The organism is Maritimibacter fusiformis (genome assembly GCF_008086115.1).
GTDB classification, from domain to species: Bacteria; Pseudomonadota; Alphaproteobacteria; order Rhodobacterales; family Rhodobacteraceae; genus Muriiphilus; species Muriiphilus fusiformis.
The window spans coordinates 112704-336868 of record NZ_VSIY01000015.1 but is presented as its reverse complement, the minus strand read 5'-3'; the positions used below and the strand labels follow the sequence as shown (position 1 = coordinate 336868).

The 224165-nt window shown below is 65.1% G+C and carries 218 protein-coding genes, 4 tRNA genes, 2 pseudogenes and 1 riboswitch (2 of these 225 cut by a window edge); of the genes and pseudogenes, 114 read left to right on the top strand and 110 right to left on the bottom strand.

Going from position 1 to position 224165, the window contains the following annotated elements; all coding sequences use genetic code 11:
• Both FVF75_RS16375 and FVF75_RS16370 read right to left on the bottom strand, forming a co-directional pair.
• Positions 1–797, bottom strand: partial view of a 3-deoxy-D-manno-octulosonic acid transferase gene (locus FVF75_RS16375; protein WP_187393102.1) — the 5' portion only. The gene continues 499 nt to the left of window position 1, outside the view; only the first 797 of its 1296 coding nucleotides appear in the window; the start codon lies at positions 795–797; its stop codon lies beyond the left edge, outside the window.
• A 13-nt stretch (positions 798–810) separates the two neighbouring features.
• On the bottom strand, positions 811–1053 hold the full coding sequence (locus FVF75_RS16370; RefSeq protein ID WP_148379858.1) for a DUF4170 domain-containing protein: 243 nt from the start codon (positions 1051–1053) through the stop codon (positions 811–813).
• A gap of 272 nt (positions 1054–1325) precedes the next feature.
• Here FVF75_RS16370 and FVF75_RS16365 point away from each other — a divergent pair, with 272 nt between their 5' ends.
• A complete protein-coding gene (locus FVF75_RS16365) occupies positions 1326–2210 on the top strand; it encodes a methylenetetrahydrofolate reductase (RefSeq protein ID WP_148379857.1) in 885 nt (294 codons plus the stop codon).
• A 67-nt stretch (positions 2211–2277) separates the two neighbouring features.
• On the opposite strand, the gene FVF75_RS16360 is transcribed toward FVF75_RS16365, so the two are convergent.
• Positions 2278–2364, bottom strand: a tRNA-Leu gene (locus tag FVF75_RS16360).
• 141 nt (positions 2365–2505) lie between these two features.
• On the opposite strand from FVF75_RS16360, the gene FVF75_RS16355 reads away from it, so the two are divergent.
• The gene (locus FVF75_RS16355) at positions 2506–3486 is read left to right on the top strand and encodes a complex I NDUFA9 subunit family protein (RefSeq protein ID WP_148379856.1); all 981 of its coding nucleotides are present in this window, start codon (positions 2506–2508) and stop codon (positions 3484–3486) included.
• Here FVF75_RS16355 and FVF75_RS16350 read toward each other — a convergent pair.
• Positions 3483–4286, bottom strand: coding sequence for an undecaprenyl-diphosphate phosphatase (locus tag FVF75_RS16350; protein ID WP_148379855.1), 804 nt, complete (start codon positions 4284–4286; stop codon positions 3483–3485). The two genes, FVF75_RS16355 and FVF75_RS16350, sit on opposite strands and share 4 nt — an antisense overlap.
• Positions 4287–4499: 213 nt before the next feature.
• Here FVF75_RS16350 and FVF75_RS16345 point away from each other — a divergent pair, with 213 nt between their 5' ends.
• The 3 genes from FVF75_RS16345 (at position 4500) to gltB (ending at position 11296) form a co-directional block, all read left to right on the top strand.
• On the top strand, positions 4500–5936 hold the full coding sequence (locus FVF75_RS16345; RefSeq protein WP_148379854.1) for an NAD(P)-dependent oxidoreductase: 1437 nt from the start codon (positions 4500–4502) through the stop codon (positions 5934–5936).
• A gap of 82 nt (positions 5937–6018) precedes the next feature.
• Positions 6019–6768, top strand: a complete 750-nt coding sequence (locus FVF75_RS16340) for a hypothetical protein (RefSeq protein WP_148379853.1) — start codon at positions 6019–6021, stop codon at positions 6766–6768.
• A complete protein-coding gene (gene gltB / locus FVF75_RS16335) occupies positions 6755–11296 on the top strand; it encodes a glutamate synthase large subunit (protein ID WP_148379852.1) in 4542 nt (1513 codons plus the stop codon). The genes FVF75_RS16340 and gltB overlap by 14 nt, the downstream gene beginning before the upstream one ends.
• Positions 11297–11349: 53 nt before the next feature.
• Here gltB and FVF75_RS16330 read toward each other — a convergent pair whose 3' ends face one another.
• Positions 11350–11856: a hydrolase gene (locus FVF75_RS16330; RefSeq protein ID WP_148379851.1), complete on the bottom strand. Its 507-nt coding sequence runs from the start codon at positions 11854–11856 to the stop codon at positions 11350–11352.
• 98 nt (positions 11857–11954) lie between these two features.
• Here FVF75_RS16330 and mtgA point away from each other — a divergent pair, with 98 nt between their 5' ends.
• The 3 genes from mtgA to queG all read left to right on the top strand — a co-directional run bounded on the left by mtgA (position 11955) and on the right by queG (position 14498).
• Positions 11955–12686, top strand: coding sequence for a monofunctional biosynthetic peptidoglycan transglycosylase (gene mtgA / locus FVF75_RS16325; protein ID WP_148379850.1), 732 nt, complete (start codon positions 11955–11957; stop codon positions 12684–12686).
• A gap of 109 nt (positions 12687–12795) precedes the next feature.
• Positions 12796–13461: an FtsZ-binding protein FzlA gene (fzlA, locus tag FVF75_RS16320; protein WP_148379849.1), complete on the top strand. Its 666-nt coding sequence runs from the start codon at positions 12796–12798 to the stop codon at positions 13459–13461.
• Positions 13458–14498, top strand: a complete 1041-nt coding sequence (gene queG / locus FVF75_RS16315) for a tRNA epoxyqueuosine(34) reductase QueG (RefSeq protein ID WP_246138116.1) — start codon at positions 13458–13460, stop codon at positions 14496–14498. Before fzlA ends, queG begins: the two co-directional genes overlap by 4 nt.
• Here the strand turns inward: queG and FVF75_RS16310 are convergent.
• On the bottom strand, positions 14495–14887 hold the full coding sequence (locus FVF75_RS16310) for a hypothetical protein (RefSeq protein WP_148379848.1): 393 nt from the start codon (positions 14885–14887) through the stop codon (positions 14495–14497). The two genes, queG and FVF75_RS16310, sit on opposite strands and share 4 nt — an antisense overlap.
• Before the next feature lie 99 nt (positions 14888–14986).
• Positions 14987–15856, bottom strand: a complete 870-nt coding sequence (locus tag FVF75_RS16305) for a branched-chain amino acid aminotransferase (RefSeq protein WP_148379847.1) — start codon at positions 15854–15856, stop codon at positions 14987–14989.
• 176 nt (positions 15857–16032) lie between these two features.
• On the opposite strand from FVF75_RS16305, the gene FVF75_RS16300 reads away from it, so the two are divergent.
• From FVF75_RS16300 to FVF75_RS16270, 7 genes are all read left to right on the top strand, one after another.
• Complete coding sequence (locus tag FVF75_RS16300) at positions 16033–16536, top strand: MarR family winged helix-turn-helix transcriptional regulator (protein WP_148379846.1); 504 nt, start codon at positions 16033–16035, stop codon at positions 16534–16536.
• Positions 16536–17183: a winged helix-turn-helix domain-containing protein gene (locus tag FVF75_RS16295; protein WP_148379845.1), complete on the top strand. Its 648-nt coding sequence runs from the start codon at positions 16536–16538 to the stop codon at positions 17181–17183. Before FVF75_RS16300 ends, FVF75_RS16295 begins: the two co-directional genes overlap by 1 nt.
• Before the next feature lie 84 nt (positions 17184–17267).
• Positions 17268–18203 (top strand): histone deacetylase family protein, encoded by a 936-nt coding sequence (locus FVF75_RS16290; RefSeq protein ID WP_148379844.1) that lies wholly within the window; start codon positions 17268–17270, stop codon positions 18201–18203.
• Positions 18200–18442: an exodeoxyribonuclease VII small subunit gene (locus FVF75_RS16285; RefSeq protein WP_148379843.1), complete on the top strand. Its 243-nt coding sequence runs from the start codon at positions 18200–18202 to the stop codon at positions 18440–18442. The genes FVF75_RS16290 and FVF75_RS16285 overlap by 4 nt, the downstream gene beginning before the upstream one ends.
• Positions 18442–19302 carry a polyprenyl synthetase family protein gene (locus FVF75_RS16280; RefSeq protein ID WP_148379842.1) on the top strand — a complete coding sequence of 287 codons (861 nt, stop codon included), beginning with the start codon at positions 18442–18444 and terminating at the stop codon, positions 19300–19302. The genes FVF75_RS16285 and FVF75_RS16280 overlap by 1 nt, the downstream gene beginning before the upstream one ends.
• An 18-nt stretch (positions 19303–19320) precedes the next feature.
• Complete coding sequence (gene dxs, locus FVF75_RS16275; protein WP_148379841.1) at positions 19321–21261, top strand: 1-deoxy-D-xylulose-5-phosphate synthase; 1941 nt, start codon at positions 19321–19323, stop codon at positions 21259–21261.
• Between the two features lie 120 nt (positions 21262–21381).
• On the top strand, positions 21382–21573 hold the full coding sequence (locus FVF75_RS16270; RefSeq protein WP_148379840.1) for a hypothetical protein: 192 nt from the start codon (positions 21382–21384) through the stop codon (positions 21571–21573).
• A gap of 43 nt (positions 21574–21616) precedes the next feature.
• Here the strand turns inward: FVF75_RS16270 and FVF75_RS16265 are convergent, their stop codons facing one another.
• Positions 21617–22483: an SDR family oxidoreductase gene (locus FVF75_RS16265; RefSeq protein WP_148379839.1), complete on the bottom strand. Its 867-nt coding sequence runs from the start codon at positions 22481–22483 to the stop codon at positions 21617–21619.
• Between the two features lie 38 nt (positions 22484–22521).
• A pseudogene (locus FVF75_RS16260) lies at positions 22522–22764 on the bottom strand (hypothetical protein); the annotation flags it as partial.
• 407 nt (positions 22765–23171) lie between these two features.
• Here FVF75_RS16260 and ade point away from each other — a divergent pair.
• From ade to FVF75_RS16230, 6 genes are all read left to right on the top strand, one after another.
• Positions 23172–24977 carry an adenine deaminase gene (gene ade, locus FVF75_RS16255; RefSeq protein WP_148379838.1) on the top strand — a complete coding sequence of 602 codons (1806 nt, stop codon included), beginning with the start codon at positions 23172–23174 and terminating at the stop codon, positions 24975–24977.
• On the top strand, positions 24977–26464 hold the full coding sequence (locus FVF75_RS16250) for an AMP nucleosidase (RefSeq protein ID WP_148379837.1): 1488 nt from the start codon (positions 24977–24979) through the stop codon (positions 26462–26464). The genes ade and FVF75_RS16250 overlap by 1 nt, the downstream gene beginning before the upstream one ends.
• Positions 26465–26608: 144 nt before the next feature.
• A complete protein-coding gene (locus FVF75_RS16245) occupies positions 26609–26896 on the top strand; it encodes an HU family DNA-binding protein (protein WP_148379836.1) in 288 nt (95 codons plus the stop codon).
• Between the two features lie 81 nt (positions 26897–26977).
• Complete coding sequence (locus FVF75_RS16240; RefSeq protein ID WP_148379835.1) at positions 26978–27859, top strand: DMT family transporter; 882 nt, start codon at positions 26978–26980, stop codon at positions 27857–27859.
• 80 nt (positions 27860–27939) lie between these two features.
• Positions 27940–28635, top strand: coding sequence for a cytochrome c biogenesis CcdA family protein (locus FVF75_RS16235; RefSeq protein ID WP_148379834.1), 696 nt, complete (start codon positions 27940–27942; stop codon positions 28633–28635).
• 13 nt (positions 28636–28648) lie between these two features.
• A complete protein-coding gene (locus FVF75_RS16230; RefSeq protein WP_148379833.1) occupies positions 28649–29062 on the top strand; it encodes a thioredoxin family protein in 414 nt (137 codons plus the stop codon).
• Positions 29063–29066: 4 nt separating this feature from the next.
• On the opposite strand, the gene aroC is transcribed toward FVF75_RS16230, so the two are convergent.
• On the bottom strand, positions 29067–30167 hold the full coding sequence (aroC, locus tag FVF75_RS16225; RefSeq protein ID WP_148379832.1) for a chorismate synthase: 1101 nt from the start codon (positions 30165–30167) through the stop codon (positions 29067–29069).
• A 69-nt stretch (positions 30168–30236) separates the two neighbouring features.
• Positions 30237–30337: riboswitch (TPP riboswitch) on the top strand.
• Between the two features lie 32 nt (positions 30338–30369).
• On the opposite strand from aroC, the gene thiB reads away from it, so the two are divergent.
• The 3 genes from thiB to FVF75_RS16210 are packed head-to-tail and all read left to right on the top strand — an operon-like array spanning position 30370 to position 33576.
• Entirely contained in the window at positions 30370–31359 is a 990-nt protein-coding gene (gene thiB, locus FVF75_RS16220) for a thiamine ABC transporter substrate binding subunit (RefSeq protein WP_148379831.1), read from the top strand.
• Positions 31335–32897 (top strand): ABC transporter permease family protein, encoded by a 1563-nt coding sequence (locus FVF75_RS16215; protein WP_148379830.1) that lies wholly within the window; start codon positions 31335–31337, stop codon positions 32895–32897. Before thiB ends, FVF75_RS16215 begins: the two co-directional genes overlap by 25 nt.
• Positions 32884–33576 (top strand): thiamine ABC transporter ATP-binding protein, encoded by a 693-nt coding sequence (locus tag FVF75_RS16210; RefSeq protein ID WP_148379829.1) that lies wholly within the window; start codon positions 32884–32886, stop codon positions 33574–33576. The genes FVF75_RS16215 and FVF75_RS16210 overlap by 14 nt, the downstream gene beginning before the upstream one ends.
• On the opposite strand, the gene FVF75_RS16205 is transcribed toward FVF75_RS16210, so the two are convergent.
• The 8 genes from FVF75_RS16205 to dapF form a co-directional block, all read right to left on the bottom strand.
• Positions 33573–34013 carry a GFA family protein gene (locus FVF75_RS16205; RefSeq protein ID WP_148379828.1) on the bottom strand — a complete coding sequence of 147 codons (441 nt, stop codon included), beginning with the start codon at positions 34011–34013 and terminating at the stop codon, positions 33573–33575. The two genes, FVF75_RS16210 and FVF75_RS16205, sit on opposite strands and share 4 nt — an antisense overlap.
• 102 nt (positions 34014–34115) lie before the next feature.
• Positions 34116–34922 carry a cytochrome c1 gene (locus tag FVF75_RS16200; RefSeq protein ID WP_148379827.1) on the bottom strand — a complete coding sequence of 269 codons (807 nt, stop codon included), beginning with the start codon at positions 34920–34922 and terminating at the stop codon, positions 34116–34118.
• Between the two features lie 19 nt (positions 34923–34941).
• A complete protein-coding gene (gene petB / locus FVF75_RS16195; protein ID WP_148379826.1) occupies positions 34942–36267 on the bottom strand; it encodes a cytochrome b in 1326 nt (441 codons plus the stop codon).
• Positions 36268–36278: 11 nt separating this feature from the next.
• On the bottom strand, positions 36279–36842 hold the full coding sequence (gene petA, locus FVF75_RS16190; protein ID WP_148379825.1) for a ubiquinol-cytochrome c reductase iron-sulfur subunit: 564 nt from the start codon (positions 36840–36842) through the stop codon (positions 36279–36281).
• A gap of 234 nt (positions 36843–37076) precedes the next feature.
• Positions 37077–37679 carry a glutathione S-transferase gene (locus FVF75_RS16185; RefSeq protein ID WP_148379977.1) on the bottom strand — a complete coding sequence of 201 codons (603 nt, stop codon included), beginning with the start codon at positions 37677–37679 and terminating at the stop codon, positions 37077–37079.
• A gap of 4 nt (positions 37680–37683) precedes the next feature.
• Positions 37684–37962: a hypothetical protein gene (locus FVF75_RS16180; protein ID WP_148379824.1), complete on the bottom strand. Its 279-nt coding sequence runs from the start codon at positions 37960–37962 to the stop codon at positions 37684–37686.
• 93 nt (positions 37963–38055) lie between these two features.
• Positions 38056–39303, bottom strand: a complete 1248-nt coding sequence (mtaB, locus tag FVF75_RS16175; RefSeq protein ID WP_148379823.1) for a tRNA (N(6)-L-threonylcarbamoyladenosine(37)-C(2))-methylthiotransferase MtaB — start codon at positions 39301–39303, stop codon at positions 38056–38058.
• Complete coding sequence (gene dapF / locus FVF75_RS16170; RefSeq protein ID WP_148379822.1) at positions 39303–40136, bottom strand: diaminopimelate epimerase; 834 nt, start codon at positions 40134–40136, stop codon at positions 39303–39305. Before dapF ends, mtaB begins: the two co-directional genes overlap by 1 nt.
• A gap of 95 nt (positions 40137–40231) precedes the next feature.
• Between dapF and FVF75_RS16165 the strand changes: the two genes are divergently transcribed.
• The 7 genes from FVF75_RS16165 to FVF75_RS16135 all read left to right on the top strand — a co-directional run bounded on the left by FVF75_RS16165 (position 40232) and on the right by FVF75_RS16135 (position 51616).
• Positions 40232–40307: transfer RNA gene (locus FVF75_RS16165), tRNA-Lys, on the top strand.
• A gap of 227 nt (positions 40308–40534) precedes the next feature.
• Entirely contained in the window at positions 40535–42937 is a 2403-nt protein-coding gene (locus FVF75_RS16160) for a glycogen/starch/alpha-glucan phosphorylase (RefSeq protein ID WP_246138115.1), read from the top strand.
• Positions 42938–42951: 14 nt separating this feature from the next.
• Complete coding sequence (glgB, locus tag FVF75_RS16155; protein WP_148379821.1) at positions 42952–45156, top strand: 1,4-alpha-glucan branching protein GlgB; 2205 nt, start codon at positions 42952–42954, stop codon at positions 45154–45156.
• A 13-nt stretch (positions 45157–45169) separates the two neighbouring features.
• Complete coding sequence (gene glgC, locus FVF75_RS16150; protein ID WP_148379820.1) at positions 45170–46444, top strand: glucose-1-phosphate adenylyltransferase; 1275 nt, start codon at positions 45170–45172, stop codon at positions 46442–46444.
• A 2-nt stretch (positions 46445–46446) separates the two neighbouring features.
• Entirely contained in the window at positions 46447–47877 is a 1431-nt protein-coding gene (gene glgA, locus FVF75_RS16145) for a glycogen synthase GlgA (protein WP_148379819.1), read from the top strand.
• 29 nt (positions 47878–47906) lie between these two features.
• Positions 47907–49988 (top strand): glycogen debranching protein GlgX, encoded by a 2082-nt coding sequence (glgX, locus tag FVF75_RS16140; protein WP_148379975.1) that lies wholly within the window; start codon positions 47907–47909, stop codon positions 49986–49988.
• Positions 49985–51616, top strand: coding sequence for an alpha-D-glucose phosphate-specific phosphoglucomutase (locus FVF75_RS16135; RefSeq protein WP_148379818.1), 1632 nt, complete (start codon positions 49985–49987; stop codon positions 51614–51616). The genes glgX and FVF75_RS16135 overlap by 4 nt, the downstream gene beginning before the upstream one ends.
• Before the next feature lie 2 nt (positions 51617–51618).
• On the opposite strand, the gene FVF75_RS16130 is transcribed toward FVF75_RS16135, so the two are convergent.
• Positions 51619–52443: an ABC transporter permease gene (locus tag FVF75_RS16130; RefSeq protein ID WP_246138114.1), complete on the bottom strand. Its 825-nt coding sequence runs from the start codon at positions 52441–52443 to the stop codon at positions 51619–51621.
• A 62-nt stretch (positions 52444–52505) separates the two neighbouring features.
• Here FVF75_RS16130 and FVF75_RS16125 point away from each other — a divergent pair, with 62 nt between their 5' ends.
• From FVF75_RS16125 to FVF75_RS16115, 3 genes are all read left to right on the top strand, one after another.
• A complete protein-coding gene (locus FVF75_RS16125) occupies positions 52506–53777 on the top strand; it encodes a KpsE/RkpR family capsule polysaccharide export protein (RefSeq protein WP_148379817.1) in 1272 nt (423 codons plus the stop codon).
• A gap of 3 nt (positions 53778–53780) precedes the next feature.
• The gene (locus FVF75_RS16120) at positions 53781–54437 is read left to right on the top strand and encodes an ABC transporter ATP-binding protein (protein WP_148379816.1); all 657 of its coding nucleotides are present in this window, start codon (positions 53781–53783) and stop codon (positions 54435–54437) included.
• 142 nt (positions 54438–54579) lie between these two features.
• Entirely contained in the window at positions 54580–57366 is a 2787-nt protein-coding gene (locus tag FVF75_RS16115) for a calcium-binding protein (RefSeq protein ID WP_148379815.1), read from the top strand.
• 23 nt (positions 57367–57389) lie between these two features.
• Here the strand turns inward: FVF75_RS16115 and FVF75_RS16110 are convergent.
• From FVF75_RS16110 to FVF75_RS16095, 4 genes are all read right to left on the bottom strand, one after another.
• Positions 57390–57465 (bottom strand) — tRNA-Thr (locus FVF75_RS16110).
• Positions 57466–57515: 50 nt separating this feature from the next.
• Positions 57516–59039 (bottom strand): heme biosynthesis protein HemY, encoded by a 1524-nt coding sequence (locus tag FVF75_RS16105; RefSeq protein WP_148379814.1) that lies wholly within the window; start codon positions 59037–59039, stop codon positions 57516–57518.
• Positions 59040–59049: 10 nt separating this feature from the next.
• On the bottom strand, positions 59050–60243 hold the full coding sequence (locus FVF75_RS16100) for a COG4223 family protein (RefSeq protein WP_148379813.1): 1194 nt from the start codon (positions 60241–60243) through the stop codon (positions 59050–59052).
• Positions 60244–60311: 68 nt separating this feature from the next.
• Positions 60312–60992 (bottom strand): uroporphyrinogen-III synthase, encoded by a 681-nt coding sequence (locus tag FVF75_RS16095; RefSeq protein ID WP_148379812.1) that lies wholly within the window; start codon positions 60990–60992, stop codon positions 60312–60314.
• A gap of 71 nt (positions 60993–61063) precedes the next feature.
• Here FVF75_RS16095 and tsaD point away from each other — a divergent pair, with 71 nt between their 5' ends.
• The 5 genes from tsaD to FVF75_RS16070 are packed head-to-tail and all read left to right on the top strand — an operon-like array spanning position 61064 to position 64250.
• Complete coding sequence (gene tsaD / locus FVF75_RS16090) at positions 61064–62161, top strand: tRNA (adenosine(37)-N6)-threonylcarbamoyltransferase complex transferase subunit TsaD (RefSeq protein WP_148379811.1); 1098 nt, start codon at positions 61064–61066, stop codon at positions 62159–62161.
• Positions 62158–63108 (top strand): NAD(P)H-dependent glycerol-3-phosphate dehydrogenase, encoded by a 951-nt coding sequence (locus FVF75_RS16085; protein WP_148379810.1) that lies wholly within the window; start codon positions 62158–62160, stop codon positions 63106–63108. Before tsaD ends, FVF75_RS16085 begins: the two co-directional genes overlap by 4 nt.
• Positions 63109–63111: 3 nt before the next feature.
• Positions 63112–63381, top strand: a complete 270-nt coding sequence (locus tag FVF75_RS16080; RefSeq protein WP_148379809.1) for a YciI family protein — start codon at positions 63112–63114, stop codon at positions 63379–63381.
• Positions 63381–63800, top strand: coding sequence for an EVE domain-containing protein (locus FVF75_RS16075; protein ID WP_148379808.1), 420 nt, complete (start codon positions 63381–63383; stop codon positions 63798–63800). The genes FVF75_RS16080 and FVF75_RS16075 overlap by 1 nt, the downstream gene beginning before the upstream one ends.
• Positions 63801–63857: 57 nt before the next feature.
• Positions 63858–64250: a DUF1761 domain-containing protein gene (locus FVF75_RS16070; RefSeq protein WP_148379807.1), complete on the top strand. Its 393-nt coding sequence runs from the start codon at positions 63858–63860 to the stop codon at positions 64248–64250.
• A gap of 242 nt (positions 64251–64492) precedes the next feature.
• Here FVF75_RS16070 and FVF75_RS16065 read toward each other — a convergent pair whose 3' ends face one another.
• Positions 64493–64834, bottom strand: a complete 342-nt coding sequence (locus FVF75_RS16065; RefSeq protein WP_148379806.1) for a DUF2853 family protein — start codon at positions 64832–64834, stop codon at positions 64493–64495.
• Between the two features lie 215 nt (positions 64835–65049).
• Here FVF75_RS16065 and trpB point away from each other — a divergent pair, with 215 nt between their 5' ends.
• A complete protein-coding gene (trpB, locus tag FVF75_RS16060; protein ID WP_148379805.1) occupies positions 65050–66255 on the top strand; it encodes a tryptophan synthase subunit beta in 1206 nt (401 codons plus the stop codon).
• Between the two features lie 59 nt (positions 66256–66314).
• Here the strand turns inward: trpB and FVF75_RS16055 are convergent, their stop codons facing one another.
• Positions 66315–66884, bottom strand: coding sequence for a hypothetical protein (locus FVF75_RS16055; protein ID WP_148379804.1), 570 nt, complete (start codon positions 66882–66884; stop codon positions 66315–66317).
• Positions 66885–67040: 156 nt separating this feature from the next.
• A complete protein-coding gene (ahcY, locus tag FVF75_RS16050) occupies positions 67041–68441 on the bottom strand; it encodes an adenosylhomocysteinase (protein ID WP_148379803.1) in 1401 nt (466 codons plus the stop codon).
• Positions 68442–68607: 166 nt separating this feature from the next.
• Here ahcY and FVF75_RS16045 point away from each other — a divergent pair, with 166 nt between their 5' ends.
• Both FVF75_RS16045 and FVF75_RS16040 read left to right on the top strand, forming a co-directional pair.
• Positions 68608–69276 carry an FAD-binding oxidoreductase gene (locus tag FVF75_RS16045; RefSeq protein ID WP_148379802.1) on the top strand — a complete coding sequence of 223 codons (669 nt, stop codon included), beginning with the start codon at positions 68608–68610 and terminating at the stop codon, positions 69274–69276.
• Between the two features lie 73 nt (positions 69277–69349).
• Positions 69350–69949 (top strand): HD domain-containing protein, encoded by a 600-nt coding sequence (locus FVF75_RS16040; RefSeq protein ID WP_148379801.1) that lies wholly within the window; start codon positions 69350–69352, stop codon positions 69947–69949.
• Positions 69950–69965: 16 nt separating this feature from the next.
• Here FVF75_RS16040 and FVF75_RS16035 read toward each other — a convergent pair whose 3' ends face one another.
• The 3 genes from FVF75_RS16035 to FVF75_RS16025 form a co-directional block, all read right to left on the bottom strand.
• Positions 69966–70265, bottom strand: a complete 300-nt coding sequence (locus FVF75_RS16035) for a hypothetical protein (protein WP_187393099.1) — start codon at positions 70263–70265, stop codon at positions 69966–69968.
• Between the two features lie 46 nt (positions 70266–70311).
• The gene (locus FVF75_RS16030; protein ID WP_148379799.1) at positions 70312–70866 is read right to left on the bottom strand and encodes an ActR/PrrA/RegA family redox response regulator transcription factor; all 555 of its coding nucleotides are present in this window, start codon (positions 70864–70866) and stop codon (positions 70312–70314) included.
• Between the two features lie 81 nt (positions 70867–70947).
• On the bottom strand, positions 70948–71571 hold the full coding sequence (locus tag FVF75_RS16025; RefSeq protein ID WP_148379798.1) for an SCO family protein: 624 nt from the start codon (positions 71569–71571) through the stop codon (positions 70948–70950).
• A 100-nt stretch (positions 71572–71671) separates the two neighbouring features.
• Here FVF75_RS16025 and regB point away from each other — a divergent pair, with 100 nt between their 5' ends.
• From regB to trxA, 6 genes are all read left to right on the top strand, one after another.
• On the top strand, positions 71672–73069 hold the full coding sequence (regB, locus tag FVF75_RS16020; protein ID WP_148379797.1) for a sensor histidine kinase RegB: 1398 nt from the start codon (positions 71672–71674) through the stop codon (positions 73067–73069).
• A 78-nt stretch (positions 73070–73147) separates the two neighbouring features.
• The gene (locus FVF75_RS16015; protein WP_148379796.1) at positions 73148–74737 is read left to right on the top strand and encodes a PAS-domain containing protein; all 1590 of its coding nucleotides are present in this window, start codon (positions 73148–73150) and stop codon (positions 74735–74737) included.
• A gap of 40 nt (positions 74738–74777) precedes the next feature.
• Entirely contained in the window at positions 74778–75281 is a 504-nt protein-coding gene (gene tsaE, locus FVF75_RS16010; RefSeq protein WP_148379795.1) for a tRNA (adenosine(37)-N6)-threonylcarbamoyltransferase complex ATPase subunit type 1 TsaE, read from the top strand.
• Between the two features lie 14 nt (positions 75282–75295).
• Complete coding sequence (locus tag FVF75_RS16005) at positions 75296–78232, top strand: PD-(D/E)XK nuclease family protein (protein ID WP_148379794.1); 2937 nt, start codon at positions 75296–75298, stop codon at positions 78230–78232.
• The gene (gene addA / locus FVF75_RS16000; RefSeq protein WP_148379793.1) at positions 78232–81609 is read left to right on the top strand and encodes a double-strand break repair helicase AddA; all 3378 of its coding nucleotides are present in this window, start codon (positions 78232–78234) and stop codon (positions 81607–81609) included. The genes FVF75_RS16005 and addA overlap by 1 nt, the downstream gene beginning before the upstream one ends.
• Positions 81610–81644: 35 nt before the next feature.
• Positions 81645–81965 carry a thioredoxin gene (gene trxA, locus FVF75_RS15995; protein WP_148379792.1) on the top strand — a complete coding sequence of 107 codons (321 nt, stop codon included), beginning with the start codon at positions 81645–81647 and terminating at the stop codon, positions 81963–81965.
• A gap of 155 nt (positions 81966–82120) precedes the next feature.
• Here trxA and FVF75_RS15990 read toward each other — a convergent pair whose 3' ends face one another.
• Entirely contained in the window at positions 82121–82309 is a 189-nt protein-coding gene (locus FVF75_RS15990; protein WP_148379791.1) for a hypothetical protein, read from the bottom strand.
• A gap of 124 nt (positions 82310–82433) precedes the next feature.
• The gene (locus tag FVF75_RS15985; RefSeq protein WP_148379790.1) at positions 82434–83030 is read right to left on the bottom strand and encodes a L,D-transpeptidase; all 597 of its coding nucleotides are present in this window, start codon (positions 83028–83030) and stop codon (positions 82434–82436) included.
• Between the two features lie 172 nt (positions 83031–83202).
• Between FVF75_RS15985 and dalA the strand changes: the two genes are divergently transcribed.
• On the top strand, positions 83203–83715 hold the full coding sequence (gene dalA, locus FVF75_RS15980) for a divisome-associated lipoprotein DalA (protein WP_148379789.1): 513 nt from the start codon (positions 83203–83205) through the stop codon (positions 83713–83715).
• 6 nt (positions 83716–83721) lie between these two features.
• Here dalA and FVF75_RS15975 read toward each other — a convergent pair whose 3' ends face one another.
• The 5 genes from FVF75_RS15975 to FVF75_RS15955 form a co-directional block, all read right to left on the bottom strand.
• Positions 83722–84933: a class I SAM-dependent RNA methyltransferase gene (locus tag FVF75_RS15975; RefSeq protein WP_148379788.1), complete on the bottom strand. Its 1212-nt coding sequence runs from the start codon at positions 84931–84933 to the stop codon at positions 83722–83724.
• The gene (locus FVF75_RS15970; protein WP_148379973.1) at positions 84933–86033 is read right to left on the bottom strand and encodes a CCA tRNA nucleotidyltransferase; all 1101 of its coding nucleotides are present in this window, start codon (positions 86031–86033) and stop codon (positions 84933–84935) included. Before FVF75_RS15970 ends, FVF75_RS15975 begins: the two co-directional genes overlap by 1 nt.
• A 56-nt stretch (positions 86034–86089) precedes the next feature.
• Positions 86090–86689, bottom strand: coding sequence for a CoA pyrophosphatase (locus FVF75_RS15965; RefSeq protein WP_148379787.1), 600 nt, complete (start codon positions 86687–86689; stop codon positions 86090–86092).
• On the bottom strand, positions 86673–87662 hold the full coding sequence (hslO, locus tag FVF75_RS15960; RefSeq protein WP_148379786.1) for an Hsp33 family molecular chaperone HslO: 990 nt from the start codon (positions 87660–87662) through the stop codon (positions 86673–86675). Before hslO ends, FVF75_RS15965 begins: the two co-directional genes overlap by 17 nt.
• 94 nt (positions 87663–87756) lie before the next feature.
• The gene (locus FVF75_RS15955) at positions 87757–89025 is read right to left on the bottom strand and encodes a PP2C family protein-serine/threonine phosphatase (protein WP_246138113.1); all 1269 of its coding nucleotides are present in this window, start codon (positions 89023–89025) and stop codon (positions 87757–87759) included.
• A gap of 151 nt (positions 89026–89176) precedes the next feature.
• Here FVF75_RS15955 and FVF75_RS15950 point away from each other — a divergent pair, with 151 nt between their 5' ends.
• On the top strand, positions 89177–89494 hold the full coding sequence (locus FVF75_RS15950) for an Hpt domain-containing protein (RefSeq protein ID WP_148379785.1): 318 nt from the start codon (positions 89177–89179) through the stop codon (positions 89492–89494).
• Here the strand turns inward: FVF75_RS15950 and ilvA are convergent.
• Positions 89484–90731 carry a threonine ammonia-lyase IlvA gene (gene ilvA, locus FVF75_RS15945; RefSeq protein WP_148379784.1) on the bottom strand — a complete coding sequence of 416 codons (1248 nt, stop codon included), beginning with the start codon at positions 90729–90731 and terminating at the stop codon, positions 89484–89486. The two genes, FVF75_RS15950 and ilvA, sit on opposite strands and share 11 nt — an antisense overlap.
• A 127-nt stretch (positions 90732–90858) precedes the next feature.
• On the opposite strand from ilvA, the gene FVF75_RS15940 reads away from it, so the two are divergent.
• Positions 90859–92082 carry an argininosuccinate synthase gene (locus tag FVF75_RS15940; protein WP_148379783.1) on the top strand — a complete coding sequence of 408 codons (1224 nt, stop codon included), beginning with the start codon at positions 90859–90861 and terminating at the stop codon, positions 92080–92082.
• 7 nt (positions 92083–92089) lie between these two features.
• Here FVF75_RS15940 and FVF75_RS15935 read toward each other — a convergent pair whose 3' ends face one another.
• A complete protein-coding gene (locus tag FVF75_RS15935) occupies positions 92090–92971 on the bottom strand; it encodes a ribokinase (protein ID WP_148379782.1) in 882 nt (293 codons plus the stop codon).
• The gene (locus tag FVF75_RS15930; RefSeq protein ID WP_148379781.1) at positions 92971–95226 is read right to left on the bottom strand and encodes an NADP-dependent malic enzyme; all 2256 of its coding nucleotides are present in this window, start codon (positions 95224–95226) and stop codon (positions 92971–92973) included. Before FVF75_RS15930 ends, FVF75_RS15935 begins: the two co-directional genes overlap by 1 nt.
• A 143-nt stretch (positions 95227–95369) precedes the next feature.
• Between FVF75_RS15930 and galE the strand changes: the two genes are divergently transcribed.
• Both galE and mutS read left to right on the top strand, forming a co-directional pair.
• Positions 95370–96380 carry a UDP-glucose 4-epimerase GalE gene (galE, locus tag FVF75_RS15925; protein ID WP_148379780.1) on the top strand — a complete coding sequence of 337 codons (1011 nt, stop codon included), beginning with the start codon at positions 95370–95372 and terminating at the stop codon, positions 96378–96380.
• 91 nt (positions 96381–96471) lie between these two features.
• Positions 96472–99096 carry a DNA mismatch repair protein MutS gene (gene mutS / locus FVF75_RS15920; protein ID WP_148379971.1) on the top strand — a complete coding sequence of 875 codons (2625 nt, stop codon included), beginning with the start codon at positions 96472–96474 and terminating at the stop codon, positions 99094–99096.
• Here mutS and FVF75_RS15915 read toward each other — a convergent pair.
• Both FVF75_RS15915 and hrcA read right to left on the bottom strand, forming a co-directional pair.
• A complete protein-coding gene (locus FVF75_RS15915) occupies positions 99083–99673 on the bottom strand; it encodes a nucleotide exchange factor GrpE (RefSeq protein WP_148379779.1) in 591 nt (196 codons plus the stop codon). The two genes, mutS and FVF75_RS15915, sit on opposite strands and share 14 nt — an antisense overlap.
• A gap of 11 nt (positions 99674–99684) precedes the next feature.
• The gene (gene hrcA / locus FVF75_RS15910) at positions 99685–100749 is read right to left on the bottom strand and encodes a heat-inducible transcriptional repressor HrcA (RefSeq protein ID WP_148379778.1); all 1065 of its coding nucleotides are present in this window, start codon (positions 100747–100749) and stop codon (positions 99685–99687) included.
• A gap of 84 nt (positions 100750–100833) precedes the next feature.
• On the opposite strand from hrcA, the gene rph reads away from it, so the two are divergent.
• Genes rph through hemW form a run of 3 tightly spaced genes read left to right on the top strand, consistent with a single transcriptional unit; the run spans position 100834 to position 103311 of the window.
• The gene (rph, locus tag FVF75_RS15905; protein WP_148379777.1) at positions 100834–101547 is read left to right on the top strand and encodes a ribonuclease PH; all 714 of its coding nucleotides are present in this window, start codon (positions 100834–100836) and stop codon (positions 101545–101547) included.
• Positions 101544–102155, top strand: a complete 612-nt coding sequence (gene rdgB / locus FVF75_RS15900; protein WP_148379776.1) for an RdgB/HAM1 family non-canonical purine NTP pyrophosphatase — start codon at positions 101544–101546, stop codon at positions 102153–102155. Before rph ends, rdgB begins: the two co-directional genes overlap by 4 nt.
• Entirely contained in the window at positions 102148–103311 is a 1164-nt protein-coding gene (gene hemW / locus FVF75_RS15895) for a radical SAM family heme chaperone HemW (protein ID WP_148379775.1), read from the top strand. The genes rdgB and hemW overlap by 8 nt, the downstream gene beginning before the upstream one ends.
• Here hemW and FVF75_RS15890 read toward each other — a convergent pair.
• From FVF75_RS15890 to rho, 6 genes are read right to left on the bottom strand one after another with little or no spacing between them, the layout of a single operon-like run.
• The gene (locus FVF75_RS15890) at positions 103308–104204 is read right to left on the bottom strand and encodes a ParB/RepB/Spo0J family partition protein (protein WP_148379774.1); all 897 of its coding nucleotides are present in this window, start codon (positions 104202–104204) and stop codon (positions 103308–103310) included. The genes hemW and FVF75_RS15890 overlap by 4 nt on opposite strands.
• Before the next feature lie 9 nt (positions 104205–104213).
• Positions 104214–105011, bottom strand: a complete 798-nt coding sequence (locus tag FVF75_RS15885; RefSeq protein WP_148379773.1) for a ParA family protein — start codon at positions 105009–105011, stop codon at positions 104214–104216.
• Positions 105004–105627, bottom strand: coding sequence for a 16S rRNA (guanine(527)-N(7))-methyltransferase RsmG (gene rsmG, locus FVF75_RS15880; RefSeq protein WP_148379772.1), 624 nt, complete (start codon positions 105625–105627; stop codon positions 105004–105006). The genes FVF75_RS15885 and rsmG overlap by 8 nt, the downstream gene beginning before the upstream one ends.
• Entirely contained in the window at positions 105624–107492 is a 1869-nt protein-coding gene (mnmG, locus tag FVF75_RS15875; protein ID WP_148379771.1) for a tRNA uridine-5-carboxymethylaminomethyl(34) synthesis enzyme MnmG, read from the bottom strand. The genes rsmG and mnmG overlap by 4 nt, the downstream gene beginning before the upstream one ends.
• A 23-nt stretch (positions 107493–107515) precedes the next feature.
• A complete protein-coding gene (mnmE, locus tag FVF75_RS15870; RefSeq protein ID WP_148379770.1) occupies positions 107516–108796 on the bottom strand; it encodes a tRNA uridine-5-carboxymethylaminomethyl(34) synthesis GTPase MnmE in 1281 nt (426 codons plus the stop codon).
• Positions 108797–108820: 24 nt separating this feature from the next.
• Entirely contained in the window at positions 108821–110089 is a 1269-nt protein-coding gene (gene rho, locus FVF75_RS15865) for a transcription termination factor Rho (RefSeq protein WP_148379769.1), read from the bottom strand.
• A 535-nt stretch (positions 110090–110624) separates the two neighbouring features.
• Between rho and FVF75_RS15860 the strand changes: the two genes are divergently transcribed.
• Genes FVF75_RS15860 through dnaQ form a run of 4 tightly spaced genes read left to right on the top strand, consistent with a single transcriptional unit; the run spans position 110625 to position 113398 of the window.
• Positions 110625–111224 (top strand): Maf family protein, encoded by a 600-nt coding sequence (locus FVF75_RS15860; RefSeq protein ID WP_148379768.1) that lies wholly within the window; start codon positions 110625–110627, stop codon positions 111222–111224.
• The gene (locus tag FVF75_RS15855) at positions 111221–112066 is read left to right on the top strand and encodes a shikimate dehydrogenase (RefSeq protein WP_148379767.1); all 846 of its coding nucleotides are present in this window, start codon (positions 111221–111223) and stop codon (positions 112064–112066) included. Before FVF75_RS15860 ends, FVF75_RS15855 begins: the two co-directional genes overlap by 4 nt.
• The gene (gene coaE / locus FVF75_RS15850; protein WP_148379766.1) at positions 112063–112665 is read left to right on the top strand and encodes a dephospho-CoA kinase; all 603 of its coding nucleotides are present in this window, start codon (positions 112063–112065) and stop codon (positions 112663–112665) included. Before FVF75_RS15855 ends, coaE begins: the two co-directional genes overlap by 4 nt.
• Complete coding sequence (dnaQ, locus tag FVF75_RS15845; protein ID WP_148379765.1) at positions 112658–113398, top strand: DNA polymerase III subunit epsilon; 741 nt, start codon at positions 112658–112660, stop codon at positions 113396–113398. Before coaE ends, dnaQ begins: the two co-directional genes overlap by 8 nt.
• Positions 113399–113404: 6 nt before the next feature.
• Here dnaQ and secB read toward each other — a convergent pair whose 3' ends face one another.
• Together secB and FVF75_RS15835 are read right to left on the bottom strand one after the other, a co-directional pair.
• Positions 113405–113911: a protein-export chaperone SecB gene (secB, locus tag FVF75_RS15840; protein ID WP_148379764.1), complete on the bottom strand. Its 507-nt coding sequence runs from the start codon at positions 113909–113911 to the stop codon at positions 113405–113407.
• A gap of 70 nt (positions 113912–113981) precedes the next feature.
• Positions 113982–114476, bottom strand: a complete 495-nt coding sequence (locus tag FVF75_RS15835; RefSeq protein WP_148379763.1) for an FxsA family protein — start codon at positions 114474–114476, stop codon at positions 113982–113984.
• A 106-nt stretch (positions 114477–114582) separates the two neighbouring features.
• On the opposite strand from FVF75_RS15835, the gene FVF75_RS15830 reads away from it, so the two are divergent.
• From FVF75_RS15830 to FVF75_RS15820, 3 genes are read left to right on the top strand one after another with little or no spacing between them, the layout of a single operon-like run.
• Positions 114583–115245, top strand: coding sequence for a Tim44/TimA family putative adaptor protein (locus tag FVF75_RS15830; RefSeq protein ID WP_148379762.1), 663 nt, complete (start codon positions 114583–114585; stop codon positions 115243–115245).
• Between the two features lie 3 nt (positions 115246–115248).
• Positions 115249–116289: a murein transglycosylase A gene (gene mltA / locus FVF75_RS15825; RefSeq protein ID WP_148379761.1), complete on the top strand. Its 1041-nt coding sequence runs from the start codon at positions 115249–115251 to the stop codon at positions 116287–116289.
• A 3-nt stretch (positions 116290–116292) separates the two neighbouring features.
• Positions 116293–116883, top strand: coding sequence for a Smr/MutS family protein (locus FVF75_RS15820; RefSeq protein ID WP_148379760.1), 591 nt, complete (start codon positions 116293–116295; stop codon positions 116881–116883).
• On the opposite strand, the gene FVF75_RS15815 is transcribed toward FVF75_RS15820, so the two are convergent.
• From FVF75_RS15815 to hslV, 3 genes are all read right to left on the bottom strand, one after another.
• Entirely contained in the window at positions 116862–117977 is a 1116-nt protein-coding gene (locus tag FVF75_RS15815; protein WP_148379759.1) for an alpha/beta hydrolase, read from the bottom strand. The genes FVF75_RS15820 and FVF75_RS15815 overlap by 22 nt on opposite strands.
• A gap of 99 nt (positions 117978–118076) precedes the next feature.
• Positions 118077–119384: an ATP-dependent protease ATPase subunit HslU gene (hslU, locus tag FVF75_RS15810; protein WP_148379758.1), complete on the bottom strand. Its 1308-nt coding sequence runs from the start codon at positions 119382–119384 to the stop codon at positions 118077–118079.
• Positions 119381–119938 carry an ATP-dependent protease subunit HslV gene (gene hslV, locus FVF75_RS15805; protein WP_148379757.1) on the bottom strand — a complete coding sequence of 186 codons (558 nt, stop codon included), beginning with the start codon at positions 119936–119938 and terminating at the stop codon, positions 119381–119383. Before hslV ends, hslU begins: the two co-directional genes overlap by 4 nt.
• Positions 119939–120034: 96 nt before the next feature.
• Here hslV and FVF75_RS15800 point away from each other — a divergent pair, with 96 nt between their 5' ends.
• Positions 120035–120952, top strand: a complete 918-nt coding sequence (locus tag FVF75_RS15800) for a hypothetical protein (protein ID WP_148379756.1) — start codon at positions 120035–120037, stop codon at positions 120950–120952.
• A 9-nt stretch (positions 120953–120961) separates the two neighbouring features.
• Here the strand turns inward: FVF75_RS15800 and hemH are convergent, their stop codons facing one another.
• Positions 120962–122002: a ferrochelatase gene (gene hemH, locus FVF75_RS15795; RefSeq protein WP_148379755.1), complete on the bottom strand. Its 1041-nt coding sequence runs from the start codon at positions 122000–122002 to the stop codon at positions 120962–120964.
• A gap of 55 nt (positions 122003–122057) precedes the next feature.
• Complete coding sequence (locus FVF75_RS15790) at positions 122058–122861, bottom strand: methyltransferase domain-containing protein (RefSeq protein ID WP_148379754.1); 804 nt, start codon at positions 122859–122861, stop codon at positions 122058–122060.
• Between the two features lie 29 nt (positions 122862–122890).
• On the opposite strand from FVF75_RS15790, the gene FVF75_RS15785 reads away from it, so the two are divergent.
• From FVF75_RS15785 to FVF75_RS15770, 4 genes are read left to right on the top strand one after another with little or no spacing between them, the layout of a single operon-like run.
• Positions 122891–123607 (top strand): ComF family protein, encoded by a 717-nt coding sequence (locus FVF75_RS15785; protein WP_148379753.1) that lies wholly within the window; start codon positions 122891–122893, stop codon positions 123605–123607.
• A gap of 44 nt (positions 123608–123651) precedes the next feature.
• Positions 123652–123906, top strand: coding sequence for a glutaredoxin 3 (gene grxC / locus FVF75_RS15780; protein ID WP_148379752.1), 255 nt, complete (start codon positions 123652–123654; stop codon positions 123904–123906).
• Complete coding sequence (locus FVF75_RS15775; protein WP_148379751.1) at positions 123907–124725, top strand: carbon-nitrogen hydrolase family protein; 819 nt, start codon at positions 123907–123909, stop codon at positions 124723–124725.
• Positions 124725–125171, top strand: coding sequence for a MarR family winged helix-turn-helix transcriptional regulator (locus tag FVF75_RS15770; protein ID WP_148379750.1), 447 nt, complete (start codon positions 124725–124727; stop codon positions 125169–125171). Before FVF75_RS15775 ends, FVF75_RS15770 begins: the two co-directional genes overlap by 1 nt.
• On the opposite strand, the gene ubiG is transcribed toward FVF75_RS15770, so the two are convergent.
• Positions 125168–125914 carry a bifunctional 2-polyprenyl-6-hydroxyphenol methylase/3-demethylubiquinol 3-O-methyltransferase UbiG gene (ubiG, locus tag FVF75_RS15765; RefSeq protein ID WP_148379970.1) on the bottom strand — a complete coding sequence of 249 codons (747 nt, stop codon included), beginning with the start codon at positions 125912–125914 and terminating at the stop codon, positions 125168–125170. The genes FVF75_RS15770 and ubiG overlap by 4 nt on opposite strands.
• Positions 125915–125966: 52 nt before the next feature.
• Between ubiG and pip the strand changes: the two genes are divergently transcribed.
• The 6 genes from pip (at position 125967) to infB (ending at position 133071) form a co-directional block, all read left to right on the top strand.
• The gene (pip, locus tag FVF75_RS15760) at positions 125967–126956 is read left to right on the top strand and encodes a prolyl aminopeptidase (RefSeq protein ID WP_148379748.1); all 990 of its coding nucleotides are present in this window, start codon (positions 125967–125969) and stop codon (positions 126954–126956) included.
• Between the two features lie 26 nt (positions 126957–126982).
• Positions 126983–127567 (top strand): class I SAM-dependent methyltransferase, encoded by a 585-nt coding sequence (locus FVF75_RS15755; RefSeq protein WP_148379745.1) that lies wholly within the window; start codon positions 126983–126985, stop codon positions 127565–127567.
• Positions 127568–127704: 137 nt separating this feature from the next.
• Complete coding sequence (gene rimP, locus FVF75_RS15750) at positions 127705–128292, top strand: ribosome maturation factor RimP (RefSeq protein WP_148379742.1); 588 nt, start codon at positions 127705–127707, stop codon at positions 128290–128292.
• Between the two features lies 1 nt (position 128293).
• The gene (nusA, locus tag FVF75_RS15745; protein ID WP_148379740.1) at positions 128294–129919 is read left to right on the top strand and encodes a transcription termination factor NusA; all 1626 of its coding nucleotides are present in this window, start codon (positions 128294–128296) and stop codon (positions 129917–129919) included.
• Positions 129920–129941: 22 nt separating this feature from the next.
• Positions 129942–130586: an RNA-binding protein gene (locus tag FVF75_RS15740; protein WP_148379738.1), complete on the top strand. Its 645-nt coding sequence runs from the start codon at positions 129942–129944 to the stop codon at positions 130584–130586.
• Positions 130573–133071, top strand: coding sequence for a translation initiation factor IF-2 (infB, locus tag FVF75_RS15735; protein WP_148379735.1), 2499 nt, complete (start codon positions 130573–130575; stop codon positions 133069–133071). The genes FVF75_RS15740 and infB overlap by 14 nt, the downstream gene beginning before the upstream one ends.
• A 74-nt stretch (positions 133072–133145) precedes the next feature.
• Here infB and FVF75_RS17620 read toward each other — a convergent pair whose 3' ends face one another.
• The 4 genes from FVF75_RS17620 to FVF75_RS15720 all read right to left on the bottom strand — a co-directional run bounded on the left by FVF75_RS17620 (position 133146) and on the right by FVF75_RS15720 (position 135967).
• Positions 133146–133286, bottom strand: a complete 141-nt coding sequence (locus FVF75_RS17620; protein ID WP_166128882.1) for a hypothetical protein — start codon at positions 133284–133286, stop codon at positions 133146–133148.
• Between the two features lie 78 nt (positions 133287–133364).
• Positions 133365–133763, bottom strand: a complete 399-nt coding sequence (locus tag FVF75_RS15730; protein ID WP_148379733.1) for a (deoxy)nucleoside triphosphate pyrophosphohydrolase — start codon at positions 133761–133763, stop codon at positions 133365–133367.
• Positions 133760–135061, bottom strand: a complete 1302-nt coding sequence (gene argJ, locus FVF75_RS15725; protein ID WP_148379731.1) for a bifunctional glutamate N-acetyltransferase/amino-acid acetyltransferase ArgJ — start codon at positions 135059–135061, stop codon at positions 133760–133762. The genes FVF75_RS15730 and argJ overlap by 4 nt, the downstream gene beginning before the upstream one ends.
• 21 nt (positions 135062–135082) lie before the next feature.
• Positions 135083–135967: a peptidylprolyl isomerase gene (locus FVF75_RS15720; protein ID WP_148379730.1), complete on the bottom strand. Its 885-nt coding sequence runs from the start codon at positions 135965–135967 to the stop codon at positions 135083–135085.
• A 194-nt stretch (positions 135968–136161) separates the two neighbouring features.
• Between FVF75_RS15720 and secA the strand changes: the two genes are divergently transcribed.
• The 3 genes from secA (at position 136162) to FVF75_RS15705 (ending at position 141869) form a co-directional block, all read left to right on the top strand.
• On the top strand, positions 136162–138873 hold the full coding sequence (secA, locus tag FVF75_RS15715) for a preprotein translocase subunit SecA (RefSeq protein WP_148379728.1): 2712 nt from the start codon (positions 136162–136164) through the stop codon (positions 138871–138873).
• A 193-nt stretch (positions 138874–139066) separates the two neighbouring features.
• Positions 139067–140293 carry a hypothetical protein gene (locus FVF75_RS15710; RefSeq protein ID WP_148379727.1) on the top strand — a complete coding sequence of 409 codons (1227 nt, stop codon included), beginning with the start codon at positions 139067–139069 and terminating at the stop codon, positions 140291–140293.
• A gap of 22 nt (positions 140294–140315) precedes the next feature.
• Positions 140316–141869: a phosphate ABC transporter substrate-binding/OmpA family protein gene (locus FVF75_RS15705; RefSeq protein WP_148379725.1), complete on the top strand. Its 1554-nt coding sequence runs from the start codon at positions 140316–140318 to the stop codon at positions 141867–141869.
• Positions 141870–141891: 22 nt separating this feature from the next.
• On the opposite strand, the gene radC is transcribed toward FVF75_RS15705, so the two are convergent.
• The 3 genes from radC to dnaK form a co-directional block, all read right to left on the bottom strand.
• The gene (radC, locus tag FVF75_RS15700) at positions 141892–142656 is read right to left on the bottom strand and encodes a RadC family protein (RefSeq protein ID WP_148379723.1); all 765 of its coding nucleotides are present in this window, start codon (positions 142654–142656) and stop codon (positions 141892–141894) included.
• A 60-nt stretch (positions 142657–142716) separates the two neighbouring features.
• Complete coding sequence (dnaJ, locus tag FVF75_RS15695) at positions 142717–143862, bottom strand: molecular chaperone DnaJ (RefSeq protein WP_148379721.1); 1146 nt, start codon at positions 143860–143862, stop codon at positions 142717–142719.
• An 80-nt stretch (positions 143863–143942) separates the two neighbouring features.
• On the bottom strand, positions 143943–145856 hold the full coding sequence (gene dnaK, locus FVF75_RS15690; RefSeq protein WP_148379719.1) for a molecular chaperone DnaK: 1914 nt from the start codon (positions 145854–145856) through the stop codon (positions 143943–143945).
• 192 nt (positions 145857–146048) lie between these two features.
• Here dnaK and FVF75_RS15685 point away from each other — a divergent pair, with 192 nt between their 5' ends.
• Positions 146049–146675, top strand: coding sequence for an alpha-ketoglutarate-dependent dioxygenase AlkB family protein (locus FVF75_RS15685; protein ID WP_148379717.1), 627 nt, complete (start codon positions 146049–146051; stop codon positions 146673–146675).
• Here FVF75_RS15685 and FVF75_RS15680 read toward each other — a convergent pair.
• A complete protein-coding gene (locus FVF75_RS15680; protein WP_148379715.1) occupies positions 146672–147277 on the bottom strand; it encodes a COG3650 family protein in 606 nt (201 codons plus the stop codon). The two genes, FVF75_RS15685 and FVF75_RS15680, sit on opposite strands and share 4 nt — an antisense overlap.
• Positions 147274–148094 (bottom strand): annotated as a pseudogene (locus FVF75_RS15675) (ABC transporter permease). Before FVF75_RS15675 ends, FVF75_RS15680 begins: the two are co-directional and overlap by 4 nt.
• Before the next feature lie 127 nt (positions 148095–148221).
• On the opposite strand from FVF75_RS15675, the gene cysQ reads away from it, so the two are divergent.
• The 7 genes from cysQ (at position 148222) to FVF75_RS15640 (ending at position 156733) form a co-directional block, all read left to right on the top strand.
• Entirely contained in the window at positions 148222–149019 is a 798-nt protein-coding gene (gene cysQ, locus FVF75_RS15670) for a 3'(2'),5'-bisphosphate nucleotidase CysQ (protein WP_148379713.1), read from the top strand.
• A 43-nt stretch (positions 149020–149062) separates the two neighbouring features.
• Positions 149063–150307 (top strand): glycosyltransferase family 2 protein, encoded by a 1245-nt coding sequence (locus tag FVF75_RS15665; RefSeq protein WP_148379711.1) that lies wholly within the window; start codon positions 149063–149065, stop codon positions 150305–150307.
• 83 nt (positions 150308–150390) lie between these two features.
• Positions 150391–151284, top strand: a complete 894-nt coding sequence (gene galU, locus FVF75_RS15660) for a UTP--glucose-1-phosphate uridylyltransferase GalU (RefSeq protein WP_148379709.1) — start codon at positions 150391–150393, stop codon at positions 151282–151284.
• A 10-nt stretch (positions 151285–151294) separates the two neighbouring features.
• On the top strand, positions 151295–152545 hold the full coding sequence (locus tag FVF75_RS15655; RefSeq protein ID WP_148379707.1) for a glycosyltransferase family 4 protein: 1251 nt from the start codon (positions 151295–151297) through the stop codon (positions 152543–152545).
• Positions 152546–152584: 39 nt separating this feature from the next.
• Complete coding sequence (locus tag FVF75_RS15650; RefSeq protein WP_148379705.1) at positions 152585–153595, top strand: glycosyltransferase family 2 protein; 1011 nt, start codon at positions 152585–152587, stop codon at positions 153593–153595.
• The gene (locus FVF75_RS15645) at positions 153592–155289 is read left to right on the top strand and encodes a DUF5927 domain-containing protein (protein ID WP_148379703.1); all 1698 of its coding nucleotides are present in this window, start codon (positions 153592–153594) and stop codon (positions 155287–155289) included. Before FVF75_RS15650 ends, FVF75_RS15645 begins: the two co-directional genes overlap by 4 nt.
• 10 nt (positions 155290–155299) lie before the next feature.
• A complete protein-coding gene (locus tag FVF75_RS15640; RefSeq protein ID WP_148379701.1) occupies positions 155300–156733 on the top strand; it encodes a sulfotransferase family 2 domain-containing protein in 1434 nt (477 codons plus the stop codon).
• A gap of 5 nt (positions 156734–156738) precedes the next feature.
• On the opposite strand, the gene FVF75_RS15635 is transcribed toward FVF75_RS15640, so the two are convergent.
• The 3 genes from FVF75_RS15635 to FVF75_RS15625 all read right to left on the bottom strand — a co-directional run bounded on the left by FVF75_RS15635 (position 156739) and on the right by FVF75_RS15625 (position 158669).
• Positions 156739–157203: a PTS sugar transporter subunit IIA gene (locus FVF75_RS15635; RefSeq protein ID WP_148379699.1), complete on the bottom strand. Its 465-nt coding sequence runs from the start codon at positions 157201–157203 to the stop codon at positions 156739–156741.
• A 43-nt stretch (positions 157204–157246) separates the two neighbouring features.
• Entirely contained in the window at positions 157247–157822 is a 576-nt protein-coding gene (gene hpf, locus FVF75_RS15630) for a ribosome hibernation-promoting factor, HPF/YfiA family (protein WP_148379697.1), read from the bottom strand.
• Between the two features lie 235 nt (positions 157823–158057).
• Entirely contained in the window at positions 158058–158669 is a 612-nt protein-coding gene (locus FVF75_RS15625; RefSeq protein WP_148379695.1) for a ribonuclease D, read from the bottom strand.
• Between the two features lie 159 nt (positions 158670–158828).
• On the opposite strand from FVF75_RS15625, the gene FVF75_RS15620 reads away from it, so the two are divergent.
• On the top strand, positions 158829–159920 hold the full coding sequence (locus FVF75_RS15620) for a YeeE/YedE family protein (RefSeq protein WP_187393098.1): 1092 nt from the start codon (positions 158829–158831) through the stop codon (positions 159918–159920).
• A gap of 17 nt (positions 159921–159937) precedes the next feature.
• On the opposite strand, the gene FVF75_RS15615 is transcribed toward FVF75_RS15620, so the two are convergent.
• From FVF75_RS15615 to FVF75_RS15595, 5 genes are all read right to left on the bottom strand, one after another.
• Positions 159938–161062, bottom strand: a complete 1125-nt coding sequence (locus FVF75_RS15615; protein WP_148379690.1) for an Mrp/NBP35 family ATP-binding protein — start codon at positions 161060–161062, stop codon at positions 159938–159940.
• A 30-nt stretch (positions 161063–161092) separates the two neighbouring features.
• Entirely contained in the window at positions 161093–161968 is an 876-nt protein-coding gene (locus FVF75_RS15610) for a dimethyl sulfoxide reductase anchor subunit family protein (RefSeq protein WP_148379688.1), read from the bottom strand.
• Positions 161968–162738: a 4Fe-4S dicluster domain-containing protein gene (locus FVF75_RS15605; RefSeq protein ID WP_148379686.1), complete on the bottom strand. Its 771-nt coding sequence runs from the start codon at positions 162736–162738 to the stop codon at positions 161968–161970. The genes FVF75_RS15610 and FVF75_RS15605 overlap by 1 nt, the downstream gene beginning before the upstream one ends.
• Entirely contained in the window at positions 162738–165563 is a 2826-nt protein-coding gene (locus tag FVF75_RS15600) for a molybdopterin oxidoreductase family protein (protein ID WP_425463237.1), read from the bottom strand. Before FVF75_RS15600 ends, FVF75_RS15605 begins: the two co-directional genes overlap by 1 nt.
• Positions 165564–165646: 83 nt before the next feature.
• Positions 165647–165973 (bottom strand): ArsR/SmtB family transcription factor, encoded by a 327-nt coding sequence (locus FVF75_RS15595; RefSeq protein ID WP_148379682.1) that lies wholly within the window; start codon positions 165971–165973, stop codon positions 165647–165649.
• Between the two features lie 127 nt (positions 165974–166100).
• On the opposite strand from FVF75_RS15595, the gene dsrE2 reads away from it, so the two are divergent.
• A complete protein-coding gene (gene dsrE2, locus FVF75_RS15590; protein ID WP_246138112.1) occupies positions 166101–166598 on the top strand; it encodes a sulfur carrier protein DsrE2 in 498 nt (165 codons plus the stop codon).
• A 33-nt stretch (positions 166599–166631) separates the two neighbouring features.
• Positions 166632–166856, top strand: a complete 225-nt coding sequence (locus tag FVF75_RS15585; protein ID WP_148379679.1) for a sulfurtransferase TusA family protein — start codon at positions 166632–166634, stop codon at positions 166854–166856.
• A 51-nt stretch (positions 166857–166907) separates the two neighbouring features.
• Here FVF75_RS15585 and FVF75_RS15580 read toward each other — a convergent pair whose 3' ends face one another.
• From FVF75_RS15580 to dsrA, 14 genes are all read right to left on the bottom strand, one after another.
• On the bottom strand, positions 166908–168281 hold the full coding sequence (locus tag FVF75_RS15580) for a cobyrinic acid a,c-diamide synthase CobB (RefSeq protein ID WP_148379677.1): 1374 nt from the start codon (positions 168279–168281) through the stop codon (positions 166908–166910).
• Entirely contained in the window at positions 168278–169309 is a 1032-nt protein-coding gene (locus FVF75_RS15575) for a glycosyl transferase family protein (RefSeq protein ID WP_148379675.1), read from the bottom strand. Before FVF75_RS15575 ends, FVF75_RS15580 begins: the two co-directional genes overlap by 4 nt.
• Before the next feature lie 17 nt (positions 169310–169326).
• Positions 169327–170526 (bottom strand): NrfD/PsrC family molybdoenzyme membrane anchor subunit, encoded by a 1200-nt coding sequence (gene nrfD / locus FVF75_RS15570; protein WP_148379673.1) that lies wholly within the window; start codon positions 170524–170526, stop codon positions 169327–169329.
• A gap of 12 nt (positions 170527–170538) precedes the next feature.
• Complete coding sequence (dsrO, locus tag FVF75_RS15565; RefSeq protein WP_148379670.1) at positions 170539–171291, bottom strand: sulfate reduction electron transfer complex DsrMKJOP subunit DsrO; 753 nt, start codon at positions 171289–171291, stop codon at positions 170539–170541.
• Positions 171288–171728 carry a hypothetical protein gene (locus FVF75_RS15560; protein WP_148379668.1) on the bottom strand — a complete coding sequence of 147 codons (441 nt, stop codon included), beginning with the start codon at positions 171726–171728 and terminating at the stop codon, positions 171288–171290. The genes dsrO and FVF75_RS15560 overlap by 4 nt, the downstream gene beginning before the upstream one ends.
• A 2-nt stretch (positions 171729–171730) precedes the next feature.
• Entirely contained in the window at positions 171731–173680 is a 1950-nt protein-coding gene (locus FVF75_RS15555) for an NAD(P)-binding protein (protein ID WP_148379666.1), read from the bottom strand.
• A gap of 3 nt (positions 173681–173683) precedes the next feature.
• A complete protein-coding gene (dsrK, locus tag FVF75_RS15550) occupies positions 173684–175219 on the bottom strand; it encodes a sulfate reduction electron transfer complex DsrMKJOP subunit DsrK (protein WP_148379664.1) in 1536 nt (511 codons plus the stop codon).
• A gap of 3 nt (positions 175220–175222) precedes the next feature.
• The gene (locus FVF75_RS15545; protein WP_222861237.1) at positions 175223–175945 is read right to left on the bottom strand and encodes a respiratory nitrate reductase subunit gamma; all 723 of its coding nucleotides are present in this window, start codon (positions 175943–175945) and stop codon (positions 175223–175225) included.
• A gap of 103 nt (positions 175946–176048) precedes the next feature.
• A complete protein-coding gene (locus FVF75_RS15540; RefSeq protein ID WP_148379662.1) occupies positions 176049–176381 on the bottom strand; it encodes a TusE/DsrC/DsvC family sulfur relay protein in 333 nt (110 codons plus the stop codon).
• A 30-nt stretch (positions 176382–176411) separates the two neighbouring features.
• On the bottom strand, positions 176412–176720 hold the full coding sequence (gene tusB / locus FVF75_RS15535; protein ID WP_148379660.1) for a sulfurtransferase complex subunit TusB: 309 nt from the start codon (positions 176718–176720) through the stop codon (positions 176412–176414).
• 12 nt (positions 176721–176732) lie between these two features.
• Positions 176733–177140 (bottom strand): sulfurtransferase complex subunit TusC, encoded by a 408-nt coding sequence (tusC, locus tag FVF75_RS15530; protein WP_148379658.1) that lies wholly within the window; start codon positions 177138–177140, stop codon positions 176733–176735.
• A gap of 9 nt (positions 177141–177149) precedes the next feature.
• Positions 177150–177542 carry a sulfurtransferase complex subunit TusD gene (gene tusD, locus FVF75_RS15525; protein WP_148379656.1) on the bottom strand — a complete coding sequence of 131 codons (393 nt, stop codon included), beginning with the start codon at positions 177540–177542 and terminating at the stop codon, positions 177150–177152.
• A gap of 12 nt (positions 177543–177554) precedes the next feature.
• Positions 177555–178637 (bottom strand): dissimilatory-type sulfite reductase subunit beta, encoded by a 1083-nt coding sequence (gene dsrB / locus FVF75_RS15520; protein ID WP_148379654.1) that lies wholly within the window; start codon positions 178635–178637, stop codon positions 177555–177557.
• A gap of 67 nt (positions 178638–178704) precedes the next feature.
• Positions 178705–179982: a dissimilatory-type sulfite reductase subunit alpha gene (gene dsrA, locus FVF75_RS15515; protein ID WP_148379651.1), complete on the bottom strand. Its 1278-nt coding sequence runs from the start codon at positions 179980–179982 to the stop codon at positions 178705–178707.
• Positions 179983–180264: 282 nt separating this feature from the next.
• Between dsrA and FVF75_RS15510 the strand changes: the two genes are divergently transcribed.
• The 4 genes from FVF75_RS15510 to cysG are packed head-to-tail and all read left to right on the top strand — an operon-like array spanning position 180265 to position 182968.
• The gene (locus tag FVF75_RS15510) at positions 180265–181128 is read left to right on the top strand and encodes a TauD/TfdA family dioxygenase (RefSeq protein ID WP_187393097.1); all 864 of its coding nucleotides are present in this window, start codon (positions 180265–180267) and stop codon (positions 181126–181128) included.
• A 1-nt stretch (position 181129) separates the two neighbouring features.
• On the top strand, positions 181130–181336 hold the full coding sequence (locus tag FVF75_RS15505) for a sulfur relay protein DsrC (protein WP_148379647.1): 207 nt from the start codon (positions 181130–181132) through the stop codon (positions 181334–181336).
• Positions 181329–181535 carry a DUF6967 family protein gene (locus tag FVF75_RS15500; RefSeq protein ID WP_148379644.1) on the top strand — a complete coding sequence of 69 codons (207 nt, stop codon included), beginning with the start codon at positions 181329–181331 and terminating at the stop codon, positions 181533–181535. Before FVF75_RS15505 ends, FVF75_RS15500 begins: the two co-directional genes overlap by 8 nt.
• Positions 181535–182968, top strand: coding sequence for a siroheme synthase CysG (cysG, locus tag FVF75_RS15495; protein WP_148379642.1), 1434 nt, complete (start codon positions 181535–181537; stop codon positions 182966–182968). Before FVF75_RS15500 ends, cysG begins: the two co-directional genes overlap by 1 nt.
• Positions 182969–182986: 18 nt before the next feature.
• Here cysG and FVF75_RS15490 read toward each other — a convergent pair whose 3' ends face one another.
• From FVF75_RS15490 to FVF75_RS15480, 3 genes are read right to left on the bottom strand one after another with little or no spacing between them, the layout of a single operon-like run.
• Positions 182987–184192 carry an NAD(P)/FAD-dependent oxidoreductase gene (locus FVF75_RS15490; protein WP_148379640.1) on the bottom strand — a complete coding sequence of 402 codons (1206 nt, stop codon included), beginning with the start codon at positions 184190–184192 and terminating at the stop codon, positions 182987–182989.
• Positions 184193–184233: 41 nt separating this feature from the next.
• Positions 184234–184875 (bottom strand): ChrR family anti-sigma-E factor, encoded by a 642-nt coding sequence (locus FVF75_RS15485; RefSeq protein WP_148379638.1) that lies wholly within the window; start codon positions 184873–184875, stop codon positions 184234–184236.
• Complete coding sequence (locus tag FVF75_RS15480; RefSeq protein ID WP_148379967.1) at positions 184872–185534, bottom strand: sigma-70 family RNA polymerase sigma factor; 663 nt, start codon at positions 185532–185534, stop codon at positions 184872–184874. Before FVF75_RS15480 ends, FVF75_RS15485 begins: the two co-directional genes overlap by 4 nt.
• A 101-nt stretch (positions 185535–185635) precedes the next feature.
• On the opposite strand from FVF75_RS15480, the gene FVF75_RS15475 reads away from it, so the two are divergent.
• Genes FVF75_RS15475 through FVF75_RS15460 form a run of 4 tightly spaced genes read left to right on the top strand, consistent with a single transcriptional unit; the run spans position 185636 to position 189558 of the window.
• Positions 185636–186928: an NAD(P)/FAD-dependent oxidoreductase gene (locus FVF75_RS15475; protein ID WP_148379635.1), complete on the top strand. Its 1293-nt coding sequence runs from the start codon at positions 185636–185638 to the stop codon at positions 186926–186928.
• Complete coding sequence (locus tag FVF75_RS15470; protein WP_148379633.1) at positions 186925–187680, top strand: DUF1365 domain-containing protein; 756 nt, start codon at positions 186925–186927, stop codon at positions 187678–187680. Before FVF75_RS15475 ends, FVF75_RS15470 begins: the two co-directional genes overlap by 4 nt.
• Positions 187680–188840 carry an SAM-dependent methyltransferase gene (locus tag FVF75_RS15465; protein ID WP_148379631.1) on the top strand — a complete coding sequence of 387 codons (1161 nt, stop codon included), beginning with the start codon at positions 187680–187682 and terminating at the stop codon, positions 188838–188840. The genes FVF75_RS15470 and FVF75_RS15465 overlap by 1 nt, the downstream gene beginning before the upstream one ends.
• On the top strand, positions 188833–189558 hold the full coding sequence (locus FVF75_RS15460) for an SDR family NAD(P)-dependent oxidoreductase (protein ID WP_148379628.1): 726 nt from the start codon (positions 188833–188835) through the stop codon (positions 189556–189558). Before FVF75_RS15465 ends, FVF75_RS15460 begins: the two co-directional genes overlap by 8 nt.
• Here FVF75_RS15460 and aroE read toward each other — a convergent pair.
• From aroE to FVF75_RS15425, 7 genes are all read right to left on the bottom strand, one after another.
• A complete protein-coding gene (aroE, locus tag FVF75_RS15455; protein WP_148379626.1) occupies positions 189555–190373 on the bottom strand; it encodes a shikimate dehydrogenase in 819 nt (272 codons plus the stop codon). The genes FVF75_RS15460 and aroE overlap by 4 nt on opposite strands.
• Complete coding sequence (aroQ, locus tag FVF75_RS15450) at positions 190370–190807, bottom strand: type II 3-dehydroquinate dehydratase (protein WP_148379623.1); 438 nt, start codon at positions 190805–190807, stop codon at positions 190370–190372. The genes aroE and aroQ overlap by 4 nt, the downstream gene beginning before the upstream one ends.
• A 69-nt stretch (positions 190808–190876) precedes the next feature.
• Positions 190877–191854 carry a DUF2793 domain-containing protein gene (locus FVF75_RS15445; protein ID WP_148379619.1) on the bottom strand — a complete coding sequence of 326 codons (978 nt, stop codon included), beginning with the start codon at positions 191852–191854 and terminating at the stop codon, positions 190877–190879.
• A 139-nt stretch (positions 191855–191993) separates the two neighbouring features.
• Positions 191994–192070 (bottom strand) — tRNA-Pro (locus FVF75_RS15440).
• A gap of 45 nt (positions 192071–192115) precedes the next feature.
• Positions 192116–193063, bottom strand: a complete 948-nt coding sequence (locus FVF75_RS15435; RefSeq protein ID WP_148379618.1) for a DMT family transporter — start codon at positions 193061–193063, stop codon at positions 192116–192118.
• Positions 193064–193176: 113 nt separating this feature from the next.
• A complete protein-coding gene (gene leuB / locus FVF75_RS15430; protein ID WP_148379615.1) occupies positions 193177–194283 on the bottom strand; it encodes a 3-isopropylmalate dehydrogenase in 1107 nt (368 codons plus the stop codon).
• Positions 194284–194340: 57 nt separating this feature from the next.
• Positions 194341–195225 carry a LysR family transcriptional regulator gene (locus tag FVF75_RS15425; RefSeq protein ID WP_148379613.1) on the bottom strand — a complete coding sequence of 295 codons (885 nt, stop codon included), beginning with the start codon at positions 195223–195225 and terminating at the stop codon, positions 194341–194343.
• 85 nt (positions 195226–195310) lie between these two features.
• Between FVF75_RS15425 and FVF75_RS15420 the strand changes: the two genes are divergently transcribed.
• The gene (locus tag FVF75_RS15420; RefSeq protein WP_148379611.1) at positions 195311–196192 is read left to right on the top strand and encodes a Rossmann-fold NAD(P)-binding domain-containing protein; all 882 of its coding nucleotides are present in this window, start codon (positions 195311–195313) and stop codon (positions 196190–196192) included.
• On the opposite strand, the gene FVF75_RS15415 is transcribed toward FVF75_RS15420, so the two are convergent.
• The 4 genes from FVF75_RS15415 to leuC all read right to left on the bottom strand — a co-directional run bounded on the left by FVF75_RS15415 (position 196189) and on the right by leuC (position 200378).
• Complete coding sequence (locus tag FVF75_RS15415) at positions 196189–197262, bottom strand: endonuclease/exonuclease/phosphatase family protein (RefSeq protein WP_246138110.1); 1074 nt, start codon at positions 197260–197262, stop codon at positions 196189–196191. The genes FVF75_RS15420 and FVF75_RS15415 overlap by 4 nt on opposite strands.
• A complete protein-coding gene (locus FVF75_RS15410; protein WP_246138109.1) occupies positions 197262–198095 on the bottom strand; it encodes a hypothetical protein in 834 nt (277 codons plus the stop codon). Before FVF75_RS15410 ends, FVF75_RS15415 begins: the two co-directional genes overlap by 1 nt.
• Before the next feature lie 274 nt (positions 198096–198369).
• A complete protein-coding gene (gene leuD / locus FVF75_RS15405; protein WP_148379607.1) occupies positions 198370–198975 on the bottom strand; it encodes a 3-isopropylmalate dehydratase small subunit in 606 nt (201 codons plus the stop codon).
• Positions 198975–200378 carry a 3-isopropylmalate dehydratase large subunit gene (gene leuC / locus FVF75_RS15400; protein ID WP_148379605.1) on the bottom strand — a complete coding sequence of 468 codons (1404 nt, stop codon included), beginning with the start codon at positions 200376–200378 and terminating at the stop codon, positions 198975–198977. Before leuC ends, leuD begins: the two co-directional genes overlap by 1 nt.
• A gap of 236 nt (positions 200379–200614) precedes the next feature.
• Here leuC and FVF75_RS15390 point away from each other — a divergent pair, with 236 nt between their 5' ends.
• From FVF75_RS15390 to rlmH, 3 genes are all read left to right on the top strand, one after another.
• Positions 200615–201985, top strand: a complete 1371-nt coding sequence (locus tag FVF75_RS15390; RefSeq protein ID WP_148379603.1) for a mechanosensitive ion channel family protein — start codon at positions 200615–200617, stop codon at positions 201983–201985.
• Between the two features lie 118 nt (positions 201986–202103).
• The gene (gene rsfS / locus FVF75_RS15385; protein WP_148379601.1) at positions 202104–202544 is read left to right on the top strand and encodes a ribosome silencing factor; all 441 of its coding nucleotides are present in this window, start codon (positions 202104–202106) and stop codon (positions 202542–202544) included.
• Positions 202544–203014, top strand: coding sequence for a 23S rRNA (pseudouridine(1915)-N(3))-methyltransferase RlmH (gene rlmH, locus FVF75_RS15380; protein ID WP_148379965.1), 471 nt, complete (start codon positions 202544–202546; stop codon positions 203012–203014). Before rsfS ends, rlmH begins: the two co-directional genes overlap by 1 nt.
• A gap of 97 nt (positions 203015–203111) precedes the next feature.
• Here rlmH and FVF75_RS15375 read toward each other — a convergent pair whose 3' ends face one another.
• Entirely contained in the window at positions 203112–204110 is a 999-nt protein-coding gene (locus FVF75_RS15375) for an asparaginase (RefSeq protein ID WP_148379599.1), read from the bottom strand.
• A 178-nt stretch (positions 204111–204288) separates the two neighbouring features.
• On the opposite strand from FVF75_RS15375, the gene FVF75_RS15370 reads away from it, so the two are divergent.
• The 6 genes from FVF75_RS15370 (at position 204289) to FVF75_RS15345 (ending at position 208295) form a co-directional block, all read left to right on the top strand.
• The gene (locus FVF75_RS15370) at positions 204289–204816 is read left to right on the top strand and encodes an invasion associated locus B family protein (protein WP_148379597.1); all 528 of its coding nucleotides are present in this window, start codon (positions 204289–204291) and stop codon (positions 204814–204816) included.
• A 105-nt stretch (positions 204817–204921) separates the two neighbouring features.
• Entirely contained in the window at positions 204922–206118 is a 1197-nt protein-coding gene (gene rlmN, locus FVF75_RS15365; protein WP_148379595.1) for a dual-specificity RNA methyltransferase RlmN, read from the top strand.
• A 101-nt stretch (positions 206119–206219) separates the two neighbouring features.
• Positions 206220–206669, top strand: coding sequence for a hypothetical protein (locus FVF75_RS15360; RefSeq protein ID WP_148379593.1), 450 nt, complete (start codon positions 206220–206222; stop codon positions 206667–206669).
• Positions 206670–206801: 132 nt separating this feature from the next.
• Positions 206802–207005, top strand: coding sequence for a hypothetical protein (locus tag FVF75_RS15355; protein ID WP_148379591.1), 204 nt, complete (start codon positions 206802–206804; stop codon positions 207003–207005).
• Between the two features lie 152 nt (positions 207006–207157).
• Positions 207158–207817 carry a class I SAM-dependent methyltransferase gene (locus FVF75_RS15350; RefSeq protein WP_148379589.1) on the top strand — a complete coding sequence of 220 codons (660 nt, stop codon included), beginning with the start codon at positions 207158–207160 and terminating at the stop codon, positions 207815–207817.
• 34 nt (positions 207818–207851) lie between these two features.
• Positions 207852–208295 carry a ribbon-helix-helix protein, CopG family gene (locus tag FVF75_RS15345; protein ID WP_148379587.1) on the top strand — a complete coding sequence of 148 codons (444 nt, stop codon included), beginning with the start codon at positions 207852–207854 and terminating at the stop codon, positions 208293–208295.
• A gap of 9 nt (positions 208296–208304) precedes the next feature.
• Here FVF75_RS15345 and FVF75_RS15340 read toward each other — a convergent pair whose 3' ends face one another.
• Positions 208305–209153 (bottom strand): LOG family protein, encoded by an 849-nt coding sequence (locus FVF75_RS15340; RefSeq protein ID WP_148379585.1) that lies wholly within the window; start codon positions 209151–209153, stop codon positions 208305–208307.
• Positions 209154–209244: 91 nt separating this feature from the next.
• Here FVF75_RS15340 and dapD point away from each other — a divergent pair, with 91 nt between their 5' ends.
• From dapD to FVF75_RS15315, 5 genes are read left to right on the top strand one after another with little or no spacing between them, the layout of a single operon-like run.
• The gene (gene dapD / locus FVF75_RS15335; RefSeq protein WP_148379583.1) at positions 209245–210072 is read left to right on the top strand and encodes a 2,3,4,5-tetrahydropyridine-2,6-dicarboxylate N-succinyltransferase; all 828 of its coding nucleotides are present in this window, start codon (positions 209245–209247) and stop codon (positions 210070–210072) included.
• Entirely contained in the window at positions 210065–210400 is a 336-nt protein-coding gene (locus FVF75_RS15330) for a hypothetical protein (RefSeq protein ID WP_148379581.1), read from the top strand. Before dapD ends, FVF75_RS15330 begins: the two co-directional genes overlap by 8 nt.
• Positions 210397–211392 (top strand): TIGR00341 family protein, encoded by a 996-nt coding sequence (locus tag FVF75_RS15325; protein WP_148379579.1) that lies wholly within the window; start codon positions 210397–210399, stop codon positions 211390–211392. Before FVF75_RS15330 ends, FVF75_RS15325 begins: the two co-directional genes overlap by 4 nt.
• Positions 211393–211397: 5 nt before the next feature.
• Complete coding sequence (locus tag FVF75_RS15320) at positions 211398–212033, top strand: HAD hydrolase-like protein (RefSeq protein WP_148379964.1); 636 nt, start codon at positions 211398–211400, stop codon at positions 212031–212033.
• Positions 212034–212042: 9 nt separating this feature from the next.
• Positions 212043–212693: an NnrU family protein gene (locus tag FVF75_RS15315; protein ID WP_148379577.1), complete on the top strand. Its 651-nt coding sequence runs from the start codon at positions 212043–212045 to the stop codon at positions 212691–212693.
• A gap of 6 nt (positions 212694–212699) precedes the next feature.
• On the opposite strand, the gene FVF75_RS15310 is transcribed toward FVF75_RS15315, so the two are convergent.
• The 4 genes from FVF75_RS15310 to FVF75_RS15295 all read right to left on the bottom strand — a co-directional run bounded on the left by FVF75_RS15310 (position 212700) and on the right by FVF75_RS15295 (position 217170).
• Positions 212700–213290: a hypothetical protein gene (locus FVF75_RS15310; RefSeq protein ID WP_148379575.1), complete on the bottom strand. Its 591-nt coding sequence runs from the start codon at positions 213288–213290 to the stop codon at positions 212700–212702.
• A 60-nt stretch (positions 213291–213350) separates the two neighbouring features.
• Positions 213351–214424, bottom strand: a complete 1074-nt coding sequence (locus tag FVF75_RS15305) for a transporter substrate-binding domain-containing protein (protein WP_148379573.1) — start codon at positions 214422–214424, stop codon at positions 213351–213353.
• A 65-nt stretch (positions 214425–214489) separates the two neighbouring features.
• Complete coding sequence (locus FVF75_RS15300) at positions 214490–215590, bottom strand: Hint domain-containing protein (RefSeq protein ID WP_148379571.1); 1101 nt, start codon at positions 215588–215590, stop codon at positions 214490–214492.
• Positions 215587–217170: a Hint domain-containing protein gene (locus tag FVF75_RS15295; RefSeq protein WP_148379569.1), complete on the bottom strand. Its 1584-nt coding sequence runs from the start codon at positions 217168–217170 to the stop codon at positions 215587–215589. The genes FVF75_RS15300 and FVF75_RS15295 overlap by 4 nt, the downstream gene beginning before the upstream one ends.
• 286 nt (positions 217171–217456) lie before the next feature.
• Between FVF75_RS15295 and dapE the strand changes: the two genes are divergently transcribed.
• The 3 genes from dapE to wrbA all read left to right on the top strand — a co-directional run bounded on the left by dapE (position 217457) and on the right by wrbA (position 220586).
• Positions 217457–218602 (top strand): succinyl-diaminopimelate desuccinylase, encoded by a 1146-nt coding sequence (gene dapE / locus FVF75_RS15290; protein WP_148379567.1) that lies wholly within the window; start codon positions 217457–217459, stop codon positions 218600–218602.
• Positions 218603–218740: 138 nt separating this feature from the next.
• Entirely contained in the window at positions 218741–219835 is a 1095-nt protein-coding gene (locus FVF75_RS15285; RefSeq protein ID WP_148379565.1) for a TRAP transporter substrate-binding protein, read from the top strand.
• 157 nt (positions 219836–219992) lie between these two features.
• A complete protein-coding gene (gene wrbA / locus FVF75_RS15280; RefSeq protein ID WP_148379563.1) occupies positions 219993–220586 on the top strand; it encodes an NAD(P)H:quinone oxidoreductase in 594 nt (197 codons plus the stop codon).
• Positions 220587–220623: 37 nt separating this feature from the next.
• Here the strand turns inward: wrbA and FVF75_RS15275 are convergent, their stop codons facing one another.
• The 4 genes from FVF75_RS15275 to FVF75_RS15260 form a co-directional block, all read right to left on the bottom strand.
• On the bottom strand, positions 220624–222015 hold the full coding sequence (locus FVF75_RS15275; protein ID WP_148379561.1) for a TRAP transporter large permease: 1392 nt from the start codon (positions 222013–222015) through the stop codon (positions 220624–220626).
• Positions 222015–222590 carry a TRAP transporter small permease subunit gene (locus tag FVF75_RS15270; RefSeq protein WP_148379559.1) on the bottom strand — a complete coding sequence of 192 codons (576 nt, stop codon included), beginning with the start codon at positions 222588–222590 and terminating at the stop codon, positions 222015–222017. Before FVF75_RS15270 ends, FVF75_RS15275 begins: the two co-directional genes overlap by 1 nt.
• A 154-nt stretch (positions 222591–222744) precedes the next feature.
• Entirely contained in the window at positions 222745–223833 is a 1089-nt protein-coding gene (gene dctP / locus FVF75_RS15265; RefSeq protein ID WP_148379557.1) for a TRAP transporter substrate-binding protein DctP, read from the bottom strand.
• Between the two features lie 19 nt (positions 223834–223852).
• Positions 223853–224165: the 3' end of a TRAP transporter large permease gene (locus tag FVF75_RS15260; RefSeq protein ID WP_187393095.1), read on the bottom strand. The gene runs 1010 nt beyond the window's last position; only the last 313 of its 1323 coding nucleotides appear in the window; the start codon falls outside the window, past its right edge; its stop codon occupies positions 223853–223855.

Genomic DNA, 224165 nt, shown 5'->3' with positions numbered 1-224165 from the left:
CGGTGCGAGCGGCGCATCGCCAACCGGTGCGCTTCGACGACCATCGCGATCTCGTCCCGCGTTGCGCCAGCGGCCAGCCACACAGGGCGCGCGGCCAGGATCTCGGCCAGCCCGTCACGTTCGGCCTGGCTGCACGGCAGCGGTGCGCCGCCTTCCTGCAAAAACCCCGTGGCCTCGATCCGGTCGGCAGGCACGCCCAGCGCGCGCAATCCATCGACGGCGCGCGAGTCGCCCGCCAGCACATGCTGAAAGTTCTTCAGAAGCGAGCGGCGCAATCCCGGCAGCCAGCGCCACCCGGGCCGTTCCGGCACCCGCGCGTTGATCAGGAACATCGGAATGCCGGCGCGTCCGGTGGCCTCGATCAGCACCGGGTCCAGCCGGTTGTCGCCCCAGATGCACAGATCCGGCCGCCAATGCGCCAGGAACTCCGCCGCCCCCGGCCCTTCGGGATACGGCGCATATTGCTGGATCACGTCCGATGGCAGGCGCACGGCCAGCAGTTCATCCGGGCCATGACGCGCCGTGGTGATCAGGATCGCGACATCGTCACGCGCCTCGCGAAGCCGGTCGATCAGGTCGGGCAGGCCCAGCGCTTCGGCCTCGCTGCCGACATGCATCCAGATCAGGATGCCCTCGGGACGATTCAGGGTGCTCATGCCCATGCGCTCGGTGCCACGGTCCGGGTCTTCTGTCCCGGCCGCGATGCCCCGGTTCAAACGCCGTTCCGCCCGGACCTTGCCGTTCACCTTGCGCGAGGCAAGAAACAGGGCGAGCGCGAATCCGGATCGCCGGGCCATGATGATTGCCGGCTCAGCCCAGCTCTTCGGTCGGCGAGGTTTCGGCTTCCTCGTCGCGAAGGCGATGCAGATGGGCGATGAAATACCGCATATGGGCGTTGTCGACGGTGCGCTGCGCTTCGGACTTCCACGCATCATAGGCGCTCTGGTAGTCGGGATAGATCCCGACCATGTGAATGTCGTCGACGTTCTTGAAAACCGACCCGGTCGGATCGACCAATTCGCCTCCGAACACCAGATGCAGCCGTTGAACCATCCTCGCCTCCGCGTTTGTCCATGCGCGGCGACCCTAGTGGAGTTGCTGCAGGGGGAAAAGCCCCGACGGAATCGCCCGATGAGCCGGGGCGACCGCTGGGCAGACTGTCCGATCCTCCGGGGCAAATGCGGTGAAATCGCGCCGGACGCGGCAATTGGCGGAAACAGGCGGCGAAGTGACGGTAATGGTGGCCGTGGCGGCAGGCGGAGCCGCTAAAGCGAAACGAGGAAATCCCGCGCCGAGACTGCGCGCATTGATTCGAGGATGAGGCGATGGCCGTGGTAAACCTGCTGGACCGTTCCGACCCGGACCCGCTCAAGAGCTTTCTCGACGGCGCCTCAATCGAGGTGATGCCGCGCACGGCGGCGAAGATAGAGGACTTCAAACCACTCCTGCCCGCCGGCACCCGCATCTATATCGCCCATATCGAGGGCACCCCGATCGACGAGATGATCGCGACCGCACGGCGGCTGTCGGCGGACGGGTTCGCCGTGATGCCGCACCTGCCGGCGCGGATCATCCGCGATGCTGCCGAGCTGGACCGCTGGATCGGCCGCTATGCCGACGAGGCAGGCGTGACCCAGGCGCTGGTTCTGGCCGGCGGCGTGGCAAGGCCGGTGGGCGCCTTCACCGACTCGATGCAACTGCTCGAAACCGGGCTGTTTCAGAAACACGGCTACACCCGGCTGCATGTCGCGGGCCACCCGGAAGGCAACCGCGACATCGACCCGGACGGCTCCACCGCCAATGTCGACGCCGCACTTCTGCGCAAGCAACGCTTTGCCGAGGAAACCGGCCTCGACATGGCCGTTGCCACCCAGTTCGCCTTCGACGCAACCCCGGTCATCGCCTGGGCCGAGCGGCTGGCGGCGATGGGCGTCACCCTGCCGATCCATGTCGGCGTGGCCGGCCCGGCCAAATTGCAAACGCTGATCAAATTCGCGATCGCCTGCGGCGTCGGCCCGTCGCTTGGCGTGCTTCAGAAACGCACCAAGGATCTGACCAGGCTCCTGAAACCGTTCGAACCGACCGAGGTCTTGACCGCCCTGGCCCTCCACAAGTCCGAACACCCCGACAGCCTGATCGCCGGCGCCCATGTCTTCCCGCTCGGCGGAATCGGCGCCAGCACCGATTGGCTGGCCGCGCAGGCAGACTGAACGGACCGCTTCGCAAGCCGAAAACGGTGGCCTTGGGGCCGTTGTCTTGACTGACATTCTCGGGAAATGGTGCCCAGGAGAGGACTCGAACCTCCACGACCTTTCGATCACTGGTACCTGAAACCAGCGCGTCTACCAATTCCGCCACCTGGGCAGGTGTCGTGAGGCCGCGATGTAATGGGGGGCGCGGGCCGTGTCAACGGGGATTCGGACACAAAAGGCGTGACGGTTTGCGCCCTTGTCCTGACAGGGGCGCGGGGCTATTCAGGGGCGCGATGAAGGCAAGGAGTTGGGCATGTCGAAACTGGTGACGATCTATGGCGGATCGGGTTTTGTCGGGCGCTATATCGCGCGGCGCATGGCCAAGGCGGGCTGGCGGGTCCGCGTCGCCGTTCGGCGCCCGAACGAGGCACTGTTCGTCAAGACCTACGGCGTGGTTGGCCAGCTTGATCCGGTGCTCTGCAACATCCGTGACGATGCCTCGGTCGCGCTGGCGATGCAGGGGGCGGATGCGGTGGTGAACTGCGTCGGCACCTTCGACAAGGGTGGCAAGAACAACTTCGGCGCGGTTCAGCACGAGGGCGCCGAGCGGGTGGCGCGGCTGGCCGCGGCAGAGGGCATCTCGCGTCTTGTCCATATCTCGGCGATCGGCGCCGACAAGGACTCCGACAGCCTCTATGCCCGGTCCAAGGCGCTGGGCGAAGAGGCGATCCTTAAGCATTTCCCGAATGCGGTGATCCTGCGCCCCTCGGTGATCTTCGGGTCGGAGGATGCATTCTTCAACCGCTTCGCCGCAATGACGCGGTTCGGCCCGATCCTGCCGGTTGTGGGGGCGTCGACCAAGTTTCAGCCGGTGTTTGTCGACGACGTGGCCGCAGCAGCCGAATTGGGCGTGACCGGACAGGCCGCGCCGGGCATCTATGAGCTTGGCGGGCCGGAGGTCGCGACCTTCCGCGAACTCATGCACAAGATGCTCGACGTGATCGAACGGCGCCGCGCGGTGGTCAACCTGCCGTTCTGGCTGGCGCGATTCTTCGCCTTCTGGTTCGACCTGTGGCAATCCATGTCCGGCGGTTTGATCAGGGCACCCCTGACCCGCGACCAGGTGCGCAATCTTGCCCATGACAACGTGGTGACCGAGGACGCCAGGGGTTTTGCCGACCTCGGGATCGACCCGGTGGCGGTCGAGGCGGTGCTGCCCGACTATCTCTGGCCGTTCCGTCCCTCGGGTCAGTATGCCGCGATCAAGGCCTCGGCGCGCAATCTGCGGGCCTAGGTGTAGGCGATCACCAGCAGGACCACGCCCAGGATCACGCGGTAGATCACGTAGGGCGTGAAGCTGACCGATTTCAGCAACCGCATCATCAGGCTGAGCGCGACCAGCGCCGACAGGAACGCGAAACCGGCGGCGATGGCGCCGTCGCGGGCCGCCCCTATGTCAGCGGTGGCCACGACCTCGGCCCCCAGGAACACGCCCGATGCCAGGATTGTCGGGATCGACATCAGCATCGCAAGCCGGGCCCCGTCCTCGCGCGTATAGCCCAGCGCCCGCGCCCCCGAAATGGTGGCGCCTGACCGCGACACGCCGGGAATCAGCGCAATCGCCTGCCACAATCCCATGACGATGGCATCGCGCAGCGACCACTCCGGCGCCGTCTTTTCGGTCGCCCCCTCCTGGTCGGTCCAATAAAGCACCAGCCCGAAGATCAGCATCGTCCAGCCGATCACCGCGGTCGAACGCATCGCCTCGTCATAACCCGTGAGCTTGAGGATCAGCCCCGCGACCACGACCGGGACGGTCGCGACGGCCAAAAGGAAGGCAAGCCGCGATCCGGGCGTGTCGATCCGCCCGGTCAAAAGCCGCGGCACACCGGCCAGCGCCTCGGCAACGTCGCGCCAGAAATAGAGGATCACCGCGCCCAAGGTTCCGACATGCACCGCCACGTCGATCACCTGGCCCTGGTCGGCAAGCCCGGTGAGTTGAGGCAACAGAATCAGGTGCCCGGACGACGACACCGGCAGAAACTCGGTCAGGCCCTGGATGACCGCAACGATGAACAGATGCCAAAGGGACATGGGCGGCGCGCTCCGCTGGAGAAGTTGCGCAAAGCTAACCTGCGGGAAATGAATGGAAAGCGGTAATTTAAGGCAGCATTACTGCCATATTTCCATTAAAATGTGAGTCCCGTCCGCAAAAACCCGCAAGAAACTTTTGCAATGGGTCAGTGTTTGTGACTATTAATTTCCAGAAACCCTGCTAAACAAAGCGCCGGATTGACGGAGGACTCCATGGCCAGGCAGCCGATGCTGAAATTCGTGAACATCGGGCGCGACATGCCCGAGAAGCGCGACGCGAATGTTCGCAACCATGATTTCCATGAGATCTACGCGGAATACGCCGAGGCGAAAGCCGCCGAGCAGGCCAGCCGGTGCAGCCAATGCGGCGTGCCCTACTGCCAGACCCATTGCCCGCTGCACAACAACATCCCCGACTGGCTGCGCATGACCGCGATGGGCCGGTTGAAAGAGGCCTATGAACTCAGCCAGGCCACCAACACCTTCCCCGAGATCTGCGGTCGCATCTGCCCGCAGGACCGACTGTGCGAAGGCAATTGCGTGATCGAAACGGCGGGGCATGGCACCGTGACCATCGGCGCGGTCGAGAAATACATCACCGACACGGCCTGGGAAAACGGCTGGGTCGAAGAGATCGTGCCGATGGCCGCCCGGGGCGAAAGCGTCGGCATCATCGGCGCCGGGCCGGGCGGGCTGGCGGCCGCCGACGTGCTGCGGCGCGCGGGCGTGCAGGTGACGGTCTATGACCGCCATGACCGGGCCGGCGGGCTGATGACCTACGGCATCCCCAGCTTCAAGCTGGAAAAGGACGTGGTGATGCGCCGGGTGGCCCAGTTGGAACGCGCCGGGGTCGAGTTCGTGCTGAATTGCAACGTCGGCGTCGATCTGAGCTTTCAGGCCATTCGCGGACAACATGATGCGGTCTTGCTGGCCACAGGGGTCTACAAGTCGCGTGAGCTGACCGGGCCGGGCGCGGGGGCAAAGGGCATCGTGCGCGCGCTCGACTACCTGACCGCGTCGAACCGGATCGGCTTTGGCGACGAGGTCGAGGCGTTCGAGAACGGCACCCTGAACGCAGCGGGCAAGCGGGTGGTTGTGATCGGCGGCGGCGACACCGCGATGGACTGCGTGCGCACCGCGATCCGGCAGGGCGCGACCAGCGTGAAGTGCCTGTATCGCCGCGACCGGGCGAACATGCCCGGCTCGCAGCGCGAAGTTGCCAATGCCGAGGAAGAGGGCGTGGAATTCGTCTGGTTGGCCGCACCCAAGGGGTTCGGTGGCGATCCGGTCTCGGGTGTCATGGTGCAGAAAATGCGGCTGGGCGCGCCCGACGTGACCGGGCGGCAAAGCCCCGAACCGATCGACGGCGCGGACTATGTCGAACCGGCCGACCTTGTGATCAAGGCACTGGGTTTCGAGCCGGAGGATCTGCCGACGCTGTGGGAAGAAGAGGCGCTTCCAGTGACCCGTTGGGGCACCATCAAGGCCGATTTCCAGACCGGCGCGACCGAGTTGCCGGATGTCTTCGCGGTTGGCGACATCGTGCGCGGCGCAAGCCTTGTCGTCTGGGCGATCAAGGACGGTCGCGAGGCGGCCGCGGCGATCCTTGCCGGCTTTGACGCGCAGGCGTCGCAGGTTGCGGCCCAGTGAGCGTCGCGATGAGGAGCCACGCCGACGCAGCCCGCTTTATGACTGCATGCCTGACCCATATGACCGAAGGGAGCACGGCACGATGAACACGCGCCTGACCGCGATCACCGCCCTTTTGGCCACCCTGGCCACCACCCTGCCCGCCGAGGCCGCCGGGTTCACGCCGCCCAAGGGCTGCGAAACCTTCCTCACGGTTCAGTCGCGCGAATGCTCGGTCTCGCTGCTCTGGCGCTGCGACGGCGGCGACGATGGGCCGATCTGGGAGGCGAATTTCTCGGAAGGCGGCCTGCAATCGGTGGTCAGCTATGCCGCCAATTACCAATGGCTCGACGCGGTCTACATGTGGGACAGTTCGCGCGAGGAATTGGTGCCGCCCGCGACCGACCCCATCGACCTCGACACCCTGATCGGCACCGGCATCGACACCTACGATTTCATCATGCGCCGTTCCGAACCCCAAGGCACGCGCGACGTGCGCATGGTCGGGGCCGACCAGTTGACCGGCAGATCGGTCACCATCGACGGCTACGACCTCGAGGCCGTGGCGACCGAGCTTCAGATCCTGACCGAGGATGGCCGCGTCGAATACCAGAGCCGGGGCATCCAGTACCTTTCACACGACCTGCGGCTGTTCTTTCTTGGCCGAGAAACCGTGACCGGCACCGATGGCGTGGCGGCGGAGTATGACGGCACCCCGGTCGATATCATTCGGCCCGGCGAGCCGGGTTTTGGCACCACCGTGCCGCTTTATGACTGCAACCCACAGGATGCGGGGTTCATCCCCACCGCGCCGATGCTGCGGCAAGAGGAGACGAGCGATGACCGGATTTGACGACACCTGGCAGGCCGAGGAAACCGCCCGCCGCGCCTGGCTGGCCGAAAATGGCATGTATCGGGACGAATTCGAACATGCCTCCTGCGGGGTCGGGCTGGTGGTGTCGATCGATGGCACACCGTCGCGCAAGGTGGTGGAGAACGGCATCGACGCGCTCAAGGCGGTCTGGCACCGGGGCGCGGTGGATGCAGATGGCAAGACCGGCGATGGCGCCGGTATCCACGTGCAGATCCCCGTCCCCTTCTTTCACGACCAGATCCGCCGCACCGGACACGAGCCGCGCGAAGACCAGATGATCGCGGTCGGCCAGGTGTTCCTGCCACGCACCGATTTCGGCGCACAGGAAACCTGCCGCACGATCATCGAGACCGAAGTGCTGCGGATGGGCTATAATATCTATGGCTGGCGGCACGTGCCGGTGGATATTTCCTGCCTCGGCGACAAGGCCAACGCCACCCGTCCCGAGATCGAACAGATCCTGATTTCGAACGCCAAGGGCGTGGACGAAGAACGCTTCGAGCGCGAGCTTTACGTGATCCGCCGCCGGATCGAAAAGGCCGCCTTCGCCGCCGGGGTGCGCGAGCTTTACCTTGCCTCGCTGTCGTGCCGGTCGATCATCTACAAGGGCATGATGCTGGCCGAACAGGTCGCGGATTTCTATCCCGACCTCAAGGATGAGCGATTTGAAAGCGCCTTTGCGATCTATCACCAGCGTTATTCCACCAACACCTTTCCGCAGTGGTGGCTGGCCCAGCCGTTTCGGATGCTGGCCCACAACGGCGAGATCAACACGCTCAAGGGCAACCTCAACTGGCTGAAATCGCACGAGATTCGCATGGCCAGCGCCACCTTTGGCGACCTGGCCGAGGACATCAAGCCAATCGTGCCGAAAGGGTCTTCGGATTCGGCGGCGCTGGACGCGGTGTTCGAGGTGCTGGTGCGCGCCGGGCGGTCCGCGCCGATGGCGAAGGTTCTGATGGTGCCCGAAGCCTGGTCGAAGCAGGCGCTCGAACTGCCGCAGGCCTGGATCGACATGTACAACTACGCCAACGCGACGATGGAGCCGTGGGACGGCCCCGCCGCGCTGGCGATGACCGATGGCCGCTGGGTCTGCGCGGGGCTTGACCGCAACGGGTTGCGCCCGATGCGCTATGTCGTCACCGGCGACGGCATGGTGATCGCGGGCTCCGAGGCCGGGATGGTCCCGACCGACGAGGCGGGCGTGTTGGAAAAGGGCGCGCTCGGCCCCGGGCAACTTCTGGCCGTCGACATGCAGGACGGGCTGTTGTTCCACGACACCGAGATCAAGGACAAGCTGTCGGCCAGCCAGCCGTTCGGCGAATGGGTCGGGCGGATCAGCGACATCGAGGAAGACCTGGCGAAGGTCGAGGAAAAGCCGTTGTTCTCGGGCGACGACCTGCGCCGGCGTCAGATCGCGGCCGGCTTCACGCTCGAGGATCTCGAGCAGGTGCTCGCCCCGATGGCCGAGGACGGCAAGGAAGCCATCGGCTCGATGGGCGACGATACCCCCAGCGCGGTGCTCTCAACCCGCTACCGGCCGCTCAGCCATTTCTTCCGGCAGAACTTCAGCCAGGTGACGAATCCGCCGATCGACAGCCTGCGCGAATACCGGGTGATGAGCCTCAAGACCCGGTTCGGCAACCTCAAGAACGTGCTCGACGATGCCGGCAGCCAGTCCGATATCCTGGTGCTGGACAGCCCCTTCGTCGGCAACGCCCAGTTCGACGAGCTGACCCGGCATTTCAACGCGGCGATGGCGGAAATCGACTGCACCTTCCCGGTTGGCGACGATCCGCACGCGCTGGCCGATGCGCTGGCCCGGATCCGGGCGGACGCCGAGGAAGCGGTGCGCTCGGGCGCCGGTCACATCGTTCTGAGCGACATGAAACAGGGGCCCGACCGGGTGCCGATGCCGATGATCCTGGCCACCAGTGCTGTGCATTCCTGGCTGACCCGCAAGGGGCTGCGCACCTTCACCTCGCTCAACGTGCGCTCCGCCGAATGCCTTGATCCGCATTACTTCGCGGTCTTGATCGCCAGCGGCGCCACGGTGGTCAACGCCTATCTCGCCGAGGACAGCCTGGCCGACCGGATCGAACGCGGGTTGCTGGACATGACCCTGACCGAGGCGACGCGCAACTACCGCGAGGCGGTCGATCAGGGCCTGCTCAAGATCATGTCCAAGATGGGCATCTCGGTAATCTCGTCCTATCGCGGCGGGCTGAATTTCGAGGCCGTGGGCCTTAGCCGTTCGATGGTGAACGAGTATTTTCCCGGCATGATCAGCCGCATCTCCGGCATCGGGATCGGCGGCATCCAGCGGAAACTGGAGGAAATCCACACCGCCGGCTGGCGTCATCCGGGCACCAGCATCCTGCCCATCGGCGGCTTCTTCAAGGCGCGCACGGGCGGCGAAACCCATGCCTGGCAGGCCACCAACATGCACCTGCTGCAATCGGCCTGCGACCGCGCCTCCTATGAATTGTGGAAGCAGTATTCGGCCAAGATGCGGGCCAACCCGCCGATTCACCTGCGCGACATGCTCGACATCAAGCCTCTGGGCGCACCGGTGCCGATCGAAGAGGTGGAAAGCATCACGGCGATTCGCAAACGGTTCGTGACACCCGGCATGTCCCTGGGCGCGCTAAGCCCCGAGGCGCACATGACGCTGAACATCGCGATGAACCGGATCGGCGCCAAGTCGGATTCCGGCGAGGGCGGCGAAGACCCGGCGCATTTCCTGCCGATGCCCAATGGTGACAACCCCTCGGCCAAGATCAAGCAGGTCGCGTCCGGCCGGTTCGGGGTGACGGCGGAATACCTCAACCAGTGCGAAGAGCTTGAAATCAAGGTGGCCCAGGGGGCCAAGCCCGGCGAGGGCGGGCAGCTTCCGGGGATGAAGGTCACCGACCTGATCGCGCGGCTGCGTCATTCGACCAAGGGGGTGACGCTGATCTCGCCGCCGCCGCACCACGACATTTATTCGATCGAAGACCTCGCGCAACTGATCTACGACCTCAAGCAGATCAACCCGCGCGCCAAGGTGACGGTCAAGCTGGTCGCCTCGTCGGGCGTCGGGACCATCGCGGCGGGCGTGGCCAAGGCCAAGGCCGACGTGATCCTGATCTCCGGCCACAACGGCGGCACCGGCGCCAGCCCCGCGACCTCGATCAAGTTCGCGGGGCTGCCGTGGGAAATGGGCCTGACCGAGGCGCACCAGGTGCTCAGCATGAACCACCTGCGCGACCGGGTGACGCTGCGCACCGATGGCGGTCTGCGCACCGGGCGCGACATCGTCATGGCCGCGATGATGGGGGCCGAGGAATACGGCATCGGCACCGCCGCGCTGATCGCGATGGGCTGCATCATGGTGCGTCAGTGCCAGTCCAACACCTGCCCGGTGGGCGTCTGCACCCAGGACGAAGACCTGCGCGCCAAGTTTACCGGCTCGGCCGACAAGGTGGTCAACCTGATCACCTTCTATGCCACCGAAGTGCGCGAGATTCTCGCCTCGATCGGCGCGCGCTCGCTGGACGAGGTGATCGGGCGGGCCGACCTGCTCAGCCAGGTCAGCCGCGGCTCGCCGCATCTCGACGATCTCGACCTCAACCCGCTGCTGGTCACGGTCGATGGCGCCGACAGGGTGGTCTACGACCGCGACCGCCCGCGCAACGAGGTGCTGGACACGCTCGACTCCGAGATCGTCAAGGACGCCGCGCGCTTTCTGAATGACGGCGAAAAGATGCAGCTTCAATATGCCGTGCGCAACACCGACCGCACCATCGGCACACGCATCTCGAGCCATATCGTGCGCAACTTCGGCATGCGCAACAGCCTGCAACCCGACCATCTGACGGTGAAGCTGACCGGCTCCGCCGGGCAGTCGCTGGGGGCTTTCGCAGCGCCGGGGCTGAAGCTCGAAGTGTCGGGCGACGCCAACGACTATGTCGGCAAGGGCCTGTCGGGCGGCACCATCGTGGTGCGCCCGCCGATGGCCAGCCCGCTGGTGGCCAGCGAAAACACCATCATCGGCAACACCGTCCTATACGGCGCGACCGACGGGCACCTGTTCGCCGCGGGCCGCGCCGGCGAACGGTTCGCGGTGCGAAACTCGGGCGCGAAGGTGGTGATCGAAGGCTGCGGTTCGAACGGCTGCGAATACATGACCGGCGGCGTGGCGGTGATCCTCGGCTCGGTCGGTCCGAACTTCGGCGCGGGCATGACCGGCGGCATGGCCTACATCCACGACCCCGACCGCGTTGCCGGCGACTACCTGAACCCCGAAACGCTGGTGACGGTGCCAGTGACCATGGAGCATTGGGAAACCGAACTGCGCGATCTGATCCTGCGTCATGCCGACGAGACCGGCAGCGTCAAGGCGCACCAGATCCTTCAGGACTGGGACACAGAACGCGCCAATTTCCTGCAGATCTGCCCAAAGGAGATGCTGCCGCACCTGCCCGTGCCCTTGAGCGCGCAAGACAGCGCCATTCCCGCGCAGTAAGCGGGCGGTGTTCGCGAACCACGGGGCGCCGGCAATGGCGCCCCGTTTGCGTGTCAGACCTGGGCAAACCCAACGACGTAGTTGTGTCCGTAGTGCTTGGAGCATTTCGGGCACAGGGTGTAGAAAAAGAACACGTCGCCATCCGGATTGCCGCGTTCGGCGGCGATATCCTTCATTTCGTCGTGCCAGGCCCCGGCTTCGGAAAACGGCGCGTCGAACACCTTGGTCACGAAATCCCCGCTGAGCCGGACCATTTCTTCGTCCGCAACGTCACGCGTCGCGGCGAAGTAGTGTTCCGATGTCCAGGGCCCCAGGTCTTTCGACAGGACCAGGAAATCCTCCGGATCGAAGGCATCCGCATCCTTCAGGTGGTCCTGGACGCGCTGGAACACCCGCGCCATGTCAATCGGCATGTGAAACACCGCATGGGTGCGCGCGCGCACGAAAAGCCTGTCCTCGAAATGCAGGTCAAGCCCATCCCACGCGCGCGGGTCGATCAGTGCGCAACACCCGGTCTCCGATGCCCCGGTGTCGTAGGTCGGCAGGTTGTCATAGGGCATGTCATCCTCCTCTGGTGAATGAATCATAACGTCCCGGCCGGCGTTCCGCCTTGATCTGGGTCTTGACCGACCAATTCGAGCCGTGGTCTGAACCTGCCATGGCAAAGAAACCGAAGCGGAAAAAAAGCGCGACACGAAGACTGGTCGCCACGTCGCTGCGCCTGACCTGGCGCTGGCTGCGGCGGCTGCTGCTGGCCTTTGCCGCCGTGGTTTTCGCGCTTGTCGTGCTGTTTGCCTTCGTGAACCCGCCGACCACGCTCTACATGGCGTCGGAAAAGGCGCGGCTCGACGGGCTGAAACACGACTGGACCGATCTCGACGCGATTGCGCCGGTGATGGCGCGGTCGGTCGTGGCGGCGGAGGACGCGAATTTCTGCACCCATTGGGGCTTTGACATGACCGCGATCCGGCAGGTGATCGAATCCGGCGAAAGCCGGGGCGCCTCGACCCTGACGCAACAAGTGGTCAAGAATGTTTACCTCTGGCCGGCGCGAAGCTGGGCGCGCAAGGCGCTGGAGGCGCTGATCACGCCGGTGGTCGAACTGGTCTGGAGCAAGCGCCGGATCGTCGAGGTCTATCTGAACGTGGCCGAGTTCGACGAGGGCGTGTTCGGGGTCAGTGCCGCGGCGCAACACTATTTCGGCATCCCGCCGGACCGGCTGTCGGCGGATCAGGCGGCGCGGCTGGCTGCGGTTCTGCCCGACCCCAAGGGCCGCTCGGCATCCCGCCCCTCGCAATTCGTGCAGGGCCGCGCGGCGGCAATCCGCGACGGCGCCGCGACCATCCTGCTCGACGGTCGCGCGGCCTGTTTTTCGCAACCGGCCCCCTGAGTCGGGGTGGCCGAAACCCGCCCCGCGCCACCGACACGAAGTCACGAGGATTGAACCGCGCCGGGTTTCGCGCCATTACGGGCCGGAACCCCACCAGCAGTGATGTGCCATGAACCGCCTGTTTCATTTCCAGCTTTCCCCCTTCTGCCGCAAGGTCCGGCTGTCGTTGGCCGAAAAGAAGATCGAGGTCGAACTGGTCGAAGAACGCTATTGGGAAAAGGGCGCCGAGTTTCTGCGCCGCAACCCGGCGGGCAAGGTGCCGATCCTGCGCTATGGCACCAAGACCCTGACCGAAAGCGCGGCGATCTGCGAATATATCGAGGAACGCCATCCCGAGCCGCCGCTGATGCCCCGCGACGCCGACGGGCGGTATGAAGTTCGTCGGCTGGTCGGCTGGTTCGACGACAAGTTCCATCGCGAGGTGACGGCCAATCTGCTTTACGAACGGGTGAACAAGAAGCTGTCCGGTCAGGGCTATCCCGACAGCACCAACGTCAAGGCGGGCGCCAAGGCCATCAAGTATCACCTCGACTACATGGGGTGGCTTCTGGACAAGCGGCGCTGGCTGGCGGGGGACAACATGACGCTGGCCGACTTCGCCGCCGCCGCGCATCTGTCGGCGCTCGACTACGTGTCGGACGTGGATTGGGACCGGAACGCCAATGTTCGCGAGTGGTATTCCAAGATCAAGTCGCGGCCCTCGTTCCGCTCGATCCTGGCCGACCACGTGCCGGGCTTCCCGCCGCCGCCGCATTACGCGGACCTCGATTTTTGACGCATGAGCTGAAACAGGCGCTGATCGACCAGGCCCTTGCGGAAGGCTTCGCCAAGGTCGGCATCACCCGGCCCGATGCGGTGCCCGAGATCGCCGGGCGGCTTGACGACTTCGTGCGCGCCGGGCGGCACGGGCAGATGGGCTGGATGGCCGAGCGCATGCACTGGCGCGGCAATCCGGCGGCGCTTTGGCCCGAGGCGCGCTCGGTCATCATGCTGGCCGAACCCTATACGCCCGAGCACGATCCGCGCGATGTGCCGGCGCGGCGCGACCGTGGCGCGATCAGTGTCTATGCGCAGAACCGCGACTACCACGACATCGTCAAGAATCGGCTCAAGCGGGTCGGGCGCTGGCTGATCGAGGCGGCCGGGCCGGAGACTGAAATCAAGGTTTTCGTCGACACCGCGCCGGTCATGGAAAAACCGCTGGCGGCGGCCGCCGGGCTGGGCTGGCAGGGCAAGCACACCAACCTGTTGTCGCGCGACCTGGGCAACTGGTTTTTCCTGGGCGCGATCTTCACGACGCTCGATCTGCCCGAGGACGCGCCGGGGCGCGAGAATTGCGGCAGTTGCACCGCCTGCCTAGATGCCTGCCCGACGGATGCCTTTCCGGCGCCGTTCCAGCTCGACGCGCGGCGCTGCATTTCCTACCTGACCATCGAGCATCACGGCCCGGTGGACGAAGACCTGCGCCCGTTTCTGGGCAACCACATCTATGGCTGCGACGATTGCCTGGCCGCCTGTCCGTGGAACAAATACGCGGTCGCGGCGCACGAGGCACGGTATCACGCGCGCGACGATCTGACCGCGCCCCGGCTGGCAGAGCTTGCCGCGCTGGACGACACGGCGTTTCGGGCGATGTTCTCAGGCTCGCCGGTCAAGCGGGTCGGGCGCGACAGGTTTCTGCGCAACGTCTGCTATGCCATCGGCAATTCCGGCGATCCGTCCCTGATCCCGGCGCTTCGCCCGCTGCTGACCGATCCCGACCCGACACTGGCCGAGGCCGCGTCCTGGGCGCTGGCGCGGCTCTCACCCTAGCCACCCGGCGGCACGCGCATCCGGTAGGCTTCCACTGCCGCGCCGATCCCTTCGGCGGCGCGCGTGGCCGGATAGGGACCGACCACCGATGTGCCGATGACGTAGCTGACCACCGGCGGCCCGGTTCCGGGCAGGAATTTCACCTCGAGATCGACGCCCTTGGCCCCGAAAGCATTGGTCAGCGCACGCGCCAAGGCAGCCTGCCTGTCGCCGGACAGGTCGGCCCCGGTCACGCGCGCCACGACGCCGGTCCCGTCGCCATAACCGCCGGTATAGGCACGCAGCGCCTCGCGCGTCAGGCCAAGGGGGCGCAGGTTCGGGTTCTTGGTGACATGAAACCACGACAGCGCCACCGCGCTGGGCAGGATCGCCAAGGCGATGATCGCCATGAGATAAATGTTATTGCGCTGTGCCGGCATGTCTGCCCCCGGAAAACCTTTCCGGGGACATTATCCGACCGACCCTGCCAAAGCGTTAAGCCTGCGCCCTCAGGCGCGCACCAGCGCCTCGTAGGCCTCGGAAATCTCGCGTGTCAGCGTCCCGACCTTGAAGTGATAGTCGCCGATCTGCCCGACCGGCGTGACCTCGGCGGCGGTGCCGGTGAGCCAGCACTGTTCGAACCCCTCCATCTCTTCGGGCATGATGTGACGTTCGTGCACGGTGACGCCGCGATCCTTGAGCATCCCGATCACCGTCTGGCGGGTCAGCCCGTTGAGGATCGCGTCGGGGATCGGCGTATGCACTTCGCCATCCTTCACGAAGAAGATGTTGGCCCCGGTCGCCTCGGCGACATAGCCGCGATAATCCATGAACAGTGCATCCGAGCAGCCCTTGGCCTCGGCGGCGTGCTTGGACATGGTGCAGATCATGTAAAGGCCGGCGGCCTTGGCGGCGGTGGGAATGGTCTCGGGGCTGGGGCGTTTCCATTTCGAGATGTCGAGCTTGGCGCCCTGGAACTTGGCGTCGCCGTAGTAGTTGCCCCATTCCCAGGCCGCCACCGCCAGCCTGACCGGGTTGCGCGACGACGACACGCCCATGTCGTCGCCCGCGCCCCGAAAGGCCACGGCCCGCACATAGGCATCGGTGAATCCGTTGGCCGCGAGCACCTCGTATTTCGCGGCCTCGATCTGATCGACTCTCCACGGGATCGGCATGTCGATCAGCTCGCCCGAGCGCAGCAGGCGGGCGCTGTGTTCACGCGACTTGAAGATCTTGCCGCCGTAGCACCGCTCGCCCTCGAACACCGACGACGCATAATGCAGCCCGTGCGTCAGGACATGCACCTTGGCGTCGCGCCAGTCGACCATCTGCCCGTCAACCCAGATCTTGCCGTCACGATCATCGTATGCTCCAGCCATCTTCACACCTCCTGGCCACGCGTTCTTTGCGAAAGTTGCGCAAAAAGGTCCGCTTCGGGCGTAATCTTGCGAAAAATTCGCAGATCGCTAACAGTTGAGTCTTGGAAAGTCAACAAGGCTGACATAAAATTCAGGCTATCGCGCAGCCAGAAACGAATGACCGGAGGACCGGCCGAATGAACGAACGACGCGGGCCGGGCGGGCAGCCCCTGCTGTTTCTGACCGACGAGCAACTCAGGCGCGGAATCGAGGCGATGTTCTTCGCCTATCGCGGCTTCACCGCCGATCCGGATCGCATCCTGCAGAAACACGGCTATGGCCGGGCGCATCACCGGGCGCTGCATTTCATCCGTCGCAGCCCCGATACCACGGTCAACAACCTGCTTTCCATTCTCGGCGTGACCAAGCAATCGCTGAACCGGGTGCTGCGCACGCTCATCGAGGATGGGCTGGTCGAGGCCAAGGTGGGCACACGCGACAAACGCGAACGCAACCTGGCGCTGACCGACAAGGGGGTCGAACTGGAACGCGAACTGGCCGATGTGCAGCGCGAGCGGATGCGCCTGGCCTATCGCGACGCCGGCCCGGACGCGGTGCAGGGGTTTCGCACCGTGCTCGAAGCGATGATGGACCCGGACATGCGGCGCCACTTCAACCGCCTGATGGGGCCGGAGGAATGATGCCCGACACCCCGGCCCACCTGCTGCTGGTCGAACGCGATGAACGGCTGCGCAAACTGTTGCGCGCGTTTCTCAGGCAACAGGGGTTCCTGGTGTCGGTGGCGCGCGACGCGGAGCATGCCAAGCGGCTGCTGGCCGGGCTCGAGTTCGACCTGATCGTGCTCGACATCGGGCTGGGCGGTGCGCACGACCTGGATGTATCGGGCGGGGCGCCGGTGCTGGCGCTGTTGGGGCGCGACGATCCCGAAGGCGACGGGCTGCGCAAGCCGTTCGAACCGGCGGCGCTGCGCGCACGGATCGACACGATTCTCGACCGCCGGCCACCGCCCGCGGAACCCGCCCCCAAGAGCGTATCCATGGGCGAAATGCGGTTCGACGTGGACCGCGGCACCTTGATGCGGGGCGACGAGCCGGTGCGGCTGACCGCGACCGAGGTGCACCTGATGCGCATCCTTGCCAACCGCGCGGGCGAGCCGGTCGGGCGTGGTGAACTGGTGGCGCAACTGGGGCGCACCGGGCTGGCCACCAAGGCGCGCGCCGTCGACGTGCAGATCACCCGTCTTCGGCGCAAGCTTGAGCGTGACCCGAAGTCGCCGCGTCACCTGCAAACCGTGCGCGGCGCGGGCTACATGCTGGTCGGCGACTGAGCGCGACAGCCTGTCGCCGGGATTTGGCGTGCGCACAGATAAACCGCCCTTGGCATTGCCGCCCCGACAGGACACATTCGCGCCATGACAACAGCGCTCTTCACCCACCCCGACTGCCTCGACCACATCAACCCTCCCGGCCACCCGGAGCAGGTGGCCCGACTGAAAGCCATCGACGCCGCACTGGCCGCGCCGGGCTTTGCCACGCTCGACCGGCGCGAGGCACCGCTGGGCGACGAGGCCGATATCCGTCGCGCCCATCCCAAGGTGCATCTCGACCGCATCCGCGCCAGCGCGCCGGCCGAGGGTCTGACCCAGATCGACCCGGACACCTCGATGTCGCCCGGCTCGCTCACCGCCGCCTATCGCGCGGTGGGTGGTGCGGTCGCGGCGGTGGATGCGGTGCTGACGGGCGAGGCCGGCAATGCCTTCGTTGCCTGCCGCCCGCCTGGGCATCATGCGGAACGTGCCCGCCCGATGGGGTTCTGTCTGTTCTCCAATGCCGCCATCGCGGCGCTGCATGCGCTGGACGTTCAGGGGCTTGACCGGGTGGCGGTGCTGGATTTCGACGTGCATCACGGCAACGGCACCCAGGACGTGCTGTGGAACGAAAGCCGGGCGCGCTTTGCCTCGTCGCACCAGATGCCGCTTTATCCCGGCACCGGCGGCGCGCATGAGAAGGGCGCCTATGAGCAGATCCTGAACGTGCCGCTGTCCGAAGGGTCGGGCGGCGAGCGGATGCGGGCCGAGTGGGAGGGCAGCATCCTGCCCTGGATCTCGGAATTCCGGCCGGAGTTGATCGTGGTCTCGGCGGGGTTCGACGCCCATGCCCGCGACCCACTGGCCGGGCTGCACTGGCAGACCGAGGATTTCGGCTGGCTGACGCACCGGATCTGCGATCTGGCGGATGACGTCTGCGACGGGCGGGTGGTCTCGACGCTCGAGGGCGGATATGATCTGGAAGCCTTGGCCGAGAGCGTGGCCCTGCACGTTGAAATCCTGATGGAGCGCGGAAAATGACCGACAAGCCGGTGGACGAGATGAGCTTCGAGGAAGCGATGGCGGAACTGGAAGCGGTGGTCGGCCAGCTTGAACGTGGCGACGTGGCGCTGGAGGCGTCGATCGAGCTTTACGAGCGCGGCGCCAAGCTCAAGGCACGCTGCGAGGTCAAGCTCAAGGAAGCCGAGGAGAAGGTCGCCGCGATCACCCTCGACCAGGACGGCAACCCCACCGGCACCACCCCTGTCGAAGGGTTGTGATGTTCCGCTCGCGGCTGGCCGAAACCCGCGAGGTCGCGCAAGCCTGCCTGGGCACCGCCCTGCCCGCGTCCGGCCCGATGGCCGCACCGATGCGCCACGCGGTTGCCGGGGGCAAGGGGATGCGGGCGTTCCTGGTGCTGGAAGGCGCACGGATGCTGGGTATCGACGCCGACAGCGCGCAGTTTCCGGCAGCGGCGGTCGAGGCGATCCACGCCTATTCGCTGGTGCATGACGATCTGCCCTGCATGGATGACGACGATCTGCGCCGGGGCCAGCCGACCGTTCACCGCAAGTGGGACGAGGCCACCGCCGTTCTGGCCGGTGACGCGCTGCAAGCCTTGGCGTTCGAGCTTCTGGGCCGCGACGAGGTGGGCACAGCCGAGGTGCGGATCGAACTGTCGCGCAGCCTGGCCCATGCCGCCGGGGCCGAGGGCATGGTGCTGGGCCAAGCACTCGATATCGCCGCCGAGACCGCCGAGACACCGCTGACGCTCGACCAGATCATCGCACTTCAGGCGGGCAAGACCGGGGCGCTGATCCGCTGGTCGGCGATGGCCGGGGCGGTGATGGCGGGGGTGTCGACCGATCCGCTTCGCCGCTATGGCGCGGCGGTGGGGCTGGCGTTCCAGATTGCCGACGACGTGCTCGATGTCGAGGGTGACCCCGACCGCGTCGGCAAGGCCACCGGAAAGGATGCGGACAAGCACAAGGCGACCTTCGTGTCGCTGCTGGGTCTCGACGCCGCCAAGACGCGGGCGCAGGAGTTGGTGGACGCCGCCTGCGAGGCGCTTGCGCCCTACGGAAATGAGGCGCAAACCTTGCGGGAGGCCGCGCGTTTCGTTATCTCGCGGGACTCGTAGGCCCCTCGTGAGGTTCTGATGCCAGACCGCCCCGAAACCCCTCTGCTCGACCGCATCCAGTCGCCCGCCGACATGAAGGCGCTGTCGCTGCGCGAATTGCGGCAACTGGCCGATGAAGTCCGGGCCGAGACCATCAGCGCCGTCAGCGAAACCGGCGGACACCTGGGCGCGGGGCTGGGGGTGGTCGAACTGACCGTGGCGCTGCACGCGGTGTTCGACACGCCGCGCGACAAGCTGATCTGGGACGTGGGCCACCAGGCCTATCCGCACAAGATCCTGACCGGGCGGCGCGACCGTATCCGCACGCTGCGGCAGAAGAACGGGCTGTCGGGTTTCACCAAGCGCGCGGAAAGCCCCTATGACCCGTTCGGTGCGGCGCATAGCTCGACCTCGATCTCGGCGGCGCTGGGCTTTGCCTGCGCCCGCGATCTGGGTGGCGCGCCCGAGCACGGCATCGGCGACACCGTCGCGGTGATCGGCGACGGCTCGATGAGCGCGGGCATGGCATTCGAGGCGATGAACAACGCCGGCCACCTGAAAAAGCGCATGTTCGTCATCCTGAACGACAACGAGATGTCCATCGCGCCGCCGGTCGGCGCGCTGTCGAACTACCTGACGCGGCTCTATGAGACCGAACCGTTCCAGGAATTGAAGGCCGCCGCCAAGGGCGCGGTCAGCCTGTTGCCGCCGCCGTTCCAGGAAGGCGCGCGCCGGGCCAAGGAAGTGCTGAAGTCGATGACCGTCGGCGGCACCCTGTTCGAGGAACTGGGCTTTTCCTATATCGGCCCGCTCGATGGCCACGACATTGATCAGTTGATGGGCGTGCTCGGCACCGTCCACGAACGCGCCACCGGGCCGGTCCTGATCCATGTCATCACCAAGAAGGGCAAGGGCTACCCCCATGCCGAAAGAGCCAACGACCGGGGCCATGCCACCGCGAAATTCGACGTGGTCACCGGCAAGCAGCAAAAGGCCAAGCCGAACGCGCCGTCCTATACCTCGGTGTTCGGCAAGACCCTGACCCAGCTTGCCGAAAAGGACAGCCGCATCTGCGCCGTCACCGCCGCGATGCCGGACGGGACCGGGGTGAACTACCTCGCCGACCGCTTTCCGTCGCGCGTCTTCGACGTGGGCATCGCCGAGCAGCACGGCGTGACCTTCTCGGCGGCGCTGGCGGCGGGCGGGATGCGGCCGTTCTGCGCGATCTATTCGACGTTCCTGCAACGCGGCTATGACCAGGTGGTGCATGACGTGGCGATCCAGCGTCTGCCGGTCAGGTTCATGATCGACCGCGCCGGGCTGGTCGGGGCCGATGGCGCAACCCATGCCGGCAGTTTCGACCTGGCCTATCTCGGCAACCTGCCGGGCTTCACCATCATGGCCCCGGCGGATGAGGCCGAGCTTGTGCACATGGTCGCCACCGCCGCCGCGATTGACGATGGCCCCTCCGCCGTGCGCTACCCGCGCGGCGAGGGCGTCGGCACCGAAATGCCGGAGGCGCCGCAGGTTCTGGAGATCGGCAAGGGCCGGATCATGCAACAGGGCAGCCGCATCGCGCTTCTGAGCCTGGGGACACGGCTGTCCGAGACCATGCTGGCCGCCGAACGGCTGGCGGGGCGGGGCATCACGCCGACCGTGGCCGACGCACGCTTTGCCAAGCCGCTGGACGAGGCGTTGATCCTGTCACTCGCCGCCGATCACGAGGCGCTGATCACCATCGAAGAGGGCGCCATCGGCGGCTTCGGTAGTCATGTCGCGCAATTTCTGGCCGAACATGGCGCGTTCGATGCCGGGCTACGCTTCCGCTCGATGGTTCTGCCGGACACGTTCATCGACCACGCCAGCCCCAAAGACATGTATGCAACCGCCGGGCTGAATGCCGAACAGATCGAGGCCAAGGCACTGTCCGCGCTTGGAATCGCCGACCTCGGAGCCAAACGGGCGACGGATCGCGCATGATTGCACCCGATATGCAACACCGCCGGAATATTGTCCGCCAAAGCCTTGGAACGGGTGGACTTCGCCCGGATGCAACCACAAGTTAGTCGGGTCCAATTTCCAAGACCTGGGGTAAGTGAAATGAAAAAGTTCGTACTTGGCGCCGCCTTTGCACTGGTCGCTGGTGCAGCCGTTGCCGGAACCGTCGCTCCACCGATCATGGAGCCGGCCATCGTGATCGAACAGGCCTCCGGTTCGTCGATGAACCAGCACCTGTTGCCGCCGATCCTGTTCGTTCTGGCCGTCGCGACCAGCATCATCTTCTTGCCGTAAGCGACGCCGGACAGACCTGCTGAATGGGGCGCCTTCGGGCGCCCTATTCTTCTTCCGCCTCCAGCGCCAGCAGCGCGGCAAGCCCGTCGCGATAGGTCGGATACTTCAGTTCGACACCCAGATCGGTCTTGATCCGGTCATTTCGCACCCGCTTGGACTCGGCATAGAAGCTGCGCGCCATTGGTGTCATCTCGGCGCTGGCGAAGTCTTCCTCGGGCGGCGGCGCAACACCCAGAAGCTCGGCGGCATGCGCCAGAACATCTTCGGGGGGTGCCGCGAGGTCGTCGCAGACGTTGTAGACCGCCCCGGGGTTCGGCCTGCGGATCGACGCGGCAAGCACCCCGGCGATGTCCTCGACATGGATGCGCGAAAACACCTGCCCCGGCTTGACGATCCGCCGCGCGGTGCCGCGCCGGACCTTGGCGAACGGTCCCCGCCCCGGCCCGTATATCCCCGCCAGGCGAAAGACATGCAGCGGCAGTCCGGCCTCGTCCGCCAGCGCCTGCCATTGCCCCTCGGCCCTGACCCTCTGACGCCCGCGCCGCGTTGACGGGGTCAGCGGCGTGGTCTCGTCGACCCAACCGCCCTGGTGGTCACCATAAACGCCGGTGGTCGAGAGGTAGCCGACCCAGTCGAACCGCTCAGCCGCGATCTCGTCGCGCAGGGCCGCCAGAACCGGATCGCCATCATCGTCCGGCGCCGCCGACAACAGCAGATGCGTGGCCTCGGCCAGATGGGGCGCCATGTCGCTGCCGGGCCAAATCACCGGCTCGATCCCCTCGGCGGCCAGCGCGGCGGCCTTGTCGGGGCTGCGGGTGGTCCCGATGACGCGCCAGCCCTCGGCGATCAGGGTCTTGGCCAGTGCGCGGCCGGAATAGCCGCAGCCGAATATGAGCATCGTGTTTGTCATGGTCGGTTTATCCAATTTGCGCGCCGCACCCGCAAGCCTCAGGCGGCATAGTCCGACCCTTCGGCATCAAGGATCAGCTTTATCTCATCCAGATGCCGCTCGGCCTGCCCCGGATAGCCGTCGATCTCGCGCGCGGTCTTTTCGGCGATGTCGTCGGGCATCACCCGAAGCGGCTGGCCGGTTTGAAGCGCGCGGATATAGGTCTCGGCGGCACGCTCGAAATAGAACAGGCGGTTGAAGGTCTCGGCCACGTTGGCGCCGGTGACCATGATACCGTGACTACAGATCACCAGAGAATTAAAAGAACATTAAGGCAACTTTCATGCCTTGAAAGATCCATATTTACCTTTTCTTGACACGGTTGGTAAGCCTATAGTTTGTATGAGGCCCATCGGCACTCCCAATATCTGCTCGCTACTGCGAGGGAAAGGAGGTGGTTAGATGGCAGGATGCAAGAAGGTCACGAAGACCGTACGCAGTGGCAAGAAGCCGGGTCCAAAAACTGTACCGGTGAAGCCGCACCGACGCTCCAAGCCCAAGAAGGGCTGCTAGGCGGCAAACTTAGCTGACGAAACGTCGATGGGCCTCAATTTCAGTGAATCATGGGCAGTTCGCTTCTACAAGGACAAATTCTTCGAGTTATAACTCGAGACCTTGCACTCGCCCGCCTTTGCTTCACAATCACTCCATGAGCGATACACCCTTCAAATCCTGGCCCGAAAGCGCCGCGCGACTTGTCGCGGTTGCCGCCGGGCGTGAACCTGCCGATTGCGTGATCCGTGGCGGCAAGCTGGTCAATGTGCAGAGCCGCGAAGTGCTGGACGGCTGGCAGGTGGCGATCGCCGACGGGCGCTTTGCCTATGTCGGCCCGGACGCCGGCCATTGCATCGGCCCCGATACCGAGGTGATCGAGGCCGATGGCCGTTATCTGATCCCCGGTCTTTGCGACGCCCATATGCATATCGAAAGCGGGATGCTGACCCCGGCGGGGTTCGCCCGCGCCGTCATCCCGCACGGCACCACCACCATGTTCACCGACCCGCACGAAATCGCCAATGTGCTTGGGTTGGACGGCGTGCGGATGATGCATGACGAGGCGATGCTGCAGCCGGTCAACATCTTCACCGAGATGCCCTCCTGCGCGCCCAGCGCGCCGGGGCTGGAAACCACCGGGTTCGAGATCAGCGCCGAGGATGTGGCCGAGGCGATGACCTGGCCGGGCATCATCGGGCTGGGCGAGATGATGAACTTTCCCGGCGTGGTCAATGCCGACCCCAAGATGCTGGCCGAGATCGCGGCGACGCAGGTGGCGGGCAAGATTGTGGGCGGGCATTATGCCAGCCCCGACCTTGGCACGGCGTTTCACGCCTATGCCGCCGGCGGGCCGGCCGACGATCACGAAGGCACCTGCGAGGCCGATGCGATTGCGCGGGTGCGTCAGGGCATGCGCGCGATGATGCGGCTGGGCTCGGCCTGGTATGACGTCGAGACGCAGATTACCGCCGTCACCGAAAAGGGGCTCGATCCGCGCAACTTCATCCTCTGCACCGACGACAGCCATTCCGGCACGCTGGTCCATGACGGGCATATGAACCGGGTGGTGCGCCACGCCATCGCTTGCGGCTGCGATCCGCTGGTGGCGCTGCAGATGGCGACGATCAACACCGCCACGCATTTCGGGCTGGAACGCGAGTTGGGGTCCATCGCTCCGGGGCGGCGGGCGGATGTGATCCTGACTTCGGACCTCGTGACGCTGCCGATCGAGCAGGTCATCGCGCGGGGGCGGACGGTGGCGATGGACGGCAAGATAACCGTCGAGACGCCGCATCTGGACTGGCCCGACAGCGCGCGGGGCACCGTGCATCTGGGCAAGACCCTGAGCGCCGCCAATTTCGAAATCATTGCCCCCGAGGGCGCCAACCGCGTCACCGCCAAGGTGATCGGCGTGGTCGAGAACCAGGCGCCGACCAGGGCGCTGACGGCCGAACTGGAGGTGCGAGACGGGATCGTCGACGGCGATGCGGCCGCCGACGTGGCGCAGATCGCGCTGGTTGAGCGGCACCGGGGCACCGGCGGCGTGGTCAACGGGTTCGTGTCGGGTTTCGGCTACACCGGCAACATGGCGATGGCCTCGACCGTGGCGCATGACAGCCACCACATGATCGTGGTCGGCACCTCGCGCACCGACATGGCGCTGGCGGCGAACCGGCTGGGCGAGGTTGGCGGCGGCATCACCGTGTTTCGGGACGGGCGGGAAATCGCGCTGGTGGAACTGCCGATCGCCGGGCTGATGTCGGAAGAACCCGCCGAGATCGTCGCCGCCAAGGCGCAAGCGATGGTCGAGGCGATGGCGGCCTGTGGCTGCACACTCAACAACGCCTACATGCAGCACTCGCTCCTGGCGCTGGTCGTCATTCCCGAGCTGCGGATTTCCGACCTCGGACTTGTCGATGTGACCGCCTTCAAGATTACCGATCTGTTCGAGGAGCCCTGATGTCGCCCCGAGACCTGACCCTGCCGGTCGTGACCCCGGCGATTCCCGAGCCGGAGCGATTCCGAGACCCCGCCGCCGCGGTTGCCCGCCTGAACGAGCTTTACGATGACGCCTGCGCCTTCCTGACCGAGAAATTCTCGCAGGCCGCGATCGGTGCGGCGCGACCGAAGAACCGGTTTCGCGCCTATTACCCCGAGATCCGGCTGCGCACCTCGAGCCACGATCCGATCGACAGCCGGTTGAGCTTTGGCCATGTTTCGGGGCCGGGGGCGTATTCGACCACGATCACCCGGCCCGACCTGTTCGGCGACTACCTGACGCAGCAGATCGCGTTGTTGATGCAGAACCACGGCGTGCCGATCTGGATCGGGTTGTCGACCACCCCGATCCCGGTGCATTTCGCGGTTGCCGGACGCTCGGACATCACCGTGCCACAGGAAGGCGCGATGCCGTTTCCGCTGCGTGACGTGTTCGACGTGCCCGACCTGTCGACCACCCATGACAACATCGTCAACGGGCTGGGCTATCTGCACGCCGACGGCTCGTCGCCCTTGGCGCCGTTCACCGCGCAGCGCGTCGACTATTCGCTGGCGCGGCTGGCGCATTACACGGCAACCCTGCCCGAGCATTTCCAGAACCACGTTCTGTTCACCAACTACCAGTTCTATGTCGAGGAATTCGAGGCCGTCGCCCGCGCCATGCTGGCCGATCCCGACAGCGGCTATACCAGTTTCGTCGGGCCGGGGAACTGCGAGATCTTCGAGGCCGGTTGCAGCATCGACCACCCGGCCAAGCTGCCGCAGATGCCGACCTATCACCTCAAACGGCCCGACCGCAGCGGCATCACCCTGGTCAACATCGGGGTCGGCCCGTCCAATGCCAAGACCGCGACCGACCACATCGCGGTGCTGCGCCCGCATGCCTGGCTGATGGTCGGCCATTGCGCCGGCCTGCGCAACTCGCAGCGGTTGGGCGATTTCGTGCTGGCACATGCCTACCTGCGCGAAGACAAGGTGCTGGACGACGACCTGCCAACCTGGGTGCCGATCCCGCCGCTGGCGGAAATCCAGATCGCGCTGGAAAACGCCGTGGCGGAGGTGACCGAGCTGGAGGGCTACGAACTCAAGCGGATCATGCGCACCGGCACGGTGGCGAGTTTTGACAACCGCAACTGGGAATTGCGTGAGCATACCGGCCCGGTGCAGCGGCTGAGCCAGTCGCGCGCCATCGCGCTCGACATGGAAAGCGCCACCATCGCCGCCAACGGTTTTCGCTTCCGGGTGCCCTATGGAACCCTGCTCTGCGTGTCCGACAAACCGCTGCATGGCGAGTTGAAATTGCCGGGCATGGCGAGCGAATTCTACACCTCTCAGGTCGCCCGGCACCTCCTGATCGGCATCCGCGCCATGGAGCTTTTGCGCGAGATGCCGCTCGAGCGCATCCACAGCCGGAAACTGCGCTCGTTCGAGGAAACCGCCTTTCTGTAGGGGGAATGCGAAAATCCGACGAAATATCGGTGGAAAACCCGTTATTTTCCGGCTTTTTTCGACACCAGAGATTGTGCGGCGCGCCGACTATCAGTTAAATGCGCCGCATCGAACCCAAGAATGGGACATGTGAGGAGAGAATACATGGCGAAACCGATGACCAAGACCCAACTGGTCGCTGCCCTGGCCGAAGAAATGGGCTCGGACAAGAAAGCCGCTGCGGCGGCGCTGGACGCGGTGACTTCGGTCATTACCCGCGAAGTCTCGGGCGGCGGTGCCGTCACCCTGCCGGGCGTCGGCAAGATCTATTGCCGCGAACGGCCCGAGCGCATGGTGCGCAACCCCGCCACCGGCGAGCAGATCAAGAAAGACGCCGACAAGGTGGTCAAGATGACCATCGCAAAGGCACTCAAGGACAGCGTCAACAACTGACGCGCCCGCCCGGCCTTGCGCCGGGCCATGTTTTGGATAGGGTCGCCCGACGGCGGCCCTTTTCTTTTTTCCGGAGACAGGATGGACATTCGCGCGACCTTGATGGGGCTGGGGTTCGCCCTGATGTGGTCGTCCGCCTTTACCTCGGCGCGGATCATCGTCGCCGACGCCCCGCCGATCAGCGCGCTGGCGCTGCGCTTCGTGATCTCCGGGCTGCTGGGCATCGCCATCGCCGCCGGCCTTGGTCAGAAGATCAGCCTGACACGCGGCCAGTGGTTTTCGGTCGTGGTTTTCGGGATCTGCCAGAATGCGCTCTACCTCGGGCTGAACTTCGTGGCGATGCAGTGGATCGAGGCCGGTCTGGCTTCGATCATCGCGTCGACCATGCCGCTGCTGGTGGCCGCGCTGGGCTGGATCGTGTTTCGTGACCGGCTGTCGCCGCTGGCGTTGGCCGGGTTGGTCACGGGCTTTGCCGGGGTTGCGCTGATCATGGGCACGCGCCTGTCGGGTGGCGTCGACCTGACCGGCCTCGTGCTGTGTGTCATTGCCGCGCTGGCGCTCGCGGTGGCCACGCTGACGGTGCGCAGCGTTTCGGGCGGCGGCAACCTCTTGATGGTGGTGGGGCTGCAAATGCTGGTCGGCGCTGCAGCACTGGCCCCCTTCGGGCTGGCCTTCGAAACCCACGTCGTCACCTGGAGCTGGCAACTGGTGGTCGCCTTCATCTACACCACGCTGGTGCCTGGCCTGGCCGCGACATGGGTCTGGTTCAAGCTGGTGGCGCGGATTGGCGCGGTGCGTGCCTCGACCTTCCATTTCCTCAACCCGTTCTTCGGCGTGACCATCGCTGCTGTCCTTCTGGGCGAGTCGCTCGGGCTTTTCGATGTCGTCGGCGTTGCGGTGGTGACGCTGGGCATCCTCGCCGTGCAACTGGCCAAGCAGCGGCCTGCGGGGCCCGCCGTCTGAAACATTCCCTGACGCGGAGTTGACCCGGCTCACGGCTTCGTTGCGTGACTGCACGCACGGCTCCGGGTCATCTGACCACCATGGAACTGATCCTAGCCTATGCCGCCGGGCTGCTGACGCTGATCAACCCCTGCGTCCTGCCGGTTTTGCCTATCGTGCTGGCAACCGCGCTTCAGGCCTCGCGCCTTGGGCCAGTCGCACTGGCGGCGGGGATGAGCCTGTCTTTCGTGGTGTTGGGAATGCTGGTCACCACCTTTGGCCATGCCATAGGGCTGACCGAAGACGTGGTCTCGCGCGCCGGTGCGGTGCTGATGCTGGGCTTTGGCGTCGTGCTATTGGTGCCACGCTTCAACGCCGCCTTCGCCACAGCCACCGCAGGCTTTGCCGCCCGTGCCGATGCCGGGCTTGACGGTGTCGACCGCTCGGGCCTGCCGGGGCAGTTTCTTGGCGGGCTGCTCCTTGGCGCGGTCTGGAGCCCCTGCATCGGGCCGACGCTGGGCGGCGCGATCTCGCTGGCCTCGCAGGGTGGAAGCCTAGCCTGGGCCGGGGCGATCATGGTGGCCTTCGCGCTGGGCGTCTCGACCCTGATCCTGGCCATCGGCTATGGCCTGCGCGCCACCGCACTCAGGCGCATGGCCGGTATTGCCCGCCCGGTGCTGGGCGTTGCCTTCATCCTCGTCGGGCTCGCGATTCTGTTCCGACTTCATCACGTCGCCGAAGCCTGGGCGGTGCAGAACCTGCCCGCCTGGCTGATCGACCTGTCCGTTTCCATCTGACCCGGAGGTTTACATGAAACGCCGCACATTCCTTGCCACCCTCGCCGCCACCCCGCTTCTGCCCACGCTCGCCCATGCCGCGCCGCTCGACTACAAGCCCGGCCTGATCAACGAACGGATCGACGCGGGCGAGACGGTGTTCCTCGACTACAAGGCCAGTTGGTGCACCACCTGCGCCGCGCAGGAACGCGTTCTGGACGCGCTTAAGGCCGAGAACCCGGCCTACGAGGCCAGGATCACCTTCATCAACATCGACTGGGACACCTGGGCGCGCACCGAGGTGGTGTCGTCGCTGAACGTGGTGCGCCGCTCGACCCTGATCGCGATCGGCCCGGACCGGCGTGAGATCGGCCGTATCGTCGCCGGAACCGGCCGCGACGAGATCAAGGCGCTGATGGACGCGGCTTTGGCGGTGGCGACAAGCTGACGCCTCAGCCGATCCGCCCGCACGGGCCGTCACCGACCTGCGCGCGATGAAGCAGCAGGTGGTCGAGGATGACACAGGCCGCCATCGCCTCGCCCACCGGCACGGCGCGGATGCCGACGCAGGGGTCGTGACGGCCCTTGGTGACGATCTCGGCAGGTTCGCCCGCCTTGGTGATGGTCTTGCGCGGCGTCAGGATCGAGCTGGTCGGCTTGACCGCGAAGCGCACCACGACGTCCTGCCCAGTCGAGATACCGCCAAGGATGCCGCCCGCGTGGTTCGAGCTGAACTCCGGCCCATCCGGCCCCATCGCGATCTCGTCGGCATTCACCTCGCCGGTCAGCATCGCGGCATTCATGCCCTCGCCGATCTCGACGCCCTTGACGGCATTGATCGACATCATCGCGGCGGCAAGGTCGGTGTCGAGCTTGGCATAGATCGGCGCACCCAGCCCTGCAGGTGCGCCGCGCACCACCACCTCGACCACCGCCCCCACCGAACTGCCCGATTTGCGCAGCCCGTCGAGATAGGTGGCCCAGGTCTCGGCGGCTTTGGCGTCAGGCGTCCAGAACGGATTGCGCTCGATCTCGTCCCAGTCGATGCGGGCGCGGTCGATCTCGTGCACGCCCATCCGCGTCATGTAGCCCCGGATCTCGATTCCCGGAACCAGCGCCTTCAGCACCTCGCGCGCCACACCGCCCGCGGCCACCCGCGCGGCGGTTTCGCGTGCCGAAGAGCGCCCGCCGCCGCGCGGATCGCGGATGCCGTATTTCAGCCAATAGCTGATGTCGGCATGGCCGGGGCGGAACTTCTCGACGATGTCGCCATAGTCCTTCGAGCGCTGGTCGGTGTTCTCGATCATCAACTGGATCGGCGTGCCGGTGGTTTGGCCCTCATAGACACCCGACAGGATGCGCACCTCGTCCGCCTCGCGCCGCTGGGTGGTGTATTTCGACTGGCCGGGCTTGCGCCGGTCGAGCCAGTGTTGAAGCATCTCGGGCGCCAGCGCCACCCCCGGCGGCACACCGTCCACGGTCGCGCCCAGCGCGGGTCCGTGGCTTTCGCCCCATGTGGTGACGCGGAAGATATGTCCGAAAGAGTTCATCATGGCCGGGTTCCCTTCGCAAATCCGTTTATGGCTTTCACCTTGCAGGAGCAAGCCTTCGGGGCTAGGCTCACAGTCACCTCGGGGTGCCGCATGCGCGGCTGAGATGCACCAGCAAACCCGTTGAACCTGAACCGGTTAGGACCGGCGGAGGGAAGGTCAGGATCATCCTACCGGAACGCCGCCCGCCCGTATGGAGGATGACATGAAGACACTCACCATCGCAGCGGGATTTGCAGCCATCGCCACAGTGGCGGTTGCCCAGACCCCTGTTCTTACCATTTACACCTATGACAGCTTCGTTTCCGAATGGGGCCCCGGCCCGGTGATCGAGACCGCGTTCGAGGCCGAATGCGGCTGCGATCTGCGCTTTGTCTCGGTCGGGGACGGCGCCGAGATCCTGTCGCGCCTGCGCCTCGAAGGCCCGCGCACCGAGGCCGATATCGCCATCGGACTTGATGGCAACCTGACGGCAGCGGCACGCGAGACCGGGATATTCGCACCGACCGGTGCTGACCTGCCCGCGCTCGACCTGCCGATCGGCTGGGAGGACGACACCTTCGTGCCCTATGACTGGGGCTATTTCGCCTTCGTCTACGACAAGACCAGGCTGGCGACCCCGCCCGCCTCGTTCGACGAACTCGCCGCGTCAGACCTCAAGATCCTGATCCAGGACCCGCGTTCCTCGACACCGGGGCTGGGGCTGCTGTTGTGGGTCAAGGCGGTCTATGGCGACGAGGCCGAGGCGGCGTGGACGGCGCTGAACCGCCGCGTCGTGACCGCTACCAAGGGCTGGTCGGAAGCCTACGGCATGTTTCTTGAGGGCGAGGCCGACATGGTCCTGTCCTACACCACTTCGCCCGCCTATCACATCATTGCCGAGGACGACGACAGCAAGGCCGCCGCGATCTTCGACGAAGGCCACTACATGCAGATCGAGGTGGCGGCGAAACTGGCGACCACCGATCAGCCGGAACTGGCGGACAGGTTCCTCGCCTTTTTGCTGAGCGGTGAAATCCAGGCCGCCATCGCCACGACCAACTGGATGTATCCGGCGGTGATGCCCGAAGGCGGTTTGCCCGAAGGGTTCGGCGCGGCGCTCGACCCCGCAAAGGCTCTGGTCTACCTCGGTGAAGAGGCGCGGACCAAGCGTGATGAGGCATTGGCCGAATGGCTCGCCGCGTCCTCCAGATAAGCCCCGCGACCTGGGCCGGCGGCATCGCGCTGGCCCTCGTCCTTGCGCTGAGCTTCGGCTCGCTCGCTGCCGTCGCCCTGCGCGCCGAAGGGGACACGGGACTTGGTCCCGCCGACTGGGCCGCGATCCGCTTCACGCTGGTGCAGGCGCTTTTGTCGGCGGCGATCAGCGTGGCGCTGGCGGTGCCGGTCGGGCGGGCACTGGCGCGGCGGCGCTTTGCCGGGCGGCAGGTGCTGATCACGCTCTTGGGTGCGCCCTTCATCCTGCCGGTGATCGTCGCAGTGTTGGGCCTGATCGCGGTGTTCGGGCGGGGCGGCATCCTGTCGCAAGCCCTCGGGCTCATGGGGTTCGAGCCGATCTCGATCTACGGCTTTCACGGCGTCGTGCTGGCGCACGTGTTCTTCAACCTGCCGCTGGCGACGCGGCTGATCCTGCAAGGTTGGCTCGACATTCCCTCCGAGCGTTTTCGGCTGGCGGCCTCGCTGGGCTTCGGCACGCGCGATGTTGCGCGGGTTCTGGAGCGCCCGATGCTGCGGCAGGTGCTGCCCGGCGCGTTCTTGGTGATCTTTTTACTATGCCTGACCAGTTTCGCGGTGGCGCTGACGCTGGGCGGCGGGCCGCGCGCGACCACGGTGGAACTGGCCATCTACCAGTCCTTCCGGTTCGACTTCGACCTTGGCCGCGCGGCGCTGCTGGCGCTGGTGCAATTCGCGCTGGGTGCCGCGGCGGCGCTGGTGGCGCTGAGGGTCGCCCTGCCCACGGGTATCGGCGCCGGGCTCGACCGTCCGATGACGCGCTGGGATGCGGCGTCGGGCTGGCTCAGGGTGCAGGATGCGGCCCTGATCGCGCTGGCAACGCTGTTCCTGGTGGTTCCGCTGGCGATGATCGCCATCAACGGGGCCGCAGCACTTCCGAGTCTGCCCGCTTCCGTCGGCTGGGCGGCGCTGCGGTCGCTGGCGGTGGCGCTGGGCTCGGCTGCCCTGACGCTGCTGCTGGCCCTGTCGATCGCCGCGCTGGTGGTGCGGCGCGGCTCGAAACTGGCCGAGGCGATCGGCACGCTGACCATCGCCGCCTCGCCGCTGGTGATTGGCACCGGCCTGTTCGTGATCCTGTTCCCGCTGATCCGGCCCGAGCGGGTGGCGCTGGAGGTCACCGTGCTGGTCAATGCCGCGATGTCGCTGCCCTTCGCCCTGCGCGCGCTGGTGCCTGCCCTGACCGCCGTTGAGGCCGATTTCGGCCGGCTCGCGGATGAGTTGGGGCTGACCGGCACCTCCCGGCTGCGCCGCCTGTGGCTGCCGCGCCTGCGTCGTCCATTGGGGTTTTCCGCCGGGCTGGCGGCGGCGCTGTCAATGGGTGATCTGGGCGTGATCGCGGTGTTCGCCAGCCCCGATGGCGGCACGCTGCCGTTGCAGATATACCGGCTGATGGCGGCCTACCGGATGGGCGATGCCGCCGGGGCCGCACTGTTGCTGCTGGCCTTGTCACTGGCCTTGTTCTGGGTCTTCGACCGTGGGGGGCGGCTGGATGCTGACGCTTGAAAAGATGCTCGTCGCGCTGGAGGACTGGACGCTGAGCGCCGATTTCACGGTGCCAACCGGGGCCAAGGTCGCGGTGCTTGGCCCCTCGGGCGCGGGCAAGTCGACGCTGCTCGCCGCGATTGCCGGCTTTCTGCCGGTGGCCTCGGGCCGGGTCATGTGGAACGCGGCAGAGCTGACCGCGGCACCACCGGCCGCGCGGCCCGTTTCGATGATCTTTCAGGACAACAACCTGTTTCCGCACCTGACCGCCGCACAGAATGTCGGGCTGGGGCTGCGGCCCGATCTCAGGCTGGACGCCGACCAGCACAAGGCGGTCGACAAGGCGCTGGCCCGGGTCGGGCTGGCCGGGTTCGGGCCGCGCAAGCCGGGCCGCTTGTCCGGCGGTCAGGCGGCGCGTGTGGCCCTTGCCCGCGCGCTTTTGCGCAACCAGCCGCTGATGCTGCTGGACGAGCCGTTCGGCGCGCTGGGTCCGGCGCTGCGTACCGAGATGCTCGATCTCGTGGCCGATCTGGCCGACGAGACCGGGGCGACGCTGATGATGGTCAGCCATGAACCCGACGACGCGAAATCCATCGCCGATCTGGTCATCCTGGTGGCCGAGGGCATAGCCTATCCGCCGGTGCCGACCGCCGAGATTTTCGCCAACCCGCCAAAGGCGCTCAGCGACTACCTGGGTTAGGGGACGATGTCCCCGGCCCCTGGCACGGGCGGCTGGCCGGGGAATTGCGGCGCGTCATCGTCGATCTGGCAACAGGCCGATCTCTGGTCGACGAAGGCGTGGCGAAAGACCTGAAGGCCGCTGCAATCGTCCAGCAACCCCGCGTGCAGCACCACCATGCCGGCACCTTCCAGCAGGACTGGCAGGGGCGAGCCGCAGGTCTTGCAGAAATTCCGGCGATAGGCGGGCGGCTCATGCAGGATGGGCGCGGTATAGCTGGCCACCCCGCCTTCATCCCCAACCCATCGAAACCCGTCCGCCGAAGCGGCGATTTCCGGCGCGAACAGCCCGCCGGTGGCGCGGCGGCAACGTTCGGCATGGCAGGCCTGGATCTGGCTGACCCAACCATCGACTTCAAAGCCGACCCGCCCGCACAGGCATCTTCCGGTGAGTTTCATGTCGACCCCGCCCCTTTTGTCGCCTGCGACCCTAGGCTGCCGTGCCGACCCGGCAAGAAAAAAGGCGCCCCGAAAGGCGCCTTTTACGTTCTGTCGAACCGATCAGAGCTTGGCTTGCTTGCCGCCGTGCTTGACCGGATACCAGAGCTTCTTGTTGGTGAGGTAGAGCAGCGCGCTCAGAAGCACCAGAAGCGTGACCGCGACAAAGCCCGCCTGCTTGCGCGCCATCATCTTCGGCTCCGCCGTCCACATCAGGAACGCGGCGACGTCCTCGGCCAGGTTCTGGGCATCGTTCGGATGCCCGTCGTCATAGTCGATCAGCCCGTCGTCAAGCTGCGGCGCCATCGAGACCCAGCCACCGTCGAACGCGGTGTTCTCATAGAGATACTGGCCCGCGACCTCGTCTTCCTCGCCGGTAAAGCCCATCAGGAAGCTGGCGATATATTCCGCACCGCCGATGCCCCGGAACAGCTGGTTGATGCCCGTGCCATAGGGTCCGTGAAAGCCGGCGCGGGCCTTGGCCATCAGGCTCAGGTCCGGCCCCATGCCCTCGCCGGTGACGGCGGGGAAATGGTCGGACGGCTTGGCTTCGCGCCAGTCGTCGAGTTCGGGATCATAGATCTCGAAGTTCTCGGCGGCAAAGGCGCGCACCTCGTCCTCGGTGTAGCCCGGCCCGCCGGGATCGGCGAGCGTGCGCAGCGGCACATATTTCAACCCGTGGCAGGACTGGCAAACCTCGACAAAGACTTTCAGGCCGCGTTGCAGCTGCGCCTGATCGTATTTGCCGAACGGCCCTTCGAACGAGAACGCGATGTCCTCGATATGGGTGTCTCCGCCGCCGGCGGCGTTTGCGCCGCCAGCCATCAGCGCCATCGCGGCAATCGCGGTGAGGGTGAGTTTCCTGATCATTGTCCTACGATCCTTTCTCTCACTCAGCCGCCGAGCCGGAGGCTTCGGGGTAGTGGGCGTTGAAGTCATCTTCGATGGTCTTCGGCGGCGTCTTCGGCTTTTCCATGATTCCCAGCAGCGGCAGGATGATCAGGAAGTAGGCGAACCAGTAGGTCGCACCGATCAGCGAGATCCAGTCGTGCGGGAAGTTGGTGTCACGCGCGCCGACCCAGGTCAGCACGATGAAGTCGATCACCAGCAGCCTGAACCACCACTTGAACATCGGCCGGTTCTGCCCCGAGCGCACCTTGGAGGTGTCGAGCCAGGGGGTGAAGACCATCACCAGGATCGCACCGAACATCGCCAGCACGCCGAAGAACTTGGCGTCGACGATGCCACCGGTGATGAAGCTAGCGAGCTGCACCGCCCAGACATCGGAGGTGAAGGCGCGCAGGATCGCGTAGAACGGCAGGTAATACCATTCCGGCACGATATGCGCGGGCGTCACCAGAGGGTTGGCTTCGATGTAGTTGTCCGGGTGGCCGAGGTAGTTCGGCATGAAACCGACGACCGCGAAGAACACCAGCAGCACAACCGCCAGCGCGAACAGGTCCTTGATCACGAAGTAGGGCCAGAACGGCAGCGTGTCCTTCTTCGCCTCTTCCTTCGACCCACGCCGCACCTCGACCCCGGTGGGGTTGGAGTTGCCGGTGGTGTGGAACGCCCAGATGTGCACCGCGACCAGCGCGGCGATCACGAAGGGCAGAAGGTAGTGCAGCGAGAAGAAGCGGTTCAGCGTGGCGTTGTCCACCGCCGGGCCGCCCAGCAGCCAGGTCTGGATCGCGTCGCCGATGAACGGGATCGCGCCGAACAGGCCGGTGATCACGGTCGCGCCCCAGAACGACATCTGCCCCCAGGGCAGCACGTAGCCGAGGAACCCGGTCGCCATCATCGCGAGATAGATCAGCATCCCGATGATCCAGGTCACTTCGCGCGGCGCCTTGTAGGAGCCGTAGAACAGACCGCGGAACATGTGGATATAGACCGCGAGGAAGAACAGAGAGGCGCCGTTGGCGTGGACGTAACGCAGCATGTGCCCGCCGTTCACGTTGCGCATGATGTGTTCGATCGAGGCGAAGGCCAGGTCGACATGCGGCGTGTAGTGCATCACCAGCACGATGCCGGTCACGATCTGCAACACCAGCGTGAAAGCCAGAACGATGCCCCAGATCCACCACCAGTTCAGGTTCTTGGGCGTGGGGATCATGATCGTGTCATAGGCAAGCGCCACAATCGGCAGCCGCGCATGAAGCCATTTTTCGAACCGCGTACCCGGTTCGTAGTGGTCGTGGGGAATTCCCGACATGTCCGTCCTCCCTAGCCCAGCTTGATCGTCGTTTCGTCGAGGAATTCGGCGACCGGAACCGGAAGGTTCTCCGGCGCCGGGCCTCGGCGGATACGGCCGGACGCATCGTAGTGCGAGCCGTGGCAGGGGCAATACCAGCCGTCGTAGTCACCCGCGCCGTTGCCCAGAGGCACGCAGCCGAGATGGGTGCAAACCCCGATCATCACCAGCCATTTGCCTTCTTCGTCCAACGCCCGGTTGGCGTCGGAGGCATCGGCGGTTCCGTCGATGTTGTGGTTGCGCGCCAGGTCGTCGGGCAGGTCCGCATCGTCATCGGCACGCGCTTCGGCAATCTCTTCCTCGGTGCGGTGGCGGATGAAAACCGGCTTGCCCAGCCATTTGACCGTCAGCTGGCTGCCTTCCTCGACACCCGAGATATCAACCCGGATCGAGCTGAGCGCCTTCACGTCCGCCGAGGGGTTCATCTGGTCGACAAGCGGCCAGACAGCGGCGCCCGTCGCCACGACGGCGGTGCCGGCCGTGGCATAATAGAGGAAATCCCGGCGGGTCCCTTCGTGGTCGTCTGCGTGTGACACGAGAGCTTCTCCCTTCCTGGGCCGCCGACGCGGCCGACACGACATGCGGCCACGGTTGCCCGCAGCCCATTGCGCGGGTGTTTAGCGCGCTGAAATCCACCCGTCCAGCGGACAATCGCGCGCAGGGGGCTCCAGCCTGCGTCGAAGCAGCGCGCCCCCTTGGAAAAAATTGAAATTGTTCCCGATTTGCACCGCTTGCGCCCGGTCAGGCGCCGCGGCCCCTCTCGCCGCGCCTTATTCCGGCCTGGTCGCCTTCATGCTGTCGCGTTCGGCAAACACCGCGAACCAATCGTCCAGCGAATCCCGGCCCTTGCGCCAGCCGCGCGCGTCATGGCGGAAATCGAGATAGCCCAGCGCGCAGCCGACCGCGATCTGACCGGCGTCGAGCGGCCCGGCAAGGTGGCTCATCCAGCGTTCGTTGAGCGTGTCGAGCGCGTTCTCGACCTTGCCCCACTGCGCCTCGATCCAGCCCTTGTCCTGGGTGTTCTCTGGCCGGCAGCGGCCTTCGTAGACGATCAGCGTGGCCGCATCCATGATCGCGTCGCCGGTCGCCTCCAGCGTCAGCGTCTCCCAGATGTGGCGGTCGGGATAGAGCTTGCCGCCGGCGCGGGCATCCAGAAACCGGGTTATCACACGGCTGTCATAGAGCGTGCAGCCATCGGGCCGCACCAGCGCCGGGATCTTGCGCGTGGGGTGCGCCGCGGCCAGCTCCGGCGCCGGCTGGGTCGGCGTGGTGGCGACGGACACCAGCTCGACCTCGTCGGTCTGCCTGGTCTCGTGCAGAACCACCCGGACCTTGCGCACATAGGGCGAAGCCGGCGAATACATCAGTTGCATCATGTCAAACCTTCCTGAACCGCACCCGGCCCAGCGCGGTGGCGTCGATCTCGATCCCAGGGCCGGAGGTGCTGAAACGGAACACCCGGCGCATCCGGCCGGTGGCGTTCACCTGTTCGGCCTCGCGCCGCAGGGTCATCCCCTCGGGCGTTTCGTCGAACGAATCCTCGGCGCGCTGGTCGCGACGCCCCCGCTCGATCCGGCGGGCAATGGTGTAGGTCGCGATCGCCACGGTGCCGTAGCGAAGCGACAGGGCAATGATCGGAGCAAGCGGAAGCGGCATGTGATCCTCCTTCACATCGCCTGAATGTAGGAAGCGCGGGGCACTCTGTCCATCCCGCCGCGCCCGGAAACCACCCGGGGCGCGCAACACCGCCTATGCCGTCAGACGCTGGCCGTCGTGTCCCGTGATCGTGGCCGTCACCACCTGCCCTTCGGCCTGATCCGACGCGAAAATCACCTCGGCAAACTGCTCGGTGCGCCCCATGCGGGGGCTTTCCATCAGAACCGCATGGCCGTGGCCCACCTGCGCCGACAAGTGACGGTCAACCTGCCGTTCGCCCGCTGCCCGCAACCGCGCCGCACGATCCTTGATCGCGCCGCCATGCACCTGCGGCATCCGCGCGGCGGGCGTGCCCTGGCGTGGCGAATAGGGAAAGACGTGCAGCCATGTCAGGCCGCATTCCTCGACCAGCCGCAGCGAATTGTCGAAATGCGCCTCGGTCTCGGTCGGAAAACCGGCGATGATGTCTGCACCGAAGGTGATGTCGGGCCGGAGCCGCCGCGCCTCGTCGCAAAACGCGATGGCATCGTCGCGCAGATGCCGCCGCTTCATGCGCTTCAGGATCAGGTCGTCGCCATGCTGAAGGCTCAGATGCAGATGCGGCATCAGACGCGGCTCGGTCGCGATGGCCAGCATCAGGTTGTCGTCGGCCTCGATCGAGTCGATCGAACTGATCCGCAACCGCGCCAGATCCGGCACCAGCCGCAGGATACGCATGACCAGGTCGCCCAGACGCGGCGCGCCGGGCAGATCGGCACCCCACGAGGTCAGATCGACGCCGGTCAGCACCACCTCGTTGTAGCCCGTGCCGACCAACCGCTTGATCTGCTCGACCACGACGCCGGCGGGGACGGAACGCGAATTGCCGCGGCCATAGGGGATGATGCAGAAGGTGCAGCGATGATCGCAACCGTTCTGCACCTGCACGTAGGCGCGGCTTCGCGTGCCGAAGCCGTCGATCAGGTGGCCGGCGGTCTCGGTCACCGACATGATGTCGTCGATCCGCACCTTCTCGGTGGCCTCGGTCAGCCCGGCCCAGGTGGACGGCTCCATCTTGGCGGCGTTGCCGATCACCGCGTCGACCTCGTCCATCGCCGCGAAGGTCTCGGGCTCGGTCTGCGCGGCACAGCCGGTGACGATCAGGCGCGCACTCGGGTTGTCGCGCCGCAGTCGCCGGATCTCCTGGCGCGCCTTGCGCACCGCCTCGGCGGTGACAGCGCAGGTATTGACGATCACCGCATCCTCGACCCCGGCCTCGGCGGCCAGCGCCTTCATCGCCTCGGTCTCATAGGCGTTCAGGCGACAGCCGTGGGTCGCGAAAATGGGGGGCCTGGCCGCCATCACAACCGCTCCAGGAATTCCGGTGTCAGCACGGCATCGAACACATGTGCAGTCGGGCCGGTCATCCAGACGCCATCATCGCGCCAGTCGAGCGCCAGCCAGCCGCCATCGACCTCGATCCGCACCTTGCGGTCGGTCAAGCCGCGCTGCACCGCCGCCACCGCCGTGGCGCAGGCGCCCGACCCGCAGGCAAGGGTAATGCCGGTGCCACGCTCCCACACCCGCATCCGGATCTCGTCACGGCCGCGCACCTCGGCGAATTCGACGTTGGTGCGTTGGGGGAAAAGCGGGTCATGCTCGACCCTGGGGCCGATCCCGGCAACGTCCACCGCCTCGGCGTCATTGACGAAGAACACCGCGTGCGGGTTGCCCATGCCGACCGCCACCGGATCGCCGTCAAGCGGCAGGTGCTGCACGTCGACCGCACGCGCCAGCGGAACCTCGGCCCAGTCGGTCTGCGGCTGGCCCATGTTCACATGCACCTCGCCCGCGATCCGCCGCGCCTCGAGCGGCCCGCGCGCGGTGCGGATCGTCAGAGCGTCGCGCCCGCTCTCATCCATCAGGAACCTCGCAACGCAGCGGGTGGCGTTGCCGCAGGCCCCCGCCCGGCTGCCATCGGCGTTCCAGAAATCAAGCTCGATATCGGCGCTTTCGCTGTCGCGTATCTCGGCCAACTGGTCGAAGCCGACGCCGCGATGCCGGTCGCCCAACCCGCGTGCCAGAGCCTCGGTCACACGCGCCGACCGCCCCCGTGAATCGATGATCACGAAGTCATTTCCGGCCCCATGCCATTTCATGATGGCCAGACCCCTATCCGCGCGCGCGCTGGTCATGGCCCGCATATACGCCCACGCCGACGCATTTGCCAGTAGCCCCGGATTTAGCGCTTGACCGGATGGAAACACGGCGATACCTAGCCCCCCGCAGTGGGCCGTTAGCTCAGTTGGTAGAGCAACTGACTTTTAATCAGTGGGTCGCAGGTTCGAATCCTGCACGGCTCACCACTTGCATCATATCCCGAAGGCGTGAGGTCACGAGACCCTGAGCCGCACCGTGCTGCCTTGGTCATACCGATACAACGCACTGCCCCGAACAACGCGCAGTTGACGCCCTTTCGGTCCGCATGCATGTGACCCCTCCCCATCCGCCCGGGCGTCCGGCCCGTAAGGTTGGGCTGGAATGTTTCAGCTGATAGCGCTATCAGCCCTGCAAAGACACAAAAGGATCGCGCGTGAGCCAAGAACCGTCTCCCCGTCTGACGCAGGACAATCTGCGCGACGACATCCTGCATCATCTCAAGTTCACCGTCGGCAAGGACCCCGGTCATGCTTCAAGCTATGACTGGCGGCTGGCGTTGTCGTTTGCGCTGCGCGATCGCATCGTCGAGCCGTGGTTCGCCTCGACCCGCAAGACCTGGAAGGAAGACCGCAAGCGCGTGTTCTACCTGTCGATGGAATTTCTGATCGGGCGCATCGTCGAAGACGCGGCGATCAATCTCGGGCTGCAAGACACCGCCCGCGCCGCACTGGCCGAGCTTGGGCAGGATTTCGACGCGCTGGCCGACGATGAGCCCGACGCCGCGCTGGGAAATGGAGGGCTTGGCCGGCTGGCGGCCTGTTACATGGAGAGCATGGCGACGATCGGCTGCCCCGGCTATGGCTATGGCATCCGCTACGAACATGGCCTGTTCCGCCAGCGGTTCGAGGCCGGGCGGCAGGTCGAAACCCCCGAAGACTGGCTGACCCAGCGGCATCCGTGGGAATTCGAGCGCCCGGAATGCGCCTATACCATCGGCTTCAAGGGCGATGTGCACGAGGTCGATGGCCGCGCGGTCTGGACGCCGGGGGAAACCGTGATCGCCTCGGCCTACGACATGCCGGTGGTCGGCTGGCAGGGGCGCTGGGCCAACACGCTCCGGCTCTGGGGCGCGATGCCGACGACGCTGTTCGATCTGGAGCGGTTCAACCGCGGCGATTTCACCGCCGCCGCCGAGCCCGAGACGCTGGCGCGCACCATCAGCCGGGTGCTTTACCCCGACGATACCACCTACCAGGGCAAGGAACTGCGGCTGAAACAGGAATACTTCATGGCCTCGGCGGCAATTCAGGACATCCTGCGCCGCTATCTGGAATCGCATGAAGACCTGAGCCAGCTTGACGAACATGTCGCGATCCAGCTCAACGACACCCACCCGGCGCTGGCCGGGCCGGAGCTGATCCGGCTGATGGTCGATGAACATGCGATGGAGTTCGACACCGCCATGCGGATCGCGCAGGGCTGCCTGGGCTACACCAACCACACGCTTCTGCCCGAGGCGCTGGAGCGTTGGTCGACCTGGCTGATGGGAACCGTGCTGCCGCGCCACATGCAGATCATCGAGATGATCGACGCGGCGCATGCGACGGCCCACCCGGATCGCCCCGCCAGCGTGGCCATCGTGCGCGGCAACGAGGTGCACATGGGCGAGCTGTCGTTCATCATGGCGCACAAGGTCAACGGTGTCTCGGCGCTGCATTCCGGGCTGGTGAAATCGACCCTGTTTCACGAACTTGACGCGCTGCACCCGGGCCGAATCATCAATGTCACCAACGGCATCACGCCCCGGCGCTGGCTGCGCCTGGCCAACCCCGGGCTGGCCGATCTGATCAGCGAGACCATCGGCGAAGGCTGGGAGGCCGACCTCGACCGGCTCAAGGGGCTGGAGCCGCACGCGGACGATGCGGGCTTTCTCGACCGGTTCATGGCGGTGAAGCGGGCCAACAAGGCCGCCGTTTCGAACTGGGTCAGCGCCACGCTTGGCGTGACCGTCAGCCCCGACGCGATGTTCGATGTGCAGGTCAAGCGCATCCACGAATACAAGCGCCAGCTGATGAACGTGCTTGAGACCATCGCCCAGTGGCACGAGATCAAGAAAAACCCCGGCGGCGATTTCGTGCCGCGGGTCAAGGTCTTTGGCGGCAAGTCGGCACCGGGCTATGCGGTGGCGAAAGAGATCATCCACCTGATCAACGATGTCGCGAGGGTGGTGAACAACGACCCCGAGATCGGTGACCGGCTGAAGGTGGTCTATCCGCCCAACTACAACGTCTCAATGGCCGAAACCCTGATTCCCGCCGCCGACCTGTCAGAGCAGATCTCGACCGCAGGCAAGGAAGCCTCGGGCACAGGCAACATGAAACTCAGCCTGAACGGCGCGTTGACCATCGGCACGCTGGACGGGGCCAACGTCGAGATCCGTGAGCATGTGGGCGCCGAAAACTTCTTTCTGTTCGGAATGACCGCCGAAGAAGTGGTGCAGCGGCGCAAGAACGTGAACCACGCCCGCATGGCGATCGAGGCCAACGACGCGCTGCGCGACGTGCTGCAACTTCTGGCCGAGGGCCGGTTCTCGCCGGAACAGCCAGACCGCTATCACGGCATCGTCGACCGCATGTGGCACCATGACCATTACCTCGTCGCGTCAGACTTCGCGGACTACCAGCGCGCGCAGGCCGAGGTTGACGCAGCCTTCCTGGACCGTGACAGATGGGCGCGTATGGCCGCGCTCAACACCGCGCGGATGGGGTTTTTCTCGTCCGACCGGTCGATCCGTGATTACATGCGGGATGTCTGGGGGGCTGAATCGGCACTCTAGAAAGGGGGCAGACGATGGCAAAAAAGCCGGCAGCGACGACAGCGTTCAGGGTAACGGCGGACGCGGGCCGCGCCCTGGCCGAAGGCCGCCACCCCGACCCGTTTGCCATCCTCGGCCCGCATCGGGGGCAACTTGCCGCCTGGGTGCCGGGCGCGGCAACGCTTTCGCTGATCCAGGGGCGGGGTAAGCCCAAACCACTTACCCCCAACCCCGCCGCCCCGGGCCTGTTCGAAGGCCCTGTGGATGCCACCAAGCCCTATCGCCTGCGCGCCGAAAGCGCCGAGGGGGTAAGCTGGGAGTTCACCGACCCCTACCGCTTCGGCCCGGTGCTGGGCGAATTCGACGAACACCTGCTGGGCGAAGGCGGGCATCGACGGTTGTGGGAGGCGCTGGGCGCGCATCTCAAGACCCTCGACAAGGTATCGGGCACGCATTTCGCGGTCTGGGCGCCGAACGCCGAGCGGGTTTCGGTGGTCGGCGATTTCAACGCCTGGAACGGCACCGCCCACCCGATGCGCCGGCGCGGCGCGACGGGGGTGTGGGAGATCTTCATTCCCGGTCTCGGCGAAGGCACGGTTTATAAATACGAGATCCGCGCGCAAGGTGGCGTGATCTTGCCGCTCAAGGCCGATCCGGTCGGGTTCGGCTCCGAACATCCGCCCGCCACCGGCGCGGTCGTGCGGCGCAGCGGTCTGGGCCGCAAATGGCACGACGACGCATGGATGAAGACCCGCGCGGACAGGAACTCGGTCGACGCGCCGATTTCGGTCTACGAGGTGCACCTTGGCAGTTGGCGCCGGGCCGAAAACGGCAGCCGGCCGCTGTCCTACCATGAGCTTGCGACCGACCTGGTCGACTATGTCAAATGGATGGGCTTCACCCACATCGAGCTGATGCCGATCAGCGAGCACCCCTTCGACGGCTCCTGGGGCTACCAGCCGATCGGCATGTTCGCCCCCACCATCCGCCACGGCACACCGCAGGAATTCGCAGCCCTAGTCGAAGCCGCGCACAACGCGGGTCTTGGCGTGCTGTTCGACTGGGTGCCCGGTCATTTTCCGACCGACGAACACGGCCTTGGAAGGTTCGACGGAACCGCGCTTTATGAACATGCCGACCCCAAGGAAGGGTTCCACGTCGACTGGAACACGCTGATCTACAATTATGGCCGGGCCGAGGTCGCGAACTACCTCAAGGCCAATGCGCTTTACTGGCTCGAGGAGTATCACCTCGACGGGATGCGGGTGGATGCGGTGGCCTCGATGCTCTACCGCGACTATTCCCGCCAGCCCGGCGAATGGGTGCCCAACAAGGACGGCGGGCGCGAGAATTACGAGGCCATCGCGCTGCTTCAGGAAACCAACGTGCTGGCTTACGGCGAACACCCCGGCATCATGACGGTGGCCGAGGAATCGACCGCCTTTCCCGGCGTTTCGCGCCCGGTCGATCACGGCGGGCTGGGCTTCGGGTTCAAATGGAACATGGGCTGGATGAACGACTCGCTGGCTTACATGGAGAAAGAGCCGGTCTTTCGCAAATATCACCACGGCGACCTGACCTTCTCGACCGTCTACGCCTGGTCCGAGAATTTCATCCTGCCGATCAGCCATGACGAGGTGGTGCACGGCAAGGGTTCGATGCTGGCCAAGATGCCGGGCAACGCCTGGGAGCAGTTCGCCAACCTGCGCGCCTTCTATGGCTACATGTGGACCCATCCGGGCAAGAAACTGCTGTTCATGGGGCAGGAGTTCGCACAGGGGCGGGAATGGAACCATTCCGAAAGCCTTGACTGGCACCTGTGCGACGACCCGCAACATCAGGGCATCCAGACGCTGGTGCGCGACCTCAACCACCTCTACCGCGACACCCCGGCGCTGCATGTGAACGACACCCGGCCGGAAGGCTTCGGCTGGCTCGAGGCCAACGATGCCGAGCATTCGGTGTTCGCCTACTGGCGCAAGGGGCGCGACGGCGATCCGATGGCGGTCGTCGCGGTCAACATGACGCCGGTCGAGCGCCCCGTCTATCGCCTGGGCTTCCCGGCCCCGGGGCGCTGGGACGAGGTTCTGAACACCGACGCCGAAGTCTATGGCGGCGGCAATCGCGGCAATCTGGGCGGCGTCGAGACCGAGCCGGTGGACTGGCACGATCAGGCACAATCCGCCTATGTCGTGCTGCCGCCGCTGTCGGTTGTCGTGTTCCGACAGGCATCATCCTAGGGGAGGAATGAAAATGGCACCGAGCACCAACAACCGCCGGCTGGCATCGCAAAGCATGGCCTTCGTCCTGGCCGGTGGCCGCGGCAGCCGGCTGAAGGAACTGACCGACAAGCGCGCGAAACCTGCGGTCTATTTCGGTGGCAAGACCCGGATCATCGACTTTGCCCTGTCGAATGCACTGAACTCGGGCATCCGAAAGATGGCCATCGCCACGCAATACAAGGCGCATTCCCTGATTCGCCACTGTCAGCGCGGCTGGAGCTTTTTCCGGGCCGAACGCAACGAATACCTCGACATCCTGCCCGCCTCGCAGCGCATCGACGAAACCAACTGGTACAAGGGCACCGCCGACGCGGTGCGCCAGAACATCGACATCGTCGACAGCTACGACATCGAATACATCGTCGTCCTGGCCGGTGATCACATCTACAAGATGGATTACGAGATCATGTTGCAGGAGCACGCCGACACCGGCGCCGATGTGACCGTGGGCTGTCTGACCGTGCCGCTGGCCGAGGCCACCGCCTTTGGGGTGATGGATGTGGACGACAACGGGCGGATCACCCGGTTTCTGGAAAAGCCCGCCGACCCGCCGCACATGCCGGGCGATCCGAAACATGCTCTCGCCTCGATGGGCATCTACGTGTTCCGCTGGACGTTTCTGCGCGAGCTTCTGCTGCGCGATGCCGAAGATGCCGCGTCCAGCCACGATTTCGGCCATGACCTGATCCCTGGGATCGTCGCGAACGGCAAGGCGATGGCGCACAAGTTTTCCGACAGCTGCGTGCGCTCGGGACTGGAGGAAGAGCCGTATTGGCGCGATGTCGGCACCATCGACGCCTATTGGCAGGCCAACATCGACCTGACCGATTTCATCCCCAAGCTCGACATCTACGACCAGTCCTGGCCGATCTGGACCTATGCCGAGATCAAGCCGCCGGCCAAGTTCATCCACGACGAGGACGGACGGCGCGGCGCGGCGATTTCGTCGCTGATTTCGGGCGACTGCATCGTGTCGGGCTCCGAGGTGAAGCACTCGCTGTTGTTCACCGGGGTGCGGCTGAGGTCCTATTCGGCGCTCGATTTCGCGGTGGTGCTGCCCGACGTGACGGTGAATCGCAAGGCGAGGTTGAAGAACGTCGTGATCGACCGTGGCGTGGTGATCCCCGAGGGGCTGGTGGTCGGCGAGGATGCCGCCGAAGATGCCAAGTGGTTCCGGCGCACCGACGGCGGCATCGTGCTGATCACGCAGGAGATGCTGGACAGGCGCGCGCAGGAGCTGGGCTGACGATGCGCATCCTGTCGGTCGCCTCGGAATGCGTGCCGCTGGTCAAGACCGGCGGGCTGGCCGATGTCGTCGGCGCGCTTCCCGGTGCGCTGGCACCCCTCGGCCATGACATGCGGGTGATGATCCCGGCCTATCCGGGAATCCTCGAAAAGCTGCGGAACAGGGTCGAAATCTGGGCCGATCCCGACCTGTTCGGCGGCCCGGCCAAGGCGCATCTCGGGCGCGTGGCGGATCTTGACGTGATCGCGCTCGACGCGCCGCATCTTTATCGCCGCGACGGCGGCATCTATGCCGACGCGGGCGGCGACTACCCCGACAACCCCGAGCGTTTCGCCGCCCTGTGCTGGGCCGCGGCGGCAATTGCACGCGATGGCGGCGGTGATGGCTGGACACCCGACATCCTGCACGCCCACGACTGGCAGGGCGGGCTGGCCCCAGCCTATCTGCATTATCACGGCAGCGGCGGCACCAGGTCGATGCTGACGATCCACAACATCGCGTTTCAAGGCATCACCGGGGCCGACCGATTGTCGGCGTTGCGCCTGCCGCCCGAAGCCTTCGACAAGGAGGCCGCCGAATACTGGGGCAATCTCTCGACGCTGAAACTGGGGCTGGTCAAGGCCGACGCGATCACCACGGTCTCGCCCACCTATGCCGAAGAGTTGATGCGCCCCGAGTTCGGCATGGGGCTGGAAGGCGTCATCGCGTCCCGCGCCAAGGACCTGCATGGTATCCTCAACGGGGTGGACGAGGCCATCTGGTCGCCCGAGCACGATGACGCGATCGCGCCATATTCCGCCAGAAGCCTCAAGGGCAAGGCCACCAACCGCGCCCGGCTGATCGCGGAGTTCGGGCTGGGCGATGTGCCCGGGCCGCTGGCCATCGTGGTCAGCCGCCTGACCTGGCAGAAGGGCATCGACCTTCTGGCCGAGGCGCTGCCGGATTTCATCGCGGCGGGCGGCGGGCTGGCGATGCTGGGGTCGGGCGACCGTGACCTCGAAGAGGCGATGCGCCGCGCGGCCCATATCTGGCCCGACCGGGTCGCGGTTCGGGTCGGCTATGACGAACCGCTGGCTCACCGGCTGATCGCCGGCGGCGACGCGGTGCTGGTGCCGTCGCGATTCGAGCCTTGCGGGCTGACGCAGATGTATGGATTGCGCTACGGCACGATCCCGGTGGTCGCGGCCACCGGCGGGCTTAATGACACGGTGATTGGCGCGACCCCGGCCAGCCTGTCGGCCAAGGCCGCGACCGGCATCACCTTTCACCCGGTCGACCATATCGCACTGGCCGGGGCACTGCGCCGCCTGGTGGCTCTGCATGCCGACCGGCCGGTCTGGACGACAATGGTCAAACGCGCAATGAAGGCCGATGTCGGCTGGCACGGACCCGCCGCCCGATACTCCGAAATCTACGGGAACCTGACCGCTTGAACGTGCAACGCCCTGCCCTGACGCCCGACATGGTCGCAAGCCTCGATGTCACCCCCGGTCGGCCCTGGCCGATGGGGGCGAGCGCTGATGATGACGGCGTCAATTTCGCGGTGTTCTCGGCCAATGCCACGCAGATCGAAGTATGCCTGTTTTCCGACGATGGCCGCGTCGAACTGGCCCGCATTCCTCTGCCCGAGCGTGACGGCGACATCTGGCACGGCCATATCGCGGGCGTGCGGGCCGGCACCCGCTACGGGCTGCGCGCGCATGGGCCATATGATCCGGCGGGCGGCCACCGCTTCAACCCCAACAAGCTGCTGATCGACCCCTATGCTCGCCAGATCGACGGCAAGTTGCGCTGGTCCAAGGCGCTGATGGGCTATGAAGTCGGCGCGGCGGCGGGCGATCTCAGCTATTCGACCCGCGATTCCGCCTTTGCCATGCCCAAGGGCGTGGTGCTGGGCCACGACGATTTCGACTGGCAGGGCGACACCCCGCCACACCACCGCAGCACCGAAACGCTGATCTACGAGGCGCATGTGAAGGGCCTGACCGCGCTTCACCCCAAGGTCGATCCGGCACTGCGTGGCACCTATGCCGGGCTGGCGTCCGATCCGGTGATCGACCACCTGACCAGCCTCGGCGTGACCGCGATCGAGCTTCTGCCGGTCCATGCCTTCGTCGATGACCGCTTTCTTGCCGAGCGCGGCCTGCGCAACTACTGGGGCTATCAGAGCATCGGCTTTTTCGCACCCGAACCGCGCTACATGTCCCGCGCCGGGATTGCCGAGTTCAAGGAGATGGTGCGCCGGTTTCACGCCGCCGGGATCGAGGTGATCCTCGACGTGGTCTACAACCACACCGCCGAGGGCGACGCCTTCGGCCCGACCCTGTCGTTTCGCGGGCTGGACAACGCGAGTTACTACCGGCTGACCGAGGACCGGCGTCACTATGTCAACGACACCGGCACCGGCAACGCGCTGAACCTCGACCATCCGGCCGTTCTGCGCATGGTGATGGATTCGCTGCGCTACTGGGTCGAGCACATGCATGTCGACGGCTTTCGCTTCGACCTCGCCGCCTCGCTGACACGCGGTGCGCATGGGTTCACCTCGAGCTTTCTCGATACGCTCAGGCAAGACCCGGTGCTTGCTCCCGCCCGGATGATCGCCGAGCCCTGGGACGTTGGCCCCGGCGGCTATCGCCTAGGTGCATTCCCGCATCCGTTCAACGAATGGAACGACCGCTACCGCGACGACGTGCGTGCATTCTGGCGCGGCGATGAACACATGCTGCCGGCGCTGGCCAAGGCGCTGCTGGGCTCGCCCGAGATCTTCGACCGCGACGGCCGCCGCGCCACCGCCAGCATCAACCTTGTCACCAGCCATGACGGCTTCACCCTGGCCGATCTGGTGTCCTACCGCCACAAGCACAACGAGGCCAACGGCGAAGGCAACCGCGACGGCCACACCGGCAATTTCTCGGACAATTTCGGCGTCGAAGGCCCAACCGACGACCCCGAGATTATTGCCGCCCGCGCCCGCCGCCAACGGGCAATCCTCGCCACGCTGTTCCTGTCGCAAGGCATCCCGATGCTTCTGGGTGGTGACGAAATCGGCAACAGCCAGCGCGGCAACAACAACGCCTATGCCCAGGACAACGCGATCGGCTGGATCGACTGGCCGACCGCCGACGCGGGGCTTCTGGCCTTCACGCAAAAGCTCACGTCCCTGCGCCGCAGATACCCGGTGCTGTCGCAGCGGCCCTTCCTGCATGGCCGCGCCCGTGCAGCAGATGGGCTGCCCGACCTCGAATGGTGGCACCCGGATGGTCGCACGCCCGAGGATGACGACTGGCACGACCATCTGAGCGTCATCGGCCTGATCGTGCGCATGTCTGCCGAATGCGCCGACACCGACCCTGAAATGCAGGTGTTCGCAGTGTTCAACGCGGGTGCCGCACGCAAGGTGGTGCTGCCCGAAGGCCCCTGGCACCAGATTCTCGACAGCAGCGACCCCAAGGCCGATGATCGGCCCGTTAGCACGCCGATCACGGCGCCCGCGCAATCCGTCTTGCTGTTCGCCCGCCCCGCCAAGGAGGAGCCCAAATGAGCATCGTGACCGTCGCCACCCAACCGATCGAAGGCCAGAAACCCGGCACCTCCGGTCTGCGCAAGAAAACCCGCGTCTTCATGGCGCCGCACTTCGTCGAGAACTTCGTGCAGGCGACCCTGAACGCCATCGGGGGCGCGACGGGCAAGACCTTTGTGCTGGGCGGCGACGGGCGCTATTTCTCGGACCGGGTGGCGCAGGTGATCCTGCGAATGTGCGCGGCCAACGGCGCGGCGCGGGTCATCGTCGGGCGCGATACGTTGCTGTCGACCCCCGCCGCCAGCCACCTGATCCGGCTGAACCGGACCGACGGCGGTTTCATCATGTCGGCCAGCCACAACCCCGGCGGGATCGACGAGGATTTCGGGCTGAAGTTCAACACGCCGAACGGCGGCCCGGCCCCGGAAAGCGTCACCAACGCGATCCACGCCGAGACCCTGAGCCTGGCCAACTACCGCGTTCTCGAAGCACAGGATGTCGACCTTTCGCGTGTCGGTGAGACGACCATCGGCGACATGGTGGTCAGCGTCGTCGACCCGGTGGCCGATTATGCCGACCTGATGGAGACCCTGTTCGACTTCGACCGCCTGCGCGCCTCCTTCGCGGGTGGTTTTCGGATGCGGTTCGACGCGATGTGCGCGATCACCGGCCCCTATGCGACCGAGATTCTCGAAAACCGCCTGGGCGCTGCAAAAGGCACCGTTGTGAACGGCACGCCGCTGCCCGACTTCGGCGGCATGCATCCCGATCCGAACCCGACCTGGGCGCATGAACTGATGGACGTGATGTTCGGCCCCGATGCGCCCGATTTCGGCGCGGCCTCGGACGGCGATGGCGACCGCAACATGGTGGTGGGCAAGGGCATCTACGTGTCCCCCTCCGACAGCCTCGCCGTGGTGGCCGCCAACGCGCATCTCGTGCCCGGCTATGCCAATGGGATCAGCGGCGTCGCCCGCTCGATGCCGACCTCGACCGCTGCCGACCGCGTCGCCGAGGCGCTTGGCATTCCGGCGTTCGAGACCCCGACCGGCTGGAAATTCTTCGGCAACCTGCTGGATGCCGGGCGGGTCACGCTGTGCGGTGAGGAAAGTTTCGGCACCGGCTCGGATCATGTGCGCGAGAAGGACGGGCTTTGGGCGGTGCTGTTCTGGCTCGACATCATCGCGGCGCGCGGTCAGTCGGTGGCGGAGATCCTCACCGACCACTGGGCGCGGTTCGGCCGCAACTACTATTCCCGGCATGACTACGAGGCGCTGCCCATCGACACCGCCAGCGCCATCGTCGACGACCTGCGCGCCCGGCTTGGTGATCTGCCGGGCACCGTGGTGCAGGGCATGACCGTCAGCGCCGCCGACGATTTCGCCTATACCGACCCGATAGATGGCTCTGTTTCGGCGCAACAGGGTCTTCGTGTGGTGTTCTCGGACCAGTCCCGCCTTGTCATCCGCCTGTCGGGCACCGGCACCGAGGGCGCGACGCTGCGGCTCTATCTCGAACGGGTGGTGCCGGGGCCGAAAGACCTCGACCTCGACGTTCAACAGGCACTGGACCCGGTCATCCGCGCCGCCGAAGAGCTTGCCGGCATCCGCGCCCGCACCGGCCGCAACGCACCCGACGTCATCACCTGAGCCTAGCGGCGCGCGATGATGTCCTTGTGCCAGCCGCGCAGGAACAACAGCCCCAGCGCCAGCGCCACCGCCCCGATCAACGCCGGGTAAAGCGGCGCGGCGTATTGCGGCGCATAGGTCGGATAGACCGCGGCCCGCATCAACCCGGTCAGGTGCACCAGAGGATTGACCCACAATACCGCCTGCACCGCGCGCGGCAGGTCCTCGACCAGAAAAAACACGCCCGAGACCAGGATCAGCGGGCGCATGGCGATGCCCCAGATCGTTTCCCAGAGCGGAAACAACCCGAACAGCAGGCAGTTCAACGTGCCCAGCCCCAGCCCGAGCAGCGCGGTCAGGCCCAGCGCACGCACCAGCGCAGGCAGATCTGGCATCGCCCCCGATCCCTCGACCGCCAGAACCCCGCCCAGCACAAGCCCGATCACGATCAGCCCCGTCAGCAGGTTCAGAACGAACCGCGCGATCACCGCGTCCAGCCAGGTGACGGCGGGAAACATCAAGAGCGGACGCGAGAACCGGATCGACGCGCTGATCGTGCCGTGCAGGCTCTGATACAAGTGAAACGGCAGGAATCCGGTGGCATAGAACAGCAGGAAACTGCGCCCCAGCGGCGGCGTGTGCATCACCAGCCCGAAGGCGACAGACAGGATCGCGATGAACCCCACCGGCTCCAGCACCGCCCAGACATAGCCACCGGGCGAGCGGCCATAGCGCGTCGCCATCTCGCGCAGGATCAGCGCGACGACCACCCGCCCGGTCGCGAACCGCCGCCCGCGATTGACGGGCCGGGGCGCAGAAACCGTGCGCTGCATTTGCGAGATATTCACCAATTCCCTTTCTGATGGTCCCCAGTCACGCCGCGATCTTGCGGCCAAGAGGTGAAGAATTGGTGGAGCTTGCAGAAAAGCAGGACATCCGGCGGGAGGATTCGGCCCTGTCCGCGCGGCGAAAACCGGGGCCGAAGGCGCCGGCGAATCGCAAGAACGGGCCGAAAAAGCCGCCGGCGAAACCACGCCCGCAGGTGATCGAGATCTTTCCGATTGCCGAACCTGCGCGCATGCGGCGCAGGCACTGGGCGCTGGTGTTCTCGTTCATCCTGTTCGTGCTCGCGCCCCTCGGCGCGGTCGGCTGGTATCTGTCCGAGCGCAGCATCGATCAATTCGCCTCGACCACCGGCTTTTCCGTGCGGCGGGACGAGGCGGCTGCGCCCGCCGACATGTTCGGCGGGCTGGTCCAGTTCACCGGCGGCGGTGGTGGCGGCGAAGCCGATATTCTCTATGAGTTCATCCAGAGTCAGGATCTCGTCACCCGGATCGACGCCCGGATCGACCTTCGTGGCCATTTCACCGCCGCACACGACACCGACCCGCTGTTCACACTGGCCCCCGGCGGCACCGCCGAAGACCTGCACGATTTCTGGCAGTGCATGGTGCGGCTGGCCTATGACCAGTCGACCGGGTTGATGACGCTGCGCGTGCTGGCGTTCTCGCCCGACATGGCGCAGCGCATTTCGCAGGAGGTGCTCGATGAAAGCCGGGTGCTGGTCAACGAACTCAACGCCAGCGCACGGGCCGACGCCCTGCGCTATGCCGAGGAAGACCTGGACGAAGCCGTGATGCGCCTCAAGGAGGCCCGCAGCGCGCTGGTCGCCTTTCGCACCCGGACCCAGATCGTCAATCCGTCCACCGATCTGCAGGGCCGGATGGGGGTGCTCAACAGCCTGCAACAGCAACTGGCTCAGGTCCTGATCGACCACGACCTGTTGGCCGCGACCACCACCGACCAGGACGCAAGGCTGAAGCGCACCGAACGCCAGATCACGGTGATCCGGGCGCGCATCGCCGAAGAACGGCGTAACGTCGCGGAAACCGGCGTCGCCGGGCAGGCGGGCTATCCGGCGCTGCTGGCGGAATACGAGAACCTGACCGTCGATCTGGAATTCGCCGAGCAAAGCTACCGCAGCGCCCTCGCCGCGCTCGACGCCGCCATTGCCAGTTCGACACGCGATTCCCTCTACCTCGCCACCTTCATCCGTCCGACGCTGGCCGAGAAATCCGAGTTTCCGCGCCGGCCAGTGATCTTCAGCCTCGCCGCGCTGCTGCTGATCCTCGGGTGGTCAATCCTGTCGCTGATCGCCTACAGTCTGCGCGACCGAAGCTAGCCCATGCTGCGGTTCGAGAACCTGACCAAGAGTTTTCGGGTGCTGGGCCGCCGCCACACCGTGATCGATCGGCTCAGCTTTACCCTGCCGACCGGCCAGACACTGGCGCTTCTGGGTCGCAACGGGGCAGGCAAATCGACGCTTCTGGGCCTGATCGCGGGCACCATCCGGCCCGATAGCGGGCGGATCGTCAGTGACGGCTCGATCTCGTGGCCGGTCGGGCTGGGCGGGGCCTTCCACCCCGAATTGACCGGGGCGCAGAACGTCCGCTTTCTCGCCCGTGTCTACGGCGTCGAGACCGAGTCGCTGATGGCCTTCGTCGCCGATTTCTCGGAGCTTGGGCAGCAATTCCACATGCCGCTACGCAGCTATTCCACCGGCATGCGCTCGCGGCTGGTGTTCGGCGCGGCGATGGGCATCCGCTTCGACACTTACCTGGTCGACGAGGTGACGTCCGTGGGCGACGCCGCCTTTCGCCGCAAGAGCCGCGCGGTGTTTCGCCACCGCGTCGCCAATGCCACCGCGATCATGGTCAGCCACAACATGCGCGATATCCGCGACTACTGCGACACCGCACTGATCCTCGAGGACGGCCGCCTGACCTATTTCGAGGATATCGAGGCCGCGATCCACCAGCACGAGGCCCGTCTGTCCGCCTGAACCCGACGCAGGGTTAACGCCCCGGCTAACATAACCCTGCACAGTTGAGGCATTCTCCGCGATTTGGCCACAAACCGGCGCCGGAGGATGGCCGAATGCGCCCCCAATGTCACTGGATACGGGTGAGACGTGGGGTGTCATCATGCAATTCCAGGTGCGGGGAATCATCACCGACGGTTACGAGGCGCTGGACAGCGCGATCAGCGATCTCGAACTGGTCGGGAACGGTGCGACCGCGCATGTCTATGCGCTGTCGGGGCCAAACGGCGGGCTGGTCAGCCTGCGCCTGTCCGAGAACGGCGGCACGACCGTGCTCGACCACCAGTTCTTCAACCCGTCCTGGGCTTCGGGCATCACCCGCGACCTGGCACTGGTCGACACCGGCAACGGCTTGCGCGCGGTCATCGGCGCGACCGGCCCGACCGCGCTGGGCAGCTATTCCCTGCCAGCCAATGGCAGCATCGGCGGCTTCACGGCCTATTCGGGCTTCACCGCGCCCGAAGGCCGCCTGCCCGCCCTGATCGAGACCCCCGAAGGGCTGGTGGTCGCCCAGCCGGATGGCGGCTTTTCCGCCTATACCGTCACCGGGCCGAACGCTTTGACGCACCAGAGCGACATGCCCGACAGCCCCGGCGCCCTGCGCGGCGCGATCACGCGGTTCGCAACGCTTGAGGTCGGCACCTCGGATATCCTGATCGCGGCCTCCGGGTCCGACCACGCGATCACCAGCTACCGTCTCACGCCGAACGGCCCGGTTGCCGCCGACAAGAGCGGGCCGGACCAGGGTGTCGGGCTGATGGTCCCCACCGCGCTCGCCACCGCGGAAATTGGAGGCGCTCAATACCTCATCGTCGCCTCGGCGCAGGATACGGCAGGCGCACTCAGCGTGTTTCTGGTCGGGGCCACCGGCTCACTGACCCCGACCGACCATGTGCTCGACACGCTCGAAACCCGGTTCGGCGGCGTCCAGAGCGTCGCCGCGATGTCCGCGGGCGGTATCACCTACCTTGTCGCGGGCGGTGCCGACGACGGGCTCAGCCTGTTTGCCCTGCTCCCGGGCGGCCAGTTGCAATACCTCACCTCGATCGAGGATCGCCACGACACCAGCTTGCAGAACGTGACCGCCATCGCAGGCACGGTCCTTGGCGACACCCTGCGCCTCCTGGTGGCCTCGCAAGCCGAATCCGGGCTGACCGACCTGGCCATCGACATCGCGGACCAGGGCATCACCCACGCCGCCACGGAGGGTGGCCAGACGTTTTCCGGCAGTGCCGGTGACGACTTCCTGATCGGCAATAGCGGCAAGGACCAGATTTCCGGCGGGAACGGGGATGACGTGATCGTCGACGGCGCTGGCCGTGACCTGATGACCGGCGGCGGCGGGCGCGACCTGTTCGTGCTGCGCAACGATGGCACCGAGGACATCATCACGGATTTCAACCCGGCCCTCGACCGGCTGGATCTCAGCGCCTGGCCGATGTTCCACGACCCCGCCAGCCTAACCATCACCCCCACCGCGACCGGGGCCGAGGTGGTCTGGCGCGGCGAAGTGCTGGTGCTGCACGGCCCGGGCCAAACCACGCTCAACCCCGCCGCCGTGCGCGCGGCGGTGCTTGCCGGGTTGAATCGGCCTCTCGACCTCAGCGACTACGAGTTTCCCGCCGATACCGCCCATGACATAACCGGCACCGACGGCGACGACATCCTGTTCGGCGGTCCCGGCGATCAGACCATCGCGCCGGGGTCCGGCAATGACACCGTCTGGGCCGGGGACGGCAACGACAGCGTCTTCGGCGGCGCCGGGGTCAAGCTGGTGCATCTCGAGGACGGCGACGACCTGTTTCGCGACCTGTCGGAAAGCCAGGGCAGCGACGGTGACGTGATCATCGCGGGCGCAGGCTGCGACGTGATCTTCACCGGAAGTGGCGAAGACCTGATCGACGGCGGCGATGACTGCGACTTCATCCGCAGCGGCGCGGGCAATGACCTCGTGCTGGCCGGTGGCGGCGACGACATCGTCTATGGCGGCAGCGGCTGGGACCGGATCGAAGGCGGCCCGGGCAACGACAAGCTTTATGGCGGCGCCCATCGTGACCGGCTGTTCGGCGACGGCGGCGACGATTTCCTGAATGGCGGCGACGGCGACGACATGCTGTTCGGCCGCGACGGCGACGACACCCTGATCGGAGAGGATGGCGACGACGTGTTGCGCGGCGACGCAGGCGCCGACACCCTGCGCGGCGGCAACGGCAACGACACCCTGTCCGGCGGCGACGGTGACGATCTCCTGTTCGGCGGCGATGGCGAAGACACCATTCACGGCGCTGACGGCAATGACCGACTCTATGGCGGCTATGGCATGGACCTGATGAATGGCGGCGCGGGCGACGACTATCTCGACGGCGGCACCGCCCGCGACCGGATTCGCGGCAACGAAGGCAACGACATCATCATCGGCGGGCACGGGCATGACCGCCTGTCGGGCGGCGATGGCAACGACTTCATCCGGGGCGGCAGCCAAAACGACTTTCTCTGGGGCGGCACCGGCAACGACGACCTTGCCGGCGACAGCGGCGACGACAGGCTGATCGGCCAGCTCGGCAACGATCTGCTCGACGGCGGGTCAGGCAACGACCGGCTGTTCGGCGGCCCCGGCGCGGATCGGCTGATCGGAGGGGCGGGCGACGACCTCCTGTCCGGCGGGATCGCCGCCGATACCTTCGTCTTCGACACCGACACCAGCGGCTACGACCGGATCACCGACTTCAATCCCGACGTCGACCTGATCGTCATCCGGCAGGCAACAGCCTCCGACCTGACCCTGTCCAGCGCCGCCGGCGACCTGCGAATCTCATGGGACAACGGCGAAATCACCCTGAACGGCATCGCGCCTGGCGAGTTCAGCCTGTCGGACATCCTGTTCGAATAGGGGGTGTTCGGAAGACCGCGAAGTGGTGCCGGTGAAGGGACTCGAACCCCCGACCCCATCATTACGAATGACGTGCTCTACCAGCTGAGCTACACCGGCACTTCGCGTGGTGCCGGGTCATTAGCACCACGCCCCGGCGGTGTGTAGCCCTATTTTTCGGGTTTCGCCTCAACCTCGGGGGCAAGCACTTCGCCGTCGACGGTTTCCGGCTCGACGTAATCCGCATGCGGCGGCTCAACCGGTTCGTCCTGCGGCGCATCCGGCGACGGGTCCGGCTCGGTCACGACCGGCTCGCGCGGCTTGCCGACCAGGAGCGGCAGCATCTCGGCTCCGCCCGGCATCTTGATCTCGCCCTCGGAGGGAACCGTCCAGCTCAGCGTGTCGAAGGCACCGCAGCCCAGGCAGACCGGCGCCCAGTCGCTGTGGATATGATTGCACTTCTCACAGACCCATTGCGGGCCGCGCGGCGCCACCACGGCTTTTGCCAGCCAGCCGCGAACCACGTCGTCGTCGGCGCCCTGACCGCGCTCGATCGCCGCCATCAGCGTCAGGGTGCGCTGGGTCGGGTTGGTCTCGGCCAGATCGCCCAGAACGTCGCGCGCCTTGTCATAGTCCTCGGCGGCGATATGCAGTTCCGCCAGCAGCATCCGGGATTCGGGATGGCCGGGGCGGTGCTTGGTCAGGGTCTTGAAGCGTTTCAACCGCTCAGCCGGTGTCTCGTCCGGGCGGATCGCGGCGAAGGCGGCGGCAAGGTCGGGGTGCGGCTGGGCCTGCCAGGTCTTGCTGAGCACGCGCGCGGCGTAGCGGGCATTGCCCTTCTCAAGATAGCTTTTTGACGCCATCACCGCCGCCGGGATCAGATCGGGCGACAGTTTGTTGGCCTCGATCGCCGATTCGCGCGCGCGGATCGAATTGCCTTCGGCGAACACCTCCTTGGCCTCCTGCAGCGCCAGGACCGCATCGCGCCGCTTGCCCACGTCCTTTGGCAGCGCCCCGGTCCTGACCTTGGTGCCCAGCGTCTTGCGTGCGCCGGTCCAGTCGTTCTGCGTTGCCTGAAGCGCCAGAAGGATATCGCCGGTCTCGGCATGGCGCGGTTTCAGGGCAAAGGCCTTTTCCGCCAGTTTCATCGCGGTTTCGGTGTCGCCGTCCTCGAGCTTCTGCTTGAGGATGCCGCGGATGCCGACAAAGCGCGTGCGCTCATCCGCCAACAGGCGCTTGTAGACCTGTTCGGCCTTCTTGCGGTCACCCGACATCTCGGCGGCCTGCGCGGTGATCAGGTTGGTCAACTCGGGCCGGTGCAGGAACTTCTCGGCCCGCGCTGCCTTGGACATCGCGACCTTTTCCTCGCCCGAGGCCAGCGCCATCATCCCGTCGGCCAGCGCCTCGTAGCCCTTGCGTTCGCGGTTGCGGTCGAAGTAGCGGCTGATCGCGGTCTCGTCCCCGTTCAGAAACCGCACCACCGCCACGAGCAGATTGACCAGCTTGATCAACAGCCAGACCGCCAGAACCAGCACGATCAGCGCGATGACGGTCTGGAACGTGCCCAGCGTCAACTCGGTGCCTCCGATGGCGATGCGCACGCCGCCCTCGGTCTCCATCAGATAGCCCGCGCCCAGCGTCAGCGCGGCGATCAGGACGACGAAAAGGACAATCTTGAACAGGGACCAGAGCATCAATTCATCCTTATTTCAGCGCTTCGGCCAGATCGGCCCCGGCGTTCAGCGCCGCCAGGCGGGTTTCGGCCATGGTCCGCCATTCGGACAGCGCGGGACGGGCCGCCTCGGGCATGGCATCGAGCTCGCCCAGCGCCTCAACGATCTGGCCCTTGCGCAGCGCATCCTCGGCGCGTGACAGGATCGCGTCCGGGTCGTCGCCCGGCCTGGGTTCCAGCGACCTCGTGCCAAGCTGGGTCCGCAAGAAGGCGGCAAAGCGGTTCATGCTGCCATCCTCGACCGCCGCGCGAATGGACGCATCCAACGCGGCCCGGGCAGCGGCTGGAAAGCTGTCTTGCAACATGGCCAGTGTCGGGGCGCCATCGGCCGCAAGGCTGGCAAGCGCGTCGGGCGGTGCCTCGCCCGAGATCGCCGCCAGTTCATCGAGCGCCTCGGCAAACGGCTGTCCGGTGTCGAGCGCCGCCACAACTCGGGCCAAGGCGGCACGGCCAGCCGCGTCGCCGGCCGCTTCGGCGGCCTCCTGCTCCAGCACCTCGGCCTTTTCCTGAACCGTCCGCAACTCGGCCAGTTCCGCCTCGACCATCGCGCGGATCTCTGCAAGCTCGCGCTCATAGGCTGCGGCGGCGGCCTCGGCGGCTTCGGTTCCACCGCCCGGCGCGGTCTTTTCGATCTCCGTGATCCGCGCAGCAAGGTCGTCGAGCCGGGTCGTCGTCGCCTCGGCGTTCTCGGCAATCAGTTGTTCGATCTCATCGCGCAGCACCGACAGGCTGTCGTCGGCGCTCTGGGCTTCGACCTCGGCGGCCAGCGTCTCGGCCTGCGCCTCCAGCCCGGCGATCCGCGCGTCCTGCGCTTCGATTACCGCGATCAGCGGGTCAGGCTCAGGCGCCACGCCCGGAAACGGCCAGCCCTCCGGCACGATTGTGCGCGCCGCCGCGAACCCGATCACCGCCGCGACAAGCCCGCCCAGTATGAGGCCGAACGCAACCCCCATCCCGCCCCGGCGTTTCGCGGGAGCGGCCGGCGGCGTGGGCTGCGGCGGGTCTTCGGGCCTGTCCGGCGTCTCTTCCGGCTGCGCCGCTTCGTCATCGGGGGGCACTGGATCGTCGACGGGTTCGTCCAGCACGACCGCATCCTCGATCGCGTCCTTGACGTCATCGGCCAGTGGCTCGTCGGGCTTTTCGGATGGTTTCGGAGGTTTGGCCATTCACTCCCTTTCGAATCTGCGAGCCCGTCACGGGTGCCCGACAACCCTAGACGCGCCCCTGACCGGCCTCAAGGCGACTCAGTCTCGCAGGCCGCACGAATCCGCTTGCGCATGGTTTCGCCATCAGGCTCGGCACAGACCTCGGGTGAATGTCCGGTCTCGGCGGTCCAGGCTTCGGCTGCTGCCGGGCTGATCGCGATGACATGCACATTCGGCCCGACCCGCGCGACACCCGCCCCAACCAGTCTGGCGGTGCGCGGAGAATAGAGGGGCAGGATGACCCGGGACGAACCCTCGATCAACGCCTTCGCTTCCTCGGTCAGCGACAGGGCGTTTTGCTCGTAAACCGTGACGGAATGTGTCTCTAATCCAGCCAAAGTCAGGTCTTCGGCCACCGTGCCGGCCCGGTGGCGGCCATGCAGATGCACCAGTGGTCCTTCGGCCTGGATCTGGCGGACAAAGCGCGCGGCGTCAGGCGTTACCAGCCTGACATCGCCACCCTTGGCCCGCGCAGCCTCGGCGGTGCGTTGCCCGACGCAATAGACCCGCTTTCCGGTCAGATCGGGCGCATGATCGACCCCGTTCACCGAGGTCAGGATCACGCCGCGATAACCGCCCAGATCCGGCGGCGGGGCGGCGGGCGCGATCTCTAGAACCGGGGCGATCACCACCGGCAGGTCCAGGCCCAACTCCGCCACCAGCGCGCGCGCCTGGCTTTCGGGTCGTGTCAGAACAAGCGTGGGCGTCATCGGCGTCTCGGGATTGTGTGGGGCGTCGGCTGGTGTTACCCCGCTCCGAACCCCATCGCAACCGGCACGGCATGAGCGAACCCGTCACCATCCTTGGCCTCGAATCGAGTTGCGACGACACCGCCGCGGCCATCGTGCGCCATTGCGACGGCGCCGCGCCCGAAATCCTGTCGTCTGTCGTCCTGGGCCAGACCGATCTGCACGAAGCCTTCGGCGGCGTCGTGCCCGAGATCGCCGCCCGCGCTCATACCGAGAAGCTGGACCTCTGCGTCGAGCAGGCCCTGGCCGACGCGAACGTGACACTTGACCAGCTCGACGCCATCGCGGTGACCGCCGGGCCGGGGTTGATCGGCGGCGTGCTGGCCGGGGTCATGCTGGCCAAGGGGCTGGCGGCGGGCACCGGCCTGCCGCTGATCGGGGTCAATCACCTCGCCGGCCACGCCCTGACGCCACGGCTGACCGATGGCGCGAGTTTTCCCTACCTGATGCTGCTCGTTTCGGGCGGTCACAGCCAGTTCCTGATCGCGCACGGCATCGACGACTTCACCCGTCTTGGCGGCACCATCGACGATGCGCCCGGTGAGGCGTTCGACAAGACCGCCAAGCTGCTTGCCCTGCCACAGCCCGGCGGCCCGTCGGTCGAGGCCGAGGCGAAATCGGGCGATCCGACCCGGTTTTCCTTGCCGCGCCCACTTCTGGACCGGCCGGGTTGCGACATGAGCTTTTCCGGCCTCAAGACCGCGCTGTTGCGAGAGCGCGACAGGCTGGTGGAGGCGCATGGCGGGCTGCGGGTGCAGGACCGCGCCGACCTGTGCGCCGGGTTTCAGGCCGCTGTCACCGACGTGCTGGCCGAGAAATCGCGGCGCGCGCTGAGCGAATACATAGCCTCGAATCCGTTCGACCCGGTCTTTGCCGTCGCGGGCGGTGTTTCGGCAAACATGCAGATTCGGGCGGCATTAGAGACTGTTTCAAAGGAATTCGGCGCGCGTTTCCTTGCCCCACCCCTGGCGCTTTGCACCGACAACGCCGCGATGATCGCCTGGGCCGGGATCGAGCGGTTGCGCGCCGGGTTGACCGACGACATGACGCTGGCCGCGCGCCCGCGCTGGCCACTGGACCAACAGAGCCCCGCCATGCTTGGATCGGGCAAGAAAGGGGCGAAGGCATGAGCGGGATTTCGGTTCTGGGCGCAGGCGCCTTCGGCACGGCGCTGGCCATTTCGATTGCCCGCGACGGGCGCAAGGTGACACTCTGGGCGCGCGACCCCGGCGACATGCAGGAGCGGCGCGAAAACACCCGCCGCCTGCCGGGGCATGGCTTTCCCGACAGCCTTGTCGCGACCGGCGACATCGCCGGGGCTGCAAGTGCCGATATCCTGCTGCTGGCCGTGCCGATGCAGCAACTCGCGGCATTCCTGACCGAGCATCGGGCCTTGTGTCGTGGCAAGACGCTGGTGGCCTGCTGCAAGGGTATCGACCTTGCCACCGGACTTGGCCCGGCCGAGATCATCGCGCGCACCTGTCCCGATGCGACCCCGGCGATCCTGTCGGGGCCGAGCTTCGCCGTCGATATCGCCGCCGGGCTTCCCACCGCGCTGACACTGGCCGCGAAAGACCCCGAGCCGTTGCAGCGGGCGTTGTCGACCGCCAACCTTCGCCTATACCGCTCCACCGACCTGACCGGCGTCGAACTGGGCGGTGCGCTCAAGAACGTGGTGGCGATCGCCTGTGGCATCGCGATGGGCGCGGGTCTTGGCGAAAGCGCGCGGGCCGCGCTGATGACCCGGGGCTATGCCGAGATGTCGCGGTTTGCGGGCGCGCGCGGCGCGCATCCCGAAACGCTGGCCGGCCTGTCCGGGTTCGGCGACCTGGCGCTGACCTGCACCTCGGAGAAATCGCGCAACTACGCCTATGGCCTGGCACTGGGCCGGGGAACGACGCCCGATGACGGCACCACCGTCGAGGGCCGCGCGACGGCTAAAGCAGTGTCTAACGCGGCCACATCCGCAGGAATCGACATGCCGATCGCCGATATGGTGGTGGCGCTCGTCGATCAGGCAATCACGGTCAGGGAAGCGGTCGAACTGTTGTTCGCGCGGCCATTGAAAGAGGAATAGAGCATGTTCGCATTGATCTGCACTGACAAGCCCGGTGCCATCGAAACCCGCAAGGCCAACCGCGACGCGCACCTTGCCTATATCGCGGACACCGGCGTGGTGGCCCAGGCCGGGCCGTTTCTGGACGCGGGGGGCGCGATGTGCGGCTCGCTCGTGATCCTGACCGTCGACAGCCGCGCCGAAGCCGAGGCCTGGGCCGAGGGCGACCCTTATGCGCGGGCCGGGCTATTTTTCGACGTGCGGATCGAGGAATGGAAGAAGGTGATAGGCTGATGCGCTACTGGCTTTTCAAGACCGAACCGAACACTTGGGGGTGGGACGACCAGCTTGCCAAGGGCGACGCGGGCGAGGAATGGGACGGCGTGCGAAACTATCAGGCGCGCAACAACATGCGCGAGATGAAGCTGGGCGATCTGGGCTTCTTCTATCACTCGGTGAACGAAAAACGCATCGTCGGGATCGTCGAGGTCTGTGCCGAAGCGCACCCCGACAGCACCACCGACGACCCACGCTGGGAATGCGTCGATGTAAAGGCCGTTCGCACCATCGCAAATCCCGTCACGCTGGATATGTGCAAGGCCGAGCCGCGTTTGAAGGACATGGTGCTGGTCAACAATTCGCGTCTGTCGGTGCAGCCCGTGACCCCGGAGGAGTGGCGGGTGGTGCTGGAGCTAGCTGGCGAAAAAGGTTAGGCGGTTTCCCGGTCCTTCTGCATAATCGCGACAAAACGACGCAGAGGGGAAGGGCGAATGGAAACGATCAACGTGCTCGCGGCTGCTGCCGGCTCATGGGTTTTCGGTGCGGTCTGGTATATGGCGTTGTCGAAACCCTGGCTGGCCGTGGTGGGAATCGAGACGGATGAGAATGGCAGACCGGTCGGCGGCAGCGCGCTGCCCTTCGTGCTGTCGGCGGTCTGCATGGTGCTTGTCGCGGGCCTGATGCGCTATGTCTTTGCGCTGGCCGGGATCGACACGCCCGTCTCTGGCCTGCTGCACGGCGGAGCGATCGGGCTGTTCTTCATTTCGCCGTGGATCATGATCAACAACGCCTACGGAATGCGGCCATTCATGCTGACCGTGATCGACGGCGGCTATGCGACGATCGGCTGTGCGATCATCGGCGCGATCCTGGTGCTGTTCTGAAATAAAAAGGAGGGTCCCGACCCCGCGTTCGGAACCCTCCTTCCACCCCACGTGCTCCCTCAGCACCACACGTGTTCTTTGAAATCAGGTCCGACCGTCCTGGTCTTGCCCCTGACACTATGGGCTGTGGCCGGTTGGTGCAATCGCCAAGTGTTTCGAATTTTGTTCGAATTCAACGCGTTGCCGGAAGCGAAAAAGGCGGCCGGAAGATCCGACCGCCCTGCACCGTCCGGCTCAACGGTTCAGCCGTAGACCGATTCCTTGCCGAAATGCTTGGTCAGCATGTAGTAGACCACCGGCCGATACTTGTTGCGCTCGGACCGGCCATAGGTGTCGAGCACCGAATTGATCGCCTCCATCAACGCCGGGCTGTCCGCCAGCCCCAGCTTCTTGATCAGGAAGTTGTTCTTCACGGTCTCAAGCTCGCTTTCCTGCGTCGCGGCAACGGTTTCGGCATCGGCGTTGTAGATCGCCGGGCCGCAACCGATGGTAACCTTGGTCAGCAGGTCCATGTCGGGTGTCATCCCGCACTTGTTCCTGAGGTCATCGGCATATTTGGCGATCAGATCGTCACGTTTTCCCATACTCACTCTCCCGGTTGTATATCGTCAGGGCAGACCCTGTCGGGCGGAAAGGTAAGCCCAATCCCGGCCGAACCAAAGGGAATTCTCGCCTTGAATTCCCCCTGTCACATCGACGCAGCGTGCCGGATAAGGCATGCCGGAAAACGAAAGCCGCTTGTCGGATCGCCGGTTTCTTGCCAGACCTCGGGTGTGAAACCGGAGGAGATCTTAAACGAATGAACTATCTCAAGAGCACGCCCGACAGCGAAGGCTTTTTCGGCGAGTATGGCGGCGCGATGCTGCCGCCGCCGCTGGAGCCGCATTTCAAGGAAATCCGCGAGGCTTATCTGCGGATCTCGAAATCGGCCGAATACATCCGTGATCTCCGCTATATCCGAAAGCATTTCCAGGGACGACCCACCCCGGTCAGCTATCTCAAGAACCTGTCCGACAAATGCGGCGGGGCGCAGATCTATGCCAAACGTGAAGACCTGAACCACACCGGCGCGCACAAGCTCAACCACTGCATGGGCGAGGCGCTGCTGGCCAAGCACATGGGCAAGACCAAGCTGATCGCCGAAACCGGCGCCGGGCAGCATGGCGTGGCGCTGGCCACTGCCGCGGCCTATTTCGGCATGGAATGCGAAATTCACATGGGCGAGATCGACATCGAGAAAGAGGCGCCCAACGTCACCCGCATGAAGCTTCTAGGTGCAACCGTGGTGCCGGTCGGTTTTGGCGGGCGGTCGCTGAAAGAGGCGGTCGACAGCGCCTTCAACGCCTATGTCCCGCAGGCGGACACGACGCTGTTCGCCATCGGCTCGGTCGTCGGACCGCACCCGTTCCCGATGATGGTGCGCGATTTCCAGCATATCGTCGGCATCGAGGCGCGTGAGCAATTCATGGAAATGACCGGCGATCTGCCCGATATCGTCGCGGCCTGCGTCGGCGGCGGCTCCAACGCGATGGGCCTGTTCTCGGGGTTCATGGATGACGAGGGCGTCGCGCTCTACGGCGTCGAGGCGCTCGGCACGTCATCCAATCTGGGCGATCACGCCGCGACGCTGACCTATGGCGAAGACGGCGATATCCACGGCTTCCGCACCATCGTGCTGAAGGACAAGGACGGAGAGCCTGCGCCGGTTCATACCATTGCCTCCGGGCTGGACTACCCCGGCGTAGGGCCGGAACATGCGCATCTTCACCGCACCGGTCGGGTCACCTACACCGCCTGCGACGACAAGGAGGCGCTGAATGCCTTCTACGCGATCTCGCGTCACGAGGGGATCATCCCCGCGCTTGAAAGCGCCCACGCAATCGCGTTTGCCATGCGTGAGGCACCGAAGCATCCGGGCAAGTCGATCCTGCTCAACCTGTCGGGACGGGGCGACAAGGATATCGACTATGTCACCGAGACCTTCGGCTTCGGTGAGGCAGACTAGAATTCATGAAGGGCGCGCCCTGACAGCGCGCCCTTCGCAGTTGTGACGGTGAAACAGGGTTACTTCGACTCGCCGTCACCGGTATCGCCTTCGTCGCCCATATCGCCTTCGCCAGTGTCGCCGTCGCCGGTGTCATCTTCGACGCCCGTGTCCGCGTCATCCGGCAACATCGCGTCGTCGTCCGGCATCAGGCTTCCGATCACCAGGTCGTCGGGCAGGCTTTCGGCGTTGCTTTCGTCGAATTCGGGCAGGGCTTCGAGCGCTTCCTTGCTGGTGCCCAGCTCGAACGTCCGCCCGTCCTCGCGCAGGGTGAACTCGTCCAGCGGCACCGCAACGGTGTATTCGCCAAGGCCCAGGAACCCACCGATGCCCAGCACTGCCGCAGGCCCGTCGGTGCCGGCGATCACATAGTCGATTTCGGCAATCCGATTGCCGTCCGGGTCATAGGTGACCGTGCCGATCACGTCACCGACGGTCATTTCCTCGATCGAGGTAAAGGCCGGCTGCATTTCGGGCGCGGACATCGTGTCGCCCGTGGTCATCTCGCTCGGCTGGGTGTCCTGGGCGACAGCGCCGCCCGCCATCAACGCGGCCACCGCCGCGGTCATCGTCAACGTCTTGAGTTTCATGTCAGATCTCCTTCGTTCACAGGAACGAGATGGAAACCCGCCATGCCCGTTTTGGTTCCCGGCGCCGCACCGCCCGCCGGCCATGCGCCGGAATCTGCCGATCCACGTCGCCGAAACGGGCAGGTTCCCGCCAGATCGCGGGAACCTGCCGCCAATTCAGTAGCGGTAGTGCTCGGGCTTGAACGGCCCTTCGGGCTTCACGCCGATATAGTCCGCCTGCTCTGCGCTCAGCGTCGACAACTTCACGCCGATCCGGTCCAGGTGCAGCCGGGCAACCTTTTCGTCCAGGTGCTTGGGCAGAATATAGACCTCGTTGCCGTATTCCTCACCGCGCGTCCAAAGCTCGATCTGGGCCAGAACCTGGTTGGTGAAACTGGCCGACATCACGAAGGACGGATGGCCGGTGGCGTTGCCGAGGTTCAAGAGCCGCCCCTCGGACAACAGGATGATCCGGTTGCCCGACGGCATCTCGATCATGTCGACCTGGTCCTTGATGTTGGTCCACTTGTGGTTCTTGAGGCTGGCCACCTGAATCTCGTTATCGAAGTGGCCGATGTTGCCGACGATCGCCATGTCCTTCATCTCGCGCATATGCTCGATGCGGATCACGTCCTTGTTGCCGGTGGTGGTGACGAAGATGTCCGCCGATGACACCACGTCTTCCAGCAGAACCACCTCGAACCCGTCCATCGCGGCCTGAAGCGCGCAAATAGGGTCTATTTCGGTGACTTTCACCCGCGCACCCGCACCACGTAGGCTGGCCGCCGAGCCTTTGCCGACGTCGCCATAGCCGCAAACCACCGCAACCTTGCCTGCCATCATCGTGTCGGTGGCGCGGCGGATGCCGTCGACAAGGCTTTCCTTGCAACCATACTTGTTGTCGAATTTCGACTTGGTGACGCTGTCATTCACGTTGATCGCCGGGAACGGCAGGTGCCCTTTTTCCATCATCTTGTAGAGACGATGCACCCCGGTGGTGGTTTCTTCCGACACGCCCTTGATCATGTGGCGCTGTTTCACGAACCAGCCGGGGCTGGCCGCCATCCGCTTCTTGATCTGGGCGAAAAGGGCCACTTCCTCGTCGCTGGTCGGGGTCTCGATCAGGTCGGTCTCGCCTTCTTCGACCCGCGCGCCGATCAGGATGTAAAGCGTCGCGTCGCCACCATCGTCGAGGATCATGTTCGCGCCACCCTCGTCGAACTGAAAGATCCGGTCGGCGTAGTCCCAGTATTCCTCAAGCGTCTCGCCCTTGATCGCGAACACCGGCGTTCCGCCCGCCGCGATGGCCGCCGCGGCATGGTCCTGGGTCGAAAAGATGTTGCACGACGCCCAGCGCACCTGCGCGCCCAGCGCCACCAGCGTCTCGATCAGCACGGCGGTCTGGATCGTCATGTGCAGGCTGCCGGCGATCCGCGCACCCTTGAGCGGCTGGCTTTCGCCGTATTCCTCGCGCAGCGCCATCAGGCCCGGCATTTCCGTTTCGGCGATATCCAGCTCCTTGCGGCCATAATCGGCCAGAGCGATGTCCTTGACGATGTAATCGGTGCTCACGTCCATTCTCCATCTGTTTGCCGGGCATCTAGCATCCGGGCGGGATGCGCACAATCGGCGATGCCTCGCGGGCAATACGTCGAAACCCCGCAATCCGATCGGAACCTTTTTCACCGTCGCGCATCGAACCATATGAAGGACATGAGCCGACGCGAAACACGAGGAGGCGCCGATGACACATATACTCACCCTGAACCAGATCGAGCCGGTCACCCACGACGTGCATTGCCTGCGGTTCGACAAGCCCGAGAGGTTCACTTTCGAGCCCGGTCAGGCCGTCGAGCTGGCACTGGACCGTGACGGCTGGCGCGACGAGGCGCGGCCTTTCACCATGACCAGTCTGCCCGAGGACGATTTCCTTGAATTCACCATCAAGAGCTATCCCGACCACGGCGGCGTAACCGAGCAGATCGGCAAGATGCGCCCCGGCGACAAGGTCATCGTTGGCGATGTCTTCGGCGCGATCACCGACGCGGGGCCGGGCGTGTTCATCGCCGGGGGCGCAGGTGTGACACCTTTCATCGCGATCCTGCGCCGGCGCCAACGCGACGATGCGCTGGACGGCTGCACGCTGATCTTCAGCAACCGGCTGGAAAAGGACATCATCCGGCGCGAGGAATTCGAAGGGATGGATGGGTTGAAAACCGTCTTTACCGTGACCGACGAAGCGGTCGACGGGCTTTTCAACCGGATGATCGACGGCGACATGCTGGACGATGTGCTGGAGGATTACGACCGCCGCTTCTATGTCTGCGGGCCGCCGCCGATGATCGACGCTGTGGTGCAGACCCTCAAGGACAAGGGCGTGCCGGACGGGCGGATCACCATCGAAACCGCCTGAGCGATCCGTTCGAATTGCGGTTTTTTTCTCCAGGGGCTAGGCAAGTGCGAAACCACATTGCCCCGGATGACACATGGCCCAGAAACCCGCGCGCGCTTGGCAACGGATGCTGTCGGGGCGCAGGCTCGACCTGCTCGACCCGACGCCGATGGATATCGAGATCGAGGACATCGCCCACGGCCTCGCCTTCGTGGCGCGCTGGAACGGGCAGACCTTCGGCGATTGGCCCTATTCCGTGGCCGAACACTCGCTGCTGGTCGAGGCGCTCTATGGCCGGATGAACCCCGGCGCACCGACCAAATGGCGGCTGGCGGCGCTGTTGCACGATGCGCCGGAATACGTGATCGGTGACATGATTTCGCCGGTCAAGGCCGCGGTCGGCCCTTCCTACGGAGAGCTGGACGCGCGCTTGCAGGCGGCGATTCACATCAGGTTCGGGCTGCCTGCCGAAGTGCCGCAAACGGTGAAGCGGGCGATCAAACGGGCGGACCGGGTCTCGGCCTGGCTTGAGGCGACGCAGATTGCCGGATTCTCCGAAGAGGAAAGCGACCGGTTCTTCGGCAAGCCCGATGAAGGCATCATCGACGGCCACACCATTACCCTGCGCCCGCCGGTCGAGGTTCGCCATGCCTTCGTCGCGCGCCACGAAACCCTGTCGAAAGCCCTTGGTTAGGGTCTGTTCTCGGCTCTCAGGCTGACGCGCAGACCGTGCCGGCATGGGTCGCGCCGCTGCGCCAGCCGACGAATTCCTCGCCCGTAAAGGTCAAAACCAGATCGCCCCAGGCGCGTTGTTGCGCCACGCCTGTCGGACAGCCCGCCACGGACAACGCCCGCCCCGGACCAAGCTCGCGGTCAAGCGCCGCCACCACGCCAGAGGGTGCGCGCCCGAAGTCGACCCGCAGGCCGCCGGGCACCACCGCCAACCCCTGTTGATCGGGCAGGAACTGCACGCCCGCTACCGGCGCGGGCGCATTGGCACAGGCGGTCATTGCAAAAACGCAAATGGGCAGCAGGGCGATGCGCATCGCGCAGACCCTATTTCGGGCTTCGTTTTGCAAGAATGCGCTGCAGCGTGCGGCGATGCATGTTCAGCCGACGGGCGGTTTCCGACACGTTGCGGTCGCACAACTCATAGACCCGCTGGATATGCTCCCACCGCACGCGGTCGGCGCTCATCGGGTTGTCGGGCGGCGGCGGCAGTTCGTCGCCCTTTGCCAGCAGCGCGTTGACCACGTCATCGGCATCGGCGGGCTTGGACAGATAGTCGGTCGCCCCCACCTTGACCGCCGCCACCGCGGTCGCAATCGCGCCGTAGCCGGTCAGCACCACGATCCGCGCATCCGGCCGCTTTTCACGCAGCGCCTCGACCACATCCAGCCCGCTGCCATCCTCGAGCCTGAGGTCGATCACCGCATAGGCCGGCGGACGCGCCATGGCGATGGCCTTGCCGCCGGCGACCGTCTCGGCGGTCTCCGGTTCAAAGCCGCGTTTCTCCATCGCCCGCGCCAGCCTGCGCAAGAACGGCTCGTCGTCGTCGACGAGAAGAAGTGATTTGTCCTCGCCGAGTTCCCGAAGATCGCTATCCGCCATGACGTCCCCTAAAGCTGTTCGCTGGTGCGACATTATGCGCGCCAGCGCCGGGGGTCAATTTGATCGCGACGGCGAATGTGCCTATTTGGCCGCGTCGATGAAACACGCGGTCTTTTCGGCCATGCCCTCGGGGGTTTCGTCGCGGCGGAAGAACTCCAGAAACCCGTGCTCGGGCAACACCAGGTAGGTGAAGGTCGAGTGGTCCACGAGGTAGTATTCCGGGTCGCCATCCTCTTCCTTGCGGAAATAGGTCTTGTAGGCCTGGCTGGCCACCTTGACCTGCTCGAGCGAGCCGGTCAGCCCGATCATGTCGTCATGCATCAGGTCGGTGAACTCGGCCACCCGCTCGGGCGTGTCGCGCTCGGGGTCGATCGAGATGAACACCGCCTGCGCGTCATAACCCCTGTCCTGCAACAGGTCGAGCGCATCGGCGTTGCGCGTGCTGTCCAGCGGGCAGACATCCGGGCAGAACGTATAGCCGAAATAGAGCAGCGTCGGCTTGGTGAAGACATCCGCATCGGTCACCGTCGTGCCGTTTTCGTCGACCAGCGTGAACGGCCCCCCGATCGAGGCCACGCCGGTGCCGATCTCGGTGCTGCGGCAGGCGGCGAACTGGTCGCTGTCGGTCGGTCTGAGCAGCCACCAGGCGGCGCCGGCGATCACGACGATGCCAAGCGGGGCAAGGATCGCGGTAATGGGTTTCATGCGTTTCTCCTGTGTTCTCGCGGCGACATTGATCCTTCAACGCGCCCCGACTAACAAGGGACCAATATGACGCAATCAGCCAGCGGGCCAAAAACAGCACATGTCCGACAGCACTGAGTCGCTATTCCGGGACGGCCCGCAAAACGGCTGGATTCGGTTGCGCACCCTGGTGGTGCTGCGCTGGGTGGCGATTGCCGGCCAGATCGCCGCCATCGGGGTCAGTCAACGGCTGCTCGACCTGGACCTGAACCTCGGGCTCAGCGCCATCGTGATCGGTCTGTCGATCATCGCCAACCTGATCTCGTCCTTCGTCTTTCCCGAAAACAGCCGCGTCGGCGAGCGTGATGCGACACTGATCCTCCTGTTCGACAGCCTGCAACTCGGCGCGCTGCTGTTTCTGACCGGCGGCATCAACAACCCGTTCGCATTGCTGATCATCGCGCCGGTCACCATCGCCGCCACGGCGCTGACGCTGCGCTCGGCGGTCGTCATCGGGATTGCGGCGATCGCGATCATATCCACCGTCACCTGGGCACATCTGCCACTGAAGACCGTCAGCGGCACGATCCTTCGGATGCCCGACCTGTTCGAGCTGGGCTATTGGGGCGCGATCATCGTCTCGGTGATCTTCATCGGCCTCTATACCCGCCGCGTCAGTTCGGAAATCCAGTCGATGCAGAACGCGCTTCTGGCGACGCAGATGGCGCTGGCCCGCGAACAGAAGCTGACCGACCTTGGCGGTGTGGTCGCGGCCGCCGCGCATGAGCTTGGCACGCCCCTGGCCACCATCAAGCTGGTCTCTTCCGAGATGATCGGCGAGCTGGAAGAGGGGTCGGACATGCGCGAGGACGCGGTGCTGATCCGCGAACAGGCCGACCGTTGCCGCGACATCCTGCGTTCGATGGGGCGCGCGGGAAAGGACGACCTGCTGCTGCGCCAGGCCCCTCTGTCGGCGGTGATCGAAGAGGCTGCCGAACCGCATCGCGACCGCGGCAAGGAGATCGTCATCCAGACCGGGCGCGACAACGTGCCGGTGGAGGCGCAGCCGATCATCCTGCGCAAGCCCGAGATCATCCACGGGTTGCGCAACCTGATCCAGAACGCCGTCGATTTCGCCGCGACGACGGTCTGGGTCGAGGCCTGCTGGACCGATACCACCATCAGCGTGCGCATCATCGACGACGGGGCCGGCTATCCGCCGCACCTGCTGGGCCGGATCGGAGACCCGTTCATCCGCAAGGGCCGGCGCAAGAACGATCCGCGGCGGCCCGGATACGAGGGCATGGGGCTGGGCTTGTTCATCGCCAAGACACTGATCGAGCGCACCGGGGCCGAGTTCAACTTCGCCAATGGCACCAACCCCTATACCGGCAGGGCCGAACCGGGCGAACAATCCGGCGCCATCGCCGAGTTGGTCTGGAGGCGCGACGGGACGAATGGCATCGAAGCGCCCGAACGCGCGCCCGTCCTGGGCGAGAACGTCCGGTTTCAAAGCTGACAGGCTCGCTGCCTTAAGCCTCTGTTAACCATCTGTCGCTAGGGTTTGGTTAACCGAAACAGCCCCGGACCCGCCGGAATGGTCACCACGCTTCTTGCCCTCTCGATCGTGCTTGGCGCCTTCGCCGCCGCGCTGGCGGTGCTTGCGGGCTTTGCGCTTCTCGACCGGCGCTCGGCCAGCCGGTTGCGCGGCTTCGCGGCGGATGAGCGTGGCCGGGTCGTGTTCATCTTCGACGACCGGGAGTTGCTGGACGCCACCCCTCCGGCCCGCGCGATCCTCGCCCGGGCTCCGCCGGGCCGAAGCGACTGGGCGCGGCTCAGCGGGCTGCTGTCGCCCTCGTTCCCCGACCTCGCCGCCAGGATCTCCGAACTGGCCGAGGTCGGCGAATTGACCCTGCCATCATCCGATGGCGCCAGCCAGTTGCGCGCGCAATGGCACGATGGCGTCGCCCGCCTGCACCTTGAAGGCAGCGAGGCAACCCGCCCGACCCATGAAGTCGACCATTTCAGCCTCGCCGCCATGTCTCACGAACTCGAAAGCCTGCGCGCCACCGCCGATCTCTTGCCCTATCCCGTCTGGCGGTCAGGGGCGGACGGCAGCATCACATGGTGCAACCGGGCCTATCTCGATCTGGTGGATGTCGTCCACGGAGTCGACGATCTTCGCGTCTGGCCGCCGCAGCCGCCATTCGGCGTGCTGCCCGACACCGATCCCCAGTCGCCACGGCAGCGGGTGGCAGTCACGCCGCTGGGCGACGAGACACGCCACTGGTTCGAGATATCGCAGCAGCCGTTCGGCGAGGGCGAGCGGCTCTATTCCGCGTCCCCTGTCGACCGGCTGGTCGAGGCCGAGACCTCGCGCGATGCCTTCGTCTCGACCCTGTCCAAGACCTTCGCCGCCCTGCCCACCGGCCTTGCGATCTTCGACCGGGACCGCGAACTCAGGCTGTTCAACCCCGCCCTGCTCGATCTCACGATGCTGCCCGCCGAGTTTCTCAGCGGCCAACCCAGCCTTTCGGCCTTTCTCGACAAGCTGCGCGAACATCGGATGATCCCCGAGCCGAAGGACTACAAATCCTGGCGTCAGCATCTCGCGCACCTGGTCGAGGCGGCGGAAAACGGCACCTACGAGGAAACCTGGACCCTGCCCGCCGGCCAGACCTACCGCGTGACCGGGCGGCCGCATCCCGACGGGGCGGTGGCGCTGTTGTTCGAAGATGTCTCGGTCGAGACCATGACGGCCCGCCGTTATCGCACCGATTTGACCATTGGCCAAGCCACGCTCGACGCGCTGCCCCAGGCGGTTGCGGTGTTCATGCCGGGCGGCGTGCTGGCCACCACCAACCGCTCCTATGCCAAGCTGTGGGGGGTCGATCCGTCCGAGACACTGACGGACCTGTCGATTGTCGACACGATGGAACATTGGCGCGCAATGGCCGCGCCCAGCCCGGTCTGGCCCTCGCTCAAGGATTTCGTCACCCGTCTCGATGCGCGCGAGGCCTTTTCGGCGGATATCGTTTTGAAGGACGGGCGTTCGGTCACCTGCCGCGCAGTGCCGCTGGACGGCGGCGCCACCCTTGTCGATTTCACGCCCGCCACCGGCACCAGCGAAGCGACGAAACCGGACACGCCGCAGCCAATCCCCCAACCCATCCACGCCGAGGCGTGATTGCCCTTGCGAGGCGGCGGGCGCGGGCTACAACAGGGGCATGTCCGCCTGGTCCGCCCGTTTCATCCTTTCCTCGCCCGAGGCAACCGCTCGATTCGCAGGTGCGATTGCCCCGCGCCTGGCTCCCGGCGACGTATTCCTGCTCGATGGCCCGATCGGCGCGGGCAAGACCCATTTCGCCCGCGCGCTGATCCACGCCCGCCAGTCCGCCGACGGTGCCCCGGTGGAAGATGTGCCGTCCCCGACCTTTACGCTGGTCCAGACCTACGAAACCCCAACGGTCGAGATCTGGCACGCCGATCTTTACCGCCTGACCCATCCCGACGATGTCGAGGAACTTGGCCTGACCGACGCTTTCGACACGGCGATCTGCCTGGTCGAGTGGCCCGACAGACTTGGCTCGCTCGCCCCGCCCGGCGCGCTGTCCCTGGCCTTCACTCCCGGTCGCACCGATAACGAACGGATCGTCGAGGCGAGCGCGACAGATCCGCGTTGGGGCATGATATTCGACCCTATTGAAGGGGAGTTCTCCTATGATGACTGACCGTGAGGCCCGGCATGTTTGACCCCGCACGCGAGCCGCGTGTCTTTGCCCTGCCGCCGGGTATTGACTTTCCGCGTACGGTGGTCGCGGGGTTGCGGGCGCGGATGGCCGACCATCCGCCCGAGGCATTGGCGCGCGTCACCCTGTTCGTGAACACCCGCCGGATGCAGCGGCGATTGGCCGAGCTGTTCGACGAGGGGCCGGGGCTGCTCTTGCCGCGTCTGCGGCTGGTCACCGATCTGGGTCGGGATGCCGCCTTTGCCGACATGCCGCCCGCCGTGTCACCGCTGCGGCGGCGGCTCGAGCTGTCAGAGTTGATCGGCCAGTTGCTCGACCGCCAGCCCGACCTCGCCCCGCGCGCCGCGCTGTTCGACCTGGCCGACAGCCTGGCCGGCCTGATGGACGAGATGCAGGGCGAGGGCGTCGACCCGGAGGCGGTGCGCAGCCTCGACGTTACCGACCTGTCGGGACACTGGCAGCGCAGCCTGACCTTTCTGGACGTGGTCGAGCGTTTTTTCGGCAGCGACAGTGGCGAGCCACCCGACCAGGAGGCCCGTCAGCGCCAGGTGATAGAGCGCTTGGTGCAAGGCCGGAAATCCGCGCCGCCGACCGATCCGGTGATCGTGGCAGGCTCGACCGGCTCGCGCGGGGCGACCCAGATGCTGATGCAGGCGGTCGCGCGCCTGCCGCAGGGCGCGTTGATCCTGCCCGGTTTTGATTTCGACATGCCGCCCGAGGTCTGGGACGGGATGGAGGATGCGCTGGCCGCCGAGGATCACCCGCAGTTTCGCTTCACCCGCCTTCTGCGCGGGCTGAACCTGCCGCCCAAGGCGGTTCGCACCTGGGACGACACGCCGCCGCCCTCGGCCCCGCGCAATGCGCTGGTCTCGCTCGCCCTGCGTCCCGCGCCGGTGACGGATCAATGGCAGGTCGAGGGGCCGGCGTTTGGCGATGTGACCGGCGCGACCGCTGCCATGACCCTGATCGAAGCACCCGCGCCGCGGATCGAAGCGACCGCCATCGCGCTGATTTTGCGCAAGGCGGTCGAGGACGGCATCACCGCCGCCCTGATCACGCCCGATCGCCTGCTGACGCGGCAGGTCACGGCGGCGCTGGATCGTTGGCGGATCGAGCCCGACGACAGCGCCGGTCGCCCCCTGCCGCTGACCGCGCCGGGGCGGTTCCTGCGCCATGTGGCGGAAATGGCGGGAAGCCGGATCACCGGGCCGGACCTCCTGACCCTGCTCAAGCATCCCCTGACCAATTCCGGCAGCGACATGCGGGGCGAGCACCTGCGCCACACCCGTGATCTCGAGCTTGAGGCGCTGCGTGAGGACATGCCCTATCCGACCCCGGAGACGCTGATCGGCTGGGCCGGGAAACGGCAGGATCGGTTGGAATGGGCCCACTGGATAGGCTCTATTCTTGGCGAATTCGCGCATTCCGGCTCGGGTGAGCTGAGCGAGCATGTGGCTCGAATCCTCGCAATCGCGACCCGGCTGGCGGCGGGTCCCGGCGGTATGGGATCTGGCGGGCTTTGGGACATGCCGGCAGGGCGCGAGGCGCGCAAGGTGGTCGACGAACTGCTGCGCGAGGCCCCGCACGGCGGCACGATGTCTGTCACCGACTTCCGCGACCTGTTCGCGGCGGTGCTGGCGCGGGGTGAAGTCCATGACCCCAACGCGCCGCATCCGGGGGTGAAGATCTGGGGCACGCTCGAGGCACGGGTTCAGGGGGCCGACCTGGTCGTGCTGGCCGGGCTCAATGATGGCATCTGGCCCGGCCTGCCCGCGCCTGACCCGTGGATGAACCGGCAGATGCGACACAAGGCCGGGCTGCTTTTGCCAGAGCGTCAGATCGGCCTCTCCGCGCATGACTTCCAACAGGCGATTGCCGCGCCGCAGGTTGTGCTGACCCGTTCGGTCCGCGATGCCGAAAGCGAAACCGTGCCGTCGCGCTGGCTGAACCGGCTGACCAACCTGATGCAGGGCATGTCGCCCGAGGGCAAGGCGGCGCTCGCCGCGATGCGCGGCCGGGGCCAAGGCTGGCTCGATCTGGCCGCCGCGATGGAGGCGACGCCCCGCACCGATCCGGCCCCGCGCCCCGCGCCCTGCCCGCCGGTCGAGGCGCGGCCGAAGCGTCTGTCGGTCACTCGCATCGGCAAGCTGGTTCGCGATCCCTATTCGATCTACGCCGAAAAGGTGCTCGGCCTGCGCCCGCTCGGGCCGCTGAACCGGTCGCCCGACGCGCCGTTGCGCGGCACCATTCTGCACAGGGTGATGGAGCGGTTCGTGAACGAGCGTGACGGGACAGAACCGCATGACTCCGCCCGCGAACGGCTGATGCGAATCGCTGCCGAGGTCCTGGAGGAGGACGCGCCGTGGCCCGCCGCCCGGGTGTTGTGGCTGGCCAAACTCGGCCGGGTTGCCGATGCTTTTCTGGAAGGCGAGGTCGACCGCGCGGCGCGCGCAGCACTTGCCGCGACCGAGGTGCGGGGCGAGTATGACGCGATCCCCGACCGCTTCACCCTGACAGGTACCGCCGACCGGATCGACCGCGATGGCGAGGGCGCGCTCTACATCTACGACTACAAGACCGGCGCGATCCCGACGGCAAAGCAACGCGCGAACTATGACAAACAACTCCTGCTCGAGGCCGTGATGGCCGAGGCCGGGGCGTTCAAGGGTCTGGCGAAGGCCCGGGTCGCCGAGGTCGCCTATATCGGGCTGGGCGCGACACCGAAATTCGAGCGCATCCAGATCGGGGCGGAAGACATCGAAACGACCCGAAGCGGGCTGATCGAGTTGATCGACGCCTATGCGCGCCGCAGCCAAGGCTACATCGCCCGGCGCGTGGTGGAAACGCAGCGCTTTGCCGGTGACTACGACCACCTTTCACGATTCGGCGAATGGGATCACGGCACAAGGCCCAGCCCCGAGGAGGTCGGCTGATGCGCCAGAGCGACGCGACCCTGCGCCAGATCGAAGCCGCCGATCCCACCGCCAACACCTGGCTGTCGGCCAATGCCGGTTCGGGCAAGACCCGCGTGCTGACCGACCGCGTCGCGCGGTTGTTGCTGGCCGGGGTCTCGCCGCAGAATATCCTGTGCCTCACCTACACCAAGGCCGCGGCGAGCGAGATGCAGAACCGCCTGTTCAAGCGGTTGGGCGAATGGGCGATGAAGCCGGACGCCGAGTTGTGCGCCGCCCTGAAGGAACTGGGCGAGGCGGATGTGCCCGACCTCGGCTTTGCCCGCCAGCTTTTCGCCCGTGCGATCGAGACGCCGGGCGGGCTGCGAATTCAGACCATCCACTCGTTCTGCGCTTCGATCCTGCGGCGCTTTCCGCTGGAAGCCGAGGTCACGCCGAATTTCACTGAAATGGACGAGCGCACGGCGAAAATCCTGCAAACCGAAGTGGTCGAGGATATGGCCGCCGGAAAGGATCGCCCGCGGTTCGAGGCGCTGGCGGAATTTTATTCGGGCGACGACATCGCCAGGCTGACCCGCGAGATCCTGTCTCGGCGCGAGGCATTCGAGGCAGAGACGACGGCGCAAACCATCTGGGGGTGGTTCGATCTGCCGTCGGGGTTTGACGACGACGCGCTTGCCGACCGCGCGTTTGCGCCCGGCGATGCGGCGATGATCGAGGAGTTGCGCGGCATCCTCGCCGGCGGCAGCACAAACGACGCCAAGGCCGCGGTCAAACTGACCGCGATTCGCAACGACCCGCTGACCACATCCGATCTGCCGGTGCTTGAGAGCGTGTTTCTGACCGGCTCTGGCGCTACCGCCCCCTTCGCCGCCAAGATTGACAGTTTCCCCACCAAGGGCACGCGGACCGGGGCCGCGGCGCATCTGATGGACGCGCTCAACGGTCTCATGGCCCGGATCGAAGATGCGCGCGATCTGCGCATCCGGCTGGACGCGGCCCGCAAGACCCGTGCCCTGCACGGATTCGCCCGGCTCTTCCTCACTGAATACGAACGCCGCAAACAGCTTCGCGGCTGGCTCGATTTCGACGACCTGATCCTGCGGGCGGGGCGTCTGGTGAACGATCCGGTGGTCGCGGCCTGGGTTCTGTTCCGGCTGGATGGCGGCGTCGACCATATCCTTGTCGACGAAGCCCAGGACACCAGCCCGGCGCAATGGCGGGTGATCGAGAGCCTGGCCCGCGAATTCACCACCGGCGAAAGCGCCCGGTCTGACCGGCACCGCACATTATTTGTGGTCGGCGATCAGAAACAGTCGATCTATTCGTTTCAGGGCGCCGATCCTGCCGAGTTCATCCGGATGCGCGACCAGTTCGGCACCGCACTTGCAGGCGTCGGGCAAAGGCTGGGCGCGCTGCAACTGGAATACTCCTTCCGCTCATCCGCCGCGGTGCTCGGGCTGGTGGACCGCGCGCTTGAGGGTGCGGCGGGTCTTGGGCAGGAGATCAAGCATCGCGCCTTTCACGGCGAGCGGCCCGGGCGGGTCGATCTGTGGCCCGCGATCGAGAACGAAAAGGCCGATGAGCCGCGCCCCTGGACCGATCCGGTCGACACGCCGTCGCCCGAGGACGGGCAGGTCAGGCTGGCCAACGCCGTGGCCGACGCCATCGCCGAGATGCTTGCCGGTGGCTCCGTTCCCGATGACGACCTTGGCGCGCGCCCGATTCGCCCGCGCGACGTGCTGGTGCTGGTACGCCGCAGGTCCGAGGTGTTTCACCAGATCATCCGCGCCTGCAAGGCGCGCAACCTGCCGATTGCCGGGGCCGACCGGCTGCGAATCGGGGGCGAGCTTGCGGTCAAGGATCTGACCGCGACGCTCGCGTTTCTGGCCACGCCCGAGGACGATCTGTCACTGGCCGCCGCGCTGCGCTCGCCGCTGTTCGGGCTGAGCGAGGACGCGCTGTTCAGGCTCGCCCATGGGCGTGGGCGGAAATACCTGTGGAATGTTCTGCGCGACCGGGCAGAGGATCACCGCCGCACCGTCGAAACCCTGACCGACCTGCGCGATCAGGCCGATTTTCTTCGGCCCTACGACCTGATCGACCGGCTGTTGACCCGCCACGATGGCCGCCGGCACCTGATTGCCCGGCTTGGCCCCGAGGCCGAGGAAGGCATCGACGCGCTGCTGACCCAGGCCATGGCCTATGAGCGCACCGAGGTGCCCAGCCTGACCGGATTCCTGACCTGGCTGGCCGCCGAGGAGGTCGAGATCAAGCGCCAGGTCGACAGCGCCGGCGACCAGATCAGGGTGATGACGGTGCACGGGGCCAAGGGGTTGGAGGCGCCGATCGTGATTCTGCCCGACACCGCCAGGCGGAACCCGCCGAATTCCGGCGAACTGGTCGCATTGGACACGCATCGCGTGGCCTGGAAGAGCCGGTCCGCCGAGACCCCCGGCGCGATGCAGGACGCGCTGAACGCCAAGGCCGAGCGCGACCACGAAGAGGATATGCGGCTGCTCTATGTGGCGATGACGCGGGCGGAAAGCTGGCTGATCGTGGCGGCCGCCGGAAAGGTCGGCGATCCGGGGCAGAGCTGGTATCGGATCGTCGAAAGCGGGTTGCAGGCGGTCGGGGCGGAAACGCAGGATTTCGCGCTTGGCGAAGGGCAGAGGTTTCAACTCGGCACGTGGCCGGAACGGGCCGGCGGTGACGCCCCGGCGTCTGACGATAGCGTGCCGCAACCGCTGCCCGCCTGGATCACGACACAGCCCAGCCCCCCGATCGTGCCGCCCGGCCCACTCGTTCCGTCCGACCTTGGCGGGGCCAAGATCGTCGCGGGCGCCGAGGAAGGAGCAGACCTCGACGCCGCGCTTCGCCACGGACGGCAGATTCACCGGCTGCTCGAGTTTCTTCCGGCCTATGACCGCGACGACTGGCCGCGCATCGCGGGCGACCTGCTGGCGTTTGGCGAGGATGCGGCCCGCCCCGATGAGGTCGAGACCCTTTTGGGCGAAATCTTTGCGGTGCTCGACAACTCCGACCTCGCGCCCTTGTTCGCCCCGGGCACGTTGGCCGAAGTGGAGATCTCGGCCCCCGCGACCGTCGCGGGCCGCACCCGGATACACGGCATCGTCGACCGGCTGATCGTCGAGCCGGATCGGGTTCTGGCGGTGGATTTCAAGACAAATCAATCGGTTCCGGCGACCGAGGCCGACATCCCCGAGGGCATCCTGCGCCAGCTTGGAGCCTATGAACTGGCATTGGGCGAGGTCTATCCGGGGCGCGTCATCGAAACGGCAGTGCTCTGGACACGCACCGGCGCGCTCATGACCCTGACCCCGGGGATTGCCCTGCGCGCAATTGGCCGCCTTGACGGCCCGGTAGGCGGTTCTTAGGTTCTGACCAACAAAATATGCCAAGGAGCAATTTGATGTCCACCATATCCGTCACCGACGCCACCTTCGAAGAAGAAGTCCTGAAATCCACCGTTCCGGTGGTCGTGGATTTCTGGGCCGAGTGGTGCGGACCCTGCAAGATGATCGGCCCCGCCCTCGAAGAGCTGGCCACCCAGTACGGCGACAAGATCAAGATCGCCAAGGTGAATGTGGACGAGAACCCGCAATCGCCCGCGATGATGGGGGTGCGCGGCATTCCGACGCTGTTCATGTTCAAGGACGGCGAAGTCGTGTCGCAGAAGGTCGGGGCAGCGCCCAAGACCGCGCTCGACAGCTGGATTTCCGAATCGATCTGATTCGCCTGTCCAAGACAGAAAGACGCCCGAGGCCAGCGGCCCCGGGCGTCTTTTTTGTTTTCCGTCAGTCAGGTAAACAGATCAGGCAAAGAAAAACCCCGCCGTTTGGCGGGGCTTTCCTCGGTTGGGTCCGAAGACCTGACCGAATGTCTCGATCAGAGCAGCCAGATCGCAGCGGCAACGGCGGCGATGAACAGCAGCGGAACGATGATGCCGGCCGACGACGACGAGGTCGAGGTTTCGACAACAACGTGCGGCTCCATGATCGGCGGCGCAACGGTGCCGGCGTGAGCTGCGGTGGCGGCGAGAACGGCAACGGCCGAAACAAGCAGGACTTTTTTCATCTCAATCTCCAATTGTCTGTCCGACGCTCCGCGCCGGATCCAGGGTAGTTCTGTACCTCGTGAGCCTAGAAAACCGAACCGGCGGTTTTTTGCAACTGGATTCGGCTAAAACATCCTTGTGTTGTCAAATAAGCAACACCTGTGTCCCGACCTTGGTCAGCGCGAAAAGTTCTTCAATATGTTCGTTGTAGAGGCCGATGCATCCGTTCGACGACCGCCGCCCGATCTTGCGCGTGTCGTGGGTTCCGTGGATCCGGTAGTACTGCCAGCTCAGGTAGAGCGCATGGGTGCCGAGCGGATTGTCCGGGCCCGGCGGGATGTAGCTTGGCCATTCGGGATTTCGCGCCAGCATCGACGGTGTCGGCCGCCAGTCGGGGCCAACCACCTTGCGCACCACGCTGGTGCGTCCGCGCCGCGTCATCTCTTCGGTCAGCGGCACCGAGGTCGGGAACAGCTTGTAGATCGACGCGTCCTCGGACCAGTAGTGCAGACTCCGCGACACGGTATCGACCAGGATCACCCCGTTTCTGAGGTTCGAAAAATACGGCCGCCAGTCGAGCGCCCGAAAGCTCGACATGTTGCGGCGCACGATCTCGCGCTCGGCCGTCACGTATTCCGGTTCGCTCTGGGCCAGGGCGGGCGCAACCGCGCCACCGGCGGCGGCCAGCGATGTCGCAAGAAAGGTTCTGCGGTCAAATCCGCGCGTTCTCTTCGAATTCATTGGTCGTTCCAATCCTCGATTGATTGCTAACCTGACGCACTATATACGGCCGTGGCGCCGCGCTCGCAAATCAAACGGGCGTCACAACGGCGATTTCGGTCGGCCCGGCGGGTTGCAATACGCTCAGCGGCGCGCAAAATGATTTGGAATTGGTCGACTTCGGAAGGACACCATGAAACGCGCTTTTTCTCTGCTCGCGGTGCTCGTCATCACGCTGGCCGCATGCGCTGCGCCGGCGCCGGTCCAGCTTGGGCCGGACGGCAAGCCGCTGCCCACGGTTCACCGGATCTCGGCGTTCGAAAAAGACAAGATCACCTATCGCATGGTCGACAGCATCAACGAGTTGCGCCGCGCCGCCGGGGCACCGCCGGTCACGCTGAACGCGCAACTGACCGCCGCTGCTGCGACCCATTCGCGTGACATGCACATTCAGAACCGCGCCTGGCATTTCGGCTCGGACGGGTCGTCGCCACTCGACCGGGTTGCCCGCGTCGGATATTCCGGCGTAATGCTGGGCGAGAACATCTCGGAGACTTTCGAGACCGAGCTTGAGACGCTGGCCGCCTGGATGGAGCAGAAAGACACCCGCGACGTGGTGCTCGACCGGCGCGCGACCCAGATCGGCTTTGCCTGGTATCAGGAAGAAAACGGCAAGATCTGGTGGACCATGCTGATGGGCAGCTAAGCCCGTCTACCGCACGAACCGCGCCGCAAGCTCGACATGGGTCGACCAGCGAAACTGGTCGACCACCCGCACCCGGTCCAGCGAAAACCCCGCCTCGGCAAGCGTTCTTGCGTCGCGCGCGAAGGTCACCGGATTGCAGGACACCGCCGCGACCAGCCCGACCTTCGAGCGCGCGATCTCGGCCACCTGTGCTTCGGCCCCGGCGCGCGGCGGATCGATCACCACGGCGTCGAACCGGTCCAACTCATCAGGCAGCAACGGCTGGCGGAACAGGTCGCGCACCTCTGTCGTCACCTGTTTCAGCCCGCTGGCCATCCGCCACCCCGCGTCGAGCGCCCGGATCATCGCATCGTCGCCTTCCACCGCGTGAACCTCCGCGCGCGCGGCCAGCGGCAGCGCGAATGTCCCGCATCCGGCAAACAGATCGACGATCCGCCTCGCCCCACTAACCGCCGCCTTGACCGAGGCGCAAAGCGCGCCCTCACCCGATTCGGTGGCCTGAAGAAACGCGCCTGGCGGCGGGACCACGAGAGCGGAGCCGAATCTCTGGACCGGGGGCGCGATCAACGCCACCGGTTCGCCGCCCCAGGTCAGGCGCGCCAGACCGTGTTCGCCAGCAATGCCCGCAAGCGTCGTTTCCAATTCGGCACTAAGCGGTTTGCCATCCGCGACGGCAACGTCCACCCCGGCCTCGCTCGCCGTTACCGTGAGCTTGATCTCGGACTTGCGCGATGTACCGGCGACGGTCAGCGCCTCGAAGGCCGGCACCGCCGCCATCAGACGCGGATCGAGCAGGACGCATCTGGGAATGGCGGTCAGATGATCCGATTTCGGCGCATGAAACCCGACCAGCGCGCCGGATTTCGTCCGCCGCCCCGACAGCACCGCGCGCCGCCGCGTGCCCGGTGGCGAGGTCGAAATACCTTCAACTGCATGCGGCAATCCCTGCGCGCGCAAGGCGGACTGAACGATGCCGACCTTCCAGCCGGCGACGAACCCGTCAGAAGCGTGCTGCAAGCTGCACCCGCCGCACGCGCGATAGTGCGGGCAAGGCGGTCGGACGCGGTTCGGCGAAGGGGTCAGGATTCGGGGAAGTTCGAGTCGGTCGCCTGTGATCTCACCCTCGACAACCTCACCGGGCAGGGTGCGCGGCACATAGAGCGGCCCCGGCGCGATACCGTCACCAAGATGTCCCAGGCGTTCGATCACGACCGGCATCAGCCGCGCCCCAGCAACGCGTCGCGCGACAGCGTGAACTCCGACGCGATCCAGCGATCCTCCAGCCTGCGCAGCTCCGCGCCCAGCGCCGGGCCTTGGAACTCGGGCATCAGGTCTTTCGGCGCGACCGGAAACCGGGCCGATGCGCCCAGGTTCAATCTTGCCTCGAGGTCATCGGGCAGGCCGTTACCCAACATCGCCGCGTTCAGCAACACAACGTCCCGCGCCGCACCCGCCCCCAGCCGATAGGCCAGTTCCTCCGGCTCCGCCGTGCCGCCCAGCGCATCGCGCAACCGGGCAAGGTCGCGCGCATCGGAGTTGGACAGGCGAAACCGCTCCTGATGATCGTCGCCGCCAAGGCTGGCCATGCGCCGCATCGCCTTGGGCGGCGTTTTCGACTGTTGTTCCAGATGCACCAGAGGTGCCAACGCGCCGGTCTCGGCGCCGGGCAGGACGCGCGCGAGCACACCCGACCGCGCCATCGCCGAAACCGCAGGCGCCGGGTCAGGGGCGGACAAGAGCTTGCACATCTCGGCGCCGACCCGCTCTCGCGACAGGGTGTCGAGACCGTCGGCCAGTTCCGACACCGCCGCCAATGCCTCGGGATCGAGCCCTTCGGCGGGGTCGCCATACCAGGCATGAAAGCGAAAGAACCGCAGGATTCGCAGGTAATCCTCGCGAATCCGGTCGCCAGCATCGTCGATGAACCGCACCCGCCGGGCGCGCAGGTCCGGAAGCCCGCCAAGCGGGTCCAGCACCGTCCCGTCTGCCCGGGCATAAAGCGCGTTCATGGTGAAATCGCGCCGTCGCGCATCTTCCTCGATGGTCCGCGCGAAGGACACGACCGCGCGGCGGCCATCGGTCTCGACATCGTGGCGGAAGGTCGTCACCTCGAACGGATGCCCTTCGACCACGACGGTGACGGTGCCATGCTCGATCCCGGTCGGGACCGGGTTGAACCCGGATGCCTCGGCCAGCGCCACCACCGTTTCCGGGGTGGCGTCGGTGGTCAGATCAATATCCGAAATCGGCGCGCCCAGCAGCGCATTACGCACGCAACCGCCGACGAAATAAGCCTGAAACCCGGCCTCCAGCAGCATCGAACACAGGCGCTGCGCCCCGGCGTCGTGCAGCCAGTCATCGGTGATGCGAACGCTCACGGCGCCAGTCTTTCGGCCAGGACATGCAGCATCCGGGCGGTGGCGCCCCAGATATAGTAGGGGCCATAGGGCACGGCATAGAACTGCCGCGGCCTGCCCCGGAAAATCCGCCCCTCGACCAGGTAGCGCGACCGATCAGCCACATGCGGGTAAGGAACGGTAAAGATCTCTTCGACCTCGCCCGCCTCGGCGACCGGCGAAAACCGGCCCTGCACAAGGCCCAGCACCGGCGTCACGCTGAACCCGGTGACGGTTTCGTGGCTTGGCAGGGTGCCGATGATCTCGACATTGTCGCGCGGCAGGCTGATTTCCTCTTCGGCCTCGCGCAGGGCGGCGGCCACCGCGTCGCTGTCGCCCGGATCGACCTTGCCGCCGGGAAAGGCGATCTGCCCGGGGTGGTGTTTCAAACCGGAGGCGCGCTTGGTCAGAAACAGCCGCAGACCGGTTGGCGTTTCTTCGAAGGCGATCAGCACGCCGGCCGGACGCAAGGTCCGCGGTGCCGGCCGAAACTCGGGTGCCAGATCGAAATCCGAGGTCGCCCCCTCATCCCCCGCGGCACGCCGCAGCGCGGCGATCTGGTCAGTCGTCCGTGTCACGCCGCGCCTCGGCCTCGAAGCCAAGCGTTTTCGGGTCGAACTCGTAGTGCGCACCGCAGAACTGGCAATCGGCGGTGACCTTGCCGTCCTCGGTGGTCATGTGGCCGATGTCCTTTTGCGAATAGATCGACAGGCTCCGGCGCACGCGGTCGCTTGAACACGGGCAACCGAACTGAAGCCGCGCAGGGTCGAATACGCGCGGCTCTTCCTCGTGAAACAGCCGCACCAGCAGTTGCGTCGGTTGAATATCGGGCCCGGTCAACTCGGCCTCGGTCACGGTTTCAAGATGCGCATTGGCGCGCGTCCAGCCTTCCATCTCGTCACCGTCCGTCAGGATATCCGCCGACGACAAAAGCCCCTGTTCCCCGCTCGCACCATCTTTTGCGACGAACGGCGAGGCTTTCGGCATTTTCTGCACCATGACGCCGCCCGCGCGCCAGCCGTCGGCCTTCTTGTCAAAGCTCAGCGCGAAGCGGGTCGGAAGCTGTTCGGATTGCGCGAAATAGGTCTGGGCACAATCGGAGAGCGTGGTTCCGGCAATCGGCGTCATGCCGGAATAGGGCGTCGTGCCCTCGCCCTGGTCGATCAACACCGCGAAATAGCCATGTCCGATCTGCGGAAACGGATCGGCCAGTTCGTCCAGCCGCTCTCTGTCGAAACTGGCATAGGCGCGCAGGCGACCCGGCTCGCCCGGGGCGTTCGGGGCGAAGTAGTCCGTTGCCACCAGCCGGGCCGGGCCGTCGCCGCGCACCTGCAGCGACAGTTTCCAGCGCAGTTTGATGGTCGGCCCGATCAGGGCGGTCAACAGCGTCGCCTCCGCCACCAGCCGTTCGATGGCCGGGGGATAGTCGTGCTGCGACAGGACTTCGTCGAGCACCCCGTCTAGGCGCACCACCCGACCGCGAATGTCGCTTCGGTCAAGCTGAAACGGCAAAACCGTGTCATCCCAGGCGATGCGTGATCCGATGCTCATGTGTTGCTTTCCCGTTGCGCTTTGGCCCCTCTACCGCGTCTATATGGGCAGGGCAACAGGCGGGGGAAACCCCCGGCAGGGCGCTATCGCGTCCCTATCGCAACGGGGCGCCACCGTGAAACGTGGCCATCGCGCAGGACAGGTCGTCGGCAAAATCGTGGCCCGCGCTGAACATGTCGAGATCCCAGACCAATGCTTCGAAAAAGTCATTGCCGATCAGTTCGGCATTGTCGGTGACGATCCTGGTCAGCCCGGCTTCGTCCAGCAGGACGCCATCCTCATCGGCACATTCCGTCAATCCGTCCGAATAGAGCAGCAACCGGTCGCCCGGCTTCAACGTCAGGCGCCATTGGTCATAGTCCGCGTTCTCGACCAGCCCGATCGGCAGGCCGCCCTGCCCGTGAAACTCCACCTGGCCATCCGCCCGCAGGATCGCCGGGTTCGGATGGCCGCATTGCGTGATGTCGACCACCCCGGTTTTCAGGTCGAGATAGCCCAGCACCAGCGTGAAGTAGATATCGGACTGCATCTCCTCGAGCATCAGCACGTTGAGAAGCGACGCGACCTCCGACGGGGGCCGCGCGGAAAAACTGCCGTCGGTTCCCCGTTCCAGCGCGATGTTCTGCTCGGGCGAGCCGTCCGAAAGATACCCGGCCAGCCGCGCGGTCAGCAGTGCCGAAGCGATGCCGTGGCCCGACACGTCGATGCCGAACAGCGCCACCTTGTCCGGTCCGGCACGAAAGAAACCGACCAGATCGCCCCCGACATGACCGCTTGGCTTGAGAAGCAGCGCGACGCTGGCCGATCCAAAATCACGGGATCGCTCACGCACCAGCGCCTGCTGCAATTTGCGCGCTTCGATCAGGTCGCGGTCGACCGCGTCATAGAGCGTCTGGATTTCCGATAGGGTTTCGCTGACCAGCCGGTTCTTGTCCGACAACTCCCGCTCCATCCTCAGGATGCGGTCGCCGGCGTTGATCCGGGCGCGAAGCTCTTCAGGATTGACCGGCTTGGTCAGGAAGTCGTCGGCCCCGACGTTCAGCCCCTGCGCCACCGCGCCCTTTTCGCTCTTGGAGGTCAGGAGGATGAAATAGACATAGCGGTCGCGGCTGTTGGCGCGCACCTGCCGGCAAAGCTCCAGCCCGTCCATGCCGGGCATCATCCAGTCCGACAGCACCAGGTCGACCGGGTCATGCCGGGTGATTTCCAGCGCCTCGCCACCGCTGGCCGCGCCCACAACCTCGTATCCCTGCCGCACCAGCGACGCGGTCAGGACCATGCGCTGCGCCGCCGAATCGTCGACGACCAGCACACGCCGGATCGCTGTGCGCGCAACCTCGGGCTGCGCCCGCGCTCGTGACACCAAACCCGCCACGCTGAACCCCTTGTTTCACCTCGCTTCTCCGCTCTCGTTATAGGCCCATTCCGATAACGTCCGGTTAAACCTCAAATTTTCCCCATCCCTTTACCGTTCTGCAATCGCCGGGTGCGAAACTGTGCGGATGGAGGCGGCGATGATCGACCTGGACAGGGTTCAACAGCTCAGGGATGAAATCGGGGAAGAGGATTTCCGCGAGGTTGCCGACCTGTTCCTGGCCGAGATCGACGAGGTTGTTGCCCGCCTGGAATCCGCGCCCGATCCGGCGACTTATGAGGTCGACCTGCATTTCATCAAGTCATCGTCCCTCAACCTCGGGTTTCGCAAGCTGTCCGAGTTGTGCCAGCACGGTGAGCGCGCGGCGGCGGATGGCGATGGCGCAAGCATCGCCCTGGCCCCGATCCTGTCGGCCTACCGTGACTCCAAGGCCGCGCTTGCCGAACTCACAGGATGAATTCCGCGACCGCTTCGTCGCCGGTGATATCGCGATAGGCAAAGCCTCCCGCGTTCAGCCGCTCGAACAACCGCGTGAAATTCTCGGGCGAGGCGGTTTCGATCCCGATCAGGACCGTGCCGAAGTTGCGCGCCGATTTCTTGAGGTATTCGAAGCGCGCGATATCGTCCTCCGGGCCGAGGGTTTCCAGGAAATCGCGCAGCGCGCCGGGACGCTGCGGCAGCCGCAGCAGGAAATACTTTTTCAGCCCGGCAAAGCGCTGCGCACGCTCCTTGACCTCGGGCAGACGCTCGAAATCGAAGTTTCCGCCGGAGGTCACGCAAACCACGCGCTTGCCGCGAATCGTCTCGGCCAGATCGCCGAGCACATCGACCGACAACGCCCCGGCGGGTTCCAGCACGATCCCCTCGACGTTCAAAAGCTCCAGCATGGTGCCGCAAACCCGATCCTCCGCCGCGGCATGAACATGGTCGGGCGGGACATCGCGAAGCGCGTCGAACGTCAACTCACCCACCCGCGCCACTGCGGCGCCATCGACAAAGGAGTCGACCGCCGGCAGCGAAACCGGCCTGCCGGCGGCAAGCGCCGCGGCCAGGCTGGCCCCGCCCGCAGGCTCGACATAGCGCAGCTCGATCCCCGGCGCCGTGGCGGCCAGATAGGTTCGGATGCCAGCCGACAACCCGCCGCCGCCAACCGGCAGGACAACGATATCGGGCACGCCGTCCATTTGCTCCAGCAACTCGACCGCCACGCTGGCCTGCCCTTCGATCACATCGGCATCGTCGAACGGGGCCAGGAAATGCCCGCCAGCCTCGACGCAATAGCTTTGGGCCGCGGCCAGAGTGTCGTCGAAATAGTCTCCGATCAGGCGGATCTTGACGTTGTCGCCGCCGAACACCCGCGTCTTGTCGATCTTCTGCATCGGAGTCGTCACCGGCATGAAGATCACGCCGGTCACGCCAAAGTGCCGCGCCGCAAAGGCCACGCCCTGCGCATGGTTGCCCGCACTCGCGCAGACGAACAGCTTTCGCCCGGGATCGACCTCCAGCACCTTGCGCATCGCGTTGAAGGCGCCGCGGATCTTGTAGCTGCGAACCGGGGTCAGATCCTCGCGTTTCAGCCAGATATCGGCGTCAAACCGCGCCGAAAGGTGTTCGTTGCGCTGCACGGGCGTCGGCGGGAACAGCGCGCGCATCTTGCGTTCGGCGACCAGCGCCCTGTCGTGAAAATTCTCCATTGCAAAGGTGTTGCGTGAATCCGGGGCCGGTTCAAGGTGTTCCCGAGACTGCCCGCCCGCAACGGCCCTTGCCGCCCCCGTCACCAGCCGATAAACCCGCGCGAAACCTGTAGATACGGAGTCTCTCATGTCCGCGCCGAAGAAAGTCGTGCTGGCCTATTCCGGCGGCCTCGACACCTCGATCATCCTCAAGTGGCTGCAAACGGAATACGGCTGCGAGGTTGTGACCTTCACCGCCGATCTGGGCCAGGGCGAGGAGCTGGAGCCGGCGCGCGCCAAGGCCGAGATGCTGGGGATCAGCCCCGACAACATCTTCATCGAAGACCTGCGCGAGGAATTCGTGCGCGATTTCGTGTTCCCGATGTTCCGGGCCAATGCGCTTTACGAGGGGCTGTATCTGCTCGGCACCTCCATCGCGCGGCCACTGATTTCCAAGCGCCTGATCGAGATCGCCGCCGAAACCGGGGCCGACGCCATCGCGCATGGCGCGACAGGCAAGGGCAACGATCAGGTCCGGTTCGAACTGGCAGCTTACGCGCTCAACCCCGACATCCAGGTGATCGCGCCGTGGCGGGAATGGGCGTTGTCCTCGCGCACCAAGCTCTTGGACTTTGCCGAACAGAATCAGATTCCGATCGCCAAGGACAAGCGCGGTGAAGCGCCGTTCTCGGTCGACGCGAACCTTCTGCACACCTCGTCCGAGGGCAAGGAACTGGAAGACCCGGCCAAGGACGCGCCCGACTACGTCTATCAGCGCACCGTCCATCCCGAGGACGCACCGGACACGCCGGAGTTCATCGAGGTGACATTCGAGCGCGGCGATGCGGTTGCGATCAACGGCGAGGCGATGAGCCCGGCCACGATTCTGACCGCCCTGAACGAATATGGCGGCAAGCACGGCATCGGGCGTCTCGACCTGGTCGAGGGCCGGTTCGTCGGCATGAAGTCACGCGGCATCTACGAGACCCCGGGTGGCACCATCCTGCTCGAGGCGCATCGCGGCATCGAGCAGATCACGCTCGACCGCGGGGCGGCGCATCTGAAAGACCAGATCATGCCGCAGTATGCCGAGATGATCTACAACGGCTTCTGGTTCTCGCCAGAGCGCGAGATGCTGCAAGCGCTGATCGACAAGAGCCAGGAGCATGTGACCGGGACGGTCCGGCTGAAGCTCTACAAGGGTCTGGCCCGCACGGTTGGGCGCTGGTCGGAGCATTCGCTCTATTCCGAAGCGCATGTGACCTTCGAGGACGACGCCGGTGCCTATGACCAGAAGGATGCCGCCGGGTTCATCAAGCTGAACGCGCTGCGGCTGCGGCTGCTGGCGGCGCGCAATCGGCGGCTGAAGTAACGCAGGCTCAGGGGTGTGACGCCAAGAGCGCGTCCACCTCGTCGCGCGCCGGGAAGGCATCGGCGGTGCCGCGTCGGGTGACCTTGATCGCCGCCGCCGCCGCGCCGAACCGCATTGCATTTTCGCGCGTCATGCCCTGATCCAGCCCGGATGCGGTATAGCCGAGAAAGCAGTCTCCGGCCCCGGTTGTATCGACCGGCTTGGCCGAAAACGCTGGAATAGAGACTGTTTTTCCCGAATAACGGTCGATCCAGTCCACCCCCGCTGCACCCTTGGTTATCAGGAGGTGATGCACCGGTATCCCGGTAACCTCGACGCCCAGCGCGCCGGAAAACTGAACTGCCTCGACCTCGTTCACGACCAGGATATCGGTGACCGGCAACATTGCCTCTGCCAGCCCCGGTTTGAACGGGGCGGCGGAATAGACCACCACCATGTCCCGCTGCTTGGCCGCCCGCGCCGCCGCTTCATGCAGGTTCGCTTCGTTCTGGATCAACAGGATATCGCCGGGCTTTCCGTGGTCCAAAGCCGAATTCAGCAACGTTAGAGACTGTTCGTGATTGGCGCCGCCGAACGTGACGATGGCGTTTTCGCCCGCTTCATCGACCACGATGACAGCATGGCCGGTCGCCTTGTCGGAACGCCCGACGAACTGCGTATCAACGCCGAATGCCTGCAACCGCTCCAACGCCCAGTTGCCTTCGGGCCCGACCGTGCCGATATGGCGCACGTGCGACCCGGCCAGGGCCGCCGCGACCGACTGGTTGGCGCCCTTGCCGCCCAGCCCGGTGTGATGCGCCGAGGCACCGATGGTTTCACCGGGGGTCGGCAGGTGGGTCACGGAATAGAAGTGGTCGAGGTTGATCGACCCGAAGCAGTAGACCGTCATCAGCCGACCTTGCTGGCGGCCAGCACCGCCATGTTCAGGATGTCGTTCGCGGTCGAGGTGGTCGAACAGATCTGGATCGGCTTGGCCACCCCCGCCAGAATCGGCCCGATCACCGTCGCGCCGGCCAGTTCCTGCATCAGCTTCACCGAGATCGCCGCCGAATGCCGGGCCGGAACGACCAGGATGTTCGCCGGTCCGGTCAGGCGGCAAAACGGATAATTGGCCATCACCTCGGGGTTCAGGGCGACGTCGGGCGTCATTTCGCCCTCATACTCGAAATCCACGCCGCGCCGGTCGAGCACTTCGGACGCGAGGTGCATCTTCACGGCGCGCTCGGACACCGGATAGCCGAAGGTCGAGAAACTGGCAAAAGCCACCCGCGGCTCAAGCCCCAGGTTGCGCGCAACGCCCGCCGCCCGCTCGGCGATGGTGGCAAGGTCTTCCTCGTCCGGCCATTCATGCACCAGGGTGTCGGCAATCAGAACGATCCGGCCTTTGATCAACAGCGCGGTGACGCCGACCGCGCCATACTCGGCCTTGGCATCAAAGACATGGTTGATCAGATCGAGCACATGCGCCGACTTGCGCGTAGCACCGGTGACCAGCCCGTCGCCATGCCCATGCGCCAACATCAGAGACGAAAACACATGCCGGTCGCGCGCCGCGAGCCGGTGGATATCGTGCCGGTCAAAGCCCTTGCGCTGCAAGCGTTCGTAAAGAAACGCCTTGTAGGTCGACAGGTGCTCGGTGTTCGCGGCGTTGACGATCTCGAGCTCGGCGACCGCATCGCCCAGCCCTGCGGCCTCGAGTTTTTCCTTTACGTCCGGCTCTCGCCCGACCACCAGCGCTTTGCCGAAGCCGTTGCGCTGATAGGCCACCGCCGCACGCAGCACGTGGGGGTCGTCCCCCTCGGCAAAGATCATCGTCGCCTGCGCCTGGCGGGCACGGGCGTTGAGCGAGCGGATGATCGAGGCAGTCGGGTCCATCCGGGCCTTGAGCGTGTTGGCATAGCGCTCCATGTCGATGATCGGCCGCCGCGCGGCGCCGGAATCCGACCCCGCCTTGGCCACTGCGGGCGGGATCGTGTAGATCAGTCGCGGATCGAACGGCGTCGGGATGATGTAGTCGCGCCCGAAGGTCAGCTTCTTTCCATAGGCAATCGCTACCTCGTCCGGCACATCTTGCCGCGCCAACGCGGCCAGAGCCTCGGCGCAGGCAATCTTCATCTCGTCATTGATCGCGCGGGCGTGGATGTCGAGTGCGCCCCTGAACAGGTAGGGAAATCCCAGCACGTTGTTGACCTGGTTGGGATAGTCCGACCGCCCGGTTGCAACGATGGCATCGGCGCGCACCGCGTGGGCCTCTTCCGGCGTGATCTCGGGGTCGGGATTTGCCATCGCGAAGATCACCGGGTCGGCGGCCATGCTTTCAAGCATCGCGGCCGTCACCGCACCCTTGGCCGACACACCCAGGAACACATCCGCTCCCACCATCGCCTCATCCAGCGTGCGCAGGTCGGTTTTCACCGCATGGGCCGATTTCCACTGGTTCATCCCCTCGGTGCGTCCCTGGTAGATCACGCCCTTGGTGTCGCAAACGATGCAGTTGTCATGCTTCGCGCCCATCGTCTTGAGCAGTTCGATGCAGGCGATTCCCGCCGCCCCGGCTCCGTTCAGAACGATCCGGCAATCCTCGATCTTCTTGCCAGACAGGTGCAGCGCGTTGATCAACCCCGCGGCACAGATCACGGCGGTGCCGTGCTGGTCGTCGTGAAAGACGGGGATGTCCATCTCTTCCTTCAGACGCTGTTCGATGATGAAACACTCGGGCGCCTTGATGTCCTCAAGGTTGATGCCGCCGAAGGTCGGCCCCATCAGGCGCACCGCGTTCACGAAGGCGTCGGGGTCTTCGGTGTCCAGCTCGATATCTATCGAATTCACATCGGCAAAGCGCTTGAACAACACCGCCTTGCCTTCCATCACCGGCTTGGAGGCCAGCGCGCCGAGATTGCCGAGCCCGAGAACCGCGGTGCCGTTCGATATCACCGCCACGAGGTTGCCCTTGTTGGTGTAGTCATAGGCGGTTTCGGGGTTTTCGAAGATGCGCTCGCAAGGCACCGCAACGCCCGGCGAATACGCCAGCGACAGATCGCGCTGCGTCGTCATCGGGACGGACGGCACGATCTCGAATTTCCCGGGAACCGGCTCGATGTGGTAGGACAGCGCTTCTTCCGGCGTGATTTTCTGTTTGGTCATGTGATCGGTCACTCCTCCTCGGCCTGCCCGTCTTAACGGTCGCACCCGGTCCGCTCAACTGATTTGCGGGGCGCACGGCCTGTCCGGTGACTTGCCTCCGTGCTCGCCCCTAGTATGGTGCCGCTGAAACGAGGAGGCGGGCCGTGGCTGGGAGAATTCTATTGACGGGCGGCGCGGGCTATATCGGCTCGCACACCTACGTCGAGTTGAAGTCGGCCGGCCACGATGTGGTCATCCTCGACAATTTCTCGAACGCGCGTCACGACGTGATCGACCGGCTCGAGGTCATTACCGACGGGCCGGTCACTCTCCACGAAGGCGACGTGCTCGACAAGGCATTCCTGGCCTCGGTCTTTGCGGCGCATCAGTTCGACGCGGTAATCCATTTCGCCGCCAAGAAGGCGGTGGGCGAAAGCGTGGAAAAGCCGCTCGACTATTTCGAGACCAATTGCACCGGGTTCTCCAACCTCCTGATGGCCATGCGGGACGGCGGGGTGTTTCGCGTGGTGTTTTCCTCGACTGCCACGGTCTACGGCGAGCCCGAGACCCTGCCTTTTACCGAGGACCACCGGCTTGCGCCGCTCAGCCCCTATGCCCAGTCGAAAGTCGTCTGCGAGACGCTGCTGGCCCAGTGCAAGACGGCGGACGACCGTTGGGCCTACGGCATCCTGCGCTATTTCAACCCGGCGGGCGCGCACGACTCGGCGCTGATCGGCGAAGACCCGAACGACATCCCCAACAACCTGATGCCCTATATCGCCAAGGTCGCGACAGGCGAGCTGCCGACGCTCAACGTATTCGGCGACGATTACGACACGCCCGACGGCACCGGGGTGCGCGACTACATCCATGTGGTCGACTTGGCCCGGGGGCATGTCCAGTCGGTCGCCAAGCTGATCGGCGGCAACGAGACGCACACCCTCAACCTCGGCACCGGCATCGGATATTCGGTGTTCGACATGCTGCACGCCTATGAGCGCGCGTGCGGCAAGAAACTGCCCTACAGGATCGCGCCGCGCCGGGCGGGAGACATCGACTGCTTCTATGCCGATCCGACACTCGCGAATGACTGGCTGGGGTTCGAGGCGCGGCGCGATCTGGACGACATGTGCCGGACAAGCTGGAACTGGGTTTCGCGGCGCAAGAATACCTGAGGGCCTTCCGCCCGGTCCGGCTCTTCTCTAGTCTGGCACGACGAACAACCCGGGGGACCCTGTGACAGCCGAGACCGCCGCCGCGACGCCGATGATGGCGCAGTATCTGGAGATCAAGGCGCGCTATCCCGACGCGCTTTTGTTCTACCGGATGGGCGATTTCTACGAAATGTTCTTCGACGATGCGCGCGCTGCGGCCGAGGCGCTCGATATCGCGCTGACCAAGCGCGGCAAGCACAAGGGCAGCGACATTCCGATGTGCGGCGTGCCGGTGCATTCCGCCGAAGGCTACCTTCTGACGCTGATCCGCAAAGGGTTTCGGGTGGCAGTCTGCGAACAGATGGAAGACCCGGCGGAGGCGAAGAAGCGTGGCTCGAAGTCGGTGGTCAAGCGCGACGTGGTTCGGCTGGTCACGCCCGGCACGTTGACGGAGGAAAGCCTGCTGGACGCCCGCCGCCACAACTACCTCGCCGCCTACAACGAGGTCCGGGGCGACGGCGCGCTGGCCTGGGTCGACATTTCCACCGGCGAGTTTCGCATCATGGCCTGTTCGCCGCCCCGTTTGGGGCCGGAACTGGCCCGCCTGTCGCCGCGCGAAGTAATCCTCGCCGAGGCAAATGAACCAAAATTCTGCGAGTTAGTGTCTGATTTGGGCGCGTCCGTCACGCCGCTGGGCGGATCGGCCTTCGATTCCACGGCCTCCGAAAAACGCCTGCTGGGGCTTTTCGCAATTGCCTCTCTCGATGCCTTCGGCACGTTTTCGCGGGCGGAAATCGGTGCGATGGGGGCGATCGTCGAATATCTCGAGATCACTCAAAAGGGCAAACTGCCGCTGATCCGGCCCCCAGTGAAGGAAGCCGCCTCGCGCGTGATGCAGATCGACGCCGCCACACGGCGAAACCTGGAGCTGACCCATTCGCTGAGCGGCGGGCGCGAGGGGGCGCTGCTTCATACGATTGACCGAACCGTCACGGCGGCGGGCGGCAGGCTGTTGGAGCGGCGGATTTCCAGCCCGTCGCGCGATCTGGCCAGTGTCGAGTCTCGGCTTGAATCGGTGTCATTCATTCAGGAACAAGGTCGCTTGCGTACGGATCTGCGCGGTGCTTTACGCAAGGCGCCCGACATCGACCGGGCGCTGTCGCGGCTGTCGCTGGAGCGGGGTGGGCCGCGCGATCTGACCGCGATCCGCGCCGCGCTCGAGGCGGCAAGCGACCTGGCCGGTCTGCTGGGGAAACATGATCTGCCTGACCGCCTTGCCGATGCCGCCACGGCGCTGACGGGCCATGACGCCCTGCGCGATTTGCTGTCGGACGCCCTGGTTGCCGAGCCGCCGCTTCTGGTGCGCGATGGCGGCTTCATCGCCGCTGGCTACGATCCTGATCTCGATGACGCCCGCAAACTGCGGGACGAGGGCCGCTCGGTCATCGCCGGGATGCAGGCGGAGTATGCCAAAACTGCGGGCGTTCAGAGCTTGAAGATCAAGCACAACAACGTGCTGGGCTATTTCATCGAGACGACCGCGACCCACGCCGAAAAGATGTTGTCGCCGCCGCTGTCGGAAACCTTCATTCACCGTCAGACCACGGCCAACGCGGTGCGGTTCACCACGGTCGACCTGTCCGATCTGGAAACGCGAATTCTGAACGCCGGAAGCCGCGCGATCGAGATCGAAAAGCGGCTCTATTCAGCGCTTTCCGACGAGGTTCTGTCGCATTCGGGCCCGCTTGGGCTGCTCGCGCGTGCCCTGGCGGAGTTTGATCTGGCGGCCGCGCTGGCTGAACTGGCCGAGACCGAAGCCTGGTGTCGGCCGGAGGTCGAGGACAGCCGTGTTTTCGAGGTGGTCGGTGGCCGGCACCCCGTGGTCGAACGCGCCTTGCGCGCGCAGGGAGGCGAACCGTTCATCGCCAACGATTGCCGGCTGGCCGATGGCTCGGATGGCGCGGATATCTGGCTTTTGACCGGGCCGAACATGGCCGGCAAATCGACCTTTCTTAGGCAGAACGCGCTGATTGCCCTGTTGGCGCAGGCCGGCAGCTATGTCCCGGCCACCTCAGCGCGCATTGGGCTTGTCTCGCAGCTTTTCAGCCGGGTGGGCGCGTCGGACGATCTGGCGCGGGGGCGGTCGACCTTCATGGTCGAGATGGTCGAAACCGCCGCGATCCTGAACCAGGCCGATGACAGGTCTCTGGTCATCCTCGACGAGATCGGGCGCGGAACCGCAACCTATGACGGGCTGTCGATTGCCTGGGCGACGCTGGAGCATCTGCACGACGTGAACCGCTGCCGCGCCCTGTTCGCAACGCATTATCACGAGTTGACCCAGCTTGCGGCCAAACTGGACGGCGTCGACAACGCGACCATTGCCGTCAAGGAGTGGGACGGCGAGGTGATCTTCCTGCACGAGGTGCGCAAGGGCGCGGCGGATCGGTCCTATGGCGTCCAGGTCGCCAAGCTGGCCGGGCTGCCCGCTTCGGTGGTGGAGCGTGCCAGGGTCGTGCTAGAGGCGCTCGAGCAAGGCGAGCGCGAGGGCGGCGGCGCGCAAAAGGCGCTGATCGATGATCTGCCGCTGTTCTCGGCGGCGGTGTCCGCCGCGCCGCCAGCCAAGGCAGGCCCTTCGCCAGCCGAAGAAAAGCTCGCCGGAGTTCACCCCGACGAGCTGACGCCGAAACAGGCGCTCGACTTGATCTATGTGCTGAAAGACCTCAGCCGGGGTTAGACGACACCCCGACCTGCGCCGGGCGCAACAGCCGGTCATGCAGCAGGAACCCCTCGGCCATCACCTGGATGATCTGGCCCGCCTTGGTGTCGGGCAACGGCGCCTCGAACATCGCCTGGTGAAGCTGGGGGTCGAATTTCTCGCCGATCTCCGGCGCGACGATGGTGATCCCGTGCTTGGAGAAGATCTGCAGAAGTTCGCGCATCGTCAACTCGACACCTTCGATCAGACCCGCCGCCTGAGCGCGAGCGTCGTCGTTCGCCGCCTCCAGTGCCCGCTTCAGGTTGTCATAAACCGGCAGCATGTCGCGGGCCAGCTTCGACCCGCCATATTGCTCGGCCTCGCGCCGGTCACGCTCGCCGCGTTTGCGGGTGTTCTCGGCATCCGCCAGCGCGCGCATGAAGCGATCGCGCATCTCGTCGCGTTCCGCGCGCAGCTTTTCGACCTCATCCAGCGACGCCTCGTCAGCCAGCGAATCGTTGTCCGCCACCCGCTCGTCCGCATTGACCCCGGCCATGATTTCATCGATCGCGGCCTCAACGTCGGACAGCTCGTCTTTCTTCTTAGGATCTGCCATTTCCCTACCTTTTACCCTCGGTCAGAGATCAGTTTTCCGACCAATTGCGCGGTGTAGTCGACGATCGGCACGATCCGCCCATAGTTGAGCCGGGTCGGTCCGATCACGCCAACTGCACCGATGATTCTACGGTCAGCGTTCATATAGGGGGAAACCACCAAAGAGCTACCCGAAAGTGAGAAAAGCTGGTTTTCCGAGCCGATAAAGATGCGCACGCCGTCCCCTTCCTCGGCCAGGGTCAGAAACTCGGCGATGTCGCGCTTGCGTTCGAGGTCGTCGAACAGGCGCATGATCCGTTCAAGATTGGCCTCGTCGCCGCCATGAGCCAGCAGATTGGCCCGCCCCCGCACGATCAACCGCTCTTCCCCGACCCCCGGGTCGGCCCAGAGCGCGACGCCGTTTTCGATCAGTTCCTGAGCTAGCTGGTCAAGCTCCTGTCGACGGGCCTTGATTTCAACCTCGATCGCGTCGCGCAGTTCCGCCAGCGTCTTGCCCTCGGCAATGGCGTTGATGAAGTTGCCGGCTTCACGCATCGAGGATGCGGTTTGCCCCAGGGGTGGCTGGAACACCCGGTTCTCGACGTGACCATCGGCAAAGACCAGAACCACCAACGCGCGGTCGGGCCCGAGATAGACGAATTCGATATGCTTGATCGGCGTCTCGGCGTGTTTTGGCGTCAGGACCAGGCTGGCCCCGGCGGTGATCCCCGACAGGGCCGAGCCGATGCGGTCCATCAGGGTTGATACATCCGCCTGGTTCGAGGTCACGGTGGCGTCGATTTTCCTGCGGTCGTCATCGGTCAGATTGCTGATTTCGAGCAGCCCGTCGACGAACAGCCGCAGACCCAGCTCGGTCGGCACCCGTCCGGCCGAAACATGCGGGCTGTTCAAAAGGCCCATGATCTCGAGATCCTGCATCACGTTGCGGATCGTTGCGGCAGAGACCTTTTCGGACAGCGTTCGGGTCAGGCTTCGCGACCCCACCGGTTCGCCGGTCTCGAGATAGGCTTCGACCAGCCGGCGAAACACCTCGCGCGACCTGTCGTTCAGTTCTTCCAGATGCGGGTTTGCCGCCATGTGCCTCTGCCTCCGCCCGTCATCGGGCTTGCCTTTTGTCGGGGGCCATGAGACTCCACCGGAAACGAAAAGGAAGGACATCTCATGCGCCCGTCTGGTCGGAAGATAGATGAAATGCGGCCGATTTCAATTGAAGTCGGGGTCACGAAGCACGCAGAAGGCGCGTGCATGATCCGCATTGGCGACACGCATGTTCTCTGCACCGCCTCGCTCGAGGAGCGCGTGCCTCCGTTTCTGCGCAATTCCGGCCAGGGCTGGGTGACGGCGGAATACGGAATGCTGCCGCGCGCCACCAACACCCGGATGCGCCGCGAAGCGGCGGCGGGCAAGCAGGGCGGGCGCACGGTGGAAATTCAACGTCTGATCGGTCGCAGCCTGCGCGCGGGCGTCGACCGGCAAGCCCTGGGCGAACGTCAGATCACCGTCGACTGCGACGTGATCCAGGCCGATGGCGGCACTCGGTGCGCTGCGATCACCGGCGGCTGGGTCGCACTGCGACTTGCCGTCAACAAGCTGATGAAAGCAGGCGACATCACCACCGATCCGCTGACCGATCCGGTCGCGGCGGTGTCCTGCGGAGTCTATGCCGGGCAAACGGTGCTCGACCTCGACTATGCCGAAGACAGCGAGGCCGGGGTGGATGGAAACTACGTGATGACCGGTTCGGGCCGCCTGATCGAGGTCCAGATGTCCGCCGAAGGTTCGACCTTTTCGCGTGACGAGATGTACCGGCTGATGGATCTCGCCGACAAAGGTGTCGCCGAGTTGGTCGCAGCACAAAAGGCAGCCACCGCATGACCCGCAAGCTCGAAGGCGGCAGGCTGGTGATCGCCTCGCACAACGCGGGCAAGATCCGCGAGATCGGCGCGCTTCTGGCGCCGTTCGGTGTCGAGGTGATTTCTGCCGCCGACCTTGGGCTCGAAGAACCCGCCGAGACCGAAGACACATTCGCCGGAAACGCCCGGATCAAGGCGCATTACGCCGCACAGAAGTCGGGGCTTCCCGCCCTGTCGGACGACAGCGGCATCATGGTTGATGCCCTTGGGGGCGATCCCGGGGTCTATACCGCGGATTGGGCCGAAACGCCGAACGGGCGCGACTTCAAACTGGCGATGACGAGGGTCTGGACGCTTCTTGAGGAAAAAGCCGCCCCGGAACCGCGAACCGCGCGGTTCAACGCGACGCTTTGCCTGGCCTGGCCGGACGGTCACGACGAGATATTCGAAGGTCAGGTCGAAGGGCGCGTGGTTTGGCCCATGCGCGGGGAAAACGGCTTTGGTTTCGACCCGATCTTTCTGCCGGACGGCAAAACGCAAACGTTTGGGGAAATGGACCCGGCCGAAAAACACGAGATGAGCCACCGCGCCGTCGCCTTTGCCCGTCTGGTCGAGGGTTGCTTTGCCTGACGACTGGCGTTTTGGCGGCTTCGGCCTGTATGTCCATTGGCCCTTCTGCGCCGCGAAATGCCCTTATTGCGACTTTAACAGCCACGTCTCGGCGAAAATCGAGATGGAAGACTGGCGCGCCGCCTATAAGCGCGAGATCGCGCGCTATGCGTCCGAAACCGGCCCCCGCGTCCTGAATAGTGTCTATTTCGGCGGCGGAACGCCTTCGTTGATGGCGCCCGAGATTGTCGAAACCGTCATCGAGACCGCCGCGAAACACTGGACCTTCGCCAACGATATCGAAATCACGCTCGAGGCCAATCCAACCTCGGTCGAGGCCGGGAAATTCGCGGATTTCAGGCACGCCGGTGTCTCGCGCGTTTCGCTGGGCGTGCAGGCGCTGAACGACGCCGATCTTCGCCGCCTGGGGCGGCTCCATGATGTTGCGACAGCCATGACAGCGTTAGAGACAGCGCGAAACGCATTTGACCGAGTGAGCTTTGATCTGATTTATGCCCGCCAGGACCAAAGCCTCTCGGACTGGCGTCAGGAATTGACCACGGCGCTGGGTTTCTCGCCCGAGCACCTTTCCCTGTATCAGCTGACGATCGAGAGCGGCACCGCCTTCGGCGACCGTTTTCGCCGCGGCAAGCTGCCGGGGCTGCCCGACGAGGATTTGGCCGCCGACATGTTCATTCTGACCCAGGACATTTGCGATGCCGCCGGCCTCCCGGCCTATGAGGTATCCAACCATGCTGTCCCGGGGCAGGAATCACGCCACAATCTGATCTATTGGCATGGCGGTGACTATGTCGGCATCGGCCCGGGTGCGCACGGCCGCCTGACGCTCGACGGACAGCGCCACGCCACGACCACGGAATTGTCGCCCGGCAAGTGGCTTTCACAGGTTTCGCGGACGGGAACCGGCGAGTTGGAGCGCGAGGCGCTGCGCCCGAGAGACCACGCCGGCGAATACCTGATGATGAGCCTGCGGACCACTGAAGGGCTGGACATGAAGCGGTATCGCGACATCGCCGGAAAGCCTATAAATATGTTTGATATCAATGACTTGGAAAATCTCGGGCTGTTGCAATCGTCCGGTGACCGCCTTCAGGCGACGCGAGACGGTCGCGCCGTTCTGAACGCGATCATCACCAGGCTGCTTCCCGACGACTAACCGCCCAGCTTGCGGCAAAGATCGTCGAGCTGCTCTAGCGTCCTGTAACTGATCTTGAGCACGCCGGTTTCCTTGCCGGTATCGTGGTCGATGGCGACCTTCATCCCCAGGCTGGCCGACAAGTCACCCTCCAACGCGACCGTATCGGCATCCTTCTCCAAGCGTTTCGCCTGTGTAGAGCCGCTTTTCGGCTTTGGGGCCTTGGCGAGCCGTTCGACGTCACGCACCGACAGCCCCTTTGCGATCACCCGCCGCGCCAGCCCCGCAGGGTCGTCCGCCGTCACCAGCGCGCGCGCATGACCAGCCGAGATCTGGCCGCTTCGAAGGTATTCCAGCACCTCCGGCGGCAGATTCAACAGCCGGAGCATGTTCGCGATATGCGAACGGCTCTTGCCCAGCGCTTCGGCGAGTTTTTCCTGGGTATGGCCGAAACGATCCATCAGTTCACGGTAGCCCGCAGCCTCTTCGGCGGCATTCAGGTCGGATCGCTGGATGTTCTCGATGATCGCGACTTCGAGCGCTTCGGTATCGGTGTAGGTCCGCACCAACGCCGGCACTTCGTGCAGATTCGCCATCTGCGAGGCGCGCCACCGTCTTTCACCGGCAACAATCTCGTAAGTCCCCGGCGTTCTGCTGTTCTCCCGCAGGATCAGAGGCTGAATCACGCCCTTTTCCTTGATCGACGCAGCCAGTTCCGCAAGGTCATCCTGGCTGAACGTGCGGCGAGGCTGATCGGGGTTCGGAACGATCTGTTCGATCGCGACCATCTGGTCATGCGGGCGCGGGGCATCTTCGAGCGCCGCGTTTTTCGGCTCAGAGGCCGACTCCGGCGATACATCGGCCATCAGCGCCGACAGTCCGCGCCCAAGACCACGAGCAGGTTTTTTTGTCATGTTGGCCTCCTAAACCGACCGCGCCAGAAGTTCTTCGGCCAGCGCCGAATAGGCCGCGCTGCCCTTCGAGGCCGGATCATAACTCAGGACCGGCATCGCGTAAGACGGCGCCTCGCTGATCCGAACATTTCTGGGAATGATCGTCTGAAAGACCAGATTCCCAAGATTTTCCCGGGCGTCATCCTCGACCTGTTTCGACAGGTTGTTGCGCACGTCATACATGGTCAGCACGATGCCCTCGATCCGAAGATCCGGGTTCGCGGCCTGCCGCACCTCGCGAATCGTCAGCATCAGTTGCGACAACCCCTCCAGCGCGAAAAACTCGCTTTGCAGCGGCACGAGCACCGAGTGCGCCGCCACCATGGCGTTGACGGTCAGAAGGTTCAGCGAGGGCGGGCAGTCGATCAGAATGAAATCCAGCGCCAGATCGGCCACGTCCGGTGCGCGCAGGGCGTCGTGCAGCAAATGGCTGCGTTTTTCGTTCGAGACCAGTTCGATATCCGCCGATGACAGATCGGTGGTGGCGGGGGCGATCCACAGCCCCTTAACGTCGGTCGGTCGCGAGACCTTTTGCAGCGGCGCCTCGTCCAGGATCAGGTCATAGGTCGTCAGCACCCGATCCTCGGCCTCCACGCCAAGCCCGGTCGACGCGTTTCCCTGCGGATCGATGTCGACGATCATCACGTTCTTGCCTAGTGCGGCAATGGCGGCGCCCAGGTTGATGGCAGTCGTGGTCTTGCCGACCCCGCCTTTCTGATTGGTGATCGCGATGATCTTGGGGCCCTTCGGCCGCGCCGGGTCAGACACGCCTGATGTCTCCGATTCTAAGGATAGTTGCCTCTGGGTCGGTCTTGCTTGGGTATGTATCCAGCCCGAAGGTCCAGGTTTCAAGCGCTTCTTTCAATTCGGCCTCTGCCCCGGCGCCTTTGAGGAAGATCGCCTCTCCCCGGTCCGCAAGATGGCGCTGCGCGTATCCGAGCAGGCGCGTCAGCGGCGCGAGCGCGCGGGCCGAGACGATGTCGGCCTCAAGCGGCTCCAGCGTTTCGGCGCGGTCGGTCAGCACCTCCGCGTCCAGGCCGGTCTCGCGAATCACGGTGCGAAGGAAGGTGGCCTTTCGCAAATCGCTCTCGACGCAGGTCACCCTGATATCCGGCCGCGCTTCATCCGCCAGAATGGCCACGACCAACCCCGGAAAGCCGCCGCCGCTGCCCAGATCGGCCCAGCGCCCCTTATTTCGATCCGAGATCGACAGAATCTGTGCACTGTCCAGAAAATGCCGCCCCCACAAGTCGTTCAGCGTGGATTTCGCGACCAGGTTGATGGAAGGGTTCCACTTTTTCAGCAGCCCGGCGTAGATGCCGAGCCGCTCGAGTGTTTCACGTGAAACATCCTGATCGGCTGCGAACCGGTCTCGGTCGGTCATGCGGATTTCGCCCGGTCCGCCTGCCGCAGCTTGGCCAGAATCAGCGTAAGCGCCGCAGGGGTCATGCCCTCTATACGCCCCGCCTGGGCAACGGTCTCCGGTCGCGCGGTCTTGAGTTTTCCGCAAAGTTCGCGCGTCAGGCCGTCCAATGAGTCATAGTCGAAATCAGGCGGAATCCGATGTGCTTCGTCCCGCTGCAAGGCTTCGACATCCCGTTTCTGCCGCTCGATGTAGTTGGCATAGAGCGCGTCTTTCTCGATCTGCCGCCGGACTTCCGGGGCAACCGTCGACAAGATGGCATCGTCGGCGGCGAGATGGTCAAAGGTCAACTGCGGAAGCGACAAGAGGTCCATTCCACTCCGACGTGCGCCATCACCGCTGATATTGGCCCCCAATGCACGCGCCTCCTTGGGCGAATAGCCCTTTTGTTCGAGCCGCTCGCGCGCCTTGCCGAGCGCCTCCATTTTGTCCTGGAATTCTGTGCGCCGCACCTCACCGACGCAACCGAGCTCAATTCCCAGCGGTGTAAGGCGCTGATCGGCGTTGTCCGCGCGCAAGCTCAGGCGGTATTCGGCCCGCGATGTGAACATGCGGTAGGGTTCCGTTACGCCACGGGTCGTCAGATCGTCGATCATCACGCCGATGTAGGACTGAGCGCGGGAAAACACGATCTGTTCGCGCTCCAGCGCCCGCAGTCCCGCGTTCAGGCCAGCGACCAGCCCTTGGGCCGCCGCCTCTTCATACCCCGTGGTCCCATTGATCTGGCCGGCCAGATACAGCCCGGGGACATCGCGAAGCTCGAGGGTCGAGCGCAGGGCTTTCGGATCGACGTAGTCGTATTCGATCGCATAACCCGGCTGCAGGATCGTGACGTTCTCAAGGCCGCGGATCGAACGCACGTAGCGCTCTTGCACCTCCACCGGCAGGGAGGTCGAGATCCCGTTCGGATAGACCGTATCGGTGTTCAGCCCTTCCGGTTCAAGAAAGACCTGGTGCGAGGATTTGTCAGCGAACCGCACCACCTTGTCCTCGATGGAGGGGCAATACCGCGGCCCGACTCCATCGATCTGGCCGCCATACATCGCCGACCGGTCGAGGTTTTCGCGAATGATCGCGTGGGTTTGCTCGTTCGTGTGGCTGATACCGCAAGACACCTGGCGCACGAACGGCCGCCTGTGGAGGAACGAGAACATCTCCGGCGTCTCGTCGCCGGGCTGAAGGTCCAGTTGATCCCAGGAAATCGTCTTGCCGTCCAGCCGCGGCGGCGTCCCGGTCTTGAGGCGCCCGAGCGGCAGGCCGAAGTCGTCGATCTGTTCGGCAAGGCGGATCGAGGGGCGGTCCCCCATCCGTCCGCCTTCGTGTCGTTTGTCCCCGATGTGGATCACGCCACGCAGGAAGGTGCCCGTGGTGAGAACCACCGCGCGAGCGGTCAGTTCGTTCCCGTCCCCCAGGCGCAGCCCCGCGACCGCTCCATCCTCGAACAGAAGTTCGACAGCCTCGCCTTCGATCAGGTCAAGACCAACCGCCTGCTCGATTTCCTCGATCATCGCCGCCTTGTAGAGCTCGCGGTCAGCTTGCGCGCGCGGGCCTTGCACCGCCGGTCCCTTGCTGCGGTTCAGGAGGCGAAACTGAATACCAGCCCGATCCGCGACGCGGCCCATGGCCCCGTCCAGTGCGTCGATCTCGCGAACCAGGTGGCCCTTGCCCAACCCACCAATGGCCGGGTTGCACGACATGGTGCCCAGGTCGCTTTTGCGGAGTGTGACCAACGCAGTCCGCGCGCCAAGGCGTGCAGATGCCAGCGCGGCGTCGGCACCGGCGTGCCCGCCTCCGATTACCACCACATCGAATCGCGGATGTTTCACGTGAAACACTCCAATCAGCGCGCCTACTTCCCGATACAGAAGCTGGCGAAGATTTCGTCCAGGATGTTCTCTACATCGACCCGCCCGACGATGGAATCAAGCGCGCGGATCGCGGAGCGGATCTCCTCCGCCGCCAGCTCGGCCCGATCGGGGCCTTGCCCTACCTCGATTCGCGCGGATTCCAAAGCGTCGAGCGCGCGGATCATCGCGATTCTGTGCCGTTCCCGGATCGCCGTCCCCGCGCCCCCAGCCCGCGACACGAGAATTTGCTCGATCCGCCGGACAAGTGCATCCACGCCCTGCCCGGTCTTGCCCGACACGCCACCGGAATCCTCGATCAGATCGGCTTTCGCCCGGACCACGATATCGTCGGCTTCCGGCTCCAGCCCGAGATCGGCTTGCCCGTCCTCGACCAGGAACACCCGCAGGTCCGCGCCGCGCGCGCGTTCGATCGCCCGGCGAATGCCGATGCTCTCGACAACATCCTCGGTCGCGCGCAGGCCGGCCGTATCCAGCACGGTGACGGGCAATCCGCCCAGATCCATCCGCACTTCGATCACATCACGCGTCGTCCCCGCCACTTCGGAGGTGATCGCCGCCTCGCGCCCGGCCAAAGCATTGAGCAGTGTAGATTTTCCGACGTTGGGCGGCCCGACGATGGCCACTTCAAAGCCATCCCGAATACGCTCGGCTATCCCGACGCCGTCGCGCTCTTCGGCCAGGCTGGCCTGCACCTTTTCCAACAGATCGCTGACTTCCGGCGCCACGTCGACAGGCACCTCCTCATCCGCGAAATCGATCGTCGCCTCCAATAGCGCCGCAGCGCGGATCAGGTCGCGCCGCCACACTTCTGCCTTGTCGCCCAGGGCGCCCGACAGAACCCGCAACGCCTGAACGCGCTGAGCCTCGGTTTCGGCGTCGATCAGATCGGCCAGCCCTTCCACCTGTGCAAGGTCGAGGCGTCCGTTCTCAAGCGCCCGCCTGGTAAACTCGCCGGCCTCGGCCGCGCGCAGCCCGGACATCCCGGCAAGCTCGCGCAAGAGCGCATCGGTCACGGCCACGGACCCGTGGACATGAAACTCGACAACCGCCTCTCCGGTAAAGCTGTGGCCTTCCTCGAAACGCAGCACCAAGGCTTGATCGAACGCATCCCCAGCCTTGTCGCGCAGCATCCGCAGGCCGCGCGTCTCGGGCAAGGTGCCGCAAAGCTCCGTGGCAACCGCGAACGCAAGCGGGCCGGACAGACGGATCACCGCCAATCCGGCCCGGCCCCGCGCCGTCGCAACCGCAAAGATCGTATCCATGATCCTCGCCCTGTTCAGCGAACGCTATGCGTTCATGGAGTCGAAAAACTCGGCGTTGGTCTTGGTCTGCTTGAGTTTCGACAGCAGGAACTCAACCGCGTCGGTCGTGCCCATCGGGTTCAGGATACGCCGCAGCACATAGGTCTTTTGCAGGTCCTTGGCGTCGACCAGAAGTTCCTCTTTCCGGGTGCCCGACTTGAGGATGTCGATCGCCGGGAAGATGCGCTTGTCCGAGACCTTGCGGTCGAGCACGAGCTCGCTGTTGCCGGTGCCCTTGAATTCTTCAAAGATCACCTCGTCCATCCGCGAGCCGGTGTCGATCAGCGCAGTGGCGATAATGGTCAGCGATCCGCCTTCCTCGATGTTCCGCGCGGCGCCGAAGAACCGCTTGGGCCGTTGCAGCGCGTTGGCATCGACGCCGCCGGTCAGCACCTTGCCCGAGGACGGCACCACCGTGTTGTAAGCCCGGCCAAGGCGCGTGATCGAGTCAAGCAAGATCACCACGTCGCGCTTGTGTTCGACCAGGCGCTTGGCCTTCTCGATCACCATTTCGGCAACGGCAACGTGGCGGGTCGCCGGCTCATCGAATGTCGAGGACACGACTTCGCCCTTCACCGAACGCTTCATGTCCGTAACCTCTTCCGGGCGCTCGTCGATCAGCAGCACGATCAGATAGCATTCGGGATGGTTGACCGAGATCGAATAGGCGATGTTCTGAAGCAGCACGGTCTTGCCGGTGCGCGGCGGCGCCACGATCAGCGAGCGTTGACCTTTGCCGATCGGCGCAACCAGGTCGATGATCCGGGCCGACCGGTCCTTAATCGTCGGATCGTCGATTTCCAGCTTGAACCGCTCATCTGGGTGCAAGGGCGTCAGGTTGTCGAACGCAACCTTGTGCCGCGCGGTTTCGGGGTCGGTGAAGTTGATCTTTTCGACCTTGGTGATCGCGAAGTAGTTCTCGTTTTCGCCGGGAGCCGAAATCACGCCCTCCACGGTATCGCCGGTGCGCAACGAGAACTTGCGGATCATTTCAGGCGACATGTAGATGTCGTCCGGCCCGGGCAGGTAGTTGGCCTCGGGCGCGCGCAGGAACCCGAAGCCGTCCTGAAGCACTTCAAGCACGCCTTCGCCACCGATTTCCCAATCGTCCTCGGCACGCTCCTTGAGGATCGAGAACATCATCTCGCCCTTGCGCATCGTCGAGGCATTCTCGATCTCAAGATCCTCGGCCAGTGCCAGCAGATCCTTCGGGCTCTGCGCCTTGAGTTCGGAAAGGTTCAATCGTTTTGTCATGGATACACTCGCAGGTCCCGCTTTGGCGGACCGTCATCTTGATCAAGGGAAAGCATCAGGCCGAACGGCCCGCTTCGCGGTTCATACTGATCGCGCATCTCCAAGTCAATCTGGCTGGAAAGATTAGACACAAGGGCGAGCTGGCGCGTATCCGGTCCGGACAAACAATTAAAAGAAAAGATTTAGAAAAGGATTTTGATGTTGAAGGACCTGTGGTCAGTGTGGATTACACGAACTATCCTCAGAACCCGGACCAGTTCGAAGAAGGGTGGATAAAACCGGGGACAATCTGCCGGATGCCAACAAAACTAAGTAAAAACAATAACTTGCATTCGCATCACCTTGTGCGCAGGATAGGGGACAAGCCCGGAGTCGGCCACAACCGCCCCCATTCTCGGCCCTCGGCTTTACACTGTGGACCGAACTCCGATCCTCTGGCGCGAAACGGCCATTCGATGCACAGCAGGTTCGGCTCCGCACTTTCCCGCCGAGTCGCGAACCGGAACAAACAGCGGAAATCCACAGAGTCGTCACCATGCCCAAGCCCCTGATCCTCGCCTCCAGTTCCGATATCCGCGCCACGCTTTTGCGAAATGCCGGCATTTCCTTCGAGGTTCAGGCGGCGCGGGTCGACGAAGATGCGATTCGCGCGAGCCTTTCGGTCGAAACCGCCACGCCCCGCGACGTTGCCGACACCCTGGCCGAGCACAAGGCCAGACGAGTCGCCCAGAAGCACCCAGAGGCGCTTGTCCTGGGTTGCGATCAGATCGCTGAGCTGAACGGTGTGGTTCTGACCAAGCCGGACACACCCGAGACAGCGGCCCGCCAGCTTGCCAGCCTGTCGGGCCAGACCCATCGGCTTCTTTCCGCCGTTGTCATCTGCGAGGCCGGACAGCCTGTCTGGCGCCATGTCGGAACCGTCCGCATGACGATGCGCACCCTGTCGGACGCCTACATCAAGGACTATATCGGCCGAAACTGGAACAGCATCCGCCACGCGGTCGGCGCCTACAAGCTCGAGGAAGAAGGCGTGCGGCTGTTTTCGCGCATCGACGGCGACTACTTCACGGTTCTGGGTTTGCCGATGATCGAACTTTTGTCATACCTCATGGAGCGCGGAGATCTGAGCATATGACGATCAAGGGAACACCGCTTGCCGGTGTGTTGCAAAGCCCCGAGGAACCCGGAACGGTTTCCCCGATCTACGATCACTGGCTGTCCGTGACGGGGGCGGTCGGGCGCTATGTGCCGTTGACGATCCGGCCCGACGATCTTGGCGATGTCATGCGCCTGCTGCCGAAGATCGGATTTGTCGGGCTGAACATCACCGGCCCGTTCCAGCACATGATCCTTGAACATGCCGATATCATCACCGACCGCGCGGCACTGATGTCGGGGGCGAACACCATCATTTTTCGGCCAGACCGGAAAATCCATGCCGACAACACCGATGGCTATGGTTTCATCGAGAACATCCGCCAGCATGCGCCTGGTTGGAACCCCAAGGCCGGCCCCGCCGCCGTATTCGGGGCCGGGCGCACGGCGCGCGAAGTCGTCACGGCGCTGCTGGAGGTTGGCGTGGACGAGATCCGCATCGCCAACCGGACCCGGCCAAGGGCCGAAGCATTGCGTTCCGAGTTCGGGATGCGGATCGTGGTGCATGATTGGGTCAAGGCCGGAAACATCCTGGACGGGGCCATGACCGTGGTGAACGCCACGCCGCTTGGCGCGCGGGGCAAGCCCGAAATGCGGGTGCCCCTGGATGCGCTTGCCCGGGGCGCGGTGGTCAACGACCTGGTCGTGAACCCGCCGATGACCCGGCTGCTCAGTGCCGCGATCGAGGCCGGATGCTACCCGGTCGATGGCGTCGGCATGATGCTCTACCAGGCTGCCCCGAGTTTCGAGCGCTGGTTCGGCCACAAACCCGAAGTCGATCAGGCCGCACGGCACGCGGTTCTAAGCCAGTTCTCGGAATGAAAAAAAAGCCGTTCATCATCGGCCTGACGGGCTCCATCGGCATGGGCAAGACCACGACCGCCGAAATGTTTCGCGACGAAGGCGTGCCGACCTGGGATGCCGACGCCGCCGTGCACCGACTTTATGCACCGGGTGGCGCAGCGGTTGCCCCGATCCGGGCGCTTCACCCCGATGCTATCGAGGATGGCGGCGTGAACCGCGCCGCCCTGAAGGCGTGGATCGCAAAAGACCCCGCCGCCCTGGGCCGGATCGAAGCGGTGGTGCATCCACTGGTCGCCGCCGACCGGGCCGAATTCCTCGAACGGACCGAGGCAGATATCGTGCTGCTCGACATCCCGCTGCTGTTCGAGACCGGCGCAGGTGATGCAATGGACGCCATCGTGGTGGTTTCGGCCCCGGAGGATATCCAGCGCGTGCGGGTGCTGCAGCGCGGAACCATGTCGCCGGAGACCTTCGAGACCATCCGCCAGAAACAACTGCCCGACGCCGACAAACGGGCGCGGGCGGATTACGTGATCGACAGCCGCACCCTTGAAGCCGCACGCGCCGGGGTGCAGGCTGTGCTGAAAGACATACGGGCCAGGCTTGCAGATGCGTGAAATCGTCCTCGACACCGAAACGACCGGCTTCGATGCCAAGACCGGCGACCGCATGGTCGAAATCGGCGCCATCGAACTCGTCAATCACATGCCGACCGGGCGCACCTTTCACCAATATATCAACCCCGACCGTGACATGCCCCTGTCCGCGTTCGAGGTTCACGGGCTTGGCCCCGACCTGCTGACCCCGCCCCGCGATGCGCAACCCCACGAAGTCACGTTGAAGGACAAGCCGCTCTTTGCCGCCATCGCGCAAAGTTTCATCGACTTCATCGGGGATGCGCCGCTGATCATCCATAACGCCCGCTTCGACGTGCCGTTCCTGAATGCCGAACTGGGATGGTGCAACCTGCCCCCCCTGCCGATGGAGCGGGCAATCGACACGCTGGACATCGCGCGGCGCAAATTTCCCGGCTCACCCGCCTCGCTCGACGCGTTGTGCCGGCGGTTCGGCATCGACAACGCCCACCGCACCCTGCATGGCGCGCTGCTCGACAGTGAAATCCTGGCTGAGGTGTATCTGGAGCTGATCGGCGGTCGGCAACCGGGCCTGGTCCTGTCTACAGCGCAGCCGAAACAGGCGTCATCCACCGATGTCTCGTCGGACTGGCGCCCGCGCCCCCGGCCCGCGCCGCTGCCGCCCCGGATCAGCGAACAGGAAACCGCCGCCCATTCGGCCTTTGTCGAGGCACTGGGCGACGGTGCGATCTGGAAAAAATTCGGCCGCGCCTGACCGGTGTCAGTTTGTCGGAGACGCCGCTTTCTGCGCTTCCATCCGGCGGGCCAGATCCTGGCGGTAAAGCGCCACGAAATCGACGTTGTCCAGATTGACGGGCGGAAAGCCGCCATCGCGGGTCACATCCGATACGATCCGGCGCACGAACGGGAACAGGATGCGCGGGCATTCGATCAGAAGGAACGGATGCATCTGCTCATCCGGCACGTTCTCGATCTGGAAAATCCCCGCATAGTCCAGCTCCAGCACGAAAACCGGATCTTCGGTGCCCTGGTTGACCGAGCTGATCTTGAATTTGGTGATCACCTCATACTGGTGCTCGGTAGGGCGCTTCTTCGCGTCGAGGGCAACCTCGATCTTCATCTCGGGCTTCACTTCGCCCTTGGCGCCCTTCTGCGACAGCACGTTCTCGAACGACATGTCACGGATGAACTGGCCCAGAACCTGCATCTTGGGCTGCACTTGTTGCGGTTGCGCCTGCGGTTCTTGCGGTGTGGCTTCGTCGGCCATGGAAATCTCCTGCAAACTCGAAATCGCTCAGTGCTTAACAGGTTGGACCACCCGCCTCAATCGGATAGCTTCAGTGCTTGGTCCAGCCTGACGGGCCTTCGACCGGCGGATGGGTCGGACGTTTTTCGGGCGTCACGTCCTCGAAGTCGCCGTCGATCACATCATCCTCGCCGCGATAGTGCCGCGTCCGGGTTTCGGCGCCCATGGTGAAGCTTTGCACCTGCACCCGCGCGCGCAACCAGTTGAAGGCCGCCCGTCGCACCGCCGGGATCAACAGCGCAAAGCCGACCGCGTCGGTGAAGAAACCGGGCGTCAAAAGCAGCGCACCGGAAAACAGGATCATGGCGCCATGCGCCAGCGGTTCGGTCGGATCGCCCAGCGCGTTGAACGAGCGCCGCAACTGATCCATCGCCAGCGCGCCCTGTTGACGCACCAACGCCGTGCCGATGATCGCGGTCACGATCACGATTGCGAGGGTGGGCCAGAGCCCGATAGCACCCCCCACCTGGATGAAAAGCCCGATTTCAATCAGCGGGACGGCGATGAACAGAAGTAAAAGAGGCATTTGTTCCCCATTGCTGTGTCCGGGCGCAGTAGACTTGACCCCGGCCCTCGCCTACATATGTGCCGTTCGCGCTTGTTTTCAAATCGCGCAGAAAAAAGAGGTGTTCATGTCGTCTCCGGTGATCCAACTCATCGTGCTTGCTGCCATCGCGATTTTTCTCATCCTCCGCCTGCGCGATGTGCTCGGCACGCGGGAAGGGTTCGAAAAGCCGGCGGTGACCCGCTCGATCGAGGGCGACAAGGTGCGCCGCAACAAGTTCGAGGTGATCGAAGGCGGCCCGGATGCCGACATCGTGGACCATGTCGAAGCCGGAAGTCCGGCGGCAAAAGCACTGGCCGCGATGAAGTCGGTCGACCCCAGCCTGAATGTCGGAGAGTTTCTGAGTGGCGCGCGCAGCGCCTATGAAATGATCCTGATGGGCTTCGAATCGGGCGACTTGGCCAAGATCAAGCCGTTCCTGTCCGATGATGTCTACGAAACCTTCGCCACGGTGGTCGAAGACCGCATCGAGAAGGGCTTTACCATCGACGCCACCTTCGTTGGCCTGCGCGAGCTCAAGCTCGTCGATGCCGAGTTCGACAGCGACACCAGGGAAGGCGAGATCACGGTGCGTTTCGTGGGCGAGCTGACCTCGGTGATCCGCGACAAGGCCGGCGAGATCATCGAAGGCAATCCCAACGAGATCAAGCGCCAGAAAGATGTCTGGACCTTTGCCCGCGTCATGGGGTCCGACAACCCCAACTGGCAGCTTGTCGCCACGGGGGAGTGATCCGTGCGCGGCCTCACGGCCCTTGCGGTGGCGGCGGCGGTTTCGCTGGGCCACCCCGCAATCGCCGAACTGGATGAGGCCGATGTCACCATCCTGACCTTCGAGGCGCTCGACGGCTGGGCCAGCGATGACCACGACGCGGCCCTGCAAGTGTTCATCGAAACCTGCGACCTGCTGCGCGAGCCGAGTTGGGCGCCGATCTGCAACCTGGCCGAGGAATTCGATGGGCCGGGCCGCAGGTTCTTCGAGCTGTTTTTCCGCCCCGTCCTGATCGAAGACGGCAAGGACGCGATCTTCACCGCCTATTTCGAGCCCGAGATTCGCGGCTCGCTGCATCGCACCGCCCGCTATCGCATCCCGGTCTATGCCAGCCCGCCGGAACTGGTGAACGGCACCCTGTGGCACACCCGCGAGGAAATCGAGGAAAAGGGGTTGCTCGAGGGGCGGGGGCTTGAGATCGCCTGGGTCGACAACGCGGTCGACCTGACGTTCCTGCAAATCCAGGGGTCGGGCCGGATCGTGCTGGAAAACGGTGACGTGATCCGCCTTGGCTATGGCGGATCGAACGGGCATCCCTACCGCTCGCTCGGCGATGAGCTGGTCCGGCGCGGCATCTATACCCGCCACCAGGTGTCCGCCGCGGTGATCCGCGCCTGGGTCGCGCGCAACCCCGAGGCGGGCGCCGAACTGATCCGGCACAACCCGTCCTATGTTTTCTTCCGCAAGATCGAACACATCCCCGCCGATCGCGGGCCGATCGGCGCGATGAGCCGCTCGATAACTGCGATGCGCACGCTAGCGGTCGATCCCGCCTATACCCCGCTCGGTGCGCCGATCTGGCTGGAAAAGGACGGCGAGGGACCGATGCGGCAATTGATGGTGGCGCAGGACACCGGATCGCGGATCACGGGCGCGCAGCGGGCTGACATCTTCGTCGGCACCGGCGACGAGGCCGGGCGCTTCGCCGGGCGCTTTCGCGATCCCGGCCGCATGGTGGTGCTGCTTCCGATCCAGCGCGCCTATGCGCTGAAGCCGGAGGGCTGAGACATGCACCGGCGCAAACCGCGCGGGCTGCGGCCCGAGGAGAAAGAGCTTTGGAAAAAGGTCATCGAGCAGGCCGCGCCGATGCACCCGGATCGCCCGATGATGACCGCGCCACCGCCGCCGACCACCCGCGCAAAGCCGGTGAAAACGCCGGTGCCGTCATTTCGCATCGGCGCGACCGCACCCCCCAAACCGCCGCACGCCGATCTTGCCCCCAGCCCCGGCGCGCGTGTCGCCAAACACTCGGTGGCGATGGATCGCAAGCGGTTCGCGCACATGAAAAAGGGCCGCCTGTCGCCCGAAGCCCGGATCGACCTGCACGGCATGACCACCGCCCAGGCGCATCCGGCGCTGCAACGCTTTATCCTTGATGCGGTCGCGGACGGGCGGCGGCTGGTGCTGGTCATCACCGGCAAGGGCAAGACGCGCCCGGACTTCGGCCCGATCCCCGAGCGCCACGGCGTGTTGCGCCACCAGGTGCCGCACTGGCTGAACTCGGCGCCGCTACGACCGCATGTCCTGCAGATCGCCGAGGCGCATCTGAAACATGGCGGCGGCGGCGCCCTCTATGTCTATCTCAGAAAGCCGCGCTGAAACGGCCCGATCCGAAGGTGATCGGCATCATCGACCGCGATGAAGGCGTCGGGAAAGCCGGTGCCACGTGACCCCGGCCCTTCGTCAAAGCTCGTGGTGAACATCTCCATGTTGCCGACGATCTTGATGAAGGCCGGCGACGTGATCGCGGTGGAGTGGTTGAGGATACCGTTGGAATAATCCGTGACGTCGACAACCGTGACATCCAGATCCGACAGTTCACCATCCATCTCGAGATTGCCCAGCCGCGGCTTGGCGCCGTAAATCTCGTTCGCGGCAAAGGACAGAACCCGATCCCGACTGGACGAGAAGATCACGAACGGTTGCGGCAATTCACCGATCCGCTCGACCTGGCCCCGGAACACGTCGAGGTCGATATCCGGCGACACCAGGATCACGCCGCCGATCTTGCTGCGCATCCGGTCATCGCGCGCAATGGCAATCTCGCGCAGCGTCTCCATGATCAGCATCGAGCCCATCGAATGCCCGACGATCAGCACCCGTTCGGCCCCGGCGTTGACCACGTCACGAAGCATTTCCTCGAACCCGTCACGGGCAAACAGCATCGAATCGCGGTCATAGCCATAGCGCAACAGCCGCTCGCCGCTGGGCCAGGAATAATGCACCGGCACATCCTCAAGCCCGAGATCGGTGTAGAATTGCGCGAACCGATACAGCCCGTCCTCGTAGGTGGTGTTGTAACCATGAACGAACACCACCACGTTGCGCGACCCTTCAGGGCGCCCGACCAGTTGCGCTGCGATCTGGCTGCGGAACATGGTCTGCCCGGTAAAGATCTCGTTGTTGAGCGTGGCGAAATGCCGGCGCGGATTGGTGCGCCAGCCCGGAAGGTTGACCTCGCCCGCCCGCCGTTTGGGCGGCACCGAAACGTCGAACCGCCCGAACGACAGCCCATTGCCCCGGTCGCGTCCGAATTCACCGTCATCGGTCACGTTGCGGGTGCTGGCGACCAGGATCGGCACGACATCCGCCCCGGCGCGGCTGACTTCCTCCAGGCTGACCATTCGCGCGCCGGAACAGGCGGCGAGAACGGTCAGCAGGACCAGGATAACACTGAGGGCACGCAGGCGCATGGCACGAAATTCCAGATGATTGCGCTGCACCGCTACGATGCTTTCACCGCTTTGGCCAGCACCCTCTTGCCCGCGCGCATCAAATCGCCGAGAGTCCGCCTAGAGCATGTAGCGGCTCACGTCGGTCGTGGCCATCAACTCGCCCAGGTTGGCCTCGACAAAGGCCTTGTCGACGGTCACGGACTCGCCCGACCTGTCCGGGGCGGCGAAACTCAATTCCTCGAACACCCGCTCCATCACGGTATAGAGCCGCCGCGCGCCGATATTCTCGACGCTCTGGTTCACCTCCGCCGCGATCCGCGCCAATTCTGCGATGCCGTCCTCGGTAAAGTCGACCTCGACCTCCTCGGTGCCCATCAGCGCGGTATATTGCAGCGTCAGGGCGTTGTCGGTCTCGGTCAGGATGCGGACGAAATCGGCCTCGGTCAGGGCACGCAACTCGACCCGGATCGGCAAGCGCCCCTGCAACTCGGGCAGCAGGTCGGATGGCTTGGCGATGTGAAACGCGCCCGAGGCGATGAACAGGATATGGTCGGTCTTGACCGGGCCGTATTTGGTCGAAACGGTCGTGCCTTCGATCAGCGGCAGCAGGTCGCGCTGCACGCCTTCACGCGACACATCGCCGCCACGCACATCGGCCCGCGCACAAACCTTGTCGATTTCATCCAGGAACACGATGCCGTTTTGCTCGACCGACTTCAGCGCCGCGCGGTTCACCGCTTCGTCATCCAGCAGCTTGTCGGCCTCCTCGCCCACCAGCACGCCGTAGCTCTCGGCTACGGTCAGCTTCTTGCGGGTGGTGCGCCCGCCGAACGCCTTGCCGAACATATCGCCAAGCGAGATCATCCCCATGCCCATCCCGGGCTGCCCCGGAATGTCGAAAGACGGCATCCCGCCTCCGGTATCCTGCACGTCAAGCTCGACAATGGTGTTATCCAACTCGCCCGCGCGCAGCTTCTTGCGAAACATCTCGCGGGTTTGTTCGCGGGCATCGGTTCCGGCAATGGCCTCGATCACGCGGTCCTCGGCGGCCTGTTCGGCGGCGGCCCTCACATCCTCGCGCATCGCCTCGCGGGTCTGGATGATCGCGCTGTCAACCAGGTCGCGCACGATCTGCTCGACATCGCGCCCGACATAGCCGACCTCGGTGAACTTGGTGGCCTCGACCTTGATGAACGGCGCTTTCGCCAGTTTCGCCAGCCGACGCGAAATCTCGGTCTTGCCGACGCCGGTCGGGCCGATCATCAGGATGTTCTTGGGATAGACTTCGTCGCGCAGATCGTCCGGCAACTGCTTGCGCCGCCAGCGGTTGCGCAGCGCCACCGCGACGGCGCGCTTGGCGTCCTTCTGGCCGATGATGAAACGATCAAGCTCCGAGACAATCTCGCGCGGGGTCAGGTCGGTCATGTCTCGATCGTCTCCACAGTCAGGTTTCCGTTGGTATAGACACAGATATCCGCCGCAATCGCCATCGCGGCGCGGGCGATTTCCTCGGCGGATTTGTCGCTGTCCATCATCGCGCGCGCGGCGGCCAGCGCGTAGTTTCCACCTGATCCGATCGCGGTCACGTCATGCTCGGGCTCCAGCACATCGCCGGCCCCGGTGATGACGAACAATTCCTTGCCGTCACTCACGATCAGCATCGCCTCCAGCTTCTGCAGGTATTTGTCGGTGCGCCAGTCCTTCGCCAACTCGACGCAAGCGCGCGCCAGGTGGCCCGGCGAGGCCTCGAGCTTGGCCTCGAGCCGTTCGAGCAGCGTGAAGGCGTCGGCGGTCGAACCCGCGAAGCCCGCCACGATCTCGTGCCCGCCGGGTTTCAGCCGCCTGACCTTGCGGGCCGAACCCTTGATGACGGTTTGCCCCAGGCTGACCTGCCCGTCGCCCGCGATCACCACCTTGCCGTCCTTCTTGACGCCGATGATCGTGGTCCCGTGCCACCCCGGAAAATCGTTCTCTGCCATGTCGCCTCCGTTCGGTTTCCTCGTATATGGCGCGCGTTCGCGATGCGCACAACCACCGGCCTTGCCGGCGGATTTCGGCGCCGCTAGCGTCAGCCCATGCCCGAGGCGCGTATCCTTCGTATCTACCTGGACCCGGTCATGCTGAAGATGGGTCGCGAGGGCACGTTCGGCTTCGTGAACCGGGTGAGCGAGGCGTTCGAAGGGGCAGGTTTCCGCGTCGACCTGGTGCGCGATGGCGAGACAGAGCGCCTGAAATCCGCCGCGCGCCGGGGTTACAGCCTGTTTCTGATGAAAGAGCCCTTTCACCCCCGCGCCCTGTCGATGCGTCGGGCCTACTACTACCCCTATTGGCGGATCGAGAGGTCGGCGGAGCGCTGGGCGTTCGATGTCGCTAGAAAGCCGTTCGATTCGTCCGTGATAGACCCAAATATCGCCGAAAAATGGACCGCGGACTGGGGCCGCTACCTGTTCGGCGATGCCCCGGCGCGCGCGGTGCGCGAAGCGATGATCTACGTGCCGCTGCAAGGCCGGCTGCTGGAGCACCGCAAATTTCAGCACGTGCGCCCGCTCGACATGATCCACGAGGTTCAGGCCCGCGCCGGGGACCGGCGGATCGTGATCGGCCTGCATCCAGGCGAGATCTATACGGCAGACGAAATGACGGCACTTCAGGCTCTAACACGGGCGGATTCGCGCATGACGCTTCAAACCGGCGGGATGCAGGAGGCACTTCGGCGCTGCGACCTGGTCGTCACCCAGAATTCCACCGCCGCGCTGTCGGGGTTCTTTTTCGAAAAACCCGCGATCCTGTTCGCCAAGGCCGATTTCCACCACCAGATGCCCGCCGTGGCCGAGCTTGGCATCGACGAGGCGTTTCGCAGGGCGCGGGACGCCAAGCCGGACTTCGCGCGCTACCTTTACTGGTTCATCCACCTGAACGCGATCAAGGCCGACGAACCCGACGCTCCGGCGCGGATCATCGCGCGCTGTCGGACGCACGGCTGGAACGTTTGAAATCGGTGTCTAATCAAGCCATCCGGCCAGATTTTCCACGACAACCTCGGCCAGCGCCTCGATATGCGCGTCGTCATCGTTGAGGCAGGGCAGATAGGTGAAATCCTGTCCGCCGGCATCCTTGAAGCTGTGCTGGATCTCTTCCTCGATTTCCTCCAGCGTCTCGATGCAATCGGACGAAAACGCCGGCGCGATCACCGCGATGCGCTTCTTTCCGGCCCGGGCCAGCCGCGCCACCTCTTCGACGGTATAGGGCTTGAGCCATTCCTCGGGCCCGAATTTCGACTGGAACGTGGTGACCACACGTGCCTTGTCCCACCCCAACCGCTCGCGCAGCAGGCGTGTCGTTTTCTGGCATTGGCAATGATAGGGGTCGCCCTCGGTCAGATAGCGCTCCGGCACGCCGTGATAGGAACAGACCAGCACATCCGGCGCTTCGGCCTCGGTCGGATAGGTGCGCTCGACCGATTGCGCCAGGGCCTCGATATAGCTCGGCCGGTCGAAGTAGGCCGGTGCGGTGCGCGCCGCGGGCTGCCACGTTTCCTGCATCAAGGCGCGAAAGAACTGGTCGTTCGCCGTGGCAGTGGTCGGTCCCGAATACTGGGGGTAAAGTGGAAAGAACAAGACCCTGCTACAGCCGCTTTTTACCATTTCCGCAACCTTGGACGGTGTCGAAGGGTTGCCGTAGCGCATCGCGAAATCGACCATCACCCGATCCCCGAACCGCGCTTGCAGTACCGCGCGCAGTTTTTCGGTTTGCGCCTTGGTGATCGTCATGAGCGGGCTTTCGTCCGCCTCGTTGTTCCAGATCTTTCGGTAGTTCGCGCCGGATTTGAACGGCCGGATCGTCAGGATGATCGCCTGCAGGATTGGCTGCCATTTCCAAGCCGGGTAGTCGATCACCCGCTTGTCCGACAGAAACTCGTTCAGATAGCGCCGCATCGACCAGTAATCGTGGTTGTCCGGTGTCCCCAGGTTGGCGATCAGAACGCCGATCTTTTCACCGGGAAGGGTCGGGTGGTCGGCGGGCATATGGGTTGTGTCGCGCATGATCTGTCCTGGCTTGGGGCGAGGTCGGCCCGTGATTACGTTGGTTCCGATACGGTCAATCGGGCAATTTGGTTTCTTTCGTGCCCAGCGCATCCGCCAGACGCATTGCCGCCGATCCCGGGCGCAGCGGTTTTTGCTGGCTTTCATGCGGCGCCCAACCGGTCAGCACGATCATCTCGAAGGTCGCCGGAATGCGCCCGTCATTTCCGAACGCGGCGTCGTAGCGGGCTGCGGCCTCCGCAAAGAATTCGCGTCCTGTCAGGCCGGCCCGGTCGGTCAGCGCATTGCCTTCGCCCATCGCGCGAAGATCGTGCATCAGGGCCAGGGCGTCGGAATAGGTCACAGTTTGAATCGCGCTGTCCGCGACCGGCAGGGCATATCCGGCGCGTTGCAACAGGCTGCCAAGCTCGCGGATTTCGCCCATCGGCAACACCCGGGACGAAAGACCGCCGCGCAACGCGATCTCGGTTTCGGCCAGCACCGCGCGCAATTCGTGCAGGGTCTGTCCGCCGAACATGACCGCCACGAACAATCCATCCGGCACCAGCGCGCGGTGACATTGCACCAACTGTCCCACGGGATCGTTGGCCCAGTGCAGCGACAGCCCGTGAATGACCAGATCATGCGCCCCCGGCTCCAACGCCAGCACCTCGTCATCGGCCACGATGGGCGCATCGGGAAAAGCCTGCCCCCAGATTTCGGGAAAACCTGTCACCACCGCCGGCTTGGTAAACGTTCTGTTAACCATTTCGAGGCGATCCTGCACCTCGTCCACGGCAAGGCGCTGCAGGAACATTCCGTCATCGCGGGCACGTGCGCGCGTCAGGGCAAGGCGGGATCGGTCGACAAGGCTGGACATGGCGCGGAACATAGAAGGAGAGACCCGAAATGCAATCGCCCGTCGCCTTCCTCTACCCGCCGCAATGCGTAAGCTGCGGCGAGCCGATCGAGGACGGCTTCGGGCTGTGCGGAAAATGCTGGGTCAATACGCCGTTCATCACCGGCCATGCCTGCGACAAATGCGGCACGCCCTTGCCCGGCGACGGGGATGGAGCGGCGGATTTTTGCGACGATTGCATGACCATCGCGCGGCCCTGGACAAAGGGACGCGCCGCGCTGATCTACAAGGACAATGCCCGCAGGCTGGTGTTGGCGCTGAAACATGGCGACCGGCTGGACCTGGTGCCGCCGGCGGCGGGCTGGCTGATGCGGGCCGGGCGCGAGCTGATTTCGCCGGAGGTGCTGGTGGTGCCGGTCCCGGCGCATTGGACGCGGATATTCTCCCGCCGCTACAACCAGGCCGCCGAGCTGGCCCGCGGGCTGGCGCGCGAGGCGCGGCTTTCGGTCGCACCGACCGCTCTGATCCGCCCGCGCCGGACCGATACGCAAGATGGCAAGGGGCAGGACCAGCGCTTTGCCAACGTTTCTGGCGCGATCCGCCCCCATCCGCGCAACGGCGCCGGCATGTCGGGGCGCTGCGTGCTCTTGGTCGACGACGTGATGACCTCGGGTGCTACACTTGGCGCGGCGGCGGATGCCTGTCATGAGGCGGGCGCTGCCGAGGTGCGGGTGCTGGCACTGGCGCGCGTTGTAAAGGATGCCTAAGTTCTGCCCGAAACGGTGCCAGCGGCGCGCGGAAAGGACAGAACATGCAACCCGTTACGATCTACACTTCCCAATTCTGTGGCTTCTGCCACTCGGCCAAGCGGCTGCTGTCGCAGAAAGGCGTGGCCTTCGATGAAATCGACGTGGGCGGCAAGCCCGAACTGCGACAGGAGATGATGCAGAAATCCGGCCGTCATACCGTGCCGCAAATCTGGATCGGCGACACCCACGTTGGCGGCTGTGACGAGCTTTTCGATCTGGAGTATTCCGGCAAGCTCGACCCGCTTCTGGCCGGATAGATGCGCGCCGGGCTGGTTCAGATCACTTCGGGCGACGACCCGGCGCAGAACCTGCCGGTCACGCTTGGCCTGATCCGGGCGGCGGCGGCGGACGGGGCGGACATCGTGCTGACCCCGGAAGTCACCAACATGGTCTCGACCAGCCGCCAACGGCAGACCGCGCTGCTGCACCCGGAGGATACCGACCCCAGCCTCGCCGCGTTTCGCGCCGAGGCCGAAGCGCTGGGCATCTGGCTGTCGATCGGATCGCTGGCGCTCAAGACCGATGATCCCGACGGGCGGTTTGCCAACCGGTCCTTCCTGATCGCACCCGATGGCACCGTCGTGGCGCGCTATGACAAGATCCACATGTTCGATGTCGAGATTTCCGACACCGAGAGCTACCGCGAAAGCGCCGGATACCGGCCCGGCGACCGGGCGGTGATGGCCGACACGCCCCTGGGCCGGATTGGGCTGACGATCTGCTATGACCTGCGCTTCCCGCATCTCTACCGAAGGCTTGCCCAGGCCGGGGCGCAGATCATCACCGTGCCCTCGGCCTTCTCGCCGGTCACGGGCGCCGCGCATTGGGAAACGCTCCTGCGCGCGCGGGCGATCGAGACCGGATGTTTCATCTTCGCCGCCGCGCAAACCGGCCAGAATACCGAGGCGCGGGCCACCTACGGCCATTCGCTGGCGGTCTCGCCCTGGGGCGAGGTTCTGGCCGATGGCGGGACCGGGCCGGGGATCACCATGGTTGATTTCGACCTCGCGGACGTGGATAGGTCACGGGGCCGCATCCCGGCCCTGGGCCATGACCGCCCGTTTGAAGGACCATGATGACCGACCAGACCACTGATAACCTGTCCGTCGCGCTGTTCAGCGAGATGTTCATGGCCGACCAGCTGGCCCGCAACGCGCTGTCGAAAGCGCTGCCCAAGGGAATGGAGCTCAGTCATTTCTCGGTGCTGAACCACCTGGCCCATGCCGGCGAGGCGAAAAGCCCGGCGCAACTGGCCCGGGCCTTTCACGTCACCCGTGGTGCGATGACCAATACGTTGAACAAGCTGGAATGGGCCGGTCACGTGCATGTGCATCCCGACTGGGACGATGCGCGGCGCAAGCAGGTTACCATCAGCCCGGCCGGGCGCAAGGCGCGTGACGCGGCGCTGGCGGCGATTTCACCGATCATCGCCGACGTGGTGCGCACCATCGGCGTCGACAAGGTGCGCGCGGCGCTGCCGGTCCTGCGCGAAGTGCGCGCCCGGTTCGATGAACAGACCTAGGCGGGCTTGAGGCTGGCGGTCACGTAGTTGACGCTGAGGTCGCGGGTCGAGATCGACCATTGCCAGCTGACCGGGTTGAACACGAAGCCCTTGGCGTCGACCGGACGCAGCCCGGCGCGGGTGATCAGGTCTTCCAGCTCTGCCGGCGTGATGAATTTCGACCAGTCATGCGTGCCCACCGGCAGCCAGCGCATAACCCGCTCCGCCCCGACGATGGCGACCATGAAGCTCTTCGGGTTGCGGTTGATCGTCGAGGCAATCATCATCCCGCCGGGTTTCAGAAGCTGCTGACAGGCGGTCAGATAGGCCAGCGGATCGGAAACATGCTCGACGACTTCCATATTTAGAACGACATCGAACTGCTCACCCGCCTCGGCCAGTGCCTCGGCGGTGGTGTGGCGATAGTCGATCTCAAGCCCCGACTGCTCGGCATGGATCTGCGCCACCGGGATGTTGCGCTCGGCGGCATCGGCCCCGACCACCTCGGCCCCCAACCGTGCCATCGGCTCCGACAATAGCCCGCCGCCGCAGCCGATGTCGAGCAGCCGCAGCCCTTCGAACGGGCGCGGGCCGGTCAGATCCCGCCCGAATTCCGCCGCGATCTGGCTGGTGATATAGTCCAGCCTTACCGGGTTCATCATGTGCAGCGGCTTGAACTTGCCCGCCGGGTCCCACCATTCGGCGGCCATCGCCTCGAATTTGGCGACTTCCGAAGGATCGACGGTTGTGTCGGCGGATATCATCGGCATTCTCTTTCTCATGGCAGACAGGTCGCCCGCGTTATATAGGGAAGATATGGACAGGGCCGCAGGAAAATCCACCGCAAGCGGGAATCTCTACCGCATGATCGACCCCTATCGCCGCCACATGCTCGAGGTTGGCGAGGGGCATACGATCTATGTCGAGGAATGCGGCAACCCGGACGGGATGCCGGTGGTGGTGTTTCATGGCGGCCCCGGTGGCGGCTGTTCGCCCGCCATGCGGCGGTTTTTCGACCCCGACGCCTATCGCATCATCCTGTTCGACCAGCGTGGCTGTGGCCGATCGCGCCCGCACGCGACGGTGCGCGACAACACCACCTGGCACCTGGTGCGCGATATCGAGCATATTCGGACCACCCTGGGCATCGACCGCTGGATCGTGTTCGGCGGAAGCTGGGGCGCGACCCTGGCGCTGATCTATGCACAGGCGCATCCGTCACGGGTGGCCTGGCTGGCGCTGCGCGGGGTGTTTCTGGCCACCAAGCGTGAGCTTGACTGGTTCTATGGCGGCGGCGCCGGGCAGTTCTGGCCCGACCTCTGGGCGCGCTTTCTGGCGCCGATTCCCGAGGACGAGCACGACAATTTGATCGCGGCCTACAACAAGCGCCTGTTTTCCGGCGACCGCACCGAGCAGGTGACGCTGGCGAAAGCCTGGGCTGGCTGGGAAAACGCGCTGGCCTCGATCGAGAACGACGGCGCACAGATCGACAGCCCGGCAGACTATGCGCTGGCCTTCGCACGGATCGAGAATCACTATTTCCTGAATGGCGCCTTTCTGGACGACAAGCAGAAGATCCTGCCCAACATGCGCAAGATCGCCCATGTTCCCGGTACCATCGTGCAGGGGCGCCATGACATGATCTGCCCGCCCCGCTCGGCCTGGATGCTGCACAAGGTCTGGCCGGTGAGCGAGTTGAAGATGATCCCCAAGGCTGGCCACGCCGTGTCGGAACCCGGCATCGCCGCCGAACTGGTCCGCACCATGGACAAGCTCAAGCGACAGCGCGAAACGCTGGGGTTGTGAACCGCAGCGCGAAATTCTGGGACCGGATGGCGAAGCGCTACATCGCGGCGCCGATCCGTGATACCGCCGCCTATGAACACAAGCTGGCGCTGACCCGCAAACACCTGCGCCCGGATATGGCGGCGCTGGAATTCGGCTGCGGTTCGGGCAACACCGCCCGCCTGCACGCCCCGCTGGTCAAGAGCTACCGCGCCATCGACCTGTCGTCGAAAATGATCGAGATTGGCCGCGCCGAAGGGCCGACCCCCGACAACATGACGATGGAACCGGCGGATTTCGACAGGATCGAGATCGCGCCGGACAGCCTCGATGCGGTGCTGGCCATGTCCGTCCTGCACCTTGTGCCCGATCCAGAGGCGACGATTGCGAAGGTGCGCGGCGTGCTTCGGCCCGGCGGCGTTTTCGTCACCTCGACCGCCTGCCTCAAGTCGATGTGGCCCCTGCGCCTGCTTGCCCCCATCGGCCGCGCCACCGGCCTGATCCCGCCGCTGGCCTTCTTCTCGGACGACGAGTTGCGCGCGATGATGACCGGCGCCGGATTCGAGATTGTCGAGGATTGGCGAGGCGAACGCCGCGCGCCGCTGTTCCTGATCGCGCGGGTGGCGGGCTAAATCTCCTTGCAGTTCCGGCCATGCGCGCCTATATCCCCTTCAACAGCGGCGCGTCGGCTTCCACCCCCGAGGCTCCACCGGAAAGTTTCACGGGCCGCGCGCCCGTTTTTTTGTGCCTGAACACACCCGGAGACACCTTGAACGACCTGATTGCCAAAACCGCGATCGACCGCAGGCTGGCCGAGATCGTCCGCCCCGTTATCGAGGGGATGGGCTATCAGCTTGTGCGCCTGCGGCTGATGGGCGGCAAGACGAAGACCCTGCAGATCATGGCCGAACGGCCCGATGGCGGCATCGAGATCGAGGATCTGACGCAGATCAACACCGCGCTGGGCGCTGTGCTCGATGTCGAGGACCCGATCACCGACAACTACACGCTGGAGGTTTCAAGCCCCGGCATCGACCGCCCCCTGACCCGGTTCAAGGATTTCGAGGCCTGGGAAGGCTACGAGGCCAAGATCGAGACCGATGAGCTGATCGACGGACGCAGACGGTTTCGGGGTATCCTGGCCGGCACCGAGGGCGACGAGATCCTGATCGAGATCGAGGACAAGGGCGAAAAGGTCACCATCGGGCTGGGTTTCGACCTGTTGGCCGACGCCAAGCTGTTCCTGACCGATGAGCTGATCGCCGAGATGCTGCGCCAGCGCAAGGACTCCGGCGACATCGACGAAACGCAATTTGACGAGATCGAAACACAAGAAGACGGTTCTGAGGAGGACTGACATGGCGATTACCTCTGCCAACCAGCTTGAGCTGCTCCAGACAGCCGAGGCCGTGGCCCGCGAAAAGATGATCGACCCGGCGCTGGTGATCGAGGCGATGGAAGAAAGCCTCGCCCGTGCCGCGAAAAGCCGTTACGGCGCCGAGATGGACATCCATGTCTCGATCGACCGCAAGACCGGGCGGGCGACATTCACCCGCGTGCGCACCGTGGTCGAGGACGACGAGCTTGAGAATTACCAGGCCGAGATGACCGTGGAGCAGGCCAGGCAGTATCTCGACGACCCCAAGGTCGGCGATCAGTTGATCGAAGAGGTGCCGCCGGTCGAAATGGGCCGGATCGCGGCGCAGTCGGCCAAGCAGGTGATCCTGCAAAAGGTCCGCGAGGCCGAGCGTGACCGTCAGTATGAAGAATTCAAGGACCGCGTCGGCACCATCATCAATGGTGTGGTCAAGCGCGAGGAATACGGCAACGTCATCGTCGACGTGGGCGCCGGCGAGGCGATCCTGCGGCGCAACGAAAAGATCGGCCGCGAAGGCTATCGCCCGAACGACCGCATCCGCTGCTATGTCAAGGATGTGCGGCGCGAGACCCGTGGCCCGCAGATCTTCCTGTCGCGCACCGCGCCCGAGTTCATGGCCGAATTGTTCAAGATGGAAGTGCCCGAGATCTACGACGGCATCATCGAGATCAAGGCCGTCGCCCGCGACCCCGGTTCGCGCGCCAAGATCGCGGTGATCAGCTACGACAGTTCGATCGACCCGGTCGGCGCCTGCGTCGGTATGCGCGGCTCGCGCGTGCAGGCGGTTGTGAACGAGCTTCAGGGCGAAAAGATCGACATCATCCCGTGGAACGAGGATGTGCCGACCTTCCTGGTGAACGCGCTGCAGCCGGCCGAAGTGTCCAAGGTGGTGTTCGACGAGGACGCCGAGCGCGTCGAGGTCGTGGTGCCCGACGAACAGCTTTCGCTGGCGATCGGCCGGCGCGGCCAGAACGTGCGGCTTGCCAGCCAGTTGACCGGGCTCGACATCGACATCCTCACCGAGGAAGAAGAAAGCGCCCGCCGCCAGGCCGAGTTTGCCGAACGCACCCAGCTGTTCATGGACACGCTTGATCTTGACGAGTTCTTCGCCCAGCTTCTGGTGGCCGAGGGCTTCACCAACCTCGAAGAGGTCGCCTATGTCGACATCGACGAGCTTCTGGTGATCGACGGTGTCGACGATGCCACCGCCGAAGAGCTTCAGGCCCGCGCCCGTGATTTCCTCGAGGCGCAGAACCGCAAGGCGCTGGAGCATGCCCGCGAACTGGGTGTCGAGGACAGCCTGGTCGGGTTCGAAGGCTTGACGCCCCAGATGGTCGAGGCGCTGGCCGAAGACGGTGTGCTGACGCTCGAGGATTTCGCCACCTGCGCCGACTGGGAACTGGCCGGCGGCTGGACCACGGTCGATGGCGAGCGCGTCAAGGACGAGGGTCTGCTCGAGAAGTTCGATGTCAACCTCGAAGAGGCGCAGAACCTGGTCATGACCGCGCGCATCCTTCTGGGCTGGGTCGATCCGGCCGATCTGGTCGAGGAGGCCGAAGACGAAGACGGCGAGACCGCTGAAACCACAGAGGAGGCCGGGGCCTGATTCCAGGCCTCGGGGGCGGCGGATGACGCGCGAGGGCAAATCCAGAGACCGGACGGGCGGCCCGGAACGGCGCTGCATCGCAACCGGCGAGGTTCTGCCGCCCGCCCGTCTGATCCGGTTCGTGGTCGGTCCCGGCGACATGATCGTCGCCGACCTTCTGGGCAAGCTGCCCGGGCGCGGCATCTGGGTCAGCGCCGACCGCGCCGCGCTGGAGCGTGCGGTGGCGAAAAACCTGTTCGCCCGGGCGGCGCGCCAGCCGGTGAACCTGCCGTCGGACCTGGTGGCCATGGTCGAAAAAGGGCTGGTGGACCGGACGGTTGAACTGATCTCGCTGGCGCGCAAGGCGGGGCGTGCCGTGGCCGGCTATGAGAAGGTCAAGGGCTGGTTGGCGACAGAACAGGCGGAGGTTCTGATCCAGGCCTCGGACGGGTCGGCAAGGGGCAAGACGAAACTTCGCCCACCGCCCGGAAAAGGCCGATTCATTGGGTGTTTGAGCGCTCACGAATTGGGTTTGGCTTTCGGACGGGAAAATGTGATACATGGCGCGCTCGCGGGTGGTGGACTCACGCAACGTGTTGTAGAGGAAGCCGCAAAGCTTCAAGGCTTGCGCGAAATTGACGGTGGGACCGCCCACCGGAAAGGTACGAAAACGAATGAACGATACTGACGGCAAAAAGCCCCTTGGTCTGCGCGGCGGATCGCGCCCCGGTCAGGTGAAGCAAAGCTTCAGCCACGGCCGGACCAAGAACGTGGTTGTGGAAACGAAGCGCAAGCGCGTTGTCGTGCCCAAGCCCGGCGCTGCTGCCGCACCCGCTGCCGGCAGCAAGAAACCCGTTGCCGGCGACCCCAAGAAACGGCCCGCGGGCATTTCTGATGCGGAGCTTGAGCGCCGGATGAAGGCGCTTGCCGCGGCCAAGGCCAATGAGGCCGAGGAAGCCAAGCAGCGCGAAGAGGAAGAAAAGGCACGCGAAGAAGAGCGTGACCGCCGCCGCCGTGAGGCGGAGGACAAGGAACGCGAAGAACGCGAGCGCGAAGAGAAAGCCCGCAAGAAGGCCGAGGAGGACGAGCGCAGGCAGCGTGAGGCCGAAAAGGCCAAGGCCCGTGGCAAGCCCGAACCCGTGGTCGATCCGGCCGCGGCGCAGGCCGCCGAAGCGCGCGCCGGCAAACCCGATGGCCCGCGCAAGCCCGATCGCGAACGCGTGCCCGAAACCACCCGCCCGGTCCGCGGCAAGGCCACGCGCGACGACTCGCGTCGGACCGGCAAGCTGACCGTCAACCAGGCCCTGCGCGGTGGCGAAGGTGGCCGGCAACGTTCGATGGCCGCGATGAAGCGCAAGCAGGAACGCCTGCGCCAGAAGGCGATGGGCGGCTCCGAACCGCGCGAAAAGATCATCCGTGACGTGCGCGTGCCGGAAACCATCGTGGTGCAGGAACTGGCCAACCGCATGGCCGAACGTGTCGCGGACGTGGTCAAGGCATTGATGAAGATGGATATGATGGTCACCCAGAACCAGTCCATCGACGCCGATACCGCCGAACTGATCGTCGAGGAATTCGGCCACCGCATGCTGCGCGTGTCCGATTCCGATGTCGAACAGGTCATCGAACAGATCGAGGACAAGGAAGAAGACCTTGAGCCGCGCCCACCGGTCATCACCGTCATGGGCCACGTCGACCACGGCAAGACCTCGCTGCTGGACGCGATCCGCAAGGCCAAGGTGACCGCCGGCGAAGCGGGCGGGATCACGCAGCATATCGGCGCCTACCAGGTGACAACCGATTCCGGCCAGGCCCTGACCTTCCTCGACACGCCCGGCCACGCCGCCTTTACCTCGATGCGTTCGCGCGGGGCACAGGTGACGGACATCGTGGTGCTGGTCGTGGCCGCCGACGATTCGGTGATGCCGCAGACCATCGAGGCGATCAACCACGCCAAGGCGGCAAAAGTGCCGATGATCGTGGCGATCAACAAGTGTGACAAGCACGAGGCGGACCCCGACAAGGTGCGCACCGAACTGCTGCAGCACGAGGTGATCGTCGAAGGGTTGTCCGGCGACGTGCAGGACGTCGAGGTTTCGGCCGCCACCGGCCAGGGCATTCCGGAACTGCTCGAGGCGATCGCGCTTCAGTCCGAGATTCTCGAACTCAAGGCCAACCCGAAACGCGCCGCCCAAGGCGCGGTCATCGAAGCCCAGCTCGATGTCGGGCGCGGCCCGGTCGCGACGGTTCTGGTGCAAACGGGCACCCTTCGCCAGGGCGACATCTTTGTCGTGGGCGAACAGTGGGGCAAGGTCCGCGCCATGGAAAACGACCGTGGCGAGCGCGTCACCGAGGCCGGCCCATCGGTCCCGGTCGAGGTGCTCGGCCTGAACGGCACGCCCGAGGCGGGCGACGTTCTGAACGTGGTCGATACCGAGGCGCAGGCGCGTGAGATCGGTGCCTACCGTGCCCACGCCGCCAAGGAAAAACGCGCCGCGGTCGGCGCCGGCACGTCGCTCGAACAGCTTCTGGCGCAGGCCAAGGCCAGCGAGGACGTCAAGGAACTGCCGATCCTGGTCAAGGCCGACGTGCAGGGCTCTGCCGAGGCCATTGTTCAGGCGATGGAAAAGATCGGCAACGAAGAGGTCCGCGTGCGGGTGCTTCACTACGGCGTCGGTGCGATCACCGAAACCGATGTCGGCCTGGCCGAAGCGTCGAACGCCCCGATCATCGGCTTCAACGTCCGCGCCAACGCCCCCGCGCGCAACAGCGCCAACCAGAAGGGTGTGGAAATCCGCTACTACAGCATCATCTACGACCTTGTGGACGATGTGAAAGCGGCGGCGTCCGGCCTGCTCTCGGCCGAGGTGCGCGAGAACTTCATCGGCTATGCCGAGATCAAGGAAGTCTTCAAGGTTTCCGGTGTCGGCAAGGTTGCCGGCTGCCTGGTGACCGAGGGCATCGCGCGCCGTTCCGCCGGTGTGCGCCTGTTGCGTGACAACGTGGTGATCCACGAAGGCACGTTGAAAACCCTCAAACGCTTCAAGGACGAAGTGAAAGAGGTTCAGTCCGGCCAGGAATGTGGCATGGCCTTCGAAAACTACGACGATATCCGCCCCGGCGACGTGATCGAGATTTTCGAACGCGAAGAGGTCGAGCGCACGCTCGACTGATCGTCAGGCACAAAAAAAACGGCGGGCGCTTCCGGGCGCCCGCCGTTTTCCTGTTCAGCGCCTGGTCGTCGCGCTCAGGCGGCCTTGGCAGAGGCAATGGGCCAGCCGGTAAACTCCCGGCCCCCGACGCGCACGACGATGCGCCCGTCCGCGAGATCGCGCACGAAAATCCCCTGAACCGACACGCAGCTTCCCAGTGTGATTGTTCTAACCATTAGACCTATTCCCCCGAATGGTGCCTCATTTTGCACGATACGGGGCCAATATGGAAAGAGAATTTTGACGTCGGCACGTCACAACCAGTCGCGCAGGATCGGCACGATCGGCTCATCCGCGGGCGGCATCGGGTAGTTACGAAGGTCTTTCGCCCTGACCCAGGCCAGCTTTTGCCCTTCCAGCGGCGTGACGTTGCCCTTCCAGCGGCGGCAGGCAAAGAGCGGCATCAGAAGGTGGAAATCGTCGTAACTGTGGCTCGCAAAGGCCAATGGTGCGAGGCAGGAGGCATGGGTGTCGATGCCAAGCTCTTCCTGCAACTCGCGAATCAGCGCGGCTTCCGGCGTTTCGCCGTCCTCGACCTTGCCGCCGGGAAACTCCCAAAGCCCCGCCATCGGCTTGCCTTCGGGGCGCTGCGCCAGCAGCACCCGGCCGTCGAGGTCGATAAGCGCGACCGCGCTGACCAGAACGATGTTCAAGACCGATAGTCCGCGTTGATCTGGATATAGCCGTGGGTCAGATCGCAGGTCCACACCGTGGCGGTCCCGTCGCCGAGGCCAAGATCGACCGCGATCACAAGCTCGGCGTTCTTCATGTAGCCCGCGCCAAGCTCTTCGCGGTAATCGGGCGAAACCCAGCCGTTTTCGGCAACCAGAATGTCGCCGAACCGGATCGTCAGCCGGTCACGATCCGCCGCCGCGCCCGACTTGCCGATCGCCATCACGATGCGGCCCCAGTTCGGGTCCTCGCCCGCGATCGCGGTCTTGACCAGCGGTGAGTTGGCGATGGCCATCGCATGGGTGCGTGCGTCGGCATCCGAGGCGGCCCCGCTGACCCGCACCTCGACGAACTTGGTCGCCCCCTCGCCATCGCGCACCACCTGGTGCGCAAGATCCAGCATCACACCATGCAGCGCGTCGCGGAACGCCGCATTTCCGTCCACCGAAACCCCCGAAGCCCCGGTCGCCGCCAAAAGCAGCGTGTCCGAGGTCGAGGTGTCGCTGTCCACAGTGATGTTGTTGAAGGTCCGGTCGGTCAGATCGCCCAGCATCGCCTGCAACTCGGCCTTCGCGATCTTTGCGTCGGTAAAGATGTAGACCAGCATCGTCGCCATGTCCGGCGCGATCATGCCGGACCCCTTGGCGATACCCGCGATGCGCACCGGCGCACCGTCGATCATCACCTCGGCCCCCGCCCCCTTGGGGAAGGTGTCGGTGGTCATGATCGCCCGCGCCGCTCCGGCAATGCCATCGGGCGACAGGGCGGCGTTCAACTCGTCGAGTTTCGCGGTGATCCGCTCAAACGGCAGCGGTTCACCGATCACCCCGGTCGAGGACGAGAACACCCGCGCCTGTGGCACCCCGGTGACGCGTGCAACCTCGGCGGTGATCGCGGCCACGGCCTTTTGCCCGCTGGCCCCGGTAAAGGCGTTGGAGTTGCCCGAGTTCACGATGATCGCGGCGCCGCCCGAGGCATCGCCGCCGATCTTTTCCTGGCAATCCAGCACCGGGGCCGAGCGCGTGGCCGAACGGGTGAACACCCCGGCGACCGAAGTGCCCGGATCGAGCAGCGCCAGCATCACATCTGTGCGTCCCGGGTAGCGCACCCCGGCGGACACGGCGGCAAAGCGCACGCCGTCGATCCGGGGCAGCGCAGGGAACCCGCCCGGCGGCGCCAGCGGCGCGACCTTGTGGGTGTGGCTGCGGGCGGCCTCAAGCTCCGCCGTGACCTTCGCCAGCTTCTTCTTCAGCTTGGCGATCTTTTCCGTCTTGCCCATGCGCCGCCCTCTGGTCCCCGGTTACTCGAACATCGACGGATCGCTGAGCACCGCCGGGTCGATCTTGTCAAGCTCGATCCGCTCGACCTCGGCCCCTTCGAGCATCTCGGCCAGTGCCGCCTCGACCGCTTCGTTCTCCAGCGCCTCGATGATCTCGCCGCGCACCGCCTCAAGCTCGGGCACCGGCGCCTCGCGGGTGTCGTTCAGCTTGACCACGTGCCAGCCGAACTGGGTCTGGAGCGGACCGGCCACCTCGCCGACCTCCATGTCCGTCACCGCAACCTCGAACGGTTCGACCATCATGCCCGGCCCGAACCAGTCCAGCGCGCCGCCCTCGGCACCGCTGGGGCCGGTGGAATGCTCGCGCGCGAGCGCCGCGAAATCGGCTCCGTCGTTCAATTCCTCGATCAGGGCCGCGGCCTCTTCCTCGGTCTCGACCAGGATATGCGACGCGTTCCACTCCACCGACGGTTCGGCATCGACGTAGTTCTCGGCATAGAGCGCCTGGACCTTGTCCTCGTCGACTGCGCCGGCAAGGATATCGCCCAGCGTCTCGGTCGCCTTGACGGCGCGGATCTCGTTGTCGATCTGGATCTGGCCGCGCGCGCTGACTTCGGCGGTGGCCTGGCTCAGAACCGTCTGCTGGATAAGCTGTTCGACCAGCCCGGGCAGCAGCACCTCGTTGGGCAGCGCCTGGTATTGCTGCGGCAGGGCCAAACGCGCCGCCATCAGGTGGCCCAGCGTGATTTCCTCGCCGTTTACCGTGGCCACGACCGTCTCGGCGGTAACGTCCATCGTGGCGGTCTCGGTGGCCGGTGCTTCGGCTTCGGCGTCCTGCGCCAGGGCCGGCAGAGCCAGGCCAAGCGACAGTGCCGCACCCACGATAAAGGACGTATGTTTTGCCATCGGCGTCATGTGAATTCCTTTGCTTCAGCCGGGGGTCCGTTCTGGCTCCGGCGTCGTTGACTATTCCGGCCCCGACCCTTACATCGCAAGGGTTCCCGGGGCCGGGTCTCCTGCCCTTGATATGGGGACGGGCCGGGACGAGCAAGCACCCCGCGCAATCACGTCACTGAGAGACCCTTACGGGCGGAGAGAACATGCTGGGTATCGGAAACCTCGCCAAGAAAGTCTTTGGCACCCCGAACGACCGCAAGATCAAGGCCACCCGCCCCACAGTCGAAAAGATCAATGCGCTGGAAGCGGATTTCCAGGCGTTGGACGACGCCGGGCTGATCGCCAAGACCGACGAATTCCGAAAGCGGGTCGCCGAAGGCGAAAAGCTCGACGATATCCTGCCGGAAGCCTTCGCCAACTGCCGCGAGGCCGCGCGCCGTGCTCTGGGCCTGCGCGCCTTTGACGTGCAGCTCATGGGCGGCATCTTTCTGCACGAGGGCAACATCGCCGAGATGAAGACCGGCGAGGGCAAGACGCTGGTGGCGACATTTCCGGCCTACCTCAACGCGCTGACCGGCAAGGGCGTGCATATCGTCACCGTGAACGACTACCTCGCCAGGCGGGACGCCGAATGGATGGGCAAGGTCTATTCCGCGCTGGGCATGACCACCGGCGTGATCTATCCGCAGCAGCCGGACCAGGAAAAGCAGGCCGCCTACCAGGCCGACATCACCTATGCCACCAACAACGAACTGGGCTTCGACTACCTGCGCGACAACATGAAATCCGAGCTGAGCCAGATGTATCAGCGCGATCATTTCTTCGCGATCGTCGACGAGGTCGACTCGATCCTGATCGACGAGGCGCGCACGCCCCTGATCATCTCCGGTCCGTCGCAGGACCGCTCCGAGCTTTACATCACCATCGACAAGGTGATCCCCGAGTTGAAAGACGAGCATTTCACGCTCGAGGAAAAGACCCGCAACGTGACCTTCACCGAGGAAGGCAACGAGTTCCTGGAACAGAAGCTGCACGAGGCCGGCATCCTGCCCGAGGGCCAGACGCTCTATGACCCGGAATCGACCACCATCGTGCACCACGTCAACCAGGGCCTGCGCGCCCACAAGCTGTTCCAGCGCGACAAGGACTATATCGTGCGCGATGGCGAGGTCGTGCTGATCGACGAGTTCACCGGCCGCATGATGGCTGGGCGGCGTCTGTCCGAGGGTCTGCACCAGGCGATCGAGGCCAAGGAGGGCTGCCAGATCCAGCCCGAGAACGTGACGCTCGCCAGCGTGACCTTCCAGAACTACTTCCGCCTCTACGACAAGCTGGCCGGCATGACCGGCACGGCGCTGACCGAGGCCGAGGAATTTGCCGACATCTACGGCCTCGGCGTGGTCGAAGTGCCCACCAACGAGCCGATTGCCCGCGTCGACGAGCACGATGCCGTCTATCGCACCGCGAAAGAGAAATACGACGCCATCGTCGAGGAAATCAAAAAGGCCCATGCCAAGGGCCAGCCGGCGCTGGTCGGCACCACCTCGATCGAGAAATCCGAGTTTCTGTCGCAACTCCTGACCGAGGCCGGGGTTCCGCACAACGTGCTGAACGCGCGCCAGCACGAGAAAGAGGCGCAGATCGTGGCCGAGGCCGGCAAGCTGGGCGCGGTGACCATCGCAACCAACATGGCCGGACGCGGCACCGACATCAAACTGGGCGGCAACGTCGAGATGAAGGTGATGGAGGCGCTCGAGGCCGACCCCGAGGCCAACCCCGACGAGGTGCGCGCCCGGATCGAGGCCGAACACGCCGAGGAAGAACAAAAGGTCAAAGAGGCCGGCGGCCTCTTTGTGCTGGCCACCGAACGCCACGAAAGCCGCCGGATCGACAATCAGTTGCGCGGCCGCTCCGGCCGCCAGGGCGACCCGGGACGCTCGGCGTTTTTCCTGTCGCTCGAAGACGACCTGATGCGCATCTTCGGGTCCGAGCGGCTCGACAAGGTGCTGTCGTCCCTGGGCATGAAGGACGGCGAGGCCATCGTGCACCCCTGGGTGAACAAGAGCCTTGAGCGCGCACAGGCCAAGGTCGAGGCGCGCAACTTCGATATCCGCAAGCAGTTGCTCAAGTTCGATGACGTGATGAACGACCAGCGCAAGGTGGTGTTCAGCCAGCGCCTCGACATCATGAAGAACGCCGACCTTTCGGATGTCGCCGAAGACATGCGCCACCAGGTGATCGACGATCTGGTCGACCACTACATGCCGCCGAAAAGCTATGCCGACCAATGGGACACCCAGGGCTTGCACGACGAGGTGCGCGCCAAGCTCAACATCGACGTGCCGGTCAAGGACTGGGCCGCCGAGGAAGGCGTTGACGACGACGTCATCCGCGAACGTCTGGTCGAGGCGAGCGATGCCGCGATGGCCGAGAAGACCGAGGGCTTCGGCGCCGAAACCATGCGCTCGATCGAAAAGCAGATCCTGCTTCAGACCATCGACGCCAAGTGGCGCGAACACCTTCTGACGCTGGAGCACCTGCGCTCGGTCGTGGGCTTCCGCGGCTATGCCCAGCGCGATCCGCTGAACGAATACAAGACCGAAGCCTTCCAACTGTTCGAGGGGATGCTCGATTCCCTGCGCGAGGACGTGACCCAGAAACTGTCGCAGGTCCGCCCGATGACCAAGGAAGAGCAAGAGGCGATGATGCAGCAGATGCTCGAACAACAGAAAGCGCAGGCCGAACAGCAGCGCCTTGCCGCCCTGGCGATCACCGGCAAGGATCAACCGCCCAGCGGCACGCCGCGCGCCGGCTTCGATGAAAACGACCCCGCGACCTGGGGCAATCCGGGGCGCAACGAACCCTGCCCCTGCGGGTCGGGCAAGAAGTTCAAGCACTGCCACGGCGCGTTCTGAACGGGGCGCGGACCGGCCCGCACCATGGCCCGATCATGGCCATGATGTGACGGCACCGGCCTAACCTCCTATGGCGCCAGCGAATTTCGTTGGCGCTGATCCAGCAACAAAACCGCAAAAAGTCACCTTCTGTTCATTCCTTCGGCCTATTGCAGGACGAGACTGCACGGCAGAGGATTGGAAGGAGATGGCCATGTTTGGCAAGCTCTCGGAAAAAATGGCCGGGGTCGACCGCAAGCGCGTCTATACAGCCGCGGCGGCTTTGTTGATCGCTGGTGCCGCCGGGCATTTCATGCAGCGCGGCAACACGCCCGAACCGAAAACCGCGATGGCCCCGGCAACGCCGCCAGCCATCGCACCGGACCGGGTGGCTGAACCTGCAATGACCGCAATGGTCGTGCCGACCGGGGAAGCGCCCTGGAACGCACCCGAAGCCGTGGCGCTCACCGTGCCGGACCCAACCGATTTCGTCTCACCGGACACGGCACCGCCCGCGCCGGTCGACATGATCGAACCGGCCATCGCGCAAGCACCGGCGCTGGTTGACCCTGCGCCCGAATTCCCGCTGGTCGAAGTGGCGCGGGCGGCAAGCGACAACAGCCTGCGCACCATGGCAGTGCCACAGTCGCTGCCCGTGCCTGCGCCCGAACCGGTCGTGACCGCACCGATCACCCTCGCCGCCGTCGACAGCCCGCAAGAGCTTGCGCCGCTGCCCGAACCGGCGGAGCCCGAATCGCTCGCCTCGGCCTGCGACATCGAATTGTCCGCCGACCCTCGGCCCGGCGCGCTGGTCTTCCTGTCGCTCACCGCGCCCTGCAACTCCGGCGAAACCGTCGAGTTCGACCATGCCGGTCTGAAATTCTCGGAACAGCTCGACCCCGAGGGTGGCCTGGTGATCCTGGCCCCGGCCATGATGGACGCCGCGAATTTCGTCGTCACCTTCGAGGACGGCGCCCGGAAAACCGTGACCGCCACGGTTCCCGACCTGGCCGAATACGAACGCCTCGCGCTGGTCTGGCAGGGCGGCACCGGCCTGCAACTGCACGCGCTGGAGAACGGCGCCTTCTATGGTGAGGCCGGGCACATCTGGGCCGAAACTCCGTCGACACCGGACAACGCTGTCTCAGGGCTGGGCGGGTTCGTGTCGGCGCTGGGAAGCTCGGCCAATGGCTACGCTACCGATGTCTACACGTTCCCCGTCAGCCTGATGCGCAACGGCGAAGCCCCCGACGTGTCGATCGAGGCGCAGGTTGGAGAGACCACCTGTGGCACCCGCATCGCCGGCAGCATCCTGCACGCCAACCCGGGCCGCGCGCCGACCGTCTCGGACCTCTCGATGTCGGTGCCGGGGTGCGACGCCGTGGGCGAATATCTGGTGTTGAAAAACCTGCCGCAAGACCTGAAAATCGCCGGCAACTGAGGCGCGGTTCGCGGGGCATCACATGCGAAATCCAGGTGCGGCGGTTCTCGCCGCACTTTTCCTGATTCTGGCGATCCTGCCCGCCCGTTCCGATGACGTGACCCTGACCTCGCGCGATGGCGAGGTCGAGATCACCGGCACGCTTCTGGGCTATGATGGCGAGTTCTACCGGGTCGACACCCGGTTCGGCATCCTCACGGTGGATGGCTCGGGCGTGAATTGCGAAGGGCCGGCCTGCCCGAACCTCGGCGCTTATGTTGCTGAATTCACCCTGTCGGGCGCGCAGTCGATGGGCGAGGTTCTGGTGCCGTCGCTGGTCGAGGGATTCGCGCTCTATTCCGGCTACGCGCTCGGCCGCGAAGACCTTGCCGGCATTGGCACACTCTACACACTCTATGATTCGAGCGGCGCGCAGCCAGCGGCGCGGATCACCATCCGCCTGACCAGCTCCGACGAGGGCTTTGCCGACTTGCTTGGCGAGGAAACCGACATGGTCCTGTCGCTGCGCGAAGTCACCGCGGTCGAACGCAGCCTCGCGCAGGATGCGGGGCTTGGCGATCTGGCCGGTGCGCGGCAATCGCGGGTGATCGCGCTGGATGCGTTGGTGCCGGTGGTGTCGGGCGGAAACCCCGTCAGGCGCATGTCGATGCAAGATTTGCGCGCGGTGTTTTCCGGTCAGATCACCCGCTGGTCCGAATTGGGCGGCGAGGATGCGCCGATCACGATCTATGCCCGCGATCCGGAATACGGGTTGGGCCGGGCCTTCGCCGGGCTTGCGCTGGCTGACGCATCCCTCGCGCCGCGGGCGGTCCGCCTGAGCACCGACCGTGCCATCGCCGATGCGGTAGCGCGGGATCCCTTCGGTATCGGGATCACCGGCTTTGAGCGGCGAGGAATGAGCGAGATCGTGACGCTGAGCGGGTCATGCGGCTTCGAGGTGGTGGCCAGCCGGGGTGCTGCCAAGGCCGGGGATTATCCGCTGACCGTGCCGATGTATCTGTATCTGCCGGCCCGGCGCCTGCCGAAACTGGCGCGTGATTTCCTTGGCTACCTGCGGTCCGACAGTGCGCAACTGGTGATCCGGCGGGCGGGGTTCGTCGATCAGGCGCTCGACGAGGTGCCGATCGACGTGCAGGGCCAACGGCTTGCCAACGCGATCCGCGCCGCGGGCGACGAGATCGGGCTGGACGAATTGCAACGGATGGTCGCCCTGATGTCGCAGACCGAGCGGTTGACCCTGACGTTTCGGTTCCGCGGCGGGTCGGCGGCGCTGGACGCGCCATCGCGCTCGAACGTCACGCTGCTGGCCTCGGCGCTGGAAGCGGGCCGGTTCGACGGGCGCAGGATCAGCTTCGTCGGGTTCAGTGACGGCAAGGGCGACGCGGGCCAGAACCTGCGGCTGGCCCGGCGCCGGGCCGAGGCGGTCCGCGACGCGGTGCTGGCCGAGACCGAGGCCTTCGACCCGCAGGCGGTCACGATATCGGCCGACGCGTTCGGCGAGGCCCTGCCGATGGCCTGCGACGACACGGCCTGGGGCCGGCACGTGAACCGCCGGGTCGAGATCTGGGTGAAATAGGCTCTGATACGGGCATTTTGCCTCATAACAGACCCTCGGCACGAAAGCTGACCTCGCGCCCGCGTCCGATCACAAGGTGGTCGTGCAGCACGATTTCCAGCGGCGTCAGCGCCGCCTGCACCCGCGCGGTCATCGCGATGTCGTCCTGCGACGGCGTCGGGTCGCCGGACGGGTGGTTATGCACCAGGATCAGGGCCGAGGCGTTCAGATCGAGCGCGCGTTTCGCCACCTCGCGCGGATAGACCGGCACGTGGTCGACGGTGCCGCGCGCCTGTTCCTCGTCCGCGATCAGGATGTTCTTGCGGTCGAGAAACAGGATGCGGAACTGCTCGGTATCGCGGTGCGCCATGGTGGTCTGGCAATAGGTCAGGAGCGCGTCCCAGGATGATATCGCATCCCGCTGCATCACCCGGGCGCGCGACAGCCGGTGCGCCGCCGCCTCGACCAGCTTGAGTTCCAGCACCACCGCATCGCCGACGCCCTCGATCTGGCGCAGGCGTTCGGACGGGGCCGAGACGGCACCGTTGAAATCCCCGAATCGGTCCAGCAGCCGGCGCGCCAACGGTTTGACATCCTGACGCGGGATCGCGCGGAACAGCACCAGTTCGAGCAGTTCGTAATCCGGCATTGCCGCCGCGCCGCCCTCGAGAAACCGCGCGCGCAGACGTTTGCGATGATCGCGCAGGTAGGAGGGCAGGCGGCCTGGCACCGCGCCGGCAGACGCCGGCGTGCCGGTGGCGAACAGCGGAAGCGGGGCTTCGGAAAGCTGATGGGCGTGATGCGACATGGCTGAAGTGTCGCCGAGCCAGGTGAATTATCGGTTAACCGACCGCACGCTGGCGCGATTTCAGCCCTTCATCCCGTCCCAGAAATGCTTGACCTTCGAGAAAAAGCCCGAGCTTTCCGGGTTGTTCTCGGCCGACAGCCCCTCGAATTCGCGCAGCAGCTCTTTCTGCTTGGAGGTCAGATTGACCGGGGTTTCCACCGCAAGCTCGATATACATGTCGCCATAACCGCCGCCGCGCAGCGCAGGCATGCCCTTGCCGCGCAGGCGCATCTGCCGGCCCGACTGGCTGCCGGCAGGGATTTTCACCCGCGAGCGACCGCCGTCGATCGTCGGCACTTCGATGTCGCCGCCCATCGCGGCCGCGGTCATCGACACCGGCACACGACAGTGCAGGCTGACCCCGTCACGCTCGAAGATCGCGTGGTCGGCGACATTGATGAAGATATAGAGATCGCCCGCCGGGCCGCCGCGCATCCCGGCTTCGCCTTCACCGGCCAGCCGGATGCGGGTGCCGGTCTCGACCCCCGCCGGGATGTTCACCGACAGCGCGCGTTCCTTCTCGACCCGGCCCGCGCCGTGGCAGGCCTTGCACGGGTTCTTGATCATCTGGCCCATGCCGTGACAGGTCGGGCAGGTGCGTTCGACGGTGAAAAAGCCCTGCTGCGCGCGCACCTTGCCCATGCCGGAGCAGGTCGGGCAGGTGGTCGGCTCGGCGCCGCTTTCGGCCCCCGAGCCGCTGCACTCCTCGCAGGTCACCGAGGTCGGAACGTTGATGGTCTTTTGCAGGCCGCTGTAGGCCTCTTCCAGCGTTACCCGAAGGTTGTAGCGCAGGTCGGAGCCGCGGGTTGCGCGCTGGCGCCCGCCGCCGCGTCCGCCGCCCATGAAATCGCCGAACAGGTCGTCGAACACATCCGAGAACGCACTGGCGAAATCGCCCTGGCCCTGGAAGCCGCCGGGGCGCGGGCCACCGCCCATGCCACCCTCGAACGCAGCGTGGCCGAAGCGGTCATAGGCGGCCTTCTTGTCGGCGTCCTTCAGGACATCATAGGCCTCGTTCGCTTCCTTGAACTGCGCCTCGGCCTCGGGATTGTCGGCATTGCGGTCCGGGTGAAGCTCCTTGGCTTTCTTGCGATAGCCCTTCTTGATCTCATCCGCGGACGCGCCCTTCTTGACGCCCAGAACCTCGTAATAGTCACGCTTGGACATTGGTCTTGGTTCCCCTCCGGAACGCGAGGACCGGCCCGGTCATATCTGCCGGGCCGGTCGCAAGCTCGCTCAGGTCTTACTTACGACCGCTTGTCGTCGTCGAGGTCTTCGAAATCGGCATCGACGATATCGTCGTCCACACCGCGCGGCGCTTCGTCCGCCTCCGGTGCTTCGCCGGATTCAGCGTCCTGCTGCGACTTGTAGATCGCCTCGCCCAGTTTCATGGCCGCTTCGGTCACGTTCTGGATGCCCGACTTGATCTTGTCCGCGTCGTCTTTCTCGACTTCGTCCTTGAGTGCGGCAATCGCGAGTTCGATTGCCTCGATCGTGGTCGGGTCGACCTTGTCGGCATGTTCTTCCATCGACTTCTCGGTCGAATGGATCAGGCTCTCGGCGTGGTTGCGGGCCTCGACCAGCTCCTTGCGCTTCTTGTCGGCATCGGCGTTTTCCTCGGCCTCTTTCACCATGCGCTCGATGTCCTCGTCCGACAGACCGCCCGACGCCTGGATCGTGATCTTCTGTTCCTTGTTGGTGCCCTTGTCCTTGGCACCGACCGACACGATGCCGTTGGCGTCGATGTCGAAGGTCACTTCGATCTGCGGCATGCCGCGCGGGGCCGGCGGGATGTCCTCGAGGTTGAACTGGCCCAACATCTTGTTGTCGGCGGCCATCTCGCGCTCACCCTGGAAGACCCGGATGGTCACCGCGTTCTGGTTGTCCTCGGCGGTCGAGAAGATCTGGCTCTTCTTGGTCGGGATGGTGGTGTTGCGGTCGATCAGACGGGTGAACACACCGCCCAACGTCTCGATGCCCAGCGACAGCGGGGTCACGTCGAGCAGGACCACGTCCTTGACGTCGCCTTGCAGCACGCCGGCCTGAATCGCGGCACCCATCGCCACGACCTCGTCGGGGTTCACGCCCTTGTGCGGCTCTTTGCCGAAGAACTTGGTGACCTCCTCGATCACCTTCGGCATCCGCGTCATGCCGCCGACCAGGATCACCTCGTCGATGTCGTCCTTGGCAAGGCCGGCATCCTTCAGCGCAGCCTGGCAGGGCTTGAGCGAGTTCTTGATCAGGTCGCCGACCAGGCTTTCCAGCTTGGCGCGGGTCAGCTTCATCACCAGGTGCAGCGGCTGACCGTCCGACCCCATCGAGATGAAGGGCTGGTTGATCTCGGTCTGCGACGAGGACGACAGCTCGATCTTGGCTTTCTCGGCGGCTTCCTTGAGCCGCTGCAGCGCCATCTTGTCCTTGGTCAGGTCGACGTTGTTCTCTTTCTTGAACTCGTCGGCCAGGTAGTTGACCAGACGCATGTCGAAGTCTTCGCCACCCAGGAAGGTGTCACCGTTGGTCGACTTCACTTCGAACAGGCCATCGTCGATCTCGAGGATGGTGATGTCGAAGGTGCCGCCGCCGAGGTCATAGACCGCGATCGTCTTGGTCTCTTTCTTGTCGAGACCATAGGCCAGCGCCGCTGCCGTCGGTTCGTTGATGATGCGCAGCACTTCAAGACCGGCGATCTTGCCGGCGTCCTTGGTGGCCTGGCGCTGGGCGTCGTTGAAATAGGCGGGCACGGTGATGACGGCCTGTTCGACCTTTTCACCGAGGTAGCTTTCCGCGGTTTCCTTCATTTTCTGAAGGATGAAGGCCGAGATCTGCGACGGCGAATACTTCTCGCCCGCCGCCTCGACCCAGGCGTCGCCGTTGCCGCCCTTGACGATGGAATACGACACCAGCTTGGTGTCCTTCTCGACCGCCGGATCGCCAAAGCGGCGACCGATCAGGCGTTTGACGGCGGAAATGGTGTTGGTGGGGTTGGTGACGGCCTGCCGCTTGGCGGGCTGACCGACCAGACGCTCGTCGTCCTTGAAGGCGACGACCGAAGGCGTCGTGCGCGCGCCTTCCGAGTTCTCGATGACCCGCGGTTGCGAGCCGTCCATGATGGCGACACAGGAGTTGGTAGTTCCCAGGTCGATACCGATGACTTTGGCCATGCTCAAAATCCTCTCTTGGCGATGTTTGGGGCTTGGGCCTTCGAAAGCACCCGTGCCCGATCCCGATTTTCTTGGCCGCAGCGTTGGTCCCGCTCCGGCGTCTGGGCGTATATAAGGAGGGCAAATCACCCCTGCAAGCGCCCGAAACCGGCGTTGTGGGCAAAAAAACGAGTCGTATTGGGGGTTTCGGCCATGGGTGACGAGAAACAGCCTGCGACACCTGACCTGTGGGTGGGCGGCGCGGCCGTGTATCGCGGCCTTCTCGACCGCGCGGCGCAGGAGGCGCTGCTGGGCGAAGTGCGCGCGGTGGTCCGCGCGGCGCCGCTGTTCTCGCCCGACACGCCCTATGGCAAGCCGATGTCGGTGCGCATGACCTCGGCCGGGCGCTATGGCTGGTATTCCGACCGCACCGGCTACCGCTATGCCGACCGGCACCCCTCGGGCGCGGACTGGCCGCCGATCCCGCAAGGTGCGCTGGCGGTCTGGCGGCGGGTCACAGCGGCGGCGCGCGGGCCGGAATGCTGTCTGGTCAACTTCTACGGCGAGGGCGCGCGGATGGGGCTGCACCAGGACCGGGACGAGGCGGATTTTTCCTGGCCCGTCGTGTCGATCAGCCTGGGCGACGAGGGGCTGTTTCGCATCGGCGGCACCACGCGGCGCGACAAGACGCAATCGGTCTGGCTGCAGTCCGGCGATGTCGTGGTGCTGGGCGGTGCGGCCCGGCTGGCCTATCACGGGGTCGATCGCATCCGCTTTGGCTCATCCACGTTGCTGCGCGATGGCGGGCGGATCAACCTGACGCTGCGGGTGGTGGATTAGGGTGCGAGACTGCAACAGCCGGAATAGAGCGTCTCGCCCGTCGCTGTCCGGTGCAGGAAATCCACCGTCAGCCCGTAGGTCCGATCCGACATGCCGTCAGAGCAGGCGGCATAGGCGATGATCGGGGTGATCTCTCCGCCACCGCTGTCGGCCCGGATCGCGAAACGGTCGGGCCGGCCCGAGGCCGGAATGCGGGCGCGGGTGATGTAGAAATCAACCTCGCCCATCCGGTCCAGCCGCACGGTGCCATCGGCCCGGATCGACAGGCTCCAGAACGGCTCGGTCCCGCCGCACTCCAGCGCGTCCGGCATATCGCCCCACGCCTGCCCGGGCTGGCGCGCGAGAAAGCGCATCGAGGCCCAGCCGCTGCCTTCGGCGGTGTTCACCAGCCCCCAGGTGCCGGCGGAGTTCAGCGCGACCACTTCGATGTTGCGCTGGAACGGGCCGAAGGTGCCGATGATCTCGGTCGAGGCCGAGGGGCCGGCGCGGATGTTGAGCACATCGTCGCCCGCCACCCCGGTGACATCGTGCAGCGCCGGATAGGGCTGCGCCATTGCGCCGAACGGCAACACCAGCAGGATCAGCGCCAACAGGGTTTTCATCGTCGGGCACCCCAACTCAGAGACACGTGTTTTCGGGTATAGGCCTCACCCATGAAGCCGAGCATGATCAGCACGATGGCAACGATCAGCGGATATTCCCAGTTCGAATAATGCGGGTTGTAGTTGATGAAGGCAAAGCCGCGCGCCTGGTCGATGATGTGAAACAGCGGGTTCCAGCTGAACAGGGCCAGCAGGTTGAAGGGCAGCGTATTGGCCACGAACATCTTGCCCGACGCGATCATGTTGGCGCGGGCATAGATGGTCGAGCCGACACTGGCGACCTGCGGGAACCACGGCTTGATCGCCAGAAAGATCAGACCGACCCCGACACCCGACAGCCACGCCAGAAGCAGCATCGCGAACGCGCCGGCCATGTGGTCGATATGCACCGGGGTAAAGGCGATGTGGTAGATATAGAGAACCGTCGCCACCGACAGCACCTGGATATAGAGCGCGCCCAGCGCCGCCGAGGTGATGGCGATGAAGGTCGTCATCGGTGCGTGGTGCATCATCGGCGAGGCCGGGCCTTCGGAGCTGACCACCGCCCCATGGTCTTGGTCTGGGTGAGGTAAAGGAAGATGCCGGTCATGATATAGACCAGGAAATCGCCCCTGAGCGCCGCGCCGCGCAGGCCCAGCACCGCGAACATCACGTAGAACACCGCGACCAGGATCATCGTTTGCAGCATGTTGATGAACAGGCCGACCAGCGCGTTGTGATGGGTGCGCCGGACGCTGCGCACCGTCGCGTGATAGATCACCTCGAGCAGCGATACCGTCTGCGACAGCTTGCCTTGTTCCTTGCGAACCTCAAACATCCGTGCGCCTTTTGACCTCGCTGCCCTTTTTACAGGGATTTCTTGCCGATCCCTTACGCGGCGACCATAAAAGGGACAGGTGGTGTTTTCAATAATCAGCCATGCGGCAGGTAACAGGAGAATCAGTGTGGATTACGACAGGCTTGCGGTGGAAATGCGACGATTGGCGCTCGAAGCGGGCGATGCGATCATGGCGATCTATGACGCCGACGATTTCGAGGTGCGCACCAAGTCCGACGACAGCCCCGTGACCGCCGCCGACGAGGCCGCCGATGCGCTGATCTCGGCCGGGCTGCGGGCGGCGTTTCCAGACGTGACGCTGGTGACCGAGGAACAGGCCGACAGCCACAGCGCCCGCGCCGAGACCTTTCTGATCGTCGACCCGCTGGACGGCACCAAGGAATTCGTCAAGCGCCGCGGCGATTTCACCGTCAACATCGCCTTTGTCGAGAACGGCATCCCGGTGCGCGGCGTGGTCTATGCCCCGGCGCGCGGGCGGATGTTCTATACGGACTCGGCAGGCGTCTCGGTTGAAGAGGACGGGCCGTTCGACAGGGGTGCCGCAGGTCCGACACGCCCGATATCAGTGTCTGAACCGGACAATTCGGCCCTTATGGTGGTCGCGTCCAAGTCGCACCGCGACCAGGCCACCGACGACTACATCGGCAAATATGCAGTGCGCGACATGACCAGCGCGGGGTCGAGCCTGAAATTCTGCCTGGTCGCCACCGGCGAGGCCGACCTCTATCCGCGGCTCGGCCGCACGATGGAATGGGACACGGCAGCCGGTCACGCGGTCCTGGCCGGGGCCGGCGGCACGGTGGTGCGGTTCGACGACCACAGCCCTCTGAGCTACGGCAAGCCCGGTTTTGAAAACCCTTTCTTCATCGCCTACGCGCCCGGGGTGAAGCTGCTGGGCGCATAGGGAGAGACGAAAAAGTGTCTCTGACAAAGGCAAAATGCGGGAAATGAGCGTGCAAACCGTCTCGGTCATCGTGGTCAGCCGGGAGCGCCCGGACCTGCTGCGCCGTTGCCTGACCGGTGTCGGCCAACTCTGTTATCCCGATTTCGAGATCGTGGTGGTGGCCGACCGCACCGGGTGCGAGGCCGTCGCGGCGATGGGATGGGCAGAGCGCGTCAAGCTCATCCGGTTCGACGAGGCCAACATCTCCGCCGCCCGCAACTTTGGGATCGCGGCTGCGGCAGGCAGTATCGTCGCCTTCATCGACGACGACGCGGTGCCCGAACCCACCTGGCTGACCCACCTGGCCGCGCCGTTCGATGCCCCCGAGGTGATCGCGACCGGCGGCTACGTCCTCGGACGCAACGGCATCAGCTTTCAGTGGCGCGGACATCTGGCGACGCGAACCGGGGGCAGGATCGCGCTGCCCCATGTGGACACCGACCCGTTCACGCCCAAGGCCGCGTCGGGGCAGGCGGTGATGACCGAGGGCACCAACAGCGCCTTTCGCCGCGACACGCTGGCCGGGATCGGCGGGTTTGACCCTGCCTTTCGGTTCTACCTGGATGAAACGGACCTGAACATGCGCCTTGCCGACGGGCGCGGCGATACCGTGCTCGTGCCGCTGGCGCAGGTGCATCACGGCTATGCCGCGTCGGCCCGGCGTGGCCATGACCGCGCGCCGAAGGATCTGACGGAGATCGGCGCATCGACGGCGGTGTTCCTGCGAAAACATGCGCCGGACACCGACCACCCGTCCGCGCTTGCCGCCCTCAGGGGCGAGCGGCGCAAGAGCCTGTTGGCCTACATGATCGACGGCCGGCTCGAACCGCGCGACGTGCGGCGGCTGCTGGCGAGTCTCGAGGCCGGCATCGACGCGGGCATGTCCCGCGCGATCGCAACGCTGGCCCCGATCGGGGCGCCGACAGTCCCGTTCCTTCGGTTCACCGCGTCCCTCTCCGGCCGGTCGCGCCATATCTCTGGCCGTCACCGGCATCGCCGGGCGCTAAAGCAGGAAGCGACGCGCCTGGTCGCAGCCGGAGATATCGTCACGGTGTTTCGCTTCGGCCCGACGCCGCGCGCGCATCGCGTGCGGTTCGTCGAAGGCGGGTGGTGGGAGCAGACCGGCGGCCTGTTCGGACGCACGGAACGCAGCGGCCCGAGGTTCCGCACGGCGCGGTTCGCCGAACGGGTCCGGGGCGAATGGGCGCGTGTGGCAAAGCTGCGCCAATGTGCTACGAACGACCCGTAACGAAATGATATCTTGTCTCGTTTACTGTATCGTGACACTCGCCGGGGTAGAAGTTGAGACGCGTTGGGAGGGATTGAAGTGACATGAAGCGAAGAGTGACCAAGGCGATCTTTCCCGTGGCCGGGCTGGGCACCCGGTTCCTGCCGGCCACCAAGTCCATTCCCAAGGAAATCATGACACTGGTCGACCGGCCGCTCATCCAGTACGCGATCGACGAGGCACGCGCGGCGGGAATCAGGGAATTCATCTTTGTCACCTCACGCGGCAAGGGCGCGCTGGAGGATTACTTCGATATCAACCCGGTTCTGGAAACCAGCCTGAAACGTTCCGGCAAGGACGAGCTTCTGTCGGTGCTCAAGCAGACCAACATGGAATCCGGTGCCATCGCCTATATCCGCCAGCACAAGGCGCTGGGCCTCGGCCATGCGGTCTGGTGCGCGCGCCGGCTGATCGGCAACGAACCCTTCGCGGTGATCCTGCCCGACGACGTGATCGCGGCGGAAACGCCCTGTCTGCAACAGATGGTGGAAGCCTACCAGGAAACCGGCGGCAGCATGGTCGCCGCGATGGAGGTGCCGCCGGAGAAAGCATCGTCCTACGGCGTGCTCGATATCGACGAGGACATGGGCGCACAGGTGCGGGTGAAGGGCATGGTCGAAAAACCGGCCGAGGGCACGGCACCCTCGAACCTTGCCGTCATCGGCCGCTATATCCTGTCGCCGAAGGTGCTGGGCAACCTGAACCGGATCAAGAGCGGGGCGGGTGGCGAGATTCAGTTGACCGATGCCATCGCCGAGGAAATCACCGCCGGTCGTGACGTCTACGGCTATCGCTTCCGTGGTCAGCGGTTCGATTGCGGCTCCAAGGCCGGTTTTTTGCAGGCGACCGTGGCATTCGGGCTGGCGCGCGACGACCTTCGAGGTGAGCTGTTGGCCTACCTCGGAGAGCTGATGTCGGTGCCGAACGCGGCGCAATAGGCGCCGGACGATGACCCAACCAACCCCGATCGACGGGCCGCCGGCGGCGCGGTTGCTGGACCTGACGCGGCTCGTTTCTCGGGTTGCGCGGGGCTGGTCCGGGGTCGACCGTGTCGAGGCCGCTTATCTCCGACACCTCCTGACGCTGCCCGATCCGCTCTTCAGCCTGATCACCACCGGACGCGGCACCTTTCTGCTGGATCAGGACGGCACGCAGGCCCTTGCGGATCGGCTGTTCGGTCGGGTCGACTGGGGCAAGCCCGATCTGGCCTCCTATCTGTTTCGCAAACAACCGCGCGTGAAGCGGGCCGCATTTTCCGACCTTGCCCGCCTGGCGATCGCACACACAAGGCGCAATCGCCCGCCCCTGCACCTGGCGCGGCACCTGCCAGCGGGCACAGCCTGGATCAATGTCGGGCATTCCAACCTCTTGTCGGGCGGCTTCGAGATGATGGGCATGGTCCCCGGCGGCCGTTCAAGCGTGCTGATTCACGACACCATCCCACTGGATTACCCGGAGTATTCCAGCCCGGGATCGGCGGATTTCACCGACCGCCTTGCCATCGTCGCGCGCCGGGCCGATCTGGTGATCTACAACTCGCGCCAGACGCAGATCGTGGCTGAACGCTGGATGGCGGGCCTGGGCCGGGTTCCGCCGGGGATCGCCGCATTGCTCGGGGTCGAGGTCACGGAGCCGAACTCGCGCGAACTGCCCGAGGGCATCGACCTGTCGAAACCGTGTTTCGTGGCGCTCGGCACGATCGAGCCGCGCAAGAACCACCGGCTGCTGTTCGATATCTGGGAGGATTTCGCCCGCACCCTGCCACCCGAGCAAATCCCCGACCTGCATGTCGTGGGGCGCCGTGGCTGGATGAACGGGGACGTCTTCGCCTGGCTCGACACCTCGCCGCTGGTCGGGCGGCATGTGCATGAATGGAACGGCCTGTCCGATGGTGCCGTCTCGGCGCTGGTCCAGGGCGCGCGCGGGCTTCTGATGCCGAGTTTTGCCGAAGGTTTCGGGCTGCCCCCCGCCGAGGCCCATGCGCTGGGAACCCCGGTGATCGCGAATCCTCTGCCGGTCTACCGCGAAATCCTTGGAAACAATCCCGTTTACGCCGATGTGGGCGATATGTATTCTTGGCGGAACAAGATACTTGAATTATCACAGACGGAAAAACCGCGGCAGACGGTGGCGATGGGGAACGCTGGCAGGGTCCCGACCTGGCAAGAGCATTTCAATCTTGTTTTAAAGGTAACGTGATAGCTGCAAGGCTGCCTCTGCGGATCGGAAGGGCAAGGGTTGGGCATTGCACGTTCATATCGGCTGCGCTGGGAGCGGAAGCGCTGGCGCGTGCGGGCGCTGCGCAAACGCCGTCAACTCTCAGCCGTTGTTGATAGAACGGAAACAATCCGGGGCGATGACATCCTGGTCCTGTCGACCCTTCGCAACGAACGGGTGCGGCTGCCCTATTTCCTGCGCTACTACCGCGACCTTGGCGTCAGTCATTTTCTGATCGTTGACAACGACTCCGACGATGGTTCGCGCGAATACCTCGCCGAACAGCCGGACGTATCGCTCTGGACGACGCAGGGCAGCTACAAGCGGGCCCGGTTCGGGGTCGACTGGCTGAACTGGCTGGCGCGCAGATACGGCCACGGCCATTGGTGCCTGACGGTCGATCCCGACGAATTCCTGATCTATCCGTTCAGCGACACCCGCTCGCTCAGAGCGCTGACCGACTGGCTCGACGCCTCGTCGATCCGGTCGTTCGGGGCGATGTTGCTCGACATGTATCCCAAAGGCACGATCGACGCGCAGCCCTATCAGGAGGGCCAGAATCCTTTCGAAATCGCGGCGTGGTTCGACTCCGGCAACTACATGATCTCGCGCAACCACAAGTTCGGCAACCTGTGGATCCAGGGCGGGCCGCGGGCGCGAGCGTTCTTTGCCGACCGGCCCGAGCGGGCGCCGGCGCTCAACAAGGTTCCGCTGGTCAAGTGGCACCGCGCCTATACCTATGTCAGTTCCACCCACAGCCTGCTGCCGCGCGGGCTGAACCTGGTCTATGACGAATGGGGCGGCGAGAAGGCCTCGGGCGTCCTGCTGCATGCCAAGTTCCTCGACACATTCGCCGCCAAGGCCGCCGAAGAGCTCGACCGCAAGCAGCACTATGCCGCCAGCCACGAATACAAGGCCTACCACCAGCACCTGAAGGACAACCCCGACCTGTGGTGCAAGTGGAGCGAACGCTACATCAACTGGCGCCAGCTCGAGATCCTCGGGATAATGTCCAAGGGCAACTGGGCATGACTGTCGGCATCGCCATGCTGGTCCACACGTCGCTGGCCCGTGCGGAACAGGTGGCGCGGCATTGGGCGAAAAACGGCTGTCCTGTGGTGATCCATGTCGACCGGAAAGTCGGGCGCAGCGCCCATGCCCGGTTCGTCGCCAGCCTGTCGGACCTCGATAACGTGAAGTTCTGCGCCCGGCATAGCTGCGAGTGGGGCACATGGTCCCTGGTCAAGGCATCGCAGGACGCCGCCGAGATGCTGCTGGCCAGCTTCCCAGATGTGCGCCACGTCTTTCTTGCCTCGGGCTCATGTCTGCCGCTCAGGCCGGTGCGCGAGATGGTCGACTATCTCGCCGAACGCCCGATGACCAATTTCATCGAAAGCGTCACCACCGAAGACGTGCCCTGGACGGTCGGCGGCCTCGATGCGGAACGATTCACGCTGCGTTTCCCGTTCTCGTGGAAACGCCAGCGCCGCCTGTTCGACGGCTACGTCAACCTGCAACGCCGTCTGGGGTTCGAGCGCACGATCCCCGACGGCCTCGTGCCGCACCTGGGCAGCCAGTGGTGGTGCCTGACCCGCCAGACCCTGACCGCGACCCTCGAAGACCCGGATCGCCCGAAATACGACCGCTATTTCTCGCGCGTCTGGATTCCGGACGAGAGCTATTATCAGACCCTCGTAAGGCTCTATTCCACCAATATCGAAAGCCGCTCGCTGACGCTGGCCAAGTTCGATTTCCAGGGCAAGCCGCATATCTTCTACGACGACCACATGCAGCTTCTGCGCCGGTCCGACTGCTTTGTCGCGCGCAAGATCTGGCCCAATGCCAACAAGCTCTATGACGGGTTTCTGTCCGACGACGCCTCGATCTTCACCGGGGCCGAGCCGAACCCGGGCAAGATCGACCGCATCTTCTCCAAGGCGGTGGAACGGCGGACCAAGGGGCGGCCGGGGCTTTACATGCAAAGCCGGTTTCCCAACGACGGCTGGGAAAACGGGCTGACCTCGGCGCAATACTCGGTGTTCGAGGGGTTTACCGAGTTGTTCGAGGATTTCGAGGACTGGCTGGCCCGGGCGGTCGGCGCGCGGGTGCATGGCCACCTCTTTGCCCCCGAGCGGGTCGAGTTCGCTGGGCGGCAGAAGGTGTTTGCCGGCGCGCTGACCGACAGCGCGGTGCTGCGCGACTACAACCCGCGCGCGTTTCTCACCAACCTGATCTGGAACACCCGGGGCGAGCGGCAGTGCTTCCAGTTCGGACCGCGCGACAACCAGGCGATCAACTGGGATATCGCCAAGGACGTGAACGCGCAGATCTCGGTGATTTCCGGCGCCTGGGCGATCCCGCTGTTCTTTTCCAACGCCAATTTCTCGGACATCCGCAAGGAAGCGGCCCGACTGCAAAAGATCGAGGTCGAGCATCTGGATGTGCTGCGGTCGTTTCACGCCAAGGCGCGGGTGCGGATCTGGACGATGGCGGATTTCGTCGAGAACCCGATGGAGCCGCTGCAGACCATCATCGACGAGATCGGGATCAGATCGTCGCACCGCCTGACCGAGGCGCCGCGCATGGTGTCGCTGGACGGCTTCGGCCAATTCCTGCAAAACCTCAAGAACCAGGGGATGCAGCCGCACCTGATGGGCGATTTCCCCGTCGGCGCACAGCCGCCCCGCAATCAAAAGAAACCGGGCAAGCCCTATCTGGTGAAGTGAAGGCAGGACCATGAGCCGCAAGTTCGACTATTTCGTGATCTTCGCCGAAATGCGGACGGGGTCGAATTTCCTTGAATCGAACCTCGACCTGTTTCCCGGGCTGAAAACCTATGGCGAGGCGTTCAATCCCTATTTCATGGTGCAGCCCAAGATGAAGGAGCTGTTCGGCGTCAGCGTCAAGGCCCGCAACCGCAATCCGATCCGGCTGATCGAACAGATGAAGGAGCATTCCTCGGGGATGCCCGGCTTTCGCTTTTTCCACGACCACGATCCGCGGGTGTTCGAGCACGTGATCGACGACCCGCGCTGCGCCAAGGTGGTGCTGACCCGGAACCACGTCGATGCCTACGTGTCGCGCAAGATCGCCTGGGAAACCGACCAGTGGCAACTTTCCGACGTCAAGGACGTGGTCAAGGCCAAGGCGCGCTTCGTGCCGGAGGAGTTCGAAAAGCTCTATGACCGGATGAAGGATTTTCAGCTCAAGGTGCAGGGCCGGTTGCAGCGCAGCGGGCAGACGGCGTTCCATCTCGATTACGAGGACATCCGCGATCTGGGCGTGGTCAACGGGCTGGCGCGGTTTCTCGGCGAGACCACCGAGATCACCGAGTTCGCCTCGAAATTCACCAAGCAGAACCCGGAGCCCCTGCGCGACAAGGTCCAGAACTACGACGACCTGGTCAAGACGATCTCGCGCATCGACCCGTTCGACCTTGGCCGCATCCCGAACTTCGAGCCGCGCCGCACCCCGATGGTGCCAAGCTATGTGACCGCGGCGCGCGCCCCGGTTCTGTTCATGCCGGTGCAGGCCGGGCCAACCGACGAGGTGCGGGCCTGGCTGGCGGCGCTCGACGGGGTTTCAGAGGACGACTTGGGCAGCGGCATGACCCAGAAGGATCTGCGCCGCTGGCGCCGGCAACACCCGGCACACCGCAGTTTCACCGTGATCCGCCACCCCGCCGAACGCGCCCATGCCGCCTTTTGCCGGCATTTCCTCAACGGCGGGCCGGACACCTACCACGAATTGCGCAATGCCCTGGCCGAGCACTATTCGGTTCCGCTTCCCGACAGCGTGCCGCCGGGCGACGGCTATGACCGCGATGCGCACCGGGCCGCGTTCCTGGGTTTTCTGGGCTTCGTCGCCAAGAACCTGGGCGGACAGACACCGCTGCGCGTTGACGGAACCTGGGCGACACAGGCGCAGGTGATCCAGGGGTTCGGGCAGGTTCTGCCGCCCGACCATATCCTGCGCGAATCCGATCTGGCGGCGGGGCTGGACTATCTCAGCGAAGAGCTTGGCATCCCGATGCCCGACCTGCCCGCGCCCGCGCCGGACCGGCCGTTCACGCTGGCCGATATTTACGACGACGAGGTCGAACGCGCCGTGCGCGACGCCTATCAGCGTGATTTCGTGATGTTCGGGTTTCGCAACTGGCAGGCGCCCTGAGCGAGTCAGGCCGCGCGGGTCGCTTCCCATTCGGTCAGGATCGAATGCAGCGCCACAGGGTCTTCGTTGGCGCGCAGCTTGGCGCAGACATCCGCGTCGCGCATCGTGCGCGACACCAGCGCCAACGCCTTGAGGTGATCGACCCCGGCGCCATCGGGCGCGAACAGGGCGAACACCAGGTCGACCGGCTGCCGGTCGACCGCGTCGAAATCGAGCGGTTTCTCGATGCGCACGAAGGCCCCGATCACCTTGTCGAGGCCCTTGATGCGCGCATGGGGCAGGGCGATGCCATGCCCCACGCCGGTCGGCCCGAGCGATTCGCGATCCTGCAGAGCGTTGAACGCGGTTGTCGCATCGAGGCCGTAGGTGGACGCGACGATCTCGCCGAGATCCTGAAACAGGCGTTTCTTGCTCGAAACGTTGCCGACCACCTTGACCGCGTCGGGGCGGAGAATCTCCGAAAGTTGCATCGTCTCTACTCGCTCGTTCCGGCTCATGTCCGGCGGGCTTCGTTCAGGCGGTGCTGCCCGGTTCGATCCAGCCAACGTTACCGTCATCCCGACGGTAGACCACGTTGACGCCCTTGGTTTTCTCGTTCCGGAAGACCAGCACGGGCGCGTGCGCAAGTTCCATCTGCATCACTGCCTCTCCGACCGACAAGGTCTGGATCCGGGTTTCCATCTCGGCGATGATCATCGGCTGGAGCGATTCCGGCTCGGCCGATTCCGCCGTTTCCTCTGAGGCGAGGATATACGAGGCGCCGCCCAAAACTTCAACCGGGTCGGCCCGCTCGCGGTAATGGTCCTTCAACCGGCGCTTGTAACGGCGCAGTTGGGTCTCCATCTTTTCGGCGCACTGGTCGAAGGCGGCATAGATCTCGGTCGCCTTGCCGGTGGCCTGTGCCGTCAGCCCGGTCGACAGATGCACGATGGTCTCGCAGTAGAACTCATGTGCGTGCTTGGAAAACACCACATTCGCGTCAATGGGCCGCTCGGCATACTTGTTGACGACGCTGCCAAGCTCATCCTTGACATGGGTGCTCAGCGCTTCGCCGATGTCGATCTGTTTGCCGCTGATCTGGTATTTCATCCTACGTCCTCACTTTTACATGGCCGGTCCCGGCCGCGGCATTCAGGCGCGAACGGTGACCGGTGGAATTCCTGGGGGGGGTTCGGTAACGGGCTTGCCCGGTGCGCCCGGGCCCCACTGGCGCCCCGGATAGACAGGCCGCGGAGCGGCCGGAAATGCGTGTGTTCAAGCATATTCTTACTGTCCATTTGGCGATCTGAGGCGCCCGAAGTCAACTCAATCCGGTGTCGAAGGGTCAATGGGCGAAAATGTCGATTTCCGGCCAGCCGGCCAGATCGAGCCGGGCGCGCGCCGGCAGGAAATCGAAACAGGCCTGCGCGATCTCGGTTCGCCCCTCGCGCGCCAGCCGCAGGTCGAGTTTCTCGCGCAGCCGGTGCAGATAGAGGACATCCGAGGCGGCGTAATCAAGCTGCGCCTCGGTCAGGTTGGCCGCGCCCCAGTCGGTCTGTTGCTGCTGCTTGGAAATATCGACCCGCAGCAACTCTTCCAGCAAATACTTCAGGCCATGCCGGTCGGTGTAGGTGCGCACCAGTTTCGACGCGATCTTGGTGCAATAGACCGGCGCGGTCAGAACGCCGAAGGCCGACAGCAGCGCGGCAATGTCGAAGCGGCCGAAATGAAACAGCTTGAGCACGTCCGGGTCCGCCAGCAACCGCGTCAGATTTGGTGCCTCGGTCTGGCCGCGCTGGATCTGCACGAGGTGGGCATTTCCGTCACCCGACGACAACTGCACGACGCACAGCCGGTCACGGTGCGGGTTAAGCCCCATCGTCTCGCAGTCGACCGCCACGACCCGGCCAAGGTCGAGATCGTCGGGAAGATCACGGATGTGAAGATGGTTCGCCATGACCGCCTCGCTCTGGTTTCGGACCTGATAGTGTGGTTGACGCCGCGGTTCAACGCGCGTTTCAGGCGTGATCGAAAAAATCACGCATGAAAGAAACGTAATGTGATAATCTGACCCAAGCCCGCCGGGACGAGCGGGATGGCGATGACAGGAGGTGAGATGATCGAAATGTGGCGCGAGGCGGCGCTGGAAAATGCCGCCACCTGGGTCGCCTGGGGCGGGCTCGTGATCGGGATCGTTTTCGGGTTCACCGTGCACCGCACGAATTTCTGCACGATGGGGTCGATCTCGGACATCATGTCGTTCGGTGACTGGCGCCGCTTCCGATCCTGGCTGATGGCGGCGGGCGTTGCGATCATCGGCGTCGCGGTGATCGAGCGGACAGGCGTCGTCGATACCGGTTATTCGATCTACACATCCTCGACCCTGCAATGGGGCGGGCACGTCATCGGCGGGCTGCTGTTCGGCATCGGCATGGTCTTTGCCGGCGGTTGCGTGACCAAGAACCTTGCCCGCGCGGGCGGCGGTGATCTGCGGTCCTTCGTGGTGCTGGGCGTGATCGGCGTCGCCGGATACATGACCATCGGCGGGCTGTTCGGCCCGGCCCGGGTGGCCGTGACCGCGCCCATGACCACCGACCTGGCAGGCTTGGGGGCCGAAAGCCAACGGATCGACGGGCTTCTGGCCACGCTCACCGGCCTTGGCGCGAACACCGCCAATATCGTCACCGTCGCGGTGATAGCGGGCGCGATCCTGGTCTGGGTCTTCTGGGACCGGGCGTTTCGCACTTCGGCCAATCACGTGCTGGCCGGGCTGGTGATCGGCCTGTGCGTTCTGGCGGGCTGGGTGCTGACCGGCCTGACCTTCGACGATTTCGCCGACAATCCGCAGGTTCAGTCGCTGAGCTTCGTGCGCCCGGCGGGCGATACCGTGGACTACCTGATGCGCTTCACCGCCTATGATGCGGCAAGCTTTACCGTGGCCACGCTGGTCGGCGCGCTGCTGGGCGCGTTTCTGAGCGCCATCACAAACAAAAGCTTTGCCTTCGCCACCTTCAGCGACAGCTCCGACACACTGCGCAACCTGTTCGGCGCGATCCTGATGGGGATCGGTGGGGTCAGCGCGCTGGGCTGCACCATCGGCCAGTCGGTCACCGGGTTCTCGACGCTGGCGCTGGGCTCGCTGATCACGTTCGTCTTTATCGTGATCGGCGGCGTGATCGGGATGAAAGCGATGGAGGCGCTGGCCTGACCAGCGCCCCCCGCAGTTCAGTCGTCGTCGACAGGGTCACCTTCGCCCAACAGCGTCGCAACCTTGAGCGCGATCTTCTTGTAGCCGTCGGCATGCGGACCGTCGGGTGCCGCCACGATGCAGGGCTTGCCCGCGTCCGAGGTTTCGCGAATAGCCATGTGCAGCGGCACCGCGCCCAGGAACATCACGCCCAGCCGACGCGCATCGGCTTCGGCGCCACCGTGGCCGAAAATGTCGCTGCTCTCGCCGCAATGCGGGCAGATGAAGGTCGACATGTTCTCGATGATGCCAAGGATCGGCACGTCCACATCCTTGAACATCTTCAACCCCTTGCGGGCATCGACCAGCGCCAGATCCTGCGGGGTCGAGACGATCACGGCGCCCGACAGCGGCGTCTGCTGCGCCATCGTCAACTGTGCGTCGCCGGTGCCCGGCGGCATGTCGAGGATCAGGAAATCAAGCTCGCCCCAATCCACCTCGCGGGTCATCTGCATGAGCGCCGACACCACCATCGGCCCGCGCCAGATCACCGGCGCTTCCTCGTCCATGAGAAACCCCATAGACATGACCTTCATGCCGTATTTCTTGATCGGCACGACGCGCTCGTTCCTGATCTCGGGCCGCTCGGTGATGTCGAGCAGGCGCGGGATCGACGGGCCGTAGATGTCGGCGTCGAGCAGCCCGACCTTGAAGCCCATCGCCGCCAGCGTGGCCGCGATGTTGACCGCCGTGGTCGACTTGCCGACGCCACCCTTGCCGGAGGCCACCGCGACGATGTGCTTGATGCCGGGAATCGCTGATTGCGCCGGGCGCATGTCGGGGCCGGGCACGCCGGGGTTGGGCGCCGGGGCCTTGCGCAGTTTCGGCGGCGGCGCCTGGACCTGAACCCCGCCGCCCGATTCGGCGGTCAGCACCACCAGCAGGCTCTCGATTTCCGGCAGGTTCGTGGTCAGCCGCGTTTCGATCTCGGCCTTGAGGCGGGCCAGATCGCCCATGAAATCGCCCGGCACGTTGACCGAGACCACGACCTTGTTGTCATTGACCGCGATATCCTTCTCCGAGACCAGCCCGGCCTCGACGATATTGCCCTTCACGCCCTCGGCCTCGACATGGCCGAGGTGCGCCATGATGCGCGTTTTCATTGCATTCTCCAGTTGTTGTCGCGGCCGCTCTCAGCCGCGCGAATAGTAGAGGCCGACGACATGTTCCGCCTCGGCGAAGAACAGCCAGCGCGAGATGAAGACGCCAACAATATGGCTCGCCAACGCGGTCAGCGAGGTGACATGCCCGACCGGCAGCATCAGCAGCAGAACCACCGGAAACAGCCCGATGGTCAGCGCGGCGATGGTGCGCAGCTTGGTCGCGTGGCGGCGCCCGATGACATGCACCATTTCATCGAGGATGTAGTTGCGCGAGGTATGCGCGCTTTCAAACACCCTGACCTTGCCAAGCCCGCCCAGCCCTGTGGCGCTGCCCTTGTCGGTGCCCGACCCGGTGAACCGCGCGTCACCCAGCACCCAGGCCGCGATCTGCACCAGCGTGAGGATCGCGATCAGAAAGCCCGCGACCCGCTGTTCGCCGGTCATCAGCGCCCCGCCTGACACCGCATAAAGCAGGAACAGCACCGGCGTCAGCGGCATGTTCCAGCGCGGCACCGCCTTGAGTTGGGTGTAGATCATCGAGGTCACGAACACGGTGATCAGCGCCAGGATGCTGCCGACATAACCGAAGATTGCAAGGTCGATGCCCAGGAAGATTCGCCCGATGGCGAAGGGCGCGAAAGTCAGCAGGGTGATCACCGCCATGACGCCTTCGCGCGACAACCACGAGGTGCGCCACTGGCTGAACGAGTAGATCACGTTCTTCTTGTTGGCGAGGTGAAAGACCGAGGCCAGAAGCCCGCCGACCGACAGCGCATAAGCGATGAAGAAAACGGCGAACGAGGACCAGCCATAGACGTCCGGAATGCCCAGGCCCAGCCAGGCAAACAGGCCGAACCCGAGGCCGGACAGCGAGGTGAAGATGATGACGGAAGGGGCCGGATGCATTACTTGTCCTCCGCTTTGCCGTTGCTGCCCGGCAGCGCCTCGAGCGCCCGGTCAAGCCAGCCCAGCCAGCCTTTGGGTTCTTCGCTCACGCTTTCCAGGGGCTTCGGCGGGGCACTGTCGAGCGTGTCCTTGAGGCGCGGCGGCAGATACTTGTTCACCGGCTTGGTGCCTTGTTCGGGCATCAGATCGATGCCGCCGCGTTCGGCGACCAGTTTCGACACGTCGCTGTCGGGGTCGCCCAGATCGCCGAAGTGGCGCGCGTTCGACGGGCAGGTGCGCACACAGGCCGGCACGCGGTCTTCCTCGGGGATGTTCTCGTTATATATGCGGTCGACGCAGAGCGTGCATTTCTTCATGATGCCCGACATGAAATCCAGCTCGCGCGCACCGTAGGGACAGGCCCAGGCACACAGCCCGCAGCCCATGCAGCGGTCTTCGTTGACCAGCACGATCCCGTCTTCCTCGCGCTTGTAGCTGGCCCCGGTCGGGCAGACCGTGACGCAGGGCGCATCCTCGCAATGCAGGCAGGATTTCGGGAAATGCACGGTCTGGGCCGGTTTGTTCGGGGCCTCGACCTCGTAACTGAACACTCGGTTCAGGAAGGTGCCCGAGGGGTCGGCGCCATAGGCGTCGATATCCGACAGCGGCTCGCCGTAGTTTTGGGTGTTCCAGCCCTTGCAGGAGGTCACGCAGCCATGACAGCCGACGCAGGTGTCCAGGTCGATCACCAGGCCGAGTTTCTTCTTGGACTGTGCGGGGAGTTGGGTCATCAGATCTTCCTCGCCACGTTTTTCGGTCCCTTGCCCACCGGCGACTTGATCGGCGGCAGCGAAGGCTGGGATTCGGCGGGTTTCGGGTCGGCCTTCTCGATCTTCACGCGCAGGTCGAACCACGCCGCCTGGCCCGTGACCGGATCGGAGTTGGCCCAGCGCATCCCGTCGCCCTTGGGTGGCTGCAATTCGTGGATCAGGTGGTTGAGCAGGAAGCCCTCGGTCGCCTCCGGCGCGTCCTCGTCCAGCGCCCAGGCGCCCTTGCGCTTGCCGATGGCGTTCCAGGTCCAGACCGTGTGCTCGTTCAGCGCCGCATGCAGCGCCACCGGCACCACGATCGAGCCATGCGCCGAGGTCACGCGCGCATAGTCGCCTTCCTTGAAGCCGCCGCTCTCCCAGATCTTCGTCGGCAGATAGAGGTAGTTCTTGCCGGTGATCTGGCGCAGCCAGGCGTTCTGCGTGCCCCAGGAGTGATACATGTGCATCGGGCGCTGGGTCAGCGCGTGAACCGGAAACTCGTTCACGTCGACATTGGTATCCTCGAACGGCTCATACCAGATCGGCAGCGGGTCCATCGTGCGTTTGATCCGCTCGCGCAGATGGTCGGGCGGCTGGATGTCGCCCTGCCCCTCGGCGGCCAGCTGCATCTTGCGCAGCGGCTCGACATAGAGGTTGAAGACATAGGGCGCGGGGGCGTCGAACAGCCCGATCTCGACCGCCCAATCCTGGTAGGCCTTGTTCCACGGCTTGTAGAACTGCGCCTCTTCGGGAATGTGGCCGATCCAGAATCCGCCGTTCTCGATGTATTTTTCAAGCTGGTTCGGGTTCGGCTCGCCACGCCCCGACTTGTCGCCATCCGTGCCGCGCCAGCCGGCCAGCGGGCCGACGCCGGGGCGGCGTTCGTGGTTCTGGATGTAGTCGGCGTAATCGGCATATTTGGCCGTTCCGTCCTCGTTGACCATCCCCGGCAGGCCGAGTTTCGCGCCAAGCTGGATCAGCGCGGTCTGAAAGCCGCGCACGTCGCGGTCAGGCTCGACCACCGGCCAGCGGATCGAATCCGCCGCCGCCTCGGCCTCGCAGATCGGGCGATCCAAAAGGCTGATGCAGTCATGCCGCTCCAGATAGGTGGTGTCGGGCAGGATCAGGTCGGCATAGGCCACGGTTTCCGAGGAATAGGCATCGGAATAGATGATGTGCGGGATCACGTAGTCGCCGTTCTCGTCCTTGTCGGTCAGCATGCGGATGACCTCGGACGTGTTCATCGTCGAGTTCCAGGCCATGTTGGCCATATACATGAACAGCGTGTCGATCTTGTAGGGATCGCCCGCGTGGGCGTTCGAGATCACCATGTGCATCAGCCCATGCGCCGACAGCGGGTTTTCCCAGGAAAACGCCTTGTCGATCCGCTTGGGCGTGCCGTCCTCGTCCATCAGCAGATGCTCCGGCCCCAGCGGATATCCCAGGTGCGGGCCGTCGAGCGGTTTGCCGGGCTGCGCGCCTGCGTGCGGCTTGGGATGCGCCTCGGGCGGTTTCGGATAGGGCGGCTTGAACCGGAACCCGCCGGGAACCTCGACCGAGCCCAAGAGGATCTGCAGCACATGCAGCGCGCGTGCGGTCTGAAACCCGTTGGAGTGCGCTGAAATGCCGCGCATGGCGTGAAAGCTGATCGGGCGGCCGATCATCTTGTCGTGCTTCTCGCCCTTCCAGTCGGTCCACGGACGGTCGAGCACGATCTCTTCCTCGAACGCCACGCGGGCAAACTCGGCGGCCAGGTTGCGGATGCGCGTGGGCGTCAGGCCACAGCGTTCGGCCACCGCTTCGGGGGCATATTCGTCCGACAGATACCGCTCGGCCATCAGTTGGAACACCGTGCGGTGCGTGATCTTGCCGGTCTTTTTCGACGCGGCGAGGTTGGCCAGCGCGCCGGGTTTGTCGAAGGCCACCGCCTTGCCCGTCGCCTGGTCGATGACCAGCGGCTTGCCGTCCTTGTCGCGCAGAAACAGACCCTGTTGCGGGGATTGCGGGTCTTCGTCGACCAGGAACCCGGCGTTGGTGTAGCGCCGCAGATAGTCGAGATCGACCTTGCCCGACCGGAACAACTCATGGATCAGCGACAGGATGAACAGCCCGTCGGTGCCCGGCGTGATGCCCACCCATTCGTCCGCAACGGCGTTGTAGCCCGAGCGGATCGGGTTCACCCCGACGATCTTGCCGCCGTTCGCCTTGACCTTGCCAATGCCCATCTTGATCGGGTTGCTGTCGTGATCCTCGGCCACGCCGAACAGCACGAACATGCGGGTGCGGTCCCAGTCCGGCTGGCCGAATTCCCAGAACGCGCCGCCCATCGTATAGATGCCGCCCGCCGCCATGTTGACCGAGCAAAAGCCGCCGTGGGCCGCGTAATTCGGCGTGCCGAACGCCTGCGCCCACCACGAGGTAAAGCTCTGCGACTGGTCGCGCCCGGTGAAAAAGGCCAGCCTTTTCGGGTCTTTCTCACGGATCGGCGCCAGCCAGCCCGCGGCGATGTCATAGGCTTCGTCCCAGGAAATCTTCTCGAACTCGCCCGCGCCGCGCGGCCCCACCCGTTTCAGGGGTGCGCGCAGCCGCGAAGGCGCGAGATGCTGCATGAGGCCCGACGAGCCCTTGCCGCACAGCACCCCCTTGTTGACAGGATGGTCGCGGTTGCCTTCAATATAGACAACCTCGCCCCCCTTCATGTGCACGTTGATGCCGCAGCGGCAGGCGCACATGTAACAGGTGGTCTTGCGGATCTCGTCCGAGACCGGCGGCGAGGTGTTGATCTGGATTTTCTCGGGTCGGGTCATGGGCATATATCTCGGCATCTAGATATTTGAATGAACATCGCACAAATGTTGCGCGGTGCAATCACTTTCTGGGCAAATGCTGCTCAGCCATGCAGCGCCGTCCTGTTGCGTGACGGGTCGGGGGCATAGATGTCCTGCAGCGCTTCGATCACCGACCGGGCCTTGCCGCTCTCCAGCGAATAGAACACCGACTGCGCCTCGCGGCGGGTGCTGACCAGCCGTTCGCCGCGCATGATGGCAAGTTGCTGCGACACGGTCGACTGGCCCAGCCCGGTGGCATTCTGGATCTGCTGCACCGACAACTCGCCATCGGCGAGATGACACAGGATCAACAGCCGTTTCGGATTCGACAGCACGCGCAGAAGCTCACACGCCTTCTCGGCTGTCTCTATGAGTTCCTCACCTCGCATCGTCCCTCCCTCGCGATCCGCGATCTTTGGTCGCGAATCCTGCTTGCTATGCAGAGTCTACTTGACGTAGCGGGGTTTTGTATTCAAAAATTTCGATACCCAAATACTCACCAAGGGAGGGGCCACCGTGCTTGACGCTGGCGAAAACACCAAACGGATGTCGATCATCGTCACCAAGGGCACGCTCGACTGGGCCTACCCGCCTTTCATCCTGGGCACCACCGCGGCAGCGATGGATGTCGAGGTGACGATGTTTTTCACCTTCTACGGGCTGCAATTGCTCAAGAAGGACCTGGACCTGAAGATCTCGACACTTGGCAACCCGGGAATGCAGATGCCGATGGCGGGGATGCACATGTCGATGCCGAACATCGTCTCGGCGATTCCGGGCGTCGACCGGATGGCGACCACCATGATGAAGAACCTGATCAAGAAGAAAGGCGTCGCCTCGATCCCCGAGCTGCGCGAGGCCGCCGTTGATCTGGACATCAAGATGATCGCCTGCCAGATGACGCTGGATCTGTTCGAGATGGACCAGAAAGACCTGATCGAGGATATCGAGATCGGCGGCGCCGCGACCTACATGGAAGAGGCGCTGAAATCTGATATCAACCTCTATATCTGATACGAACGCGCAAATATTCCGGAGGAGACCCGAATGGCCGACCAAACGCTTGACGCAAAAGGGCTGAACTGCCCTCTGCCGATCCTGAAAACCAAGAAGATGATCAAGGGCATGTCTTCGGGCCAGGTGCTCGAAGTGCTCGCCACCGACCCCGGCTCGGTCGCCGACATGGCGGCGTTCTGCAACCAGACCGGCAACCAGCTGATGGGTCAGTCGAACGAAGGCGATGTCTACAAGTTCGAGATCAAGGTCAGCTGAACGCCAACCCGAGACAAAACCGGGCCTCGCCGATCGGCGGGGCCTTTTTTTTTATTGGCTGATCTTGCGCGCCCGCACGAATTCGACGAACCGCGCCACCCAGGGCGCTGGCCCGGTGGCGCGCAGATGGCAGAACCCGGCCAGCAGGTTGTGGACGATGATCCCGTCATGGTCGCCGTCGACCCCATGTCCGCGCAGGATGTCACGCGCGAAGGTCAGCGGGGCGTCGGTGTTTTCAAGCCGGGCATAGTGAAATTCATGCGCCGCCTGGGCGTCAGTGCCATTGGGCCACGGGTGTGCCGGAGTGTTGCGAAACCGGGTATAGCCGCGCCCCTGTGGCCGTGCGTGCATCACCGCGTCGGCGGGCACCACGCCCACCATCTCGCCAGCCGCCTCTCCATGCCGAATCGACCGGCACAGATACATCAGCCCGCCGCATTCGGCATAACCGGGCAGCCCGCCCTCGATCTTCGCCCTGATATCGGCGCGCAGCGCGGCGTTTGCCGCAAGCGCGTCAACGAACATCTCGGGAAACCCGCCACCGATCAGCACCCCGTCGCAGGCGGGCAGGGCACTGTCGCGCAGAGTGTCGAACGGCACCAGCCGCGCGCCCGCCGCCGCGAAGGCCTCAAGGTCGTCGGGGTAGTAGAAGCCGAAGGCGCGGTCGCGCGCGATGGCGATGGTCACGTCGGGGGCAGGGTCGGGCGCGGCGGGCGGTGGGTCGGACAGGGCAGGCGCGGCATTGGCCAGGTCGATCAGCAGATCGAGATCGACCGATCCGCCGACGATTCTGCCGATCTCGTCGATCCGCCGACCCAATTCGCCGGTCTCCGCCGGTGTGGTCAGGCCCAGGTGCCGCTCACCGATCTCCAGCGCCGAGTTGCGATGAACCGCGCCGACCACCTTCACGTCGGTATAGGTCTCGACCGCCGCGCGCAGCTTGGCCTCATGGCGCGGCCCGCCGACCTTGTTCAGGATCACGCCAACGATGTTAACGTCAGGGTCGAACGCCTGGTAGCCCAAGAGCAGCGGCGCGATGCCCCGCGTCATTCCGTTTGTGTCGATCACCAGGATGACGGGAAGGCCCAGCAGCCGCGCCAGTGCGGCGTTGGAGTCCGATCCGTCGAGCGAAACACCGTCAAACAGACCCTTGTTGGCCTCGATCAGAGACACATCTGCGCCCCCCGCGCGCGAGGCGAGGAACGGCGCGAAGGTGTCCCGGTCCATCGTGTTGAAATCGAGATTGTAGCAGGGCCGCCCGGTTGCCGCGCCCAGCCACATCGGGTCGATGTAGTCCGGGCCCTTCTTGAAGGTCGCAACCTTCAGTCTCCGCGCCGTCAGGGCCGCGGCCAGACCAGTCGACACCACCGTCTTGCCCGAGGATTTGTGCGCGGCCGCAATCAGGAAACGCGGCGCCGGTATCATCCCCGAACCGGCAGCTTCGCCTTGTCGCGTCCGTCCCAGATGTCGCGGGCCAGCGTTTCGGCGTCAGCCATCGTGTCGACCTTGCCCATGGTTTTCAGGGCAATCGCCATGGTCCCGATGATCGCGTGCTCGGCGTATTCGTCCTGATCCTCGCCGCGCCAGACCGGCATCAGCCGCCCGACATCCATCACCTGGTCCGGCGGCGCGTGGCCGTCATCGAGCGTGGCCGCCCAGGTCTCGACCTCGGGCTCGCCCGCGCCATGGGTGGTCCAGACCTGCGTCGGCTTGTTCGGCCGCCGCTCGATCTCGCCGCCGTCGCCGCGGAACACCGAGGCTGCGGGGATCTCCATGAGCTGCGCCGCGCCGGCGTGAACCTCCATGAAGCCCCGGTGAAAGATGCCCTGCATCACGGCGGGCGCGTCGAGCGGGTTCAGCATCCGGGTAAAGCTGTGCACCGGCGACCGCAGGCCGAGGATGGGCCTGAGGTTGATCAGGTCGCGCAGCACCGGGCTCATCACCTCGAGCGGGATATAGGCAAAGCCCTGCCCGTCCACTTGCCCGGCGGCATCGTCAAAGCTGTTCGCCACCGGCAGGCCCAGCGCCTCCAACGCATCGCGGGTATAGACCCGCCCCGGCGTGTGCCCTTCGGTGCCGTGCATCACCACGCGGTAACCCGCGCCGACCAGCGCCATCACCGACAGCAGATACCACGGCAGTTGCACCCGCTTGCCGGCATAGGAGGACCAGTCGAGGTCGACCTTGGGCAGATCGGCGGGCCGCTTGAAGGTGTCGCGGGTGCCAAGGGCAAAGCCCGCGATTTCCTCCGGCGCCTCTTCCTTGAGCCGGAGAAGCATCAGGAACGCGCCGATCTGTTCGGCCACCGCCTCGCCGCGCAGGATCATCGCCATCGCTTCGCGGCTTTCCTCCAGCGTCAGGTCGCGCTGCTTGGTCTTGCCCCGCCCCAGGATCGCAACAAAGCGCGAAAACGGGTGCGGGTGGGTGGCGTCGACGTTGGTGTGCATGTTCATGGTGAAGCCCTCTGTCCTCAGCCTTTCGCGGCGACATTGGCATCCGACAGGTTCGTCGGCAGGACACGAAGCACCTTTGCCCCCAATCCAGCTGCGAACAGCGCCAGCGCCACACCGCCCAGACCCAACATAAGCTCCCAGATCGACGGCGTGTAGGGGCTGACCACGCCTTCGTGGAAACCTTCGAGCACTTCGTAGCCCGGGAAGATTTCCAGCGGATAGGCCTGCCCGGCGACGACGATCACATAAACCTGCGCAAAACCGCCGATCACCACCAGCACCGAGGCGAGGATGGTGGACGAGCGTGACGGGTTCAGAAACACCAGCGCGATGGGCACCAGCCCGCCCAGTATCACCTGAACCCCCCAAAACAGCAGGGTGTAGACCCCGCCATCAAGTAGCAGGAACCGCTCCACCGCGATGTGTTCGGCGGCATAGAGGTTGGTCAGGTGCTGCACGGCGACAAAGTAGAGCACGGCGGCGGCGAAGATGCCTAGAAGCCGGCCAAGGCGCTTCAGAAGTTCCTCGCCCACCGGGCGGTCGTTCAGGCGAAACAGCACCAGCGTGACCAGGATGAACACGGCAAGGCCGAAGCTGAAGCTCATCGCGATGAACATCGGCGCCATGATCGCGGCGTCATAGCCGGGGCGTGCGACCACCCAGCCGAAGATCGACCCGGTGCCGGTGGTCAGCGCCAGCCGCCACAGAAAGGCGACCAACCCCGCCGAGCGGACGATGCGGTAGTCGATGCGGCGAAACATCTGCACCACCAGGTAGATCGCGACGATGCCCATGAAACCGGTGTAGAGCAGCACGTTCCAGGCGAAGATCGACGAGAAGTTGTATGTCGTCATCGCGATGATCAGCCGGTCGGGTCGCCCAAGGTCGAGCACGACGATCGCCAGACCCCCCGCCAGCAACGCGATTGCCAGCAGCGAGGAAAACCGCGCCATTGGCTTGTAGGCTGCCTTGCCGAAGACCGAGGCGATCGAGGCGATGTTCAGCGCGCCCGAGGCGGCGACGATCAGGAAAATCGCGAACACATGCGGCAGGCCCCAGACGATCTGGTTGTTCATGCCGGTGACGGCGTGGCCGTGATGCTCCATGTAAAGCACCGCGCCGCCGGCGGCGGCGATGAAGGCGATCAAGAGAACGCCAAGCTGCCAGACACCCGGCGTGGCCTTGAGTTCGCGATAGATGGTCTGATCCATGGCCATTGAACGTCCCCGTCAGAGATTGGTGTAGCGCACGCCCGGGTTCAGCCCGAGATCGTCACGCAGCGCCACCGATGGATAGGTCTTGAGTGCCTTCGAGATCGGGCTGTCGGGGTCTTTCAGATCGCCGAACAGGATCGCCGAATGCCCGGCCTTTTCGCAGGCATCGACACAGGCCGGTATCCGCCCGGTGTCGATGCGCGGGGCGCAGAGGTTGCAGCTTTCGACCGTGCCCTGACCGCGCGGCGAATTCGCCTTCTGGTCGGTCAGCGGTTCATGCACGAACGAGCGCGCCTTGTAGGGGCAGGCCATCATGCAATAGCGGCAACCGATGCAGATATGCTTGTCGACCAGCACGATGCCATCGGGGCGCTGCATCGAGGCGCCGGTGGGGCAAACGTCGACGCAGGGCGGTTCCTCGCAATGCTGGCACATCACCGGGGCCGAGGTGACGCGGCCGGTTTCCTTGTCCTTGAGCGTGACCTTGCGAATCCACTGCGCAGCCTGTTCCGGGTCGATATGGGCGTTCTCCGCCTCCGACCCCCAGCCGTTCTCGACCTTGCAGGCGGTCACGCAATCGTTGCAGTCGGTGGCGCATTTCGACGCGTCGATGAGCAGGCCCCAGCGCTTGCCGGCATCCGCCCCCGCGGCCTCGGCAGCCGAGCCGCCAAAGGCCATCAGGGTCACACCCTCGGCTAGCGTCACCGTCGCCACCGCCGCGCCGGATTTCAGAATGTCGCGGCGGGTCATTTCGGCCCGGTTCGTCATTCGGTTTCCTCCTCCGACAGGCGTGCCAGGTAGGCCGCGATCGAATTGTGATCCGCAGGCGTTGCCATGGTGCGATAGAGCTTGTCCCCGTCCGGGGTCGAGCGGTGGCAGGTGAAGCAATCCACCTGAACCGCCGCATAGTCGTGACAGACCCGGCAGAAATGCCCCTCGTCCGCCGCCGTGAGCTGGGCACCGGTCTCGTCCTGAACCGCGTGGCAGTCGAAACATTGGCCAAGGCTCGCCTCGATATCCCGAACGCCTTCGCGCAGCGTCAGGTCGCGGTCATGGCGCATCAGTTCCATGTGATGCTTGCGCCAATACTCATTCCCCTCGGGGTGCGGTTCACCGGTTGCGGCGGGCACGATGGGCCTGGGCCCCTCGGCCGCCGCTACCCCGGCAATTCCCATGGCGGCAAGGAAAGCGAAAACCAGCCGCATGGTTACTCCCCGAGCCCCATTTTGATGTAACCGGTCGGACAGACATCGGCGCAGATATGGCAGCCGATGCACTTGGAATAATCGGTGTCGACATAGCGCCCGACGGTCCGTTCGGATTTGCTCACCCGGAACACGGCATCCTGCGGGCAGTAGATCACGCAGTTGTCGCATTCAAAGCACATGCCGCAGGACATGCAGCGCTCGCCTTCTTTCTGTGCCTGTTCCTCGGTATAGGCGATGATCCGTTCTTCGAAGTTGCCCAGAACGTCGTCGCCCTCGATATGGATCTCCTGGCGAACCTCACGCGGGACAAAGTTGAAATGTCCCTTGAACAGTTCGGTATGCGGGATGATCTGGCTGGATGAGCGGTCTTCGTAGTTGTGAATGGCCCAGTCGGCGCTGTCGGTGCCGCCGGTCTGCCCATGCGCATAGGCCGCCGGTTGCTTGCCGCGCCGGTTCAGTTCCTCGAGCAGATCGAAGTGATGCACGTCCACCTTGGGGCGCTTGTCGATCGAGCCGTCATCGAGGAATTCGGTGATCGTCTCGGCCGCGATCCGACCGTGGCCGATGGCGGTGGTCAGAAGGTGCGGGCGGATGATGTCGCCGCCGGCAAAGTGCTTTTCGCGGTCCTTGACCTGGTAGGTCGGCGAGGTGTCGATGAAGCCGCGCCCGTTGTCCAGCGCCTCGACCCCTTCGAGGTCGCCCATCTGGCCAATGGCGGCGATGATGATGTCGGCCTCGATCTCGAACTCGGTGCCTTCCACCGGCTCGGGCACGTTGCCCTTCATCACGCATTCGCACATCTTCAGCCCGGTCGCCCGGCCCATGTCGTCCTTGATGACGGCAAGCGGCATGACCCCGCCCTTGAGGTCGATGCCCTCGCGCTTGGCGTCCTCGCGCTCGCGCTCGGCGGCGGTCATCTGTTCGATCGGGAACAGCGAGGTCAGGGTGGCCTCCATCCCTTCGCGGATCAGCGAACCGGCAACGTCATGTGCGGCCCAGTCGATCACCGTGCCATCGGGATGCTCGGACGGTTTCACGCCGGTGATCTTGCCCAGCCGCCGCGCCACCGAGGCCACGTCGATCGAGGTGTCGCCGCCGCCGACCACCACGACCTTCTTGGCGGTGCCCAGCACGTAGCCCTGGTTGAACGCGTCGAGGAACTCGATGCCGTTGATGCAGTTCTCGGTGCCCTCCCAGCCCTCGATCGGCAAATCACGGCCCTTCTGCGCGCCCAGCGCCCAGAACACCGCGTCAAACGCCTTGTCCAATTCTTCGAGCGAAACATCGGTGCCGACCCGGGTGTTCAGCCGCACATCGACGCCCATGTCGATGATGCGCCCGATCTCCTTGTCGAGCATCTCGCGCGGGGTGCGGTAGCCGGGGATGCCATAGCGCATCATGCCGCCCAGTTCGCCGTGCGCTTCGAAGATGGTGACGGCGTGACCGTCGAGGCGCAGGAAATAAGCGGCCGACAGACCGGCGGGGCCGGCCCCGATCACCGCGACCTTGCGGCCGGTGTCTGCGCCCGGCGCGGCCATCTTCACGTTGTTGGCGTTGGCCCAGTCACCGACATACTGCTCGACCCCGTTGATGCCGACGTAATCGTCGACCTCGTTGCGGTTGCACCCGGCTTCGCAGGGGGCGGGGCAGACCCGGCCCATCGTGGCCGGGAAGGGGTTCGCCTGCACCATGCGCTGAAACGCGTATTCCTGCCACGGCATGTCGGGATCGGCGGGCTTGTCCATGCCGCGCGCGATCGACAGCCAGCCGCGAATCTCGTGACCCGAGGGGCAGGCACCCTGGCAGGGCGGCGTCTTGTGAACGTAGGTCGGGCACTTGTAGCTGGTATCGGCCTGGAAGATCTTTTCCTCCAGATCCCAATCGTCCGGCGTCTCACCTTCTTCGAAGCGCCGGAAGGTCAGCTTCTTCTCCGGGGTCATGTCGTTCATGTCCTACTCCTCCGCTTCCGCCGCCTCGGGGGCGTCGTCCTCTGTTTCCTGTCCGTCCAGGATGATTGCGTTCGACACGAGCTGATGGACCGAAACCACCGAGTCCATCTCGTAGCCGTATTTCGGCATCACTTTGGAAAACTGCGTTTTGCAGATCGCGCAGATCGCCGCCATGTGGGTGACGCCGTGATCCTTGGTGACCTGTTGCAGCGCCGTCATCCGCGGGCTCGCACCCTTGATGCGCAGGTCCATGAGGTCGTCGGTCAACAGACCCCCGCCGCCGCCGCAGCACAGCGTTGCCTCGTGGATCGTGTCCTGATCCATGTCGACGTAATTGTTGCAGACCGCCTTGATCACGTTGCGCGGAATCTCGAACTGCCCGCCCGGCATGTCGCCCATCCGCGACCCGCGCGCGACGTTGCAACTGTCGTGGTAAGTCATGTTCAGGTGGTCGTTCTTCGACTTGTCGAAGGTCAGCGTGCCCTTCTGGATCTCGTTCCAGGTGAACTCGAGGATATGCTGCGGGATCGGGTAGTTCTGATCGAGGAAATCCCACGGCCCCGCCAGCGTGTTGAGATAGCTGTAGGCCACCCGCCAGGCATGGCCGCATTCGCCGAAGATGATCCGCTTGACGCCAAGGTCCAGCGCCGCCTTGCGGATGCGCTGGCTGACCAGCCGCATGTTCTCGTAGTTGCCGATGAACAGGCCGAAATTGGCCGCCTCCGAGGCATAGGACGACAGCGTCCAGCTCACGCCCGCCTGGTGGAACACCTTGGCATAGCCGATCAGCCCGTCGATATGCGGCTCGGCAAAGAAGTCCGCCGAAGGCGTGACCAGCAGGATGTCGGCACCCTTTTCATCGAGCGGGATGCGCACCGAGATGCCGGTGTCGTCCTCGATATCCTCTTCAAGCCCTTCCAGCGTCGCGCCCAGCGCCTTCGGGTTCAGGCCCAGGTTGTTGCCGACCGAGTGGACTTTGCCGATGATCTCGTTGGAATACTTCTGGCCCATGCCCACGGATGCGAGGATATCGCGCGCCGCCATGGTGATCTCGGCGGTGTCGATGCCATAGGGGCAATAGACCGAGCAGCGCCGGCATTCCGAGCACTGGTGGTAGTAGGAATACCATTCCTTCAACACGTCCTCGGTCAGGTCGCGCGCGCCCACCAGCCAGGGGAAATACTTGCCCGCAAAGGTGAAATAGCGCCGATAGACCGAGCGCAACAAATCCTGCCGCGCCACCGGCATGTTCTTCGGGTCGGCGGTGCCGAGGAAATAGTGGCACTTGTCGGTGCAGGCGCCGCATTTCACGCAGATGTCCAGATAGACCTGAAACGCCCTGTTCTTCTCGGCCAGTTCTTCCATCTTGGCCAGCGCGCGTTCCTTCCAGTCCGGCACCAGCTCACCGGGAAAGCCCAGCGCCTCCTGGTGCTCGGGCGAGGCCAGGAAGGGCTGCAACCCGTCCATCGAGCCCGGCTTGATGCAGGGCACCTGCAGGGCATCGTCCAGTTTCGGGATCTGGTTGTCGCCGTCAGCCATGGATCACTTCTCCAGTTCTGCCGCCCAGGGGGCGAGGTGGCGTTGTTCACGCGGGTTGTCGACCTGGTTGCGGCTCGGGCTGAAGAACACGCCCGGCGCATGCATGAGCTTGGAAATCGGGAAGATGATCATCAGGATCGCCACCAGCCCCAGATGCGTCAGCAGGATCGGGTCGGCAGGCAGTTCGTTGATCTGCAGCCGCATCAGCCCCAGCATGAAGGCCTTGACCGCGACGATGTCGGTATGCGCGACAAAGCGCATGGTCAGGCCCGACAGCCCGATCGCCACCAGCAGGGCGAGGATCAGGTGGTCGGAGGGGCTGGAGATATAGCGCACCCGGTCAACCAGGAAGCGCCGCGCCCAGAGGCCGATCAGCCCCGCGACCATGGCGAACCCGGCATAGGTGCCGAAGGGCTGCACGATCTGCACCCACCACCAGACATCGAAGGTGAAATAACGGACGTGCCGCGCCAGAACCAGCCACAGCGCCATGTGAAAGGTCCAGCCGAACAGCCAGATCCACTTGTTCGATTTGAACAGGCTCTCGAAAAAGATGACTTCGCGCGCCATGCGCAGAACCACGCCGCCGGTCGTGGTCGGGGCCGGCGTGGTCGGGATTTTCAACGGGGCCGGTATGCGCGCATAGCGCTGAATGCGCATCGCGATGCCGACGACAAGCAGGATCGTCGCGCCGTAGAACAGCAAGGCGTAGATCGTGGCAAGCACGCGGACTCCTCCCGTCGTTTGCCCAATTGTTTTTGTTTTTCAGGGCATTAGGATAACTCAGGGCACCCCGGACGCGACCTTGCGGCCGGGGTGCGGATATTTGTCAGACGCAGCCGGTCGGCTTGGGCAGGCCGGCGATCTTGCACGCCTGCTTGGCCGGGCCATAGGGGAACAGCTCGTACATGTACTTGTTGTTGCCCTTTTCCGGCCCCATCGACTTTTTCAGCGCCTTGATCAGCACGCGCACGGCCGGGGCGATCTGGTACTCGTCGTAATACTCGCGCAGGAAGTTCACGACCTCCCAACGCTCGTCGTCCATCTCGATCTCCTCGGCCTCGGCGATCACCTCGGCGAGTTCCTTGGACCAGTCACCCAGGTTGGTGATGTAGCCTTCTTCGTCGTGTTCGACCGTCTGGCCGTTAACTTGGTATGCCATGTTCGCTTTCCTTCTTTTGAACTAGGTCTCTCAGAGCCAGGCCTGGGTGCGGTCGTGTTTGGCGACCAGATCCACAAACCCGGAATAGTCGACACCCTCGATGCCGCCGATCAGCCGACCGGCATCCACTCCGCGCGCGGCGAGATCGGGCGACAACACGTAAAGCGACACGTTTTTTCCGAATTCCGCTATGATCTCGGTCAATCCCGTGCCGCCAAGCCCGCCATAGACGCCATCCTCGATCATGAGGATCGCATCGCCGGCCTTGGCATGATTCAGGCAGCTGATCAGCGCCTGGGTCGCGAAGGGCGATTTGTTCACGGTGTGAAGCGTAGACATTCCGTCCCCTCCCTAAAAGCTCAGCACGACGTCGGCATCGGCCATGACGTCCGCCATCTCGGCGCGGCTGATGATGTGGATCGACGGCTTTTCCTCCCAGTCGTCGTCCTCGTCCTCGTACGTGATCTCTTGCAGATCGTCCTCGCTCAGGCCCCGCTCCTCGAGGCTTTCGCGTTCGACGTAGAGCTTGTTCACGTCGTAGTCGCCCAGCGCCCGGAAGGTCGGCGAGAAGTTCTTCACCCCGATCCCGTCGGTGCTCTGGCCCTTGGTCAGCTGGAACACCCCGTCATCGACGAAGGCCAGCCGCACGTCCTGCTCGAACGCGGCCCCGATCAGCACGACTTCCAGGCTTTCCAGCGCATAGATCGTGCCGTAGGGGGCCTTGCGGTTCACATAGAGGAACTTTTTCACCTCGGACATGGCAGCCCCCTAGTCCCCGAAGGTCACCAGACGGTCAGTCTGGATTCCCATTTCGATCAGTTGCCCGAGGCCGGAGATCCGGAACCCCTCGGCGATGTTGTTGGCATCCTTGCCCTGGCGCTCGGCCTCGTTGGCATCGAGCATCCCGCGGCGCTGGGCCGCGGCGATGCAGACCACCAGGTCGACATCGTGCTCCTTGGCCAGGGCCGTCCAGTTCTTCTGGATATTGCGTTCGTCCTGTGGCGGCACCGACAGTCGCGTCGCGACGTTGACACCGTCGTGGTAGAAAAACACGCGTGGCACCTCGTGGCCGGCCGCAAGCGCGGCCGTCACGAAATGGTAGGCCGAATCCGCCGCCTGGTGCGTATACGGCCCTTCACTGACGAGAACTCCGAATTTCACTGCATCACCCCATCAAAAATGAATGTGTGCAGACATGTTCATCGTCTTGCGAGCGCCTGTCCATGTGTCAAGATGATGCTTGGTGAAGGCCAGCCCGGTCATGTCGAAGAACCGGTTCCAACCGATCCGCTCGATCCACTCGCCCATCCGCTCCCAATGCTTGGCGTTGGTCTTGTAGGCATGCACGATCTTGCGCACCACCTCGGCAACCTCCGGCCAATGCGGCGGGTTGTTGGGCAGGTTGGCCACGGCCAGCTTGTGGAAGGTCGGCTTGGAGCGCGCGTTCGAGTGCTTGCCGCCGACCCAGATCGCGATCCGGGTTTCTTCCTTGCCGTTGATCTGCATCGGCGGGCAGGGCGGATAGCAGGCGCCGCAGCAGACGCATTTCTTTTCGTCCACTTCCAGCGACGGCTTGCCGTTCACCATTGCCGGACGAATCGCCGCCACCGGGCAGCGCGCCACCACGGCCGGGCGCTCGCAGACGTTGGCGACGAGGTCGTGGTTGATGCGCGGCGGCTTGGTGTATTGCACGTTCACCGCGATATCGCCCTGGCCGCCGCAGTTGATCTGGCAGCACGAGGTGGTGATGCGCACGCGGTTCGGCATCTTTTCCTGAACGAACTCATCATAGAGCACATCCATCAGCGATTTCACCACGCCCGAGGCATCGGTGCCCGGAATGTCGCAGTGCAGCCAGCCCTGGGTGTGCGAGATCATCGAGACGCTGGCGCCGGTGCCGCCCACCGGGAAGCCCTCGCTTTCCAGCTTTTCGATCAGCGGATCGACCTTGGCCGGGTCGGTCACCATGTATTCGATGTTCGAACGGGTGGTGAAGCGGACATGGCCATCAGCGAAATCGTCGCCGATGTCGCAGAGCTTGCGGATCGTGAAAACGTCCATCTGGCGCTGGGTGCCGGCCCGCACGGTCCAGACCTCGTCGCCGGATTTCGAGACGTGGTGCAAAACGCCGGGACGCGGGCGATCGTGCCAGTCCCAATTGCCATAGTTGGCCTTGAGCACCGGATGCATGAACGGAAACGCGTCGGGAACGCCGATCTCGTCAGGCATGCGCGGTTTGTCTGCTACTTGATTCATGTTCTTCCTCCCGGAGCCGCGCCGCCGATGGCGGACGCGGAGTCAGTGAAACAGGGTGTGGCGCCGCTCACTCGGCGCTGATCTGTGCCTTGGCCGCCTTGCGCTCGAACCACTTCGCGGCTTCTTCGTCGAAGTCGTCGGTGCGGACATAGGACGAGGTGCGCGGGTGGTTGACCATGTTGGGGTCAGGATCCACGCCAACGGCTTCGAGGAACGCCGGCAGGCCGATCCGGTCGATGGTCTCGCCGACCCGCTCATGCTCCAGCGCGTTGTCGGCGAAGAATTCGATCACCGTCTCGCCGAACTCCTCGAGCTTTTCGAAATCCTCATCGGTTTCGAGCTTCATGAACGGCACGATCATGGTGCCCAGGAGGTCGCCGACCTTCAGCGAACGCTTGCCGCCGATCAGGATCGAAACGCCCTTGTCGTCACCCGGGCTGAGCGCCTTGGTCATCACGTTGATGCAGTGCATGCAGCGCACGCAGGACTGGTTGTCGATTTCCAGCGTGTCGTCGTCGTTGAGCGAGATGGCGCGCGTCGGGCACATCGAAACCACGGTGTCGATGGTGTATTTGCGGCCGACCTTGGCGACGTGCTCCTTCACCTTCTCCTGGTTGATCTTGATGTCGTCGCGCCAGGTGCCGATCACCGCGAAGTCGGCGCGCTGAATGGCGTTCACGCAGTCGTTGCCGCAGCCCGAGAACTTGAACTTGAACTTGTAGGGCAGCGACGGGCGGTGCATCTCGTCGAGGAACGTGTTGATCATCAGCCGGTGCGCGCGCTGCTCGTCAAAGCAGGACTGTTCGCAGCGGGCGTGACCGACACAGCTCATCGCCGTGCGCAGCGCCGGGCCGGCGCCGCCAAGGTCGAATCCCAGCTCGTTCAGCGCGTCGAAGGCCGGCTGGGTGTTCTCGGAGGTGGTGCCCTGGAACATGATGTCGCCGGACTGGCCGTGGAACGCGATCAGGCCCGAGCCATACTCTTCCCAGATGTCGCACATCTTGCGCAGCACGTCGGTGGTATAGTGAAAGCCCGGCGGCGGCATCACCCGCAGGGTGTGGAACTCCTTGGAGGCCGGAAACCGGTCCGCGACTTCGGAAAAGCGCGGGATGATCCCCCCGCCGTAACCGCGCACCGAGATGGTGCCGCCCTTCCAGAAGCCCAGCTTCTCCTCGTAGGAGTGTTCGAGCTGGCCCAGGAGGTCATTCATGATCGCCCGGTTGCTGGGCGTGCCCTCGTCGCGCAGATGCTTGAGGCCGGTGATGAAGCTTGGCCACTTGCCGCCCTCGAGTTCGTCGAGAATCGGGGTCGCGTGGGTCGCCTTGTCCTTCGATTCGTCTTTCATGTTTCTCCTCCCTTACGAGCGTTCGCGCTTGCGGTCTTCAAATCCTGCCGGCCGCCGGTGATGGAAATCCCGATGCACGGGTCTGATCCGGTGCATATGATCCGACCTTCGGCGAGCAACGTCACCTTTTAATTTACACATCAGGATAATCGAATGTAAAAGGAAAAAGTTGCCGCAAGTGCAAAAGAAACAAAAGAAAATTGCCGAGTGATTTGATCGGATTTAGCGTCGCAGGGAGGAACGGCCATTAACACGCCAGAACACAACGGGTTTTCCTGGACCGTGCCCAAGGCCGATGATTTCTATCGGGAATGGCGCGATGGGCGATTGCGCGCCGCCGAAGAGGCCCTCTCGGCCGGGTTTGTCGAGATTGCCGACCTGTCGTCGCCCTCGGAGTCGGAGAAAAACGAGCTGATCCGCCGGTGTCGCGCCGCGAATCTCGCCCTTTACCAGGCGCCACAGGGCGCTGACCTGCGCGACGACCTGCGCCGCTTTGCCCAGGCTTTCGACCTGCGTATCGCCGAACGCCACCGCTCGGCCGGCGGCGATGGCATCGTCGCGCTGCGCCAGAGCGATGCGCCGTCGCAGCGGGGCTATATTCCGTATTCCAAGCGCCAGATGAACTGGCACACCGATGGCTATTACAACGCGCCCGATGAACGCATCAGCGCGATGGTCCTGCACACCGCGCACCCGGCCGACGATGGCGGCTCGAACCGGTTTCTCGATCACACCATCGCCTATATCCGGCTGATGGACGAAAACCCCGACTATATCCGCGCGCTGATGCATCCGGCGGCGATGGTGATTCCCGCCAATGAGGACGAGGGCAGCGAGCGCCCGGCCTCGACCGGCCCGGTGTTCTTCGCCGATCCGGACACCGGCGCGATGCAGATGCGCTATACCGCGCGCACCCGCTCGATCGCCTGGCGCGACGATGCGCTGACCCGCGAGGCGGTCGAATTCCTGCAGTCCACCCTTGAAACCCCCGACCCGCTGACGATCTCTCTGAGGTTCGAGGCCGGGCAGGGAGTCCTGTGCAACAATGTCCTGCATGACCGGACGGGATTTGATAGCGAGGCGCGGGCGCACTCCCGCCGGACCGTCTATCGCGTCCGGTTCCACAATCGCGTGAAAGGAAGCTGACATGACGAACGTAGCCAAGCTGAGCGACCTGATCATCGGTCATCCCGAGGTGACCAAGTTCGCCGAACTGGAAAAGCTGGTCGCCCATGCCGGCGAAAGCGGCATCATGCACCTTGAGTTCGACCTCAAGCCCGATTTCCGCGATACCCCGCGCAAATGGGAATGGCTGCTCGAGGCCGCTTTCACCCGGGGGCTGAAGTATGACTGAAGACCTGCGCGAGATCGCGGCTTACGAACTGCCCTACCGGCGTAAGGCCGAACTCAAGGAATTCACCTATGACAGCGGCATGAAGATACTGCGGCTGGTGCTGCGCGAGGGTCACCGGATCACCCAGGTCGAGCTTGACGCCGACACCGCCGCCGCACTCGCCGATGCGATGGGCGATTGGGCAAGGGCGCAAGGCTGATGGATTACCTTCCGATCTTTCTCGACGTGGCCGGGCGGAAAATCGTCGTCGATGGCGGCGGCACCGTCGCGGCCCGCCGGGTCGAACGCGCGCTGGGCGCGGGCGCGCTGGTCGAGGTGTTCGATCCCGCGCCGGGCGAGGAAATGACCCGCCTGTTCGGGCATGAACGCCTGACCCACCACGCGCGGGTGCCTGCCGAGGCCGATTTCGCCGATTGCCTTGTCGCCTATGGCGCGTCCGAAGACCCGGCACGGGATGCGCCGCTCTACAAATGGGCCAAGGCCCATAACGCGTTGGCCAACGTGGCCGATGAAAAGGACTACTGCGATTTCATCACCCCCAGCGTGGTCGAGCGCGATCCGCTGACCATCGCCATTTCGACCGGCGGCGCCGCCCCCGTCATCGCCCGCATCCTGCGCGCCCGGGTCGAGGCGATGCTGCCCGCCGCATACGGACGGCTGGCGCAGTTCCTGTCGACCTACCGCGACCGGATCGCGGACCAGATCAAGGGCGGCACGGCACGGCGGCGGTTCTGGGAAAACATGATCGAAGGCCCGGCGGGCGATGCCTTTCTCGCCGGAGACGAGGCGCTGGCCGAACGCCTGATCGAGGAAGATCTCGGCGCGGGCGGCAGCAAGAAACTGCACCGGGGCGAGGTCTGGTTGGTCGGGGCCGGGCCGGGCGATCCGGACCTTCTGACCTTCAAGGCGCTTCGGATGATGCAGCACGCCGATGTGGTGCTCTATGACCGGCTGATCGGTGACGGCCTTCTGGACCTCGTGCGCCGCGATGCCGAGCGCATCAATGTCGGCAAGACCGCCGGCGACCACGTGATGCTGCAAGAGGACATCACCGCGCTGATGATCAAGCTGGCGCGCGAGGGCAAGCGCGTGCTGCGGCTCAAGGGGGGCGATCCGTTCATCTTCGGGCGCGGCGGCGAGGAACTGGAAGAGGTGGCGGCCCAGGGTTTCCCGGTCGTCGTCGTCCCCGGCATCACCGCCGCCGCCGGTTGCGGCGCCTCCGCCGGCATTCCCCTGACGCACCGCGACCATGCGCAAAGCGTCGTGTTCGTCACCGCCCACGGCAAGGACGGACTGCTGCCGCACGACTGGACGGCGCTGGCCCGCGAGGGGCAGACCGTGGTGGTCTACATGGGGCTGCGTTTCGTGGCCGAAATCGCCGAGGCGGCGATGGCGCAAGGGGTGTCGCCCGACATGCCGGTCGCGCTGGTCGACAACGGCACCCGCACCACCCAGAAGGTCGTGACCGGCACGCTGGCCGATATCGGCGCCAAGGTCGCGGCGGCCAGGCCCAAGGGTCCGGCACTGATCCTGATCGGTTCGGTCGTGTCGCTGCGCGAGGTGTTGGCGCAGGATGGGGCGGCACCCAAGGAGGCGTTCGAGATGACCCTGGCCGCGCGCGAAGGGCTGTAGCGGCGCGGGCTTGCCGGCCTAGATGATCGCGGCCTCGCCCAGCGGCCTGCCCGCGCGGATGCGGTCGACATGCAGGGGCGTGAGGTCCAGCGTGCGGTAGCCGCCCGTGGTGATCCATTCCGCGATCCCGCGCCCCATCGCCGGGGCCTGTTGCAGCCCGTGGCCGGAAAAGCCGTTCACGAACAGGAAGTTGCCGATCCGGTCGTCCGGCCCGACCACCGCGTTGCGGTCAAGCGTGTTGTAGGCGTAATGCCCGACCCATTCGTTCACCACCTTGAGGCTTTCGAACTGCGGGATGCGTTGGGCCACGGCAGGCCAGACCTTGCGCTCCCACAACCCGTGATCGAAGGCGAAATCGTCGGGCGCGACCGCCGGATCATCCTCGGGCGTCGCGCCGATCATGTAGCAGGCGCCATCGCTGCGAAAATGCACCCCGGTGGGATCGACCGTCAGCGGCAGGTCACGATCCAGCGGCGCGGCGGCGCGCACCACCCAAGTGTAGCGCTTGCGCGGTTCGACCGGCAGCGACAGACCCGCCATCGCCGCCACCCCCGCTGCGCGCGGCCCGGCGGCATTGACCACCCAGCCGCAGGAAACCGTTTCGCCCGAGGCAAGCCGCACCGCCGTGACGCGGTCCCGCACGGTGTCGATCCCCACCACCTCGCCGTGGATGAACTCGACCCCGCGTTCCGCCGCCAGCCGCCGCCACCAGTCGAACATCGTACCGCCGTCGAAATAGCCCTCGTCGACCGGATTGTGACTGCCCAGCACCACGCCATCGAGGTCATAGAACGGCCACGCCGCCGCGATCTCGTCCGGCGTCAAGATCCGCGTGCCCGCCCCAAGCCCGGCTTGCATCGCGGCATTCGCCCGCAGCCGTGAGGCGGTCGCCTCGTCCCCGGCGAGGTAGAGATAGCCGAAATACTGCGTGTCGATCCCCGGCACCCGCGCATCGCCCATTTCATCGCGGAAGCGGCGCACATAGTCCGCCGCGAACCGGCTGATCTCGACGTTGATCGGGGCCGAGAACTGCTGGCGCAGGCAGGAATTGGTGTGGGCGGTGGAACAGGCGGAATAGCTCGGGTCACGCTCGACCACCAGCACCCGCCCGTCAAAGTCAGGGTTCGCTGCCAGGAACCACGCCACCGAGGCGCCCAGCATGGCGCCGCCGACGATCACCACGTCGTAGCTGTCACGCTTCGGTGTCTTCGCAAGCCTGCCCATCCGCCAAGTCCTGCCCGAAACGGCACGACTTGGCCAGAGGGTCAGATGCCGAACAGCGGCTGCAACAGGCGCGGCAGGAAGCTGTTGAATTTCAGCGGCGCGTCGGTCGCGGCCAGGCAGATGCAGGGTGCGCCCGGGTCGGCGGTGGGCACATGGTCAAGGTCGTCGGTCGCCACCTCGACATCGCCGACCTCGAAATGCCCGGTCTCGTCCGAGAATCCGCCTTGCAGCACCAGCGTCAGTTCAAGCCCGTTGTGCCCGTGATCCGGCACCGGCTTGCCCGGCGGAATCCACAACAGCCGCGAGACAGAGCCGCCTTCGCCGGTCAGCACGCATTGCTTGACCCCGCCGCCCAGCGCTTTCCAGCGCGGCGGCTTGCCCTTGAGCGCCTCCATCACCGGGCCGGGATAAACACCGCTGCGCTTCGCGGGCGCAGGCTCGGGCGGGACCGGGTCGTCGAGCATCGACAGCACATCGGCCTTCAGCCCGGCCGACACTTCGGCACTGTCGAGGGTTTCGAGCACCACGCCGCCCACCGTCTCCTGCGCGGCCAGTTCGGCGCGGCAGTCCTCGCACATCGAAACATGCGTGGCCACGACCAGCGAAAAGGCATGCGGCAACGACCCGGCGGCATAAGCGGCCATGATCTCGGGCGGGATGTGATGTGAAATGTTCGCGCTCATTCCTGTCTCAAGTCCTTCAACTCGTGCCGCAACCGCTCAAGTCCGAGCCGGATGCGGGATTTAATCGTGCCCAGCGGCAGGCCGGTGGCCTCGCGGATCTCGCTGTGGCTAAGCTCGCCCAGATAGGCGCGCTCGATCATTTCGCGTTGTGCGGGCGCCAGCTTGTCCAGCGCCGCGCGCAACTGGTCGGTTTCCTGTTCCAGCGCCATGACCTGTCCGGCGTCGGGTTCCATGTCGCCTTCGTCCTCGGCCTTCAGGGCTTCGGGCATCGGCCGGGCTTCCTTGCGGATCACGTCGATCTGCCGGTTGCGGGCGATCTGGTAGATCCAGCTCGACACCTGCGCCCGGGTCGGGTCGAACAGGTGGGCCTTGCGCCAGACCGTCAGCATCACGTCCTGGACCACATCCTCGGCCTGCGCCCGTGGCGCACCTGCCCGGATGATGAACCCCTTGAGCCGTGGCGCGTAATGGTCAAACAACTTGCCAAACGCCGCCTTGTCGCGCTGATCGCGAATGGCCAGCATCCAGACCGTCTGCTCCGAAAAGCCGTCTGTCGGGGTCTTGTCCGTCACTGTCTCATGCCTTTTTGGCACCGGCGGGATAGCCGGGTTGGCCCCTTTTTCAGGTGCTTCGGGGCGATGTGCAAGGGTGTCATCCATACTCAGCATACACGACTTACGCTGCCCGCCACGCACCGGATCATTTTTGATCCGCCGGGAAAATGCGGCCGTAGGTCAGGCAACAGAACAAGGAAGACCGAATGTCGTTTGACGCCCCTCCTCCGCGCCCGCAGCGCATCGCCGTGATCGGCGGTGGCATATCCGGCCTCGCCGCCGCCTATGAACTTTCACCGCAGAACGCCGTGACGCTTTATGAGGCCGAACCGCGCCTGGGCGGACACGCCCGCACCGTGATCGCCGGCAAGAACGGCGACCAGCCGGTCGATACCGGCTTCATCGTGTTCAACTATGCCAATTATCCGAACCTGACGCGGATGTTTAACGACCTCGACGTGCCGGTCGAGAAAAGCGACATGTCGTTCGGCGCGACCATCGACGATGGCGCCGTGGAATACGGCCTGCGCGGCCCGGCCGCCCTGTTCGGGCAGCGCCGCAACATCGTCCGGCCCGAGTTTCTGCGCATGGTGCGCGACCTGTTCCGCTTCAACGCCCGCGCCGAGGCGGCGGCGACCTCCGACGACACCACCATCGGTGAACTGGTCGAGGCGCTGGGCCTCGGTGATTGGTTCGAGCGCTATTATCTGATGCCGATCTGCGGCGCGATCTGGTCGACGCCGCCCGATGGCATCCGCGCCTTTCCGGCGAAATCGCTCCTGAGCTTTTTCCGTAACCACGCGCTGCTGTCGGCCACCGGCCAGCATCAGTGGTGGACGGTCTCGGGCGGCTCGGTCGAATATGTCTCGCGCCTGACTGCGCATCTGAAAGGCCACGGCGTCGCGCTGCGCCCGGGAACGCCGGTGACGAAAGTGACCCGCGCAGGCGGCAAGGCGACCGTTCACGCCCCGGGGATGGAGCCCGAGACCTTCGACCAGGTGATCTTCGCCACCCATTCCGACGACGCGCTGCGCCTCATCGCCAACCCGACCGGGGCCGAGACCCGCGCGCTGGGCAACCTCAACTATCAGGACAACAGCGTGATCCTGCACCGCGACCCGGCCCAGATGCCGCGTCGCCGAAGCACGTGGTCGTCCTGGGTCTACAAGGCCGACACGACGCAGGAGGAAACCCGCATCGGCGTGACCTACTGGATGAACCGGCTGCAGAACATCCCCGAGGACGACCCGCTGTTCGTCTCGCTGAACCCGGCGCGTGCGGTGCCGGAGGCTCTGATCTATGACCAGGTCACCTTCCGCCACCCGGTGTTCGACCGGGCCGCCCTGCGCGCGCAAAAGGATCTTGCGGCGATTCAGGGCGACAACAACACCTGGTTCGCCGGTGCCTATACCCGCCACGGCTTTCACGAAGACGGCTATGCCTCGGCGGTGCGCATCGCGCGGCGGATCAACCCGGCGGTGGAGCTGATCGCGGCATGACCTTCGCAGCCCAGCATATGCGCGGCATCACCACCCATGCCCGGCTTGGCGGAATCGCCAACGCCTTCCGCTATGGTGTCGATTACGTGCTGATAGACCCGGACAGCCGCGCCCCGACGCCGGCCCTGTTCTCGCGCAACCGCTTCAACCTGATCGCGGTGCATGACCGCGATCACGGCGGCGCGCGCGGCAGGGGAGAGGGCGTGGCCTGGGCGCGTCGTGTGTTTGCCGAACACGGGCTTGAGACCCGGGGTCTCGAAATCCTGCTCCTGACCCAGCCGCGTTTTCTCGGCTACTGGTTCAACCCGGTCAGCTTCTGGCTGGCGCTGCGCGAGGGTCAACTGATCGCGGTAATTTCCGAGGTCAACAACCCCTTTGGCGATCGCCATTCCTATCTCTCTCATCACCCGGAATTCGACCCTATTGCGGCCTCGGACACGCTTGTCGCGCACAAGGTGTTCCACGTTTCGCCGTTCCAGCGGCTTGGTGGCGACTATCGGTTCAACTTCGATATCCGGCCCGACCGGATCGCAATCAGGATCGCGCTGAAAGACGGCAAGGCCGGCGTTATCGCCACCCTGACCGGTCCGCGCGCCAAGCTCACGAATCGTGCTATTGTCGGGGCCAGTCTGCGGCGCCCCGCCGGGGCGCTGCGCACCATCGGGCTGATCTACTGGCAGGCCCTGAAACTGAAACTCAAGGGCGCGCGCTATCGCACCCGCCCCGAACCGCCGACCGAGGAGGTCAGCTGATGCCGTTTCTCACCCAGCGCGTGAAGCGCGATTTCCTGACCGCCTGCGAGGCGATTCACACCGGCTCGCTCCGCATCCGCACGCCCGGCGGCGAGATCCATGATTTCGGCTCCGGCGCGCCCGCGGCCGAATTGCAGATCAACGATTGGGGCGCGATCACCGCCGCCGCGGCGCGGGGCGATATCGGGTTCGGCGAAAGCTATGTCGCGGGTCTCTGGGACACGCCGTCGATCCAGACCCTGACCGAGCTTGTGCTCTTGAACATGGACCGCTTTGACAATTTTGCCTATCCCACGCGGCTGAACGCGCTGAAATTCCGTGTCGTCGACCGCATCCTGCGCGCCAACTCGAAACAGGGCGCGGCGCGCAATATCCGGGCGCATTACGACGTTGGAAACGAGTTCTATCAATGCTGGCTCGACCCGACGATGACCTATTCCTCGGCGCTGTTCGCAGACAGCGACACGGACCTGACGCGCGGCCAGCAACGCAAGTATGACCGCATCCTCGGTCGGCTGTCCGAAGGCGAGCAGGTGCTGGAAATCGGCTGCGGCTGGGGCGGCTTCGCCGAGCGCGCCGCCGACACCGGCCGCCATGTCACCGGCGTCACGATCTCGCCCAGCCAGAAGGGCTATGCCGACGCGCGGCTGGACGGGCGCGCCGAGATCCGTCTGCAGGATTACCGCGACATCACGGGCACCTTCGACAACATCGTGTCGATCGAGATGATCGAGGCGGTCGGCGAACGCTACTGGCCCGAGTATTTCGGAACCCTCAAGGCGCGACTGGCCGAGGGCGGGCGTGCCGTGATCCAGGCGATCACCGTCACCGACGAGAATTTCCCGGCCTATCGCAAGGGGTCCGATTACATCCGCCACTACACCTTTCCGGGCGGGATGCTGCTGTCGGAAGGCGTCATCCGCGACCAGGCGCGGCGTGCCGGGTTGAAGGTGCAGGAAAGTTTCGCTTTCGGGCGAGACTATGCCCGCACCTGCGCCACCTGGGGCGAACAGCTTGAAGCCGCCCGGCCACGGCTGGCCAAGGTCGGTTATGGCGACGAAGGATTCCTGCGCAACTGGCGCTATTATCTCGCGATCTGCGCCGCTGCCTTTTCGGTAGGTCAGACCGACGTGGTGCAGGTGGAGCTTGCCCATGCCTGACCTCAAGGGCCGCCGTTATTGGCTGGTCGGCGCCTCCGAAGGGCTGGGGCGCGCGCTGGCCCATGCGCTCGACCGCGAAGGCGCACGGCTGGTGGTATCGGCCCGCAGCGGGGACCGGATCGAAGGCCTTGCCGGCGAACTGACCGACGCGGTCGCGGTGCCGGTCGATGTGACCGACCCGGCCTCGGTCAAGACCGCGCTGGATGAGGCGGGCGAGATCGACGGGCTGATCTTCAGCGCCGGCGCCTATGATCCGGTCGATGCGAAGGACTGGCAGGCCGAGGCCGTGCGGACCATGGCCGAGGTCAATTTCGTCGGCGGGCTGAACGTGGTGGGTGCGGTTCTGCCGAGCATGATCGCGCGAAAAACCGGCCATATCGCCTTGATAGGGTCGCTTTCCGGCTTTCGCGGCCTGCCCGGCGCGGTCGGCTATGGCGCGTCCAAGGCCGGGCTGATGCATCTGGCCGAGAACCTCAAGATTGACCTGCGCGGCACCGGGATTTCGGTTCAGCGCATGAACCCCGGTTTCATCCGAACCCGGCTGACCGAGAAGAACGATTTCAAAATGCCGCAGATCATGGAGCCGGAAGACGCCGCCGCCCGCGTCGTCGCCGCGATGAAATCGGGGCGCTTCTCGACCAGTTTTCCGGCACCGTTCTCGTGGCTCTTTACCCTCGGCCAACACCTGCCGCTGGGCCTGTTCCACCGGATCTTCTAGTCCAGCGGCACCGTCATCGCCGCGATCACCGGGGCGGTGTCGGGACGCTTGTCGCGCCACCACAGGAACGCCTCGGCGGCCTGTTCCACCAGCATCCCGACCCCATCGGCCAATTGCGCCGCGCCCGCTGCTTCGGCCTGTTGCAGGAACGGCGTCTTGCCCTTGCCATAAGCCAGATCATAGGCCAGCACGCAGCCTGCAAACGCGCTCGCCGGGATCGGCAGCGCCGCGCCCGACAGGCTGGCGGATGTGCTGTTCAACACCAGGTCGAAGCTGCCTTCGATGCCGTCATATCCGACCGCGGAAACCGTCCCGCGATCCCCCAGCAGATCGCGGATCGCCTCGGCCTTTGCCACCGTGCGATTGGCGATCACCACCTCACCCACGCCAGCGGCCAGAAACGGCGCAACCGCGCCCCGCGTCGCCCCGCCGGCTCCGGCGATCAGCACCCGCTTGCCGGCCAGCGGCACGCCCAGGTTGACCGCGATATCGCGCACCAGCCCGACGCCGTCGAAGTTTTCGGCCACCAGCCGGTCGCCCTCAAGCTTCAGGCAGTTCGAAGCACCACAGATCGCCGCCGCCTCGCGGCGCGCGTCGGCCAGGTCATGAGCGTCGACCTTGAACGGGACGGTGACGTTGATGCCCTTGCCGCCCGCATCGAAGAACGCCCGCACCGCCGCCTCGAACCCGTCCAGAGGCGCCTCGATCGCCTCGTAACGCATGTCCTCGCCGGTCTGGCGGGCAAACTCGCCGTGGATGAACGGGCTTTTCGTGTGGCTCAGCGGATTGCCGAACACCGCATAGCGGTCGGTCATGACAAAAGCGACCCCATCCGCCGCATCGCCAGCGCATAGCCCTCGACCCCGAAGCCCGCGATCACGCCATCGGCGCGCGCAGAGATATGCGAATGGTGCCTGAACGCCTCGCGCCGGTGGATGTTGGAGATATGCACCTCCAGCACCGGCCCGTCATAGGCGTTGAGCGCATCGAGAATGGCGATGGAGGTGTGGGAATAGGCCGCCGGGTTGATGATGATCCCGGCGGCATGATTGCGCGCCTCCTGAATCCACGTGACGATCTCGCCTTCGTGGTTGGACTGCAGCATGCGGATCTCCAGCCCGAAGCCCGCCCCCACCTCGACGCACATCGCCGCCACGTCCTCGAGCGTATCCGCGCCGTAGATCTCCGGTTCGCGCTTGCCCAGCAGGTTCAGGTTGGGGCCGTTCAGGATATAGATCAGGTTGTCCATGCCACGTCTTTCTTGGCGGGTTTGGTGATGTTTGGCACCAAAACGCGCCCCCGGCAAGAAAACTGACCCTCAGAAACACCGCCCGACCGCCACCAGATCGACAGCGGGGGCGACAGTATCGGCCCCCGTCGTGTCAAACGTGTGGATATCGGCCGCGCTGGCGCTGACCGCATCGACCGTGACAATCGCCGCCGTCGTGCCGCGCGCGGTGGCCGTGACGCTGACGGCTCCGCTGGCGAAAGCGGCGGGGAAGGTCCATGTCGCCGCCGCCCCGCTGGCGCTGGCGAACCCGTCCAGAACGCAGATCATGGTGCCGTCCGCGAACCTGGTGAAGCTGCCGTTGGCGTTGGTCCCGGTCTCGACGATGCCGCTGCCGATGCCCGACGTGGCGCTGACCGGGCCGACCGCGTTGCCGGTGTGAAACACCTGCGTGCCGGGGGTGATCCTGAGCGCCTCGTCCCAGCTTGACCCGTCCGCGCTGACCTTGATCGAGAAGGCATCGTCGCCCGCCAGCCCCATCTCGGCCCGTCCCGACCAGTTGGTCTGGTAGAGCAGCGACGCGGTGTCGCCGCTGGCGGACTTGTTGATCTTGAGCTGATGCCCGGCGCCCGCGTGGCTGAACAGGCTGGCCGCGGCCGACACCGCCAGCCGGTTGGTGGCATCCGACCCGGTGTTGACCCCGACCCCGTCGAGGTTCTGCGTCGCCCCGACCACCGGCTGCCAGCCCGCCCCGGTCCACACCCGAAGCTCCTGCCCGCCCGCAAGCGTGGCGATCCAGCCCGGCCCGGGCACGTGAAACTGCCAGCCGGCATCGACCCAGACCGCAAGCCTGCCATCCTCGCCCGCCCAACCGCCGCTCGCCCCGAGGCCAAGCGCATAGACCTTGCCCTCGTCCGGCAGGGTCGGGGGCGTGGTGGCATCGAAGGCGACCACCGCAAGCTGAACGATGACATCGAGCACCCGCAGCGCCTCGTTATGGGTGACGTGTTTCTGCGCCTGCGCGGGCTGAAGATAGGGCAGGGCAAGCCGGGGCGATGTGTCGGACATGGGGTCTCCTGACGCTGAATGAGGCGACAGGTATAGACCGGACACCCTTGCCAACCGGCAAATGGCGCGGGCGGGGGGTTAGGGGATTGTTAAGGGGATGGGAAACGCAGCGTGCGGGGCTTGCGGCAATCCTGTGTATTGGTCGGAGTGAGAGGATTCGAACCTCCGACCCCTGCCTCCCGAAGACAGTGCTCTACCAGGCTGAGCTACACTCCGACCGTGCCGCGCGGGATAGCTTAGCTTTGAACCCTTTGCAAGCGCCTATCGGCGCTCGCGCAGGCGGCGCAGCATCGGGGAAATCCGGAGCGATGTGGGCGTCGACAGGCGTGACCTCGCGCGCAGGACGGGGGTTTGCGATCTTGCCCCGAGCCGCGATTCGCGGAACACGATGTAGATCCCCGAGGCGATGATGATCCCCGCCCCGATCAGCGTCGGCAGATCCAGCGATTCGTCGAACAGCACCGCGCCGAACAGCGTCGCCCAGAGGATCTGCGAATACTGCATCGGCGCCACGATGGCGGCATCGCCGTTGCGATAGGCGGCGATCAGCAGAACCCCGGCGATGAAGCCAAGCACCGAGATCGCCCCCATGCCGGCCAGGTGCAGCAGCGGCATAGGCACATAGACCAGCCCCAGCAGCGCCCCCATCACCAGAAAGTTCGCCGCCATCGGATAGAGCATAAGCACCGCCGTCCGCTCATCGTTGCCGATCCTGCGCACGATCACCGACCCGACCGCGTTTGCCGCCGCCGCCGTGAGGCCGGCGAGATGGCCGAGGCTCAGGGCTTCGGCCCCCGGGCGCAGCACGACCACCACGCCCCCCAGCCCGATCAGAACCGCCAGCGAGCGATGAATGCCGACCCGCTCTCCCAGCATCGGGATCGACAGCAGCGTGATCAGCAGCGGCGAGGCGAACAGCATCACATAGGCCTGGGCCATCGGCAGGACCGAAAAGGCATAAAAGCCCGAAAAGCCGGTGATGACGGCGCTGACCGTGCGCGCCGCAACCCACCACGGATGCACCGGGCGCAGATTGCTCTCGCTCGAATCCCGCATCAGCATGAGGGTGATCAGCGGAAACGAGAATGCCGTTGCAAAAAAGATGATCTGGAACGGCGAATAGATCCCGCCCAGCGTTTTGACCACCACGTCATGGGTCGAGAAAATGGCGAAGGCGGCAAGCGCGAAGAGGGGGCCGGATAGGTTCATGGGGTGTCCATCTGCTTTCACCGACAACATCGCGGCCCGGGGCCGAATGCAAGCCAAACAAATGAAAATGGCGGCGTGAGGGAATCACGCCGCCGGTTTTTGCCGGTCCCGGGCTACAGGCTCGCGTCCAGCGCCTTGAGGATCGCGTCGCCCATGCCTTCGGTGGTGACCGGGTCGGTGCCCTCTTCGCCCAGAAGGTCCGGGGTGCGCACGCCGTCGGCCAGCACCTTTTCCACCGCCGCTTCCAGCCGGTCGGCCTCAACCCCTTCGTCGAAGGAATAGCGCAGCGCCATCGCAAAGCTGAGGATGCAGGCAATCGGGTTGGCCTTGCCCTGTCCGGCAATGTCCGGGGCCGAGCCGTGCACCGGCTCATACAGCGCCTTGGGCCGGCCATTCGCCGCCGGCGCGCCAAGGCTGGCCGAGGGCAGCATCCCGAGCGAGCCGGTCAGCATCGCGGCCACGTCCGACAGCAGGTCGCCAAAGAGGTTGTCGGTGACGATCACGTCGAACTGCTTGGGCCAGCGGGTCAGCTGCATGGCGCCCGCGTCGGCATACATGTGGCTAAGCTCCACGTCCGGGTATTCCTCGTCATGCACCTTCTGCACGACCTCGCGCCAGAGGATGCCCGATTCCATCACGTTGGCCTTTTCCATCGAACAGACCTTGCCCCCGCGCTTGCGCGCCAGTTCGAAGGCCGACCGCGCGACGCGGGCGATCTCGCTCTCGGTATAGCGCTGGGTGTTGATGCCGACGCGCTCGTTGCCTTCGGTGAAGATGCCGCGCGGCTCACCGAAATAGACGCCCGAGGTCAGTTCGCGCACGATCATGATGTCGAGCCCGGCAACCACGTCGCGTTTCAGCGACGAGAAATCCGCCAGTGCGTCGAAACACTGCGCCGGGCGCAGGTTGGCATAGAGGTCCATCTCCTTGCGCAGGCGCAAAAGCCCGCGCTCGGGCTTCACCGAGAAATCCAGATCGTCGTATTTCGGCCCGCCGACCGCGCCCAGCAGCACCGCGTCGGCCTCCTGCGCCCGCGCCATGGTCTCGTCCGCCAGCGGCACGCCGTGGGCGTCATAGGCCGCGCCGCCGACAAGGTCTTCGCTCACGTCGAACGACAGCCCGCGCTTGGCGCCATACCAGTCGATGATCCGGCGCACCTGGGCCATGACTTCGGGGCCGATCCCGTCGCCGGGGAGGATGAGAATGGAGCCTGTGCTCATGTCGCTGTCCTTGGGCTGATTGTGTTGCCCGTCGCCTAGCCCGTTGCGGGTGCGCGGTCAAGAAAGGCCCTCGGCCAGCGCCTGCCAGACACGGGCGACGCGCGGCACGCGGCGCAAGGCCTGATGCACGGTCAGCCAGACCGGCAGACTGGGCAGCGGTTGCGCTGGCATGAGCCGCTCGACCGCAGGGTCGGCCTCGCCGATGGCCTGTTGCATCACGCCCACCCCGCCCCCGGCGCGGACCAGTTGCCAATGCGCCGCCTGATCGTCGGTGCGCAGCCGGAAAAACGCGCGGCTGACCGGCCAACCCGCCTGCCGCATCGCCCGGATCAACACCTCGTTGCGGTCATACCCGACCCAGTCAAGCGCCAGCAGATCGTCCACCGTTCGGGGCCGCCCGACCCGGTCGAGGTAGGACGACGCTGCGTAGATGCCCAGCGGCTGGTCAGCCACGTGCCGGGTGACCATGTCGAGCTGTTCGGGCCGATACATCCTGACCGCGATATCGGCCTCACGAAACAGCAGGTTCTCGGAACTGTCGGAGGCGACCAGTTCGATGGTGATCCCCGGCTCATCACGGCGCAGCCTGGCCAGGATCGGCGGCAGCACGAAATGCGACATCACCACCGAGGCGGTCAGCCGAACGGTGCCTTCGACCCCGTGATCCTCACCGGCGGCGATCAGCGCCATCTGCCCGGCAGCTTCGCGCATCGCTTCGGCGGCGGGCAGCATCGCCTGCCCGGTCTCGGTCAGCGCCAACCCCTTGGCATGGCGGCGAAACAGCTCGACCCCCAGCGCGGTCTCGATCGTCTGGATCTGACGCCCCAGCGTCGGCTGGCTGGACCCCGTGGCACGGGCGGCAGCGGACAGCGAGCCGGTTTCGGCCACCGCAAGGAACGCCTGAACCAGCGACCAGTCGAGCGAGGTGAAGGGCATAGTCATTCAATATTGAATACCACACCTTCGATTTCCGGCAATTCCTATTTGACGACGAATGGATAACTTGAGGCCAGAAAAGGAGGCACTCATGTCACAAACCGCTCTCATCCTCGGCGGCTCGGGCCGCTTTGGCCGTCACGCCACCCGCGCGTTCAGCGATGCCGGCTGGCAGGTGCGCCAGTTCGACCGCCAGACCGACGACCTCGAGCGCGCCATGATCGGCGCGGATGTCGTGCTGATGGGCTGGAATCCTGCCGGTTATCACCTGTGGGACAAACAATTGGTGCCGCTGCACGACCGCGTGGCGCGGTCGGCCAGGCGGGCGGGGTCCACGGTGATCGTGCCGGGCAACGTCTATGTCTACGGGCCGGACGCGCCGTCGCCCTGGCGCCCGGACACGCCGCACCTGGTGCAAAACCCGCTGGGCCGGTTGCGGCGCGAGGCCGAGGCGCGTTATCGCCACCACGGCACCCGCACCATCATCCTGCGCTGCGGCGATTTCATCGACGGCGTGGACAGCGGCAACTGGTTTGAAAGCCACATCGTCAAGCCGCTGCCCAAGGGCTTCATCCGCTATCCCGGCGACCCCAATGCGCCGCATTCCTGGGCCTGGCTGCCCGACGCCGCCCGCGCCGCCGTGGCGCTGGCCGAAATCCGTGACCGGCTGTCGGATTTCGAGGATGTGCCGTTCGAGGGCTACACGCTGTCGGGCAACGACCTTGCCGCCGCGATCTCGCGCAGCCTCGGTCGGCCGGTCGCGGTCAAGCCGTTCCAATGGGGGCTGGTGCGGCTGTTGAGGCCGGTGATGCCGATGATGGCGGGGCTGATCGAGATGCGTTACCTCTGGTCGCTGCCGCAGCGGCTCGACGGGGCACGGCTGGCCGACCTGCTGCCGGATTTTAAACCGACCCCGCCTGAGGCGGCCCTGCGCGCCGCGCTGGCCGATCCGGTCGAAACACTCGCGGCTTAAGGCAAGGCGATATCGACCCAGACAAGGCGATGGCGGCTGGCGGCCTCGACCGTGGCCGCCATCGGGCCATCGACAGGCCAGATCACCCCGGCCCCGGTCACGTTCAACCCGGCGTCCGGCAACACGTAATCCACCCGCAGATTGCCCGGCACCGGGTCGGTCCAATCGGCGGTATCCAGACCCGGATCGCCCGTATGCGCGGGGTTTGCGGCGGCCTGACCGCCCGGGCTGGACGGTTCCGGGTCTTGCAGACGGGGGTCGGACAGAAGGGTGCGGATCGCCTCGCGCCGCCCGTCGCCATCGGCAGGGTCGAGGTTGGCATCGCCGATCACCACCACCGGCCCCTCGGGCGGCGGAAACGGCAGGTCGCCGTCCATGAGCCGCAGCCAGAAGGCAATCTCATCGTGGTTGCGGCGGCCATTCAGGTCTTCGGGGCCGTCATAGACCGGCGTTGTGGCGTGGAAGGCCAGGAGGTGCAGCGGCCCGGTGCCGGTTTCGACCGGCACATCCCAATGCGCCACCGACGACAGGCGCTGCGCCGCATGGGCCGCCGCCGAAGGGAACGGCGCACCATCCACCTCGGGCGCAATGGCGCCGGGCAGATCGGCCCAGAGGAAACCGGAGAAATCGCGCACCTCGCCCAGCGGCAGCCGCGACAGGACCGCCATGCCGCCTTGCCCGGTGAAGCGGCCATAGCCCTGTGAATCCCGCGCCTCGCCCAGCCGGCCATTGCCGTCGAGGTCCAGCCCGGAGACCACCCCGGCGTTCGGCGGCCCGGCGAAGGTGAAAGGATAGGCCCCCTCACCGAACAGGGCGGCAAAGGCGGCCAGCGCGTGGCCTTCGGTGTCATGGTCGAAATCGGTGATCAGGATCACATCCGGGTCGGCGTCCTCGATCACCGCCACGACCGCCGCCACCTGCTCGTCACCCTTCAGGATGTCCTGCAACAAAAGCCCCGGCCCGCGCCGTGCCAACTCGGTGTTGTAGGTGGCGATCCTGAGCGTTTCGGCATGGCCCGCGCCGGCCCCGGACAGGACAAGCGCGAGGGCAAGGGCGAGGGCGCGCAGCATCAGGCGGTCAGCATGTCCTCGTCGATCCGCGCCGTGTTTCGCTGGCGCTGATCGGTGATCATGGTCGCCACCCGCTGCATGGCGATGCCGCGCATGAACAGGCTGGCGGGCAGGAAGGCCCATGCGGTCAGCGTCCAGATCATCGTCTGTTCATTGGCCAGCGAGACCGAGCCGAACACGCCCGACGCAAGCTGCACGATGGCCGGAGAGATGAACGGAAGCAGAAAGCCCAGCGCGATGTTGAACCGCGCGTCGCGCTCCAGCCGCTCGACCACGTCGCCGCCGACGGTGGGGTCGAAGGTCGGCAGGTTGATCCAGACGTTGAAACCCTGCGCGCTGTGCGGCCAGTGCGTGAGACGCAGCACCACCAGGAACACCGCCAGCGAGATCAGCGAAATCAGATAGCTGACCCCGGCCATGGTGCGCAGAAGGATGATGTCCTGCGCCGAGGCATCCTCGGGCAGCATCAGCACGATCAGCCGAACCGGGCTATAGGGGAAGTCGATGGCCTTTCCGATCAGCGTCCCGACTGCCTCGACGAAATGCGCGCTGGTCGAACTGTCGCCACCGCGGACCACGACCGACAAGAGCAGCACGGTGACGAACAGGCTGGCGAACCGGATGCGGTTGAACGGAGGTGCGTCGCGGAACTCGACCAGACCCGGATAGGCGGTGGCGTATTCGAACAGCGTCAGGGCACCGGCGAAAATCGCGATCAGCACCACGATCTGCGTCGTGTCCGAACTGACATGGTTCAGCACCAGCGATGGCGTGGCGATCAGGATCACCACGAGAATTGCGCGCGCAATAGCGCCCGGAAGTCTTGAAAACACCGTTCTACCCCTCAACCTGGCCGGGGGCAGTTCGATGCTGCCGCCCTTGTTCCAACTTGATCCCGCCAATTGCGGCGGGTTGCCTCATATTTGCCATAATCTTGCCCACTTCAGTCCAGCGCCGCAAGTAACGCGTTCATAAGACGGGATATTTTGGGCCGGAATGGGGAGGAACTGGTGCCTTTGTGCATCAACAATGGGTCAACAAAAAGGCCGCCCGATGGGGGCGGCCCTTGATGTTGTGGTGCGGCGTCGGATGCCTGCCAGATATGGATCAGACCCAGGGCCGCGCCTCGGCGGCCCTCGCCTCGAAGGCGTCGATGGAGGCTTTCTTCTCCAGCGTCAGCCCGATGTCGTCCAAACCGTTCATCAGGCAGTGCTTGCGGAACGGGTCGATCTCGAAGGCGATGGTCTCGCCATCCGAGGTGGTGATCTCCTGGTTCTCGAGGTCCACCGTCATGCGCGCGTTCTGCCCTTTTTCGGCGTCCGCCATCAGCAGATCGACCTCATCGCGCGGCAGCACGATCGGCAGGATGCCGTTCTTGAAGCAGTTGTTGTAGAAGATATCGGCGAAGCTGGTGGAAATCACCGCCTTGATCCCGAAATCCCTCAGTGCCCAGGGCGCATGTTCGCGCGACGAGCCGCACCCGAAGTTGTCGCCCGCGACGATGATCTCGGCGTCGCGGTATTGCGGCTTGTTCAGAACGAAATCGGGGATCTCGTTGCCCTCGCGGTCATAGCGCATCTCGTCGAACAGGTTCACACCCAGGCCCGAACGCTTGATCGTCTTCAGGAACACCTTGGGGATGATCATGTCGGTGTCGATATTGACCAGCGGCATCGGTGCCGCGACCCCGGTGAGTTTCTCGAATTTTTCCATCACATCATCTCCCGCACGTCAGTCAGATGCCCTGTCACCGCAGCCGCGGCGGCCATGCCGGGCGAGACCAGGTGGGTTCGGCCCTTGTAGCCCTGCCGCCCCTCGAAGTTGCGGTTCGAGGTCGAGGCGCAGCGCTCTTCGGGTGCCAACTGGTCGGGGTTCATCGCAAGGCACATCGAGCACCCGGCCAGCCGCCATTCCGCGCCCGCGGCCTTGAAGATGTCCGCCAGCCCCTCGGCCTCGGCCTGTTCACGCACCAGGCCCGAGCCGGGAACGATCATCATCCGCACGCCGTCCGCGACCTTCTTGCCGTCGAGGATCTTGGCGACTTCGCGCAGATCCTCGATCCGACCATTGGTGCAGGAGCCGACGAAGACCGCATCGACCTTGATCTCATTCAGCGGCGTGCCGGGCGTCAGCCCCATGTAATCGAGCGCGCGCTTGACCGCCTCGACCTTGCCGCCGGTGAAATCCTCGGGCGCCGGCACTTTCGCGGTGATCGGCAGCACGTCCTCGGGCGAGGTGCCCCAGGTCACCACCGGCTCGATCTCGTCGGCGTCGAGCGTGATGACCTTGTCCCAATGCGCGTCGTCGTCGGAGACCAGCGTTTTCCACCAGGCAAGCGCCGCTTCCCACTGGGCACCTTTCGGAGCATGCGGGCGACCCTTCACATATTCGAACGTGGTCTCGTCGGGCGCGATCAGACCGGCGCGCGCGCCGCCCTCGATCGCCATGTTGCAGACCGTCATGCGGCCTTCCATCGACAGATCCCGGATCGCCTCGCCGCAATACTCGATCACATAGCCGGTGCCGCCCGCGGTGCCGGTCTTGCCGATCACCGCCATGGTGATGTCTTTGGCGGTGACGCCGGGCTTCAGCTTGCCGGTGATCTCGACCTTCATGTTCTTCGATTTCTTCTGGATCAGCGTTTGCGTCGCCAGCACATGCTCGACCTCCGACGTGCCGATGCCATGCGCCAGCGCGCCGAAGGCACCATGGGTCGCGGTGTGGCTGTCGCCACACACCACCGTCATCCCCGGCAGGGTCCAGCCCTGTTCCGGCCCCACGATATGCACGATGCCCTGGCGGATATCGTCCACCGGGTAATAGTGAATGCCGGTCTCGCGCGCGTTTCGGTCCAGCGCCTCGACCTGGATGCGGCTTTCCTCGTTCTCGATGCCCTTGGCGCGGTCGAGCGTCGTGGGCACGTTGTGGTCGGGCACCGCGATGGTCTTGTCGGGGGCGTGCACCTTGCGACCGGCCATGCGCAGCCCCTCGAAGGCTTGCGGGCTGGTCACTTCATGCACCAGGTGGCGGTCGATATAGAGCAGGCAGGTGCCATCCTCGGCCTCATGGGCCACGTGGGCATCCCATATCTTGTCGTAGAGCGTCTTGCCGGACATCGGTTTCTCCTGTCGCGGTCGGAATTCGGGAATACGGATAGGGCGCGCGGCTCAGAGCCGTGCGAGGATGCTGAGCGTCGCGCCGTGAAACCGCCAGGGCAGCCGGGCGCGGTCGTCCATATCGAAAATCCGTTTCATGCCTGCCAGATACTCCGGCACGAGGATTCCCGCAAGCCTTGGCGCTGGACGCGCGCCCGCGTATTTGCGACCTTTGCGCGAAAGAGGGCAGGAGCGCGATGGAAAACGAGGCGGTGACAGAGGGCGCAGCAACGGTGCCGACCGGCCCCGCGCCGCAGGACATCGCGCTTGGCCTCTTCGACGAGATGCTGCTGTTCCTCGAGGGGCTGTTGCGCCCGTGGAACGCCTACCAGGTCGTGATCGTGATCGCGATCTTCCTGGCCGCGCATATCGCCGCCCGCATCCTCGGTCCGCGCTGGCAGGACTGGCTGCGCCACCGCGAGGGCTGGCCGAAGTGGCGGATGCGCGCGGGCGTGATCGTGCACCGCCGGATGCGCCTGCTGATGTTCGTGACGCTGATCTGGGCGGTGGTGCTGGTGATGCGCGAGGTGACATGGCCGTCGCGCTCCTACCTCCTGGGGATCATCGCGGAGCTGTCCTCGGCCTGGCTGGTCATCGCCGTGGTCGCGCGCTTCATCGGCAACCGCTTCCTGCGCTCGATCATCCGCACGGCGGGCTGGGTCTGGGTCACGGTCTCGATCCTTGGCCTGTCCGACGATGCGGTGGCCCTGATGGACGGGATCGCGGTGCAGCTCGGGCAGGTGCGGCTGTCGCTCTGGGTCATCGTGCAGGCGGTCACGATCCTTGCCGTGCTGTTCGCCGCCGCGCGTTTCATCGCCAAGAACTCGGCCACCCGCATCCGCAAGAACCCCGACATCAGCCCCTCGATGCAGGTCTTGACCGTCAAGGCGGTGCAACTGTCGCTTTACGGTGCGGCGGTGTTCATCGGGTTGAAGGCGGTCGGCGTCGACCTCACCGGGCTGGCGTTCCTGTCGGGCGCGATCGGCGTGGGCCTTGGCTTTGGCCTGCAGAAGGTGGTGTCCAACCTCGTGTCCGGCATCATCATCCTGCTCGACAAGTCGATCAAGCCGGGCGACGTGATTTCCCTGGGCGAAACCTTCGGCTGGATCGAGCAGCTTGGCGCGCGCTACGTCTCGGTGGTCACCCGCGATGGCAAGGAATACCTCATTCCGAACGAAGACCTGATCACCGGGCAGGTGGTGAACTGGTCGCATACCAACGCCTTCGTGCGGCTCGATATCTTTTTCGGCACCGCCTATCACGACGATCCGCACAAGGTGCGCAAGGTGGCTGTCGCGGCGGCCTCGTCTGTCGACCGTGTGCTCAGCTTCCGTCCCCCGGTCTGCCATATCGTCGGCTTCGGCGATTCATCGGTCGACTACATCCTGCGGTTCTGGATCGACGACCCGACCGGCGGGCTGACCAACATTCGCGGCAACGTCTACCTCGCGCTCTGGGATGCGTTCCGCGACAACGGCATCTCGATCCCGTTCCCGCAGCGCGAGGTGCGGATGCTCGGCGACGACACGGGCGACACCCCCGACACCGCCAGCACAGGCGACAAATAGACACCCATCCGCAACCACATGCAACAGGTCGCAAAATCCTCGCCCGCCCGGCGTTGAGATCGCCCCTGTGCAATGTTATCTTGAATATGTCCTTGCGCCGGGGAATGAGCGGCGCGCCATGAAGGAGGAGACTGATCTGTCTCAAATGCCAGACGCGGCCCGCGCGAACGCCGCTTGGTCGGACGATGCGCGCGACACGTCCCGACCGGTGACGGGCAAGACCCTGCTCGACGCCATTCTCGCCTCACTCGAAGACGACAAGGCCGAAGACATCGTCACGATCCCGCTCAAGGGCAAATCGACGATGGCCGATCACATGGTGATCTGCTCCGGCCGCTCGACGCGGCAGGTCGCGGCCATCGCCGACAAGCTGACCGACCGGCTCAAGCAGAACCTCGGCGTGCTGTCCAGGGTCGAAGGCAAGGACCAGGGCGACTGGGTGCTGATCGACACCGGCGACGTGATCGTGCATGTCCTCCGCCCCGAAGTGCGCGACTTCTACCAGCTTGAAAAGCTGTGGATGACCCCGCCGACCACGCCCGCGCCCACCTCGGCCTGATGCGGGTCGCCATCGTTGCGGTCGGACGCGCCCGCCAGGGGGCGGAACGCGACCTGACCGACGACTACCTCACCCGATTCGACCGCACCGGCCGTGCGCTGGGCCTTGGCCCGGCGCGGCTGGTCGAGGTCGAGGACAGGAAGGGTGGCGGCATGAGGGCCGAGGCGCAGCTTCTGACGAAAGCCATCCCGACCGGCGCGCTGACCTGCGTGCTCGATGAACGCGGCCGCACCATGACCTCGCCCGACTTCGCCCGCCAGCTTGCCGACTGGCGCGACACCGGGCGGCAGGACGTGGCCTTCGTGATCGGCGGCGCCGACGGGCTGGCCCCCGACCTGCGCGCCGATGCCGATGCCGCGCTCAGCTTCGGGCCGATGGTCTGGCCGCACATGCTGGTGCGCGCGATGCTGGCCGAACAGCTTTACCGCGCCGCGGCGATCCTCGCCGGAACCCCCTACCACCGCGCCTGATCTTCATCTTGGCTCAAGTACTCCGGGGGAGCGCGAGGGGGCTGGCCCCCTCGCCCCTCACATCCTGCGCGCCGCAGGCGCTCAATCTGCAAACGCCTCACCGCAACGCGGCGGCGGCGCGGACATGGCCGGTGGTGATCCCCCGGCAATTGACGATCGGCGCATCGAGGAACCGGCGCGTCGCCGGATGATCCGCCGCAAGCACGCCCAGCCGCACCAGCACCGCCGCGATCGCCGCCTCCGAGGCCCGGGTTGCGCCATCGGCGATCTTCAGCGCGACACCCAGCCGCTGCTTGGGCAGCATCGCCACGAACACGCCCTCGGCGCCGGTCTTGATCGCCACGCCGCCGCCCATCGCCCGCATCAGCTCGGTGCAGGCCCGACCCTCGCCCGCGACCAGTTCGGGATGCGCCGCCATCGCCTGCCTGAGCCGCGCCGCGGCGGCCTCGCGCGGGGTGTCGGCGCCGTCCCGTGCCGCAGCAAAAAACGCCATCGCGCGACCCAGGCCATGCAGCGATGTCGCGAAATTCGGGGCCGAACAGCCATCCACGGCCCAGCCGTGCACGGCCTCGCCGGTCACATCCTCCCAGGCCTCGCGCACCGCCACCTGCACCGGATGGTCGAGGTCCAGATACTCCGGTCCCGCGCCCAAATGCCGGGTCAGCGTCAGAAAGCCCGCATGTTTGCCCGAGCAATTGTTGTGGGCCTGTCCCGGTGCCTCGTCCGAACAGGTGAGCACCTTGGCCGCCGCCGGATCGCGCGGCATGTGCGCGCCGCAGCGCAGGTCGCCGTCATCCAGCCCCAGCCGGTCCAGCCATGCGGTGACCCGCTCGGTATGGATCGCCGCGCCATTGTGCGAGGCGCAAGCCAGCGCCAGGTCTTCCGTCCCCAGTTCCGCCGCTTCCGCCGCGCCGCTCTCGACCAGCGGCAGCGCCTGGATCATCTTGGCCGACGATCGCGGATAGATCACGGTTTCGGGATCACCCCAGGCGTCCACGATCTCGCCGCCGGGTTTGCAGATCACGACATGGCCCAGATGTAGCGATTCCACACGGTCTGCGCGCCAGATTTCGGTCAGTTCGACGGCTCCGGTCATCCATCACCTCCATGCTACGGGGAACGCGCGGTTTTCCGCCAACGGGGCTTTCAAAAACCGGCGGGATTACGTTAGTGTGACGCGCAGAGTTGAAACGCGGCGCGCGCCTTGAAAAGATCGCACTAAAAGCGGTGGCGCAAGGGCCAAGAGGCAGGGGCAGCTGGAGGCTGTGGTTGACATGAAATCGAATATTGCACTGGGTTTGTGCACGGCGGCGCTGATCTGGGCCGCCACGGGCGCAACGGCGCAGGACGAAAGCGACAACCGGGTTGCGGCCAACACCGACTGGAGCGTGTTCGTCGAGGCGAGCCCGAAGGAATGCTGGAGCGTCTCGAAGCCGAAAGAGACCGTGAACACCAAGGATGGCCGCCCGGTCGCGGTAAGCCGCGGCGACATCCTGATGTTCGTGAGCTACCGGCCAGAGGCCGGGGTGTCGGGCGAGGTGTCGTTCACCGGCGGCTATCCGTTCAAGCCCGAGTCCGTCGTGACCGTCACCATCGGCAGCGACACCTTCCAGTTGTTCACCGATGGCGAATGGGCCTGGTCCAGCGGCCCCGAGGACGACGCCAAGATCATCGCCGCGATGAAACGCGGAGCCGATGCGATCGTGGTCGGCGTATCCTCGCGCGGCACCCGGACCGAGGACAAGTTCTCGCTGCTGGGCTTTACCGCCGCGGTGGAAGATGCGGCGGCGCGCTGCAAGTAGGACCGGCCCGACCGATTTTCGCGCCCCGGCCCTGCTGCCGGGGCGTTTTCTTTTGAAATCGCGCTGGGATCGCCTATATCGGCGCCAGCCCGCTAGGATAGCCCGATGACCAGCCCGACCGCCCCTTCCGCCCCGATCACCCAGGATGTGATGACCCTGCCGCGCAAGGACGCGGACGGCAGCGGTCTGATCAACCTTGTCGGCCTCACCCGCGACGGGCTGCGCGATGTGCTGATCGCCGCCGGCACGCCCGAGAAACAGGCCCGGATGCGGGTCGGGCAGGTCTGGCAGTGGATCTATCAGAAGGGCGTGCGCGACTTCGAGGACATGACCAACCTCGCCAAGGACTACCGCGCGATGCTGGCCGAGCGTTTCGAGATCCGCGTGCCCGAGGTGGTGATGCGGCAGGTCAGCGCCGATGGCACCCGCAAGTACCTGGTGCGCATCGCCGGCGGCCATGAGGTCGAGGTCGTCTATATCCCCGAGGAGGATCGCGGCACGCTCTGCGTCTCGTCGCAGGTCGGCTGCACGCTGACCTGTTCCTTCTGCCACACCGGCACGCAGAAACTGGTGCGCAACCTGACCGCCGCCGAGATCGTCGGGCAGATCATGGTGGCGCGCGACGATCTGGGCGAATGGCCCGAACCGGGCCGCCACCCCAAGGACGAAACCCGCCTTTTGTCCAACATCGTGCTGATGGGGATGGGCGAGCCGCTCTATAACTTCGAGGCGGTGCGCGACGCGATGAAGATCGCGATGGACCCCGAGGGTATCAGCCTCAGCCGCCGCCGGATCACGCTGTCGACCTCCGGCGTGGTGCCCGAGATCGCCCGCGCGGGCGAGGAAATCGGCTGCATGCTGGCGATCAGCTTTCACGCCACCACCGACGCGGTGCGCGACACGCTGGTGCCGATCAACAAGAAGTGGAACATCGAGGCGTTGCTGGACGCGCTGCGGGCCTATCCCAAGCTGTCGAACTCCGAGCGGATCACCTTCGAATATGTCATGCTCGACGGTGTCAACGACAGCGACGAGGATGCGCGCCGCCTTGTGAAGCTGATCGAGGGCATCCCGGCCAAGATCAACCTGATCCCGTTCAACGAATGGCCCGGCGCGCCCTATCGCCGGTCGTCGAACAACCGCATCCGCGCCTTTGCCGACATCATCTACAAGGCAGGCTACGCCAGCCCGATCCGCACCCCGCGCGGCGAGGATATCATGGCCGCCTGCGGCCAGTTGAAATCCGCCACCGAACGCGCCCGCAAATCGAAAGCCGAGATCGCGCGCGAAACGGGGCTTTGACCGGGACATTTGCGCGCGCTGCCCCGGTTGCGCTGGACCGCACCGCGCCGCCGGGGTATCCGTCGCGCAACCGCCAAGCGCCCGGCATCAAGGAGGACACGATGTTTCGCAACATGGGTTTCGCCCTTGCCATGACGACGATGTCTGCCTCTGCGGCCATCGCTCAGGACTGCATCGTCTATGACCCCGAGAACTATCCGGGCATTCCGGGCCAGGTCATCGTCGACTATGTCACCGGGTTCGACTCGTTCGATTTCGTCAACTCGTCGGGCCAGCGCCTGACCGATGCCAATCAGGTCATCCGCCAGGATCGCGCCAATGTGCACAAGTTCGGCAAGATCGGCCCCCACGACAACCTCGACGGCTACTTCACCACCGCCGAGCGGCGCCAGCAGATCACCGACGCCGATATCGTCACCTGGTGCCATGACGGCGTGGGCAAGCCGGTCAGTGTGCCCGACATGATCTTCGGCGACTATTTCCTGTTCGGCATCTACCTGTTTCACGGGGTCGACGGGCGGTTGAAACTGCATGTCTTTCCGGTCGGGTGAGCCGACCAATACGGAACGATTGTCGTGCGGGGCGCCACAATCGCGCAGAATTACCCAAATCCTTCCGCATTCACGCTCCAATCTCGCCATTCTGACGCGCCATGTTTCCTCATCGAACCGAGGAGCAGAACAATGGCAAGGATCTCTGCCGCCGAGCGGCAACGCACCATGGACTTCGTCATCGAACAGCGCATGCTGGCACGGTCGGACCGGGCCTGGCGCCGGCGTCTGGCGCAGTTCGGCTACGGCCTCGAGGATACCGAGCAAGGCCACCGGGTGACCTGGCTGCCCTATCGCCGCCCGATCTGTGTGGTGCCGGCGGGACTCACCGGGTGACGGATCGGGCCTGTCCGGCCCACACCTGTTGACGGGGCGGCCTGATCCGCTACCGTCTGCCAACCGCCGGACTTGCCGGCGGCGCGACAGGGAACGCACAGACCCGCATGGCCGATGGACCGGCAAACCGATCACGCGAGGAAGTCCGGGCGATGCGTGAAGCACGCCGGGCCTTTCGTGCGAAACGGGCCGAGCGCAAGAAGGCCGCGATCTATTCCAGCGGCGAATACTGGCAGGACCGGATGGACCTGCTGTATTACGGTTACGTCGATTTCATCATGCGCACCCTGGCGCGCGATGCCCGCTCGCACCTTGATGTCGGCACCGCCAATTGCCCCTATCAGGAATGGTTCGACTGGATACCGGAGCGGATTTCCTTCGACCGTGCGCCACCCTATGCCTCGGACTCCGTGACCGGCATCGAGGGCGACTTCATGGAGCATGATTTCGGCCGCCGCTTCGATGTCGTGACCTGCCTTCAGGTGCTCGAACACGTGCCCGAGGCCGAGGCTTTCACCCGCCGCCTGATGGCGCTGGGCGATCTGGTGATCCTTTCGGTGCCGTTCATGTGGCCGGCCTTCATGCTGGAAGATCATGTCCATGATCCCGTCGGCCTTGAAAAACTGGTCGCCTGGGCCGGTCGCGAGCCGAATTACCACGTCGTGGTCGAAGAACCGTTTCGCAGCCGCAAGCGCCTGATCGCGGTGTTCGACACCGCCGACCCGAAGGCGGGATGGGGCAAGAAACACGTCCACCGCCGTGTCCGCCGCGAGGCGCGATTGCCGAAATCGGTTCTTCCGAACAAGGGTTAACCGTCCGGCAACCGATCCCGTGCAAACTGGCGGCATGGAATCGGTTGCCTTCAAACTCTCGCGCCACACCATCGACCGGCTTGAGGCGCTGGCGCGCGACGAGGATGTGTCGCTGGGCCAGATCATCCGCGCCGCCATCGACCGTGACCTGCGCCGCCGCGACGAACAGCGATTTCCCGAGCGGGTCGAGGAACGGCTGCTCGCCCCGATCCGCGCCCGCGTGACAGAGGATTTCCTGGCCGCCGACACCTGGCGCACCCTGAAACAGCGGCTGGTCGACAAGGGCTATGCCCTGCGCCAGTCGGGCGGTGGGCTGGCGCTGCACGATCTGGTCAGCGGCCGGTTCCTGTGCCGCACCTCCGAAATCGGCTTTGGCTACCCGGCGCTGATGAAACGCTTTTGCGAACCGTTCCCGGGCCACACCCACACCTGGATCATCGACAAGCTGGGCGAGGTGCCGCTCTACGCCAAGGGCTAGGTCCGCGCCCTAACGCCCGGGAATGTCGCCGCGTTTCTGGCCCGCGCCGTCCCAGTCTGCCATCGCCGCCACCGCCTCTTCGGCGGTCTCGACGAAGCGAAACAGCTTGAGATCCTCGGGCGAGATCGTGCCGGCCTCGGCCAGCGCGTCCCAGTTGATGATCTTTTCCCAGAAGTCCCGTCCGAACAGCAGGAACGGCACCTGCTTCATCCGCCCGGTCTGGATCAGCGTCAGGCTTTCGAACATCTCGTCCAGCGTGCCGAAGCCGCCCGGAAACACCACGATCGCCTCGGCCCGCATCAGGAAATGCATCTTGCGGATCGCGAAATAGTGAAAATTGAAGCAAAGCTCGGGCGTCACGTATTCGTTCGGCGCCTGTTCATGCGGCAGCACGATGTTCAGCCCGATCGACACGCCGCCCGCCTCGGCCGCGCCCCGGCTGGCTGCCTCCATCACGCCCGGTCCGCCGCCCGACACGATGACCTTGCGGCGGTGGCCCGATCCGTTCGCCTCTTCGCTGACCATCCGGGCGAACTTGCGCGCCTCGTCGTAGAAATGCGACAGCTCGGCCAGCACCGGGTTCGCGGTCTTGTCCTTGTCGGCGGGCCGCGGAACGCGCGCGCCGCCGAACAGCACGACGGTCGATTCGATCCCCGCCTCCTGCATCACCATCTCGGGCTTGAGCAGCTCGAGCTGCAACCGCACCGGGCGCAACTCGTCGCGCAGGATGAAATCCTGATCGGCAAAGGCCAGCCGGTAGGTGGGCGACCGGGTCTGCGGCGTATCGGGGATCTGGTCGGCTTCGGCGCAGTCCTGGCCGGAATGGCGAAAGGGGTGGGCGCGGGTCACTTCGTTCATATGCTCGTCCTGTCTTGCCGCATTGCGAGGTCGGGTATCAGCCCTTATAGCCGGGGGCCAACCAAGACTGAACCGCATTCGGAGACACGCCATGTCCAACGCCGCGCTGGAAGCCGCCATCGAAGCCGCATGGGAGGCCCGCGACACCATCACGCCTGCCACCAAGGGCGAGACCCGCGAGGCCATCGAGGACACCCTGAACGCGCTCGACTCGGGCTCGCTGCGGGTGGCCGAGAGGCAGGATGACGGGCAATGGCACGTCAACCAATGGGCCAAGAAGGCGGTGCTTCTGGGCTTTCGCATCAAGGACATGGAGGCGCAATCCGGCGGGCCGCAGGGCGGCGGCTGGTGGGACAAGGTCGACTCGAAGTTCAAGGGCTGGGGCGACAACCAGTGGCGCGACGCGGGCTTTCGCGCCGTGCCGCACTGCGTGGTGCGCAAATCGGCCTATATCGCGCCGGGCGTGGTGCTGATGCCCAGCTTCGTCAACCTCGGCGCCTATGTCGACGAGGGCACGATGGTCGATACCTGGGCCACGGTCGGATCATGTGCCCAGATCGGCAAGAACGTGCACCTGTCGGGCGGCGTCGGCATCGGCGGCGTGCTGGAACCGATGCAGGCCGGGCCGACGATCATCGAGGACAACTGCTTCATCGGCGCGCGCTCCGAGGTGGTCGAAGGCGTGATCGTGCGCGAAGGCTCGGTGCTGGGCATGGGCGTGTTCATCGGCCAGTCGACCAAGATCGTCGACCGCGACACCGGCGAGGTCATGTATGGCGAGGTGCCGCCCTATTCGGTGGTCGTCGCAGGCTCGATGCCCTCGAAGAACGGCGTCCACCTTTACTGCGCGGTGATCGTCAAGCGCGTCGACGCGCGCACCCGCTCGAAAACCGGCATCAACGAGCTGTTGCGTGACTGACAAACCCAAACGCCCGCAGCAGGTCTTTACCCTGCTGGTCGAGGTCGGCCGCCACGAAGGCGACGGGCTGCCCAAGGGTGCGACCGGGGCGGCGCTGATGTGCTATGCCTCGGGCGTGGACGAGGCCGAGGCGGTGCGCGAGACCGTGGCGATCCTCAAACAGGCCGATCTGGCCCCGCTCGACGTGTCCGGCTACGGCACGCTTGATGAACGGCTGGCGGAGGGGCACGACATCCCCGACGAGGAACGCGCCCTGATGCAGCGCGCGCTGGATGAAAACTCGGTGATCGTGGCGCAGATGACACCGTTTTTCGACGATGCGCCATGACGCGCAAGCTGATCCAGATCGTCCTGCCAAAGGATCGGGCCGAGGCGGTGACGGCGTGCCTCGACGATCTTTCCACGGACGACTGGTTCCTGCTGGCGACCGAGGATGGCGACCGCCGGACGCTGGTGGCCTCGTTGCAGGAGGTCGACACCCAGGACCTGCTTGACCGCATCGCCGAGGCGCTTGACGGCGAGAGCGGCTGGCATCTTCATGTGCTTCCGACCGAGGGGTCGCTGCCAGAGGTCGACGACGAAGAGGAACAGGAGCGCATCGCCCAGCGCGAGACCGCCCGGGCGCGCGAGGCGATTTACGGCGACATCCGCCAGGGCACGGCGCTGACGCTCGACTACCTGGTTCTGACCGGGCTGGCCACCGTGGTCGCGGCGATCGGCCTGTCGCTCGATCAGGTCGCGGTGGTGATCGGCGCGATGGTGATCGCGCCGCTGCTCGGCCCGATCCTGGGTCTGGCCTTCGCGGTCAACCTCGGCACGCTGTCGCTGATGCTGGTCGCGCTCAGGTCACTGGGCGCCGGGCTGGCGGTCGCGGCGATCTCGGCGGCGGCGCTGGGCGTGTTGTTCCGCGGCCATATCGGCGCGGTGGTGGAAACCTATGACGCGCCGCTGACGCTGATCTCGGTGGCATTGCCGCTGGCCTCGGGGGCCGCGGCGGCGCTGATGGTGGCGGGCGGCCAGACCTCGGCGCTGGTCGGCGTGATGGTGGCCGCGGCGCTGTTGCCGCCGCTGTCGGCGGCCGGGCTGCTTCTGGGCGGTGGCGAATGGTTCAAGGCCGGCAAGGCCGTGACCACGGTTCTGGTCAACATCGCCGCGATCAACCTGGCTGCGCTGGTCGTGTTCCGTGCCAAGGGCATCCGCCCGCGCAAATGGCAAAGCGATGAACACGCGACCAGCCCCTGGATCTCGGTGGCGATCTCCTCGCTGATCGTGGTGCTGTTCGCGGTCGCGGTCTTCGTTTCGGGCCGTGGCTGGTGGTGAGCGCGATGGCGGCGACGGTGTTTCTCGATCTCGACGGCACGCTGACCGATTCCCGGCCCGGGATCGTGCGTTCGGTGCTTCATGCGCTCGACACGCTCGGCATCGACACGCCCGACCGCGACGATTTCGACTGGCTGATCGGCCCGCCGCTGATCGACAGTTTCGCCCGGCTGGGCGTGCCCGACCCGAACGAGGCGCTGCGCCTCTACCGTGACCGCTACGCCCGCGAGGGGCTGTTCGAAAACCGGGTCTATGACGGCATCCCGGCGGCGCTGAGCGCGCTGGCCGGGCGCTATCGGCTGTGCCTCGCGACAGCCAAGCCGCATGTCTATGCCACCCGGATCACCGCGCATTTCGGGCTGGACCGCCACCTTGCCGCCGAGTTCGGGCCGGAGCTGGACGGCACACGGGGCGACAAGGGCGATCTTCTGGCACATGCGCTTGAAACTCTTGGCGTTTCGTCCGACATCTGCGTGATGATCGGCGACCGGCACCACGACGTCGACGCGGCAAACGCGGTGGGCATGGCCAGTGTCGGCGTGACCTGGGGCTTTGGCGCGCCCGGTGAGCTTGCCGCCGCCGCCGCGCTCTGCGACCGGCCCGAGGCGCTGGCGGCCGCCGTCGAGGCGCTCATTGGATAGGAGTGACAGATGACCGGATGGTTCGAATTCATCGCCGCCTTTGCGGTGTTCTTCGCCTCGCACATGATCCCGATCCGTCCGGGCGTGAAAGGCCCGATCGTGGCCCGGATCGGCGCGCGCGGCTTTACCATCCTCTATTCGCTCCTGTCGGTGCTGGTGCTGATCTGGTTGATCGTCGCCGCCGGTCGCGCCCCGACCGTGTTGCTGTGGGACTGGGCGCCGTGGCAGGTGCATGTGCCGCTGAGCCTGATGCTGCCGGCGGTGCTGCTGGTGACGATGTCCATCGGGCGGCCCAATCCGCTGTCGTTCGGCGGCCTCAACAACGAGCGCTTCGATCCCGACCGTCCCGGCATCGTCGGCTGGGTGCGCCACCCGCTGCTGATGGCGTTCGCGATCTGGGCCGGCGCGCACCTGGTGCCGAACGGCAACCTGGCGCATGTGATCCTGTTCGGGCTGTTCCTGGGTTTCGCGCTGCTGGGAATGCGGCTCATCGACCGGCGCAAGCGTCGCCTGATGCCGGATTGGGAGCGTCTGACGAAAACCGCCCGGCGGATCGAGATCACGCCGGGCGGGTTGCTGCGTTTCGCTCTCGGCTGCGGCATCTACGGGCTGCTTTTGTGGCTCCACACCCCTGTGATCGGGGTCAGCCCGCTGCCGTGAGCCCGATCAGGTTCCCGGCCGGACCAGCGCGTTGAAGGTTTCGGGCAGGGTGAAGGTGTCATCCAGCAGCTTGGTCAGCGGGATCTCGTAGGTCGCGGTCTTGCCATCGTCCGACCGCGTGCCGTTTGTCTCGACCACTTCGGCACCGGTGATGTTCAGCACCATCGCGTGACCTTCGAACATGCTGCCCATCATGGCCATCATCTGGGCGCGCTCCTCGGCGCTCATGTCGTCGTCGCCCATGCCCATCTCGCCGGTCAGATCGTCAAGATCGAAGGCGACATAGACCAGCCCGCCGGCCCGTTTCTCGATGGTCAGGCCCTCGCCCATGTCCGGGTCGGACATCAGCTCTTCGATCGAGCCGGATTTGCTCTCGGAGCAGACGACGCTGCCATCGGCCTGATCCTCGCGCACCATGCCCTCGCAGGGGTCTTCGCCGCTGCCCGCGATCATCGCGACAAGGTCGGCGTCGATGGTCATCTGCATGTCCATCTCGGCCTGATCTTCGCCCGTGATCGCAATCGTGGCGTCTACGTCGAAACACCCCGCAAGCGGTACGATAGCGGCCAGCGAGAGGGCGGAAAGGAAACGGCGCATCTGGTTAACTCCTGAAAACTAAGTGTCTACGCCCACCTTGGCAGGCGTGTGCCGACCTGTCTAGCCGTCCGAAGGTCCGAACCATTTGACGCGGATTTCCTCGTAGGTGCCGTTTTCGCGCAGGCGCAGCAGGCTCTGGTTGATCGGTTCGTGCAGCTCGCTGCCGGTGGGCAGGGCGATGCCGTAATTCTCGCGCAGGAAAACCGGCCCGGCAAGCGTTGCCGTGCCCGCGCCCGCCTTGGTGACGTAATGCGCCAGGATCGGCGCGTCGAACACCACCGCGTCCAGTGCGCCGGCCTCGAAATCCGCGATCAGCGGCGCAAAGCCGTCATAACCCTGATACCGGATCTCGCGCCGGTCCAGATAGGCCGCGGCGGTCGACCCGCCGGTGGTGCCGACCCGCTTGCCGTAGAGGTCCGAGACCGAGCTCACCGCGCTCTGGATCGCCTCGACGGTCATCGTCGTGGTGATCTTGGCCACGAAGATCGAGACCAGGAACAGCGACGAGATCACCATCACCACGCCCAGCACCCGGCCCGGTGCGCTGCGCGGCTGGCGTTCCTCGAACCCGCCGTTGACGATCAGGTTCAGCGCCCACCAGAACGCCGGGAACAGCGCCTTGCGCCCGTCGTGGCGGAAATAGTCCTGGTGCCGGCGCTCGAACAGCCACATCAGCATCCCGGCGGCGAACAGCAGCGCAAAGGCCGCGACCACGGCGATCAGGAAGTCGCGCAGCACCAGCCGGCTGAGGAACGGGCTTGCGACCGTGTCCGAGGCCGGCACCATGATCTGAAGCCCGGCGGAAAAGATCGGCTGGGTAAAATCCATCTCGGTCTCGCGGTCGGCGGTGATCGAGATGTTGGCGGCGGCGGCATCGACTTCGGCCCGGCGCACGAGGTCGAGCATCTCGCCGAAGGTCTCGGTGCGCTGCACCACGTAGTCGCGCCCGATGTCCTGCATCAGCGCATCCCACAGATCGAGGGTGAACCCGGTATCGAGCCCGTTTTCCGACAGCGAGAACGGCGGCCGCGTCACGGTCGCCAGCCGAAGCGTGTCGTCGTCGCCGTCCTGCGCCAGCGCGGCGGGTGCGATGGCGGCCAGAGCCAGCAAGGCGGCCAGCAGGTATCGTATCATGGGTGGCCTTCTCTCATCCCTTGCCCTGACTATGCACGCCACGGCCCCGGCGGGCAATCGCGCGTTCAGGCGCCGATTGCGGCGGCGAGGGTGCGGGCCTCGAAGTCGGCCAGCGTGCGGCGGGCAAAACCGCGATGCACAGGGATCGCCCCGGGCGGAATGTCGGCCAGCGTCGAGCTTGCCAGGATGTCGGGGTCACGCGCCTCGGGCGGGACATAGAGGCTTTCGGCCCAGAGACCGCCGTGCATCAGGCAATCGTGCATGTCCAGAAGCACCTGGTAATAGGTCACCAGCGCCGCCTTGCCGTCGCGCCGCGCCGCGCGCCCGGTGACCAGGTGGCGCGCCTCCAGAAGCACTTCGTCCTCGCCCAGCATATAGACGCTTTCATCGTCGCCCAACCGGATGCGGTGGTCCGGGGCGACAAGGATATCCTGCTCCAGCCCGAAAAACGGCGCACGCAGCCGGATCGGGCGAAAGCCGCCCAGCGCGGGCACGGTGCGGGCACTGATGAAGCGCACCGGTTGCGGCCCGCTCTCGGCGGTCTCGACCATGTCGCCCAGCCGCAGCTTTTCGACCGCAACCGGCCCCTCTACGGTCTCGACCGGCGTGCCCGCAAGGATGCCCGACCGTAGCCACACCGGCTCGATCCGGTCCGAGAACGCGACGAACCGGGTTTCCGGCCCGATCTGGGTGGCATTGCCGTTGCGGATCATCACCCGCACGTCGATTGCCGGCAGCGGCACCGGGTCGACCACCCGAGTCTGGTAGATCTGCGACAGGTCCGGCAACTTGACGGTCAGCCGCCCGCTGCGCGCCGGCCCGTCCCAGGCATAGGAGATTCGGATACGCGTGTCGCGCGGCGGGGTCGGAAAGCGCAGGGTCGCGACCGACTGCGCCGCGCCCTGGCGGATTGCGATGGTCAACGTGCCGCCATGCGACAGCCGCACCGCAAGCTCGCGCCGCCAGCCCCGGTCACGGCCATAGGTGACGATGTGTTGCAGCCGGTCCGGCTCGGCCTGGAACCGGGTTTCGATCAGCATGGTGCCGCGCGCCAGCAGCTCGTCGCGCGTCATCGGCGGGCGGGCGTCGGGCGCGTCCTTGGGCACACCGATGCCGCGAATGTTGAACGCCGGGTGGCGCAGGTCGGTGGTTGCGATCCAGCTCATGCCGCGCGCGGCACGGTCCGGGCCACCAGAACGCGCGCTTCGTAGTTGCGCAAGGTTCGCCGCGCCGCCGCCGGATAGCCTTGCCCCAGCGCCGGATCGAGCTCGGGAAACAGCGCGAAGATCTCGGCGGCGATGGCATCCTCGAAACTGGCGGCGGTCTGCGGGCCGGGCAGAAAGCTCTCGGTCGCCAGCCCCTCGGAAAACACCACTTGGTGCGCGTCGAACAGGATGTGCACATAGTCGACCGTGCCGCCCTCGACCGGGCGCACCGAATGTTCGTTGACCAGGTCGCGCGCCGCGATCAGCACATCGGCCTCGCCGAACAGAAGCTCGGCCAGCGCGTCGCGGATCAGGATGCGGTGCTGCGGCGACACCAGCAGTTCGCGGTGCTTGCCGAAGGTGTCGGCGGCGATGCGGATCGGCGCGAAGGCACCCTTGGCCTCGACCCGGCGCCGTCCGGTCCAGCGCAGCGGCTGCGGTCCGTTGTCGTGGGTCAACACCATGTCGCCGGGGCGCAGGTTCTCGACCGGAACCTGCCCCCGCGTCGTCGCGATCCGGGTGCCGGCCACGAAACAGGGCACGGTGTTGATGGTGACAAAGGCCGTGTCCGAAACGCCGTTGCCGCCGCCGATCGCCGCAGTATAGGAAAAGTTGACATTCTCGAGGTCATTGTCGGCGGTGATGTCGAAGGTGCCATCGGCCTTCAGCGTCACCTGCTGCCCGGTGGTCAGCGTGATGGTGTCGCCCGCGACCACCTCGATCCCGTTGATATGGGTGATGGTCAGGGTCGAAGGCGCGTTGTCATTGGCCAGCACGTCGACATTCTGGGTGCCGCCCGGCCCGATGGTGACGGTATCGTCCTCGAGCGCCACCACCGATTGCGCCGAGTTTCCGGCGATCAGCAGGGTCGAGTCGTAATTCGAATCGCCGACATCGGCGATGCCGATCTTGATCGAGTTCACCTGCCCGGGGATGACGGTCATCTTCAGCGTCATGGTGACGGTAAAGCCGTCCATCTCGGTGTTGTATTGCGACCCGGTGTTGTCGACGTAGAGGTTTTCGTTGCTCGCGTCGTTGACGTTGCCGACCGCGACGTTGCCGTTGCCGACCGCCAGGTCGACCACCGAACCGTTGACCCAGACGCCCACGATGTCGTTGAAGAGCGAGCCGGCATATTCCGGGTATTCCTCGGACGAGAACACGAACTGAAGCGTCAGCGTTTCGCTGTCGGGGATGAAATCGACCTCGAGGAACGAGGCGTCATAGGTCCGGGTTCCCGCCAGCGCGTTGAAATCGCTGTCGTTATTGACGCCGGACGTGTTGGAGGAAGTGCTGCCTGACTGGTTCGCGTTGCCCGACGAGTTGGTGAAATCCCTGAGCCGCCCGGTCGACAGCATCACCCCGGTATCGCCCGGCGTGACCTCGGGCGAGACCGCGTCGCCGTCGGAATAGATGCCCGAGGATCGGTTGTCGCCGGAATAGCTGGCCGACACGACGGTGACGCCGGCGCCGAACATCTCGTTCGCCATGTCGACGGCGCTCGCGCCTGTCTGGATCGGAAGTTCCGATGCCTGGACCATTCTGCCTGCCTCCTGCCCATTTCCGGCAAGGAGCTGGCCCGCCCACGGGCCAAGCCCGAAACGCTGTGGTCAACTGCTCATCCGGGGCCGCGCGTTGTCGCGTCTGTGGCCCCAAGCCCCTGCCTCGGGTTCTTTATCGCCTTTCTGTATGGTCGAAAAAACGCAATTTGTTAATAGGCTTCTACGATCCTGCGGAGTTATGCGGACAGGCTGTCGCGGCACAGCCACATTTGCAGCGCGACGAGACAGGGTGTAGCACCAAGCCAAACCCGCCAAGGAGCCCGACATGGCCGAGACCGATCCCGTCGACCTGACCCGCCGTCTGATCCGCTGCCCTTCGGTCACGCCCGAAGAGGGCGGGGCGCTGGTGTTGCTGGGCGATCTGCTTGCGGATGCCGGCTTTGACGTCACCCGCGTGGATCGGGGCGGGGTGGCCAACCTTTTTGCCCGGATCGGGCCGAAAGGGGCCGCGCGCAGCCTTGGCTTCAACGGTCATACCGATGTCGTGCCGGTGGGCAATACCGGCGACTGGACGGTGCATCCCTTCGGCGCCGAGGAGCGGGACGGCATGATCTGGGGGCGCGGCGCGACCGACATGAAATCCGGTGTCGCCGCCTGGGTCGCGGCGGCCATCGACGCGGCCCCCGACCTGCCCGAAGACGCCGCCCTCGTGCTGGCGATCACCGGCGACGAGGAGGGCGACGCCACCGACGGCACCATCGCGCTGCTCGACTGGATGGCCGAAACCGGCGAGGCGATGACAGCCTGCATCGTGGGCGAGCCGACCTGCCCGAGCCACATGGGCGAGATGATCAAGATCGGCCGACGCGGCTCGATGACCGCCTATTTCACCGCGCGCGGCGTGCAGGGGCATTCCGCCTATCCGCACCGGGCAAGGAACCCGGTGCCGGCGCTGGCGCGGCTGATCGCCCGGCTGGATGCCCACGAACTTGACCAGGGCACCGCGCATTTCAACGCCTCGACGCTGGCGGTCACCACCTTCGACACCGGCAACCCGGCCAACAACGTGATCCCCGCCGAATGCCGCGCGACGGTCAACATCCGCTTCAACGACGCGCATTCCTCGACCGGGCTGACCGCCTGGCTGCGCGAGGAATCCGAGCGCGTGGTGGGCGAGACCGGCATCGACATCACCATGCGCACCCAGGTCTCGGGCGAAAGCTTCCTGACGCCGCCGGGGCCGCTGTCGGACCTTGTCGCGGCGGCGGTGAAGGCGGAAACCGGGGTGATGCCGGAATTGTCCACCTCGGGCGGCACCTCGGACGCGCGGTTCGTCAAGGATCATTGCCCGGTGGTCGAGGTCGGGCTGGTCGGCCAGACCATGCACCAGGTCGACGAGCGCGTGGACATCGATCAGATCCGGCAGCTCAAGCGCATCTATGCCCGCATCATCGCGGACTATTTCGCCTGAGGGCTGTCGCGTCACACCCTGCCAAACTGGACATTTGCGAAAAGAGCGATTTAGGTGGGGTGGTTGGCCATCGCGGCCACTCTGCCGGGGCCGGGACGGTCGCCCGGCGGGCAAGACGTTCAACTGGGAGGATCAAGAATGGATCGTCGTTCCTTTATCAAACGCGCCGGTGTGCTTGGTGTCGGCGCCACCGCGGGCAGCCTTGCCGCACCCGCGGTCGCGCAGGGCAACATCACCTGGCGCATGGTCACCACGTGGCCCAAGAACTTTCCCGGCCTCGGCGTCGGCGCACAGCGCCTAGCCGACCGGATCACCACCGCCTCGGGTGGCCGTCTGACGGTTCAGGTCTATTCGGCGGGCGAGCTTGTGCCGCCGCTGCAATCGCTCGATGCCGTGATCGACGGCACCGCCGAGATGAGCCACGGCGCCGCCTACTACTGGCAGAACAAGTCGACCGCACTCAGCTTCTTCACCGGCGTGCCCTACGGCATGACCTCGCGCGAGCTGACCGCCTGGGTCCGCTACATGGGCGGGCAGGAGATCTGGGACGAGATCTATGACCAGTTCGGCGTTCAGGGCTTTTTGTCCGGCGACACCGGCACCCAGGCGGGCGGCTGGTTCAAGAACGAACTGACCGGCGTCGACTCGGTCAAGGGCCTGCGCTTCCGCACCCCCGGCCTTGGCGGGCGCGTGTGGGAAAAACTCGGCGTTGCCGTCACCAACATGGCCGCGGGCGAGATCTTCCAGGCGCTCCAGTCCGGCACGCTTGACGCCGCCGAATTCGTCGGGCCGTATAACGACCTCGCGCTGGGCTTCTACCAAGTGGCCAAGAACTACTACTTCCCCAGCTTCGTCGAGCCGGGGCTGGCGACCGAGCTTGTTGTCGACAAGGCCAAGTACCAGGCGCTGCCGGACGATCTTCAGGCGCTGGTCAAGGACATCGCCCAGGCCGAATACGACCAGGTGGCGTCCGACTTCTACGCCAACGACCCGCGCGCGCTGCAAACGCTGATCAACGAACATGGCGTCAACGTGCTGCAGTTCCCCGAGGAAATCCTCAAGGCCGGGGCCGATGCCGCCAAGGAGATCATGACCGAGCTGCGCGAGTCCGACGATCCGCTGGTCAAGAAGACGGCGGAAAGCTTCATCGAGTCGCTCAACATCGTGCGCGCGCGGTCCAAGACCACCGACGGCGCCTTCGTCAACGCACGCGAGTCCTACTTCGACATCTGATCCCCAAGGGACGGATGACAGGAAAAGCCCGGGCCATCGCCCGGGCTTTTTTCGTTGTTCGCATTTGTAGAGGCCACTGTGCGCCGGTGCCGAACAGACTTCGGAACCTCAAGGCGATAGGGTCGTTGACAGGACAAGCCGTTGAAAGGACTCCCCGATGACCAAACCGAAAATCCTCGTGATCTTCTATTCCACCTATGGCACCAACCACGCCATTGCCGTCGCCGCAGCCGAAGCCGCCAAGCAGGCTGGCGCCGAGGTCCGCCTGCGCCGCGTCGCCGAAACCGCACCGCAAGCCGCGATCGACAGCCAGGACGCCTGGAAGCAGCAGGTCGCGAAAATGGCGGATATCCCCGAAGCCAGCCATGACGACATGGACTGGGCGCAGGGCTATTTCTTTTCCTGCCCGACCCGCTTTGGCACGGTCGCCTCGCAGATGCGCGCCTTCATCGACACGCTGGGCGGGCTCTGGTCACAGGGCAAGCTGGCCAACAAGGCCGTCACCGCGACCTCCAGCGCGCAGAACGTTCATGGCGGGCAGGAAACCACGCTGCTTGGCCTCTACACCACCTTCATGCACTGGGGCGCCATCCTGGTTCCGCCGGGATACACCGACGAGGTGATCTATGCCTCCGGCGGCAATCCCTACGGCTACTCGGCCCAGGCGGGCAAGTTCGACGATGCCGGCAAGGCGTCGGTCGCGCACCAGGCCCGCCGCCTGGTCGACGTGACGAACAAGCTGACCGCCTGAAGCATTGCCTGCCCGGCCAAACGGTCGGGCAGGTCGCTTACCCCGCGATGTATCGCGGCAACCACGTCACGATCTCGGGGAACGCGAACAACAGCGCGATCGCCACGATCTGCAGCACCACGAAGGGCAGGATGCCCTTGTAGATCGCCGAGGTCGGCAGGTCCGGCGGCGCCACCCCGCGCAGGTAGAACAGCGCGAACCCGAACGGCGGTGTCAGGAACGAGGTTTGCAGGTTCACCCCCACCAGCACGCCCAGCCAGATCGGGTCGATATCGAGCGCGAGCAGGATCGGCGCGGTGATCGGGATCACGATGAAGATGATCTCGAACGTATCCAGGATAAAGCCCAGCACGAACATGATCGCCATCACCACCGCCACCGCCGCCAGCGGGCCGCCGGGCAGGTTGGCGAGGAATTCGTGCACCAGGTTGTCGCCGCCCATCAGCCGGAACACCACCGAGAAGACCGAAGCCCCCAGCAGGATGATGAACACCATCGAGGTGATCGTCGCGGTCGAGATCATGGTTTCGCGCAGCACCTTGAACGACAGCCGCCACCTGAGCGCGGCCAGGATCATCGCGCCCACCGCGCCGACCGACGCGGCCTCGGTCGGGGTGGCGATACCGCCGAGGATCGAGCCCAGGACCGCGAGGATCAGCAGGAGCGGCGGCACCAGCGCCACCAGCACTTCGCGCATCAGCCCGCCCTTTTCCTCGGGCGGCACCGGCGTCGCGGGGCAGGATGCGGGGTCGGTCACGGCCTTGAAGATCGTGTAGGCCAGATACAGCCCGACCAGCAAAAGCCCCGGCAACAGCGCGCCCGCGAACAGGTCGCCCACCGACACCGGCGTGGGCGCGAAGTTGCCCTTTTCCATCTGCACCTGGCTGTTGATGCCCGACAGCATGTCGCCCATGAAGATCAGGACCGTCGAGGGCGGAATGATCTGGCCCAGCGTGCCACTGGCGCAGATCACCCCGGTCGCAAGCTTGGGGTTGTAGCCGGCCCGCAGCATCGCGGGCAGCGAGATCAGGCCCATCGTCACCACTGTCGCCCCCACCACCCCGGTCGAGGCCGCCAGAAGGGCGCCGACCAGGATCACCGACAGGCCCAGCCCGCCGCGCAGGTTGCCAAAGAGCTTGCCCATGGTCAGCAAGAGCTGCTCGGCGATGTTGGAGCGTTCCAGCATCACCCCCATGAAGATGAAGAGCGGCACCGCCACCAGCACCTCGTTGGTCATGAAGCCGATGTAGCGGTTCGGGAGTGCACCGAAATTCGACGGGTCGAACACGCCGAACCACCAGCCGACCGCCCCGAACATGAGCGAGACACCGGCCAGTGTGAAGGCCACCGGGAACCCCAGCAGCAGAAAACCGATGATGCCGAAGAACATCAGCCCGGCCAGGATCTCTCCGATCAGAACCGGGTCCATCAATGGGCTCCTTCGATGGCGGCGGGCACGTCATCGTCGCCATATCGCTGCGTCGGCGGCAACAGGTCGTTGCGCCCGCCCAGCACCAGGATGGAACGCAGGATCATCGCGATGCCCTGCAGCGCCAGAAGGACGACGAAGGCGATGATGAAGGTCTTGAGGATGAACAGCCCCTCCATCCCCCCGACGTTCGCCGAGCCTTCGCGGTAGCTCCAGGCGCGCTGCACGAAGGGCATGGAATAGCGGTAGACGACGAAACAGAACGGCAGGAGGAAGAACAGAGATCCGAACAGATCGACCAGCGCCTTGGTCTTTGCCCGGGCGGGACGATAGAAGATGTCGACCCGAACATGATCGCCGCGCATCAGCGCGAACCCGGCCACGGCGGTGAACATCGCGCCGTTCTGCCAGATATAGAGATCCTGCATCCACACGAAACTGGTCGCGAAGACGTAGCGCAGCACCACCACGGTGAAACAGACCGCCACGATTCCCAGCGACAGCCACGAAAACACACTTCCGACGATCGCGTTCAATCCGCTGATCGCCCTGACAGCCAGCGCCAAGGCCCGCATCTTCCCTCTCCCCTTCGCTCCCGTGGGCGTTTGGTTGCCACGATCCGCCCGTTTTCACAACAGTAAGTGACCGCTCGCGGGGCGTGTCGGGGGCATTTTCATGCGAAAGGCCCGCACGGGGGCGGGCCTTTGCGGTGTCACATGTCGGTCCGGTTCACTCGCCGGCGCATTCGCGCAGCTTCTCGACATCCGGTCCGTTGGGCGTCCGGCCAAGGTTGAACGGCGCCGAGGCGTCACGCCACTTGGCGTAGTCGTTCAGATACTCGACCTGGCTCAGGTAGACCTTGGCGCTGTCGGGGTTCTCGCAGGCGGTCTGAACGATGACCTCGTTCGCCATTTCCTGCACCCGGGCCAGCGTGGCGTCGTCGTAGCGGGTGATTTCCACCGCCTCGTCGAACAGCGCATAGGCTTCGGTCGCGCGCTTCTCGGTGAAGGCCAGCGACCAGATCAGGTTCGCGTCGGCGGCGACTTTCAGCGCGTTCTGCGTTTCCGGCGACAGCGCGTCCCAGGACGCCTTGTTGATCATCACGCCGAACATCGAGGCCGACTGGTGCCAGCCGGGCGTTGCCCAGAACTTGGTGACCTGCTGGAAGCCGCCCGACCAGTCCACGTTCGGGGTCGAGAACTCGGCGCCGTCGATCACGCCGCGCTCGAGCGACTGGTAGATCTCGCCACCCGCCATCGACACCTGGCTGCCGCCCAGCATTTCCAGCAGACGGCCCTGCTCAAGCCCGGACAGGCGCAGGCGCATGCCCTGAAGGTCGTCCAGCGTCTCGATCTTCTTGTTGGTGCGGAAGCCCGATTCGTTGTTGGTCACGCCGTAGGGCAGATAGACCATGCCGAACTTGCCGTAGATCTCGTTGTAGAGATCGGCGCCACCCCATTGCTGGATCCAGTTCACGTAGTCGATCGCGTTGAACAGGCTGGCCGTGGTCGCCAGCGGCGAGAACGCCGAGTTGCGCCCGGCCCAGTAGCCCGGCCAGTCGCCGCCGGCTTGGATCGTGCCGCTTTCGACCGCGCCGAACACTTCGCCCGCGGGCACGAGCGCGCCGCCTTCGAAGAACTCGATGGTCAGCGCATCGCCGGTCAGGGCGTTGGCCAGCTCGACGAAATGCCGGTCGATCTCGATCAGCTCGAGCGAGGACGGCCAGGTGGTCGTCATGGTCCAGCTTTCCTGGGCCATCGCCGGGCCGGCAAGGCCGGCCGTCAGCGCGCCCGCTGCGATCACATGCGTCATTTTCATGGGATTATCCTCCGCTTGGTTACTTGTTGTAGAACACGTCCGGCAGCCACAGCACCAGTTGGGGCAACAGCGCCACCGTCACACTCATCACCACGATCAGGCCGATGAATGGCAGAACCCCCAGGATGATCTGCCCGGTTCGAACCTCTTTCGGCGCCAGCGCGCGCAGGTAGAACAGCGCGTATCCGAATGGGGGCGTCAGGAACGACGTTTGCAGAACCAGCGCCATGAGCACGACGAACCACAAAAGGTCGATCTGCATCTCCTGGATGATGGGCAGAAAGATCGGGAATGACAACAGCACGATCCCGGTCCAGTCGAGGAACGCGCCG

Bases quoted from the DNA above. Each gene is read 5' to 3' on its own strand.
- FVF75_RS15575 (WP_148379675.1), bottom strand. From the start codon at position 169,309: ATGAACATGCACACCAACGTCGACGCCACCCACCCGCACCCGTTTTCG.
- FVF75_RS15505 (WP_148379647.1), top strand. From the start codon at position 181,130: ATGACGAACGTAGCCAAGCTGAGCGACCTGATCATCGGTCATCCCGAG.
- FVF75_RS15345 (WP_148379587.1), top strand. From the start codon at position 207,852: ATGGAATCGGTTGCCTTCAAACTCTCGCGCCACACCATCGACCGGCTT.
- secB (WP_148379764.1), bottom strand. From the start codon at position 113,911: ATGGCCGACGAAGCCACACCGCAAGAACCGCAGGCGCAACCGCAACAA.
- rlmN (WP_148379595.1), top strand. From the start codon at position 204,922: ATGACCAGCCCGACCGCCCCTTCCGCCCCGATCACCCAGGATGTGATG.
- ilvA (WP_148379784.1), bottom strand. From the start codon at position 90,731: ATGGAGAATTTTCACGACAGGGCGCTGGTCGCCGAACGCAAGATGCGC.
- FVF75_RS15770 (WP_148379750.1), top strand. From the start codon at position 124,725: ATGACCGACCAGACCACTGATAACCTGTCCGTCGCGCTGTTCAGCGAG.
- argJ (WP_148379731.1), bottom strand. From the start codon at position 135,061: ATGGGCAAGACGGAAAAGATCGCCAAGCTGAAGAAGAAGCTGGCGAAG.
- FVF75_RS15890 (WP_148379774.1), bottom strand. From the start codon at position 104,204: ATGACAAAAAAACCTGCTCGTGGTCTTGGGCGCGGACTGTCGGCGCTG.
- FVF75_RS15625 (WP_148379695.1), bottom strand. From the start codon at position 158,669: ATGGCGAACCATCTTCACATCCGTGATCTTCCCGACGATCTCGACCTT.
- FVF75_RS16295 (WP_148379845.1), top strand. From the start codon at position 16,536: ATGCCCGACACCCCGGCCCACCTGCTGCTGGTCGAACGCGATGAACGG.
- FVF75_RS15390 (WP_148379603.1), top strand. From the start codon at position 200,615: ATGGAAAACGAGGCGGTGACAGAGGGCGCAGCAACGGTGCCGACCGGC.
- FVF75_RS15470 (WP_148379633.1), top strand. From the start codon at position 186,925: ATGACCTTCGCAGCCCAGCATATGCGCGGCATCACCACCCATGCCCGG.
- cysG (WP_148379642.1), top strand. From the start codon at position 181,535: ATGGATTACCTTCCGATCTTTCTCGACGTGGCCGGGCGGAAAATCGTC.
- FVF75_RS16215 (WP_148379830.1), top strand. From the start codon at position 31,335: ATGGCTCGCCGCGTCCTCCAGATAAGCCCCGCGACCTGGGCCGGCGGC.
- petB (WP_148379826.1), bottom strand. From the start codon at position 36,267: ATGTCGGGAATTCCCCACGACCACTACGAACCGGGTACGCGGTTCGAA.
- FVF75_RS15310 (WP_148379575.1), bottom strand. From the start codon at position 213,290: ATGCGCCGTTTCCTTTCCGCCCTCTCGCTGGCCGCTATCGTACCGCTT.
- galU (WP_148379709.1), top strand. From the start codon at position 150,391: ATGAAGCGAAGAGTGACCAAGGCGATCTTTCCCGTGGCCGGGCTGGGC.
- FVF75_RS15465 (WP_148379631.1), top strand. From the start codon at position 187,680: ATGCCGTTTCTCACCCAGCGCGTGAAGCGCGATTTCCTGACCGCCTGC.
- hpf (WP_148379697.1), bottom strand. From the start codon at position 157,822: ATGAAATACCAGATCAGCGGCAAACAGATCGACATCGGCGAAGCGCTG.
- mtaB (WP_148379823.1), bottom strand. From the start codon at position 39,303: ATGGCGGCCAGGCCCCCCATTTTCGCGACCCACGGCTGTCGCCTGAAC.
- FVF75_RS15315 (WP_148379577.1), top strand. From the start codon at position 212,043: ATGACCGGATGGTTCGAATTCATCGCCGCCTTTGCGGTGTTCTTCGCC.
- FVF75_RS16055 (WP_148379804.1), bottom strand. From the start codon at position 66,884: ATGAAACTCAAGACGTTGACGATGACCGCGGCGGTGGCCGCGTTGATG.
- glgB (WP_148379821.1), top strand. From the start codon at position 42,952: ATGGCAAAAAAGCCGGCAGCGACGACAGCGTTCAGGGTAACGGCGGAC.
- nusA (WP_148379740.1), top strand. From the start codon at position 128,294: ATGGCGATTACCTCTGCCAACCAGCTTGAGCTGCTCCAGACAGCCGAG.
- FVF75_RS15445 (WP_148379619.1), bottom strand. From the start codon at position 191,854: ATGTCCGACACATCGCCCCGGCTTGCCCTGCCCTATCTTCAGCCCGCG.
- FVF75_RS16135 (WP_148379818.1), top strand. From the start codon at position 49,985: ATGAGCATCGTGACCGTCGCCACCCAACCGATCGAAGGCCAGAAACCC.
- mutS (WP_148379971.1), top strand. From the start codon at position 96,472: ATGATGGCGCAGTATCTGGAGATCAAGGCGCGCTATCCCGACGCGCTT.
- addA (WP_148379793.1), top strand. From the start codon at position 78,232: ATGCGCCAGAGCGACGCGACCCTGCGCCAGATCGAAGCCGCCGATCCC.
- FVF75_RS16040 (WP_148379801.1), top strand. From the start codon at position 69,350: ATGGCCCAGAAACCCGCGCGCGCTTGGCAACGGATGCTGTCGGGGCGC.
- FVF75_RS15295 (WP_148379569.1), bottom strand. From the start codon at position 217,170: ATGGTCCAGGCATCGGAACTTCCGATCCAGACAGGCGCGAGCGCCGTC.
- FVF75_RS16330 (WP_148379851.1), bottom strand. From the start codon at position 11,856: ATGCCCTATGACAACCTGCCGACCTACGACACCGGGGCATCGGAGACC.
- dapD (WP_148379583.1), top strand. From the start codon at position 209,245: ATGTCCAACGCCGCGCTGGAAGCCGCCATCGAAGCCGCATGGGAGGCC.
- FVF75_RS16200 (WP_148379827.1), bottom strand. From the start codon at position 34,922: ATGATCAGGAAACTCACCCTCACCGCGATTGCCGCGATGGCGCTGATG.
- FVF75_RS16210 (WP_148379829.1), top strand. From the start codon at position 32,884: ATGCTGACGCTTGAAAAGATGCTCGTCGCGCTGGAGGACTGGACGCTG.
- FVF75_RS15420 (WP_148379611.1), top strand. From the start codon at position 195,311: ATGTCACAAACCGCTCTCATCCTCGGCGGCTCGGGCCGCTTTGGCCGT.
- FVF75_RS15740 (WP_148379738.1), top strand. From the start codon at position 129,942: ATGACGCGCGAGGGCAAATCCAGAGACCGGACGGGCGGCCCGGAACGG.
- FVF75_RS15915 (WP_148379779.1), bottom strand. From the start codon at position 99,673: ATGGCAGATCCTAAGAAGAAAGACGAGCTGTCCGACGTTGAGGCCGCG.
- FVF75_RS15990 (WP_148379791.1), bottom strand. From the start codon at position 82,309: ATGAAAAAAGTCCTGCTTGTTTCGGCCGTTGCCGTTCTCGCCGCCACC.
- FVF75_RS16370 (WP_148379858.1), bottom strand. From the start codon at position 1,053: ATGGTTCAACGGCTGCATCTGGTGTTCGGAGGCGAATTGGTCGATCCG.
- FVF75_RS16290 (WP_148379844.1), top strand. From the start codon at position 17,268: ATGACAACAGCGCTCTTCACCCACCCCGACTGCCTCGACCACATCAAC.
- hslV (WP_148379757.1), bottom strand. From the start codon at position 119,938: ATGGCAGAGAACGATTTTCCGGGGTGGCACGGGACCACGATCATCGGC.
- FVF75_RS15500 (WP_148379644.1), top strand. From the start codon at position 181,329: ATGACTGAAGACCTGCGCGAGATCGCGGCTTACGAACTGCCCTACCGG.
- FVF75_RS16105 (WP_148379814.1), bottom strand. From the start codon at position 59,039: ATGCTCTGGTCCCTGTTCAAGATTGTCCTTTTCGTCGTCCTGATCGCC.
- FVF75_RS15940 (WP_148379783.1), top strand. From the start codon at position 90,859: ATGTCCGCGCCGAAGAAAGTCGTGCTGGCCTATTCCGGCGGCCTCGAC.
- FVF75_RS15540 (WP_148379662.1), bottom strand. From the start codon at position 176,381: ATGGCATACCAAGTTAACGGCCAGACGGTCGAACACGACGAAGAAGGC.
- tusB (WP_148379660.1), bottom strand. From the start codon at position 176,720: ATGTCTACGCTTCACACCGTGAACAAATCGCCCTTCGCGACCCAGGCG.
- FVF75_RS16035 (WP_187393099.1), bottom strand. From the start codon at position 70,265: ATGACCGCCTGTGCCAATGCGCCCGCGCCGGTAGCGGGCGTGCAGTTC.
- FVF75_RS16300 (WP_148379846.1), top strand. From the start codon at position 16,033: ATGAACGAACGACGCGGGCCGGGCGGGCAGCCCCTGCTGTTTCTGACC.
- ubiG (WP_148379970.1), bottom strand. From the start codon at position 125,914: ATGATATCCGCCGACACAACCGTCGATCCTTCGGAAGTCGCCAAATTC.
- FVF75_RS16270 (WP_148379840.1), top strand. From the start codon at position 21,382: ATGAAAAAGTTCGTACTTGGCGCCGCCTTTGCACTGGTCGCTGGTGCA.
- rlmH (WP_148379965.1), top strand. From the start codon at position 202,544: ATGCGGGTCGCCATCGTTGCGGTCGGACGCGCCCGCCAGGGGGCGGAA.
- FVF75_RS15800 (WP_148379756.1), top strand. From the start codon at position 120,035: ATGCCCGAGGCGCGTATCCTTCGTATCTACCTGGACCCGGTCATGCTG.
- leuB (WP_148379615.1), bottom strand. From the start codon at position 194,283: ATGAGCACAGGCTCCATTCTCATCCTCCCCGGCGACGGGATCGGCCCC.
- FVF75_RS15775 (WP_148379751.1), top strand. From the start codon at position 123,907: ATGCGCGCCGGGCTGGTTCAGATCACTTCGGGCGACGACCCGGCGCAG.
- glgA (WP_148379819.1), top strand. From the start codon at position 46,447: ATGCGCATCCTGTCGGTCGCCTCGGAATGCGTGCCGCTGGTCAAGACC.
- FVF75_RS16250 (WP_148379837.1), top strand. From the start codon at position 24,977: ATGTCGCCCCGAGACCTGACCCTGCCGGTCGTGACCCCGGCGATTCCC.
- dnaJ (WP_148379721.1), bottom strand. From the start codon at position 143,862: ATGTCCAAGCGTGACTATTACGAGGTTCTGGGCGTCAAGAAGGGCGCG.
- FVF75_RS15370 (WP_148379597.1), top strand. From the start codon at position 204,289: ATGAAATCGAATATTGCACTGGGTTTGTGCACGGCGGCGCTGATCTGG.
- infB (WP_148379735.1), top strand. From the start codon at position 130,573: ATGAACGATACTGACGGCAAAAAGCCCCTTGGTCTGCGCGGCGGATCG.
- mnmE (WP_148379770.1), bottom strand. From the start codon at position 108,796: ATGGATACGATCTTTGCGGTTGCGACGGCGCGGGGCCGGGCCGGATTG.
- FVF75_RS16080 (WP_148379809.1), top strand. From the start codon at position 63,112: ATGTTCGCATTGATCTGCACTGACAAGCCCGGTGCCATCGAAACCCGC.
- leuC (WP_148379605.1), bottom strand. From the start codon at position 200,378: ATGTCCGGCAAGACGCTCTACGACAAGATATGGGATGCCCACGTGGCC.
- FVF75_RS16120 (WP_148379816.1), top strand. From the start codon at position 53,781: ATGCTGCGGTTCGAGAACCTGACCAAGAGTTTTCGGGTGCTGGGCCGC.
- FVF75_RS16245 (WP_148379836.1), top strand. From the start codon at position 26,609: ATGGCGAAACCGATGACCAAGACCCAACTGGTCGCTGCCCTGGCCGAA.
- dsrO (WP_148379670.1), bottom strand. From the start codon at position 171,291: ATGACGAACCGGGCCGAAATGACCCGCCGCGACATTCTGAAATCCGGC.
- FVF75_RS16015 (WP_148379796.1), top strand. From the start codon at position 73,148: ATGGTCACCACGCTTCTTGCCCTCTCGATCGTGCTTGGCGCCTTCGCC.
- FVF75_RS15645 (WP_148379703.1), top strand. From the start codon at position 153,592: ATGACTGTCGGCATCGCCATGCTGGTCCACACGTCGCTGGCCCGTGCG.
- FVF75_RS15585 (WP_148379679.1), top strand. From the start codon at position 166,632: ATGGCCGACCAAACGCTTGACGCAAAAGGGCTGAACTGCCCTCTGCCG.
- FVF75_RS16075 (WP_148379808.1), top strand. From the start codon at position 63,381: ATGCGCTACTGGCTTTTCAAGACCGAACCGAACACTTGGGGGTGGGAC.
- FVF75_RS15835 (WP_148379763.1), bottom strand. From the start codon at position 114,476: ATGCCTCTTTTACTTCTGTTCATCGCCGTCCCGCTGATTGAAATCGGG.
- dapF (WP_148379822.1), bottom strand. From the start codon at position 40,136: ATGACCAGCGCGCGCGCGGATAGGGGTCTGGCCATCATGAAATGGCAT.
- FVF75_RS15860 (WP_148379768.1), top strand. From the start codon at position 110,625: ATGCCCAAGCCCCTGATCCTCGCCTCCAGTTCCGATATCCGCGCCACG.
- FVF75_RS15665 (WP_148379711.1), top strand. From the start codon at position 149,063: ATGAGCGTGCAAACCGTCTCGGTCATCGTGGTCAGCCGGGAGCGCCCG.
- mtgA (WP_148379850.1), top strand. From the start codon at position 11,955: ATGGCAAAGAAACCGAAGCGGAAAAAAAGCGCGACACGAAGACTGGTC.
- FVF75_RS16065 (WP_148379806.1), bottom strand. From the start codon at position 64,834: ATGGGAAAACGTGACGATCTGATCGCCAAATATGCCGATGACCTCAGG.
- FVF75_RS15350 (WP_148379589.1), top strand. From the start codon at position 207,158: ATGCGTGAAGCACGCCGGGCCTTTCGTGCGAAACGGGCCGAGCGCAAG.
- FVF75_RS15340 (WP_148379585.1), bottom strand. From the start codon at position 209,153: ATGAACGAAGTGACCCGCGCCCACCCCTTTCGCCATTCCGGCCAGGAC.
- tsaE (WP_148379795.1), top strand. From the start codon at position 74,778: ATGTCCGCCTGGTCCGCCCGTTTCATCCTTTCCTCGCCCGAGGCAACC.
- FVF75_RS16095 (WP_148379812.1), bottom strand. From the start codon at position 60,992: ATGACGCCCACGCTTGTTCTGACACGACCCGAAAGCCAGGCGCGCGCG.
- dalA (WP_148379789.1), top strand. From the start codon at position 83,203: ATGAAACGCGCTTTTTCTCTGCTCGCGGTGCTCGTCATCACGCTGGCC.
- FVF75_RS15415 (WP_246138110.1), bottom strand. From the start codon at position 197,262: ATGCTGCGCGCCCTCGCCCTTGCCCTCGCGCTTGTCCTGTCCGGGGCC.
- dctP (WP_148379557.1), bottom strand. From the start codon at position 223,833: ATGAAAATGACGCATGTGATCGCAGCGGGCGCGCTGACGGCCGGCCTT.
- FVF75_RS15950 (WP_148379785.1), top strand. From the start codon at position 89,177: ATGATCGACCTGGACAGGGTTCAACAGCTCAGGGATGAAATCGGGGAA.
- dnaK (WP_148379719.1), bottom strand. From the start codon at position 145,856: ATGGCCAAAGTCATCGGTATCGACCTGGGAACTACCAACTCCTGTGTC.
- dsrA (WP_148379651.1), bottom strand. From the start codon at position 179,982: ATGAAAGACGAATCGAAGGACAAGGCGACCCACGCGACCCCGATTCTC.
- ade (WP_148379838.1), top strand. From the start codon at position 23,172: ATGAGCGATACACCCTTCAAATCCTGGCCCGAAAGCGCCGCGCGACTT.
- FVF75_RS15275 (WP_148379561.1), bottom strand. From the start codon at position 222,015: ATGGACCCGGTTCTGATCGGAGAGATCCTGGCCGGGCTGATGTTCTTC.
- FVF75_RS16355 (WP_148379856.1), top strand. From the start codon at position 2,506: ATGTCGAAACTGGTGACGATCTATGGCGGATCGGGTTTTGTCGGGCGC.
- FVF75_RS15355 (WP_148379591.1), top strand. From the start codon at position 206,802: ATGGCAAGGATCTCTGCCGCCGAGCGGCAACGCACCATGGACTTCGTC.
- FVF75_RS16085 (WP_148379810.1), top strand. From the start codon at position 62,158: ATGAGCGGGATTTCGGTTCTGGGCGCAGGCGCCTTCGGCACGGCGCTG.
- thiB (WP_148379831.1), top strand. From the start codon at position 30,370: ATGAAGACACTCACCATCGCAGCGGGATTTGCAGCCATCGCCACAGTG.
- FVF75_RS15635 (WP_148379699.1), bottom strand. From the start codon at position 157,203: ATGCAACTTTCGGAGATTCTCCGCCCCGACGCGGTCAAGGTGGTCGGC.
- FVF75_RS15975 (WP_148379788.1), bottom strand. From the start codon at position 84,933: ATGCCGGTCGTGATCGAACGCCTGGGACATCTTGGTGACGGTATCGCG.
- rsfS (WP_148379601.1), top strand. From the start codon at position 202,104: ATGAAGGAGGAGACTGATCTGTCTCAAATGCCAGACGCGGCCCGCGCG.
- tusC (WP_148379658.1), bottom strand. From the start codon at position 177,140: ATGTCCGAGGTGAAAAAGTTCCTCTATGTGAACCGCAAGGCCCCCTAC.
- FVF75_RS15720 (WP_148379730.1), bottom strand. From the start codon at position 135,967: ATGGCAAAACATACGTCCTTTATCGTGGGTGCGGCACTGTCGCTTGGC.
- FVF75_RS15600 (WP_425463237.1), bottom strand. From the start codon at position 165,563: ATGACCCGACCCGAGAAAATCCAGATCAACACCTCGCCGCCGGTCTCG.
- tsaD (WP_148379811.1), top strand. From the start codon at position 61,064: ATGAGCGAACCCGTCACCATCCTTGGCCTCGAATCGAGTTGCGACGAC.
- FVF75_RS15425 (WP_148379613.1), bottom strand. From the start codon at position 195,225: ATGACTATGCCCTTCACCTCGCTCGACTGGTCGCTGGTTCAGGCGTTC.
- FVF75_RS15855 (WP_148379767.1), top strand. From the start codon at position 111,221: ATGACGATCAAGGGAACACCGCTTGCCGGTGTGTTGCAAAGCCCCGAG.
- FVF75_RS16285 (WP_148379843.1), top strand. From the start codon at position 18,200: ATGACCGACAAGCCGGTGGACGAGATGAGCTTCGAGGAAGCGATGGCG.
- nrfD (WP_148379673.1), bottom strand. From the start codon at position 170,526: ATGGCCATGGATCAGACCATCTATCGCGAACTCAAGGCCACGCCGGGT.
- trxA (WP_148379792.1), top strand. From the start codon at position 81,645: ATGTCCACCATATCCGTCACCGACGCCACCTTCGAAGAAGAAGTCCTG.
- FVF75_RS16340 (WP_148379853.1), top strand. From the start codon at position 6,019: ATGAACACGCGCCTGACCGCGATCACCGCCCTTTTGGCCACCCTGGCC.
- FVF75_RS15285 (WP_148379565.1), top strand. From the start codon at position 218,741: ATGGATCGTCGTTCCTTTATCAAACGCGCCGGTGTGCTTGGTGTCGGC.
- FVF75_RS15300 (WP_148379571.1), bottom strand. From the start codon at position 215,590: ATGAGCTGGATCGCAACCACCGACCTGCGCCACCCGGCGTTCAACATT.
- FVF75_RS15685 (WP_148379717.1), top strand. From the start codon at position 146,049: ATGGGTGACGAGAAACAGCCTGCGACACCTGACCTGTGGGTGGGCGGC.
- leuD (WP_148379607.1), bottom strand. From the start codon at position 198,975: ATGGAAAAATTCGAGAAACTCACCGGGGTCGCGGCACCGATGCCGCTG.
- hslU (WP_148379758.1), bottom strand. From the start codon at position 119,384: ATGACCGACCTGACCCCGCGCGAGATTGTCTCGGAGCTTGATCGTTTC.
- FVF75_RS16310 (WP_148379848.1), bottom strand. From the start codon at position 14,887: ATGGCGATCATCGCCTTGGCGATCCTGCCCAGCGCGGTGGCGCTGTCG.
- aroQ (WP_148379623.1), bottom strand. From the start codon at position 190,807: ATGGACAACCTGATCTATATCCTGAACGGCCCCAACCTGAACCTGCTG.
- FVF75_RS15475 (WP_148379635.1), top strand. From the start codon at position 185,636: ATGTCGTTTGACGCCCCTCCTCCGCGCCCGCAGCGCATCGCCGTGATC.
- FVF75_RS15655 (WP_148379707.1), top strand. From the start codon at position 151,295: ATGACCCAACCAACCCCGATCGACGGGCCGCCGGCGGCGCGGTTGCTG.
- FVF75_RS15325 (WP_148379579.1), top strand. From the start codon at position 210,397: ATGACGCGCAAGCTGATCCAGATCGTCCTGCCAAAGGATCGGGCCGAG.
- dapE (WP_148379567.1), top strand. From the start codon at position 217,457: ATGGCCGAGACCGATCCCGTCGACCTGACCCGCCGTCTGATCCGCTGC.
- FVF75_RS15485 (WP_148379638.1), bottom strand. From the start codon at position 184,875: ATGAGCGCGAACATTTCACATCACATCCCGCCCGAGATCATGGCCGCT.
- trpB (WP_148379805.1), top strand. From the start codon at position 65,050: ATGAACTATCTCAAGAGCACGCCCGACAGCGAAGGCTTTTTCGGCGAG.
- FVF75_RS15985 (WP_148379790.1), bottom strand. From the start codon at position 83,030: ATGAATTCGAAGAGAACGCGCGGATTTGACCGCAGAACCTTTCTTGCG.
- hrcA (WP_148379778.1), bottom strand. From the start codon at position 100,749: ATGGCGGCAAACCCGCATCTGGAAGAACTGAACGACAGGTCGCGCGAG.
- FVF75_RS15460 (WP_148379628.1), top strand. From the start codon at position 188,833: ATGCCTGACCTCAAGGGCCGCCGTTATTGGCTGGTCGGCGCCTCCGAA.
- FVF75_RS15560 (WP_148379668.1), bottom strand. From the start codon at position 171,728: ATGCGGCTGGTTTTCGCTTTCCTTGCCGCCATGGGAATTGCCGGGGTA.
- FVF75_RS16030 (WP_148379799.1), bottom strand. From the start codon at position 70,866: ATGGCGGATAGCGATCTTCGGGAACTCGGCGAGGACAAATCACTTCTT.
- FVF75_RS16180 (WP_148379824.1), bottom strand. From the start codon at position 37,962: ATGCCGCTTCCGCTTGCTCCGATCATTGCCCTGTCGCTTCGCTACGGC.
- FVF75_RS15930 (WP_148379781.1), bottom strand. From the start codon at position 95,226: ATGACCAAACAGAAAATCACGCCGGAAGAAGCGCTGTCCTACCACATC.
- dsrK (WP_148379664.1), bottom strand. From the start codon at position 175,219: ATGGCTGACGGCGACAACCAGATCCCGAAACTGGACGATGCCCTGCAG.
- FVF75_RS15815 (WP_148379759.1), bottom strand. From the start codon at position 117,977: ATGCGCCTGCGTGCCCTCAGTGTTATCCTGGTCCTGCTGACCGTTCTC.
- FVF75_RS15705 (WP_148379725.1), top strand. From the start codon at position 140,316: ATGCGAAATCCAGGTGCGGCGGTTCTCGCCGCACTTTTCCTGATTCTG.
- rph (WP_148379777.1), top strand. From the start codon at position 100,834: ATGCGCCCGTCTGGTCGGAAGATAGATGAAATGCGGCCGATTTCAATT.
- FVF75_RS15640 (WP_148379701.1), top strand. From the start codon at position 155,300: ATGAGCCGCAAGTTCGACTATTTCGTGATCTTCGCCGAAATGCGGACG.
- FVF75_RS15605 (WP_148379686.1), bottom strand. From the start codon at position 162,738: ATGACCCAACTCCCCGCACAGTCCAAGAAGAAACTCGGCCTGGTGATC.
- hemH (WP_148379755.1), bottom strand. From the start codon at position 122,002: ATGCGCGACACAACCCATATGCCCGCCGACCACCCGACCCTTCCCGGT.
- grxC (WP_148379752.1), top strand. From the start codon at position 123,652: ATGCAACCCGTTACGATCTACACTTCCCAATTCTGTGGCTTCTGCCAC.
- dxs (WP_148379841.1), top strand. From the start codon at position 19,321: ATGCCAGACCGCCCCGAAACCCCTCTGCTCGACCGCATCCAGTCGCCC.
- FVF75_RS16070 (WP_148379807.1), top strand. From the start codon at position 63,858: ATGGAAACGATCAACGTGCTCGCGGCTGCTGCCGGCTCATGGGTTTTC.
- FVF75_RS16115 (WP_148379815.1), top strand. From the start codon at position 54,580: ATGCAATTCCAGGTGCGGGGAATCATCACCGACGGTTACGAGGCGCTG.
- aroE (WP_148379626.1), bottom strand. From the start codon at position 190,373: ATGACCGACCGCTATGCGGTGTTCGGCAATCCGCTGAGCCACACGAAA.
- fzlA (WP_148379849.1), top strand. From the start codon at position 12,796: ATGAACCGCCTGTTTCATTTCCAGCTTTCCCCCTTCTGCCGCAAGGTC.
- FVF75_RS15480 (WP_148379967.1), bottom strand. From the start codon at position 185,534: ATGGATGACACCCTTGCACATCGCCCCGAAGCACCTGAAAAAGGGGCC.
- dsrB (WP_148379654.1), bottom strand. From the start codon at position 178,637: ATGAATCAAGTAGCAGACAAACCGCGCATGCCTGACGAGATCGGCGTT.
- ahcY (WP_148379803.1), bottom strand. From the start codon at position 68,441: ATGGACGTGAGCACCGATTACATCGTCAAGGACATCGCTCTGGCCGAT.
- FVF75_RS16280 (WP_148379842.1), top strand. From the start codon at position 18,442: ATGTTCCGCTCGCGGCTGGCCGAAACCCGCGAGGTCGCGCAAGCCTGC.
- FVF75_RS16005 (WP_148379794.1), top strand. From the start codon at position 75,296: ATGTTTGACCCCGCACGCGAGCCGCGTGTCTTTGCCCTGCCGCCGGGT.
- FVF75_RS15555 (WP_148379666.1), bottom strand. From the start codon at position 173,680: ATGAACGACATGACCCCGGAGAAGAAGCTGACCTTCCGGCGCTTCGAA.
- FVF75_RS16045 (WP_148379802.1), top strand. From the start codon at position 68,608: ATGACACATATACTCACCCTGAACCAGATCGAGCCGGTCACCCACGAC.
- FVF75_RS15435 (WP_148379618.1), bottom strand. From the start codon at position 193,063: ATGAACCTATCCGGCCCCCTCTTCGCGCTTGCCGCCTTCGCCATTTTC.
- FVF75_RS16205 (WP_148379828.1), bottom strand. From the start codon at position 34,013: ATGAAACTCACCGGAAGATGCCTGTGCGGGCGGGTCGGCTTTGAAGTC.
- FVF75_RS15490 (WP_148379640.1), bottom strand. From the start codon at position 184,192: ATGGGCAGGCTTGCGAAGACACCGAAGCGTGACAGCTACGACGTGGTG.
- FVF75_RS15375 (WP_148379599.1), bottom strand. From the start codon at position 204,110: ATGACCGGAGCCGTCGAACTGACCGAAATCTGGCGCGCAGACCGTGTG.
- aroC (WP_148379832.1), bottom strand. From the start codon at position 30,167: ATGATGAACTCTTTCGGACATATCTTCCGCGTCACCACATGGGGCGAA.
- regB (WP_148379797.1), top strand. From the start codon at position 71,672: ATGTCCGACAGCACTGAGTCGCTATTCCGGGACGGCCCGCAAAACGGC.
- FVF75_RS15820 (WP_148379760.1), top strand. From the start codon at position 116,293: ATGCACCGGCGCAAACCGCGCGGGCTGCGGCCCGAGGAGAAAGAGCTT.
- FVF75_RS15830 (WP_148379762.1), top strand. From the start codon at position 114,583: ATGTCGTCTCCGGTGATCCAACTCATCGTGCTTGCTGCCATCGCGATT.
- FVF75_RS17620 (WP_166128882.1), bottom strand. From the start codon at position 133,286: ATGGTTAGAACAATCACACTGGGAAGCTGCGTGTCGGTTCAGGGGATT.
- coaE (WP_148379766.1), top strand. From the start codon at position 112,063: ATGAAAAAAAAGCCGTTCATCATCGGCCTGACGGGCTCCATCGGCATG.
- FVF75_RS16305 (WP_148379847.1), bottom strand. From the start codon at position 15,856: ATGGCTGGAGCATACGATGATCGTGACGGCAAGATCTGGGTTGACGGG.
- FVF75_RS16345 (WP_148379854.1), top strand. From the start codon at position 4,500: ATGGCCAGGCAGCCGATGCTGAAATTCGTGAACATCGGGCGCGACATG.
- dnaQ (WP_148379765.1), top strand. From the start codon at position 112,658: ATGCGTGAAATCGTCCTCGACACCGAAACGACCGGCTTCGATGCCAAG.
- FVF75_RS15595 (WP_148379682.1), bottom strand. From the start codon at position 165,973: ATGCGAGGTGAGGAACTCATAGAGACAGCCGAGAAGGCGTGTGAGCTT.
- FVF75_RS16100 (WP_148379813.1), bottom strand. From the start codon at position 60,243: ATGGCCAAACCTCCGAAACCATCCGAAAAGCCCGACGAGCCACTGGCC.
- FVF75_RS16240 (WP_148379835.1), top strand. From the start codon at position 26,978: ATGGACATTCGCGCGACCTTGATGGGGCTGGGGTTCGCCCTGATGTGG.
- FVF75_RS15615 (WP_148379690.1), bottom strand. From the start codon at position 161,062: ATGAAAACGCGCATCATGGCGCACCTCGGCCATGTCGAGGCCGAGGGC.
- pip (WP_148379748.1), top strand. From the start codon at position 125,967: ATGGACAGGGCCGCAGGAAAATCCACCGCAAGCGGGAATCTCTACCGC.
- FVF75_RS16230 (WP_148379833.1), top strand. From the start codon at position 28,649: ATGAAACGCCGCACATTCCTTGCCACCCTCGCCGCCACCCCGCTTCTG.
- FVF75_RS15620 (WP_187393098.1), top strand. From the start codon at position 158,829: ATGATCGAAATGTGGCGCGAGGCGGCGCTGGAAAATGCCGCCACCTGG.
- FVF75_RS15270 (WP_148379559.1), bottom strand. From the start codon at position 222,590: ATGCGGGCCTTGGCGCTGGCTGTCAGGGCGATCAGCGGATTGAACGCG.
- rsmG (WP_148379772.1), bottom strand. From the start codon at position 105,627: ATGACCGACCGAGACCGGTTCGCAGCCGATCAGGATGTTTCACGTGAA.
- glgX (WP_148379975.1), top strand. From the start codon at position 47,907: ATGGTCGCAAGCCTCGATGTCACCCCCGGTCGGCCCTGGCCGATGGGG.
- rho (WP_148379769.1), bottom strand. From the start codon at position 110,089: ATGACAAAACGATTGAACCTTTCCGAACTCAAGGCGCAGAGCCCGAAG.
- rdgB (WP_148379776.1), top strand. From the start codon at position 101,544: ATGACCCGCAAGCTCGAAGGCGGCAGGCTGGTGATCGCCTCGCACAAC.
- FVF75_RS15785 (WP_148379753.1), top strand. From the start codon at position 122,891: ATGCAATCGCCCGTCGCCTTCCTCTACCCGCCGCAATGCGTAAGCTGC.
- wrbA (WP_148379563.1), top strand. From the start codon at position 219,993: ATGACCAAACCGAAAATCCTCGTGATCTTCTATTCCACCTATGGCACC.
- FVF75_RS15305 (WP_148379573.1), bottom strand. From the start codon at position 214,424: ATGATACGATACCTGCTGGCCGCCTTGCTGGCTCTGGCCGCCATCGCA.
- radC (WP_148379723.1), bottom strand. From the start codon at position 142,656: ATGTCGCATCACGCCCATCAGCTTTCCGAAGCCCCGCTTCCGCTGTTC.
- FVF75_RS16365 (WP_148379857.1), top strand. From the start codon at position 1,326: ATGGCCGTGGTAAACCTGCTGGACCGTTCCGACCCGGACCCGCTCAAG.
- FVF75_RS15580 (WP_148379677.1), bottom strand. From the start codon at position 168,281: ATGATACCGGCGCCGCGTTTCCTGATTGCGGCCGCGCACAAATCCTCG.
- FVF75_RS15320 (WP_148379964.1), top strand. From the start codon at position 211,398: ATGGCGGCGACGGTGTTTCTCGATCTCGACGGCACGCTGACCGATTCC.
- gltB (WP_148379852.1), top strand. From the start codon at position 6,755: ATGACCGGATTTGACGACACCTGGCAGGCCGAGGAAACCGCCCGCCGC.
- FVF75_RS16350 (WP_148379855.1), bottom strand. From the start codon at position 4,286: ATGTCCCTTTGGCATCTGTTCATCGTTGCGGTCATCCAGGGCCTGACC.
- FVF75_RS15680 (WP_148379715.1), bottom strand. From the start codon at position 147,277: ATGAAAACCCTGTTGGCGCTGATCCTGCTGGTGTTGCCGTTCGGCGCA.
- glgC (WP_148379820.1), top strand. From the start codon at position 45,170: ATGGCACCGAGCACCAACAACCGCCGGCTGGCATCGCAAAGCATGGCC.
- FVF75_RS15755 (WP_148379745.1), top strand. From the start codon at position 126,983: ATGGCGAAGCGCTACATCGCGGCGCCGATCCGTGATACCGCCGCCTAT.
- FVF75_RS15710 (WP_148379727.1), top strand. From the start codon at position 139,067: ATGTTTGGCAAGCTCTCGGAAAAAATGGCCGGGGTCGACCGCAAGCGC.
- FVF75_RS15610 (WP_148379688.1), bottom strand. From the start codon at position 161,968: ATGCATCCGGCCCCTTCCGTCATCATCTTCACCTCGCTGTCCGGCCTC.
- FVF75_RS15935 (WP_148379782.1), bottom strand. From the start codon at position 92,971: ATGACGGTCTACTGCTTCGGGTCGATCAACCTCGACCACTTCTATTCC.
- FVF75_RS16025 (WP_148379798.1), bottom strand. From the start codon at position 71,571: ATGAAACCCATTACCGCGATCCTTGCCCCGCTTGGCATCGTCGTGATC.
- FVF75_RS15790 (WP_148379754.1), bottom strand. From the start codon at position 122,861: ATGTCCAGCCTTGTCGACCGATCCCGCCTTGCCCTGACGCGCGCACGT.
- FVF75_RS15970 (WP_148379973.1), bottom strand. From the start codon at position 86,033: ATGCTGCTGGAGGCCGGGTTTCAGGCTTATTTCGTCGGCGGTTGCGTG.
- FVF75_RS16265 (WP_148379839.1), bottom strand. From the start codon at position 22,483: ATGACAAACACGATGCTCATATTCGGCTGCGGCTATTCCGGCCGCGCA.
- FVF75_RS15360 (WP_148379593.1), top strand. From the start codon at position 206,220: ATGTTTCGCAACATGGGTTTCGCCCTTGCCATGACGACGATGTCTGCC.
- FVF75_RS16185 (WP_148379977.1), bottom strand. From the start codon at position 37,679: ATGCAACTGATGTATTCGCCGGCTTCGCCCTATGTGCGCAAGGTCCGG.
- hslO (WP_148379786.1), bottom strand. From the start codon at position 87,662: ATGAGCATCGGATCACGCATCGCCTGGGATGACACGGTTTTGCCGTTT.
- FVF75_RS16235 (WP_148379834.1), top strand. From the start codon at position 27,940: ATGGAACTGATCCTAGCCTATGCCGCCGGGCTGCTGACGCTGATCAAC.
- secA (WP_148379728.1), top strand. From the start codon at position 136,162: ATGCTGGGTATCGGAAACCTCGCCAAGAAAGTCTTTGGCACCCCGAAC.